170 protein-coding genes and 4 pseudogenes (1 of these 174 running past the window's edge) are annotated in these 230,686 nt (G+C 63.2%); 111 read left to right on the top strand and 63 right to left on the bottom strand.

Going from position 1 to position 230,686, the window contains the following annotated elements; genetic code table 11:
- Window positions 1-449, bottom strand: partial view of a DUF6279 family lipoprotein gene (locus BDD21_RS21045; RefSeq protein WP_120798831.1) — the 5' portion only. The gene continues 433 nt to the left of window position 1, outside the view; 449 of the gene's 882 nt are visible here — the first part of the coding sequence; it begins with the start codon at window positions 447-449; its stop codon lies beyond the left edge, outside the window.
- 198 nt (window positions 450-647) lie between these two features.
- Between BDD21_RS21045 and BDD21_RS21040 the strand changes: the two genes are divergently transcribed.
- The 6 genes from BDD21_RS21040 to BDD21_RS21015 all read left to right on the top strand — a co-directional run bounded on the left by BDD21_RS21040 (window position 648) and on the right by BDD21_RS21015 (window position 6,936).
- A complete protein-coding gene (locus tag BDD21_RS21040; protein WP_120800053.1) occupies window positions 648-1,160 on the top strand; it encodes an MOSC domain-containing protein in 513 nt (170 codons plus the stop codon).
- Window positions 1,157-1,381, top strand: coding sequence for a hypothetical protein (locus BDD21_RS21035; RefSeq protein WP_120798830.1), 225 nt, complete (start codon window positions 1,157-1,159; stop codon window positions 1,379-1,381). The genes BDD21_RS21040 and BDD21_RS21035 overlap by 4 nt, the downstream gene beginning before the upstream one ends.
- A 146-nt stretch (window positions 1,382-1,527) precedes the next feature.
- Window positions 1,528-3,567, top strand: coding sequence for a protein-disulfide reductase DsbD family protein (locus tag BDD21_RS21030; protein ID WP_245969724.1), 2,040 nt, complete (start codon window positions 1,528-1,530; stop codon window positions 3,565-3,567).
- Between the two features lie 78 nt (window positions 3,568-3,645).
- On the top strand, window positions 3,646-4,266 hold the full coding sequence (locus BDD21_RS21025) for a thioredoxin family protein (protein ID WP_120798829.1): 621 nt from the start codon (window positions 3,646-3,648) through the stop codon (window positions 4,264-4,266).
- A gap of 77 nt (window positions 4,267-4,343) precedes the next feature.
- A complete protein-coding gene (alaC, locus tag BDD21_RS21020; protein ID WP_120798828.1) occupies window positions 4,344-5,546 on the top strand; it encodes an alanine transaminase in 1,203 nt (400 codons plus the stop codon).
- A 73-nt stretch (window positions 5,547-5,619) separates the two neighbouring features.
- Window positions 5,620-6,936, top strand: coding sequence for a homoserine dehydrogenase (locus BDD21_RS21015; RefSeq protein ID WP_120798827.1), 1,317 nt, complete (start codon window positions 5,620-5,622; stop codon window positions 6,934-6,936).
- Between the two features lie 93 nt (window positions 6,937-7,029).
- Here BDD21_RS21015 and BDD21_RS21010 read toward each other — a convergent pair whose 3' ends face one another.
- From BDD21_RS21010 to BDD21_RS20960, 10 genes are all read right to left on the bottom strand, one after another.
- A complete protein-coding gene (locus BDD21_RS21010; protein ID WP_120798826.1) occupies window positions 7,030-7,527 on the bottom strand; it encodes a hypothetical protein in 498 nt (165 codons plus the stop codon).
- 183 nt (window positions 7,528-7,710) lie between these two features.
- Complete coding sequence (locus BDD21_RS21005; RefSeq protein WP_147431173.1) at window positions 7,711-9,234, bottom strand: fused MFS/spermidine synthase; 1,524 nt, start codon at window positions 9,232-9,234, stop codon at window positions 7,711-7,713.
- Between the two features lie 195 nt (window positions 9,235-9,429).
- Window positions 9,430-10,485: a DUF4340 domain-containing protein gene (locus tag BDD21_RS21000; RefSeq protein ID WP_120800051.1), complete on the bottom strand. Its 1,056-nt coding sequence runs from the start codon at window positions 10,483-10,485 to the stop codon at window positions 9,430-9,432.
- Window positions 10,486-10,704: 219 nt separating this feature from the next.
- Window positions 10,705-13,641: a Gldg family protein gene (locus tag BDD21_RS20995; RefSeq protein ID WP_120798824.1), complete on the bottom strand. Its 2,937-nt coding sequence runs from the start codon at window positions 13,639-13,641 to the stop codon at window positions 10,705-10,707.
- A complete protein-coding gene (locus BDD21_RS20990) occupies window positions 13,634-14,572 on the bottom strand; it encodes an ABC transporter ATP-binding protein (RefSeq protein WP_120798823.1) in 939 nt (312 codons plus the stop codon). The genes BDD21_RS20995 and BDD21_RS20990 overlap by 8 nt, the downstream gene beginning before the upstream one ends.
- Before the next feature lie 391 nt (window positions 14,573-14,963).
- Complete coding sequence (locus BDD21_RS20980) at window positions 14,964-15,161, bottom strand: CPXCG motif-containing cysteine-rich protein (RefSeq protein WP_120798821.1); 198 nt, start codon at window positions 15,159-15,161, stop codon at window positions 14,964-14,966.
- A complete protein-coding gene (gene zwf / locus BDD21_RS20975) occupies window positions 15,148-16,638 on the bottom strand; it encodes a glucose-6-phosphate dehydrogenase (RefSeq protein WP_120800050.1) in 1,491 nt (496 codons plus the stop codon). The genes BDD21_RS20980 and zwf overlap by 14 nt, the downstream gene beginning before the upstream one ends.
- Window positions 16,639-16,801: 163 nt before the next feature.
- Window positions 16,802-17,818 carry a phosphogluconate dehydrogenase (NAD(+)-dependent, decarboxylating) gene (gnd, locus tag BDD21_RS20970; RefSeq protein ID WP_120798820.1) on the bottom strand — a complete coding sequence of 339 codons (1,017 nt, stop codon included), beginning with the start codon at window positions 17,816-17,818 and terminating at the stop codon, window positions 16,802-16,804.
- Window positions 17,819-17,849: 31 nt separating this feature from the next.
- Window positions 17,850-19,928, bottom strand: coding sequence for a glycogen debranching protein GlgX (gene glgX, locus BDD21_RS20965; RefSeq protein WP_120798819.1), 2,079 nt, complete (start codon window positions 19,926-19,928; stop codon window positions 17,850-17,852).
- A 140-nt stretch (window positions 19,929-20,068) separates the two neighbouring features.
- Window positions 20,069-20,440 carry a hypothetical protein gene (locus tag BDD21_RS20960; protein ID WP_147431172.1) on the bottom strand — a complete coding sequence of 124 codons (372 nt, stop codon included), beginning with the start codon at window positions 20,438-20,440 and terminating at the stop codon, window positions 20,069-20,071.
- 355 nt (window positions 20,441-20,795) lie between these two features.
- Between BDD21_RS20960 and BDD21_RS20955 the strand changes: the two genes are divergently transcribed.
- The 4 genes from BDD21_RS20955 (at window position 20,796) to BDD21_RS20940 (ending at window position 26,603) form a co-directional block, all read left to right on the top strand.
- Window positions 20,796-23,120 (top strand): DUF2868 domain-containing protein, encoded by a 2,325-nt coding sequence (locus BDD21_RS20955; protein ID WP_120798817.1) that lies wholly within the window; start codon window positions 20,796-20,798, stop codon window positions 23,118-23,120.
- Window positions 23,120-24,553: a GTPase/DUF3482 domain-containing protein gene (locus BDD21_RS20950; protein WP_120798816.1), complete on the top strand. Its 1,434-nt coding sequence runs from the start codon at window positions 23,120-23,122 to the stop codon at window positions 24,551-24,553. Before BDD21_RS20955 ends, BDD21_RS20950 begins: the two co-directional genes overlap by 1 nt.
- A 199-nt stretch (window positions 24,554-24,752) precedes the next feature.
- Window positions 24,753-26,051, top strand: a complete 1,299-nt coding sequence (bioA, locus tag BDD21_RS20945) for an adenosylmethionine--8-amino-7-oxononanoate transaminase (RefSeq protein ID WP_120798815.1) — start codon at window positions 24,753-24,755, stop codon at window positions 26,049-26,051.
- A 195-nt stretch (window positions 26,052-26,246) separates the two neighbouring features.
- The gene (locus BDD21_RS20940) at window positions 26,247-26,603 is read left to right on the top strand and encodes a hypothetical protein (protein WP_120800049.1); all 357 of its coding nucleotides are present in this window, start codon (window positions 26,247-26,249) and stop codon (window positions 26,601-26,603) included.
- An 84-nt stretch (window positions 26,604-26,687) separates the two neighbouring features.
- Here BDD21_RS20940 and BDD21_RS20935 read toward each other — a convergent pair whose 3' ends face one another.
- The 4 genes from BDD21_RS20935 to BDD21_RS20920 all read right to left on the bottom strand — a co-directional run bounded on the left by BDD21_RS20935 (window position 26,688) and on the right by BDD21_RS20920 (window position 30,429).
- A complete protein-coding gene (locus BDD21_RS20935) occupies window positions 26,688-28,235 on the bottom strand; it encodes an ATP-binding protein (RefSeq protein ID WP_120798814.1) in 1,548 nt (515 codons plus the stop codon).
- Between the two features lie 263 nt (window positions 28,236-28,498).
- A complete protein-coding gene (locus BDD21_RS20930; RefSeq protein WP_120798813.1) occupies window positions 28,499-28,975 on the bottom strand; it encodes an EVE domain-containing protein in 477 nt (158 codons plus the stop codon).
- A gap of 142 nt (window positions 28,976-29,117) precedes the next feature.
- On the bottom strand, window positions 29,118-30,131 hold the full coding sequence (gene rsgA, locus BDD21_RS20925; protein WP_120798812.1) for a ribosome small subunit-dependent GTPase A: 1,014 nt from the start codon (window positions 30,129-30,131) through the stop codon (window positions 29,118-29,120).
- 4 nt (window positions 30,132-30,135) lie between these two features.
- Window positions 30,136-30,429: a c-type cytochrome gene (locus tag BDD21_RS20920; RefSeq protein WP_120798811.1), complete on the bottom strand. Its 294-nt coding sequence runs from the start codon at window positions 30,427-30,429 to the stop codon at window positions 30,136-30,138.
- A 142-nt stretch (window positions 30,430-30,571) separates the two neighbouring features.
- Here BDD21_RS20920 and orn point away from each other — a divergent pair, with 142 nt between their 5' ends.
- The gene (orn, locus tag BDD21_RS20915) at window positions 30,572-31,120 is read left to right on the top strand and encodes an oligoribonuclease (RefSeq protein WP_120798810.1); all 549 of its coding nucleotides are present in this window, start codon (window positions 30,572-30,574) and stop codon (window positions 31,118-31,120) included.
- A gap of 187 nt (window positions 31,121-31,307) precedes the next feature.
- Here the strand turns inward: orn and queG are convergent, their stop codons facing one another.
- The gene (gene queG, locus BDD21_RS20910; protein ID WP_120798809.1) at window positions 31,308-32,354 is read right to left on the bottom strand and encodes a tRNA epoxyqueuosine(34) reductase QueG; all 1,047 of its coding nucleotides are present in this window, start codon (window positions 32,352-32,354) and stop codon (window positions 31,308-31,310) included.
- A 290-nt stretch (window positions 32,355-32,644) separates the two neighbouring features.
- Between queG and BDD21_RS20905 the strand changes: the two genes are divergently transcribed.
- The 29 genes from BDD21_RS20905 (at window position 32,645) to BDD21_RS20760 (ending at window position 61,960) form a co-directional block, all read left to right on the top strand.
- On the top strand, window positions 32,645-34,156 hold the full coding sequence (locus BDD21_RS20905) for an NAD(P)H-hydrate dehydratase (protein WP_245969722.1): 1,512 nt from the start codon (window positions 32,645-32,647) through the stop codon (window positions 34,154-34,156).
- On the top strand, window positions 34,153-34,665 hold the full coding sequence (gene tsaE, locus BDD21_RS20900; protein ID WP_170164850.1) for a tRNA (adenosine(37)-N6)-threonylcarbamoyltransferase complex ATPase subunit type 1 TsaE: 513 nt from the start codon (window positions 34,153-34,155) through the stop codon (window positions 34,663-34,665). Before BDD21_RS20905 ends, tsaE begins: the two co-directional genes overlap by 4 nt.
- An 82-nt stretch (window positions 34,666-34,747) precedes the next feature.
- Window positions 34,748-36,112, top strand: a complete 1,365-nt coding sequence (locus BDD21_RS20895) for an N-acetylmuramoyl-L-alanine amidase (RefSeq protein ID WP_245969721.1) — start codon at window positions 34,748-34,750, stop codon at window positions 36,110-36,112.
- Window positions 36,113-36,434: 322 nt separating this feature from the next.
- Complete coding sequence (gene mutL, locus BDD21_RS20890) at window positions 36,435-38,276, top strand: DNA mismatch repair endonuclease MutL (protein ID WP_170164849.1); 1,842 nt, start codon at window positions 36,435-36,437, stop codon at window positions 38,274-38,276.
- Between the two features lie 92 nt (window positions 38,277-38,368).
- Window positions 38,369-39,292, top strand: a complete 924-nt coding sequence (miaA, locus tag BDD21_RS20885; RefSeq protein ID WP_245969952.1) for a tRNA (adenosine(37)-N6)-dimethylallyltransferase MiaA — start codon at window positions 38,369-38,371, stop codon at window positions 39,290-39,292.
- Between the two features lie 473 nt (window positions 39,293-39,765).
- Window positions 39,766-40,017 carry an RNA chaperone Hfq gene (gene hfq / locus BDD21_RS20880; protein WP_120798804.1) on the top strand — a complete coding sequence of 84 codons (252 nt, stop codon included), beginning with the start codon at window positions 39,766-39,768 and terminating at the stop codon, window positions 40,015-40,017.
- A 59-nt stretch (window positions 40,018-40,076) separates the two neighbouring features.
- A complete protein-coding gene (gene hflX / locus BDD21_RS20875; RefSeq protein ID WP_120798803.1) occupies window positions 40,077-41,363 on the top strand; it encodes a ribosome rescue GTPase HflX in 1,287 nt (428 codons plus the stop codon).
- A gap of 567 nt (window positions 41,364-41,930) precedes the next feature.
- Window positions 41,931-43,103 carry an FtsH protease activity modulator HflK gene (gene hflK, locus BDD21_RS20870; protein WP_120798802.1) on the top strand — a complete coding sequence of 391 codons (1,173 nt, stop codon included), beginning with the start codon at window positions 41,931-41,933 and terminating at the stop codon, window positions 43,101-43,103.
- A complete protein-coding gene (gene hflC / locus BDD21_RS20865) occupies window positions 43,103-43,972 on the top strand; it encodes a protease modulator HflC (RefSeq protein WP_120798801.1) in 870 nt (289 codons plus the stop codon). The genes hflK and hflC overlap by 1 nt, the downstream gene beginning before the upstream one ends.
- A 228-nt stretch (window positions 43,973-44,200) precedes the next feature.
- A complete protein-coding gene (locus tag BDD21_RS20860) occupies window positions 44,201-44,404 on the top strand; it encodes a DUF2065 domain-containing protein (RefSeq protein ID WP_120798800.1) in 204 nt (67 codons plus the stop codon).
- 139 nt (window positions 44,405-44,543) lie between these two features.
- A complete protein-coding gene (locus BDD21_RS20855) occupies window positions 44,544-45,728 on the top strand; it encodes an ATP phosphoribosyltransferase regulatory subunit (protein WP_120798799.1) in 1,185 nt (394 codons plus the stop codon).
- A gap of 10 nt (window positions 45,729-45,738) precedes the next feature.
- The gene (locus BDD21_RS20850; protein ID WP_120798798.1) at window positions 45,739-47,034 is read left to right on the top strand and encodes an adenylosuccinate synthase; all 1,296 of its coding nucleotides are present in this window, start codon (window positions 45,739-45,741) and stop codon (window positions 47,032-47,034) included.
- 15 nt (window positions 47,035-47,049) lie between these two features.
- Entirely contained in the window at window positions 47,050-47,310 is a 261-nt protein-coding gene (locus BDD21_RS20845; RefSeq protein WP_120798797.1) for an OadG family protein, read from the top strand.
- A 177-nt stretch (window positions 47,311-47,487) separates the two neighbouring features.
- On the top strand, window positions 47,488-49,275 hold the full coding sequence (gene oadA, locus BDD21_RS20840) for a sodium-extruding oxaloacetate decarboxylase subunit alpha (RefSeq protein WP_120798796.1): 1,788 nt from the start codon (window positions 47,488-47,490) through the stop codon (window positions 49,273-49,275).
- 5 nt (window positions 49,276-49,280) lie between these two features.
- Complete coding sequence (locus tag BDD21_RS20835; RefSeq protein WP_120798795.1) at window positions 49,281-50,414, top strand: sodium ion-translocating decarboxylase subunit beta; 1,134 nt, start codon at window positions 49,281-49,283, stop codon at window positions 50,412-50,414.
- 176 nt (window positions 50,415-50,590) lie between these two features.
- The gene (locus BDD21_RS20830; protein ID WP_170164848.1) at window positions 50,591-51,127 is read left to right on the top strand and encodes a YceD family protein; all 537 of its coding nucleotides are present in this window, start codon (window positions 50,591-50,593) and stop codon (window positions 51,125-51,127) included.
- A 143-nt stretch (window positions 51,128-51,270) separates the two neighbouring features.
- On the top strand, window positions 51,271-51,447 hold the full coding sequence (gene rpmF, locus BDD21_RS20825; RefSeq protein WP_007194663.1) for a 50S ribosomal protein L32: 177 nt from the start codon (window positions 51,271-51,273) through the stop codon (window positions 51,445-51,447).
- Window positions 51,448-51,512: 65 nt separating this feature from the next.
- Window positions 51,513-52,541, top strand: coding sequence for a phosphate acyltransferase PlsX (gene plsX, locus BDD21_RS20820; protein WP_120798793.1), 1,029 nt, complete (start codon window positions 51,513-51,515; stop codon window positions 52,539-52,541).
- Complete coding sequence (locus BDD21_RS20815) at window positions 52,541-53,497, top strand: beta-ketoacyl-ACP synthase III (RefSeq protein ID WP_120798792.1); 957 nt, start codon at window positions 52,541-52,543, stop codon at window positions 53,495-53,497. The genes plsX and BDD21_RS20815 overlap by 1 nt, the downstream gene beginning before the upstream one ends.
- A 47-nt stretch (window positions 53,498-53,544) precedes the next feature.
- A complete protein-coding gene (fabD, locus tag BDD21_RS20810) occupies window positions 53,545-54,492 on the top strand; it encodes an ACP S-malonyltransferase (protein ID WP_120798791.1) in 948 nt (315 codons plus the stop codon).
- A complete protein-coding gene (fabG, locus tag BDD21_RS20805) occupies window positions 54,482-55,222 on the top strand; it encodes a 3-oxoacyl-ACP reductase FabG (RefSeq protein ID WP_120798790.1) in 741 nt (246 codons plus the stop codon). The genes fabD and fabG overlap by 11 nt, the downstream gene beginning before the upstream one ends.
- Window positions 55,223-55,375: 153 nt before the next feature.
- On the top strand, window positions 55,376-55,612 hold the full coding sequence (gene acpP, locus BDD21_RS20800) for an acyl carrier protein (RefSeq protein ID WP_007194668.1): 237 nt from the start codon (window positions 55,376-55,378) through the stop codon (window positions 55,610-55,612).
- Window positions 55,613-55,730: 118 nt separating this feature from the next.
- The gene (fabF, locus tag BDD21_RS20795) at window positions 55,731-56,969 is read left to right on the top strand and encodes a beta-ketoacyl-ACP synthase II (protein WP_120798789.1); all 1,239 of its coding nucleotides are present in this window, start codon (window positions 55,731-55,733) and stop codon (window positions 56,967-56,969) included.
- Window positions 56,970-56,987: 18 nt separating this feature from the next.
- A complete protein-coding gene (gene pabC, locus BDD21_RS20790) occupies window positions 56,988-57,920 on the top strand; it encodes an aminodeoxychorismate lyase (protein WP_245969720.1) in 933 nt (310 codons plus the stop codon).
- Window positions 57,917-58,918 carry an endolytic transglycosylase MltG gene (gene mltG, locus BDD21_RS20785; protein WP_120800046.1) on the top strand — a complete coding sequence of 334 codons (1,002 nt, stop codon included), beginning with the start codon at window positions 57,917-57,919 and terminating at the stop codon, window positions 58,916-58,918. The genes pabC and mltG overlap by 4 nt, the downstream gene beginning before the upstream one ends.
- A complete protein-coding gene (gene tmk / locus BDD21_RS20780) occupies window positions 58,915-59,616 on the top strand; it encodes a dTMP kinase (protein WP_120798788.1) in 702 nt (233 codons plus the stop codon). Before mltG ends, tmk begins: the two co-directional genes overlap by 4 nt.
- Window positions 59,613-60,641 (top strand): DNA polymerase III subunit delta', encoded by a 1,029-nt coding sequence (holB, locus tag BDD21_RS20775; RefSeq protein ID WP_120798787.1) that lies wholly within the window; start codon window positions 59,613-59,615, stop codon window positions 60,639-60,641. The genes tmk and holB overlap by 4 nt, the downstream gene beginning before the upstream one ends.
- Before the next feature lie 3 nt (window positions 60,642-60,644).
- Window positions 60,645-61,016 carry a PilZ domain-containing protein gene (locus BDD21_RS20770; RefSeq protein WP_120798786.1) on the top strand — a complete coding sequence of 124 codons (372 nt, stop codon included), beginning with the start codon at window positions 60,645-60,647 and terminating at the stop codon, window positions 61,014-61,016.
- A gap of 170 nt (window positions 61,017-61,186) precedes the next feature.
- Window positions 61,187-61,960, top strand: a complete 774-nt coding sequence (locus BDD21_RS20760; protein ID WP_120798784.1) for a TatD family hydrolase — start codon at window positions 61,187-61,189, stop codon at window positions 61,958-61,960.
- Window positions 61,961-61,994: 34 nt separating this feature from the next.
- Here BDD21_RS20760 and pap read toward each other — a convergent pair whose 3' ends face one another.
- Window positions 61,995-63,572, bottom strand: a complete 1,578-nt coding sequence (pap, locus tag BDD21_RS20755; protein ID WP_120798783.1) for a polyphosphate:AMP phosphotransferase — start codon at window positions 63,570-63,572, stop codon at window positions 61,995-61,997.
- Window positions 63,573-63,861: 289 nt separating this feature from the next.
- Between pap and phoU the strand changes: the two genes are divergently transcribed.
- The 3 genes from phoU to BDD21_RS20740 all read left to right on the top strand — a co-directional run bounded on the left by phoU (window position 63,862) and on the right by BDD21_RS20740 (window position 66,418).
- Complete coding sequence (gene phoU / locus BDD21_RS20750; protein ID WP_120798782.1) at window positions 63,862-64,527, top strand: phosphate signaling complex protein PhoU; 666 nt, start codon at window positions 63,862-63,864, stop codon at window positions 64,525-64,527.
- 317 nt (window positions 64,528-64,844) lie between these two features.
- Entirely contained in the window at window positions 64,845-65,312 is a 468-nt protein-coding gene (locus BDD21_RS20745; RefSeq protein ID WP_120798781.1) for an NfeD family protein, read from the top strand.
- A 152-nt stretch (window positions 65,313-65,464) separates the two neighbouring features.
- Complete coding sequence (locus BDD21_RS20740; protein ID WP_120798780.1) at window positions 65,465-66,418, top strand: SPFH domain-containing protein; 954 nt, start codon at window positions 65,465-65,467, stop codon at window positions 66,416-66,418.
- 218 nt (window positions 66,419-66,636) lie between these two features.
- Here the strand turns inward: BDD21_RS20740 and BDD21_RS20735 are convergent, their stop codons facing one another.
- A complete protein-coding gene (locus tag BDD21_RS20735; RefSeq protein WP_120798779.1) occupies window positions 66,637-68,196 on the bottom strand; it encodes an undecaprenyl-phosphate glucose phosphotransferase in 1,560 nt (519 codons plus the stop codon).
- 323 nt (window positions 68,197-68,519) lie between these two features.
- Entirely contained in the window at window positions 68,520-68,876 is a 357-nt protein-coding gene (locus tag BDD21_RS20730) for an Hpt domain-containing protein (RefSeq protein WP_120798778.1), read from the bottom strand.
- A gap of 173 nt (window positions 68,877-69,049) precedes the next feature.
- Between BDD21_RS20730 and cysM the strand changes: the two genes are divergently transcribed.
- The 4 genes from cysM to BDD21_RS20710 all read left to right on the top strand — a co-directional run bounded on the left by cysM (window position 69,050) and on the right by BDD21_RS20710 (window position 72,649).
- The gene (gene cysM / locus BDD21_RS20725; protein ID WP_120798777.1) at window positions 69,050-69,940 is read left to right on the top strand and encodes a cysteine synthase CysM; all 891 of its coding nucleotides are present in this window, start codon (window positions 69,050-69,052) and stop codon (window positions 69,938-69,940) included.
- A 52-nt stretch (window positions 69,941-69,992) separates the two neighbouring features.
- Window positions 69,993-71,318 carry a 23S rRNA (uracil(1939)-C(5))-methyltransferase RlmD gene (gene rlmD, locus BDD21_RS20720; protein ID WP_120798776.1) on the top strand — a complete coding sequence of 442 codons (1,326 nt, stop codon included), beginning with the start codon at window positions 69,993-69,995 and terminating at the stop codon, window positions 71,316-71,318.
- Window positions 71,319-71,615: 297 nt separating this feature from the next.
- Window positions 71,616-72,083: a CYTH domain-containing protein gene (locus BDD21_RS20715; RefSeq protein ID WP_120798775.1), complete on the top strand. Its 468-nt coding sequence runs from the start codon at window positions 71,616-71,618 to the stop codon at window positions 72,081-72,083.
- Window positions 72,077-72,649: a L,D-transpeptidase gene (locus BDD21_RS20710; protein ID WP_211335116.1), complete on the top strand. Its 573-nt coding sequence runs from the start codon at window positions 72,077-72,079 to the stop codon at window positions 72,647-72,649. Before BDD21_RS20715 ends, BDD21_RS20710 begins: the two co-directional genes overlap by 7 nt.
- Before the next feature lie 255 nt (window positions 72,650-72,904).
- Here the strand turns inward: BDD21_RS20710 and BDD21_RS20705 are convergent, their stop codons facing one another.
- Genes BDD21_RS20705 through grxC form a run of 3 tightly spaced genes read right to left on the bottom strand, consistent with a single transcriptional unit; the run spans window position 72,905 to window position 74,079 of the window.
- Complete coding sequence (locus BDD21_RS20705; protein WP_120798774.1) at window positions 72,905-73,372, bottom strand: hypothetical protein; 468 nt, start codon at window positions 73,370-73,372, stop codon at window positions 72,905-72,907.
- 7 nt (window positions 73,373-73,379) lie between these two features.
- A complete protein-coding gene (locus BDD21_RS20700; RefSeq protein WP_120798773.1) occupies window positions 73,380-73,793 on the bottom strand; it encodes an RNA-binding S4 domain-containing protein in 414 nt (137 codons plus the stop codon).
- Window positions 73,786-74,079, bottom strand: coding sequence for a glutaredoxin 3 (gene grxC, locus BDD21_RS20695; protein ID WP_120798772.1), 294 nt, complete (start codon window positions 74,077-74,079; stop codon window positions 73,786-73,788). The genes BDD21_RS20700 and grxC overlap by 8 nt, the downstream gene beginning before the upstream one ends.
- 116 nt (window positions 74,080-74,195) lie before the next feature.
- Here grxC and pepN point away from each other — a divergent pair, with 116 nt between their 5' ends.
- Complete coding sequence (gene pepN, locus BDD21_RS20690) at window positions 74,196-76,865, top strand: aminopeptidase N (protein ID WP_120798771.1); 2,670 nt, start codon at window positions 74,196-74,198, stop codon at window positions 76,863-76,865.
- A 17-nt stretch (window positions 76,866-76,882) separates the two neighbouring features.
- Here pepN and BDD21_RS20685 read toward each other — a convergent pair whose 3' ends face one another.
- Complete coding sequence (locus tag BDD21_RS20685) at window positions 76,883-77,119, bottom strand: TraR/DksA C4-type zinc finger protein (protein WP_120798770.1); 237 nt, start codon at window positions 77,117-77,119, stop codon at window positions 76,883-76,885.
- A 203-nt stretch (window positions 77,120-77,322) separates the two neighbouring features.
- On the opposite strand from BDD21_RS20685, the gene lptF reads away from it, so the two are divergent.
- Window positions 77,323-78,453, top strand: coding sequence for an LPS export ABC transporter permease LptF (lptF, locus tag BDD21_RS20680; RefSeq protein ID WP_120798769.1), 1,131 nt, complete (start codon window positions 77,323-77,325; stop codon window positions 78,451-78,453).
- Window positions 78,454-78,465: 12 nt separating this feature from the next.
- On the opposite strand, the gene BDD21_RS20675 is transcribed toward lptF, so the two are convergent.
- The 6 genes from BDD21_RS20675 to BDD21_RS20650 all read right to left on the bottom strand — a co-directional run bounded on the left by BDD21_RS20675 (window position 78,466) and on the right by BDD21_RS20650 (window position 84,025).
- Window positions 78,466-79,041 (bottom strand): bacteriohemerythrin, encoded by a 576-nt coding sequence (locus BDD21_RS20675; protein WP_170164847.1) that lies wholly within the window; start codon window positions 79,039-79,041, stop codon window positions 78,466-78,468.
- Between the two features lie 267 nt (window positions 79,042-79,308).
- Entirely contained in the window at window positions 79,309-80,112 is an 804-nt protein-coding gene (locus tag BDD21_RS20670; RefSeq protein ID WP_120798767.1) for an ABC transporter permease subunit, read from the bottom strand.
- Window positions 80,109-81,029: an ABC transporter permease subunit gene (locus tag BDD21_RS20665; protein ID WP_120798766.1), complete on the bottom strand. Its 921-nt coding sequence runs from the start codon at window positions 81,027-81,029 to the stop codon at window positions 80,109-80,111. The genes BDD21_RS20670 and BDD21_RS20665 overlap by 4 nt, the downstream gene beginning before the upstream one ends.
- A 27-nt stretch (window positions 81,030-81,056) precedes the next feature.
- Window positions 81,057-82,193 carry an ABC transporter ATP-binding protein gene (locus BDD21_RS20660; protein WP_120798765.1) on the bottom strand — a complete coding sequence of 379 codons (1,137 nt, stop codon included), beginning with the start codon at window positions 82,191-82,193 and terminating at the stop codon, window positions 81,057-81,059.
- Window positions 82,194-82,215: 22 nt separating this feature from the next.
- The gene (locus BDD21_RS20655; RefSeq protein WP_120798764.1) at window positions 82,216-83,319 is read right to left on the bottom strand and encodes a polyamine ABC transporter substrate-binding protein; all 1,104 of its coding nucleotides are present in this window, start codon (window positions 83,317-83,319) and stop codon (window positions 82,216-82,218) included.
- A gap of 301 nt (window positions 83,320-83,620) precedes the next feature.
- A complete protein-coding gene (locus BDD21_RS20650; RefSeq protein ID WP_147431171.1) occupies window positions 83,621-84,025 on the bottom strand; it encodes a hypothetical protein in 405 nt (134 codons plus the stop codon).
- A 224-nt stretch (window positions 84,026-84,249) separates the two neighbouring features.
- On the opposite strand from BDD21_RS20650, the gene BDD21_RS20645 reads away from it, so the two are divergent.
- From BDD21_RS20645 to BDD21_RS20590, 12 genes are all read left to right on the top strand, one after another.
- The gene (locus BDD21_RS20645) at window positions 84,250-85,239 is read left to right on the top strand and encodes a MerR family transcriptional regulator (RefSeq protein WP_120798762.1); all 990 of its coding nucleotides are present in this window, start codon (window positions 84,250-84,252) and stop codon (window positions 85,237-85,239) included.
- Window positions 85,240-85,338: 99 nt separating this feature from the next.
- Window positions 85,339-86,928 (top strand): imidazole glycerol phosphate synthase subunit HisF, encoded by a 1,590-nt coding sequence (gene hisF / locus BDD21_RS20640; RefSeq protein ID WP_120798761.1) that lies wholly within the window; start codon window positions 85,339-85,341, stop codon window positions 86,926-86,928.
- Window positions 86,929-86,951: 23 nt separating this feature from the next.
- Window positions 86,952-87,869 (top strand): COG3904 family protein, encoded by a 918-nt coding sequence (locus BDD21_RS20635; protein ID WP_245969719.1) that lies wholly within the window; start codon window positions 86,952-86,954, stop codon window positions 87,867-87,869.
- A gap of 399 nt (window positions 87,870-88,268) precedes the next feature.
- A complete protein-coding gene (locus BDD21_RS20630) occupies window positions 88,269-89,135 on the top strand; it encodes an RnfABCDGE type electron transport complex subunit B (RefSeq protein WP_120800044.1) in 867 nt (288 codons plus the stop codon).
- A 158-nt stretch (window positions 89,136-89,293) separates the two neighbouring features.
- Window positions 89,294-94,243, top strand: a complete 4,950-nt coding sequence (locus tag BDD21_RS20625) for a 2-oxoacid:acceptor oxidoreductase family protein (RefSeq protein ID WP_120798759.1) — start codon at window positions 89,294-89,296, stop codon at window positions 94,241-94,243.
- Window positions 94,244-94,377: 134 nt separating this feature from the next.
- Window positions 94,378-95,724: an electron transport complex subunit RsxC gene (rsxC, locus tag BDD21_RS20620; protein WP_120798758.1), complete on the top strand. Its 1,347-nt coding sequence runs from the start codon at window positions 94,378-94,380 to the stop codon at window positions 95,722-95,724.
- Window positions 95,725-95,940: 216 nt separating this feature from the next.
- Window positions 95,941-96,990, top strand: a complete 1,050-nt coding sequence (locus tag BDD21_RS20615; RefSeq protein WP_120798757.1) for an RnfABCDGE type electron transport complex subunit D — start codon at window positions 95,941-95,943, stop codon at window positions 96,988-96,990.
- Window positions 96,991-96,993: 3 nt separating this feature from the next.
- Window positions 96,994-97,698: an RnfABCDGE type electron transport complex subunit G gene (locus BDD21_RS20610; RefSeq protein WP_120798756.1), complete on the top strand. Its 705-nt coding sequence runs from the start codon at window positions 96,994-96,996 to the stop codon at window positions 97,696-97,698.
- A 33-nt stretch (window positions 97,699-97,731) separates the two neighbouring features.
- On the top strand, window positions 97,732-98,394 hold the full coding sequence (rsxE, locus tag BDD21_RS20605) for an electron transport complex subunit RsxE (protein ID WP_211335115.1): 663 nt from the start codon (window positions 97,732-97,734) through the stop codon (window positions 98,392-98,394).
- Window positions 98,384-98,974, top strand: a complete 591-nt coding sequence (locus tag BDD21_RS20600; protein WP_120798755.1) for an electron transport complex protein RnfA — start codon at window positions 98,384-98,386, stop codon at window positions 98,972-98,974. Before rsxE ends, BDD21_RS20600 begins: the two co-directional genes overlap by 11 nt.
- Window positions 98,967-99,134 carry a hypothetical protein gene (locus BDD21_RS28005; protein ID WP_170164846.1) on the top strand — a complete coding sequence of 56 codons (168 nt, stop codon included), beginning with the start codon at window positions 98,967-98,969 and terminating at the stop codon, window positions 99,132-99,134. Before BDD21_RS20600 ends, BDD21_RS28005 begins: the two co-directional genes overlap by 8 nt.
- 227 nt (window positions 99,135-99,361) lie before the next feature.
- Window positions 99,362-100,222, top strand: coding sequence for a ferredoxin reductase domain-containing protein (locus tag BDD21_RS20590; protein WP_120798753.1), 861 nt, complete (start codon window positions 99,362-99,364; stop codon window positions 100,220-100,222).
- A gap of 196 nt (window positions 100,223-100,418) precedes the next feature.
- Here the strand turns inward: BDD21_RS20590 and BDD21_RS20585 are convergent, their stop codons facing one another.
- Both BDD21_RS20585 and BDD21_RS20580 read right to left on the bottom strand, forming a co-directional pair.
- Window positions 100,419-100,919, bottom strand: a complete 501-nt coding sequence (locus BDD21_RS20585; RefSeq protein WP_120798752.1) for a YbaN family protein — start codon at window positions 100,917-100,919, stop codon at window positions 100,419-100,421.
- Between the two features lie 381 nt (window positions 100,920-101,300).
- Window positions 101,301-101,729, bottom strand: coding sequence for a hypothetical protein (locus BDD21_RS20580; protein WP_120798751.1), 429 nt, complete (start codon window positions 101,727-101,729; stop codon window positions 101,301-101,303).
- A 315-nt stretch (window positions 101,730-102,044) separates the two neighbouring features.
- On the opposite strand from BDD21_RS20580, the gene BDD21_RS20575 reads away from it, so the two are divergent.
- The 15 genes and pseudogenes from BDD21_RS20575 to BDD21_RS20510 all read left to right on the top strand — a co-directional run bounded on the left by BDD21_RS20575 (window position 102,045) and on the right by BDD21_RS20510 (window position 126,287).
- Entirely contained in the window at window positions 102,045-103,103 is a 1,059-nt protein-coding gene (locus tag BDD21_RS20575) for an adenylate/guanylate cyclase domain-containing protein (protein WP_245969718.1), read from the top strand.
- Window positions 103,104-103,125: 22 nt separating this feature from the next.
- Window positions 103,126-103,506, top strand: coding sequence for a DUF2784 domain-containing protein (locus BDD21_RS20570; protein ID WP_120798749.1), 381 nt, complete (start codon window positions 103,126-103,128; stop codon window positions 103,504-103,506).
- 390 nt (window positions 103,507-103,896) lie between these two features.
- Entirely contained in the window at window positions 103,897-104,574 is a 678-nt protein-coding gene (locus BDD21_RS20565; protein ID WP_120798748.1) for a DUF2779 domain-containing protein, read from the top strand.
- A 184-nt stretch (window positions 104,575-104,758) separates the two neighbouring features.
- Entirely contained in the window at window positions 104,759-109,015 is a 4,257-nt protein-coding gene (pglW, locus tag BDD21_RS20560; protein ID WP_120798747.1) for a BREX system serine/threonine kinase PglW, read from the top strand.
- Window positions 109,016-109,100: 85 nt separating this feature from the next.
- A pseudogene (locus BDD21_RS20555) lies at window positions 109,101-109,271 on the top strand (type II toxin-antitoxin system HicA family toxin).
- 5 nt (window positions 109,272-109,276) lie between these two features.
- A complete protein-coding gene (locus BDD21_RS20550) occupies window positions 109,277-109,489 on the top strand; it encodes a type II toxin-antitoxin system HicB family antitoxin (RefSeq protein WP_120798746.1) in 213 nt (70 codons plus the stop codon).
- A 60-nt stretch (window positions 109,490-109,549) separates the two neighbouring features.
- Entirely contained in the window at window positions 109,550-109,786 is a 237-nt protein-coding gene (locus BDD21_RS20545) for a hypothetical protein (protein WP_120798745.1), read from the top strand.
- Window positions 109,783-109,929, top strand: coding sequence for a type II toxin-antitoxin system VapC family toxin (locus BDD21_RS27560; protein WP_147431170.1), 147 nt, complete (start codon window positions 109,783-109,785; stop codon window positions 109,927-109,929). Before BDD21_RS20545 ends, BDD21_RS27560 begins: the two co-directional genes overlap by 4 nt.
- A gap of 96 nt (window positions 109,930-110,025) precedes the next feature.
- The gene (pglX, locus tag BDD21_RS20540; protein ID WP_120798744.1) at window positions 110,026-114,636 is read left to right on the top strand and encodes a BREX-2 system adenine-specific DNA-methyltransferase PglX; all 4,611 of its coding nucleotides are present in this window, start codon (window positions 110,026-110,028) and stop codon (window positions 114,634-114,636) included.
- A 152-nt stretch (window positions 114,637-114,788) separates the two neighbouring features.
- Complete coding sequence (locus BDD21_RS20535) at window positions 114,789-115,391, top strand: Uma2 family endonuclease (protein ID WP_120798743.1); 603 nt, start codon at window positions 114,789-114,791, stop codon at window positions 115,389-115,391.
- A 133-nt stretch (window positions 115,392-115,524) separates the two neighbouring features.
- On the top strand, window positions 115,525-119,223 hold the full coding sequence (locus BDD21_RS20530; protein WP_120798742.1) for a BREX-2 system ATPase PglY family protein: 3,699 nt from the start codon (window positions 115,525-115,527) through the stop codon (window positions 119,221-119,223).
- Window positions 119,216-121,987, top strand: a complete 2,772-nt coding sequence (pglZ, locus tag BDD21_RS20525) for a BREX-2 system phosphatase PglZ (protein ID WP_120798741.1) — start codon at window positions 119,216-119,218, stop codon at window positions 121,985-121,987. Before BDD21_RS20530 ends, pglZ begins: the two co-directional genes overlap by 8 nt.
- Window positions 121,984-123,324, top strand: coding sequence for a BREX system ATP-binding protein BrxD (gene brxD / locus BDD21_RS20520; RefSeq protein WP_120798740.1), 1,341 nt, complete (start codon window positions 121,984-121,986; stop codon window positions 123,322-123,324). Before pglZ ends, brxD begins: the two co-directional genes overlap by 4 nt.
- A complete protein-coding gene (locus BDD21_RS20515; RefSeq protein ID WP_120798739.1) occupies window positions 123,321-125,480 on the top strand; it encodes a DEAD/DEAH box helicase in 2,160 nt (719 codons plus the stop codon). The genes brxD and BDD21_RS20515 overlap by 4 nt, the downstream gene beginning before the upstream one ends.
- A 96-nt stretch (window positions 125,481-125,576) precedes the next feature.
- Window positions 125,577-126,287, top strand: a complete 711-nt coding sequence (locus BDD21_RS20510) for a DUF3581 family protein (protein ID WP_120798738.1) — start codon at window positions 125,577-125,579, stop codon at window positions 126,285-126,287.
- Window positions 126,288-127,682: 1,395 nt separating this feature from the next.
- Here the strand turns inward: BDD21_RS20510 and BDD21_RS20500 are convergent.
- Window positions 127,683-127,901 carry a hypothetical protein gene (locus BDD21_RS20500; RefSeq protein WP_120798736.1) on the bottom strand — a complete coding sequence of 73 codons (219 nt, stop codon included), beginning with the start codon at window positions 127,899-127,901 and terminating at the stop codon, window positions 127,683-127,685.
- Window positions 127,902-128,214: 313 nt separating this feature from the next.
- Here BDD21_RS20500 and BDD21_RS20495 point away from each other — a divergent pair, with 313 nt between their 5' ends.
- The 6 genes and pseudogenes from BDD21_RS20495 to BDD21_RS20470 form a co-directional block, all read left to right on the top strand.
- On the top strand, window positions 128,215-128,436 hold the full coding sequence (locus BDD21_RS20495) for a CopG family transcriptional regulator (RefSeq protein WP_120798735.1): 222 nt from the start codon (window positions 128,215-128,217) through the stop codon (window positions 128,434-128,436).
- 413 nt (window positions 128,437-128,849) lie between these two features.
- Window positions 128,850-130,367 carry a sigma-54-dependent transcriptional regulator gene (locus BDD21_RS20490; RefSeq protein WP_120798734.1) on the top strand — a complete coding sequence of 506 codons (1,518 nt, stop codon included), beginning with the start codon at window positions 128,850-128,852 and terminating at the stop codon, window positions 130,365-130,367.
- Window positions 130,368-130,565: 198 nt separating this feature from the next.
- Window positions 130,566-132,251, top strand: a complete 1,686-nt coding sequence (locus BDD21_RS20485; protein ID WP_120798733.1) for an AAA family ATPase — start codon at window positions 130,566-130,568, stop codon at window positions 132,249-132,251.
- Window positions 132,248-133,183, top strand: a complete 936-nt coding sequence (locus BDD21_RS20480; protein ID WP_120798732.1) for a hypothetical protein — start codon at window positions 132,248-132,250, stop codon at window positions 133,181-133,183. Before BDD21_RS20485 ends, BDD21_RS20480 begins: the two co-directional genes overlap by 4 nt.
- 164 nt (window positions 133,184-133,347) lie before the next feature.
- On the top strand, window positions 133,348-134,598 hold the full coding sequence (locus BDD21_RS20475; RefSeq protein WP_120795416.1) for an ISL3 family transposase: 1,251 nt from the start codon (window positions 133,348-133,350) through the stop codon (window positions 134,596-134,598).
- A 469-nt stretch (window positions 134,599-135,067) separates the two neighbouring features.
- Window positions 135,068-135,507, top strand: a pseudogene (locus BDD21_RS20470) (transposase); the annotation flags it as partial.
- 1,720 nt (window positions 135,508-137,227) lie between these two features.
- Here the strand turns inward: BDD21_RS20470 and BDD21_RS27555 are convergent.
- Window positions 137,228-137,734 (bottom strand): hypothetical protein, encoded by a 507-nt coding sequence (locus BDD21_RS27555; RefSeq protein WP_147431169.1) that lies wholly within the window; start codon window positions 137,732-137,734, stop codon window positions 137,228-137,230.
- A gap of 29 nt (window positions 137,735-137,763) precedes the next feature.
- Between BDD21_RS27555 and BDD21_RS20460 the strand changes: the two genes are divergently transcribed.
- The 6 genes and pseudogenes from BDD21_RS20460 to BDD21_RS28780 all read left to right on the top strand — a co-directional run bounded on the left by BDD21_RS20460 (window position 137,764) and on the right by BDD21_RS28780 (window position 142,928).
- Window positions 137,764-139,014 carry an ISL3 family transposase gene (locus BDD21_RS20460; protein ID WP_120795416.1) on the top strand — a complete coding sequence of 417 codons (1,251 nt, stop codon included), beginning with the start codon at window positions 137,764-137,766 and terminating at the stop codon, window positions 139,012-139,014.
- A 247-nt stretch (window positions 139,015-139,261) separates the two neighbouring features.
- Complete coding sequence (locus BDD21_RS20455; RefSeq protein ID WP_120798730.1) at window positions 139,262-140,512, top strand: ISL3 family transposase; 1,251 nt, start codon at window positions 139,262-139,264, stop codon at window positions 140,510-140,512.
- A 130-nt stretch (window positions 140,513-140,642) separates the two neighbouring features.
- Window positions 140,643-141,262: pseudogene (locus BDD21_RS20450) on the top strand (IS630 family transposase); the annotation flags it as partial.
- A 29-nt stretch (window positions 141,263-141,291) separates the two neighbouring features.
- Entirely contained in the window at window positions 141,292-141,780 is a 489-nt protein-coding gene (locus BDD21_RS20445) for a TIR domain-containing protein (protein ID WP_211335114.1), read from the top strand.
- Window positions 141,774-142,439: an Nmad2 family putative nucleotide modification protein gene (locus BDD21_RS20440; RefSeq protein ID WP_120798728.1), complete on the top strand. Its 666-nt coding sequence runs from the start codon at window positions 141,774-141,776 to the stop codon at window positions 142,437-142,439. The genes BDD21_RS20445 and BDD21_RS20440 overlap by 7 nt, the downstream gene beginning before the upstream one ends.
- A gap of 237 nt (window positions 142,440-142,676) precedes the next feature.
- Window positions 142,677-142,928: a nucleoside triphosphate pyrophosphohydrolase family protein gene (locus tag BDD21_RS28780; protein WP_245969717.1), complete on the top strand. Its 252-nt coding sequence runs from the start codon at window positions 142,677-142,679 to the stop codon at window positions 142,926-142,928.
- A 21-nt stretch (window positions 142,929-142,949) separates the two neighbouring features.
- Here BDD21_RS28780 and BDD21_RS20430 read toward each other — a convergent pair whose 3' ends face one another.
- Window positions 142,950-144,602, bottom strand: a complete 1,653-nt coding sequence (locus BDD21_RS20430; protein ID WP_120795595.1) for a DUF6399 domain-containing protein — start codon at window positions 144,600-144,602, stop codon at window positions 142,950-142,952.
- A gap of 346 nt (window positions 144,603-144,948) precedes the next feature.
- Window positions 144,949-146,199: an ISL3 family transposase gene (locus tag BDD21_RS20425; RefSeq protein WP_120795416.1), complete on the bottom strand. Its 1,251-nt coding sequence runs from the start codon at window positions 146,197-146,199 to the stop codon at window positions 144,949-144,951.
- Window positions 146,200-146,341: 142 nt separating this feature from the next.
- Between BDD21_RS20425 and BDD21_RS27550 the strand changes: the two genes are divergently transcribed.
- The 5 genes from BDD21_RS27550 (at window position 146,342) to BDD21_RS20400 (ending at window position 154,472) form a co-directional block, all read left to right on the top strand.
- Entirely contained in the window at window positions 146,342-147,223 is an 882-nt protein-coding gene (locus BDD21_RS27550; protein ID WP_147431168.1) for a hypothetical protein, read from the top strand.
- A 1-nt stretch (window position 147,224) separates the two neighbouring features.
- Complete coding sequence (locus BDD21_RS20415; RefSeq protein ID WP_120798726.1) at window positions 147,225-147,908, top strand: uracil-DNA glycosylase; 684 nt, start codon at window positions 147,225-147,227, stop codon at window positions 147,906-147,908.
- A 533-nt stretch (window positions 147,909-148,441) separates the two neighbouring features.
- Complete coding sequence (locus BDD21_RS20410; RefSeq protein ID WP_120798725.1) at window positions 148,442-150,556, top strand: TIR domain-containing protein; 2,115 nt, start codon at window positions 148,442-148,444, stop codon at window positions 150,554-150,556.
- 140 nt (window positions 150,557-150,696) lie between these two features.
- The gene (locus BDD21_RS20405) at window positions 150,697-153,297 is read left to right on the top strand and encodes a patatin-like phospholipase domain-containing protein (protein WP_120798724.1); all 2,601 of its coding nucleotides are present in this window, start codon (window positions 150,697-150,699) and stop codon (window positions 153,295-153,297) included.
- On the top strand, window positions 153,294-154,472 hold the full coding sequence (locus BDD21_RS20400) for a hypothetical protein (protein ID WP_120798723.1): 1,179 nt from the start codon (window positions 153,294-153,296) through the stop codon (window positions 154,470-154,472). The genes BDD21_RS20405 and BDD21_RS20400 overlap by 4 nt, the downstream gene beginning before the upstream one ends.
- 968 nt (window positions 154,473-155,440) lie before the next feature.
- On the opposite strand, the gene BDD21_RS20395 is transcribed toward BDD21_RS20400, so the two are convergent.
- The 9 genes and pseudogenes from BDD21_RS20395 to BDD21_RS20355 all read right to left on the bottom strand — a co-directional run bounded on the left by BDD21_RS20395 (window position 155,441) and on the right by BDD21_RS20355 (window position 174,947).
- A complete protein-coding gene (locus BDD21_RS20395; RefSeq protein WP_120798722.1) occupies window positions 155,441-158,104 on the bottom strand; it encodes an SUMF1/EgtB/PvdO family nonheme iron enzyme in 2,664 nt (887 codons plus the stop codon).
- Complete coding sequence (locus tag BDD21_RS20390; protein WP_120798721.1) at window positions 158,101-159,189, bottom strand: hypothetical protein; 1,089 nt, start codon at window positions 159,187-159,189, stop codon at window positions 158,101-158,103. Before BDD21_RS20390 ends, BDD21_RS20395 begins: the two co-directional genes overlap by 4 nt.
- A gap of 10 nt (window positions 159,190-159,199) precedes the next feature.
- On the bottom strand, window positions 159,200-160,174 hold the full coding sequence (locus BDD21_RS20385; protein WP_120798720.1) for an AAA family ATPase: 975 nt from the start codon (window positions 160,172-160,174) through the stop codon (window positions 159,200-159,202).
- Window positions 160,174-161,427: a toll/interleukin-1 receptor domain-containing protein gene (locus BDD21_RS20380; RefSeq protein ID WP_120798719.1), complete on the bottom strand. Its 1,254-nt coding sequence runs from the start codon at window positions 161,425-161,427 to the stop codon at window positions 160,174-160,176. The genes BDD21_RS20385 and BDD21_RS20380 overlap by 1 nt, the downstream gene beginning before the upstream one ends.
- Before the next feature lie 211 nt (window positions 161,428-161,638).
- Window positions 161,639-167,080 (bottom strand): DUF7379 domain-containing protein, encoded by a 5,442-nt coding sequence (locus tag BDD21_RS20375; RefSeq protein ID WP_120798718.1) that lies wholly within the window; start codon window positions 167,078-167,080, stop codon window positions 161,639-161,641.
- 374 nt (window positions 167,081-167,454) lie between these two features.
- Complete coding sequence (locus BDD21_RS20370) at window positions 167,455-170,556, bottom strand: toll/interleukin-1 receptor domain-containing protein (RefSeq protein ID WP_120798717.1); 3,102 nt, start codon at window positions 170,554-170,556, stop codon at window positions 167,455-167,457.
- A gap of 560 nt (window positions 170,557-171,116) precedes the next feature.
- Window positions 171,117-171,320: a hypothetical protein gene (locus BDD21_RS20365; RefSeq protein ID WP_120798716.1), complete on the bottom strand. Its 204-nt coding sequence runs from the start codon at window positions 171,318-171,320 to the stop codon at window positions 171,117-171,119.
- Window positions 171,321-171,466: 146 nt separating this feature from the next.
- Window positions 171,467-171,998 (bottom strand): annotated as a pseudogene (locus BDD21_RS20360) (REP-associated tyrosine transposase).
- A 129-nt stretch (window positions 171,999-172,127) separates the two neighbouring features.
- A complete protein-coding gene (locus BDD21_RS20355; RefSeq protein WP_170164843.1) occupies window positions 172,128-174,947 on the bottom strand; it encodes an nSTAND1 domain-containing NTPase in 2,820 nt (939 codons plus the stop codon).
- Window positions 174,948-175,522: 575 nt separating this feature from the next.
- Between BDD21_RS20355 and BDD21_RS20350 the strand changes: the two genes are divergently transcribed.
- From BDD21_RS20350 to BDD21_RS20330, 5 genes are all read left to right on the top strand, one after another.
- Window positions 175,523-176,527, top strand: a complete 1,005-nt coding sequence (locus tag BDD21_RS20350) for a DNA-binding protein (RefSeq protein ID WP_120798714.1) — start codon at window positions 175,523-175,525, stop codon at window positions 176,525-176,527.
- Between the two features lie 541 nt (window positions 176,528-177,068).
- On the top strand, window positions 177,069-177,626 hold the full coding sequence (locus BDD21_RS20345) for a hypothetical protein (RefSeq protein WP_147431167.1): 558 nt from the start codon (window positions 177,069-177,071) through the stop codon (window positions 177,624-177,626).
- Window positions 177,616-178,656 carry a phage/plasmid replication protein, II/X family gene (locus BDD21_RS20340; protein ID WP_170164842.1) on the top strand — a complete coding sequence of 347 codons (1,041 nt, stop codon included), beginning with the start codon at window positions 177,616-177,618 and terminating at the stop codon, window positions 178,654-178,656. The genes BDD21_RS20345 and BDD21_RS20340 overlap by 11 nt, the downstream gene beginning before the upstream one ends.
- A gap of 293 nt (window positions 178,657-178,949) precedes the next feature.
- Window positions 178,950-179,180, top strand: a complete 231-nt coding sequence (locus BDD21_RS20335) for a hypothetical protein (RefSeq protein ID WP_120798711.1) — start codon at window positions 178,950-178,952, stop codon at window positions 179,178-179,180.
- A 47-nt stretch (window positions 179,181-179,227) separates the two neighbouring features.
- Window positions 179,228-179,464, top strand: coding sequence for a hypothetical protein (locus BDD21_RS20330; protein WP_120798710.1), 237 nt, complete (start codon window positions 179,228-179,230; stop codon window positions 179,462-179,464).
- A 457-nt stretch (window positions 179,465-179,921) separates the two neighbouring features.
- Here the strand turns inward: BDD21_RS20330 and BDD21_RS20325 are convergent, their stop codons facing one another.
- Window positions 179,922-180,332 (bottom strand): helix-turn-helix domain-containing protein, encoded by a 411-nt coding sequence (locus tag BDD21_RS20325; protein WP_120798709.1) that lies wholly within the window; start codon window positions 180,330-180,332, stop codon window positions 179,922-179,924.
- Between the two features lie 307 nt (window positions 180,333-180,639).
- A complete protein-coding gene (locus BDD21_RS20320) occupies window positions 180,640-182,220 on the bottom strand; it encodes a peptide chain release factor 3 (RefSeq protein ID WP_120798708.1) in 1,581 nt (526 codons plus the stop codon).
- A 202-nt stretch (window positions 182,221-182,422) separates the two neighbouring features.
- Between BDD21_RS20320 and rimI the strand changes: the two genes are divergently transcribed.
- Window positions 182,423-182,899, top strand: coding sequence for a ribosomal protein S18-alanine N-acetyltransferase (gene rimI, locus BDD21_RS20315; RefSeq protein ID WP_120800041.1), 477 nt, complete (start codon window positions 182,423-182,425; stop codon window positions 182,897-182,899).
- Between the two features lie 66 nt (window positions 182,900-182,965).
- Here the strand turns inward: rimI and BDD21_RS20310 are convergent, their stop codons facing one another.
- Window positions 182,966-184,555 carry an inorganic phosphate transporter gene (locus BDD21_RS20310; protein WP_120798707.1) on the bottom strand — a complete coding sequence of 530 codons (1,590 nt, stop codon included), beginning with the start codon at window positions 184,553-184,555 and terminating at the stop codon, window positions 182,966-182,968.
- A 331-nt stretch (window positions 184,556-184,886) separates the two neighbouring features.
- Here BDD21_RS20310 and nifJ point away from each other — a divergent pair, with 331 nt between their 5' ends.
- The 3 genes from nifJ (at window position 184,887) to BDD21_RS20295 (ending at window position 190,804) form a co-directional block, all read left to right on the top strand.
- Window positions 184,887-188,495, top strand: a complete 3,609-nt coding sequence (nifJ, locus tag BDD21_RS20305; RefSeq protein WP_120798706.1) for a pyruvate:ferredoxin (flavodoxin) oxidoreductase — start codon at window positions 184,887-184,889, stop codon at window positions 188,493-188,495.
- A 240-nt stretch (window positions 188,496-188,735) separates the two neighbouring features.
- Window positions 188,736-189,752, top strand: coding sequence for a dihydroorotate dehydrogenase-like protein (locus tag BDD21_RS20300; protein ID WP_120798705.1), 1,017 nt, complete (start codon window positions 188,736-188,738; stop codon window positions 189,750-189,752).
- A gap of 260 nt (window positions 189,753-190,012) precedes the next feature.
- Window positions 190,013-190,804 (top strand): Uma2 family endonuclease, encoded by a 792-nt coding sequence (locus tag BDD21_RS20295; RefSeq protein WP_120798704.1) that lies wholly within the window; start codon window positions 190,013-190,015, stop codon window positions 190,802-190,804.
- 233 nt (window positions 190,805-191,037) lie between these two features.
- Here the strand turns inward: BDD21_RS20295 and BDD21_RS20290 are convergent, their stop codons facing one another.
- Together BDD21_RS20290 and BDD21_RS20285 are read right to left on the bottom strand one after the other, a co-directional pair.
- Entirely contained in the window at window positions 191,038-193,674 is a 2,637-nt protein-coding gene (locus BDD21_RS20290; RefSeq protein WP_120798703.1) for a DNA phosphorothioation-associated putative methyltransferase, read from the bottom strand.
- A gap of 7 nt (window positions 193,675-193,681) precedes the next feature.
- Complete coding sequence (locus BDD21_RS20285; RefSeq protein WP_120798702.1) at window positions 193,682-194,281, bottom strand: Uma2 family endonuclease; 600 nt, start codon at window positions 194,279-194,281, stop codon at window positions 193,682-193,684.
- Between the two features lie 274 nt (window positions 194,282-194,555).
- Between BDD21_RS20285 and BDD21_RS20280 the strand changes: the two genes are divergently transcribed.
- The 4 genes from BDD21_RS20280 to soxX (BDD21_RS20265) all read left to right on the top strand — a co-directional run bounded on the left by BDD21_RS20280 (window position 194,556) and on the right by soxX (BDD21_RS20265) (window position 199,177).
- Window positions 194,556-196,358 (top strand): sensor domain-containing diguanylate cyclase, encoded by a 1,803-nt coding sequence (locus BDD21_RS20280; protein ID WP_170164841.1) that lies wholly within the window; start codon window positions 194,556-194,558, stop codon window positions 196,356-196,358.
- Window positions 196,359-196,479: 121 nt separating this feature from the next.
- Window positions 196,480-197,094, top strand: coding sequence for a histidine phosphatase family protein (locus tag BDD21_RS20275; RefSeq protein ID WP_245969716.1), 615 nt, complete (start codon window positions 196,480-196,482; stop codon window positions 197,092-197,094).
- A 543-nt stretch (window positions 197,095-197,637) separates the two neighbouring features.
- The gene (soxA, locus tag BDD21_RS20270) at window positions 197,638-198,474 is read left to right on the top strand and encodes a sulfur oxidation c-type cytochrome SoxA (RefSeq protein WP_120800039.1); all 837 of its coding nucleotides are present in this window, start codon (window positions 197,638-197,640) and stop codon (window positions 198,472-198,474) included.
- Between the two features lie 28 nt (window positions 198,475-198,502).
- Window positions 198,503-199,177 (top strand): sulfur oxidation c-type cytochrome SoxX, encoded by a 675-nt coding sequence (soxX, locus tag BDD21_RS20265; RefSeq protein ID WP_120798700.1) that lies wholly within the window; start codon window positions 198,503-198,505, stop codon window positions 199,175-199,177.
- A gap of 188 nt (window positions 199,178-199,365) precedes the next feature.
- Here the strand turns inward: soxX (BDD21_RS20265) and BDD21_RS20260 are convergent, their stop codons facing one another.
- The 10 genes from BDD21_RS20260 to BDD21_RS20215 all read right to left on the bottom strand — a co-directional run bounded on the left by BDD21_RS20260 (window position 199,366) and on the right by BDD21_RS20215 (window position 221,071).
- Window positions 199,366-203,853 carry a hypothetical protein gene (locus tag BDD21_RS20260; protein WP_245969715.1) on the bottom strand — a complete coding sequence of 1,496 codons (4,488 nt, stop codon included), beginning with the start codon at window positions 203,851-203,853 and terminating at the stop codon, window positions 199,366-199,368.
- A 49-nt stretch (window positions 203,854-203,902) separates the two neighbouring features.
- Complete coding sequence (locus BDD21_RS20255) at window positions 203,903-204,607, bottom strand: hypothetical protein (RefSeq protein WP_245969714.1); 705 nt, start codon at window positions 204,605-204,607, stop codon at window positions 203,903-203,905.
- Between the two features lie 205 nt (window positions 204,608-204,812).
- Window positions 204,813-205,061, bottom strand: a complete 249-nt coding sequence (locus tag BDD21_RS29265; protein ID WP_120798698.1) for a DUF2442 domain-containing protein — start codon at window positions 205,059-205,061, stop codon at window positions 204,813-204,815.
- 150 nt (window positions 205,062-205,211) lie between these two features.
- A complete protein-coding gene (locus tag BDD21_RS28775; protein ID WP_245969713.1) occupies window positions 205,212-211,049 on the bottom strand; it encodes a type IV secretion system DNA-binding domain-containing protein in 5,838 nt (1,945 codons plus the stop codon).
- Entirely contained in the window at window positions 211,046-212,644 is a 1,599-nt protein-coding gene (locus BDD21_RS20240; RefSeq protein ID WP_120798697.1) for a hypothetical protein, read from the bottom strand. Before BDD21_RS20240 ends, BDD21_RS28775 begins: the two co-directional genes overlap by 4 nt.
- A complete protein-coding gene (locus tag BDD21_RS20235) occupies window positions 212,641-215,034 on the bottom strand; it encodes a phosphorothioated DNA-binding restriction endonuclease family protein (protein WP_484421906.1) in 2,394 nt (797 codons plus the stop codon). The genes BDD21_RS20240 and BDD21_RS20235 overlap by 4 nt, the downstream gene beginning before the upstream one ends.
- A gap of 11 nt (window positions 215,035-215,045) precedes the next feature.
- Window positions 215,046-215,837: a phosphoadenosine phosphosulfate reductase family protein gene (locus tag BDD21_RS20230; protein WP_120798695.1), complete on the bottom strand. Its 792-nt coding sequence runs from the start codon at window positions 215,835-215,837 to the stop codon at window positions 215,046-215,048.
- Complete coding sequence (locus tag BDD21_RS20225) at window positions 215,830-219,285, bottom strand: hypothetical protein (RefSeq protein ID WP_245969712.1); 3,456 nt, start codon at window positions 219,283-219,285, stop codon at window positions 215,830-215,832. Before BDD21_RS20225 ends, BDD21_RS20230 begins: the two co-directional genes overlap by 8 nt.
- 122 nt (window positions 219,286-219,407) lie before the next feature.
- On the bottom strand, window positions 219,408-220,073 hold the full coding sequence (locus BDD21_RS20220) for an Rpn family recombination-promoting nuclease/putative transposase (RefSeq protein WP_120798693.1): 666 nt from the start codon (window positions 220,071-220,073) through the stop codon (window positions 219,408-219,410).
- 95 nt (window positions 220,074-220,168) lie between these two features.
- Complete coding sequence (locus tag BDD21_RS20215; protein ID WP_120798692.1) at window positions 220,169-221,071, bottom strand: DUF4007 family protein; 903 nt, start codon at window positions 221,069-221,071, stop codon at window positions 220,169-220,171.
- A gap of 272 nt (window positions 221,072-221,343) precedes the next feature.
- Between BDD21_RS20215 and BDD21_RS28770 the strand changes: the two genes are divergently transcribed.
- Entirely contained in the window at window positions 221,344-221,688 is a 345-nt protein-coding gene (locus tag BDD21_RS28770; protein ID WP_245969710.1) for a hypothetical protein, read from the top strand.
- 257 nt (window positions 221,689-221,945) lie between these two features.
- Here BDD21_RS28770 and BDD21_RS20205 read toward each other — a convergent pair whose 3' ends face one another.
- The 4 genes from BDD21_RS20205 to soxB form a co-directional block, all read right to left on the bottom strand.
- Window positions 221,946-223,097: a cysteine desulfurase family protein gene (locus BDD21_RS20205; RefSeq protein ID WP_120798691.1), complete on the bottom strand. Its 1,152-nt coding sequence runs from the start codon at window positions 223,095-223,097 to the stop codon at window positions 221,946-221,948.
- 329 nt (window positions 223,098-223,426) lie between these two features.
- Window positions 223,427-225,160: a cation acetate symporter gene (locus BDD21_RS20200; RefSeq protein WP_120798690.1), complete on the bottom strand. Its 1,734-nt coding sequence runs from the start codon at window positions 225,158-225,160 to the stop codon at window positions 223,427-223,429.
- Window positions 225,157-225,465: a DUF485 domain-containing protein gene (locus tag BDD21_RS20195; protein ID WP_120798689.1), complete on the bottom strand. Its 309-nt coding sequence runs from the start codon at window positions 225,463-225,465 to the stop codon at window positions 225,157-225,159. The genes BDD21_RS20200 and BDD21_RS20195 overlap by 4 nt, the downstream gene beginning before the upstream one ends.
- A 465-nt stretch (window positions 225,466-225,930) precedes the next feature.
- Entirely contained in the window at window positions 225,931-227,709 is a 1,779-nt protein-coding gene (gene soxB, locus BDD21_RS20190) for a thiosulfohydrolase SoxB (protein WP_120798688.1), read from the bottom strand.
- Between the two features lie 340 nt (window positions 227,710-228,049).
- On the opposite strand from soxB, the gene soxX (BDD21_RS20185) reads away from it, so the two are divergent.
- The 4 genes from soxX (BDD21_RS20185) (at window position 228,050) to BDD21_RS20170 (ending at window position 230,673) form a co-directional block, all read left to right on the top strand.
- Window positions 228,050-228,430 carry a sulfur oxidation c-type cytochrome SoxX gene (soxX, locus tag BDD21_RS20185; protein ID WP_120798687.1) on the top strand — a complete coding sequence of 127 codons (381 nt, stop codon included), beginning with the start codon at window positions 228,050-228,052 and terminating at the stop codon, window positions 228,428-228,430.
- A gap of 24 nt (window positions 228,431-228,454) precedes the next feature.
- Complete coding sequence (gene soxA / locus BDD21_RS20180) at window positions 228,455-229,294, top strand: sulfur oxidation c-type cytochrome SoxA (protein WP_120798686.1); 840 nt, start codon at window positions 228,455-228,457, stop codon at window positions 229,292-229,294.
- Between the two features lie 130 nt (window positions 229,295-229,424).
- Entirely contained in the window at window positions 229,425-229,931 is a 507-nt protein-coding gene (locus tag BDD21_RS20175; RefSeq protein WP_245969708.1) for a hypothetical protein, read from the top strand.
- Between the two features lie 67 nt (window positions 229,932-229,998).
- A complete protein-coding gene (locus BDD21_RS20170) occupies window positions 229,999-230,673 on the top strand; it encodes a rhodanese-like domain-containing protein (RefSeq protein ID WP_120798684.1) in 675 nt (224 codons plus the stop codon).
- Window positions 230,674-230,686 lie beyond the last annotated feature (13 nt).

Raw genomic sequence — 230,686 nt, 5'->3', positions numbered from 1 at the left:
CGCTCCGCAATCTCGGCGCGATCCTCGGCCGCTTCTTTGCGGAAGCGCTCGTCCAGGCGCTCGATCTGTGCAGGGGTCAGCTCGGCCAGAAGCGGTGCGGCGAGGTTCACGGCGAAACGCGCCTGGCGCCTGTAGAGATCTCGAAATTCGCCGGTGAGGCAGGCCATGTTGCTCGCGTCGAAACCCGCCTCGCTGGCCGCGAGGATGTGATCGAAATAGGCCGCGAGATAGGGCAACTCCTCGGCGCGATGACGGGTCAGCTCGGCGCCGAGAAGGGGCTCCCAGCGCTTGAGCTGAGCCTGCTCCAGGTCCAGGTAGTCTTTGGCATAGGTCTTCACGAGAAAATCGCCGGTGTTGTAGGCGATGCCGATACGGCTGCATCCCGCGAGCGTGAGGGCGATCGCGACGAGGGCCGCGGCGAGGCGGATCGGGAGAAAGATTCGGGGCATATCGAGTGTCGTCTGATTGAGGTTGATTTGGGTCGAAAGACAGCGCAGACGTGAACCTTAGCAGCCCGCGCAGATGCTGTCCGCGGTTGGACGGCGCCGAGGCCGAATGGATCCCGCCGGCGAGGTGTGCGTCTTGTCCTGATGCGCGTTGCCCCGACCTTGGCGGGACACACACGTTTCGAGACGCAGGCGCATCGCATGGATTCTCTTTCGGATCTGCTCGTCCGATTTCCGCATTCGGGCGAGGTGGCGTGGATCGGCCGACGGCCGGCACGACGGGCGGAGATGATCCACTGCACCGAGGTGACGGTGTTGGCCGGGCGCGGCCTCGAGGGCGATCATTACGCAGGCCGATCGGGTTCGCGCGGTGTGACCCTTCTGCAGGCCGAGCACCTCGCGGTCTTGGGTGCGCTCTTGCGCCGGAATCCGATCGACCCCGCATTGCTGCGGCGTAATTTGGTCATCTTTGGTGTCAACCTCCTGGCACTGAAAGGCCAACGATTTCGCATCGGGACGGCGGTGCTCGAAGGAACGGGTCCGTGCCCGCCCTGCTCGCGCATGGAGGACGCATTGGGTCCCGGAGGCTACAACGCCATGCGTGGTCACGCCGGCCTGAACGCACGGGTGATCACGGGCGGGATCATCCGGCTCGGAGATGCCGTGGTTCCATGCCTTGCCGAGATCGACCGAAAGGAGATTTTTCCGCGATGAGATGCCCATTCGCCGCTCCGTTCAAGATCCAGTCCGGAGGACTGATCGGCCTGCAGCGTCTGCTCGGGGAGTCCGATGCAGATGGACGCCTGTCCGATATTGCCGATCTGACAATACGCGCGTCCGCGCACTTCGGCGGGGCCGATCGCATCCCCTATGCGGCGATGGTCGACGATATGACGGCCTTCAAGCTGGAACGGCGCGCGGGGCGTCGTCGATGATGACGGCCAAGTCCACAAAGCCGTCGTCGTCTATCGCTTGTCGCCTCTCGGTGTGTCGCCGGCTCTGCCAAACGGGCCTCGCCCTCCTGGTTCTGTTACTCGTCTGGCCGGGTTCGATCTCGGCAAACCTCGTTACGACCGAGAATGTGACGGCCCGCTTGGTCGCGGAGCGGAGCGAGATTGCGCCGGGCGAGACGGTCGATCTGGCCCTGGTGTTCGAGATCCGACCGGGCTGGCACACCTATTGGCGCAATCCGGGCGACTCGGGCGATCCGCCGCGTGTTGAATGGACGCTGCCGGAGGGGGTTGAAGCCGGTCCGTTGAGTTGGCCGCGACCCGAGGTGATCCCGGTCGGGCCTTTGGCCAATTACGGGTACTCCGAGCGCGTCGTTCACCTGATCGCCCTCTCCGTGCCGGCTGATTGGCCGATCGGCGAGCCCGTGCGTATCCGCGCGGATGCCGACTGGCTGGTGTGCGAGGAGCACTGTATCCCGGAGTCGGGCCGCTTCGATCTGACGCTTCCGACCGGAGCCGGAGCCGGGGCCAGACCGGGTCCGATCGATCCGGCGCAGGCGGAGTTCTTTGCCGCCGCCCGCGTGGGATTGCCGAACGGGCGAATCGAAGGTGCCGCGCTCGGTGTCGCGGGCGCGGGGCTTGGTCTCGTCATCCCGTTGGATGAGCTTTCCGAGGAGATCGACGGGGCCTGGTTCTTCGCCGGCGAATGGGGCCTGATCGAGCACGCCGCGGAGCAGCCCTGGCGACTGCTCGACGGCCACCTGCGGATCGATCTGTTGCCCGGTGCCTTGTCGGACCAAGCCGCGCCCGATGGGTTGCTGGTGGTTGCGGACGCGCTCGGAGAGGTACGCTCCTACGAGGTCGCGGCGGTGCGTGGACCGCTCCCCGAGGAGGTTGCTCGGGATCGACCGATCGGGTTGCCGCTGGCATTCGCCTTCGCCCTGCTCGGCGGCCTGATCCTGAACCTGATGCCGTGCGTCTTTCCGATCCTGGCGATGAAGGCATTGAGTCTGGTCAATGGCCTGTCCGGGCAAGGTCCGGAGGCGGCACGCGAGCGGGTTCTCCACGGCGTGGCCTATACGACGGGGGTGCTCCTGTTCTTTGCCGGCCTTGCGGTCCTCCTGTTGGCCCTGCGCGCCGGTGGTGCCGCCGTCGGTTGGGGTTTTCAGCTCCAGTACCCGCCCTTCGTCGTCTTCATGGCCTACGTCTTTTTCGTGATCGGGCTGAGCCTCTCGGGCGCGGTCACCCTCGGCGCGCGGCTGATGAGCTTGGGTGGCGCCCGAACGGGATCGGGCACCGCGGGTGCCTTCGGCACCGGCGCCTTGGCGGCCTTGGTCGCCGCACCCTGCACCGCGCCCTTTATGGGCGCCGCCTTGGGCTATGCCGTCACCTTGAGCTGGCCGCTCGCGTTGGCGATCATGCTGACCCTGGGGTTCGGCTTGGCGCTCCCGTTCCTTTTGTTGTCGCTGGTCCCGCAGTTGGCCCGTCTGCTGCCCAAGCCGGGAGCCTGGATGGAGACCCTCAAGCAGGCGCTCGCCTTTCCGATGTTTGCGGCCGCGGCCTGGTTGGTCTGGGTCCTGAGCGTGCAGACGGGATCGGCGGGGGTCGCGCTGGTACTGGGCGGTCTCGTTCTATTGGCCTTCGCGCTCTGGTTACGCGAGCGCACGCGAGGGCTGCCCTCGGTGCGGCGGCGCTGGGGTCTCGCCGGGACCTCGGCGGCGCTGATCTGCGCCTTGTATCTTGGGGTGGCAACCGATCGACTGACGGCACCGACGCTGTCGGAGGGCGAGGTGTCCGCGAGCGGTCTCGCGAGCGAGCCCTATTCGCCGGAGCGTCTCGCTGCGGCGATTGATGCGCGCCGACCGGTCTTCGTCAACATGACGGCTGCATGGTGCATCACCTGTTTGGTGAACGAGCGCGTCGCCTTGAGCGCGTCGGACGTCGCGCGCAGCTTCACGGATGCCGGTGTGCTGTATCTCAAGGGCGATTGGACCAACCGCGACCCTGCGATCACCGCCTATCTTGCCGATCACGGGCGCAACGGCGTCCCGCTCTATGTCTTCTATCCGGCCGACGGGGATCCGCAGGTCCTTCCGCAGATCTTGACCGAGGACATGGTGCTGCGCGCGATTCGCACGTCGGCACCGGGGTCGTCCGGGCGCGATGGATGAGTCGAGCCCGAGGCGTCGCGTCTGCGTGATCCCGTGCAGACGGATGATTGATCACCCACCAGAGAGAAGGAGAGAACCATGAAGCACGCTTTTCGGAACACCCTCGTCGTAGGCGTTGTCGCCTTGGCCGCAACACTGGGCTTCGGCGTCGCTGTCGCGGCCCCGAAGATCGACGCTCCGGCACCGGATTTCAGCGTCGTGGACACTGCAGGCGAGACCTGGACCCTCGGCGGTCTTGTGGGCAAGAAGGTCATCCTGGAGTGGACGAATCACGATTGCCCGTTCGTAGTCAAACACTACGCCTCGGGCAACATGCAGGCCCTGCAGAAGGAGGCGACCGAAGCGGGTTATGTCTGGCTGTCGGTGATCTCCTCGGCCTCGGGCAAGCAGGGGCATGTGAGCCCGGCGGAGGCCGATGACCTGACCGACAGCCGCGGTGCTGCGCCGACTGCTGTCCTGCTCGATACCTCCGGGGCCATGGGTCGCGCTTACGATGCCAAGACCACGCCGCATATGTACGTCATCGATTCCGAAGGGAACCTGGTGTACATGGGCGGCATCGACGATAAGCCGACGAGCAATCAGGCTGATATCGCGGGTGCGAGCAACTACGTGCGTCTCGCCATGGCCGATCTGGCGGCAGGCAACCCGGTGACCACCCCGGTGACTCGGCCCTACGGGTGCTCGGTGAAGTACTGATGCGTCGGCTTTGAATCTGGCGGGCGGGACTGTAGACTTCAGCGTTTTCCCCACCCCCAGCGTCAAGAGGTTGTCCAGTGGTCGCCCCCGAGCCCGAATTTCACCGCATCAAGCGGTTGCCGCCCTATGTCTTCAACATCGTCAACGAGTTGAAGGCCGAAGCGCGAGCCCGGGGCGAGGACATCATCGACTTCGGGATGGGGAATCCCGACCAGCCGACCCCGCAGCACATCGTCGATAAGCTGGTCGAGGCGTCGGTCCGCAAGGACACGCATCGCTATTCGGTCTCGCGCGGGATCCCGCGACTGCGCCGCGCTATCTGTCATTGGTATCGCGATCGCTTCGATGTCCATCTGGATCCGGACAGCGAGGCGATCGTGACCATCGGCTCCAAAGAAGGACTTGCCCATCTGGCGCTCGCCACGATGGGAGCCGGTGATTCGGTCCTGGTGCCGAATCCGGCCTACCCGATCCATCCCTACGGATTCATCATCGCCGGTGCGGACGTGCGTCATGTGCGCCTCACGCCGGACGTGGACTTCTTCGAGGAGCTGCAGCGCGCCATCCAGGACTCTTGGCCGAAACCCAAGATGCTGGTTCTGAATTTTCCGGGAAATCCGACCACGCAGTGCGTCGAGTTGGATTTCTTCCAAAAGGTCATCGACATCGCCTCCGAGCACGGGATCTGGGTGGTCCACGATATCGCCTACGCCGATATCGCCTTCGATGGCTATCGTGCCCCCTCGATCCTGCAAATCCCCGGAGCGAAGGATATCGCTGTCGAGTTCTTCTCGATGTCCAAGAGCTACAACATGCCGGGCTGGCGCGTCGGCTTCATGTGCGGCAACCGCACGCTGGTCGCTGCGCTTGCGCGCATCAAATCCTATCTCGACTACGGGACCTTCACGCCGATCCAGGTCGCGGCCATCGCCGCGCTGGAGGGGCCGCAGGATTGCGTGCGCGAGATCAGCGACACCTACGAGAGCCGGCGCGATGTTCTATGCGGCGGTCTGAACGCCGCGGGCTGGCCGATCGAGCCGCCGAAGGCGACGATGTTTGTCTGGGCGCCGATCCCCGAGCCCTATCGGTCACTCGGCTCGCTCGAGTTTTCCAAGAAGCTCCTGCAGGAGGCGAAGGTCGCGGTCTCGCCCGGGATCGGATTCGGCGAATACGGCGACGGCCACGTGCGTTTCGGGCTGATCGAGAACGAGCACCGTACTCGCCAGGCGATCCGCGGGATCAAAGAGATGTTCCGCCGCGAGTCGCGTGCCGGGAGCTGAGCTTTCGAACAGGTTGAGGTACGCGTCGGCGAACCGATTTGCGAACACCGATTTGCGAACAAGGGGTGCATGAATGGAACCGGTTAAGGTCGGACTTCTGGGTTTGGGTACGGTCGGCGGCGGCACCGTGACGGTCTTGGCGCGCAACGCCGCGGAGATCGCGCGGCGCGCCGGTCGCGGGATCGAGATCTCGCACGCAGCGGCTCGGGACTATGATCCGGAGCGCATTCAAGGTCTGGAGGCGATCGGGCGGATCGGCTCGGACGCCTTCGCCGTGGTCGAGGATCCGGACGTCCGGATCGTCGTCGAGCTGATTGGCGGGTACTCGCCTGCGCTTGAGCTGGTGCTCAAGGCGATCGAGAACGGCAAGCACGTGGTCACGGCCAACAAGGCGTTGATCGCGCGGCATGGCAACGAGATCTTCGCCGCGGCGCGCGAGCGCGGTGTCATGGTGGGCTTCGAGGCGGCCGTCGCCGGCGGCATTCCCATCATCAAGGCCCTGCGCGAAGGCTTGGCGGCAAACCACATCGAGTGGATCGCCGGCATCATCAACGGCACCGGCAACTTCATCCTGACCGAGATGCGCGACAAAGGTCGCGATTTCGCCGATGTCCTCGCCGAGGCCCAGGCGTTGGGCTACGCGGAGGCCGACCCGACCTTCGACGTCGAGGGCATCGACGCTGCGCACAAGCTGACGATTCTCAGCTCGCTCGCCTTCGGGGTTCCGCTTCAGTTCGAGCGGTGTTTCACCGAGGGCATCTCGAAGGTCGGCGCACTGGACGTCGCCTATGCCGCCGAGTTGGGCTATCGCATCAAACACCTCGGCATCACCCGTCGCAGCGAAGACGGGATCGAGCTGCGCGTGCACCCGACGCTGATCCCGGAGCGCCGTCTGATCGCGAACGTCGACGGTGTGATGAACGCCGTGTTGGTCAAGGGCGATGCGGTCGGGCCGACACTCTATTACGGCGCCGGGGCGGGCGCTCTGCCGACCGCCTCGGCAGTGGTCGCGGACCTGGTGGATGTGGTGCGTGCCCTGACGACGGATCCCAACAACCGGGTGCCGCATCTGGCTTTCCAACCCGACGAGTTGGCCGACACCCCGGTGATGCCGATGGAGGCGGTGCAGACCGCCTATTATCTGCGCCTCGCCGCGCTCGATCAGCCCGGCGTCATGGCCCGCATCGCGAGCATCCTGGGCGAGCAGGGCATCAGTATCGAGGCGATCAAGCAGAAGGAGCCGGAGGAGGGCCAGACACATGTGCCGCTGGTGATGCTGACCCATCGCGTGATCGAGCGTCAGATGAACGAGGCAATTGCCCGGATCGAGGCGTTGGACTCGGTACAGGGCGAGGTTACCCGTATTCGGATGGAGACCTTGTCGGGCTAAAACCGTGCGCGGAGCGCCTCTGCTCCGCGACTCTGTGCGTCACGCGACACGGATTAAACCGCGTCCAAAATCGAATACCGCGCTGGGCGCGGTTTAAGGCCAAAGGCGGATCGCGGCAACGACGAGTGCGCCGACGCTAACCGTCAGACCGAATGACCAGAACATAAAACGGTCGAGCCGCCGGGTCAGCTCTTCGAATCGCTTGTCCATGGCTTCGAAGCGTTTTTCGACGGCATCGAAGCGCTGATCCATGTTCCGCTGCATTTGCTCGAAGCGCTTATCGACGGCCTCGAAGCGCTGATCCATGTTCAGCTGCATTTGCTCGAAGCGCTTATCGACGGCCTCGAAGCGCTTGTCCATGTTCAGCTGCATCTGCTCGAAACGCTTCTCCACCGCGTCGAAGCGTTTGTCCATCTGCACCAGGATGGTCTTGATCAGCTCGCGCTGGTGCCTGAGTTCCTCCTCCACGCGGACCATGCGCTCGCGCAGCTCGATCTCGTAGACAGCCGGGGGCTTGGCGAATGACTGCTCGGCCAGCCATTCGCCCAGATGGGCCTTGATGAATTCGATGTCTTCCCGTGCCAGGGCCATGTGTCCCTCCCGTCGCGCTCCGTCCGGAGATGCGTATTAATCTAACCTAAACCGCCTGGCGCGGTATGCGATGTTTTGGATCAGTCTCGGCAGAGGTCAGCCGCAGGCTGCCCAGTTCGGCACGACGCCCGGCAAGGTTCGGCATCCTACGGCCCGATTCGACCGCTACAGAGGTGCTCTTGTTCACCGCCCCAGATCCTTGAAATAGAATTCCGAGACCAACCGCTCGACGGGGACATAGTCATCGGTCAAGAGCGGCAGCGCGTCGAAGGCCGTCCCCGTTCGCATCATGGGATCGGTCGTGCGCAGCCAACGGTGATCGAAACCGCGTCGGGCGACGAGCGTCTCGGGCGGCTCGCGGGCATCGCTCGCGGAGATGACGAAGGTCATGCGCTCCGCCTCGGGCGGGACCATGTCCATCCAGACATGCACATGCTCGAACGACTCGGACAAGGTCTTCATCATGCTCTTGACCAGGCGTGGATCCGGAAAGGCGTCCAGGACGTTGAGCAGATAGATCCCATCCGGGTTCAGGCGGGACTTTGCAAGCTCCGCGTATTCGCGGGTCACGAGGTGGTAGGGGATGGAGATGTCGTGGAAGGCATCGGAGACGATCACGTCGTAGCGCTCCGAGGGCTCACGGGTGAGGACGACCCGTGCGTCCTCGTGGACGATCCGCATCCCCTCGGTGTCGAGGAACATCCGCTCTTCGGCCGTGCGGGTGACCAACGGGTCCAGCTCGGCGACGGTGACGGTTGCGTTCGGGGTCCGCGTCCGGACCGAACGGGGTAGGGTGTAGGCGCCGCCGCCCGCGAAAAACCAGCGCAGCGTCTCGGCCTTGTCGTCGCCGAAGTGCTCGAGTGCGAGCTCGTCCATCAACTGCACGTAAGGCGAGATCAGCATGCCGGGCTCGCTGTCGTGATTGATGCCGTGGATCAGATGGTCCAGCACCAGGCTGCGCGCGACGCCGAATGGCGCACGTTCGGAGTCGTCGACGACCCGGATGCAGAAGTAGTTGCTCTCCCGATCACAAGGATTGGAGAAGCCGTTGCGCGCGTCCGTCACCAGGATCAGGCCGACCGCTGCGGCAAGCGCAGCGACAGGTGCCACGCGTGAGCGCCCCTTGAAAAACGGCAGTGCCAACAGAAAGAGCCCGAGCGCGGTGCCGATGACGATGCCGCGCGTGCCGAGATATTGAATCAGCACATAGCCCGTGATGAAGGTGCCCAGGATGCTGCCCAGCGCCGCCAGTGCGTGCATCCGACCGACGATATGGCCGGTGCGTCGATCCAGCCCCAGTGCCAAGGTCGTCAGGAGCGGCGTCACCACGCCGAGCAAGACGGCCGGCATGAAAAAGAGCGCGAGGACGTAGAAGAAGCTCGCACCCAGCAGGGTCATCTCACGCGCCTCGATGAGCGGCGCGACCAGCGTCAAGAGCAAGAGGATGCCGAGGCTGAAGAGCCCGGCCAGCGCCAGCGTGATGCCGGCCGCCAGCTCGTTGCCTCCGCGATCGGCCCAGATCCCGCCGAGCCAGTTCCCGAGCGACAACCCTGCGAGGATCACGCCGATGATGGCGGTCCAGGTGTAGAGCGAGACGCCGACGTACGGGGCGATCAATCGACCTGCCAGGATCTCCAGGACCAGAAGGAACGCCGAGCTGAGAAAGATGGTGACGCCGTACCAGGTGATACGCAGACGGTCGGACACGATGGACTCCGGCAGTGGACGATCGGTCCGCAAGAATAGCGAAGGGCGGGAGCCTCGACCAGAGGACCGCCCGGACGCGGTTTAGGTGACGTGTCAGAAATAAGTTGAGCACCGAATCCAATCATTGTGGGGGCACAGACGTCGAGCCAGCGGCGTGCGGATTGGCTCCCGAGTCGGACGCGAACGCGCGATGTCTCACTCCACAGACGGCGGCTCCTCGCTGATCTCCTCCGGCATCGGCGGTATCTCCGACGGGCTCGAGGGTTCGACACCCGCGGATGGATCGGCCGCTTCGTCGGCCGAGAGAAGATCCTCGCTCTGGATGTCGAGCAGCTCTCCCAGATCGAATTCGGAGAGCTTGAAGTACCAGGGCCGTTCGGGGTCTTTGAGGACATAGTCCTCGCTGTCCTTGGCTTTTGAGATCCGATAGTGCCGCGTCGAGCCGTCGGCGAGCCCGATCTCGAGCGCGATCAGCGGATCCTGCTGATTGTAGGCAGGATCATCCGCGACGCCGAGCACGCCGCGGTAACCCAGATTGGCGAGGCGCAGTATCAGGGCCGAGACTGTCTCCTGGTCGAGAGGCCGATCGCTGTCGGCGAGCGCCCAGACACCTGTCTCGTCCTTGCTCAGGATCCAATCGCGCATGGCGATGCGGTTGATCTGCTCGCCCTCCAAGCGCAGGAGTCCGACCTCGATCCAGTCGTCGCGACGTGCGGAGACGTCGGACAAGGCAAGCCGGAGCTCGTGGACGCCCGGTTCACCCGGAAGACGCGCGAAGACGCGCCGGAAGCCGGGCGAGTCACCGATCAGGAGCCCGGCGATCGGTCCCGTCGCTCCATCGAGCGTCAGGCGCCGCTCGAAGGCGTCATCGGCGACCTTGAAGCGCTCGCGGGCCTCTTCGCTGGTGGCGATCGGAAGGGGTCGCTTCAGCGCAGCGAGATCGGCGAGGAATTGCTCGACCTTGGCGCTTTGAACCGGGAGGCCGTCCAGATCCGCGTCGACCCAGGTGTCGTCACGGCGCACAAGGGTCACGGACTCGGTTCCGTCGCCGCTCTGGATGCCCAGGCCCTGGACCTGATCGGGCGTAATCCCGAGCAGAGGTGTCTCGGTTGCGCTCGGTGAAAGTGCGCGACCGCTGCCGAGGTTCAGGCCGAGCGCGAGCAGAATCTGCAGGACCAGCAACCCGGCCAGCCCCATGACGATCGGCGCGCGCAGGTCCGGGCGCCAGCCGGTGTCGGATTGAACAGTCATGTCGGTCATTCTCGTTTTAAACCGCGCCCAACGCGATTTGCGTAGTTTGTTGGATTGACTTGGCCGCGCCGGCTCCGACAACTGTTGGAGCAGGCGCGGTTTAAAGTGTTAAAAAATAAATTCTTTTTAAACCGCGTCCCTGCTAAGGGCTGTGGATACGCCAAACGTCGAACCGACTCGAAAGTCAGCATTTCGCTCTGGACGCGGTTTAGCCTTGGATCAAGCACGCGGAAGATCGCCCAGAATTGCGTCGTCGGCCCGCTCGCGTCGTGCCCGGGCGCGTCGGTACAGCCAATACACCAAGGCCAGTCCGGCGAGGGCCAGGACATAGTTCAGGGTCTCCCAGAAGATGCGACCCTCGCGACCCACCGGCTCGAGCAGCCGGTTGAACTGGCCGCGTCCGCGCAGGGTGAGCAGGCCCCGGTCCTCCAGCGACCAGTCGACGGCGTTCTGGACCAGCTCGAGCGGAGCCAGATAGCGGCTCTGCGTCGCCTCGCTTGCGAGGCTGATGGCGGTATCCGAGAGGAAGGTCGAGGAGCCGATCAGGATCAGTCGTGCCGAAGCAGGCGATGTCTCCACCACACCCGAGATGACCGGGGCCTTGTCCTCGATGGGTTCGCCCGTGTCGGGGTCGATCGCTTGCGGGTCGGTGTCGTCCGGCTCGTTGTCTGCCGACGCTGTATCTCCGCGCGAGTCCTCCAGGAGCGGCGAAGGACGCCCCGCGAAGGCCGAGCCGAAGCGTCCCTCGACCGCGACGGCCAGCACTCGGCTGCCGCGATCCTCGCCGCGCGGGAAACCGAGACTGCCGTACGTCTCGAAGTCGGGTTGCATGTTCTCCGATTCGCTGGTCCAGGACCCGGAGGAGCTGCGGATCAGCTCGATCACCCGCCGACCGGCATTCTTCTCGCCATCGACCTGAATCGGCGAAGACCAGTTCATGGTGATCTGGCCAACCGCGGAGGTGATTCCGGAGTCCTGCGCGAGCCCGTCGCTGCGGACATCCGGAAAATAGGGATAGTCGAGCGTTTGGATCTCCTCGACCACGAAGCCGCCCAGATCGCGCTGCACCGGGATCGGGAAGGGCGTGTTCTTGGGGTCGAGCACCAGGCTCGGCTCGAGTGTCAGCCCCTGATGCGCGAGCCAGTCCTCCAACCCGGTCGGGGCGGCTTGCGCCGCAATGGAGCCCCCGGCCAGGTCCAGATCGAAACTGGATGCAGCCAGGATGACGGTCCCGCCCTGCATCAGGAACTGGTCGATGGCGAACTGCTGGCGCTCGTCCATCGCCTCTGGCCCGACCACCAGGAGCAGATCGGTATCCTCGGCGACCTGACCGGAGGTGAGATCCGTCTCGCGCAGATTGAATCCGCTGCGCAGGGTCTCCTGCAAGAGTGCGTAGCCGGGCCCGGGGCTCGGCTCGCCGAACATCCCGGGCATCGACGGTGGCGTGTAGAGCGCGATGGTGCGCAGCACGCCCGGTGCGAACCGCTTGATGCCGGCCTCGATGGCGCGTGCCAAACCCGCCCGATCGAGCGATTCGGGCAGCGGTACCGGAACGGCCTGATCGCCGGATTCGAGCACCATGTAGAAATAGAAGGGCGTGGGATCGAGCAGGCTGACCACCAGCGGCTCGAAGCCGAACTGCTCGGCAATCGTCCGGGCCAGTGTACCGTCGCCAGCTGCCGGATCCTGGATCTCGAAGCTGAAACGCTCGCCGCCGTTCGCGGCAAGCTCGGTCAATATCGACTCCACATCGGCCCGCAGGCCGGGCAAGGGCTCGGGCAGGCGATCGGCCGGCGAGATGAAGCCGCGGAAACGCACCGGTTCGGTCAGATTGGCGAAGAGATCGCCGGCACCTTGGTAGCCGTAGAGGACCTTGCGGATCACGCGGGTGAGGTCGTACTCGGGGTTGCGCAGACGCACGTCCAGATCGGTTTCGCCTTGGACCTTCACGTCGATGAGGTCCTGGAAGCCGAGCGTCTCGAACTGATCGCCGTACTTGATCAGGATGTCGAAATAGGAATTGACCACGGAGGCCTGATACTTGGTCGCGGTCTGGAAGGCGACGGGGCGGATCCCGTATTGCTCGCCGGCCTCGCGCTCGAGCTCGGGCGAGCGCTGAGGGTCGACGAATTCGACCTGGACTCGGCCGGCGCCGGCGATCTGATATTCACGCAGCAGATCGCGGATCTGGGGAACCAACGGGGCCAGCAAGGGGTGTGTGTCCGCGCTGAAATAGCCGCGGATCAGGAGCGGCTCCTGCAACTGACCAAGATAGGTTCGGGTCGCCTCCGAGATCGAGTAGACCCGACCCTCGGTGAGATCCACGCGGGCATTGCCGATGGCGCCGAGCCAGAGGTTCGCGGCCAGGAGGTTGGCGACCGCAAGCCCGGTGACAAGGCTCCAGCGTCGATGGTGCCGCCGGTTGGCGTCCGACTCGGCCCAGCGCAGCCGCTCCAGGCTGTAGAGGGTGAGGGCGAGGAAGGCGCCGACGATGGTCAAGTAGTAGAAGAGATCGCGCAGATCGATTACGCCGCGGGTGATGGACTCGAAACGCGAGCCGCTGCCGATGAGTCGAAGCAGCTCGCCGCCGCCATGCCCGACCAGGCTGGTCAGGGCCGGGGTGCCGATCAGGTAGAGGAGGGCGCCGACCAAGGTGGTCCCGATCAGGGCGACGATGGGGTTGTCGGTGCGCGAGGAGACGAAGAGTCCGATCGCCAGGTAGGCCGAGGCCAGCAGCAGGGTCGCCAGATAGGCACCGATCACCGGGCCCCAGTCCATCGGACCCAGGAAAGAGACGGTCAGCGGGATCGGCAGCGTCAGGGCCAAAGCGATCGCGACCAGGGCAAGGCCGGCAAGGAACTTACCCAAGACCAGATGCAGGGTCGGCACCGGCAGGGTCATGAGTGTTTCGAGCGTCCCGGCGCGTCGCTCCTCGCTCCACAGCCGCATGGTCAGGGCGGCGCAGAGAAAGATCAGCAGTACCGGCATCCAGACGAACAATGGGCGAGCATCGGCGATGTTGCGCGCAAAGAAGGCATCGACCCAGAAGAAGACGAAGAGCGAGACCGCCAGGAAGGCGCCGATGAAGAGATAGGCGACGGGCGAGCCGAAGAAGGCGCCGAGCTCGCGGCGTGCCACGCGCAGGATGTCAGACATGAGCCACCTCCATCTGCTCCAGGGTCACGGCTCCGAAGAGGTCTTCGAGGTCACGCCGCTCGGGCGCGAGCTCATAGAGGCTCCAAGGTTGTCCGCCGAGCGCCTTGGCGACCCGCGGCGCGAGCGCCTGAGGATCCTCCGCGCTCAGGGCGAAATGCTGCAGACCGGCGTCGCCGTCCCACGCCTCCACCCCCGTGACTCCCTCGATCTGCGCGAGCACCGGACGGGCCTCCTCGGGCGAGCAGTCGAGTGTGACGAGCAGCCGCTTGGGTCGCCCGATGGCATCCAGCGCGCTGTCGAGCGCCAGTTGGCCGCCGCGCATGATGAGCACCCGGCTGCACACCGCCTCGACCTCTTGGAGGACATGGGTGGAGATGATCAGGGTCGCGTCCTCGGCCAGCTCGCGCACCAGGCTTCGCATGTGCTGGATCTGGGACGGGTCCAGGCCGTTGGTCGGCTCGTCCAGGATGAGGATGGCCGGCTCGTGCAGGATCGCCTGGGCCACGCCGACGCGCTGCCGATAGCCTCGCGAGAGGGTGGCGATGGTCGCGGTCGCCTTGGGGCCGAGATCCGTGCGCTCGATCGCCCGGCGGATGGCCGCGGGTCGGCGGCTGTCGGCCATCCCGTGCAATGCTGCCTGGTAGTCCAGGTAGTCGATTACACGCATCTCGGGGTAGAGCGGGCAGTTCTCGGGCAGATAGCCGATGCGCCGTTGCGCCTCGCGCCGCTGCTCGGCGATGTCCAGACCGTCGATCCGGATCGAGCCGCTGCTCGGCTCCAGATAACCCGTCATCATCTTCATGATGGTGGTCTTGCCGGCCCCGTTGTGGCCGAGCAGTCCGACGATCTCGCCGCGGCCGATGTCGAACGACACCGCTTGCACCGCCTTGAGATCGCCATAGCTGCGACTCAGCTCGCGAACCTCGATCATGATGTCTCCTGCTGAACCGCGTCGTGTGCACTTTGGGCCGGCATCGCGCGGGATCGGATCTCGGCGATCCCGGGCGCGTCGGAGCGGACGCGGTTCAGGACTTGTTTGTTGGGAATGGAAACCGCGTCGAGGATCGAGCGATTCGGGACCGCCGAGTCCGGTTTCGGGAAAACCTCGGCGTATTGGACCTTGGCGCGGTTGGGCGTCTGTCGGGCCTCAGACGCTGCTCGGGCGCGAATTTCACCCGAGGCGGGCTTGGGATGCAAGACCTGTCGAGACCGTTCGTTGTCGTTGTCGTTGTCGTAATCGATGATCGATCCGACAACGACAACGACAACGACAACGATCTCGAAGGGTCTCGCTACAGTTCCTGTCCTGCGTGAGCAAGGCGTCAATCGCCGTCACGCTCCAAGGTGATGACCAGGTCGTCTTCCAGGTCCGGATCCATGGCGACGCGGACGACGATCGGGGCGCAACAGACCTGGCAGTCTTCGATGTAGGTCTGCGGAACGGCGCTGACGTCGATCGTCAGCTCGATCGGAGCGTCGCACCAGGGACAACGCGCATCGCGGGTCTCAAGTGGGTTCATCGGGAGTCGTAATCCGCCGCCAGAGGCGCCCGTCGTTCTTGAGCAGATCGCCCGCGGCGGCCGGGCCCCAGGTGCCGGCGGCATAGTTGGGAAAGTCGCGGGCGGGCAGGGCGGACCAGACGTCCTGGACCGATTGGACGATCTCCCAGCCTTTTTCGACCGTGTCGGCGTGCTTGAAGAGCGTGGCATCGCCGTTCATGCAGTCGTAGATGAGTGTTTCGTAACCCGTTGCGGGGGCATTGCCGAAGTAGTCGGCATAGCAAAAGTCCATGTTGACCGTGCCCACACGCATCCGCGGCCCGGGGATCTTCGCCCCGAAGCTGATCTGGATGCCTTCGTTCGGCTGGATGCGCAGCACCAACATGTCCGGGTTCATCTGGGCGGTGTCGGCGTCCTTGAACATGATCTTGGGCGCCCGCTTGAACTGGATGACCACCTCCGTGTATTGCGCCGTCAAGCGTTTGCCGGTGCGCAGATAGAAGGGCACCCCGGCCCAGCGCCAGTTGTCCATCGTCAGCTTGAGCGCGGCGAAGGTCTCGGTGCGCGAGTTGGGATCAACTCCCGGGGAGGATCGGTAGGCGGGCACCTTCTCTCCGTTCGGCATCACGCCTTCGCCGTATTGGCCACGCACGGCGTTTGTGAGGACCTGCTCCGGCGTCAGGGGATGGACGGCGTCGAGGACCTTGTTGATCTCGTCGCGCACGGCTTGCGAGTCGAACGAGTTCGGCGGCTCCATCCCGAGAAACCCGAGCAGAACCAAGAGGTGGTTCGGGATCATGTCCCGCAAGGCGCCCGCCGTATCGTAGTAGGGCCCGCGATGCTCCACGCCGACGGATTCGGCCACCGTGATCTGGACATGATCGATGTGTTGACGATTCCAGAGCGGCTCGATGAAGCCGTTGGAAAACCGAAAGACCATAATGTTCTGGACCGTCTCTTTGCCCAGATAGTGGTCGATACGGTAGATCTGGTCCTCGTCCAGCGTCTCGTGGAGCATCCGGTTAAGCGCCTTGGCGCTGTCCAGATCGATGCCGAACGGCTTTTCGATGATGACGCGACGCCAGTCGTTCTCGCACTCTGCGGTCAGTCCGACGGCACCGAGCAAGCGTGTGATGTCGCCGAAGAGCGATGGCGGAACAGCAAGATAGAAGAGATAGTTTCCGTCGGTTCCCCGCTCGGCATCGATCCCGGAAAGGCGCTCGCAGAGTTCGATGTAGGTCGCCTGGTCGGTGATGTTGCCCTGCATGTAGTGCAGCCGATCGCACAGGCGCGCCCAAGTCTCTGCATTCCATGCACTTCCGACGTTACGTTGGACCTCCTCGGCCATCATCGCCTGAAAAGCCGTGTCGTCCATCTCCAATCGGTCCAGCCCGACGACCGCGAAGGTGTCGGGGAGCAGGTTTCCGTGGCACAGATGAAAGAGCGCGGGGATCAGCTTGCGCTTGGTCAGATCGCCCGCGGCACCGAAGATGATCATGGCGTTCGGCGGGGCGGGCGGTGTGGTTTCGGCGCTCAAGCGCTGTGTGGGCAAGGGATCTCTCCTTTTTGTTCGTCAACTTAAACCGCGCCAGCTCCAACGCTCGTCAAGTCTTCCGGGGCTGACCCCATCCGAAAACAGCGCATAACCGGCCGGGCGCGGCTTAACGTTCGGGCTTCTCGTGATGGCCGCCGAACTGATAGCGCATGGCCGAGAGGATCTGATTGGCGAAATCCGCCTCGCCGCGCGAGCTGAAGCGCTCGAAGAGTGCGGTGGTGAGCAAGGGCGCCGGTGTACCGGTCTCGATCGCCGCGAGGCAGGTCCAACGGCCCTCGCCCGAGTCCGAGACGCGGCCGCTGAATCCTTCAAGCTGCGGGTCCGCGCGCAGCGCCGTTGCCGTCAGGTCCAGCAGCCAGGAGGCCACCACGCTGCCGCGACGCCAGACCTCGGCGACCTCGCCGACGTCGATGCGGTATTGATAATGCTCGGGATTGGCCAGAGGCGCGGTCTCGGCATCCACCGCATGCTCATCGAGCCCGACGCCGGCATGCTTGAGGATGTTGAAGCCCTCGGCGTAGGCGGCCATCAGCGCATACTCGATGCCGTTGTGGACCATCTTCACGAAATGGCCCGCACCGTTGGGGCCGCAGTGCAGATAGCCTTGCTCGGAGCGGCTGAAGGCGCCGTCGCGTCCGGCCGTGCGCTCGATCTCGCCCGGGCCGGGCGAGAGGGCGGCGAAGACCGGATCAAGCCGTTCGACCGCCTCGTCCTCCCCGCCGATCATCAGGCAGTAGCCCCGTTCCAGACCCCAGACGCCTCCGCTGGTTCCGCAGTCGACGAAGTGGATCCCCTTCGGTGCGAGGCGCTTTGCATGGGCGATGTCGTCGCGGTAGTTCGAGTTGCCCCCGTCGATGAGGGTGTCGTCGGTCTCCAGATGCGGGATCAGATCGTCGATGACCTGGTCCACGACCGCCGCCGGAACCATGATCCAGATGTTGCGCGGCGCTTCGAGCTTGGCGCAGAGATCGGCCATGTCCTGCGCACCGACGGCGCCTTCGGCGACCAGCGCCGCGACTGCGGCGGGATCGCGATCATAGACGACACACCGATGTCCGGCGCGCATAAGCCGGAGCACCATATTGGCGCCCATTCGACCGAGACCGATCATTGCGAGTTGCATGAGGCGTTTCCCCTATTGGCGGCTAAAGGTTTTAGACGGCGCGGCCTTCGAGCACCATCAGGCTACGCTGGGCGACCCGGACACGCGACCCGGACGTTGGGCACGGATCGGGATGCTCCAAGATCGCCGGTTCGCGGTCGGTGTCGATCGCCACATGCCAGGACCGGCCGGCGAGCGGTGGAACCGCGAACTCCAGTGGAGCCTTTCCCATATTGATCATGATGTGAAGAGGCGGCTCCTCGGCGGTGATCCCGGCGAGGGTGAGGGCCAAGGATTGCGCTGCGGGGTTGTCCCATTCCGGGGAATCGAGTCCCACTCCGTGCCAGGTGATATCCGGCAAGGTCTGGCCGTTCGCGGGCTCGCCGGTCAAAAAACGGCTGCGACGCAGGGTCGGGTGGCGTTGACGAAAGGCGATCATACCCCGGACGAAGTCGTGCATCCCGCAGTTGTCCTCGAGCAGGGTCCAGTCGAACCAAGAGAGGGCGTTGTTCTGGCAGTAGCTGTTGTTGTTGCCCTGTTTGCTTTGCAGCACCTCGTCGCCGGATCGCAGCATGGGCACGCCCTGGCTCAGCATGAGGACGGCGATGAAGTTGCGGGCCTGGCGTCGCCGCAACGCGAGGATCGCCGGATCATCGGTCGGGCCTTCGACACCGCAGTTCCAGCTCAGGTTGTCGTTGTGGCCGTCGCGGTTGTCCTCGCCGTTGGCCTCGTTGTGCTTGCGGTTGTAGCTCACTAGATCCCAGAGGGTGAAGCCGTCGTGGCAGGTGATGAAGTTGATGGAATTGCTCGGAAGCCGTCCGCGGCTCTGATACAAGTCGCTCGAGCCGGCCATCCGAGTCGCCACCTCGGCGACCATGCCGGTGTCGCCTTTGACGAAGCTGCGCATCAGATCGCGATAGCGTCCGTTCCACTCGGCCCATCGAAAGCCGGGGAAGTCGCCGACCTGATAGAGCCCTGCCGCGTCCCAAGCCTCTGCGATGATGTGTGAACGGCCCAGCGCGGGTGACAGCTCGGTCGCCCAAAGGATCGGCGCGTGATACTGGGGGTTGCCGTCCTCGCCGCGCGCCAGGGCGCTGGCGAGATCGAAGCGAAATCCGTCCACATGCATCTGACGCACCCAGTAGAGCAAGGCATCGATGAGGAAGCGTGTGACGATCGGATGGTTGCAGTTCACCGTGTTGCCGCAACCGGTGTAGTCGCGGTAGAGGCGCCGATCGGAGAAATCCAGATGATAGAAGACCTCGTTGCCGATCCCTTTGAAACTGATCGTCGGGCCGCTGTTGCCGCCCTCTGCGGTGTGATTGAAGACGACATCCAGGATCACCCCGATGCCGGCACGGTGCAGGGCCTTGACCAGATCGCGAAACTCGTCGCGGGCACGCGACGGATCCAGCGCGAAGCCGGGATGCGGTGCGAAGAAACTGTGGGTGCTGTATCCCCAGTAGTTCTCGAGGCCCATGGCCGCGGTCTTCGGCGGGACGTCTTGGGGATCGAAGGCCATGATCGGCATCAGCTCGACATGGGTGATCCCGAGGTCCTGCAGATAGGGTATTTTCTCGATCACGGCACCGAAGGTACCGGGGTGTGCAACCCCGGACGAGGGATGGCGCGTAAAGCCGCCGGCGTGCATCTCGTAAATCACTGCGGCGTTCAGCGGGATATATAGGGGCGTGTCGCCTTCCCAATCGTAACGGTCGTGTACGACCTGCGCGCGGATCGCGGTGGCGACATTGTCGCCGGGGCGGCAGGCCACCTCCCGGTTCCACAGCCGATCGTCGACCGTGACGGCCCAGGGGTCGAGGAGCGCCTTCTCGCCGTCCATCCGACACCCGATCTCGCGGGTGTCGCAGGTGCCGCGGATGCGCCAGTTGTAGAAGACTCCCTCGCCCAAGCCCTCGACGAAGATGTGCCAGAAGAAGAAGGTTCGATTCACCTGCGGATCCAGGGCGATGATCTCGTAGGGCTCGGGACTGGCTGACGTTTCGAACAGCAGCAGCTGAATGTCTTCCGCATAGCGCGAGAAGATGCAGAAATTCACCCCGTTGTCCGTTGCTCTGGCCCCGGCGTTGTCCCAGTTGCCGGGTTGAACCGAGTATCTCGCCTTCGCCATCGTCGTTCTCCTGACGTGAGGCCATCCGGACGTCGCCCGAAGGGACGCCGATCTGTGTCTAAACCGCGTCCCCGCGAAGGGCCGTGGCTGCATCAAACGCCGAGCTCACTCGAAAGCGAGCATTTTGCACTGGACGCGGTTTAGCGCCGATCGCTGCCGGGGATCATCTGTTGAATCACGCCCATCGGGTTGACTGCCGGCATCTGGTCGCTGCCGCCGACGATCCCCGAGAGGCGTTCCATTCCAACGCGCATCCTGCCCATGTCCTCGGCGATGGCAGGCAGGGTGGCGACCTGTTGGCCCATGGCGGAGACGTCTCGGGCGAGCGAGGTCATATCCAGGCGCATCCGGCCCATGTCGGCCGACATGGATGCCATCTCGCCCGCCATCAGGGCGACATTCGCGGAGATATCGTGCATCAACTTCACCATGTACAGGAATGCCGCGCCGGCGAGGAGTGCGGCGGCGAGGACCGCGAGGCGCGGCATGGCGGGGCTCGAATCGCGTGTCATGGCATGCTCCGGTGAGTCACCGACGAGCCCCGATGATGCCATGCTCGGGCACCTGTTTGCACGGATTGCACGGGATCGCACGGGATGACGAGAGCGCCGCTCGCCCGCGCCGAGGGTGTATGCTCGGGCGTCGAAGGGGTAAACGTGAATTGAAGGCCGGACTGTGGGATATTTCGAACAATGATCGGCCGCCGTTGCACTCGACCCGAGTCGAGGCGACGGATCAGAATAACCGACGGGCCGCGTCCGAGCATTGGGTTAAGCTCGGTGCGTCGGCTCCAGGCGCCGACAACAGGCCGCCACGACATACACCGAAGGGCGATTGACCAGCATCGAGGAGTCTTGACGCATCCCTATGGATTTTAGACATCATCCGGCCGATTCGACCAAAGTCCACGCCGTACCCGATGAGGCGCGCGATTGGACGGTCGCCGATCTGATCGACTTCGAGTACTACTTGAATGCCGACGAAAGCGAGCTGCGAGAGCATCCGTCGGCGCGCAAGACCTTTGCCGAGCGCGATCGTTCGCTCTACCTCGACGCGATCGCGCCCGAGATCGGCGATCAGCCGCCGCATACCCCGGCACATCGGCGCTTCAGCCTGCGCCGATGGCTGGCGGCTCGCCGCAATGCGGAGCCTCCTGAGATGCGCGGGATCCTGCCGGGAGCTGCGTTCGGGAGCGCCGAGCGGCTGGTCACCCTGCTGCTCGCGGTTGTCGGATTCATCTTCGGGATCGGGGTGGCCTCCACGCTGCTCAGCTACGACGGTACCCGTCCGGTCAGCGTCTCCTGGTATCTCTTTCTTCTGGTCATCGTGCAGTTTCTCCTCGTGGCGTCGCTGGTCACGGCCTGGGGGCTGCGCAAGGCGCGCGGGCGCGGCGCGGACACGGCGCCCGGCATCTTGATGCATGTGGTGCGTCCGCTCGTTGCCAAGGCTGCGAGCTGGCTTCAGAGGCAGCGGATCGGCCACGCCGCGGCCGAGATCCAGGATCAAGCGCACGCTCGGCACGGACTTCTCAAGTCGCAATACGCGGTCTATGGTCCGGTCTCTTACCTGCCCTTGTTGATCCCGGCCCAGATCTTCGGGGTCGCCTTCAACATCGGCGTCATCCTGACGACCCTGACGCTGGAATGGTTCACCGACCTGGCCTTCGGTTGGGGTTCGACCCTCAACGTCCATCCGCAGACGATCTTCGACTTGACCCGTTTGATCGCGCTGCCTTGGAGCTGGCTGCTCGGCGAAGGCATCGGCTACCCGAGCCTGGAGCAGGTGGCCGGCTCGCGCATCTTTCTCGAGCACTGGGCGAGCGTCACGCCGAACGTCAAGCCGGATCCGGCGCACCTGCGATCCTGGGGCTCGTTCCTGGTCATGTCGGTCATCACTTACGGGCTGCTGCCCAGGTTGATGCTGTGGGGCGGGTCGGTGCTGGCCCGACGCCTGATTCTGGCGCGCTTGCCCTTCACCCACAGCCGCACCCAGGCGCTCTATGCTCGCATGCTCTCGCCGCGCATCGAGACGACGCCGAGCGGTGAACGCTCGGGCGGCGAGAGGGGCAACGAGATGCCGATCCCGGCCGCGTCGACCTCGCGCAAGCCGCGTCCATCGGGACCGGACGGTCCGACCGCAGCGGAAGCGCCGACCTCGGCGCGCCCTTGGCGAAATGCATTGGTTCGCCGTGTCGAGCCGGGCGACGAGGCGCCGACCTCGACTCCGCCACCCCCGCTTGCAGCTGCGCCTGCGACACCGCCTGTCGTCGCGCCGCCTGTCGATGTCCCGAAAAGGGTTCCTGCCGCGCAGCCCGCGCAGCAACCGATGTTGCCGCGTGCGGTCGAGGCGCCTTCGACGGTCCCCGAGGACGCAATCCCCGTTGTTGCGGACGCGCCTGCTGCACGGGTCAGCCCCGAGCCGGAGGCCGAGCCAACGTCGAAAGAGTCCGAGCAAAGACCTGCCAAGACGGAAGCCGGGCCGGTCGAGGTGCCCTCCGCCCCCGCCAAAAAGCCAGCCGCGCCGAAGCAGGCGAAAGCACAGTCCGCCGTTGCGAAGGGAGCGGATTCGAAGGGCGCCGAGAAGCCGCCGGCGAAACCGCCTGAGCAACCCTCGCCTCGGCCGCAGATTGCAGAGACACCGACGCCTCACCCCGAGCAGACCCCCGAGCCGGCACCGGCAGCCGCAGTTGCCGTTCCGACACCGCCGACGTCAACACCCGCGAAAGGCACTCGCTTTGCCCCCGACGCCTGTTTGCTTCTGCTGCACGTCGACATCGACGACGTCCTCGAGGACGAGGATCGCCCGCGCCTGGAGCAGATGCTGATGCACCTCACCGGATGGCGGGTTGCGGCGACGGCGACCGTCGGTGCCGGCACCGCGATGACCGACGAGGCACTCGGTGTCCTGGAGCGGGGCGACTGGCAGGCACCGCCGCCTCGGGTCGTGGTGGTGGAGGACGGCTCTCAGCCCCCGATCACGGAGAGCCTGCGCTTCCTGCGCGAGCTGCGCGCAGCGGCCGGGACACGTGCCCAGATCATGCTCGCCCTTGTGGGTGATCCGACCGACGATGACCGTCTGCCGCCGATGCGCCCGTTCGATTACACGGACTGGCGGCGCAAGATCGATCAGATGGCCGACCCCTATCTGCGCTTGGAAATGCTTGCGCCGCCACACGAGGATGGAGACGACTGATGTCCGGGAAGATTCCAAGACTGGCGATCATGGGGCACCCGAATGCCGGCAAGTCCTCCGTGGTCGCGACACTGACCGAAAACGACCTGATCCAGATCGATAAACGCGCGGGCACCACGACCGAGGCGAACGTCTATCCCGTCGTCATCGACGGGCGACCGGTGATCGAGTTCATCGATACCCCTGGCTTTCAGAATCCCAACGCGATCCTGGAATGGTTTCAGGCCCAAAGCGACAAGTGCGAGCTGGCGCGGGCGTTCGTTGCCGCGCATCGGGCAGACCCCCTCTTTTCGCACGACTGCGAGCTTCTCGAGCCGGTTGCCGAGGGCGCCGCCATCATCCTGGTGGTCGACGGCTCCAAACGCATCAAGGAAAAGGACCGGGTCGAGATCGAGCTGCTGCGTCTGACCGCCCGCCCGCGCATGGCGATCCTGAACAACCTGACCAACAACACGCGTTACATGGCCCAGTGGCGCGATGCGCTCTGCAAGACGTTCAACTCGATCCGCGACTTCAATGCCCATCGCGCCACCTACGGGGAGCGCGTGCGGTTGATGCAGGCGCTCAAGAGCATCGATCAGCGCTGGGAGCCGCTCGTCGAAGAAGCGATCCATGCCTTCGAGCATGACTGGAACCGGCGTACCGATCAGGCCGTGACCACCATTCTTGATCTGCTCAAGGATGCGCTCACCTTCAAGGTGTCCAAGACGGTGAAGGAGAGCAAGCTGGTCTTCGAGAGCGGTCGCGAGCGTGTCAAGGAGGATGTGACGGCGGCGTTCGAAGACGGGCTGCGCCAGCTCGAAAGGAAGGCGCAGGAGCAGATCCGCGCGAATTTTCGGCACCATGTCTGGGATATGCCCCCGGATTCGATTCTCGGCAAGGATCTGCTCTCGGAGGACGTGAATCAGGCGCTCGGTCTATCCAAGCGCCAGCTTGCTTTGGTCGGCATGGCTGCGGGTGCGGCCTCGGGTGCGACCATCGACATCTCGACGGCCGGGCATACCTTCGGAGCAGGCGCGTTGATCGGTGCGGCGACGGGCGGGGTCTTGGGGTTCGTCGGAAGCAAGGCACTGGCCAAACTCAACATCGAGCGCGCCTCGGGAACGCAGCGTTTCACGGTCGGACCGGTTCACAATCCGCGTTTTCCCTTCGTCCTCCTGGATCGCATCGTGCTCTACAGTGCGCGGGCCATGAACTGGTCGCACGGTCGCCAAGCCGCGGAGGAGGACGCGCCCGACAAGATGCCCGAGAAGGAGATCCGCCGGGCCGGTTTCACGGAGGAGCTGCCCGCCGCGCAGCAACGTGATCTGGCGCGGTTCTTCAACGCGGCAAAGAAGGGCAAATCCGAGCGCGAGGAGGAGTGTCGCGCGATCATCAGAGGCATCCTGCAAGGGCTCGCAGTGAGCGAGATCGACAGTCGAGCGGATCTGTAATCGCTTAAACCGCGCCCGGTGCGGTATGCGTTGTTTGCTGGAATGGCTTGGCCGCGCCAGCTCCGACGACTGTCGGAGCTGGCACGGTTTAACGTCTTAAAAAAATTAAATTCTAAACCGCGTCACTCCAAAGGTCGGAAAGATCCTTGAGCCCGATACAACATGAACACGACGCATATCGCTCTGGACGCGGTTTAGGATGAAAGAGGACGAGCTGCTCGGGATCGACCGGGCTCACGCCTGGCATCCCTACACCTCTACGATCGATCGCGATCCGGTCTATGCCGTGCGCTCGGCGTCGGGCTGTCGGTTCCGGCTTATGGACGGCCGCGAGCTGATCGACGGCATGTCGTCCTGGTGGTGCGCGATCCACGGCTACAACCATCCGGTCATCAATCAGGCGGCGCGAGATCAGCTCGACGCCATGTCGCACATCATGTTCGGCGGGCTGACCCACGAGCCGGCAGTGCGCCTGATCGAGACCCTGGTGAAGCTGACCCCGGAGCCGCTGCAGCAGGTCTTTCTCTGCGACTCCGGCTCGGTTTCGGTCGAGGTTGCCATCAAGATGGCCATCCAGTACCAGCAGGCCGCCGGACGACCCGAGCGGCACCGCCTCATGACGATCCGCTCGGGCTATCACGGGGACACCCAAGGGGCCATGTCGGTCTGTGATCCGGTGACCGGGATGCACCATCTCTTCAGCCGCGTGCTGCCCGAGCAGGTCTTTGCGCCGGCGCCCGCGTGCCGATTCGGCGAGCCTTGTCGGCCGGAGCACATCGCCGAGTTTACTGCCTTGATCGAGCGGCATCACGCGGAGCTGGCCGCGGTCATCCTCGAGCCGATCGTGCAGGGGGCGGGGGGAATGCGCTTTTACAGCGCCGAGTATTTGGCGGAGGCTCGCCGGCTCTGCGACCGCTTCGAGGTGCTCCTGATCGCCGACGAAATCGCCACCGGCTTCGGGCGCACCGGCGCGCTCTTCGCTTGCGAGCATGCCGGCATTGCGCCCGACATCATGACGCTCGGCAAGGCCCTGACAGGCGGCTATCTGACCCTGGCGGCGACGCTCGCGACCGATCGAGTCGCCCGTACCATCTCCTCGGGCGAGCCCGGCGTCTTCATGCACGGCCCGACCTTCATGGGCAATCCGCTTGCCTGCGCAATCGCCAATGCCAGCATCGATCTTTTGCTGGCCTCCGACTGGCGAGCCAACATCGCTCGGATCGAGCGCGGTCTGGCCGCCGGACTGGCGGGCTGCCGAGACGTTCCGGGCGTGGCCGAGGTGCGCGTGCTCGGCGCGATCGGTGTGGTCGAGATGTGCGCGCCTGTCTCCATGCGCGAGATCCAGCGCCGTTTTGTCGCGCGCGGGGTCTGGGTGCGCCCGTTCGGCCGACTGGTGTATCTCATGCCGCCCTACATCATCGGCGACGAGGAGCTTGCGACACTCTGCGCTTCGGTCGTCTCAGTCCTCGGCGACATGGCGGTGGAGTCATCCGGATAGTGCCGCACCGCAGAGGTGTCGAGACTGTTCGTTGTCGTTGTCGTCATCGACCATGGAAACGACAACGACAACGACAACGACAACGACAACGAACGAGGAGTGTTGCTTCGGCCTGCGTTGCCGCGCGAACGACCCCACATGGAGGACAAAGGGATCAAACCGCCCCCCGATTCGACATGCCTCAGGAGCTGTGCCATGCAAGACCGCCCCATCATCAAGACCGCTATCCCGAAACGCCGCTATCAGGTCGGCAATCACTCGGCATCGCTGCTCGGCGAGATCGAGAGCGGGGATAGCCGTACCTATCGGTACATCCTCGCGTTCGTGCAAACCGGACAGCGCGAGCCCGTCTTCTATGTCTGTGTCGAGCCAAGCCCTCCAGCCGAGCGTGCCGACGGGGCCTACCGGCTCGGTATCGTCGGCGAGGTTATGTCCGAGGTGGTGGATACGGACGATCGCTGGGGCGATCTGGATGCCTTTGCCGAGCAGGCACTGAAGCTGGGCCAGCAGGCGCTCGGGCTGCAGCAGGCCTCCGTTGTCCGACAGATGTGATTCGGGCGCCGTCGTCATTCAGGCACACGGCGTGGGTCACACGCCAGTATACGTCGGCAAACGCGTCCATCCGTAGCCGGAGACTCACAGCGTTTCCACCTCGAAGCCGACCAAGGCGCGACGCTCGCGACTGAATTCGATCCCGATCTGGTGGATCGGCTGACCCAGGGCGCGGTATTTGTCGGCATAACCGCGGTCCTTGATCTGTTGGAGCGCTCGCCCTTCCGGTGCCAGCTCGACGACCTTGAATTCAAACAGCCAGATGCAGGCATTGAACTTCAAAGTCAGGTCGATACGGCCTTGGTTGCTCGTCTCCTCCGGGGTCAGATCCAAGCCCAGCGCGGCCAGATGGCTGTAGAAGACGCTCGCATAGTAACCCTCGAAACGGGCGATCGGATTGCCGGTGTGCCAGGGATAGGGGATGGCCGCGAAGAGGCTTTCGAGATGCGCGCGCAATGCCGTGAAGTCACCGGCGACGAGCACGTCGTAGAGCCGGCTCACGGCCCGATCGGCCTGCATGGGGTCGCCTATCAGCCCTTTCAGGAGCGCATCGTTCAGCGCGATTTCGACCTCCAGATTGGGATAGCCCAGGGCATATTCGAGCCGCGCGCCGAGGCGCCGGGAGCCGGTGAAGGTCAGATAGCCGCTTTGCCAGAGCAATGCCTCCGAGGGCATGTTGTGCACGTCGAAGGTCGAGATCAATGCCTCGGAGGCATGCAGTCCGGCCAGATCTGGCGTAAAGAAACCGCGTGCGGTGAGCAGATCCACCAGAAAGGTCGGCGTCCCCGTCTCGAACCACCAGGTGCGGAACTCGCGTGCATCGAACAACAAGAGGAGATCGAAGGGGTTGTAGACTGCCTCGCCGGTCCAGTTGTAGCCGTTGTACCAGAGCCGGATCTGCTCGCGCTCCAGGCCCGCAAGCTCGGGGGCGAAGACGCTGTCGACATCGGCCTCGGTATAACCGCAGAGCGCCGAGTAACGGACATCGACCGTGATGTCCTTCAGACTGTTGAGTCCCGAAAAGATGCTGACCTTGCTGAACTTGCTCACGCCGACAAGAAACGCAAAACGGATGTGGGCGTCGTTGTCCTTGATGACCGAATAGAGATTCCGCAGTCCGTCGCGGAGCTCCCGCGCGGTCTTCGCGTCGCTCAGGTTGTCGAGGATCGGCTTGTCGTATTCATCCACCAGCACCACTGCCCGTTGGCCGGTGGCGGCATGGGCCAGCGCGAGCAACTCGGCAAAACAACCCACGATGTCCGTCGTGTCCCGACAGACGAGACCGAGCGCGCGTTGATTACGGGACAAGAGATCCAGGATGCGCCGATCGAGCTCGGCGCGATCGCGTACCACACCCCCGCCGAAGCTGATCCGAATGACCGGATAAGGGGTCGTCCAGTCCCAATGCGGATGGATCGCGAGCCCTCGAAACAGGGGCTCGTTGCACGCGAAAAGCTCCGCGAGGGTATCGATCAGCAGCGACTTGCCGAAACGACGCGGGCGCGACAGGAAATACTGGCTGCCCTCGTCGACCAACTGGCGGATAAAGCCGGTTTTGTCGACATAGTAAAAATCATCCTCCCGAATCTTGGCGAAGGTCTGGATCCCGATCGGCAGTTTACGGCGGTGCATGGCGGACCTTGACGGCGCGAACGTGACTGGATTTTTCGCCGAACTCTACTCGTCGCCTAAGGTGATTTCCAAGCATTGGCATCCCGTCTGCGCATGCCCGGAAGGCATCGAGTCCATTAAGCCGCAGGTCTCGAGCAAACCGTCCCGGAAATCTTCGTTGTCGTTGTCGTCCGGAATCCGATTGCGACAACGACAACGAGTAGAGCCTTCGACCACTTTTCTTGGTTCCGGCTCTGCCGGTAGAGCCGTTCCCGGAAATCAACTCAATCGGTTTCGGACTCAAGGGCGAGGATAAAGTCCCATTGCTCGGGCGTGACCGGCATGACGGAGAGCCGATTGCCGTTGCGCACGAGAGGGAAGCCGGCGAGGGCGCCGTCGGCATGCGCCTTGAGCTCGGCGAGCGAGAGGGTCCGTTTCAGGTGGCGCACGTAGCGCACCTCCACCAGATACCACCGGGGTTTCTCCGGGTCGCTCTTGGGATCGAAATACTTCGCCTCGGGATCGAAGGCGGTGCTGTCGGGATAGGCGTCGCTGGCGACCTCGGCGATCCCGACCACGCCCGGCACTGTGCAGTTGGAGTGATAAAAAAGGATCTGGTCGCCCGGGCGCATCGCATCGCGCAGCATGTTGCGGGCCTGGTAGTTGCGTACCCCGTCCCAGGGCTCGGTCCGGTCGGGGCGCGCGGCCAGGTCGTCGAGACCGAAGGCGTCAGGCTCGGATTTCATCAGCCAGTAGTTCATCCTGTCGTGTCCTGATTCGGCATCGCGTGACGGGGCTTAAACCGCGCCCGGCGTGGTATGCGTCGCTTGTCGCTTTGGACGCGGTTCAATACTCTAAAACGCGCCAGCTCCAACACATGACGCATACCGCACCGGGCGCGGTTTAGGTGCGTGCCTGCTCCGCTTCGGCCAGCAGATGTTTGAAATTGGCGAGCCTCTGCGGGGCGATGAGACCCTCTGCGACGGCGCCGCGGATGGCGCACTCGGGCTCTTGATCATGTCGGCAGTCTGCGAACCGGCAGTGTCCGATATAGGGACGCAGCTCGCGAAACCCTTGCTGTAAGGCGTCGCGGTCGAGCGGACCCGTGCGGAAGCTGCGCACGCCCGGGGAGTCGATCAAGGCGCCGTCCTCGGCCAATCGATAGCAGGTCGCCGCCGAGGTGGTATGGCGCCCGAGGCCGGTGGCCTTGGAGAGTCGGCCGATCTGGATCTCGCGATCCGGCAGCAGCACCTTAACCAAGGATGATTTTCCGACGCCGGATTGGCCCACCAGGATGCTCGTTTGCCCGCCGAGATGACGGATCAGGTCGACCAGGGTCTCCGGCTCACGCAGACTGGTCCAGAGGAGTGAATAACCGATGGCCCCGTAATAGGCGAAACGTTCCTGAAACGCTGCACGATCGTCGGGGTCGAGCAGATCCATCTTGTTGGCCACGATGATGGCCTCCACCCCCATGGTCTCGGCCGCCACCAGATACTGATCGATCAAATAATCGCTCGGCTCGGGCCGCGGCGCGATCAGGATCACCAGGCGCGTCAGGTTGGCCGCCAACGGCTTGTCGCGACCGCCGAAGTCGGGGCGGCTCAGCAGCGTTTGCCGCGGCAGGATGGCCGTGACGACACCCTGATTGTCCGCGGTGCGTTGCCAGACCACGCGATCCCCGCAGACCGGATGCCCGATATTCTGACGCGACAGACAATGGGTGATGTCGCCCTCGGCGTCCTCGACCGCCAGATTGGCCCCGTGGCGGACGACGACTCGCCCCTCCACGGGCAACGGCTCGCCTTCGATCTCCGACAAGGCGTTGTCGACGCGCGAGGCGAGGCGCTGGCGGCGGCGGTCCTGGATGGTTTGGATCCGCTCGATCTGGCGTCCGGACAGCCGCCGTTTCGTCACCGGCTCAGCGCTCGAAACTGTAGAAGTGATGGTTTAGATAGCTGGCGACGTCTTTGATGTCTTCATCGAACCACCGCAGCCCGAGCGCGGTCTCGCAGCGTTGGACCTGCCGCTCGAGTCCGTCGAACGAGGTGACCATGCGTCCGTCGCGCGTGTAGATCTCGCTGCCGTGGCAGCTCAGGCAGTTGGTTTCGTAGAGTTCCTCGGCCTTCTCGCTGGGTTGCGCCTGTGCCGTGACCGAACCGAGGCCGAGAAGCACGGCTGTGCCCGCGCCGAGGAGAATGGACTGGATCTTCATGGATGAGCCTCCGAAGGATTGTTGGAATGAGCAAGGTCGCCAGCAGGCGAAAACGCCGCTACCCTAGCCGATCATGGTGTCGACCGCCGGGTTAGACCAGGCTGTCGGCTCACCCGATTGCGTATTGCAGGAGAGCAGGCATTTGACCAAGAACGAGAATCATCTGATCTGGCTCGATCTCGAGATGACGGGGCTCGACCCCGCGAGCGATCGAATCCTCGAGATCGCGACCATGATCACCGACAGCGATCTTCGCATCCTGGCGGAGGGTCCCGTCGTTGCGATCCATCAGCCCGAAGCCGTTCTTGCGGGCATGGACGAGTGGAATCGCGACCATCACGGCCGATCCGGCCTGCTCGATCGGGTACGCGCAAGCACCCAGAGCGTATCCGATGCCGAATCGACGACCCTGCGCTTTCTCGCGGATTTCGTCCCGCCCGGCGCCTCGCCCTTGTGCGGAAACAGCATCTGTCAGGACCGACGCTTCCTTGCGCTCTGGATGCCGAAGCTCGAGGCCTACTGCCACTATCGCAATCTGGACGTGAGCACCTTGAAGATCCTCGCGCAACGCTGGGCGCCCGACGTGGCGAGCGCCTTCAAGAAAGAGTCGCGACACCTGGCCCTCGACGATATCCGCGAGTCCATCGACGAACTCAAACATTATCGCACGCATCTTTTGCGGGGGCTTTAAACCGCGCCCGGTGCGGTATGCGTCATGTGTTGGAGTGGTTTGGCCGCGCCAGCTCCGAGGACTGTTGGAGTCGGCGCGGTTTAAAGTATTCAAAAATATTGAATTCTAAACCGCGTCTCACCGGGATCGAGGATATCTCCGAAGCCAAACGCACAATGACAACGACGCATGTCGCTCTGGACGCGGGTTAACCGATCCGCCGGAGCGCCCACCCGACATGCTCGCGAATCAAGGCGTCGGGATGGTCCGCACGGGTGCTCAGGGCCTGTTTCACCTCGGCCGATGCGGGCGCGTTGCCGAGCGCGACGGCGATGTTTCGCAGCCAGCGGAGGTGGCCAATGCGGCGAATCGCGGAGCCTTGCGTTCGATCGAGAAAGGTCGACTCGTCCCAGCCGAAGACCTCGACGAGCGAGGCCGTATCCAGACCGTGACGTGCCTGAAAATCCGGTTCGGCGGCGAGCTGCGCGAAGCGATTCCAGGGACAGACCAGTTGGCAGTCGTCACAGCCGTAGATGCGGTTGCCCATCAGGGGGCGCAGCGGCTGCGGGATGCTGCCTGCATGCTCGATCGTCAGGTAGGAGATGCACAGGCGGGCATCCAACCTGTAGGGCGCGATGATCGCGCGGGTCGGACAGACCTCGATGCAGGCCCGACAGCGGCCGCAGTGATCGGCAATCGGGGTATCGATCGGCAGTGCGAGATCCGTGTAGATCTCGCCGAGAAAGAACCAGGAGCCGGCCTGGGGGTGGATGAGGTTGGTGTGCTTGCCGATCCAGCCGAGCCCGGCCTTCGCGGCCAGCGGTTTCTCCAGAACGGGTGCTGAGTCGACGAAGACCCGGTAGCCGAAGGGGCCGATTTCGGCGAGGATATGCTCGGCGAGGCGCTGTAGGCGCCGTCTGAGCAGCTTGTGATAGTCGCGGCCCAGTGCGTAGCGCGAGATGAAGGCGCGCGGCGGATCCTCTAGCGCGGCCTGCATCGCCCGGTGCGACTCGGGCAGATAGTCCATCCGCACCGAGATCACGCGAACCGTGCCGGGCACCAGATCGGCCGGGCGCGAGCGCTTCAGCCCGTGACGGGCCATGTAGTCCATGGTGCCGTGACGGCCCTCGGCGAGCCAGGTCAGCAGACGTGACTCGGCCGACGCGAGGTCGGTGTCGGTGATCCCGACCTGCTGGAAGCCGAGTTCCGAACCCCGGCGCTTGATGCGGGCGACAAGCTCTCCTGTCGGTATCACTCGTGTGGCGTCTCGGTTTGCGGCTTCGGATGTCCGAAGAATAGACCGCATGCGAGGTCGACTTGAACCTGATGTCTCGAGACGTCGCCTCCAAGCAAACCGATCGATCAAGCCTCTCGATCAAACCTGTCGATCAAAACCAGCGAGCACATCGGGATTCATGAACGCCGAGCGCCTCACGACATCATGCGTCATCGACGCGATCCGCCTTCGGAGCCATGTGCCTTGCGGCGCCCGCGATCGACCCCGTGCGAGAGCCTCACATGTCATCCCCGCCGCGGAATAATCCGATGCCCGACCGCGATCGCTTGCCGCATGCGCTCTATCGCGCCGCGCAGGTGCGCAATCTCGACCGCTGCGCCATCGATGATCACGGCATCCCTGGCATCGAGCTGATGAACCGGGCCGGGGAGGTCGCCTATCGGATCCTACGTGAGCGTTGGCCGGATGCGCGCGATCTCACGGTGCTGGTCGGGACCGGAAACAACGGCGGGGACGGCTATGTGATCGCGCGCCTGGCACGGGCCGAGGGTCTCGCCGTGCGTGTGCTGCAGCTTGGGGATCCGCAGCGCGTGTCGGGCGATGCGGCCCTCAGTCGCGACGCCTGGTGCGACGCGGGTGGGACGATCGCGCCTTATCGCGGACTGCCGCGGCGCTCGGATGTCCTGGTCGATGCCCTTCTCGGGACCGGGTTGGAACGCCCCGTCGAGGGGCTTTGGGCCGAGGCGATTCAGGCACTTGACCACCAGCGCTCGCCGGTGCTTGCCGTCGACATCCCGTCGGGCCTGCATGCCGACACCGGGCAGGTCATGGGCGTGGCGGTGCGCGCGGATGTCACGGTCAGCTTCATCGGACTCAAACAAGGTCTCTTCATCGGCGCCGGACCCGAGTGCTGCGGCGAGATCCGTTTCAGCGCGCTGTCGATTCCGGCACGGGTCTATTCCAGCGAGGTGGCCTCGGCGCGGCGCATCGACTGGGATCAGCAGTCGGCGCGATTCGGGCGACGTCCGCGCACGGCACACAAGGGCACCTTCGGGCACCTGTTGGTGATCGGCGGCGCACCCGGGCTGTCCGGTGCCGTGCGTCTCGCCGGCGAGGCCGCACTGCGCGCCGGTGCCGGATTGGTCACGATCGCCACGCATCCGGCGCATGCCGCTTGGCTGAATCTCTCGCGTCCCGAGCTGATGGTGTCGGCGGTCGAGACCTCGGCGGATCTGGCTCCCCTGATCGCGCGGGCCGATGTCGTGGCGATCGGCCCCGGGTTGGGTCGCGAGGTGTGGGGCCGGGATCTCTGGCAGTCGCTCCTTGGCCTCGGCATGCCGATGGTCGTCGATGCCGACGCACTGAACCTCCTCGCCGAGGCACCCCGCTCGGGGCCGGATTGGGTACTGACGCCGCACCCCGGCGAGGCGGCACGCCTGCTCGGGACCAATGTTGCGGCGATCGAGCAGGACCGCCCGGCGGGCGCGCATGCGCTGCAGGGGCGCTACGGCGGTGTCGCCGTCCTGAAGGGCGCCGGGACACTGATCCAGGGTGATCCGGTGCGCCCGCTTGCGGTCTGCAGCGACGGGAACCCCGGAATGGCAACCGCCGGTTCCGGGGACGTGCTGACCGGGATCATCGGCGCCTTGCGTGCTCAGGGGCTCGACGCGGAGGAGGCCGCCTGCGCCGGCGTCTGTCTGCACGCTGCGGCGGGCGATCGGGCCGCGCGTACGGGCGAGCGCGGGCTTATCGCGAGCGATATCATCGACGCCCTTCGCCCGCTGGCCAATCGCGTGCATGCACTGCAGGAGGAATCATGATCGAGCAATGGCTGCCCGATCCCGAAGCACAGCTCGCCTTCGGAGGCCGGCTCGCGGCGCTTTTGCCGCCGCGTCTGATCGTCTATCTCGAGGGCGACCTGGGGACCGGTAAAACGACCCTGACCCGAGGTGTTCTCGCGGGGCTCGGCCATCGCGGTGCCGCGCGCAGTCCGACCTATACCTTGCTCGAACCTTACGAGCTGGCGGACAGACGCATCAATCACCTGGATCTCTATCGCCTCGGGGATCCGCAGGAGCTCGAGTTTCTGGGCTTGCGTGACCTGCTCGCCGAGGACGCCGTCTGGATGGTGGAGTGGCCCGAGCGCGGCGTCGGGATGTTGCCGTCTCCGGATCTGGTGATTGCGATCGACTACCTCCCCAATGGCCGGCGACTGCGTCTCTCGGCCCGAACGGCGTCGGGCGCGTCAGTCCTGGAGGCGCTGGCCGGGCTCGGATCCGTGGATTCAGTGCGTTGCTCATCGCCTGAGAAGTTGGATGTAATCCAATGATGCAACATGGAAAGCCGTCGCTCGGCATGCTATCTTTCAACGCACGATCGATCGGGTCGGGAGCCACCAGAAGGCCGTGCTCGTGAATAGGCTGATCTCGCCGCTGCTTCTCCTCGTGCTTGCGGTTTCGGCGCAGTCCGTCTGCGCGGAGCAGGCATCGGTGGATGGCGCGCGGGTCTGGACCGATCCGGAAAAGACCCGTTTGGTCTTCGAGACCTCCTCGGCGGTCACACACCGGATCTTTCCGCTGGACGAGCCCGATCGCCTCGTCATCGACCTCGACGATGCTGCCATGCAGAGCAATCTGCCGAAGGTCGATCTCGGGGATGCCGTCCTGATCGGCCTACGGGGTGGGGTGCGGGGCGGATCGCACCTGCGTATCGTCCTGGATCTCAAGCAACCGGTGCGAGCGAAGAGCTTCGCGCTGAGCCCGAACGAGCGCTACGGACATCGGCTGGTCATCGATCTGACGCCGAAGGACGGTTCGAGCGTCCGGCGTGTCGCGCTTCCCTCGTTCCCGAATTCGGCCGTTCGCAAAGGGGACACGCGGCGCGGTCGCGGTCCTGCGATCATCGTGGCCATCGACGCCGGTCACGGCGGCGAGGATCCCGGTGCCATCGGCGCGGGAGGAACCCTGGAGAAGGACGTCACCCTTGCGGTCGCGCGCGAGCTCGCCAAGCTCATCAACCGCGAGCCGGGTCTCAAGGCACTGATGATCCGCGACGGCGACTACTATGTCGGGCTCCAGGAACGTATCGCGATTGCGCGCGAGGGTCGCGCCGACCTTTTCGTCTCGATCCATGCCGACGCCTTTACCAACACGAAGGCTAGGGGCTCCTCGGTCTACACCCTGTCTCACGGCGGAGCGAGCAGCGAGGCGGCGAAATGGCTGGCGAATCGCGAGAACAGTGCGGATCAAATCGGCGGTGTGGATCTCTCGACCGGCGACGATCTTCTGGCGAACGTGCTCATGGACATGACGCAAAGCGCGACGATGGAGCACAGTACTGAGGCCGCGACCATGGTCCTCGCCAATCTCGGTCGGCTGGGTGCGGTCCATCGCGGCGTTGTCCAGCGTGCGGGGTTCGCCGTCCTCAAGGCACCGGACGTGCCATCGATCCTGGTCGAGACCGCTTTCATCAGTAACCCCGACGACGAGAAGCGTCTGCGCGATCCAGGCCATCAGCGCGATCTCGCCGAGGCAATCTTGGCCGGTGTTCTGGGGTACTTCCGCAAATACCCGCCTCGCGGGATGCTCGTCGATGCCTCGCCGCAGGGCGGCGCCGGAGCCGCAGGCGCGCGCGAATACGTGATTGGTCCGGGTGATACCCTCTCCGGGATTGCCAAGCGGCACAGCGTGAGCATCTCCGCACTGCGCGCCCGCAATGGCCTGAACGACGACATGATCCGGGTCGGGCAGGTGTTGGCGATTCCGGAGGATTCGTGAGGCGCGTTGCGCCGAGCCGCCAGCATCCAGCCGCCAGCATCCAGCCTCCAGCCTCCAGCCTCCAGCCTCCAGCTGTTAGCCGTGAGCTGTCAGCACAACATCGCCGCGAACGCGCACGGGGTCGGGTTCGGATCGTTCTTGGATCGCAGAGCGATCTCCAGGATACCGAACAGGGGCGGCACAATGGTCGCCGGCAGCTCGAGACCAACGGCTAACGGCTAACGGCTAACGGCTAACGGCTGGGGGCTGGGGGCTGGAGGCTGGAGGCTGGAGGCTGGAGGCTCCCCTTGCCCGCGCCCCGCGCTTCTGTTTCCATCCGCGCATGTCCAAGCCGATCCGCATCCTCTCCAGTCATCTCGTCAATCAGATCGCCGCAGGCGAGGTCGTCGAGCGTCCGGCCTCGGTCGCCAAGGAGTTGATCGAGAACAGTCTCGACGCCGAGTGCACGCGTGTGGAGATCGACGTGGAGCGCGGCGGCATCAAGCGGCTGCGCGTGCGCGACGACGGGCGCGGCATCCCGCCCGATCAGCTGGTGTTGGCGCTCTCGCGTCATGCCACCAGCAAGGTCGCCGATTTGAGCGATCTGGAGGCGGTCGCCACCCTCGGGTTCCGCGGCGAGGCCCTGCCCAGCATCGCCTCGGTGAGCCGGCTGCGTCTGATCTCGCGCAGTCGCGACGCGCCGACGGCCCTCGAGGTCACGGTCGGCAGCGACGGTGTCTTGGAAGAGCCGCGTCCGGCGGCGCATCCACCCGGGACCAGCGTCGATGTCCAGGATCTCTTCTACAACACCCCGGCGAGACGTAAGTTCCTGCGCACCGAGAAGACCGAATTCGGCCATCTGGAGCAGGTGGTTCGGCGCATCGCCTTGGCGCGGCCGGAGATCGCCTTCCAGTTGCGTCACGACGGCAGGACGCTCTACGACCTGCCGGCCGCGGCCGACGCTGCGGGGCAGCGCGCCCGCTTGGAGACCTTGCTCGGAACGCCCTTCGCCGAGCAGGCGCTGACCCTGGACGAGGAGGCCGTGGATCTGCGTCTGTGGGGTTGGGTGGTGCGTCCGGCGTTCTCCCGCAGTCAGGCCGATCAGCAGTTCTTCTACGTCAACGGCCGCATGGTGCGCGACAAGTTGGTGAGTCACGCGGTGCGTCAGTCCTTCAGCGACCTGCTCCATCACGGGCGCCACCCCGCCTATGTGTTGTTCCTCGAGCTGCCCGCCCGAACGGTTGACTGCAATGTTCATCCGTCCAAGCACGAGGTGCGCTTCCGGGAAGGTCGGCAGGTCCACGACTTCATCTTTCGGGTGCTTCAGCGGCGTCTCTCGGCCGGGGTGCTCGGCGAGACGCAGCCAAGCGCCGAGACGGCGAGCGCGTTTGTGCCGGGGCGGGTGCCGCTCGCCGAGGACGAGCCGGTGGCCCGTCTCGGGGGCGCTTCGGGATCCACCCTGCATCTGCCGCTGGGCGTCGGCGACGGACGCGGTGGATATTCCGAGCGCTTGCGTGCCGATCTGGCATTTCAGCAACCGCCGCCTTCGGGGGCCGGGATCGAGGGCGCGGCCGAGCGCGCAGGCGACGAGGACGGCGAGGCGCACCCGCTCGGATACGCCGTCGCACAGATCAACGGGGTCTATCTCTTGGCCCAAACCCCCGACGGCCTGATCATCGTCGACATCCATGCGGCCCACGAGCGAATCGGCTACGAGCGACTGAAGACGAGCTGGCGCTCCGGCGCCGTGATTCGCCAACCGCTGCTGGTCCCGGTACCCGTCTCGGTGGCCCCGCGCGAGGCCGAGTTGATCGCATCCCGGGCCGATGACCTGGCCGCACTGGGCCTGGTCATCGACCGCATCGATGCGGGCACCCTGGTGGTGCGGGAGGTCCCGGCACTGCTGCGACAGGCCGATCACGAGGGGTTGGTGCGGGATCTCCTCTCGGATCTCGCCGTCCACGGCAGCAGCGCCCGACTCGACGAGGCCGTCAACGCGGTCCTCTCCACCATGGCCTGTCATGGGGCCGTGCGGGCCAATCGACGCCTGACACTCGAGGAGATGAACGGATTGCTGCGCGACATGGAGCGCGCCGAGCGGATCGATCAATGCAATCACGGCCGACCGACCTGGATCCGCGTGGGTTACGACGAGCTCGATCGCTGGTTCTCGCGCGGGCGCTGAGTCGGGATACCCATGTGACCGATTCACGCGAAGAACCCGTGCAGGCGCAGTCGAGCGACGCGTCCGGGCAACGTCCCCTCGCCATCCTGCTCATGGGGCCGACCGCGTCCGGCAAGACGGATCTGGCCGTCGAGCTGGTGGCGCGTCTGCCATGCGAGATCATCAGCGTCGATTCGGCGATGGTGTACCGCGGCATGGACATCGGCACGGCCAAGCCGACACCCGATGTGTTGGCCCGTGCGCCGCATCGCTTGATCGATATCCTGGACCCCGCCGAGGCCTACTCGACCGCGCGCTTCCGTGAAGACGCACTCGCGGCGATGGCGCAGATCGACGCGCAGGGCCGGATCCCGCTTCTGGTCGGCGGCACCATGCTCTATTTCAAGGCGCTGCAACAGGGCCTGGCCCGACTGCCGAGCGCGGATCCGCTGCTCCGCCAAGCCTTGTCCGACGAGGCCGATGTCATCGGTTGGTCCGCGATGCATGCGCGACTGGAGCGACTGGACCCGCAGGCGGCGGCGCGGATCCACCCGAACGATCCGCAGCGCATTCAGCGTGCGTTGGAGATTCATGCCCTGACGGGTCGGTCGATGAGCGACTTGATCGCCTCGGCCGAAGCGAGCGCCGATCTGCCCTATCGTCTCCTTAAATTTGTGCGCGCCCCGGCGGATCGCCAAACGCTGCGCGAGCGCATCGCCCGGCGCTTCCGCACGATGCTGGACCAGGGCTTGGTGGAGGAGGTCGCGCGCCTACGGGCGCGTGGCGATCTCACCGCGGATCTGCCGTCGATGCGTTCGGTCGGGTATCGTCAGGTCTGGAGCTATCTCGACGGCGCGCTCGATGCCGAGGAGATGTGTCTGAAAGGCATTGTCGCATCCAGGCAACTCGCCAAGCGTCAGCTCACCTGGCTGCGTGCCGAGACGGCGACCCATTGGCTCGCGGACGAGCCGGATCCGCTCGACGCGGCGCTGCGTCTGATCGGGGTGGCCCGGTCGACGTCGATGCACCCGTGCTGAGGCGCAACCCGGCCGAGTCTTTGCGGTGCGAGCGTCATGAACGCGCGGCACGTTGCGGTGTCTTCTTGTCCGGCGATCCGACTCAGGCCCGTGATGCGTGGCATTCTATTTGCTAGGTGTTGCCTCTAACGAAGCCCGTGTGTTGCTGCGACCACACCGATTGCCTTTGTTGTTTCGGCACCGATCGGGCGGGTGCCTTGCGCTATGGCCAAAGCGCCGCGTTTCGACGACACTAAACCGCGCCAACCCCAACAGTCGTCGGAGTCGGCACGGCCAAACCAGTCCAGCACATGACGCATACCGCTCCGGGCGCGGTTTAAACGAGGCTTTTTCGGCGGGTATGCCTGTCCCGGCTGCTGTCCCGTCTGCTCCACCCCCCGGCTTGATTGGCAGCGATCACAGCCAGAGCTTTTTGCCGGGCAACACTTGTCGACCACTACAATCGGGCGACCACAACAATAAGGAGTCACTCCATGTCTAAAGGCCAAAGCCTCCAAGACCCTTTTCTGAACGCCCTGAGAAAGGAACGCGTCCCCGTGTCCATCTTTTTGGTCAACGGGATCAAACTGCAGGGCCAGATCGAGTCCTTCGATCAGTTCGTCGTGTTGTTGAAAAACAACGTCAGCCAGATGATTTACAAGCATGCGATATCGACCGTCGTGCCCGCGAGAAACGTCAAGCTCCCACCGGCCGAAGGGGTGCTGCCTGAGCCGGGCAACACATGACCGGGAGACGGCCGTAATCGGCCCGCGCGCGGACCTTCCTCCCTGCGAAGGAGGTTGCCGTGTTTGAGCGCCCGAGCGCCGGCGAGCGCGCTGTTTTGGTGCACTTGGACATCGGCTCGACCGCCGAGCCCGACGAGCGCGAGGAGTTTCGGCGCCTGGCGGTCGCTGCGGGCGCGGAGGTCGTCGGCACCCTGGGCGGTTCGCGCGCGACACCCGATCCGAAGCTCTTTATCGGAACCGGCAAGTGCGACGAGCTGATCGCGCTGGTCGCGGGCACCGAAGCCGAGCTGGTGATCTTCAATCATCCGCTCTCGCCCGGCCAGGAGCGTAATCTCGAGCGCCTGGTCAAATGCCGCGTCGTGGATCGCTCGGGTCTGATTCTCGACATCTTCGCGCAGCGTGCGCGCTCGTTCGAAGGCAAGCTGCAGGTCGAGCTTGCACAGCTCAAGCACATGTCGACCCGACTGGTGCGCGGATGGACCCACTTGGAGCGTCAAAAGGGCGGTATCGGCTTGCGCGGACCCGGCGAGACCCAGCTCGAGACTGACCGTCGGCTCCTCTCCAAGCGGATGACCGTACTTGATCGGCGTCTGGATCGCATCCAGGTGCAACGCGCTCAAGGGCGCAAGGCACGCGACAAAGCCGAGCTTCCGGTGCTCTCGCTCGTGGGCTATACCAACGCGGGCAAGTCGACACTCTTCAACCGTCTGACCGAGGCCGGCGTCTTTCAGGCCGATCAACTCTTCGCGACCTTGGATCCGACCCTGCGTCGTCTGACCCTCCCGGACGGCGGCCGGGTGCTGGTGGCCGATACGGTCGGCTTCGTCGGTCGGCTTCCGCATGAATTGGTGGCGGCGTTCCGCTCGACGCTCGAGGAGACGCGCAGTGCGGCGCTGTTGCTCCATGTCGTGGAGGCATCGGCACCGCATCGGGCCCGTCTCGCGGCTGACGTGGAGCAGGTGCTCGCCGAGATCGGCAGCGACGAGATCCCGCGTCTGGAGGTCTACAACAAGGTCGATCTGCTGCCCGACGAGTCGCCGCGAATCGAGCGGGATGCAGCCGGCTTGCCGAGCCGCGTCTGGTTGTCCGCACACACGGGCGCCGGGGTCGATCTACTGTTGCAGGCGATCTCCGAGTGGCTGGGGCGCGATCGGATTCGCTGCTCGCTGGATCTCGAGCCGGAGGAAGGGCGCCTGCGCGCTTGGTTGTTCGAGCATGCGCAGATCATCTCGGACGTGGCCAAACCGGCGGGGGGATGGTCGATGGATCTCATCATCGGGCGACCGGATCGAGAGCGTCTTGCGGCGAGGAACGCTCGCTTTTCAGAGGACAAAGAGGGTGTTTGACGGACAGATCGGAGACACCCGCGGTGCCCGTTTCGACCCGCGTGGTCGCTCTGCGTCGTTTGCCCTTGGCCATGTCGTTCACCTAAAATCGGGAGCGTAGCCGATCGACGTCAACCGCGCTCAGAGCGAAATGCGTCATTTTCATTTTGCGTTTGGCTTTGGAGCTGTCCTCGATCTCGGTGCGGCGTGGTTCAACACTAAACCGCGCCCGGCGCGGGATGCGATGTTTTTTGCACGGGATCGGCCCCGGACTCGACGGCCGCTGGAGACGGCGCGGTTTAAGAGATTTGAAACGATCGTATTTTAAACCGCGTCCCCGCCAAGGGCCGTGTATGCACCAAACGCCGGACTCACTCTAAAGACGACATCTCGCCTTGGACGCGGTTTAGGTCGCATCTTTGCTTGATATCCTCGCGCTTCGTCGGCACTCTGAAGAGGTCATCCGAGGGCTTGAGCGTCCGGAACGTGCAGCGACGACCGTGCGCGCCCTTCTCTCAAACCGCACATTCGGTGCGGAAGCGCCTCTCAACCCAACATCAACAGTCGAATTCGACAGACGGAGAAGCTATGGCCTGGAACGAGCCAGGTGGCGGTAACAAAGACCCTTGGAGCGGCAAGGGCGGCGGCGAGCAGGGTCCTCCCGACCTCGACGAGGTCGTGCGAAAGCTTCAGGAGCGACTCGGCGGACTGTTCGGCGGCAACAAACCCTCGGGTGGCGGCGCCTCCGGCGGTGGCGGTGGATTCAATCTGCCGGGCGGCGATTTCAGCTCGCGAGCCGTCGGGATCATCGCAGGTGTCCTGCTGGTCATCTGGCTGGCGACCGGCATCTACATCGTCGAGCCTGCCGAAAGAGGTGTCGTGACGCGCTTCGGTGCCTATGTCGATACCACCGGCCCGGGCCCTCATTGGCATGTCCCCCGGCCGTTCGAGAGGGTCGTCAAGGTCAATGTCGACGAGATTTCCACCTTCAGCCATTCCGCCTCGATGTTGACTCAGGACGAAAACATCGTCGATGTGGAGCTGACCGTGCAATCGCGTATCCAAGATGCGGCGGATTACCTGTTTCAGGTCTCGGATCCGGATCAGACCCTACGCGACGCAACCGTCACCGTGGTGCGCGTCACCGTCGGCGGCAGCAAGCTCGACTTCGTCATGACCGAAGGTCGCGGCGCGGTGGCCGTCACGATTCAAGAACGCGTTCAGGCGCTCATGGATCAATACCAGAGTGGCTTGCTGGTCACGTCGGTGAACATGCAACCGGCAAAACCGCCGGAGCAAGTCAAGGCTGCCTTCGACGACGCCATCAAGGCACGCGAGGACAAAGAGCGGTTGGAGAATCAGGCCGAGGCTTACGCGAACGAAGTCCTTCCGCAGGCACGCGGCGAGGCGGCCCGAATCATCGCCGATGCGCGCGCCTATCGTGACCAGGTCATTGCCAGGTCCGAGGGTGAGACGGCGCGCTTTACGGCGATCCTGACCGAGTACCTCATGGCTCCGGAGGTCACGCGACAGCGCCTTTACTTGGAAACGATGGAGCAGGTCTTGGGTGATAGCAACAAGGTCATCATCGACGTGGAGGATGGCGGAAACAGCCTCCTCTACCTCCCGCTCGACCAACTCATGAAGCAGCGCCCGGCTGGGGCGGCCCTTGAAAAGCCCGACGCGTCGTCCCCCGCCGTTGCATCGGAAGCGGTGGATCGCCCGCAGCGCTCGGTCGATCGTGATCGGAGGGTGCGGTAATGAATAAGTTGAAAACCTTCCTGCCGCTGGGCCTGGCCGGTCTCGTGATCGCGATCTACGCCTTCACCTTCGTCGTGCAGCAGTACGAGGTGGCGATCAAGCTGCGGCTCGGTCAGATCGTCGGCGACGACTACCGGCCCGGTCTGCACTTCAAGGTGCCGGTCCTCAACAACATCAAGGTGTTCGATCGACGCATTCAGACCATGGATGCGCGTCCTGAGCGTTTCCTGACGGTCGAGAAAAAGGACGTGATCGTCGACTCCTACACCAAATGGCGCATCTCCAACGCCGCGCAGTTCTTCCGCTCGACCGGCGGCAACGTGGCACGAACCTCACGACTCCTGTCCGAACGTGTCAATACGAGCCTGCGTAACGAGTTCGGCAAACGCACGATCCAGGAGGTCGTCTCGGACGATCGTCTTGCGCTGATGGCGTTGTTGACCAAAGAGGTGAACGAGAACGCTCAAGATCTCGGGATCGAGGTCGTTGACGTGCGGGTGAAGAAGATCGATTTGCCTCCGGAGGTCAGCGAATCCGTCTACTCGCGGATGCGTGCCGAGCGTGAGCGGGTCGCCAGGGACCTGCGGGCGCAGGGCGGCGAGGCTGCCGAGCGTATCCGCGCCGATGCGGATCGTCAGCGGACCGTTATCGTGGCCGAAGCCTTTCGCGAGTCCGAGGAGACACGAGGCGAGGGTGACGCGCGAGCGTCGCAGATCTTCGCCAACGCCTTCAACCAGGATCGCGAGTTCTACGCGTTCTTCCGCAGTTTGAGCGCCTATCGATCCTCCCTCGGGCAGGAGCGGGACGTCATGGTTTTGGAGCCGGACTCGGATTTTTTCCGATTCTTCCGCGACCCGACCGGAAAATGATCCGGGCCTTTCGGGCCTGACCGAAGGTCTCGGCTACACCAAACGCCTCGGATTTCCGAGGCGTTTTTGTGTGTGCGCTTGTAAGATTTCCTGCAGATCCGCACGACGGCGCGCGACGCCGCGCGGGGCGCCGGCACGCGACTCGCGTTGGACAAATGCGCCGTCGTCTGAAAAGATGCCCGCCTTTGGCCGATGCGCACGGCGACTGCGCACTCGGATCCGAATCGGATGTTGCGGAGTCACGTGTTGCTGCATGATGTCTTGGTGGCGGTTGCGCTCGTGCTGGTTATCGAAGGCATTTGGCCTTTTCTGAATCCGGACGGGTTTCGACGCGTTCTCCTGCTGATCGCCGCCGAGGACAAACGGGCACTGCGGATTGCCGGCTTGGCCAGCATGCTGTCGGGCGTCGGATTGCTGTATTTGGTCAACTGACGCCCTTCGCCATAAATCGCGCCCAGCGAGGTATGCTGATGTTTTTGGATGGGGTCGGCCCCGGCAGACGTGACGACCGTTGGAGCCGGCGCGGTTTAAGTGCGTCGATCGTGACAGAACAACCGGGGCTACTGAACGCATGAACGAGGAACGCTGGCTGCTGCCGGCCGGGATCGACGAGGTACTGCCTGCGCAGGCGCGGGTCATGGAGACGCTGCGGCGCGAGCTGTTGGATCTTTACGCGAGCTGGGGCTACGAGCTCGTCATCCCGCCCTTCATCGACTATCTGGAATCCCTTCTGACGGGAACCGGCCAGGATCTCGACCTCCAGACCTTCAAGCTGACCGACCAGCTCAGCGGGCGCATGCTCGGGGTGCGTGCCGATATGACCCCGCAGGTCGCTCGGATCGATGCACACCATCTCAGACGCGACGCCCCGACACGGCTGTGTTATCTCGGCACCGTCCTGCATACCCGCAGCGACGGATTCGCCGGCACGCGCAGTCCGTTGCAGATCGGCGCCGAGATCTACGGGCACTCGGGGATCGAGAGCGATACCGAGATCCTGCGGCTGATCATGTTGACCTTACGTGCCGCCGGGATTCGGGAGACCTATCTGGATCTGGGGCACGTCGGCATCTACCGCGGGCTTGCCCGGCAGGCCGACTTGTCGCCGGCCGGCGAGCACGCCCTCTTCGATGCACTCCAGCGTAAGGCCGTTCCGGAGATCGAGGCACTGATCGCGGAGCTCGGTATCGGCGGCGCACCGGCACGCATGTTGTCCGCCTTGGCGGAGCTCAACGGGGTCGATGCACTCGCGCGCGCCGAGACGATCCTGCGCGAGGCCGATCGCCCGGTTCGCGAGGCAGTCGACTATCTGCGTCGACTCGCCGACGAGCTCGGTCGCTGGATCCCGGATGTGTCCATCCATTACGATCTGGCGGAGCTGCGCGGTTACCGGTATAAGACGGGGGCGGTTTTTGCCGCCTTCGTTCCCGGCTGGGGTCTGGAGATCGCGCGCGGCGGTCGTTACGACGACATCGGACGCGTGTTCGGTCGAGCACGTCCCGCGGTCGGGTTCAGTACGGATTTGAAGGAGCTGCTGCGCCACGGGCAACACGCCGACATGAGCGACGCGGCGATCTACGCGCCTTGGTCGACCGAGCCGGCATTGCAGGAAGCCGTCGATCGGCTCCGTGCCGCCGGACGGCGCGTGATCCATGCGCTCCCCGGACTCGAGCAGGATCTGCGCGATCCGGGCTGCCGGCAGGTGCTGGTCGAGCGTGACGGGCGTTGGGAACTAGACGATATCCTCGCGGAGTAGATGACTAAAGATGGGCAACAACGTCGTTGTAATCGGCACCCAATGGGGTGATGAAGGCAAAGGTAAAGTGGTGGACCTGCTCACCGACCGCGCTTCGGTCGTGGTGCGGTTTCAAGGGGGCCACAATGCCGGGCACACCCTGGTCATCGACGGTGTGAAGACCGTTCTGCATCTGGTCCCGTCCGGCGTGCTGCGCGAGGGCGTGCGCTGCTTGATCGGCAACGGCGTGGTGCTCTCGCCCTCGGCACTGCAGGAAGAGCTCGCCATGCTCGAGGCATCCGGCGTGCCGGCACGCGAGCGGCTCGGCATCAGTGCAGCCTGTCCGCTGATCCTGCCCTACCACATCGCGCTCGACCAAGCGCGCGAGCTGGCGCGCGGTGTGAAGGCGATCGGCACCACCGGTCGAGGCATCGGTCCGGCCTACGAGGACAAAACGGCGCGCCGCGGCATCCGCCTCGGCGAGCTGCTCGATACCGAGCATTTCAAGGAGCGCCTGCGCGAGGTCATGGAGTATCACAACTTCATGCTCGAGCATTACTTCAAGGCCGCTCCGGTCGACTATACCGCCGTCCTCGACGAGTACCTCGGTCATGCCGAGGTGCTGCGTCCGCTGGTGATGGATGTCCCCGGATATCTGCACAGCTGCCGTGCCGAAGGCAAAGACATCCTGTTTGAGGGTGCCCAAGGGGCCTTGCTCGACATCGACCACGGCACCTATCCCTACGTGACCTCGTCCACGACGACGGCCGGCGGGGCGTCGAGCGGCAGCGGTGTCGGGCCGCGCGACCTCGATTACATCCTCGGGATCGTGAAGGCCTACACCACGCGCGTCGGCGCCGGTCCTTTCCCGACCGAGCTGTTCGACGACGTCGGCGAGATTCTGGGCAAGCGGGGCAACGAGTTCGGTGCGACCACCGGGCGCAAGCGTCGCTGCGGTTGGCTCGACATGGTCGCGCTCAAACGATCGCTCGCCATCAACAGCGTTACCGGCATCTGCATCACCAAGCTCGACGTGCTCGACGGTCTGGAGACCATCAAGATCTGCACGAGCTATGTCGTCGACGGCGAGGAGGTCGAGACGCCTCCGGTCGGATCCGACGCGCTCGAGCGGTGCGAGCCGCGCTATATCGAGGTGCCGGGTTGGTCGGAGTCTACGGTCGGCACGACCTCGTATGATGCGCTGCCCGCGGCGGCACGTTCGTATCTGGAGACCATCGAGCAGCTTGGCGGGGTCCCGATCGACCTCGTCTCCACGGGTCCCGACCGGGTCGAGACCCTGGTCCGTCGTCACCCCTTCGACGTCTGATGCCTTCCTAATGTTATGGATACTGCCGTCGCGGATCTCTTGATCGAGGGCCTCTGGCTGATGGCCATCGGCCTGGGCATCGTCTTTACCTTCCTCGTGACGCTGGTCGGCCTGCTCGTGCTGATGTCGAAGGCGGTTGCTCGCTGGGGCCCAGAGGAGACGCTCCCGGCGACGACGGCCGGGGTCCATGCGGTCGCGCCCCCGAAGGATGACGCGCGACTGATCGCAGTCATCGGCGCGGCGATCCAGGCGCATCGACGACGTCATCGTCCTTGACACCGATGCCTGTCGTGCCGTGCGCGCGTCCTTGCGCTCGCTCCCCGTTTCCTGCCGATCGGCTCGGCTCCTGCGTGAGCGCGACGGGCCTCCCCGTCGCGCAGGCATCGCGCCGGTGCGTCGATCGGCGCACGCTTCGCTGATCGCGTATCACCCAACCCCGAGATCGAGTCCCGCATGAAGCCATCCAACCGACTTGCGATTACCGATGTCGTCTTGCGCGACGCTCACCAGTCACTGCTCGCGACCCGTCTGCGCATCGAGGACATGCTCCCCATCGCACCCAAGCTGGACGAGGTCGGCTATTGGTCGCTCGAGAGCTGGGGCGGGGCGACCTTCGATGCCTGTATCCGCTATCTCGGCGAAGACCCCTGGGAGCGGCTGCGACTGATGAAGGCGGCGATGCCGAAAACGCCTCAGCAGATGCTGCTGCGCGGTCAAAACCTGCTCGGCTACCGTCACTATGCCGACGATCTGGTCGAGACCTTCGTGGAGCGCGCCGCCCTCAACGGGATCGACGTCTTCCGCATCTTCGATGCCATGAACGACGTGCGCAACCTCGAGACCTCGGTGAAGGCCGCCTTGGCGACCGGCAAGCACGCTCAAGGCACCATGTCCTATACTGTCAGCCCGGTGCATGATCTGGAGTACTGGGTCGACATGGGTCGCCGCCTCGAGGACATGGGTTGCCATTCGATCTGCATCAAGGACATGGCGGGTCTGCTCAAGCCCTATGTCGCCGAGGCCCTGGTCACCCGGTTGAAGGCGACCTGCAGCGTCCCGATCGCCATGCAGAGCCACGCCACGACCGGCATGAGCACCTGCACGATCTTGAAGGCGGCCGAGGCGGGCATCGACATGGTCGATACCTCCATCTCCTCGATGAGCATGACCTATGGCCACTCGCCGACCGAATCGGTGGTCGCCATCTTGGAAGACACGGACCGCTCGACCGGATTGAATCTCCTCCTGCTCGAAGAAATCGCGGCCTATTTCCGCGAGGTCCGTAAGAAATACGCCAAGTTCGAAGGTGCGCTCAAGGGCGTGGACTCGCGCATCCTGGTCGCTCAGGTGCCCGGCGGCATGCTCACCAACATGGAGAACCAGCTGCGCGAGCAGGGGGCCACCGACCGTCTCGACGAAGTGCTTGCCGAGATCCCCAGGGTGCGCGAGGAACTGGGGTTCATCCCGCTGGTGACGCCGACCTCCCAGATCGTCGGCAGCCAGGCCGTGCTCAACGTCCTGATGGGCGAGCGTTACAAGAGCATCACCAACGAGACCGCCGGCGTCCTCAAGGGCGAGTACGGTGCGACTCCGGCTCCGGTCAATGTCGAACTCCAACAGCGCGTCTTGGGCGAGGGCGAGGTGCCGATCACCTGCCGTCCTGCCGACAATCTCATGCCTGAGCTCGATGTCCTCACCACGGAACTCCAGCGCCTGGCCGAGGAGCGCACCATCGCGCTTGCCTCGGATGTCGTGGACGATGTGCTGACCTATGCGCTGTTTCCGCAGGTCGGCCTGAAGTTCCTGGAAAATCGCGGAAATCCGAGTGTGTTCGAGCCGCCGCCGTGGATGGAGCCGGCTCGCCCGAGCGTCGCGGAGACCGCACCGGCGCCGCTTGCGGTCGCTGCCGTCGCCGAGCGCTATCGGGTGGATGTCGACGGTCGCAGCTACCAGGTCGTGGTCTCTGCGGAAGGCGCGGTCGAGCAGCTCGCCGCCGTGCCGAGCGCCGCTTTGCCGCCCCCCGCTGCCGGCCGGGACGTGCCTGCCCCGCTCGCCGGGACCGTCGTGGCGGTCAAGGTCAAACCGGGGCAGGTCATCGCCTCCGGGGAGCTGATCATGGTGCTCGAGGCGATGAAGATGGAGACCGAGGTCCGCTCGCCTGAAGCCGGCACCGTGCTTGCGGTCTCGGTGAAGGAGGGCGACAGCCTCCAAGTCGGCCAGACGCTCCTGACGCTGGGCTGAGCGACATGGAGGCGCTTCTTACCCTGTGGCAGTCCACCGGCATCGCCAACGTGACCTGGCGCGAGCTGCTCATGCTCCTGGTCGGGGGCGGCCTGATTTACCTGGCGATCGCCAAGCGCTTCGAGCCGCTCTTGCTGTTGCCGATCGGCTTCGGTGCGCTCCTGTCCAACATCCCGGTCGCCGGCATGGCCGGGCCGGACGGGATGCTCGGGATGATCTATCACTTCGGCGTCGAGACTGGGATCTTTCCCTTGCTCATCTTCCTTGGGGTCGGCGCCTTGACCGACTTCAGCGCCCTGATCGCCAGGCCCTCGACCCTGATCCTCGGGGCCGCGGCGCAGTTCGGGATCTTCGCGACCCTCCTCGGTGCGCTTGCCCTGAACTTCTTGCCGGGGTTCGACTTCAGTCTGGCGGATGCCGCCGCAATCGGCATCATCGGCGGGGCGGACGGGCCGACCGCCATCTTTCTGGCCTCGCGTCTCGCGCCCGATCTCCTCGGCGCGATCGCGGTCGCCGCCTATTCCTACATGGCGCTGGTACCGATTATTCAGCCGCCGATCATGCGTGCCTTGACGACCAAGGCCGAGCGCAACGTCGTGATGGAGCAGCTGCGCCCCGTCTCGCGCCTGGAGCGGATCCTCTTCCCTCTCGTCGTGCTCTGTCTCTGCGCCCTGTTGTTGCCTGCGGCAGCGCCGCTGATCGGGATGCTGACCTTGGGGAATCTTCTGCGTGAGAGCGGCGTCGTGGAGCGTCTCAGTCGGGCGGCGCAGAACGAGATCATCAATGTCGTCACGATCCTGTTGGGTCTGGCGATCGGCTCCAAGCTCTCGGGCGAGCTTTTTCTCACGACGCAGACGCTGGGGATTCTGGTGCTCGGTGCCGTTGCCTTCAGCATCGGGACGGCCGCCGGCGTCATCATGGGCAAGATCATGTGTCGTCTGACCGGAGGAAAGGTGAACCCGTTGATCGGTGCAGCAGGCGTCTCGGCGGTACCCATGGCCGCGCGGGTCGTGAACAAGGTCGGACTGGAGGAAAACCACCATAATTTCCTGCTGATGCACGCGATGGGCCCGAATGTCGCCGGCGTCATCGGCTCGGCGGTCGCCGCCGGCGTCTTGCTCGCCCTCGTGGGTTCCTAAACCGCGTCCAGGGCGACATGCGTCATGGTCATTTCGCTTTTGCCTTCGGAGATGTTCTCGATCTCGGTGAGACGCGGTTTAGGTTGACGCTGCGAGTCTATTTGCGCTACTTTTGCGCGCTTATGTCGGGCGCACCTCTTGATCTGATCGACCCTTGGCGAGCGTGTCGCCGTGAAATGGCCTTCAACGGCGATGTGTTGTTGAGCGCGATGCCGCGGCTTGCTGCCGCCATGGACGCTCTGGAGCGCGCCCCGACGGAGGCCGATTCGGCAAACGCCCAGACCGTGGCCGCCGACGCTGCGCACTACGAGCTGTTGTTCGCACGGGATCGCGAGGGCCGGTGCATCGTGACGGGGCGCGTGCGTGCAACCCTGAAGATGCGTTGTCAGCGTTGCCTCGACGAGGTCGAGGTTCCGGTCGACGCGCCGATCGCGCTGGCCCTGATCCGCCGGGACGAAGACGCCCTTGAGCTGCCCGAGGATCTTGACCCCTGGATGGTCGTCGATGAGCGGGTCGACCCGATGGAGTTCGTCGAGGACGAACTGCTGTTGGCGGTCCCCGCAATCCCGCGCCATCCTCTCGGAGCCTGCAGCGCGGGGCCGATCGAGGGTGACGACGCGGCCGCATCGGCAGGAGTAGGAGCCGCTGGATCGGATGGGAAACGCCGGCCCTTCGAGATGTTGGCGGCACTCAAACGACCGCCGCAGACATGAGCCCGTGATACGGGACCACGGCATGCTCGGACAGACATGCGAGGGTCGAACCGTGTGCGGCGCTCGACGATACGATTGATGGATTGGAAAACAGATCGCGCTCCCGCTCAAGCGGCGGCCGCGCTTCATATCGGAGATCTAAGATGGCCGTTCAACAAAATCGAAAAACCCCGTCCAAGCGCGGCATGCGTCGCTCCCATGACGCCTTGAGTAAGCCGACCTTGTCGGTGGACCCCACCAGCGGCGAGACGCATCTTCGCCACCACGTGACGCCGGACGGTTTCTACCGCGGCCGTAAGGTTCTGGATCGCTCTGAGTGACCGCACGCGGTCGCCTCGAGGCAACTCTCAAGCCAACGCATATCCGCAGCTCGAACGTTCTAGGGATGGGATCTATCTCGACAATCGCGCTCGATGCCATGGGCGGTGATCATGGGCCAGACGTCGTGGTTGCAGCGGCGCTGCGTTTCCTCGCAGCCTCCGAGCGCGTCGATCTGATCCTCGTCGGCGATGAGACCAAGATCGCCGAGCACCTCGGAAACGCCGATCGCACACGGCTGAGGATCCGACCGACGACTCAGGAAGTCGGGATGGACGAGGCACCCTCCAAGGCGCTGAGAGGAAAAAAAGACTCCTCGATGCGCGTGGCCATCGATCTGGTGAAGAGCGGCGACGCCGACGCGTGCGTCAGTGCCGGCAACACCGGGGCGCTCATGGCGACCGCGCGTTTTGTCCTCAAGACCCTGCCGAGTGTCGATCGCCCGGCGATCATCACAGCCGTACCCTCCCTGCACGGGCACACCCACATGCTCGATTTGGGTGCGAACGTGGATTGTACGGCCGAGCATCTGTTCCAGTTTGCGGTGATGGGCAGCGAACTGGTGACCGCGGTCGAAGGTGTCGCAGCACCGCGTGTCGCGCTCCTGAACATCGGTCAGGAAGAGATCAAAGGCAACGAGCAGGTCAAGCAGGCCAACGAGCTGCTGTTGCGCAGCGGCTTGAATTATGTCGGCTACATCGAGGGCGACGGGATCTTTCTCGACGACATCGACGTGGTCGTTGCCGACGGATTCGTCGGGAATGTGGCCCTCAAATGCAGCGAAGGGGTTGCCAAGTTTGTCCGGCATTCCTTGAGCACGCAGTTTAAGCGGACCTGGTTCAGCCGACTGGCCGGCCTTGCCGCGATGCCGATTCTCAAGCAGTTCCGCCGCACGATGGACCCCCGCCGCTATAACGGTGCCAGTCTTTTGGGCCTGCGCGGAATCGTGATCAAGAGCCACGGCGGGGCGGACGAGATCGCGTTCGAGAACGCGATCCACATCGCACTGAAAGAGATCCACGCAAACATCCCCAAGCGGATCGGCGAACAAGTCGGCCGGCATCTCGACAGCGAACAATACAAGGCGATTGCCTGATGATTTACTCGCGTATCCTGGGGACCGGGAGCCATCTCCCGGCCCGGACGGTGACGAATGCCGATCTCGAGGCGATCGTCGACACCACGGCCACCTGGATCTTCGAGCGCACCGGCATCGAGAAGCGTCATCTGGTTGCCGAGGGCGAGACCTGTTGCGATCTTGCCGAGGTTGCCGCACGCCGGGCGCTCGATGCGGCCGGCCTCCAGCCGTCCGACATCGACCTGATCATCGTCGCCACGACCACGCCTGACCAGTTCTTTCCGAGCACCGCCTGTCTTCTGCAGCAGCGCCTCGGCGTGCGCGGCTGTCCGGCCTTCGATCTTCAGGCGGTCTGCACGGGTTTTGTCTATGCGGTCGGGGTTGCCGATAAATTCATCCGAACCGGTGCCGCGAAACGGGCGCTGGTCGTCGGGGCCGAGACCCTTTCGCGCATCCTCAACTGGGAGGATCGCGGGACCTGCGTGCTCTTCGGAGACGGCGCGGGCGCGGTGGTCTTGGAGGCCGCGGACGAGCCGGGCATCATTTCCACGCATCTGCACGCCGACGGTGCCTACAAGGATCTGCTTCAGGTTCCGGGCGGCCTCGGCAACGGTCACCCCGATGCCCGATTCATCGAGATGAAGGGCAACGAGGTGTTCCGGGTTGCCGTGACCACGCTCGGACGGATCGTCGACGAGACCCTCGAGGCCGCCGGTCTAGCCAAGTCGGACATCGACTGGTTGATCCCGCACCAGGCGAATATCCGGATCATCCAGGCGACCGCGCGTAAGCTGGATCTGCCGATGGAGCGTGTCGTGGTCACGGTGGCCGAGCACGGCAACACCTCCGCCGCATCCATTCCGCTGGCCTTCGATCAAGCGGTGCGCGACGGGCGTATTCAACGCGGCGAGCTTCTCCTGATGGAAGCCTTCGGGGGCGGTTTCACCTGGGGTTCCGTCTTGGTTCGTTACTAAACCGCGTCCAGAGCGAGATACTCGCTCCTGGATCGTTGCCGATACGGATGACACACATGATTGCCGCTTTCTTTCCCGGCCAAGGCTCCCAGTCGATCGGGATGCTCGACGTCCTCGCGGAGTCCTGTCCGGATGTGCGCAGGACCTTCGATGAAGCCTCGGACGCCTTGGGTGTCGACCTTTGGCGTTTGGTCCACGAAGGTCCCAAGGAAGATCTCGATCTCACCCGGAATACCCAACCCGTCGTGCTGAGCGCCGGTATTGCAGTCTGGCGCGCCTGGCTGCAGGCCGGCGGGCCGTCCGCGGGCGTGATGGCCGGTCACAGTCTGGGCGAGTATTCGGCCTTGGTGGCCGCCGGAGCGCTGAGCTTCGCCGACGGCGTGCGTTTGGCTGCCGAGCGTGCGCGCTTCATGCAGGAGGCCGTACCGGCCGGAGAGGGTGCTATGGCGGCCGTGCTGGGGCTCTCCGACCCCGAGGTCATCGCACTCTGCGCAGAGCAGGCGCAAGGCGCCGTGCTCGAGGCCGTGAATTTCAACGCGCCCGGTCAGGTGGTGATCGCAGGCGATGCTGCCGCAGTGAACCGCGCGATCGATGCAGCGAAGGGCGCCGGTGCGAAGCGTGCGCTGACCTTGCCCGTCAGTGTCCCTTCGCATTGCGCATTGATGCGCCCTGCCGCGGATCGCCTTGCCGAGCGGTTGGCTGCAATCGAGATCCGGGTCCCTGAGGTTGCGGTCCTGCACAACGCCAGTGTGCAGAGCGCCGACGACAGCGACGTGCTGCGCGATCAACTGGTCCAACAGCTCTTTCGCCCGGTACGCTGGGTGGAGACGGTGCATGCCGTCGCCGCCGAAGGTGTTCGGATCGCGATCGAGTGCGGTCCGGGCAAAGTGCTGACCGGTCTGAACAAACGAATCGACGACAATCTGATGACACTGCCGGTCTTCGACCCGAAGTCACTCGAAGCGGCACTGGAGGCGATAGCGCATGCTGAATGATGAAATCGCGCTCGTAACGGGCGCATCGCGCGGGATCGGTCGGTCCATCGCGATGGCGTTGGCCGAGCAAGGCGCCGCCGTGGCGGGAACCGCAACGACGGCGGCCGGCGCGCGCTCGATCGAGGAGGCATTGAACGAGGCCGGTTACCAGGGCATCGGGGTCGTGCTCGACGTCTCCGATCAGGCTTCGGTCGAGGCTGCCGTCGGGGAGATCACCGAGCGCCTCGGTGCACCGGGGATTCTCGTGAACAACGCCGGAATTACACGCGACAACCTCCTGATGCGGATGAAGGACGAAGAGTGGGACTCGGTGATCGAGACCAACCTCAGCTCGCTGTACCGCGTCACCAAGGCATGTCTGCGCCCGATGACGAAGGCGCGCAAAGGCCGGATCATCAATATTGCCTCCGTCGTGGGCGCCATGGGGAACGCCGGTCAAACCAATTATGCGGCTGCCAAGGCAGGCATGATGGGCTTCACCAAGGCGTTGGCACGCGAGGTCGGATCACGCGCGATCACGGTCAACTGTGTCGCACCCGGATTCATCGACACCGATATGACCCGGACCTTGCCCGAGGCGCAACGCCAGGCATTGATCGGCGGAATTCCCTTGGGACGTCTCGGACAGCCCGAGGAGATTGCGGGCGCCGTGGTCTTTTTGGCCTCTCCCGCAGCGGCTTACATCACCGGCGAGACCCTGCACGTGAACGGTGGCATGCACATGGCATGAAAGGCGTCGTCGCCGATATGATTAAGATCAACTAAATCAGATCCTTGTCTTTTTTGTCGAGGACTGATGCGGCTTTCATCGGCCGTCGATTGTCACTAGAATACCGCCTGGTCCAGCGAGGGCCACCTTTATTCATCCGGAGGAACCAGTCCCATGAGCAGCGTTGAAGATCGAGTCCGCAAAATCGTTGTCGAGCAACTTGGCGTCAAGGAAGAGGAAGTGACCTCGGAGGCGTCTTTCGTCGACGATCTGGGCGCGGACTCACTCGACACGGTTGAGTTGGTCATGGCCCTCGAAGAAGAGTTCGAAACCGAGATCCCGGACGAGGACGCGGAGAAGATCACCACCGTCCAGCAGGCCATCAACTACATCAACCAGCACCAAGCCTAGGCGGGTGTCCGGCACCCGGCTCGTCGGGTGCTCCGAGGCTCGAGGGCCGTCGGCCGCAGATGGATGCCGGTGCGGCGGCGAGCGCCGAATATCGCGTTTCGAACGAAAGGGGTAGGCAATGTCAGGCAGAAGGGTAGTGGTCACCGGTTTGGGCCTCGTGGCGCCGGTCGGTTTGGACGTCAAGTCCTCCTGGGACAACATCCTCGCCGGCAAAAGCGGGATCAAACCCATCACCCACTTCGATATCGAGCCGTTCAGCACTCGCTTCGGCGGCCCGATCTATGGCTTCGAAATCAGTGATTACATCGCTGAAAAAGAAGCCAAGAAAATGGATAAGTTCATCCACTACGGCATGGCTGCGGGCTGTCAGGCGATTGCCGACGCCGGGCTGGAGATCGATGATTCCAACCGTCGCCGCATCGGCGTGGCGATCGGTTCGGGGATCGGCGGGATCACGGGCATCGAGAACAACTACGAGGCCTATCGAACGAAGGGACCGCGTCGGATCTCGCCGTTCTTCGTGCCGGCCAACATCATTAACATGGTTGCCGGAAACCTCTCGATCAAGTTCGGGCTCAAGGGGCCGAACTACTCGATCGTTTCCGCGTGCAGCACGGCGACGCACAACATCGGCGAGGCGGCGATCATGATCCGCCACGGCTATGTGGACGTCATGATCGCGGGCGGCGCCGAGATGGCGACCTCGCCGGTCGGACTCGGCGGCTTTGCCGCAGCCCGCGCGCTCTCCACCCGCAACGACGCCCCGGAGGCCGCCAGCCGGCCGTTCGATCGCGATCGCGACGGCTTCGTCCTCAGCGACGGTGCGGGCGTCGTGGTGCTCGAGGAGTACGAGCGCGCCAAGGCGCGCGGCGCCGTCATCTATGCCGAGCTGGTCGGCGTCGGCATGAACTCCGATGCCTATCACATGACCGCGCCGTCGGAGAACGGCGAAGGTGCCTGCGACTGCATGCTGCTCGCACTCGCGGATGCCGGTCTCGACAAGGAGCAGGTGAACTACATCAACGCGCACGGCACCTCGACGCCGGCCGGCGATGTCGCCGAAACCATGGCGATCAAACGTGCGTTCGGCCAGCGCGCCTACGAGATCCCGGTGAGCTCGACCAAATCCATGACCGGGCACATGTTGGGTGCTGCCGGGGGCGCCGAGGCCATCTTCACGATCCTCGCTCTGCGCGATCAGACCGCACCGCCGACCATCAACTACGAGACGCCGGATCCGGATTGCGATCTCGATTACGTCCCCAATACCGCCCGAGAGATGCGAATCGATCTCGCATTGACCAACTCGTTCGGGTTCGGCGGCACCAACGGCACCCTGGCCTTTCGTCGACTTTAAGGTCGACCTCGAGGTCGCTTGGTCGGCTCGTTGCCTTCGTCTCCGATTGCCGATCCGTCGGATGACGAGGGCGTCGCTGGGGCCGGTTTCCGGCGCGTCTTGGTGGACGGGCGCGAGCACGACCGGATCCCCGTCGGGGATCGCGGACTGCACTACGGCGACGGACTGTTCGAGACCATTCTCATTCGCGACGGCATGCCCTGTCTCTGGGATCGTCATATGGCGCGTCTCGCGCTCGGCGCCGATCGGCTGGGGCTCCCGAGGCCACCTCCATCGGTGTTGCGTGAGGAGGCCGTCCGGATCGGCACCGAACTCGATAACGGCGTTTTGAAACTGATCCTCACCCGCGGCGTCGGCGGTCGCGGTTACCGGCCTCCCGCCTCGCCGCACCCCCGTCGCATCCTGCTGTCCTATGCCTCGTCACCGACTGCCGACGCCTGTGTCAACGACGATGTCAACGACGGTGTCAACGGCGGTGTCGCGATCCGCTATTGCGAAACCCCCGCATCCGTGAATCCCTGTCTGGCCGGGATCAAACATCTCAACCGCTTGGATGCGGTGCTTGCCCGTCGGGAATGGGATGATCCGCAGATCGCCGAGGGTCTCATGTGCGACGAGGTCGGGAACCTGGTGGGCGGGACGATGACGAATCTCTTCGTTTGGGACGGTGTCGCGCTCGTCACCCCGTCGGTGTCGCGCAGCGGGATCGCCGGAACGGTGCGCGCGCTCGTCCTCGAATCCGCCGCTCGGGCCGGGATCGCCTGTGTCGAGCGACCGGTCACGCGCAGGATGCTCGAGGAGGCGGCCGGGCTCTTCCTGACGAATGCGCGGATCGGCGTCTGGCCGGTGTCGCGTCTTGCAGATCGGCGGTTCGACACCGAGCGCCTTCCGCTCGATTTTTTGAGCGCCGTCCGTCGAGCGGCGCAGACACCTGAATGGCCGGATCCATGATTGCACGCGTCTTACTCGTTCTGGTGCTCGCCGCAGGTGCGATCGGCGCCGGTCTTTGGCTCGATTACGGCGCCTTCCTCAGGGAGCCGGTGCCTTTGCCCGAGGAGAGCACCATCCTCGATATCCCGCGCGGGACCTCGCTGCGCGGATTGGCGCGTCGGATGACCGACGAGGGCATTCTGAAACACCCTTATTACTTCATCGCCTTGGCCTACCGGCAAGGTGATCAGGCGCGCGTCAAGGCCGGCGAGTTCGAGTTGAGCGCCGGGATGACGCCGGTCGATGTCCTGGCGCGCATCACCTCTGGCCAGGTCGTGCAGCATCCCGTCACGTTGGTCGAAGGCTGGACCTTTCGGCAGGCCGTCGCGGCGATCGAGGCACAGGATCGTTTTACGGGCGAGCTCTCGACGTTGTCCGACGAGGACCTGATGGCCAAGCTCGGTCGACCCGGCGAGCATCCCGAAGGGCGCCTTTTTCCGGACACCTACCGCTTTCCGCGCGACACGCCGCGTTTGTCGGTCCTGCAGCGCGCCTTCGAGCGCATGGAACAGGTGCTGGGGGAGGAGTGGGCGGAGCGCCGCGAGGGGCTCCCGATCGACAGTCCCTACGAGGCCCTGATCCTCGCCTCGATCGTCGAGAAGGAGACGGGTGCCGCGCATGAACGCCCGGAGATCGCGGGTGTCTTCGTGCGCCGACTGCGCAAAGGGATGCGCCTGCAAACCGATCCGACCGTGATCTACGGGATGGGCGAGCGTTACGAGGGTCGCATTCGACGCGCCGATCTGCGCGAGGCCACCGCCTACAACACCTATGTCATCAACGGCCTGCCGCCGACACCCATCGCCTTGCCCGGGCGGGCCGCCATCCATGCGGTCCTCAACCCCGCCGACGGGGACAGCCTCTATTTCGTCTCGCGCGGCGACGGTACACATGTCTTCTCCGCCACGCTCGACGCGCACAACCGGGCGGTTCGTCGCTATATCCTGGGTGAGCAATGAACCTTTCGACCGCGCTGAATCCGAAACCGGGGCGAGGCTGCTTCATTACGCTTGAAGGCATCGAGGGCGCGGGCAAGTCGACACACATCGCCCCGCTCTCGGCGCTTCTGTCCTCGTTGGGTATCGCGGTCGTGACGACGCGCGAGCCCGGAGGATCGCCGATTGCCGAGCGGATCCGCACCTTGCTGCTCGATTCGGCCAACACCGGGATGGACGAGACCGCCGAGCTGCTCCTCATGTTCGCGGCACGCGCCGAGCATCTCGCCAAGAGGATCCGACCTGCACTGGAATCCGGCGCCTGGGTGCTTTGCGACCGCTTTACCGACGCGACCTACGCCTATCAAGGTGGAGGGCGCGGGTTGAATCCGGAGCGCATCGCGGTGCTCGAGACGCTGGTTCAGGGCGACTTGCGGCCGGATCTGACACTGCTTTTCGATCTTGAGCCTGCGCTCGGGCTCGCGCGTGCACGCGGTCGCGGGGCTGCCGATCGTTTCGAGTCGGAGACCCTGTGCTTCTTCGAGGCGGTACGCGCGGTCTATCTCGAACGGGCGCACGCGAGCCCGGAGCGCTATCGTCTAATCGATGGGGCGGCGCCCTTGAGCGCCGTCGCCGAGCAGGCGTGCCAAGCCTTGCTTGCCCTCGTCGAGAGCCGGAGGTACGAGACCGCCGGTGCGTCAGGTGACGGAGCTGCGGTGTGACCGAGCCGACACCGCTCGCATTCGATGCACCTTTGCCCTGGTTGGCGGAGGATTGGGAGCGTTTGAATCAGGCACGCCGAGACGGGCGACTCGCGCATGGCCTTTTGTTCAGCGGTTCGCGCGGCATCGGCAAGCGCCATCTCGTCGAGCTGCTGGCCCGCTCGATGCTGTGCAGCACGCCCACGGCGGACGGACTTGCCTGCGGACGCTGCGCGGATTGCGCCCTGATCACCGCTGCGAGCCATCCGGATCTGCTGCGTGTCGGACCGGATCCCGAGGCGAAATCCGAAGAGATCCCGGTCGCGGCGATCCGCGCGCTCGTGGAGCGGGGCGCACTGACACCGAGCCGGGCCGCGTGGAAGGTGACCCTCGTGGATCCTGCGGATCATCTCAACGCCGCGGCGGCGAACGCCCTGCTCAAGACCCTCGAGGAGCCACCGGGTGCCGCGCTCATCGTCCTGGTGACGGAGCAGCCCGGGCGCCTGCCGGCGACCATTCGCAGCCGTTGCGCTCCGATCCGCATCCCGACGCCGTCCACGGCGGATGCGCTCGCATGGCTGGCCGGGCGAATCCCCCGAGAGACGTCCGCATTGCGCCTCTGTCTCGCGCATGGCGGACCTCTGCGTGCGTTGGACGAGTTCGAAGACGCCCGGCTCGAGCAGCGGCGCGAGCGGATCGCCGGGTTCCTCGCGATCGCCCGCGGCGAGCGCGACCCGCTTGCGGAGGCATCGGCTTGGAACAGCCTCGGACCACGGCTATGCTTGGATTGGTTGTCCGGCTGGCTGGTCGACTTGGTGCGTTTGGCCGCATGCGAGCACCCGACACGGCTCGACAATCCGGATCAACGCGAGGCATTGTGTACGCTCGCGCGGCGTCTGGAGCCGGCCTCGCTCCATCGACTCCTGCAACGCGTCCTACGTGCCCGTGCTCTGGTGGAAACCAGGGCGAATCCCCAGCTTATGCTGGAATCCTTGTCGATCGAATGGCTCCGTGTCGGTGCGGGGCAAGCCCTCAGGAGATCTTGACCCATGGCGATACCGGGCGCATCCACCGGATCCCTTGCGGGACAGCAGCGTATCCTCAGCTTCGCGATCAAGGATAAGGCTGCGCTCTATGCCGCCTTCATGCCGTTCGTCAAAAACGGGGGACTCTTCATCCCGACGACGAAACGCTATCAGCTCGGCGACGAGATTTTTCTCCTGCTGCAGTTGATGGAGGAGACCGAGCGCATCCCTGTCGCCGGCAAGGTGGTCTGGGTCACGCCGCCGGGTGCCGAGGGCAGCCGTGCGATCGGGGTCGGCGTGCAGTTCAGCGACCAGGACAAGGGCATGGCGCGCCGCAAGATCGAGGACTATCTCGTCGGCGCGCTCAACTCGGATCGTCCCACTCACACCATGTAGGCCACACCATGTGGTGTAGCGGTGCAGAGATTCCGAGACCGTCCGAGATCATCGTCGTTGTCGTTTTCGTAGTCGACCATCGATAGGACAACGACCACGATTACGACAACGACAACGACAACGACAACGAACGGCCTCGACACATCTGCCGCACTGCACCAGGAGAGCGAATGCTCGTCGATTCCCATTGTCACCTCGATCGAGTGGATCTTCGTCGATACGAGGGCGACTTCACCGGGCTCATGCAGGCGACCGCCGATGCGGGCGTCACGCACATGCTCTGCGTCTCGATCGATCTGGAGCACTACCCGGACATGCGACGCCTGGTCGATCCCTTCGAGCAGGTCGCCGTCTCGGTGGGCGTGCATCCGAACCAGGAGCATGGCGAAGAACCGACCGCGGAACGGTTGGTGTCGTTGGCGGCCGATCCGCGAAACGTCGCCATTGGCGAGACCGGACTTGACTATTTCCATCGCGATCTGGATCCGGCTCGGCAGCGCGAGCGTTTCCGCGTCCACATTGCCGCGGCGCGCGCGTGCGGCAAGCCGCTGATTATCCACACGCGCGATGCCCGCGAGGATACGATCGAGATCTTGCGGGAGGAGGGTGCCGATGCCGTCGGCGGGGTACTGCACTGCTTCACCGAGAATTGGGAGATGGCGAAGGCCGGCATGGATCTGGGTTTTTATGTCTCTTTTTCCGGGATCGTCACCTTCAAGAACGCCGAGGAGCTGCGCGAGGTTGCGCGCCGCGTCCCGCTCGATCGCCTGCTCATCGAAACCGATTCGCCCTACCTCGCGCCCATGCCCCATCGCGGCAAACCCAACGAGCCAAAGATGGTCACCCATGTCGCAGACCGGATTGCCGAGCTGCGCGGAATGGATCCGGCGGAGATTGCCGCGGTCACACGCGCGAATTACTTCCGGCTGTTCGCCATCGCGTAGGGCCGCAGTGCCGAGCCCTACGCGTCACAAAGGCTCACGAATCGGACTTGCCGTTCGCCCCCTTCTTCATCTGCTCGGGCCGTTTATCGCCGCAGGGTAGATAACCGGCCGTCGGTTCCGGGTCGTGCTTGAGCGCCTCCCGCACGGTGTCGCACACAGTCTTGAGCACCTTGATCCGCGCATAGGGTTTGTCGTTGCCCTCCACCAGGGTCCAAGCCGCATGCTTGGTGCTGGTGCGCACCACCATCTCGTTGATCGCATCCTTGTATTGCGGCCATTTCTCGCGGTTGCGCCAGTCTTCGTCGGTGATCTTGTACTGTTTGTACGGGACACTCTCGCGATCCTTGAAGCGTCTGAGCTGCTCGTCCTGGCTGATGTGGATCCAGAATTTGAGCAGGATCACGCCGCTGTCCACCAGCTGCTCCTCGAAGCGGTTGATCTCCGAGTAGGCGCGTCGCCATTCGGCATCGCCGGCAAAGCCCTCGACTCGCTCGACCAGAACCCGTCCGTACCAGGATCGATCGTAGAGTGTGATGTAGCCCGCGCGCGGGATGTGGCGCCAGAAACGCCAAAGATAGTGGTGTGACTTCTCCTCGTCGGTGGGCGCGGCGACCGGAATGGCGCGATAGAGGCGCGCATCGATCGCGGTCGTGATCCGGCGGATCGCGCCGCCCTTGCCCCCGGCGTCGACACCCTCGAACACCAGAACGGTCGAGCGCTTCTGGTTGTAAGCGCTCCAGGCCAGCTCGTTGATCTCGGTCTGCAGACGCTTCATCTCCGCCTTGTAGGTGTCCTTGTCCAAGGCGAGCGAGAGATCCAGTTGATCCAGGAGCGTGATCTGTGCGTTCGCACCGCTCGGCAGCTCCGGACTGCCGCCGCTGGTCTTGCGCTCGTCCGGCGGGTTATCGCCCAGGCGCGAACGGATGGCGTGCAGTAGGGTCTTGCCGACGGTCAAATCGCGGTAGCGCCGGTCCTCGGCCTCCACCAGATACCAGGGGCAAACACCCCGGTCGGTGTAGCGGATGACCCGCTCTGCAACCTGCTCGAAGGCGGCATACTGCTCGGAGAATTTGCTCTTGTCGGGGAGCATCTTCCAGCGGCTCTTGTCGTCGCGCGAGAGTTCCTTCAGACGCGCTTTCTGGTCCTCTTCGGACATGTGGAACCAGAACTTCAGGATGAGTGCGCCGTCCTGGATGAGCATGCGCTCGAAGTCCACGATGCGGTTGAGCTCCCCGTCGAGCTCCGCGTCGCTGCAATGTCCCTGGAACCGATGCTCGATCGGGGTCTGATACCAACCGCCGAAGAGGATCGAGATCTCCCCACGGGGCGGCATGGAGCGCCAAAAGCGCCAATAGCGTGGACGTGCGCGCTCCTCGTCGGTCTCGTCCCAGAAGGCGAAGGTTTGAACGCCGCGCGTATCCAGCCATTCGTTCAGTCGATTCACCACCTCGCCCTTGCCTGCGGCCTCGACGCCGGAGATGAGAACGACGACCGGGATATCGGAGTCCTTCAGGTCGCGTTGCGCCGAAAGCAGCTCGGTGCGCAGCTCCTCCTGCTGCTCTTTGAAGTCATCCTTGCTGACCGAGCGCCCCACCTTTGTCGATTCGAACATGCGTCATTTCCTCATGATGCGGGATCCGCTTCCACGAAACGGCCGACTTCGGGGCTATGGTCTTCGCATGGGGCCGATCGAGCAAGCGTTCTAAACCGCCTCCAACAGGGTAAATACGCCATACGAGCTGGCTCCGACGTGTGCTGCTTGACAGACGGTGTGGGGGACGCGCTTCAGATAGAGAAAATACAATGAGTTGCTTGCGGTCACGAAATCGTCAGATTTTCCGGGTAGATTCGGGACGCGCCACCGGCGCACGACCCGATCGAACCCTGACGGAGACTTGACCATGTCGAATTCCAACCTGTTGTTGGACAAGAAGCGCGAGGCATTAAAGGCGGGCATCCTTTCCCTCGGCGAACAGGTCCGAGAGGCACTGGAGCGCTCGCTAGACGTCCTGCGTCGACATGACCTCGACTTGGCACGCACGATCGTTTCCGGGGATGCCGAGATCAATCACGAGCGCCGTGCACTCGAGCAGCAGGCGCTCGTCGTCTTGGCGGCCTACAGACCGGCCGGATCGGATCTTCGCGTGATCGGTGCATCTTTGGAGATGATCTCGGAGATGGAGCGCATCGCGGATTATGCCGCCGACATCGCGCGCATCCTGATGCGCTGCGAGGCGCGATCGCTTCCCGAGGGGGCGGTGGCGCGTTGCGTGGATCTCGGCGATGCGGCGACTGCGATGTTCGTCGCGGCAATGACGGCCTATGCCCGAGACGCCGACGAGGCGATGGCGCGTGCCGCTGCGGGGCGTGACACCGAGGTCGACAACGCGGAGCGGGTCCTGATCGAAGAGATCCTCGACTGGATTCGCTCCAATCCGGACGACGCGCAGGTCGGCGTGTCGCTTCTGTCGATCGCCCACAACTACGAGCGGGTTGCGGATCGAGCCACCAATCTCGCCGAGCGTGTCGTCTACATCGCGACAGGCCAGACACCGGATCTCGATTGATCTGCGAACCATTCGCTGTCGTTGTCGTTGTCGTTGTCGTAATCGTATCGATGGACGATTACGACAACGACAACGACTATGGTCTCGGAGGGTCTCGGAATGTCTGAATGTTTCCACTAGACGGGCCACACAAACCTCAAGAGCCTCGTGACATCCGCTCCGCGGTGTCACGCATGCCCCTTGCGCTCCGTGCCAAGTGCCACGATGGCCGAAATGACGAATGATGCCTGATTGGGCATCGACGTATGCCAAGCACTCGTCCGGATGGTAGAGTTCGCTCGGTACAACGGATGGAGCGATCGGCCCGAGCCTTGCCCATGATCGACTGGACCTTTACCCCTGCCTCCCTTTGGACCCTGATCGGCGTCCTGCTGATCCTGTCCGAGCTTGCGCTGCCCGGCGTGATTGCGGTCTTCTTCGGGATCGCCGCGCTACTGATCGGACTGCTGCTGTTTCTTGAGGTCCCGATCGATCCGCCCGCCCAGATCCTCCTGTTCGGTGTGCTCGGTGCGGCGCTCTTGTTGCTCGCGCGTCATCGCCTCAAACCCTGGTTCCGGGGTCAAGTGGAGACGGGCGGGAGCGGCAGCGAGGTGTTGCCCGAAGGCACGCGCGCACGGGCACAGACCGATTTTGTCCGTGGCGCGGGTCTCGTGACCCTCAACGGTGTGCGCTGGAATGCCGAGTCGGCGGATCCCGTCCACGCGGGCGACACGGTCTGGCTCATCGGCCGGCGAGGGCTTGTCCTGCACGTCAGCGCAACGCCTCCGAGCACGTCCGAGCCCTGAGTCCGGCCGCGCGGTGCGTTGTTCGGAAGAATCGGTTTTGCCTTTTTCGTCTAAACCGCGCCAGCTCGAGCAATCGTCGAGTCTGCCGCGGCCGATCCCATCCAAAAACATCGCATACCGCGCCGGGCGCGGTTTAGAGGAGAAACGGCACGATGGACGACATGTATCTCAGCATCAGCACCCTGATTTCGCTTGTCGCGGTGGCCGTGATCGTGATCGCGCTGGCCAAGACGGCACAGATCGTTCCACAGCGCTCGGCCTATATCATCGAGCGTTTGGGGCGTTATTCGCGCACCCTGGATGCCGGATTCCATATCCTGATTCCCTTCGTGGATCGGGTCGCCTACCGGCATACGCTCAAGGAGGAGGCGCTCGATGTCCCCAAACAGCAGTGCATCACCAAGGACAACATCGCCGTCAGCGTGGACGGCGTCCTCTACCTTCAGGTGATCGACCCCCAGTCGGCAAGCTACGGCATTACGGATTATCGATTCGCATCCATGAGCCTGGCGCAGACGACGCTGCGCTCCATCATCGGACAGATCGAGCTGGACCGGACCTTCGAGGAGCGCAGCAGGCTGAACGAAGAGGTTGTCAGCGCACTGGACGACGCCGCGCAGCCGTGGGGCGTGAAAGTCATGCGCTACGAGATCGCGGACATCGTGATGCCGGGCACCATCACCGACGCACTCGAGCAGCAGATGCGTGCAGAGCGCGAACGCCGGGCGGTGGTGGCGCGCTCGGAGGGCGAGCGCCAGGAGAAGATCAATATCTCCGAGGGCCAGAAGATCCAGGTCATCAATCTCTCGGAAGCCGAGAAGGAAAAGCAGATCAACGAGGCCGAGGGCAAGGCCCGCGAGATTCAGATGCTCGCCGAGGCGACCGCGATCGGGATCGAGCGGATCGCCGCGGCCATCGAGAAGCCCGGCGGGAAGGATGCCGTGAGTCTGCGCATCGCCGAGCAGTACGTGCGCGAGTTCGGCCGCATCGCCCAGTCCGGGACCACCCTGATCTTGCCCGCGGAGCTCAGTAATATCGGTGCGGCCGTGGCGGGACTGGCCAAGACACTCCAGACGGTGGATGCGGCCGAGGCGCGGCGGCCCTGAGGGCCTGAAAGCGGGGCGATGATAGCGCGAGTTAAACCGCGCCCGGCGCGGTATGCGTAGTGTGTTGGATTGACTTGGCCGCGCCGGCTCCGACGACCGTCGGAGCCGGCGCGGTTTAGCTGGGTTGACACGAGCCAACTCGGGCATCGACTCTCGGAAAGGCGTCCATCAGCTTCTTGACCCTGCTTTCCGGTCAAGGCCGGGGCAACGTGGCAAGGTCAATAGGCGTTTTCGGTGTTGAAGAGGGCGAAAGGCGTCCTGAACATGATGTAAAGGTCGAATAGGATCGACCAGTTCTCGATGTAGTAGATGTCGTACTCGACCCGCTTGTGAATCTTTTCGGGCGTGTCGACCTCGCCCCGCCAGCCGTTGACCTGGGCCCATCCGGTGATGCCTGGTTTCACCTTGTGTCGGGCGAAATAACCATCTACGACTTGCTCCCAAAGACGTTCGTTCGTATGCGCGTTCACCGCATGAGGGCGCGGCCCGACCAGCGACAACTCCCCACTCAAGACGTTGAAGAGTTGCGGAAGCTCGTCGATCGATGCCTTCCGGATGAAGCGCCCGACCCGCGTAATTCGTGAATCGCCCTTGGTGACGACGTGCTTGGCGAGTGGATCGGATAGGTGGTGATACATCGATCGAAACTTGAAAACCTCGATCACCTCGTTATTGAAGCCGTAGCGTTTTTGACGAAAGAAAATCGGGCCGGGACTGTCCAGCCGGATCGCGAGCGCCGTGGCAAGCATGACGGGCGAGAAGAGGATCAAGGCGACACTGGCGACGAGCAGATCCAGGGTCCGCTTGACAATCGCATCCCAGTCCGCGACCGGCTTGTCCACGACGTCGACAAAGGGTACGCCCCCGATAAACGAGGAGGCGCGATCACGAAAATCCAAACTCGCGGTATGCGCCGAGAGACGGATATCCACCGGCAAGACCCAGAGCTGTTTAAGAAATTCGAGGAGCCGCCGCTCCGCATTGATCGGAATCGTCACGATCAGCATGTCGACATGGGCGATGCGGGCAAACTCGACCAAGTCGGCGACACTGCCGAGTTTCGGATATCCCGCGACGATGGCCGGCGATCGGTCGTTCTTGCGGTCGTCGAAGATGCCGCAGATGCGTGTCGCCTGGCTCGGTTGCTTCTGGATATCGCGGATGAGATCGGCGGCCGCCTCGCCCCCGCCCACGATGACCGCACGGTGCTCCAGGCGGCCGGCTCTGGTCCAGTGACGCAGTAGAAGGGCGAGTCCGAGCCGCATGCCGAGCAGCGCCAAAAGCGTCAGGCCGAACCAAAACCCGAGCCATTCCGGCGGAATTCTGGGCGTGTAGTCAAACAGGGGCGGGACCGCAAAGAAGGCCCCGAAGATCAGAGAGAGGCCGATCATGATTCGCGTCAGCTGCGGGAGCAGCGTGCGCATGATGAAGACTTGATAGCAGTCCGCCGCCTGAAACACCAGCGTGACTAGAACCACGCCGAAAAGAATCCCGAGAACGGCGGGGGGATGGACCGCGAGCCCATCTGAAGTGAAAAGCAGCGTAAGTGCTCCGAGCGATGCAACAATAACCGCATCGACAAAACGGACGACTCCGGTCAACACGGATGCTGAGATCGTGGACGTCCTAAGACTCTCTGCAACCGCCAGCGCTTGATCGGAGAGTTTTCGGGTCTTCGGACTTGGGTCGTCGCCTGTGAGGTTTCCTTGTTTTACTGCGTTCGGGTCGACCTCAGTCACGCTCTTCAGCAACCTCGCGGACAGTTCTTCCGGAAACATGATCGACCTCGGATCGGGCGACTATCGACTTGTTCTAAACGATACGCCTCTGCACGCAAGGTTTGCGCCAAGATGGAAATCGAGGTGCGATACCCGAGCATTTAGAGTGTAAACGGTTATTTTGACGCTAAGGCGGCCGCTTTACGGCGCAATACCTCATCTGCGGGGCGTCGAACCGCGTGCCTGAAGACCTGCGCCGATTGACCCGGACGATTCTTTCCGGCTTTGGAGATCGCCAAAAAACGTCGGTATGTCCGAAACCGTGTCACTTCGTGATCCGATCGCGACTCCCTCCACCGCAGGCATCCGGCGGGTGAATTCTGTCACGCGCGCAGTGCTTCGAGGAGTCGGCTCGCCTGCGACTCGACAGCGGCGAAGTCTCCCGTCACGAGTACCGGATCGCCCCGTCGTGCCGTACGCTCCAGCGCTTCGATCGCCTCATCCAGCGCCGGCACGCCGCAATATCGGGTTGCCCCGCGAACCTGATGCGCGTGCTCGGCCAGCGCGCTCCAATCGGCCTCCGCAATGCAGGCGCGAAGCTCCTCGATCTCGGCCGGCAACCCCGCCAACAAGACGTCCAGCAACTCACGAGCGAGATCGGCGTCTCCGCCCGCACTCGCGAGCGCAACGGCGTCGTCTCGAGCGGGTAAGCTGTCGAGCTTGGAGCGTTGATCGATCATACGTATCGCCGTCCGAAAAAGGTCTCCGCCAAGCCGATACTCTAAAGGTATTCGGCCCGCAACGTCCAGGCAGAGACGGCCGAATGCTGTTGCAGCTTGGTCGATGTTCGATGCTGGTGCAAAATGACCACAGCCAATCTCATCCCGCGGCGCGATGCCGATGTGAGCAGAAGATGCCCTATCCAACGATCGAAGACTTCGTCGGCCACACGCCGCTCGTGAGACTCCAACGCCTTCCCGGCGCCACCGACAACCTCATTCTCGCCAAGCTCGAGGGCAACAATCCCGCAGGATCGGTCAAGGACCGACCCGCCGTGAACATGATCCGGCGTGCCGAGGAGCGAGGGACCATCAAACCCGGCGACACGCTCATCGAGGCGACCAGCGGCAACACGGGCATTGCGCTCGCCATGGCGGCGGCCATCAAGGGTTATCGGATGGTGCTGATTATGCCGGAGCACATGAGTGCCGAGCGGCGCGGCGTGATGCGCAGCTTCGGGGCCGAGATCGTCCTGACGCCGAAGGCCGGGAGCATGGAGGCGGCCATCGATCTGGCGAACGCGATGGAGGCGCGCGGGGAGGGGATACGGCTCGATCAGTTCTCGAATCCCGATAATCCTGCCGCTCACTACGAATCGACAGGTCCGGAGATCTGGCACGATACCGGCGGAGAGGTCACGCATTTCGTCAGTGCAATGGGGACGACCGGGACCATCATGGGGACAGGCCGATATCTGAAGGAGCGGAATCCCGCGATCCGGATCGTCGGCGTTCAACCCGAGGAGGGTTCCAGCATTCCGGGGATTCGGCGGTGGCCCGAGGCCTATCTGCCGAAGATCTTCGATCCTGCCGGCGTGGATCGCATCATCGACATCTCTCAGGAGCTTTCCGAGCAGACCGCTCGCGAGCTGGCCGCACGGGAAGGGATTTTCGCCGGGGTTTCGTCCGGCGGTTGCATCGCCGCGGCATTGAAGCTCTCCCGGGAGGTGCACGACGCGGTCATCGTGGCGATCGTGTGCGACCGCGGCGATCGGTATCTGTCGACCGGGGTCTTTCCGGCCTAGGGGGAACCCCGGGTTTTCTTGTTCTGTTGCTTGAGTGTCGAGGACGCTGTCCGTGTCGAGAAAACGCAAACCTCTTCCGCAGGAGCCTGTCGAGGCCGAGATCGAGGGCCTCACCCACGAGGGTCGCGGATTGGCGCACTTCGACGGCAAGGCGGTCTTTATCGACGGTGCACTGGCGGGTGAGCGGGTGCGTTTCCGGTATACGCGCATCCAGCGTCGCTTCGACGAAGGCGTGGTCGTCGAGGTGTTGAGGCCGTCGCCGGAGCGCGTGGAGCCCAAGTGCAGCCATTTCGGCGTCTGCGGGGGTTGCAGCCTGCAGCACATGGAGGCAGGTGCCCAGATTCGCGCCAAGCAGGACAGCCTTGCCGACGTGCTCTCGCGTATCGGGAAGGTGACCCCGGAGACTTGGCTTGCGCCCTTGACGGCGGCTGCTTGGGGGTACCGGCGCAAGGCGCGGCTCGGTGTGCGTTATGTGGCCAAGAAAGGCCGAACGCTCGTCGGTTTTCGCGAGCGAGGCAATGCCTTCATCACCGACATCGGCCGTTGCGAGGTGCTTCATCCGAGTGTCGGGGCGCATCTGCAGGCGATCGGCGCCGCAGTGGATGCCCTGAGCATCCGCGAGCAGGTGCCTCAGATCGAGGTGGCGATGGGCGACACACCGCCGGTCTTGGTGTTCCGCGCCCTGAGTCCGCCGAGTGCGGCCGATTTGGGCGTGCTCGAGGCGCTCGGGGAGAGTGAGGGTTTCCACATCTATCTTCAGGAGGCCGGGCCGGAGAGCATCCGGCCGCTGCCCGGTCAGGGGATCACCCTGCACTACGGGCTGCCGCGCTACGATCTTCGGATCGAGTTCGAGCCGACCGACTTCACCCAGGTCAACCTGGAGCTGAACCGATCGATGCTCGACCAAGCGCTCGCACTCCTGGATGTCCAGGCCGACGAACGTGTGTTGGACCTCTTCTGCGGAGTGGGCAACTTCACCTTGCCGCTCGCCCGTCAGGCCGAGACGGTGGTCGGGGTGGAAGGCGATGCCGGATTGGTGGCCCGCGCGCAGGCGAACGCGGACTTGAACAAGATCAGGAACGCACGTTTCTATACGGCTGATCTTTATGGCGCGCTCGATCAGGAGCCCTGGTCGCGCGAGGGCTTCACCAAGGTGCTGCTGGACCCGCCCCGCAGCGGCGCGCTCGCCGTGCTTGATTGGCTACCGCGGCTCGGGGTGGAGCGGGTGCTTTATGTGTCCTGCTATCCGACGACCCTCGCGCGCGACGCCGATCGTCTCGTGAATGCGCTTGGTTATCGGCTTGTTTCGGCGGGCGTGATGGATATGTTCCCGCAGACGGCCCATGTGGAGTCGATGGCCCTGTTCGAGCGTGGCTGAATCGCGTCTTCGGCGCGGCATTTGGGGTTGTTGGACCTTGCGAATGTGCGTCCGGCCATGGTTCGTCGCAGCTGACGCGATTCAGGGATTTTTAGTAGGGTCAATGGGGTCATCCCCCGCCGGTAGGGTGGACGAGCGAGAGCGAAGTCCACCGAGCTCGGCGCCGGGGCTGGTTGACTGCGGTGCGCTCGGCCATACGGCGCTTGTCCGTTTTAGACCGCGCCGAGTAAAAGGCTTTTGGTTGCTCGGGGCATGTGAACCCTGATCAGTTTCATATTTTCACTCCGGGCGCGGTTTATGGGCCTTGAAATCGAGCGTAAGTTTTTGGTGAAAAACGCATCTTGGCGCGACAGCGTCGAGGACCGCGAGCCGATTCTCCAAGGCTATCTAGCGGAGGCGGGCCGTGCCACGGTCCGGGTGAGGGCGAAGGGGGATCGCGGCTTCCTGACCATCAAGGGCAGGACGACGGGTGTGACCCGCTCCGAATTCGAGTATGAGATCCCGATCGAGGAGGCTAGGGTCATGCTCGAAACCTTGAGCAGTCTGCCGGTCATCGACAAGGTGCGCCATCGGGTGCGGTGCGGCGGCCATCTGTGGGAGGTCGATGTCTTCGCCGGCGAGAACGCCGGACTGGTGCTCGCGGAGATCGAGCTGACGTGCGAGGAGGAACCGTTCGAGCTGCCGGGTTGGGCGGGAGTAGAGGTCTCGGACGATCCGCGTTACTTCAACTCGAACCTTGCGCGCCATCCGTTCAGCCGATGGTGAAGAGGCTGCAGCGCGACGCCGAGATGTGGTGGCACTCGAGACACATCCTGATCGATATCGACCGCCAGACCCTCGGTCTCTACGAGGGGGCGCGGCGACTGGGCGAGTATCGGGTATCGACCGGACTGAAGGGTGCGGGGGAGCAGCACGGCAGCGGCTGCACGCCGCGGGGTCTGCACCGGGTGCGGATTCGCATCGGCGAGGGATGCCTGATCGGGACCGTGTTCCGGGGACGTCGACCGACCGGCGAGGTTTACGACAGTGCATTCGCCGCGCAGCATCCGGACCGTGATTGGATTCTAACCCGGATCCTTTGGTTGACCGGGTGCGAGCCCGGCCGCAACCGGGGCGGCTGTGTGGATACGCTGCGCCGGTTTATCTATATCCACGGTTGCCCGGAGACCGAGCCGCTGGGCGTTGCGCGCTCTCACGGCTGCATCCGTATGCATGGCCCCGAGCTGATCGAGCTCTTCGATCGCACGCCTGTCGGAACCCATGTGCTGCTGTTCGGTACGGGTGAGCCTGAACTCGCCGGTTCGGATACAGGCCCCGTCGTCGATGGGTAGGGCGAAGCGAAACCCATCCTCCAACTTGCAACACAGCGCTTCCCCGGCTCTGGCGTCGGAGCGGGAAGGATGGGTTTCGCTTCGCTCTACGGGCGTTCTTGTTTGAGCGTCGGAGCGGGAAGGATGGGTTTCGCTTCGCTCTACCCATCCTACGTTGTTTATTTTTTCGGTTTTAAACCGCGCCGGCTCCAGCGGTCGTCAACTGTGCCGGGGCGGATCCCATCCAAAAACATTGCATGCCGCGTGGGGCGCGGTTTAACGGGGGGTGTCGGATCCTCGGCGTCTTCGGCGCGCTCGATAGGCCGCGATTTGCTGCATGATCTGGGGGAAGGGTAGGTGCTCGATGGCGCCGAAACGCGCGATGGCGGCGAGGATCAGGGCGCGCACGTCGGCGATCTCGGTGGGGGCAGGGGCCTCGGGGTCGAGTGCGACGGCGATGCCGCGCAGTCCGCCGATCTGCAGGCGCATCGCCTTCGCATGGGGTAGCGCGCGCTGTCGGTCGTCGGTCTTGAGTGCGAATCTGGCTTGCCGACGCAAGAGGTCGAGCAGGGCGATACAGGTCTCCTGCGCCTCGTCGGAGCGGCAATGCACGCCCTCGCGCTCGGCGATACAAAACTTCTCGGCCTCCGAGCAGCTGCACTGATTGGTCAGGATGCCTTTCTCGTAAGCGCAGTAACGCTCGTTGATGGCGCGATAGGTTCGACGAAAGGCATCGCTGTCCAAGTGGCTGTCAACTCCCTGAATCGGTAGGAATTTTGAAGCGCTGAATCAGGCGGCGATCGCGCTTGGTGGGTCGCCCGGACGCGTCGCCCGCATCGACACCGGTGTCGCGGCGTTCGCGCACGATCTCTTGTCGTTTGAGTCGACTCGCCTCGTCTTCGCTGTAGAGCAAGGCCGCTTCACTGGCCGATCGTCGTTGCTTGCTCAGGCCGAGGACCTCGATGTCCCAAACAAGACCGCCTTTGTGGATCTCGATACGGTTTCCGATCGCGATTGCCCGCGCCGGCTTGGCGCGTTGAGCGTTGACCTTGATCTTGCCGCCGTTGATCGCCTCGACGGCGAGGTGGCGGGTCTTGAAGAAGCGTGCCGCCCAGAGCCATTTATCAAGACGAACGCTCTCCGGCGAGCCGCTGCCCTCACTCATCGGTACCTCGCGGATCGGCCCCGTGCGCATCCGCCGGAACGAGCAAGGGATCGAGTTCGCCGCGCGCATCGAGCATCGCGAGATCGTCGTAACCGCCGACATGGCGATCGTCGATGAAGATCTGAGGCACCGTATGCCGGCGGCTGCGCCGGCGCATGATCTCCATCTGCTCGCGATCGCGGTCGACCGAGATCTCCTCGAAGTCGACACCCTTGCGCTGGAGCAGGTGTCGTGCGCGGGAGCAGTAGGGGCAAATCATGGTGGTGTAGATGGTGATATGAGGCATCGCGGTCTTCACCTTGCATACGGTGGACGTTTATCGACGGTTTGGAGATGATGGCGAAGCTTCGCCGTCCGGGGTGCCGGCCGTCAACCCGACCTTGAACCTGGAGCAGGAACATCATGTACCGCGACACGCCGCACCCGATCCATCGCAGAGACTATCGTCCGCCCGAATTCCTGATCGACCATGTCGATCTCCGATTCGAGCTAGACCCGGATCGCACCCGTGTGGAGGCCAGCCTGCAGGTGCGCCGTAATCCGGCGGCAACCCGCGGCGACGGCACGCTCAGGCTCGACGGCGAGCAACTGGATCTGGAGGAGGTGGCCATCGACGGGCACAGCCTCTTGCCTGCCGAGTACCGCGTGGAGCCCGATTCGCTCACCCTGCAACGGGTTCCGGACCGTTTCCGGCTCGATACACGGGTTCGCATCCATCCCAACCTCAACACCGCCCTCGAGGGCTTATACCAATCCGGCGACATGCTCTGCACCCAGTGCGAGGCGGAGGGATTCCGGCGCATCACCTATTTTCTGGATCGCCCCGATGTCATGGCCCGCTATCGGACCACCCTCGTCGCCGATCGCGATCGCTTCCCGGTGCTCCTGTCCAACGGCAATCGGGTCGAGGAGCGTCTACTCGAGGATGGCCGACATCTGGTCTCTTGGGAGGACCCCTTTCCCAAGCCCAGCTATCTCTTCGCGTTGATTGCGGGGGATTTGAGTGCGATCGAGGATCGCTTCACCACGGCATCCGGCCGCGATGTCGTGCTGCAGATCTTCGTGGAGCCGCATAACCTGGACCGATGCGACCATGCGATGCAGTCGCTGAAGAAGGCGATGTGGTGGGACGAGGAGCGCTTCGGGCGGGAATACGATCTCGATGTTTACATGATCGTCGCGGTGAGTCACTTCAACATGGGCGCCATGGAGAACAAGGGCCTCAATGTCTTCAACGACAAGTTCGTGCTGGCTCGCCCCGACACCGCCACGGACGATGATTTTCAGGGCATCGAGGGCGTCATCGCGCACGAGTATTTCCACAACTGGAGCGGCAACCGCATCACCTGTCGCGACTGGTTTCAGCTCAGTCTCAAGGAAGGCTTCACCGTCTATCGTGATCAGGAGTTCTCGGCCGATGTCGGCTCGCGAGGCGTGAAGCGTGTCGCTGACGTACGTCTGCTTCAGGCGCATCAGTTCCCCGAGGACAACGGTCCGATGGCCCATCCGGTGCGGCCCGACGCCTATGTCGAGATCAACAATTTCTACACCGCGACCGTTTACAACAAGGGTGCGGAGCTGGTGCGGATGCAGGCGACGCTGCTCGGCCCGGAGCTGTTCCGCAAGGCCACCGATCTCTATTTCACGCGCCATGACGGCCACGCCGTGACAACGGATGATTTCGTCGCCTGCATGGAGGATGCGAGCGGGCGCGACCTCATGCAGTTCCGTCGCTGGTATTCCCAAGCCGGGACCCCCTGTCTGCACATCGAGGCCACCTACGATGCGGAGCGCGGGTCCTACAGCCTCCTGATTCGACAAGAGATCGCGCCGACGCCTGGAGAGCCCGAGAAGGATCCCCTGCATCTTCCGCTGGCGATTGCACTGCTGGATCCGCAGGGACGTGAGCTGGCGCTGCGCCTCGAGGGCGAGCCGAACGCAGGGGATCCGGGGACGCGCATTCTGGAGTTGCGCAATTGGGAGACGCGGCTGTGCTTCGTGGATGTTCCCGTGCGGCCGGTGCCGTCTCTGCTGCGGGGATTCTCCGCTCCGGTGCAGCCGCGGTTCGACTACGACGACGCGGACCTGCTCCTTCTTTTGCGTCACGACAGCGATGGTTACTCCCGCTGGAATGCCGCGCGCATCCTGATGCAACGTGTTCTGTCGGCAATGATTGCGGATCCTGCGGCCGAGGCTCCGGGGCGGTTTGTCGAGGCCTTTCGCGGTGCACTGACGGATCCCGAGACCGACAAGGCACTGCTGGCCGAGGTGCTGACGCTGCCCTCCGAGTCCTTTCTCGGGGACCAGATGGAGACCGTCGATGTGGAGGGGATTCACCGGGCACGCACGGCACTCAAACGCATGCTCGGCGAGCGTCTCGCCGAGGCGCTCTTGCGCGTCTATCTGGACAACGCCGACACCGAGCCCTATGCACCGACACCCGATGCGATCGGCCGGCGTGCGCTCAAGAACCTCGCCCTGAGCTACCTCATGGCGGCCGGCAACGCGCAGGGTCTTGCACTTTGTCGCGCGCAATTTGCCGATGGCGGAAACATGACGGACGCGATCGCCGCGCTGCGTCTGCTCGTGGATCACGGCGGCGAGGAAGGCCCGCCCGCACTCGAGGCGTTCTACCGGCGCTGGTCCAAGGAGCCGCTGGTGCTCGATAAATGGTTCAGCGTCCAGGCGACCAGCAGCCGAGAGGGGACCCTGGAGGTCGTGATCGGTCTGCTGCAGCACCCGGATTTTTCGCTGCGCAATCCGAATCGGGTGCGCAGCCTCGTCGGCGCCTTCTGCACCGCCAATCCCGCACGTTTCCATGCCGGCGACGGCAGCGGATATCGATTCCTTGCCGACCGGGTCCTCGAGCTGGATCCGCTCAATCCGCAGATCGCGGCACGGCTTCTCAAGGCGCTCATCCGTTGGCGTCGCTACGACGCGGGCCGTCAGACGCTGATGCGCGCCGAGATCGAGCGTATCCTCGCGGCCGACGAGCTCTCCAGGGATACCTTCGAGGTTGCCTCCAAGGCGGTGGAGGATGTCGGGCATCCGGTGCGGCCAAGCGAGCCCTGACGCGGTCGGTCGGACGGTCAGGCTCGCCGCGGGATCGGTGCCCGCTTGGACTCCTCCGCGGCTTGGCACGCCGCGCAGCGTTTTGCGTTCGGCACATGTTTGCGGCGATTCAGCGGGATCTGATCGCCGCAATCGATGCACAGCGCGCGGCCGTGCCCAACGCGCGAGTACCGTTGGATCGCCGCGATCCGAAGCTCCGTTTCACGTTCCGTGTGGGCTTGTGCGTGATCGAGCACATCTGCAAATTTTTCCATCGGGGCTTGCCCTCTCGTTCGGAACAAAGCCCGAGTATCTTCCTGCCCGATGACCCCTTGATGATCCCGTGATGGCGAGGCGATGACGGTCGATGTTTCGGCAGCCGAGCCCATCCGGAGCCATCGCATACCGCGCTGGGCGCGTTTTAGGTTGAACCCCCATCCGCATGGCAGAATGACGCATCGCCTCGGTAGAGAAGCTCATGCTCGGAATCGTCGATCGCTATTTGCTCTCGGAAGCGACCAAGGTCTTCGCCGCCATCGTGGCGATCCTGGTCCTGGTCGTCGCGAGCATGCTTTTTCTGCGCACGCTCGAGGAGGTGAATGTCGGGGCGTTGAGCGTTCACTTGGTGATCAAGTTTCTGGCCTTCCAGGTCGTGCGCGATATGCCGAACCTGCTGCCGCCGGCCTTCTTCCTGGCGCTGCTGGTGACCCTGAGCCGATTCTCGCGCGACAGCGAGCTGATCGCGCTGAGCGCTTGCGGCGTCGGTCCGCGACGGGTATTGGGTGCGTTGCTCCTCCTTGCCGTGCCGGTCGCCTTGGTCACCGCTTGGATCTCCTTGAGCCTTCAGCCTTGGGCGGCCACCGGGATCCATCAGATCCGGATGCAGCAGAAGGAGCAAGCCGCGCAGATCGCGGGCCTTCAGCCCGGTCGGTTCTATCTCGAGCAAGGCGGGGAGCTTGTGCTCTATATCGGCGACATCGACCGCCGACAGTCGCTCGGTGATGTCTTTATCCTCGACCGTCGCGAGGATGTCGCTCGTCTGGTGGTGAGTGAGAACGGGCAACATCGGATCGAGGAAGACACGGGCGACCATATCGTCACACTCTCGACCGGGCACCGCTTCGACGGCAATCCGGGTTCACCCGCCTTCATGATCGGAGAGTTCGAGGAGTATCGGATCCGCATCCAGGCGTCCGGCGCCGCGCAAGGCGTGATCTCCAAGCGCTCGACCACGCCGTCGCTCGCGCTCTTGGCGTCGCCCGAGCTTCCCGACCGTGCCGAACTCGAGCATCGGTTGGCGGCGCCGCTGGCGATCCTCGTCCTCACCATCGTCGCGATTCCCCTGGTGGCGCTCTCTCCGCGGCAGCGCAGCTCGGGCCGCCTCTCCCTCGCCTTTCTGGCCTATTTCAGCTTCTTCAACCTGCAGCGCTTGGCAGAGAATTGGCTCGCGACAGGCGTCACCCCGATCTGGTTGACGAGCTTCTGGTATCAGGTCGTCATTCTCGGCGTCGTCTATCTGGTCTTGATCCCCGAGAGTCTTTGGCTCAAGCGCCTGATCGCACGCGTTTCGGGCGGGGCGAACGGGCGGCTCGGCGAGCAGCAGGGTTAAACCGCGAACCGGTCATGGACGCGTCGCATCCGCATATGCCCGGGCGAGACGCCGGTCCTCGGCGATGAAATGGTCGAAGCACCAACGCTTCACCCATTGCAGCGACTCTTGGGTGAAGGCGTCGCCGCGCTCGCGCAACATCTGCCGCCGGAGTTCCGTGAGTTCCGCAAGCTGTAGGCTGTGCTCGCATTTATGGGTCTGAAAGTCGTCGTAATCGATCGACAGCATGAGCGCTTCCTCACGCTCGAAATGATGCCGCAGATGATCCAAGAGGTCCTCGAAACGCGCGAGGGACCCGCTGTCGGCGATGTCCGGCTCCCGGTCATCGCCGGTGATCCCAAGACCATGCTCCGCGCCGGATTGACTGGCGAGCAACGCATTCACCAGCGTGACGAGCCGGCGGTGGTCGGCATCTAATGCGGGAATGCCCATGCACCATTCGTCCCGCCATATCAGCGGGGTCTGCGCCGGACGCTCGAGCAGCCTCGACGGCTTGCTCACTCGCGGCTCGACCGGCGACTCGAGTCGATCCGACCGAGCCTGACCGACGGGCAGCGATCCGGTGCTGTAACGTGTTTGCCGATTCATCATGACCTCCTCGACTGCGGCCGATGGATTCAGGGAGTCGCTGAAGGGCATCGTGCGGAAGGCGCCCGTTCAGACGGATCCGTGTGGCCGTCGTTATGAAACAGTTCGAAACCATAAAGCCGGTCGCTACGATCGATCCTTATCCTGAATCAATTCGCCGATCGGCTTGGGCGCCGGCGCACGGGGTCGCTCGAATGGTTCGAGACGCCGTGATCCGACGGTTCTGCCGGCACCGGATTTCTACTACAGCCCCCTGCGGACATCAACTCAACGCGCCTCGCGGCCTGCGCGCATCGAGATACCTGCGATCACGACCGCCAGCGTGACGATGGCGACGATGATGGTCGCCAGCGCATTGATCTGCGGGGAGACCCCCATGCGCACGCTCGAATAGATCACCATGGGCAGCGTCGTCGAGCCGGGACCAGCGACGAAGCTGGCGATGACCAGGTCATCGAGCGAGAGCGTAAAGGCGAGCAGCCATCCCGAGAGCAGGGCGGGCGCGATCAGCGGGAGCGTGATCGTGAGATACACGCGCAGCGGGCGTGCGCCCAGGTCCATGGCCGCCTCCTCGAGCGAGCGGTCCATCTGGGAGAGACGCGCGCGCACGACCACGGCCACATAGGCCATGCTGAAGGTGACATGGGCGATGGTGATGGTCGTGAAGCCGCGGCCGTCGGGCCAGCCGATCGTCTGTTGCATCGCCACGAAGAGCAGCAGCAGCGAAAGCCCGATGATCACATCCGGCATCACCAGCGGGGCGGTGAGCAGCAGCTCCAATCCGGTGCGTCCCCGAAAGTTGCGATGGCGCACCAAGGCGTTGGCGGCCAGGGTCCCGAGCACGACCGCCAGGGTCGCGTTCACGGCGGCAATACGTACGCTCAGCCAGGCGGCATCGAGCAGCTGCTGGTTGCGAAAGAGCTCGACATACCACTTGGTCGAGAATCCGGTCCACACGGTCACCAAGCGCGACTCGTTGAACGAATAGATGATCAGCAGCAGGATCGGGACATACAAGAAGGCATAGCCGAAGGCGAGCACGGTGAGCAGCGGCCAGCGTCGAGGCTTCATGGACGGCTGCCCTCCATGCGCTGCTGCAGACGCTGCATCATCACGAAGGGCACGACCAGCAGCGCCAGCAGCAGGATCGCCAGCGCCGAGGCGAGCGGCCAATCCTTGTTGGAGAAGAACTCGGTCCAGAGCAGCTTGCCGATCATGAGGGTTTCGGGTCCGCCGAGCAGATCCGGGATCACGAACTCGCCCACGACCGGGATGAAGACCAGCATGCTCCCCGCGACGATCCCGGCCATCGACAGCGGCAACGTGACCCGCAGGAAGGCCCGCAGGGGTCGGCAGCCCAGATCCGCGGCGGCCTCGAGCAGGCTCATGTCGAGCCGCGTGAGGTTCGCGTAGAGCGGCAGGATCATGAAGGGCAGATAGGAGTAGACGACGCCGATATAGATGGCCGTCTGGGTGTGCAGGATCGCCAACGGGGTGTCGATCAGACCAAGCCAGATCAGAAGATCGTTGAGCAGACCGTTGGACTTGAGGATCCCGATCCAGGCATAGACCCGGATCAGGAAGGAGGTCCAGAAGGGCAGCACAATCAGCATCAGCAGGATGATTCGCCAACGCTCGGGTGACGTCGCGATGGCGTAGGCCATCGGATAACCCAGGAGCAGGCAGAGCAGGGTGCAGATGAAGGCGACTTGGAGCGAGTTGAGCAGCGCGCTCAGATAGAGATCGTCCTCCGCAACCATCATGAAGTTGCGCAGATTGATCTCGATGCGCAGCAGGCCCTCGTCGACCCACTGCCAGAGTGCCGTGTAGGGCGGCTGCGCGAGCGCAGGCTCCGCCAGGCTGATCTGCAGCACGATCGCGAAGGGCAGCAAGAAAAACAGCCCCAACCACAGGTAGGGGATGCCGATGTTGACCAGTCGGCTCGTGCGCTGCGCGTGTTTGGCGCGATTCGGGGGCGGTGCGGGCATGGTGCTCGGTGGGTCCGGGTCTGCGGACTATTCGGTCAGGACCACGCCGCTGGTCGGCGACCACTCGATGGCGACCTCCTGCTCCCAGGTCAGGGCCTGCTCGGTGCGCGGTTGGACGTTGGTGAGCGTCATCTCGACCAAGGCCCCGTCGCCGACACGGATGCGATAGATGGACACGTCGCCGAGATAGGCGATGTCCTCGACCCGCCCCTTGAGCTGATTGACCCCGTCGTCCCGGAAGTCCGCACAGAGCCGCATCTTCTCCGGTCGCACCGCGACCGTGACCGGGGTGCCGAGCACCATCGGATGGAAGGCGCGCATCCGCATGGGTCGGCCGACGCGGGTCTCGACCAGCACATCATCGCCCTCGGTGGCGACTACCTTGCCTTCGAACAGGTTGATCGAGCCGATGAACTCGGCCACCAGACGACAGGTCGGGAACTCATAGATGGCGGTCGGGGTGTCGACCTGCATGATCTGACCGGCGTCCATGACGGCGATGCGCGTGGACATGGTCATGGCCTCTTCCTGATCGTGCGTGACGGTCACGAAGGTGATGCCGAGACGCTCCTGCAGGTTGACCAGCTCGAACTGGGTGTTCTCGCGCAGCCGCTTGTCGAGTGCACCGAGCGGCTCGTCGAGCAGCAGGAGCTTCGGGTGTTTGGCCAGACTGCGGGCGAGAGCGACGCGCTGGCGCTGTCCGCCCGAGAGCTGATCGGGTCGACGTTTGCGCAGCTCGGTGATCTTCAGCAGCTCCAGCATCTCGCCGACACGCTCGTGGCGCTCGCGCCGCGAGAGCCGATCCTGCTTGAGCCCGAACTCGACATTCTGCTCCACGCTCATGTGCGGGAAGAGTGCGTAGGACTGGAACATCATGTTCACCGGCCGCGAGTAGGCCGGCACATCCGTGACATCCACGCCGTCGATGTAGATGCGTCCGCTGCTCGGATACTCGAGCCCGGCGAGCATGCGCAGCAGCGTGGACTTGCCGCAGCCCGAGCTCCCGAGGAGCGAGAAGAATTCTCCCTGGAAAATGTCGAGACTCACGTCGTCGACGGCGTAGACGTCGCCAAACTTCTTGGTGACCCGGTCGATACGCAGATAGGGGACGGCCTTGGGATCCTGCCAAGGCTCGAGCGAACGGCGCTCGGCGAGTGTCGCCATCGGCGAGTGGTCCCGATTCCGCTCAGCGATTCGCCTTGAGGCGTGTCCAGAGACGGTTGAGATCGCGGATCTCCCGGTCGCTGCGCTCCGAGGGCACGAAGAGACGCGCCTTGACCTCGTCCGGCGGATAGATCGCCGGATCCTCCCGCACGGCTTCGTCCAAGAAGGGCGTGGCCGCGAGGTTGGGGTTGGCGTAGTAAACCGCGTTGGAGACCGCGGCGATGGCGGCGGGCTGCAACATGTAGGCGATGAAGGCGTGCGCGGCTGCCGGGTTGGGCGCATCCTTCGGGATCGCCATGACATCGGTCCAGACCGCCGCGCCTTCGCGCGGGAGGACATAGTCGATAACCACACCCCTGTCGGCCTCTTCGGCACGCGACTGTGCCTGAAAGACGTCGCCGGAGTAGCCCATCGCGACACAGAGATCGCCGTTGGCCAGGTCGCTCATGTATTGCGAGGAGTGAAAGTAGCGCACATACGGATGGATCGCCTTGATGAGCGCCGAGGCGGCGTCGAGGTCGTCCTTGTCGAGGCTGTTGGGATCCTTGCCCAGATAGGCGAGGGCGGCGGAGTAGACCTCCGTGGGGTCGTCCAGGAGACTGATCCCGCAGGCGCCGAGCTTGGCTGCGGTCTCCGGATCGAAGATCAGTGCCCAGGTGTCGATGTCGGCGGTCTCGCCCAAGGCGGACTGCACCTTGTCGCGATTGATTCCCAAACCGGAGGTTCCCCACATGTAGGGCACCAGGTGGGCGTTGTCGGGATCGATACTCGCCAGTTGGCTCATGATCGCCGGGTCGAGCTGGTCCAGGCCCGGGAGCTTGGACTTGTCCAGCGGCAGATACAGCTCGGCCTTGATGTGGCGTGCGCCAAAGGGTCGGGCGGTCGGAAAGACCAAGTCGTAGCCGCTGCGCCCGGCGAAGAGCTTCGCCTCGAGCACCTCGTTGGAGTCGTAGACATCCAAGCGCGGCTTGATCCCGGTCTCTGCCGCGAATCCGGAGAGCGTGTCCTCGGCGACGTAATCGCTCCAATTGTAGAGATGCAGGGTCTCGTTTGCAGAAGACACGGCTGCGTATGTCGGCAGGCCGACGGTCAATAAAAACGCGAGGGCGGTGGAGGTCCGTTGCATGCAGTCCCCGAAGACGATGATCTGGAGGGTGCGCCGAGAGCCGGCGTCGACAGGGCTGCAATGCTACTTTAGATTCACGCCAAGGGGTGTCGATTTTCGGTAGGGTCGGGCGGGTTTCGGCAACAGCCGATCCCCGCCAGACCTGTCGAAAGGGCGTGACGAGACGCGTTGCCGGGTGTCGTCGTGGCCTGTCGTACGGACCGGGGTGGAACGGGGGGACTAAACCGCGTCGCCGCTAAGGGCCGTGGATGCACCGAACGTCGAACTCACACGAAGGTGAGCATCTCGCTCTGGACGCGGTTTAGGCCCGGGCAGAATCGCCCTCGATCGACAGACCCCGTAATCGGATCTGGAGACCGGAGCCAAAACGCTCCGCCGCCTCGCCCTTCGCCATCTGCACCGCGGTCACGATCGACAGCGCTTGGAGCACATCGCCTTGGGCCAAACCTTGCGCGTCGCGACGGTAGCTGTCGATGCTTCTCAAGAAACCTTCGACCAGCGTCGCGACGTCCTCGCACGAGCGGGTATCCGGATGGAGCGGGATGTCCACGTCAAAGGTGTCGCGGAGGGCTCGGGTGTGCTGTAGATGCATGGCGTTCTCTCCTGGCTGTCGCATGGAAGACGGGTCGAACTGGTCAAGCCGCTGTGCTCTGGCCGTCTGCGCAGGTGGTTCGGCTTCCGTTGTGTTGACATCGAGCATGGACAAGACTTGGACGTCGCCGCGCACGCTCCCATCATCGCTGCTATGGTTAGGCTCGCGACGCGCCGTCTGGCCACCTGTACCGGCCCCACTCGTACCAACAACGTGTCAGATGAACGGCTATTGACCAACTTTGATGGTCAACATTAGCTAGGCATCGGATGGTTGTCAAGGTTCCATAATAAACAAAACATGAACAGCCGCTTCCCGCTCACCATGAGGAGACCGCATTGACCGACCAGGATGCCGCCTTACCGGGTCACACCTATCGCATCGGAGCCGTATCGCGGTTGACCGGGGTTCCCGCCGACACGCTGCGCGTCTGGGAGCGTCGCTACGGCGTCGTCGCGCCGCTTCGCTCGGACTCGGGCACCCGTCTCTACGGACCGGACGACGTGAGTCGCTTGACCCTGATCAAGCGCTTGGTGGATCGCGGCGATGCGATCAGTAGTGTCGCGAACCTGAGCCTCGATCAATTGCGCGAGCGGGTCCGCGGAACGGATCTGCCCGAGCCTGCAGGCGCGCCGGAACGCCCGTGCCGCGTGCTGGTGATCGGGTCTTCGCTCGCCGAGCGCTTCAGGCGCGAGCCCGTGATGAATGGAAATATCGATCTTGTCGGGCTCTACGACTCGCACCGGGCGTTTCTCGCTGCGGGGTCTGTGCAACCCACGCCGGACGTGGCGGTGCTCGAATTCCCCACGATCCAAGGCGACCAGGTGCGCGAGATCGGCGAGTTGGTGACCCAATGCGGCGCGGCCCGCGCGATCGTCGTCTACACCTTTGCCACCCGAGCCACGATCGAGCGGCTCGATGCCCGCAGGCTGATTCCGAAACGCGCGCCGGTCGATCTGCAGGAGCTGCGCCAATGGTGCATGGGGCAATTCGCGAGGGCGCCCGCGCCGGACCTCGAGGAGCCCGCCCTCGACCTGTCTTTGCCGATCCCGCAGCGGCGCTTTGCCGACGCCGATCTGCTTCGGATCGCCACCGCCTCCCCGAGCGTGCGCTGCGAGTGTCCGCATCATCTGGTCGAGCTGGTGCTCTCGCTGAACGCCTTCGAAAACTACAGCGCCGAATGCGAGGATCGCAACGCCGAGGATGCGGCACTGCACGCCTACCTCCACGCCGCGACTGCGCAGGCGCGTGCCATGATGGAGGTCGCGCTGGCGCGCGTGGTGGTGGCCGAGGGGATCCTGCTCGACGCCTCGGACGGAGAAATCTGAACCCGACTGCCCGATAGCGCTAAGATAGCGCTTTCGTCTGCGGGTCCAGCGACCGACCCGCGTACCCGACATCAACACGAAGGCCTCGGATTTCGACCCATGATCTCCCTGCTCGACTACGGCGCCGGTAATGTGCGTAGCCTCCGCAATGCCATCCATTCCCTGGGATTCTCATTGACCGAGATCGAGCACCCGGCGGACATCCTCAAGGCGGAGCGGCTCATCTTCCCCGGCGTCGGGTCCTTCGGGGCAGCGATGCAGCGTCTGCAGGCACTGGGCTATCTGGAACCCTTGCGCGAGTATCTCGCCGCAGGGCGGCCGTACCTCGGGATCTGTATCGGTTTGCAAGCACTCTTCGAAGGCAGCGACGAGTCCCCCGACGTGCCCGGACTCGGGGTCATCCCGGGTCGGATACGGCGCTTCGACGCGGGCACGCTCGCCGTCCCGCACATGGGGTGGAACGATGTGCGCGCGAAGCGCGACTCCCCCTTGTTCGCCGACTACGCCGGAGAGAAGCTCTACTTCGTGCATTCCTATTTTGCCGAACCCACCGCTGAGAACGTGGAGTGGCAGCTCGCCGAGACGGACTACGGCCGGCCGTTTCTGAGCGCCGTGGAGCGAGGACGGATCTCCGCGGTTCAGTTTCATCCCGAGAAGAGCGCAAACGCCGGCTTGCGGCTGCTGCGACGCTTTCTCGCCGGAGACGAGCAGCCGCTCGCCACAACGACCCCCTCGACCGATCGCAGCCCGACGCATCTGGCCAAGCGCGTCATTGCCTGCTTGGACGTGCGTACCAACGACGCCGGCGATCTGGTCGTCACCAAAGGCGATCAATACGACGTGCGCGAGGCCGGCGAGGTCCGCAATCTCGGCAAGCCGGTCGAGCTGGCGCAGCGCTACTACGAGGAAGGCGCCGACGAGATCACCTTCCTCAACATCACCGCCTTCCGTGATTTCCCGCTGGCGGACCAGCCGATGCTCGAGGTTCTCGAGCGGACCTCCGAGCGCGTCTTCGTGCCGCTCACCATCGGCGGTGGCATCCGCGCCTTTCGCGATGCCCGCGGGCACGACTATTCAGCACTGGATGTGGCCGACGCCTATTTTCGCGCAGGTGCCGACAAGATCTCGATCGGGTCGGATGCGGTCGAGGCCGTCGAAGGCTATCTGAAGCGCGGGACGAAGGACGGAAGTACGGCGATCGAGCAGATTGCCGGTGTCTACGGAAACCAGGCGGTCGTGATCTCCATCGATCCGCGCCGCGTCTATGTCCGATCTGCGCAGGAGACGCACCATCACACGGTGCAGACCGCCACGCCGGGACCCAACGGCGAGCGCTTTTGTTGGTTCCAATGTACTGTCAAGGGCGGACGCGAAGGGCGCGACGTCGATGCCGTGGAGCTTGCGCGTGCCTGCGAGGCATTGGGTGCGGGCGAGATCCTGCTCAACTCGATCGATCGCGACGGCACGGGCGCCGGCTTCGATCTCGAGCTGGTTCATGCCGTGAGGTCGGCCGTCGGCATCCCGGTCATCGCCTCGAGCGGCGCCGGCTGTGTCGAGCACTTCGCGGAGGTGTTTGCGACGACGGGTGTCGAGGCCGCGCTGGCTGCGGGAATCTTTCACCGGCGCGAGGTGCCGATTCAGGCCGTCAAGGCCTATCTCCTCTCCCGGGGGATCGAGATCCGGGTCTGATGGGAAGGGGGCACGACAGCCCGATGATCCGAACGCTCGCGCGTATTCTCTTATGTGTCTCGATCGCCGCCCTTGTCGGCTGCGCCGTTCCCGGCCGGATCGCCGAGCCGGGGTCCGGGCAGGACTCCGGTCAAGGCTTCGGCGCAAACCGAGATACGATCTCCGGCTCGACCAGTCCGCCGCAAGGCATGAGCCGGGGCGATTGGTTGAGCCGGGTCGCCGCCTGCCATCTGCTGCGTGTCGGACAGAATCTCGACGTCGCCGTAACCGACTCGGCCGTGATCGCCGCCGCCGACAAGTACGGCTTCCGGGTCGATGCGATCATCGAACGATCCAATCAGCTGGTCGTCGAGTACGGCGCGCGCGGGCCGGCACTCCTCGCCTTCGCGACCGAATCCTGTCGGCAAGTGTCCGAGGCCACCGGCATGACCTCGACCTTGGTGCGGTTCGAGCCGGACGGCACCTTGCGGACGCAATGGCTGCGCATCGACGGCATCGAGATCGCCGATGGTTTCGCCGAGAAGACCATCGGCGAGCTGCGCCGCGCGCGAGCCGTCGGTCTGGTGATCAACAGCCCAGGGGGCTCGGTCTTCGAGGCACGCAGGCTCGGGCGCTATCTGCGTACCATGGGTCTTCGCACCGCGGTCGATCAGTCCTGTACCTCGGCCTGCATCGATGTGCTGGCGGGCGGCGCCGAACGCTACGTGACGCCCGCGGCGAAGCTGGGCATCCATCAGAGCAAGGTCCCGAGGCGCTTCAGCAGCCACGAGGGCGGACAGCTCTATGTTGCCGACGCCTTCCTCTATCTGCGCGAGATGGGCATCGACCCGGATGTCGCCATCGCCGCCGCCTCCGTGCCCAACAATAAGATCCTTTTGATCTCTCTTACCGATGCACTGCAGACCGGCCTGGTCACGGACGTGATCGAGCGCGTGGAGTGACGACCGAGCGCGGGGCCTCGCACGTAAGACCGGCCACCCAACACATCGGTCGCTCGTGACACCCGCTCTGCGGTGTCACGCATGCCCCTGGCGCTCCGCGTCACGTGCCACGATGGCCGGAGTGACGCGCAGGGCCAAAGAGTTCGTAAAATACGTGCGCTGGATCAAAAAAAACATCTGGATCAAAGCCTTCTGTTGATATCCAATAGTAACGATTTACAGAATTATGAAAATTAATAGATCATAATTCCGTAAAATTCGCACAGTCTTTAGGACGGCAGTCCATTTCGTGCTCGCGTTCAGGCCATGCGGCACGACCAAACGATCGACACGCAGATCGGAATCTGCGCCCTGACCGCTTGCGGCTCTCCGTCCGACCTTTGCCTGATAGAGCAGTTTATGGCATCCATCTTCACCGCTGTCGGTTTCATGGCCGCGCTCGGTCTTCTGCTGGCCATGATCTTGATCCTGGCGAATCGGCGACTTTACGTCTACGAAGACCCACGCATCGATCAGGTCGAGGACCTGCTGCCGCGCGCCAACTGCGGCGCCTGCGGCATCGCGGGTTGTCGGCCGTTCGCCGAAATGCTGGTCAAGGGCGAGATCGCGCCCGGCCGCTGCACCGTCAATTCGTCCGCGATGAATACGCTCATCGCCGACTTCCTGGGCGTGGCCCTCGGCGCAGACGAGAAGCGTGTCGCACGTCTGGCCTGTGCCGGCGGGGCCCACGTCGCCTTCCTGCGGGCCTCCTACGGCGGTCTCCAATCCTGCCGCGCCGCCGCCTTGGTCTCCGGCGGCGGCAAGGGTTGCTCCTGGGGCTGTCTGGGGATGGGCGATTGTGCCGAGGTCTGCGACTTCGATGCGATCCGACTCAATCGCCACGGCCTGCCGATCGTGGATGCCGCCAAGTGCACCGCCTGCGGCGATTGCGTCACCGTCTGCCCGAAGGATCTCTTCAGCCTGCATGTCATCAGCCATCGCCTCTGGGTCGCCTGCAAGAACCTGGACCCCGGGGACGAGGGCGAGCACGAATGCGACGTCGTCTGCACGGCCTGCGGACGCTGTGCGCAGGACTCCCCCGAGGGATTGATCGAGATTCGGGACAACCTGGCCGTCGTGGACTACACCAAGAACGCGATCGCCTCGAAGGTCGCCATCGAGCGCTGTCCGACCGGCGCGATTGTTTGGCTTGAACCGGACGGTCGGATCGTCAAAGGAAAGGACGCCAAAAAGGTGGTCCGCAAAGAGGCATTGCCGCTGGCTTGAAGCCTCGGCCGGGATCGACATCCGCCTGAATCGGAACCCCCGAGGACGGCGGATCGAAGAATCGAAGCACACCCCTGACGCGCCCTCGCGCCCCGGCTTATCGCCGGCGGCCGGGTCCCGGGGGTCAACCACAGAGAAGCCCCATGTTCGGAAAGCCCATGTTCGGAAATAAGGACGAGAAGCAGGTCAAGTATCCCGGCACACGGATGGCGATGGACGGTAACACCGCCGTCATCATGTGTGAGCGCGAAGCCTCCGACGCGGCCGGCGCTTACCCCATCACGCCATCCACCCAAATGGGTGAATATTGGTCGGAAGAGGTCGCCAAAGGCCACCTCAACGTGTCCGGAAACCCGCTGATCTTCGTCGAGCCCGAATCCGAGCATGCCGCTGCGGCCGTCACCGCCGGCATGTCCATGACCGGACTGCGTGCGGTGAACTTCTCCTCCGCCCAGGGCGTGGCCTTCATGCACGAGTCGCTCTATGCGGCGGTCGGCAAGCGCCTGCCCTACATCTTGAACATCGGCGCGCGTGCGATCACCAAGTCGAGCCTGAACGTGCACTGCGCCCACGATGACTACCACTGCATCGACGACACCGGGTTCATTCAGGTCTTCGGCAAAAGCGCCCAAGAGGCGGCGGATCTCAACCTCATTGCCCGTAAGATCGCCGAGTTGACCTTGACGCCCGCCGCAGTCGGTCAGGACGGCTTTTTGACCACCCATCTCATCGAGCCGCTGCTGGTGCCCGAACGTGAGTTGATCGCCGAGTTCTGCGGTCGCCCGGACGACATCATCGCCTGTCCGACCCCGGCCCAGAAGCTGGTCTACGGACCGACCCGCCGCCGCGTTCCCTTGGTCTGGGACGTCGACAACCCGGTGTCCTCCGGCTCGGTTCAGAACCAAGACGCCTACATGCAGGCCGTCGCCGCCCAGCGCCCGTATTTCTTCGATCACATCGAGCCGATTGCCGAGCAGGTGATGGACGAGTTCCATGCGCTGACCGGGCGGCGCTATCAGCGCGTCGGCGGCTATCGGTTGGAGGATGCCGACTACCTCATCCTCGGCCAAGGCAGCATGCTGACCCAGGCCGAGGCGGTCGCGGACTATCTGCGCGAGACCCGCAAGCTCAAGGTCGGCGTGGTAAACCTGACCATGTATCGGCCTTTCCCGGGCGATCTCATCGGGCAGATCCTCAAGGGCAGGAAGGGCGTGGCGGTGCTCGAGCGCACCGACCAGCCGCTGGCCGAAGATCTGCCCATGATGCGCGAAATTCGTGCGTCCCTCACCAAGTGTCTGGAGAACGGCAACGTGGAAAAGGGCGATCGCTTGCCCTACCCGGACTACGCCGTCTACCGCCAAGGCGACATGCCGCGACTCTATTCGGGTTGCTACGGGCTGGGCTCGCGCGATCTGCAGCCCGAGGGCCTGATTGCCGCGATCGAGAATATGCTCCCCGGCGCGGCGCACCGTAAATTCTTCTATCTGTCGGTCGACTTCATCCGCAAACCCTTCGACCCCAAAGACGAGATCCGCATCCAGGCCCTCAAGGATGCCTATCCGCACATCGGCGAGCTCGCCCTGCGCGGCAGCGAAAATCCCAACCTCCTGCCCAAGGGCGCCATTACCGTGCGCATGCACTCGGTCGGTGGCTGGGGCGCGGTCACCACAGGCAAGAACCTGGCGATGACCCTCTATGACCTGCTCGGTTTCGACATCCGCGCCAATCCCAAGTACGGCTCGGAGAAGAAGGGTCAGCCGACCACCTACTTCCTCTCCGCAGCACCCGAGCCGATCCGGCTCAACTGCGAGTACACCTATGTCGACGTGGTCCTGAGTCCGGACCCGAACGTCTTCACGCACTCCAATCCGCTCGCCGGGCTGGATCGGGGCGGGCGCTTCATCGTCCAAGCGAGCCTCGATAACCCCGAGCAGGTTTGGGCCAGCTTCCCGCCGGCCGCGCGCAAATACATCGTCGAGCACGAGATCCGCGTCTACTACATCGACGGCTTCAAGATTGCCCGTGAAGAGGCGTCCGATCCGGAGCTTCAGTTCCGCATGCAGGGCAACGCCTTCCAAGGTGCCTTCTTCGCCGCCTCGCCCCTGATGGATCGGGCCGGCCTCGATGAAGTGGGACTCTTCGCCGCGATGGAAGAGCAGATCCGCCAGAAGTTCGGCGCCAAGGGCGAGCGTGTCGTGCAGGACAACCTGCGCATCGTGCGCCGCGGCTTCGACGAGATTGTCGAGATCGTCGACAAACCCATGATCAGCGGTCAACTCCTGCCCCGCCAAGAGGTCGGTCTCCCGGTCATGCTTAAACAGCTTCCCGAGGGCGATGGCGGCATCGCCGACGTGCATCGCTTCTGGGAGCAGACCGGCGCCTTCTACGCCAGCGGTCGCGGCAGCGACAATCTCGCCGATCCGCACATGGCCCTGTCGCTGATGCCGGCCTCGAGCGGCGTCTATCGCGACATGACCCAGATCCGCTTTACCTATCCCAAGTACGTCCCCGAGAACTGCACCGCCTGCGGCAATTGCTTCGCGGTCTGTCCGGACAGCGCCATCCCGGGGCTGGTCAACAAGGTCTCCGACATCTTCGCCGCAGCCATCGCTCGTGTGGAGCGCGGCATGCCCACCCAGCATCTGCGTCGCGAGACCCGCAACGTCGAGAAGCGTCTGCGTACGCTGATCGAAGCTGCCGGGGATGCCCCCGACATGCGTGAGCTGATGGACCGCGCGGTGCTCGAGACCCTGGCCGCCTATCAGGGCGAGCCCGAGCAGAAGGCCATCATGGAGCTGGAATTCGGCCTCATGATGCAGGCCCTCGGCGACTATCAATTCGCCGTCACCAAGCCCTATTGGAACAACCGCGAGAAGAAGCAGAAAGGCAGCGGCGGGCTCTTCAGCATCACCATCAATCCCTACACCTGCAAGGGTTGCGACGAGTGTATCGAGGTGTGCAACGACGGCGCCCTCGTCTCCGAGCCCCAGACGACGCAGACGATCGAGGAGATGCGCGCCAAGTGGGACTTCTGGCTCGATCTGCCGACCACGGATCCGGACTTCATCCGCATCGATGATCTGGACGACAAGATCGGCGCGCTCGAGACCTTGCTGCTCGATAAGTCGAACTATCAGGCGATGGTCTCGGGCGACGGCTCCTGCATGGGCTGCGGCGAGAAGACGGTGATCCATCTGTTCACGGCGACCGTCTCGGCACTCATGCAGGGACGTGTGAAGCGCCACCTCGCCGAACTCGACGACCTGATCAACCGGCTCGAGACCCACATCCGGTTGAAGCTTGCCGCCAAGATCGACCTGACCAACACGGCAGCCATCAGCAAGGCGGTCAACGCGCACAAGGACGCGGACCTGCGTCTGTCGGATCTCTCGGCCGAGCTGGATCAGGATCGCAGTGCCGAGCCGGTCGATCCCGAGTGGCTGACCTGGGCCACGGATCTGCTGGGCAAGCTGCGTCAACTCAAGTCGCAGTACACGGCCGCTCAGCCACGCACGACCATGGGCATCGTCAACGCCACCGGCTGCTCCTCGGTCTGGGGTGCGACCTTCCCCTTCAACCCCTATCCGTTCCCCTGGTCGAACCATCTCTTCCAGGACTCGCCCTCGATCGCGCTCGGTCTGTTCGAAGGCCACATGCGCAAGATGGGCGAGGGCTTCAAGGCGATCCGCATGGCGCGCCTGGAGCTCGAGCGCGGCTATAACCCGGCCGAGCACGGCGAGGCCCTGACCTACTTCGGCTGGAAGGACTTCTCCGACGAGGAATGGCTGCTGTGTCCGCCGGTCGTCGCGGTCGGCGGCGACGGCGCCATGTACGACATCGGCTTCCAGAACCTCTCGCGTGCGCTCATGTCCGGTCACCCCGTGAAGATCATGGTGCTCGACACCCAGGTCTATTCCAACACGGGCGGTCAGTCCTGTACCTCCGGCTTCATCGGTCAGGTCGCCGACATGGCCCCCTACGGCAAGATCGGCAAAGGCAAGTCCGAGATCCGCAAGGAGATGGGTCTCATCGGCATGGCCCATCGCACAAGCTTCGTGCTCAACGGTGCGGCCGCCAACCTCACGCACCTGCTCGAAGGCTTCATCGACGGGCTCAATGCCCGTCATCCGGCGCTGTTCAACATCTACACCAGCTGCCAGCCCGAGCACGGCATCGGCGACGAGATGTCCACGCATCAGAGCCGCATGGCGATCGAGTCGCGCGCCTACCCGTTGTTCCGTTTCGACCCGGATGCCGGGACCAGCTTCGAGGAGTGCTGCTCCATCGAGGGCAATCCGAACATCGACCAGGACTGGATCAACTGGACGCTGAAGTACACCGACGAGAAGGGCGAGCCGGCCGAGATGACGGTCCCCTTCACCTTTGCGGACTTCGCGATGACCGAGGGGCGCTTCCGCAAACACTTCCGCAAGGCCCCGCCCGAGACCTGGAACGAGTCCATGATCCCCATGGCCGAGTTCCTGGACATGGACGAGGACGCGCGCATCGGACATTTCCCCTATGTCTGGGGCGTGGACGCCAAGAACCGCCTGATGCGGGTCCTGGTCTCCCAAGAGCTGGTCAGCTCCTGCGAAGAGCGCCGCGCCTTCTGGACGCAGCTGCGCGGGATCTGCGGACACCTCAATAAGGTCGACGTCGAGGCGGTGCGCAACCAGGCCAAGGCCGAGATGGCGCAGAAGCTCACCAGCAGTCTGCTCGCCATGGCCGGCGGCGATGCGGGAGCGCTCGCGTCCCTCGCGGGCGGCAACGGCCACGGCGGCAACGGTGTGGCGGCGGCCGGCAGCAACGGCGCCGGCGCCAGCTCCGGCAATGGCTCCGGCAACGGTGCGGCGGCGGACTGGGAGGCGGTCTGGGTCGAGACTCCGGAATGCACCGCCTGCGACGAGTGCATCACGATCAACCCCAAGATTTTTAAGTACAACGGCGAGAAAAAGGCCGAGGTGATCGATCCCAAGGGCGGCACCTATCAGGACATCGTCAAGGCCGCCGAGAAGTGCACCGCCGGCTGCATCCACCCGGGGACGCCATGGAACCCGGCAGAGGCCGGCCTGGAGAAGCTGCTCAAGCGGGCTGCGAAGTATCAGTAAGCGCGCCCCCTGATGCGCACCGTCATGCGCGCCGAGAGGCGCCATTGAGTCGAGCGCGCCTCGTCGCCGCGCGCCGGACCCTTCCGGTTCGGTGCGCGGCGCATCCCGATCGAAATCCAACACAGCAGTCACGCATGGGCCTTTTCAGTCTCTTCCAGCGCCATCGCACCTTCGACCACGGCATCTACCCGGTCGAGCACAAGGAACTGACGGCGGACAAGCCGATTCGCCGGCTTCCCTTTGCACCCGAGCTGGTGATCCCGTTCGCCCAGCATAAGGGTGAGCCTGCGGTCCCCTTGGTCAAGGTCGGCCAAGAGGTCGTCCGCGGCGAGCCGATCGCACGTGCCGAAGGATTCGTGTCGGTTCCGATGCATGCCCCGGCGACCGGGGTCATCCGGGCGATCGCGCTGGCGCCGAGCGCGGACGGACCCAAGACCTTGGCCATCTATCTCAAGGTCTACCACGCGGCGAGCCAGCAGGTGCTCTACGACCTGGATCGCGACCTCGACGCCATGACGCCTGCACAGATCGTTGCGGCGGTGCAGGACGCCGGGCTGGTTGGCCTCGGAGGCGGTGCCTTCCCGAGCCATGTGAAGATGCAGCCCCCTGCGGGCAAGGTCATCGAGACGGTCATCGTCAACGGCTGCGAGTGCGAGCCTTATCTGACCTGCGACCATCGGATCATGCTCGAGCAGACCGAGGCCCTGATCCGCGGCATCAAGCTCGCGCTCAAGGCGACCGGCGCCAAACAGGCCATCATCGGTGTCGAGGACAACAAGCTCGATGCCGTCGCTCATCTGCGGGCGGTCATCCCCAAGGAGCTCCCCATCACCGCGGAGGCCGTCGAGACCAAGTATCCGCAGGGTGCGGAGAAGATGCTCATCAAGAGCCTGCTGCGCAAAGAGGTGCCGATCGGCGGCCTGCCGGCGGATGTCGGTGTGGCGGTCTACAACGTGGGCACACTCGCCCAGATGGGCGATCTGTTGCCCAAGGGCAGGGGTCTGATCGAGCGCGTCGTCACCGTGAGCGGTCCAGCGGTCTCCAACCCGGGCAATTTCATGGTGCCGGTCGGCACACCTTTGCGCTTTCTGCTCGGACAGGTCGGGCTCGCAGCCGACCGCGTCGGCGAGGTCATCCTCGGCGGACCCATGATGGGCATGGCGGTGGCCTCGCTTGATGTGCCCGTCACCAAGGCCGTCTCGGGCGTCGTCGCCCTGGAGCGTGAAGATCCGGATCTGGACCGGCGCAAGGTCTACCCATGCATCAAGTGCGCCGAATGTCTCAAGGCGTGCCCGGTCTCGCTGAATCCGTCCATGCTCGGCGAGCTGGCGCTTGCCCGCCAATACGAGCGCATGGCCGAAGAATTCAATCTGGACCAGTGTTTCGAATGCGGCTGCTGCGCCTATGTGTGCCCGTCCAATATCCCGCTGACGCAGTATTTCCGGATCGCCAAATCCATTAACCGAGACCGGCAGAAATGAGCGTCGGAAGGGTCTCCAGCTTTCAGCCGTCAGCCGTCAGCCATCAGCCTCTGGCCACGGACACGGACCGCATAGGTTCGGCGTCGGGACTCTACCGGCATCAAGCCGTTTGCCCTGCCCAGTGCGAGGGCACCGGATCCCTTGCCGCGCGCTCGGGGCAAGCATTGCAGGAGGCAGGAGGCTGGAGGCCGGAGGCTTTTCCCAGGACCACAAAACATGCCTAAACCGATCGAAATTCGAACCTCTCCGCACCTGAAGCGGGCGCTCAGCGTCGACCGCATCATGCGCAATGTGGTCTTTGCGCTCTTGCCGGTCTGTGCCTTCGCGGTCTTTCAATTCGGTCTGAGCGCGCTGCTCTTGATCCTCACCACGACCGGTGCGGCGATCGCGACCGAGTGGTTTTTCGCGCGGGCGAGCGGGCGGGGCAACACCGTCTCGGACTGGTCCGTCGTCATCACCGGCATCCTGCTTGCGCTGACCTTGCCTCCGGGCTTCCCGCTCTGGATGGCGGCGGTCGCCGCCTTCGTCGGCGTGGCCCTGGGCAAGGCATTGTTCGGCGGGCTCGGTTACAACGTCATGAATCCGGCCTTGGTGGGGCGCGCCTTCGTGCAGGCGGCCTTCCCGGTCCCGATCACGACCTGGACACCCGCGTTTGCACCCGGCCGCTTCACCGAGGTCATCCCCTCGACCTTCACGCTGCCCTTCATGCAGCCGATCCCGGTTACGGATTGGATCGCGGGTCTGCAGCTCGATGCCTGGACCGGTGCCACACCGCTTGCACTGCAGAAGTTCCAGCAGATCGAGCCGCCCATCACCGATGTCTTCACCGGGATGATCGCGGGCTCCGCCGGAGAGACCTCCGCACTCCTGATCCTGATCTGCGGACTCTGGCTCGCCTTCAAACGGATGCTGGATTGGCGCATCCCGTTCGCGGTAATGGCCGGCGCGGCACTCACGGCGCTGCCCTTTTGGCTGATCGACAGCAGTCTCTATCCGAGCCCCTGGTTCGTGCTCTTCTCGGGCGGACTCATGCTCGGGGCCTGGTTCATGGCCAGCGACATGGTCGCCTCGCCGGTGACCACCAGCGGCCTGATCATCTACGGACTCTTCATCGGCATCGTGACGGTCGTGATCCGTCTGTTCGGAGGTCTCGTGGAAGGCGTGATGTACGCGATCCTGCTCGCCAACGCAGCCGGACCCTTGATTTCGAGCTGGACGCAGCCGCGGGTCTACGGCGCGGTCAAGAAGACGCGGGAGGCGGAGTAGTCCATGAACACCAAGGTCGAGCTTCAACCCCGGTCTCAAGGGGACTCCGGCGCGCGGGTCACACCGAGCTGGGCGATGCTGCGCACGCTGGCCGGCATCGCGACCCTTTCGGGTCTCCTGGTGGTCCTGGTCTACCAGGCGACCAAGCCCATCATCGCCGAGAACGAGCGGATCCTGACCGAAAAGGCGGTCTTCGAGGTCCTGCCGGGGGCCGTCTCCAAGGTCGACTTCGTGCTGAGCGATCGGGGTTTGATGCGGGCGGGCGAGGGTGCCGTCGGCGTCTCGGTCTTCGCTGGATTCGCTGCCGACGGACAGCTGCGCGGCGTGGCCTTCCCGGGCGCGGCACGCGGCTATCAAGACGTGATCCAATTCCTCTTCGGCTACGATCCCGCGTGTCGATGCATCATCGGCAGCAAGGTCTTGCGATCGACCGAGACGCCCGGGTTGGGCGACAAGATCGACACCGATCCGGTCTTTCTCGAGAATTTCGTGGCGCTCGACGTCAGCCTCAATCCCGAAGGCACCGCGTTGGCCAACCCGATCGTCAACGTCGCCCAGGGCACCAAGACCGAGCCCTGGCAGATCGACGGGATCTCGGGGGCGACCATTTCCGTGAAGGCGATGACACGTGCGCTGCAGGATGCCGCCAGCAATTTCGTCCCGATGATTCAGCGCGATCTCGCCACGCTGACGGCGGAAGCGCCATGACCGGGACCATCTCCTCGCACCGAGGCATGAACCATGGCTGAACTGCCCAATCCACAGGAAAGACTGAGCCCGGATACCTTCTTCCGAGGACTCTGGAAAGAGAATCCGGTCTTCGTGATGCTGCTCGGAATGTGCCCTGTGCTGGCCGTCACCAACACGACCATCAACGCCATCGCGATGGGCCTGGCGACGACCTTCGTACTGGTGTGCTCAAGCCTGCTGATCTCGCTGCTGCGCAACTGGATCCCCAAACAGGTCCGGATCGCCAGCTATATCATCATCATCGCGACCTTCGTCACCATCGTCGACTACGGGATTCAGGCGATCAGCCTGGAGCTCTATGCCGCACTCGGCGCCTTCATTCAGTTGATCGTGGCGAACTGCGTCATCCTCGGGCGTGCCGAGGCCTATGCCTCGAAACAGCGCCTGCACACGACGCTCGTGAACAGTCTCGGGATGGGTGCGGGTTTCACTCTCGCACTGCTCGCACTCGGTACCGTTCGGGAGATCCTCGGCAGCGGAAGCATTCTCGGGATCGCCCTGTTCGGAGAAAGCTTCCAACCCTGGGTGGTGATGATTCTTCCGCCGGGCGGCTTCTTCGTGCTCGGGGTCTGGCTGCTGCTCTTCAACTGGCTACGTCTGCGCAAGGAGCGCAAGGTCATGGAACAATCCGGGGTCGCCGCCAATGCAGGATGAGTCGCTCTATTTCATCTTTCTGAATGCCGCTGTCGTCAATAATTTCGTCTTGGCGCTCTTTCTCGGCATTTGTCCCATCCTCGGCGTCTCGGCGAAGAAAGAGACCGCCTGGAACATGGGCCTGGCGGTCATCTTCGTGATGCTGGTGAGTTCCATGAGCGCCTACGCCATCAATTGGCTCCTGACCGAGCTGGACCTGCTCTTCCTGCGGCTGATCTGCTATATCGCGGTGATCGCCTCGGCGGTGCAATTGGTCGAGATGTTCATCAAGCGCTACAGCCCCGCGCTGTTCCGATCGCTCGGCATCTTTCTGCCCTTGATCACGACCAACTGCGCCATCCTGGGTCTCGCGCTCTTTCAGACCGCAAAGGAATACGACTTCGTGCAGAGTCTGGTCTACGCACTCGGCGCGGGAATTGGCTTCATGCTCGCCTTGATGCTGATGGCCGGGCTGCGCGAGAAGCTTGAGCTCGCACGCGTGCCGAGCGTCAGCCAGGGCGCGGCCATGAGTCTCATGCTGGCGGGTCTTCTCTCACTCGCCTTCATGGGCTTCGCCGGGCTCGGAGGCTCGCATGGTTAAGGTCCTCTTGGCCTGCCTGATCATCTTCCTGGTGCTCGCGGCGTGGGTCCTGGTGGAGCACCTCTATGCCGCCTTTGCGACCCGTCATCCCGAGCTCGGACCCTTCCGACGCAACGACGGCAGCTGCTCGTGCTGCAGCGGAAGCTGCGAGCGACGCTGATCGGGCATCCCCGTAGGGTAGACAAGCGCAGCGCAGTCCACCAACGCCGGCGCAAACCTCGGTGGACTTCGCTCTCGCTCGTCCACCCTACCGTCCGGCTTGATGAGCGAGGCCGGCGCGAAAGCGGGCGATTTTTCAGCTTCGTCGTTGCTCGCGCGACGGCGAATCATCACATCCATCGCGTATCGGCTCCGATGGAGCCGGAAGATCATAGGAGCACCTAAACCATGAGTGAAGCCCCGGCCGATGTGGGTCCGACGACTCAGGCGTTCATCAAGGATTCCAGACGCATCACACCCGAGAGCACCGAAGAGATTCGCCATATCACCCTTCAGGTCGCCGATCCGGCGTTTCAGTTCGTCGAAGGCCAAAGCATCGGCGTGGTGATTCCCGGGCCGCACCCGTTCGGCAATGCCTACCATGTCCGCCGTTATTCGATTGCCAACGCGCGCAGCGTTCCGATCGACACCGGGGTCGAACTCGATCTTTTGGTGCGTCGCTGCTTCTATATCGACGAGGTCAGCGGAGAACGCTATCCGGGTATCGCCTCGAACTATCTGTGCGATGCGAAGCCGGGTGCCTCCTTGACCATCGGCGGCCCCTATCTGAGTCCCTTCAAGATGCCGTTGGACAATCGCGCCAACCTGCTCATGATCGGGACCGGGACCGGCATTGCCCCGTTCCGAGCCTTCGCACAGCTGATCTACGAGCGGCGCGGCGATTGGAAGGGGCAGGTTCGGCTGTATTACGGCGGTCGCAGCGGCCTGGATCTCATGTACACCAACGACGAGACCACCGATCTCGCCAACTATTACGACGAGAAGACCTTCAAGGCGTTCCGTGCACTCGGTACGCGTCCCCTGATGTCGTCCTCGCAGGCATTGGAGCGCGGTCTGACCGAAAACGCCGATGATGCATTGCACCTCATCAACGAGCCCGACACGCATGTCTTCCTATCGGGATTGGGCAAGATTGCAGCGGTCTTCGATAAGGTGATGGCGGAGCGCGTCGGGTCATCCGAAGCCTGGGCGGCGATCAAGCAGAAGATGATCGACGAGGGACGTTGGTCCGAGCTGATTTATGATTGATGCGGGGGATTGACCGAACGGAAGTAGGGTAGGGTGGACGAGCGAGAGCGAAGTCCACCAGGGTCTTCGCGGGCGTGCTGGTGGACTGCGCTTCGCTTGTCCACCCCACGGAGTACGGAGCTTGTTCGGCCGCCAGGCTCGCTTGTGTGTTGGCGTGGGGAGGATGGGTTTCGCTTCGCTCTACCCATCCTACGGATCAGGTTGGCGGGTTCCGGGATTTTGCGGGATTCGGTGCGCGCGAGAAGCTGTTGAGGTCCAAGCTGACGCGAACCTGCGTTTGCGGTTTGGGTCCTTCCGGACGTGTTCCGAGCCAGAGCGCCACCAAACCCAGAATGACCGCGACGGTCAGCGCAAGCGCAGGCCCCGGGGTGGCAAGCCCGTACCAGACCGACCAACTGATCGCCATGCTGCCGATGGCCGCGGTCTTGCCGGTCCGGCACATCTCGCCGCGCTCCAGAAAGCCGCGGATCGATGCGCCGAAGCGCGGGTGCTCGACCAGGAAGCGCACCCGTTTGGGCGAGCTGCGTAGCCACAACCAGGTCGCGCAGATCCAGAAGACCGTCGTCGGCATCAACGGCAACACCATCCCCAGAAAGCCCAATCCGAAGCACAGCCAGCCCAGCAGGTTGTAAACCCGTCGGCGGCCTTGGCTTACGCTTGCGACAAGAGGGTCTTGCTCGGGGATGTTGCCGTGCATCGGGTGCTCCAGGCTGAGGGTCGACTTCCGAAGGGCCACCGAGGTTTGACTGCCTGAATCCGGGATAGATTCACCTGCGGCTCCGCTCCATCCAGAAGGACCCCACACCGGCCCGACGGACTGAGAGGACAAGAGTATAGCGGCTCCCGCACGATACGCCCATCGGGGGAAGGAGAGAGGAGAGAGGAGAGAGGAGAGACGAGCCGTAGGTTGTGCCGAGCCGCGCGAGGCACAACCAACCGTTGGCACAACCGGCGGGTACGGAATATTTCGGAAACCGCCGAAACTTTTTAATCTCTTAAACCGCGCCGACTCCAACGGTCGTCAAGTCCGCCGGGGCCGATCCCATCCAAAAACATCGCATACCGCACCCGGCGCGGTTTAAGGCGTCGGCGAGACATTGATTCCGCGCGCAGCAAGCCACTGAGTATCCAGCTGCCATTCAACGGACTCGACCTGCGGTTGCGCCAGAATCAGACCTTGGGCACGCTTCTGGTGGTCGATCAGCCCCTGCTGGGCGGCGATTACCTGCGGATCATTGTCCGCCTTGTTGGTCAGATTCGGGTGGATAATGGCGAGGAAACGGTACGCCGGCATGTCGAACGAGCGCGGTGTCGAGATCGTCGCGACCCCGTTCTCGAACGAGACCACCCGGAAGCGATAGGGGTAGGACGAGACCTGAGGATCGGCCTCCAGCACTTGGTCGAGCTCCCAAACCTGCGGTTTCCAGGCCGAGCCGATCCAAACGGCCAGGACGCCGATCACGATGACGCCGATTGCGATACTGTAGTTGCGTGTAAAACGATCCATCCGGTGGCTCACTCCTGAGATTTTCGTGCGATAAGCCGGGGGTGCTTGAAGATATCCCCCTGAGAAGCGCACAGCTTGCCCGGATCGGCGCGATTCTCCCATGAAAAACGTCAATCACTCTTTTTTCTATCCCACGTTCACCGAACCTGTGCCATTCTTGGTAGTAGGGATTTAAACCGCGTCCGGAGCGAAATGCGTCATTTTCACGCAGTCGGCGGAGCCGGCGCGGCCAAGCCATTCCAACACATGACGCATACCGCGCCGGGTGCGGTTTAGAGGCAGTCTCGTCCAATGCAGCACGGAGACAGACAGTCGTTGGTTGAGGGCATCTCCGGCCTGGTGCGGCAGGTCTACGACACCGAGAACCCCGACCGGCAACACGAGGCGATGATCGAGCGGCTCAACCCGCTGCTCGATGCCTTTTTGCTTGAATCGCAGCCGATCGAAGCGGTCGAGGCGAGCATCCTGATCGCCGACATCCGCGGGTTCACGGCACTGACCGAAACCCATCCGCCCCAAACCATCATCCGATTGCTCAATCGGTACTTCGAGCGGATGGCGGAGCTGGTCCTGCGTCATGGCGGCGTCGTCGACAAATTCATGGGCGACGCCGTCATGGCGCTCTTCGGCGCGCCGCTGCGACGCGACGATCACCTCAAGTGCGCGCTCTCCTGTGCGGTCGAGATGCAGCAGGCGATGGTCGATCTCAACCGCGAAAGCCAACTGATCGGCGAGCCCAACATCTATGCCGGTATCGCCGTGAACAGCGGCAGCGTCATGGCGGGCAGCTTCGGCTCCCGGGTTTACAACGAGTACACCGTGATCGGCGACACGGTCAATCTCACCGCACGGATGGAGGGCTACAGCCTGCGGGGGCAGGTGCTGCTCAGCGACTCCAGCTATGCCTCCGCGCGCGACTACATCGACATCGGCAGCGCCAACGCGCTCTTCGTGAAGGGTAAGACGCGTGAGATCACGCTCTACGAGCTGCTCGCCGTCAAAGGCCCGCGACGCCTGGTGGTTCCGCAGGTCGAGATCCGCCGCTCGCCGCGGGTGCTGGTGGACTTCCCGATCGCCTTCCGTCGGGTCGAGTCCAAGTGCATCCTGGCGCAACGCTTCATGGGCAAGGCGAACGATCTGAGCTACTACGGGATGAACGCCGATCTGCCCCTGATTCTGCCGCCCTATTCTGAGGTCATCCTCACCTTCGTACCCGAGTTCGGTGCCGATCCGGCCACCGAGGTCTACGCGCGGGTCCTGCGAACCCAACCAAGCGATGGAGTCCACCGCACCAACCTCGAGTTCACGACGATCGACACGCCCGGGCACCGTCTCGTGAAGCGATACGTTGATCAGCTCCTCTGGCGGCGTTGAGCGAAAAGCGGGTCCCGGTCCCATGAATCCGAGCCTCGTCGCCGATGGACTCGTCCTGCTGCACGCGCTCTTCATCGCCTTCGTCGCGCTCGGCGGACTCTTGGCGTTGCGGTGGCCGGCCGTGGCCTACCTGCATCTGCCATGTCTGTTCTGGGGCATCGCCATCGAACTCGGCGGTTTCGTCTGCCCGCTCACCCCGCTCGAGATCCAATGGCGCCTTGCAGCAGGCGAGGGCGGCTACAACGGCGGCTTCATCGACCATTACATCGTGCCTCTGATCTACCCTCCCGGCCTGACCCGCGGGACCCAGATCCTGCTCGGACTCGCCCTCTTAACCGGCAACGGGCTTATCTACGGATACCTCCGGCGCAAACGCAGTCGGCGCAGCAGCCGACGCCGGTAGGAACGGGTTCGAAAATAAGGAGAACAACCCGACGAGAGGATAGCTTTACCGTCGTTGTCGTTGTCGTTGTCGATCACGATTACGACAACGACAACGACAACGACAACGACGGTTCGGTGCTCAACTGACCTCTTACACGGTGGCAGGTGGCCGGCCTCGATCATCGTTTTGGCCACATCCGCAGTGTCCAGCGACCGCCCGGGTACGCCGACTTCAGTCGGCCCCCGGGGAGGCGGACTTCAGTCCGCCGCGCGGGCGCGCTCGGGCGTGCGACAAGACCTGTCGCGTCATGAGTGCACTCTAGGTCCATCGCGCACGCCTGCCGAGCGAAAATGTCTCGGATCGCGGCCAGCGCGACTTCCCCGCACAACGGACCGGAGTCTAAGGATCATGACTACTCGCCAGCCCTCCAACCCCACTTTCCCGCGTGACATTGCCTTCCCGCGCCACTATCTGAGTATCGGCACGCTGGACACCCCGCTGCCGGTGTCGAGCGGCGTCCAGCCCTCGGAGCCACTTCCGTACCAATGGTCTTGCCATGTCGAGACCGAGCAGGGTCTGATCGACCAGTTCGGATTCCTCGATACCCGGGGACTCGACCCGCGCCGCGAGATGGTCGAAACGCTGCTCGCCGTCATCGCGCGCAAGGGAGCGATTCTGGTGCACTCCGCCCGCGAGACGGCACTCCTGCACGGATTGCAGCAACGCCTTGCCGATTCGACAGGAGCGCTCGCCGATGCCCTGACCCGACTGGTCGAGGTCGATCGATTCGCGAATCAGCGAAAGAAACCCGCTGCACCTCGGTCCCTCTCGGGAGACCACCCGGCGGCGTCGGTCATCTGGCCGGACGATGCCGTCGACCCCTCTGCCGATCTGCGCGACGATCTTGCAGCCCAGGCCGCGTACCTCGAGCTTATCGATGCCCGCACGCAGAACATCCGTCGGCGCCAGCTCACCCGTGCGCTGGTTCGGTACGGGGATCGTCAGCTCTCGGAGCTGGTACGCGCCTTCGCCGAGCATACCGGCGGTGATCCGGCATCGAGCGCACCGGGTCCGATGCTCAATTGATCCGACATTGACGAAAACCACCAGGCGGGTCTAAAACCGCCTGTTAAGAATCTTCGGAGTGCTGCTCATGCCGATCCGGCCGCTGATCGAACACTATAGCCTCGACGATTACCGACGCTGGGAGGGCGATTGGGAGCTGATTCAGGGGATGCCGTTGGCGATCAGGACACTCGACGCATCTTGAATGAATAAGCTCTGGAAGCAGATCACCCCCTCGGATTACGCCTGGGAACGCGAGGCGCTGGCCTTTCTGAAGGAACAGTTGCCCGATCACGAGCCCTATCGGGCTTGGGCCAACTTCGAGTTCATCGCCCTGGACGGGTCCATCAACGAGGTCGACACCCTCGTCCTCACGCCGAAGGGGCTCTTCCTCGTCGAGATCAAGTCCCATCCCGGCGAGATCGGCGGCGACGCCGGCGCCTGGATCTGGACCCATGAGGGGCGTCGCCGCGTCTTCGACAACCCGCGTCTGCTCGCCGAGCGCAAGGCCAAAAAGCTCAAATCACTGCTCGAGAGCCAGCGCTCGGCCCATGTCGGCGCCGGCCAATCGAAAGAGCGGATGCCCTTCATCGAGACGCTCGTCTTCCTCTCCGCCGAGAACGTGATCAACACGCTCCAAGGGCCGGCGCGTCTGCAGGTCTGTACCCGCAAGACCGTCATGGACGCGCTGCGCCGCATCGACAGCACCCGGACACATCGCCAGCTCGATCGCCCCCTCTCCAAGGCCGTCGCGCGCGCCCTGGAAGAGGCCGGCATCAAGGAATGCATGCGCGCGCGGCGTGTCGGTCTCTATGCGCTGAACACCCTGCTCGACGAGGCAGATCATGTCCAGGACTGGCTCGCGACCCACTCCGAGACCGGCATCCAGCGGCGCATTCGCATCTATCTCACCCACGGCAAATCCGAGCAGGACGCCGAGACCCTGCGCAAGGCCGCCCGGCTGGAGTTTCGCCTCCTTGAAGGCATCGAGCATCCGGGCATCCTCCAGGCGCGCGACTACCAGCAGCACGACCAAGGGCCGGCGCTGGTCTACGAGCACGACCCCTCGGCGGTGCGTCTGGATCACTTTCTCGTCGGACTCGGCGCCGGACAGCGGCTGGAGATCCTGGATGCGCTGAGCCTGATGCGCCAGATCGCCGAGGCCGTGCGGTTCGCCCACGGCAAGCGGCTCTATCACCGGGCGCTGAGCCCGCAGAGCATCTACGTCCATAAAAACGACTTGGGTCGCCTCGGCATCAAGATCGGCAACTGGGCGACCGCACGGCGCGCACAGGACACCGAAACGCACGCACTCACGGCCTTGAGTCATCTCAGCCGCGTCATCCAGGATGAGGCCGGGCCTTATCTCGCGCTCGAGGCCCATGCCGAGGCCGCGGGGGCTGCCGTGAGCGACAGCGTCTATCTCGATGTCTTCTCGCTCGGCGCCATCGCCTATCTGCTCTTTACCGGCCAGCCGCCCGCCGCGAACGATCTGGAGCTGCAGGACAAGCTCAGCCGCGGCAAGGGTCTGCAGGTCACCGACGCGCTCGAGGGTGCCGGCAGCGACCTGCAGGACCTCATCCAGTACGCCACCCACCCGGACACCGGCAGCCGCATGGGCTCGGTCGGGGAATTCCTCGACTATCTGGATTTGGTCGAGGACGAGATGAGCCGTCCCGACAGCGAGCGCCGCGCCGATCCGGCCGCGGCGCTCCCCGGCGACACCTTCGAAGGCGGCATCCTGGTGACCAAACGTCTCGGGCGCGGTGCCAGCGCGGTCGCCTTCGTTGTCCAGGACCGGGGTCAGGAACGGGTGCTCAAGCTGGCCGCCGACGCCGAGCACAACCCGCGTTTGCGACACGAAGGCGAGACCCTGCAGAAGCTCCGGCATCAGGCCATCATCGCCTACCACGAGACACGGGACTTCCTCGGCCACACCGGATTGCTCCTCGACCATGCCGCCGAAGGCACCCTGGCCGAGCGCCTGCGTAAGCTCGGCCCCATTCAGCTCGAGCTGCTGGAGCGCTTCGGCGACGACCTCCTGAGCGCACTCTGCCATCTGGAGGACAAGGGCATTTCGCACCGCGACATCAAGCCCGAGAACATCGGCCTGATGAAGCAGGGCAGCCAGCTCCACCTGGTGCTGTTTGATTTCTCACTCGCCGGCATCAGCCCCGAGAACTTCACCGCCGGCACCCTGGCCTATATGGACCCCTTCATCCGCGATCCCGGGCGCCGGCGCTGGGACGACTATGCCGAGCGCTTCTCCGCCGCCCTGACGCTCTACGAGATGGCGACCGGCAGGCTGCCGACGTGGGCGGAAGGCGAGGGGCTGCCCTCGCTGATCGAAGGCGCCCTGGAGATCGACCCCGCCGTCTTCGATCCGAGCCTGCGCGAGGGCATGGCGGGCTTCTTCCGCACGGCCCTGGCCCGCGATGTCAAGGCGCGCTTCGGCAACGCCGAAGAGATGCGCCGCGCCTGGCGTCAACGCTTCGATCAAGCCAAGCGCGACGTCACGCTGCACGCCGGCATCGACCCCGGGTCGAACCGGGGCGCGAGCGACACGGCGCAGCGTTGCCCGATCGACGACGCCCAGCTCGACACCCAGATCGGCCTGCTTCCGCTCTCTGCCCAAGCGCTCGATACCCTGACCCGGCTCAACATCAACCGCGTCGAAGACCTCATCCGCCTGCCGCGCAACGAGCTGGTCCGTATGACGGGCGTCGGCACCCAGACCCGCCGCGAGCTCTCCGAGCTGATCGCCCGGCTGCAGGCCAGCCTCGCCCCCTCCGAGAACGCCCGCGAGCCGATCGCCCCGGTCCCGATGGCGGGCAATGGACTTGCGATCAGCGTCGACCAACTGATGCGCGGCATCCTGCCGCCCCAATCCAAATCGACCGACGAGGCCCGACAGCGTTTCCTCAACGAATACCTGGGCCGGCTCGATGCGGACACCGACAGGGCCGCGGACGCCGTCCACTGGCCCACGCTGATCACCCTCGGCGCCGAGATCGGCATCGAGACCGCGCAGGTCCGCGATCTGCAAACACGCGTCTTGGCGCAGTGGGGCAAGAACCGTTACATCACCCAGTTGCGCCACGACATCGCCAAGCTCCTTGAAGATCAGGGCGGCGTCATGACCGCGGTCGAGCTGGCCGAGGCCATCCTGCTGCGTCGCGGCTCGGTCCAGCCCTCGCCAACGCGCGAGCGCTGGGCACGGGCCGTGGTGCGCGCCGCCGTCGAGACCGAGCTGGCGCGTCGGCAGTCGCGCTGGATCCTGCGCCGTTGCGGCAAGCGCATCCTGATCGCCGACGACACGCAGGGACGGGGCGAGGAGCTGGCCGACTACGCCGAGGCGCTGAGCCAACTCGCCGACGAATGCGCCGAGCAGCAGCCCCTGCTCTCGCCGGTGCGCGCCTTGGAACGGATCCGCGCCATCCCGGCGCCGGACTCCTTCGCCGGTCTCAGCAACCACCGTCTGCTGCGCCTGGCCGTGGCCGCCTCGCAGTCGGCCGCGCTGTCGAGCCGGGCCGAGATCTATCCCAAGGGCATGTCCGCCGAGCGCAGCATCGAGCTGGCCCAAAGCGCCCTGCTGGGGAGCGGTGCGCTCTCCGTCGCACAGATCCAGGATCGTATCCAGGGCCGCTACCCCGATGCCCGGCCGCTGCCCGGACGGCCGCAGCTCGACGCCCTGCTGCAGCGCCTCGACCTGGGCTTCGTCTGGGACGCCAAGGCCGAGCACGGCGACCAGCGCGGTGCCTACTGCCTGCCGCGGTCCGGCTTGCTCGGCTACGGCGGCAGCACCATCGCCGCCACGCCAACCAGCGTCCACTATACCCGGCAGGACGCGGGCAACATCGCCGCCGCCCGTGAGCTTGCGCAGTTCGATCGGATCGTCCGCAACGCACTCGACTCCGCCCGCTTCCTGGCCCTGTCGGTCCGGCCCACGCTGTGGCGGCACGCGCAGCAGCGCCTGGCCGAGATCTTCGCGCTGCAGATCGTCAGCTTCGATGCGCTGCTGTTGCGCCATCTCCACGGACTGTGCGACGGCATGGCCAATCCTCCCGACTGGCAGGTCGTGCTCAAGGCCGACGCCGCCGATCCGCGCAGCGTCGATTGGTCACGCCTGCAAGGGCTGGTGCGGCGGGTCCTGCCGGCCATGGCCGATGAACTCAAAGCAGCACGCCGCCCGGTGCTGCTCACCGATCCCGGACTCATGGCCCGCTACGGCCTCATCGACACCTGGCTCGGCGACCTGCGCAGCCATCTGCAGGACGACCCGCAGGCACAGGCCCTGCTGCTGCTCATCGCCAACGACACCGCGACCGCCGGCGACGTGATCGAGCGTGTCAGCGTTCCGAGCGGAGCCGGCAGTCGCGAGTTTGCGCGCATCCCGAGTGCTTGGCTCCTTTCCGCCGAAGCGCAGCCCCATCCAATTGGTCGCCAAGGTGGAGCAGCGTAACGGGCATGGCCATTAAGGCGATTTCCAGGATAAGGATCTACCGGCGTGTAGGGGCGACTTAAGTCGCCCCTACTTCCTCTCCGAAATCTTGAGCCTGCTCAAAGATGACGGCTGGTACCTGGTTGCCACGAAGGGAAGCCATCGTTAATTTAAGCACCCGACCAAGCCAGGTCGCGTGACGGTTTCCGGAAAACCAAGCGATGATGTGGCACCGGGAACCAAGAACAGTGTTTTTAAACAAGCAGGTTGGAAGTGAGCGTCATGCGCTATGCCATCGTCATCGAAAAAGCAGCAGGCAATTTTTCCGCCTACGTTCCTGATCTTCCCGGCTGCATTGCCACGGGGACAACGGTCGAGGAAGCCGCGAAGGAAATCAAGGAGGCGATTGCCTTCCACTTGGAGGGTATGCGAGAAGATGGAATCACACCTCCCGTCCCGAAAAGCCAGGTTGAATACGTGGAAGTCGCCGCCTGACCCTCGAGTCCGGTTGGTACCGCAAATCGGCGACGCCCGCTCGCCGCGTAGGCGCTTGGCTTGCTCGCGCTCAATCCGCCGGTCTCGCGCGCGATCGACGTCACGGTGCGGGAACGGCGGGTCGTGATTGTTCGGGCCTTTGTCAAGAAGACCCAGAGGATGCAGCAGGCCATCGCCGAGGCTGAGCAGCGGCGCCGTCGACAAGCGGCCTTCGAGCAGCTCACGGAGGCTCGTCCCTCACGTCCGGCATTGACCGACGCCGTCGCTCGCGCGGCACGCGAATCCGGTCGTCCATGACGCCCTCCTTCATCCTGGTCATCGACGCCAGCGTCATCATCAAGTGGCTCTTCCTGGATCCGGAGCGCGAAGCCGGTACGGAACAGGCGACCTCATTGATGGCCGCCGTCGCACGTGGCGATCATGCCGTCTGGAATGCTTGATGGAGTGTCCGATGCGACAACGACAACGACAACGACAACGACAACGATTAGAGTCGGTGCTCGATTGATTCTGACGCGTGACTTGGTGAGAGCCAGATGATCCAACCCCAACGGCTCCTCGCCGACCTCCAATCCCTGCTGCCCCGGCTGGAGCAGGACATCCTCGCCTACACCCGCACCCGACCGGAGCTGGAGGCGCACCTCGAGGCCGAGTACGCCAAGGCGCGGGAGGCGAACCGCACCGCGGAGCATTTTGTCGCCTGGCGCGAGGCGCAGATCACCCAGGCCGCCGCGGCGTGGGTGCTGACCGGCGTCTTCATCCGCTTTCTGGAGGACAACCGGTTGCTGGAGGCGCCGCTGATCTCGGGGCCGGCGGACAGCTCGGGGGATGGCTCGGCCGATGGCGCGGGCAGGAGAACGGGGCAGGGCGCCCTGCAACAGGCAAAGGACCGGCAGAGCGTCTATTTCGCGGAACATCCCACCCATGCCGAGCGCGACTATCTGCTCTCCGTCTTCGAGGAGTTGGCGACCCTGCCCGCGATGGCCGAGCTGCTCGACCGCGCCCACAACCCGCTCTGGCAGCTCCCGCTCTCGGCCGACGGTGCGAAGGCCCTGATCGACTTCTTCCAGCGGCTCGACCCCGCAACCGGCGAGATCATCCACGACTTCACCGACGCCCGCCCCGACGGGGGCCTGGACACCCGCTTCCTCGGCGATCTCTACCAAGATCTTTCCGAGAGCGTGCGCAAGCGCTATGCCTTGCTCCAGACCCCCGAGTTCGTCGAGCGCTTCATCCTCGATCACACCCTGGAGCCGGCCAAGGCCGCCTTCGGTCTGCCGGGGCTCAAGCTGATCGACCCCACCTGCGGCTCGGGTCACTTCCTGCTGAGCGCCTTCCAGCGTCTGTTCGACGACTGGCAGCAGCGCGAGCCCGCCACCAACGCCCGCGCCCTGGTCCAGCGCGCGCTCGACGCCATCCACGGCGTCGACATCAACCCCTATGCCATCGCCATCGCCCGCTTCCGCCTGCTGATCGCCGCCATGGCGGCGGCGGGCAGCGACCGGCTCAAAGACGCGCCCGACTTCCATTTCAACCTCGCCGTCGGCGACTCGCTCCTGCACGGGTGGCGACACGAATCGCAAGGGCAGGGCATCCAGGGCGACATGCTCGATGACAGCCTGACCCACGTCTTCGAGGTCGAAGACAAGGCCAAGCTCGAACGCATCCTCGGCCAACGCTACCCGGTCGTGGTCGGCAATCCGCCCTATATCACCGTCAAGGACAAGGCGCTGAATCAGGCGTATCGGGATAAGTACCCGACCTGTCATCGCCAATATTCGCTCGGCGTGCCCTTCACCGAACGCTTCTTCGATCTGGCCCTGCCTGGCCCGGTTCCACAGGGGGACAACCGCCCGGCCGGATTCGTCGGCATGATTACCGCCAACTCCTTCATGAAACGCGAGTTCGGCAAAAAGCTGATCGAGGCGTATTTGCCGCGCAAGGATCTCACCCATGTGATCGATACCTCCGGGGCCTACATCCCCGGTCACGGCACGCCGACCGTGATCCTCTTCGGGCGCAACCAGACGCCCCGAGGTGATCGGCTGCGCGCCGTGCTCGGGATTCGCGGAGAGCCGAGCACGCCCGAGGATGCGGCGCAGGGCAAGGTGTGGCGGTCGATCGTCGATCTGCTGGAGCGGCCGGGAAGCGAGAACGCCTTTATCAGCGTGGTGGATCAGGAGCGCGGGCTGTATGCAAGACATCCCTGGAGTGTCGGAGGAGGCGGTGCGTCCGAGCTGAAAGAGCTGATCGAGTCCGCCGCCCGGACCGCTGGCCCCGCCCCAGCCACCCAAGCCCCCGAGGACGCCACCCACGCATCTGGTAACGCAGCTCCAGCTGCGTCACCCACGCGAAGAAGCTCCGCTTCACGAGGCGACCGGTCTCGCGAAGCTGGAGCTTCGTCTCCTGGGTCACGAAGCGGGAGCTTCGTGACCAGGTCACTCGGTGACTACGCCAGTGAAATCGGTTTCGGAGCAGTGACGCGCGAAGACCAAGCTTACTTGATCGGCGAGAAGGTGTGCCGACGTATCGGGATTCAGGATGCTCAGATCCGACCGCTGGTCGAGGGTGAGTGGGTGCGCGACTGGTCGATCGACAATCCTGTTGGTGGGATTTGGCCGTATGCCGCGGACTGTTCTCGCGCGCAAGCTGATGATGCGGTGAGCCACTTTTTGTGGCCGCTCAAGACTCAGTTGTCGCAGAGGGTTGCTTATGGCTTGAGCCAGTTGGAGCGTGGTCTTCATTGGTTCGAGTATTCGATGTTCTTCGAGAAGCGCTTCAAAGTGCCCCTCTCAATCACCTTCGCCGAAGTCGCCACCCATAATCATTTCGTCCTCGACAGTGGCGGCAAAGTCTTCAAGCAGACCGCACCGGTCATCAAGCTACCCGCCGGGACCACTGTGGATGATCATCTGGCACTACTGGGCCTGCTCAACAGTTCGACCGCATGTTTCTGGATCAAACAGGTGTTTCACTGCAAAGGAAGCACTGTCGATACCAAAGGTGCTCGGCAAACGACAGTCGCGTTTGAGAATTTCTACCAGATCGCAGGAACCGGCCTGAAGCAATTCCCCATCGCCCCGGATCCCGAAGACAAGGCACGCGACCTCGCCCACCACCTCGACCAACTCGCCCGCGATCTCACCGCGCTCGACCCGTCCGAAATCCTCTCACGGAGTCACGGAGATCACGGAGAACCGCCGGCATCCCCTCCGTGTCTCCGTGTCTCCGTGAGAGATCCCGAGCTTGACCAGCTCGCCGCACTCGACCCGTCCGAAATCCTCTCACGGAGTCACGGAGATCACGGAGAACCGCCCGAATCCCCTCCGTGTCTCCGTGTCTCCGTGAGAGATCCCGAGCTTGACCAGCTCGCCGCACTCGACCCGTCCGAAATCCTCTCACGGAGTCACGGAGATCACGGAGAACCGCCTGAATCCCCTCCGCGTCTCCGTGTCTCCGTGAGAGATCCCGAGCTTGACCAGCTCGCCGCACTCGACCCGTCCGAAATCCTCTCACGGAGTCACGGAGATCACGGAGAACCGCCCGAATCCCCTCCGTGTCTCCGTGTCTCCGTGAGAGATCCCGAGCTTGACCAGCTCGCCGCACTCGACCCCTCCGAAATCCTCTCACGGAGTCACGGAGATCACGGAGAACCGCCCGAATCCCCTCCGTGTCTCCGTGTCTCCGTGAGAGATCCCGAGCTTGACCAGCTCGCCGCGCTCGACCCCTCCGAAATCCTCTCACGGAGTCACGGAGATCACGGAGAACCGCCCGAATCCCCTCCGTGTCTCCGTGTCTCCGTGAGAGATCCCGAGCTTGACCAGCTCGCCGCGCTCGACCCCTCCGAAATCCTCTCACGGAGTCACGGAGATCATGGAGAACCGCCCGAATCCCCTCCGTGTCTCCGTGTCTCCGTGAGAGATCCCAAATCCGCACTCGCCGAAGCCGAGCACCAGTCCGAGTCGCTCCGGCGCCAAATGATCGCCCTCCAGGAAGAGCTCGACTGGCTCAACTACCGTCTCTACGGCCTGACCGACGACGACCTCTGCTACGGCACCACCCCGCCCGAGATGCGTCTCGGCGAGCGTCCCTTCGAGATCCTCCTCGCCCGCCGCCTTTTGGCGGGCGAGACCCAGACCACCTGGTTCGCGCGCCACAACAGCACCCCCGCCACCGAGATCCCCGACCACTGGCCGGCAGACTACCGCGAGCTGACCGAACGCCGGCTTCAGGCGATGGCCGACAACCCCTGGATCCGTCTGATCGAGCAGCCCGAGTACAAGCGCCGCTGGAATCGCGAGCCACCGGAGAGCCGCCGGCGCCGCGCACTGCGCGACTGGCTGCTCGATCATCTGGAAGGGCTCTGCCAGTCCCCCGAGCTGCTGACCGTCGCCCAGCTCGCCGAGCGCGCCCGGCACGCCGAGTCCTTCCAGCAGGTCGCCGCGCTTTACACCGGCTCCGACACCTTCGATGCCCGCACCCTGGTCGGCGAGCTGGTCGAGGGCGATCAGGTGCCGCAGATGGCCGCCGCGCGCTACAAGCCGAAAGCCATGCCCAAGCACCGCGCCTGGCGGGAGACCTGGGACAAGCAGCGCGCCGAGGACGCCATCGACGCCCGCACCGCACTCGATCCGGCCGACCCGCACCACCTGACCGCCGAGCAGGCCAAGGCGCTCAAGGCCGAGCAGATCGGCGACATCCAGCTGCCGCCCAAATACGCCTCCACGGATTTTCGCAAGCCGAGCTACTGGGGCCTGCGCGGCAAGCTCGACGTTCCCAAGGAGCGCTTCTTCAGCCTACCCGGCTGCGAGCGCGCCGGCGACGCCACCCCGGTCATCGGCTGGGCCGGGCTGGATCATCTGCAGCGCGCCGGGGCCATCGCCACCTGGTATCTCGAGCGCAAGGAGCAGGACGGCTGGGGCGCCGAACGCCTCCTGCCCATGCTGGTCGCGCTCGACGAGCTCATCCCCTGGCTCAAGCAATGGCACAATGCCCTCGATCCCGAATTCGGCGAGCGTTTGGGCGACTATTACGAGGGCTTCCTGCTCGAGGAGCTGCGCCGGTTGGAGCTGTCACGCGACGAGCTGCAGGCGTGGGAGCCGGCGGCGACTGCACGGGGTCGCAGAAGTCGGGGTGAGTCCGCGTAGGATGGGCAAAGTCCCAGCCGTAGGGTGGACGAGCGAGAGCGAAGTCAACCGAACCCCGCGCCGGCGCTGGTGGACTGCGCTGCGCTTGTCCACCCTACGGCAACGATCAGCAGCGCAGCGTGTACAGCAGGAGCTATCGGAGGAGCGAGACCATGCAGACACAATTCACACCCGAGTATCGTTTCGAGGACTATCTGGCGGTCGAGCGTGAATCGATCGATGTGAAGCACGAATACGTTGCCGGTCAGGTCTTCGCCATGACCGGCGGGAGCTATGAGCACAGTCTGATCGCGGCCAATGTGACCAGACGGCTTGGCAATCACCTGGATGGTGGCCCCTGTACAGTCCTCACCAGCGACATGCGGATCCGCATCGAGACCGCCGATGTCTGTGCCTATCCGGATGTCAGCGTGATCTGTGACGCCCCGGTCTTCCATGATGAGCGGCGCGATGTGCTGACCAATCCGGTGCTGATCGCCGAAGTGCTCTCGCCCTCGACCGAGGCCTATGACCGCGGCGGCAAGTTCGCGCTCTACCGTCGGTTGCCGAGCTTGCGCCACTATCTGCTGATCGCGCAGGACCAGGTCGCGGTGGATGTCTTCACCCGCCAGCCGGACGGCCGCTGGCTGCTCGACGCCTATGCGGACCCGCAAGCAGAGATTGTGCTGGAGGCGCTGGACTGCCGACTGTCGGTGCGCGAACTCTATGATCGGGTGGTGTTTGGATCCAGACAGGAGGGCGGAACGCAGGCATAACCACAAACTCAAGCGGTCGTAATCAAATTCGGCGAGTGCTTCTTGGGCTCACGCGCTATGCGATTTCGGATGCTCGCCGACGCCCGTGCTGGACGCGGACCCCGTTGATCGACCAAGGACGCCGATAAATCATATGTCTGTCTTGATCAAAGACCTCATCCACATCCCCGAGCGCGTCCAGCGCGGGGATTTCGTGCTCAATCTGGCGAGCGGCCTGGAGGCCGACGCCGTGGAGCAGACGCTCCGGGACTATGTTGTCACGCCGCAGCTCGCGCGCTGCTTCGAAGACGCACTGAGTTTCGTCAAGAGCACGGTCAACAGCCAGCAGAACCGCAACAAGGGCGCCTATCTGCACGGCAGCTTCGGCACGGGTAAATCGCATTTCATGGCGGTGCTGCACCTGCTGTTGCAGGGCAACGTGCAGGCGCGCGCCATCCCGGAGCTGGGGGCGGCCGTCGCCAAGCACAGCGACTGGATGCAGAGCCGCAACATCCTGCTGGTGCCCTATCACATGATCGGCGCGGCGAGCATCGAGGCCGGCGTGCTCGGCGGCTATGCGCGCCACATCCGCAAGCTCCATCCGGGCGCTCCGGTGCCCGGCTTCTACATGAGCGAACGGCTCTTCGACGACGCCCGAGCGATGCGCGGGCACCTGGGGGACGAGCGGTTCTTCGGCGCGCTCAACGCCGCGGGAAGGGGCGGGAGCAACGACGGTTGGGGGGATGTCGCAACCGGCTGGGATGCCGTGAGCTTCGATGCCGTGATCTCCGGTCAGCCGGGGGGACAGCCGGGGGGCCAACCGAGCGAGGACGGCCGCGACCGGCTGGTCAGCGACCTGGTCGGGAGCCTCTTTACCTCATTCGCAGACCTCGCCAACACCCAAAGCGGCGGCTATCTGGAGTTCGACGAGGGGCTGCGCGTGATGACCCGGCACGCCAAGGCGCTCGGCTACGACGCCGTCATCCTCTTTCTCGACGAGCTGATCCTCTGGCTCGCGAGCCGTCTGTCCGACCGCAACTTCATCAGCAGCGAGATCCAGAAGGTCGTCAAGCTGGTCGAGACCGGCATCCCGCGCGAGCTGCCGGTGATCAGCTTCATCGCCCGTCAGCGCGACCTGCGCGAGTTCGTCGGCGATCAGTACAGCGGGGTGGAGCAGGAGATCCTGAGCGACTCGCTGAAATACTGGGAGGGGCGCTTCCACACCATCACGCTGGAGGACCGGAACCTGCCGGTGATCGCTCAGCGGCGTCTGCTTGCGCCCGTCGACGAGGCGGCCCGGGGCCAGATCGAGGCGGCCTTCGCCCAGACCGAAAAGATGCGCGAAGACGCCTTCAACCTGCTGCTCACCAGCCAGGGCGATCGCGAGATGTTCCGCGCACTCTATCCCTTCAGCCCGGCCCTGGTTCAGGCGCTGGTGGCGCTGTCCTCGGCGCTGCAGCGCGAGCGCACGGCGCTCAAGGTCATGCTGATGCTGCTGGTGGAGCAGCGCGAGACCCTGGCGCTGGGAAGCGTTATCCCGGTGGGTGACCTCTACGACGTCATCGCCTCCGAGGCCGAGCCCTTCTCCGAGCAAATGCGTCAGCATTTCGACAACGCCAAGCTGTTGTTCGAGCGCAAGCTGATCCCGCTGCTGGAGATGGAGCATCAGAGCGGCGTTCAGGCACTCCTGGAGCTGCCCCCGGGCGATCTGCGGCGGCAAGCCTTCAACAACGACCTGCGTCTGCTCAAGACGCTGGTGCTGGCCGCGCTGGTTCCCGAGGTCGAGAGCTTCAAACAGCTCACGGCGACCAAGCTCGCGGCCCTGAATCACGGCACCATCCGCTCGCCTATCCCCGGCCAAGAGGCCCCCACGGTGATGCAGAAGTGCCGCAAATGGGCGGGGCAGGTGGGCGAGATCAAGATCTCGGAAGACACCAGCCCGATCATCGGCATCCAGCTCTCGGGCGTGGATACCGAAAGCATCCTCGAGCAGGCGCGCATCAACGACAACGACGGCAACCGTCGGCGCCTGGTCAAGGAGATGGTCTTCGATGCCTTCGGCATCCGCGACGACAATCAGCTCTTCGTCGAGCACGAATGGGTGTGGCGCGGCACCCGTCGGCGCGTGGAGGTGCTGTTCCAGAACATCCGCGAGATGACCGACGAGCGCTATTTCGAGGCGCGCGACGACCAGTGGAAGGTCATCATCGACTTCCCCTTCGACACCGGGACCTATTCGCCGACCGACGATCAGGCCAGGGTCAGGGAGTTCGAGGGCGCGGGCGGACAGGCGCGAACCCTCTGCTGGCTGCCCTATTTTCTGAGTCACGGCGCCCGGCAGAATCTCGGCAAGCTGGTCGTGCTCGAAGACATCCTCAAGAGCGAGGACAGCTTCAACCGCTACAGCCGCCATCTCAGCCCGCAGGATCGGGCGAGTGCTCGAACCCTGCTGGACAATCAACGCAGCCAGCTGCGCCAGCAGATCAAAGACATCCTGATGGGCGCCTACGGCGTCGCCGCGTCCTTGCCCGGATCGCTCGACAACACCGATCTGCTCGAGTCTCAGCTCATGTCGCTGCAGCCCGGGTTCACGCCGAGGCCGCCGCAGGGCACCACCATGGCGCGGGCCTTCGAGCAACTGCTCGGGCAGGCGCTGGCGTTTCAGTACCCGGACCACCCGGCCTTTTTCGAGACTCAGGGCGACGGCGAGGTCCGGCCGAGCGATCTGGGCAAGATCTTCCTGGAGCTGCGCCGCGCGATCCACGCACCCCACGGCCGTATCGATGTGGACAGCCCGCTGCGTCCGTTGATGCGCCAGATCGCCCAGCCGCTGAAGCTCGGCGAGATGCACGAGCGTCACTTCATCTTCAAGGAGGACTGGCCCCAGCACCTCGGCCGCGAGCTGGCCAAGACGGGCGGGGAGGTGACCGTGGCGGCACTGCGCACGGCGATGGACCTGCCGCAGCCCAAGGGCTTGCCGACCGCCGTGCAAAATCTGCTCATCCTGATCTTTGCCGAGCACGGCCAGTACGCCTTCACCTTCCACGGCGGTCCTTACGAGGATGTCTCGCTCAAGGACATCCGCGACGACCTGGTGCTGATCAAGCAGGATCTGGCCGAGCCCGCGCAGTGGAAGCAGGCACTGGATCACGCGGGTGCCTTGTTCGGACTGACGATCAATCCTCTGAGGACGGCGAACAACCAGAACGCGCTGCAAAAAGAGGTGCGCGACGCGGTCAAGACCTATCTGGAACCCTGTCGCGAGCTGCTGTCTGCACTGACCGAACAGCTTGACGCCTTGGGTCTTTCGGCGAGTGGAAATCGACTCGCCAATGCCAAGCTTGGCGTTGCGGTGCTGGACGATCTGCAAGCGCGCGAAGGGCCTGCGTTGGTCACCGCCTTGGCGGGCATCGCACCCGTCACCAGCCTACCGGCGCTGGCCCGCAGCATCATCGCCGCGACGCGCGTGAGCAATGCCATCGCGGACAATAACTGGGACCTGTTGAAGGCGGTCTGGGACGGCGGCGAGGGCGTTCGGATCAAGCGCGCCGTGGCCGACGCGCTGGCGGCGGACGAGCTGGTCACCTCCCTGGCCGATGCGCTCAAGCAGGCACAGGCGGATGCGACGCGGCTGATCCAGCGACCGCCGGTCGTTCCGCCGATCGTTCCCCCGGTCGTGCCGCCACCGGAGCCGCCCCGGGGACTCAAGGGCAAGAAGGTGCTGAAGAAAGAGGATCGCCAAGGCTTGGAGGTCGACGAGGCCCGCCGCGTTCTGAAGGAGATCGAGCCGCTGCTGAGGGACGGGGTGATACTGGATATCAGTTATCAGATCTTGGGGGAGACGGATGGCTGAGGATCCCGTCTCCGACCACGCCGTGCTCCCGAGCGCCGTGCTCACCCAAGTGCAGGCGATCCTGAGCAAGGATGCCGGAGCCGATCGGATCGCGCTGGTCTGGCCCGAGCCCATCGAGCCGCGCGAGTTGCGGCGGCAGCTCTCGGACACGACGCTGCGGGTCGTCTATTGCCCCTCGGAGCTGGCGATACGCGAGCTGCTCGTGACGCACGCGCCGGGTGCCGAGCGGCTGGTGATGCTCTCGCCCTTCGATGAGACGCGCCTGTCCAAGGATGTCCTGGCACGGCTCTGGGGCTGCGAGCCGAAGCGCATCAGCCCTTGGCGGACACTGGAGCAACTGTTGCGCGTGCGCCGGATCGATCCGCGCCTGACCGGAAAACCCTATCGCTGGATTGCGGAGGCACTGGTCGATGCCTATGACCGCTATCGCGGGCGGATTCAGTTCGGCGAGGTGCTGGATGTCGATCAAGCCTGGCGCGCCCTGGCCTTGGCGCGGCTCGATTTCGCGGGCGAGGCGCTCGACCTGGACGCGCTCCTGGATTGGTCGCGCGGATCGCAGGTCGACGCGGCGGTCTCGGCGCTCCCCGAGCCCATGGTCGCGCACCTTGGCGACTGGCTCGCGCTCCGACTTGGCGCCTCGACCGAGCTGGTCCTGAGCCTCTGGCGAGAAGGGCACGCGGGCGACATGGTCGCGATCGGTCTGGTCTGCTCGGTGCTGTATCGCGATGGGTTGTCGCCGGACCAGGCGCTCTTCCAGGCGAGGGGCCGCCTGCGCGAGCGTGTCGTCGGCGGCGCGCGGATCGAGGATACGACGCTGCAGGACTACGGGCGGGCAACCGTCGGCTATCTTGAACGGTTTCTGGCCGAGCGCCCCTATCGCGCGCTCGATGCGCCGCTGACGCAGGCCCAGCAGCTCCTTGCGAGTCTCGACATGCGCCCACTCGCGGTCGCGTCGGACCTGCTGCCGGACGGGTTCGGACTGCGGCTCGACCGGTTCGCGCAGACGCTGGACGCGGCGCTTGCGGGCAAACCGATCGAGCCCGTGCTCGTCGCCCTGGCGGATCTGCGACGTCATCAACTGGCGAAGGTCCGCACGGAGCAGCTCGGCACGGCGGAGCTGACGGTCCGCGCCTGCCGTTGGCTGAGAAAGGAGGAGGTGGAGCGGGGGAGCCTGGCGGAGGAGGTCGGGGACTATGTTGGGAGTGGCGGCTATCTCGACTGGGCGCGCAGCCGCCTCTGGTCGGGCGACGCGCACGAGGCCCTGAACCGCGTCTACAGGCAACTGATCGGTCAGGTGTCCGCGCGGCGCGAGCGTCTGAACGAGCGCTTTTCGCACCATCTGCCGGCCATTGCGCGTGGAGATCAGGTCAATGGGTCGGTTCTGCCCGTAGAGCGGGCCTTGGATGTCCTTATCGCTCCGCTGGCGAAGCAGCAGCCGGTGCTGGTCCTGGTGCTCGATGGGATGAGTCACGCGGTCTACCGCGAGCTTGCAGGCGATCTGCTGCATGACGGCTGGGTGGAGCTTCAACCGGCGGACAGCACCGGCCCCTGTTGTCTGCTCGCCGCCTTGCCGACGATCACCCGGATCAGCCGCTATGCCTTGTTGTCCGGCACGCTGGGCGAGGGCACCGGTGCCGACGAGAAAAAGGCCTTTGCCGCGCATCCCGGCTTGAAGACGCTCTCGTCGACGAAGTTTCCCCCCCGGTTGTTTCACAAGGGCGATCTCCTGCAGCCGGGCAGCGGTGCCTTGGCTGAAGGGGTGCGGGAGGTCATCGCGGGCCAGGCGCACAAGGTGGTCGGTGCGGTGATCAACGCGGTCGACGACCAACTCAGCAGCGGTGCCCAGGTCTCGGTGCGCTGGTCGGTGGCGTCGATCGGCGTGCTGCGCCGGATCCTGGAGGCCGCCCGGGAGTCGCGCAGGCTGGTGATCCTCACGAGCGACCATGGTCATGTGCTGGATCACGACATGACGCTGGTGCAGACGGCGGCCGAGGCGGAGCGCTTCAAGCCATTGAGCGAGCCGGTCGGGGTCGGCGAGGTGCGCGTCTCGGGCGAGCGCGTCGTGCTTCCCGGCAACCAGGTCATCCTGCCCTGGTCGGAGCGGATTCGGTACACGGCGAAAAAGATGGGCTATCACGGTGGCGGCTCGCTCCAAGAGGTACTGATTCCGTTCGGCGTTTACCGCAATGCCGGCGAGACCGGCCCCATCGAGGGTTGGCGCGAAGTCGCACGACAGGAGCCCGACTGGTGGGTGATCGAGCCTGTTGCCGAGCCTGTTGCGGAGCCGATGACCACATCCGCGGGTGATGCCGTGCCGACGTCATCGGCCGGGCCGTCGAAGCCGTCGAAGCCATCGAAATCATCGAAGCAGGACGCGCACACGCTTGACCTCTTCGCCGAGCTGCCGACGCCGAGTCCCGAATCAGAACCCGCGCCGGATCCCGTGCGGGCGGGGGAGGGCGATTGGATCGCAGCTCTGATGGTCTCGCCGGTTTACGCGCAGATGAAGGCACGCAGCGCTCGGGTGATGGTGAGCGAGGCGCAGCTACGGCAGCTCTTGGATCTGCTGTCTCGGGCGGGCGGTCAGCAGATGGCGGCCGCCGTGGCGCAGGGCCTGGGTCTCCCCGAGATCCGCCTCTACGGACTCCTGGCGGGCGTGCAGAAGCTGCTGAATGTCGATGGCTATCCGGTCCTGGCGATCGACCGGGTATCCAAGACGATCCGGCTCGATCTGGCGTCTTTGAAGACCCAGTTTGAGCTATGACCATCAGCCATCAACGCCGAGACGACATCATCGACGCGCTGCGGCGCGGCACCGTGCCGCAATACGGGCTCGACGCGCTTGCGGTGGGGCTCGCGCCCTTCGAGGCCGCATTCGACGAGGAGCTGACGAAGGTCGCCCGCGGGCGCGGGCAGTTCAAGGCGATTCGCGGCGAGTACGGCAGCGGCAAGACCTTCATCGCCCGCTGGCTGCGCGAGCGCGCCCATCGCCTGGGCTTCGCCTGCGCCGAGGTGCAGATCTCCGAGACCGAGACGCCGTTGCACCGCCTGGAGACGGTCTACCGACGTCTGATCGAGCGTCTGACCACGGCGGATTCGCCCTCCGGGGCTTTCCGTAATGTCATCGATGCCTGGTTCTTTGCGCTCGAGGAGGACGTGATCGCTCAGGGCGAGGTGGATCCCGACGACGTCGCCGCCTTGATGAATGCCACGGACGCGCTCATGGAAAAACGTCTCGGCGAGGTGGTGCGCTCGGCACCGGCCTTTGCGCTGACCCTGCGGGCCTATCGGCGCGCGCTGCTTGAAGGGCGAGACGACATCGCCGATGGGCTGCTGGCCTGGATGGCCGGTCAGCCGAACATCGCCGCGACGATCAAGCGCTACGCCAACATCAAAGGGGACATCGACCATTTCGGCGCCCTGAGCTTCCTGCAGGGCGTGCTGACCATCCTGAAAGACTCCGGCCATCCGGGGCTGCTCTTGGTGCTGGACGAGGTCGAAACACTGCAGCGCATGCGTGGGGACGTGCGCGACAAGAGCCTGAATGCGCTGCGCCAGCTCATGGACGAGATCGACAGCGGACGTTTTCCGGGGCTCTATCTGGTGATCACCGGGACGACGGCATTCTTCGACGGTCCGATGGGTGTGCAGCGCCTGCCGCCCCTGGCGCAGCGGCTCGCCGTGGATTTCGCGACCGACGCCCGTTTCGACAATCCGCGCGCCGTGCAGATCCGGCTCAAGGGATTCGACGTCGCAGCCTTGTGCGAGGTGGGCCGCAAGGTGCGCGATCTCTATGCAGAGGGTTGTGCAGACGATCGGGTAGAGGGCAGGGCGCATAGACGCCTGACTGCGGTCGTCGACGAAGCCTATGTCGCCGCGCTCGCCGAGGCCGTGACGGGCGCGCTCGGCGGAAAGGTCGGGATCGCCCCGCGGCTGTTTCTGAAGAAGCTGGTCGGCGAGGTCATGGATCGGGTGGATCAGCATGCCGATTTCGACCCGCGGCAGCACTATGCCCTGACCGTCGGCGACCGGGAGCTGAGCGCCGTCGAGCGTGCCGCCCGATCCGCCACAGGGGTGGACGACATCGAGCTGGATCTGTGACGGCTGCAACGGGTAGCGCGACGGGCAGCGCCTTCGATCGTCTGCATCCGGCGCTACAGCACCACATCGTCAACAGCCTTGGCTGGAGGTCACTGCGTCCGCTGCAGGAGGCGACCATCGCGCCGATCCTGCGCGGGGAGCATGCCATCCTGCTTGCGCCGACCGCAGGCGGCAAGACCGAAGCAGCGGCCTTTCCGGTGCTCTCGCGCATGCTGAGCGAACGCTGGGACGGGCTGAGCGTCCTCTACATCTGTCCCATCAAGGCGCCGCTGAACAACCTCGAGCCGCGGCTGGCGTACTACGCCGGCCTGCTGGGGCGCCGTGTTGCGCTGTGGCACGGCGATGTCGGCCCGGGGCGCAAGGCCAGGCTCGGCGCCGATCCGCCGGACATCCTTCTGACGACCCCCGAGTCACTGGAGGTGATGCTGGTCTCCAAGCGCATCGACCATCGGCGGCTGTTCGCGAATCTGCGCTGCGTCATCATCGATGAGGTCCACGCCTTCGCGGGCGACGACCGCGGATGGCATCTGATGTATGTGCTCGAACGGTTGGGCTACATCGCTGGCCGGGAGCTGCAGCGCTTGGGACTCTCGGCAACGGTCGGCAACCCGGAACAGCTCTGCGACTGGCTGGCCGCGGGTTTCGCGCAGCCTCGCAGCGTCATCGATCCGCCGACGGACGCAGGCGCAGCGCCGGAGATCGCGCTCGATTGGGTCGGCAACCTGCGCAACGCGGCGCTGATCATCTCCAGACTGCACCGAGGCGAGAAGCGACTGGTCTTCTGCGATAGCCGGTCCAGGGTCGAAGCGCTTGCGATCGAGCTGCGCGGGCTGGGTGTGAGCACCTACGTCTCGCACAGTTGCCTCAGCCTCGAGGAGCGGCACGCGGCGGAGACTGCGTTCAGCCAGGGGCAGGATTGCGTGATCGTCGCGACCAGTACCCTGGAGCTGGGCATCGACGTGGGTGATCTGGATCGGGTCATTCAGATCGATGCGCCGGGCACGGTGTCGTCCTTTCTGCAGCGCATCGGACGAACCGGTCGACGCGCCGGGACGGCACGGAACTGTCTCTTTCTGATCACCAGGGAGGAGGCGTTCCTGCCGGCCGTCGGTCTGCTGCAGCTCTGGAGCGAAGGCTTTGTCGAGCTGATCGAGCCGCCGCCGCTGCCGTTGCACATCTTCGCTCAGCAGATCATGGCGTTGGCCCTGCAGGAATCCGGGATCACCAGGGCCGACTGGCCGGCCTGGCTGGGGCGGCTTCCCGGTTTGGCGCGGGTCGAGCCCAAAGAGCTGATACAGATCTTCGACTTTATGCGCGAGACCGAGATCCTGCATTCCGATCAGGGTCTGGTCGGGATCGGCCGATCGGGCGAGCGCCAGTTCGGGGCCAAGCACTTCATGGAGCTGTTCTCGGTCTTCGTCAGCCCGCCGTCGATCCAGGTCTTTCACGGCCGACAGCAGATCGGAGAGGTCCATCAGTCGACCTTCATCCTGAAAGAGGAGGGGCCAGCCGTCCTGACCCTCGGCGGGCGCTCTTGGGCAACCAAGTTCATCGACTGGCCAAGACGCAATGCCTACGTCGAGCCGACCGAGCTGCACGGACGCTCCCAATGGCTGAGCGCCGGCCAGCCGCTGCATGTCATACTCTGTCAGGCGGTAGCCCGTGTGCTGGGGCGCGAGGACAACCCGCATGAGGATGGCGTCGCATTCTCCCGACGCGCCCTGGAAAAGATGGCAGCGTTACGCGAGGAATTCGACTGGGTCGAGCCGGGCAAGACGTTCCTCGTTGTCTATGCGCACGACAGGATCCTCTGGTGGACCTTCGCCGGCCGACTCCTCAACGCGGCGATGGCAGACGCGCTGGCCGGAGAGGCCGTCAAGGTCGCCGCCGACAACCTCGCGGTCAGCTTCACCGGCGCGGTCGATCCGGCATCGCTGAAGAAGGCGATCGCCGAGACGATTTTGGCGGAGACGGCCAAGCTTGAGCTGCCGCTCGATGACGGATTCATCGCCGAGCTGAAGTTCGGTGAATGCTTGCCGGAGGCGTTGCGCGAGCGCGAGATGGCCGAGCGATTTGACGTTTCCAAGGGCCTCGCGGTGCTTCGCCGTGCCCCGGTGATCATCATTCGGGGGCACGAAGCGCCAGTGTTCCCCTAGGGCAATCAGCGCCAACCCGACCCCTCGCGCGGTCGATGTCCTTTCCTCGCCCCAGTGTCAGGTCGTCTGGCCTCCCCTATCTCGGAGCTTTGAGCCATGTTTCTCGATCCATTCCACGCGGCCGAAGACGGCACGTTACGCATCTCCGCGCCGCAAGGCAGCGCCTTCGCCAAGCAGGTCGCGGGTGACTTCAATCCGATCCACGATGCGACGAATCCGCGCTTTTGTGCCCCCGGCGATCTCCTCTTTGCGCTTGTCCTCGCCCGATGTGGTCTTGCGAGCCGGATGACCTTTCGCTTCACCGGAATGGTCGGAGCGGGTGCCGCATTGAATGTCATTCAGAGCGACGCAGGCGTCGTGGTCGAGACGGCCGACGGCAAGCCCTGTCTCGAGGTCGAGCGTTCGGGACAGGTCACCAGGGATTTGATCTTGATTGAATCGCTGGTGCGTCGCTACGTGGCCTTTTCGGGTCAGAACTTTCCGCACATCCTGGTGCCGCTCATGGAGCAGCAGGGTGTCATGATCAACCCGGATCGGCCACTGGTGATCTATGACCGGATGTCGTTCGAGCTGGACCGATTGGACTGCCCTGACGTGGACGTTGCTCTGGAATCGAGCGAGCTCGAGGTGAAGGGCAAGCGCGGCGAGGCCCGACTCGGGTTCCGCCTGACTGCCGCCGGGGAGCCGGTCGGGCAGGGCGCGAAGACCCTCATCCTGAGCGGCTTGCGGGCCTATGAGCCCGAGGCGTTAAGGGGGTTGGTCGAGCGCTATGCCGGGTGGAAGGCAGCCTGTCTCGCTGGCATCTGACCGCCTTATGTTGGGGCGAGTGTCACGCGTACGCCGCTTTCAGCACGATCTCCATGCGCACCTCGTCATGGTGCCTCACAGTCGCCCGGATTCCAGCAGCTTGATCAATGTGTTTATATCAGCCCCGTAGTTCTTTGGTGGCCCCGGCGGTTCGTGTGGGTGCTCGGCCTTCGGTGCGTTCTTCCCATCCGGCGAAGCAATTCCAGAACCGGGAGACGCAAACAAAAACAAAAACTTGCGTGTATGTTTCCGCAGAATTACTTCGCGGTGCTGCGAACTAAAAAGGTGAACACCCGACCGTCGCGAAGAAAAAAGGTGAGTAGCCGACATGAGAGAGAGCCGGAGTCGGGCAGCTGAGGAAAGGCTCGAGCACCCGGATCGGGCATAGGCGGGGATGCGCCGGAAGACATATGCCGAGCGCAGTGGTGTTAGCCTATATCGGCTCTATTTGTGCTGGGCGCGGCACCGGGCGTAGGAGAGTGAAGCGGACGCCCGTTCCAGCAATTCTAAATTTGCCGCCGTTGTCCGGGTGATCAACGATTGGGGGCGGGCGCGCGGGCTGCAGGGCCTCCAGCATGAAGTCGAAGAGGTGATCCCAAGAGGTAAAGGGCATGTACAAGGTGAGCGCGAGCAGATGTTCGAAGAATGTGGGCCGCGCGAGGGTAGGCGCCGGCGGATCGCGCGATAGAGTTGGCCGAGCAGAATCACCGTCGCGCAGCGGCAGATCATTGAGCCAGCGATAGTTCTCGGTACGGCGCTGCTTGCCCGTTCAACGTGTTTTCACCAGGGTCGGAACCGCGCCGATACGCTCGAAGTCCGCGACCCATTCATATAGCAGGGCATGCGACGGTGGCAGGCAGACGAACAAAAACGCACAGTCCAGCGCGAGCACCTGCTCGCAGAGCGGCTGATGACAGTCCAGATCGTCGCCCGGGATCGTGGTGCGCTACGGCGCGATGCGTGCACGCCACTTCTGAAGCCAGCGCGGTCGCAGCATTGATTTCACAGTCCTGCTTGGCCTGCCCGTCTTGCGGGCGCACGAATGCCGGTGGCAAGGCAAAGACCTGCGCTTGCCCCGGGGCGACGATCACCGGTGTGACGGCAACATGGTAATACTGGGTTTTGCCGTTACTCAGCGTGCGCGTAGAGCAGTGCTCGCATTGTATCGACTCTGAGCAGTGGTGCTGGGTCCCGTCGAGCGCAATCAGCAGGCGTCGACGCCGCGGTGCGATGCCAAGGCGCCGTGCCGGTGCAGCGCCTCGATGAGTTCGAAGAACACCGGCGCGAGATGATCCGCCGAGATCGGGTCGAGTCGAGCAGATTGCCGATCTGCTGCGTGCTCGGGATCCGATGCACGCCGAACAGCGAGCTGGCGTTGTTCTCCCCGTGCTCTTTCTATATGCGCCGCTGATCATCCAGGAACGACGGACTCTGCAGGAAAAACGCCGAGAAGACACTCAGCGCGGCGTCGCCGATGGCATAAGACTGGTTGTTGCCGCCCATACTGTGATCGGGAAAGTCAAACAACGCCTCGCGTATCCGCTGCACCAAACCGGTGACCGAGAACACGTCCGCCGTAGGATCACTTTGGGCAAGGGCAGGCTTGAGGACCAACGGAATCTCCAGTAGCTTCTCAGAAATCCCTCATAAAATAATGGTCTTAAATTTAGAATTGCTGCGCCCGTTCAGGTTTGTTCGCGTGGTTCTGGATGTCGTGCAATAGTGCCGAGGTCGGTCCGCCCTAGCCAGCGCCTGCACCTGGCCGCGGGGTGATGCTGGTAATGGGAGGGCGGCGTGGATCGATCACCTGTTGGATCGGTGGCGAGTCCTGTGATCGGCGGCACCCGCTTACACGCCCGCGCCGGAACCTTCATCAGCATCAATATGATGAGTCATGAATTAGCCCGAGAGACCGAGGAGATTGCCCATGGCAAGAGCTGCAACCCGCGTCTTGACCGCGAGCGTCCCTGTTTCACTGGCCGCGAATGTCGATCAAATGGCTGACCGTCTGGAGCTCGAGGAAGAGCGCGATCGCCTCACCCGGGTAACCCTGGCCGATGTGGATGCTGGCCGGGTCATCGATCTCCAAACCGTCCAATTGTGGTCCGATCGACTGGATACGGACGAACCTCTGCCAGTCCCGCGCTGATGGAGCTTGAGTGGACCAGCAAGGCGCTCTCTGCTCCAACGCGGCTCCGTGACTTCGTCGCTCTAGTGAACAAACCGGCGGGCACTTTCCGTTCGGGCACTCGTCAAGCCACCGACGACGCTGCTAGCTCACTCGCAGATCAGCGAAAAAATTATTTGCCGCGCGAGGTCCGGCGGCAGGTAGACGCGCATTGCGGTCCCTGGGGCCCGCGCTCTGGATAAGCCGGTTACGACCCATCGCTTCCATTCTGGTCGCGCACCTGAATGGCAGCAATCAGACTGATACCAGTCACACCAGGAGTCGTCCGAAACGCCAATCATCGTCGGGGCGCATCGGTGACTTCGGCTGTACCTTGCCGATTTACACACACCAGATTCGCTTGACCGCCACGCCATCCGCTATGATCTTCCGCCATGGGAACCACCCTCGTCAGTTGGCTCGGCCGCACCGATTTGCGCGCCGTCGCTGAGAGTCATCAAGTCGGCCTCGGCCCCGTGGCCCAGGCCCTGCAAACCGGGCGCTTCGACAGACTGGAGCTTCTCTGCGACTACGGCCAGGATGAAGTCGCGTGCTATCTCGCCTGGATTCATGACCAGTTCGAGGCACCTGTCACTCCACACCATATCACTCTGGATAGCCCCACCGACTTCGGTGCCATTTACCGCCACGCCCGTCAGGTGGTGGCGGATACGGTTGAGAGCCAGCAAGAGGGCGACAACCTCGCCTTCCACTTGAGTCCGGGTACACCCGCCATGGCTGCGGTCTGGATCATTCTCGCCAAGACCCGCTTCCCCGCCGAGTTGATCGAATCGTCCATTCCTGGTGGCGTGCGCACCGCGTCGATTCCCTTCGATATTGCAGCGGATTTCCTACCCGATCTGCTCAACCACCCGGACCGCGAGTTGGAGCGACTCACCGCCGGACTACCGCCTGCCGCACCGGAATTCTCAGCCATCATCCACCAAAGCCCCGCGATGCAACGGGCCATTGCCCGCGCCCGCCGGGCTGCGCCACGCTCAATCCCGGTCCTGATCGAGGGCGAATCCGGCACCGGCAAGGAACTCCTCGCCCGCGCCATCCACCAGGCCAGCCCGAGGCGCAACCGTTCGTTCGTCACCGTCAATTGCGGCGCCATCGCGCCGGATCTAGTCGAATCCGAGCTGTTCGGTCATGAGAAAGGCGCATTCACCGGCGCCGCCGCGCGGCGCGCGGGCTACTTTGAGGCTGCGCACACGGGTACGCTCTTCCTCGACGAGATCGGAGAGTTGCCCAAACCCGCCCAGGTCAAGCTCTTGCGCGCACTTCAGGAAGGCGAGGTCATCCGGGTCGGCGCCACCTCCGCAACCTCGGTGGACGTGCGCATTCTCGCCGCGACGAACCGTACCCTCGTCGAGGAGGTCGCAGGCGGGCGCTTCCGCGAAGACCTGTTCTACCGCCTTGCCGTGGCCGTCATCCGGCTACCGCCCTTACGTGAGCGCGAGGGCGACACCGGCCTACTGCTCGACCGGCTGCTGGACCAGGTCAACTGCGAGAGCGAGACCGAACCGGGTTACACTCCAAAGAAACTTTCGGTCGGCGCAAGAAGACTTCTGATTGAGCACCCGTGGCCCGGCAACGTCCGGGAGATGCAGAACACCCTGCGCCGTGCCGCCGTCTGGACACCTGGGCCCGTCGTCGACACAGAGGACGCCCGCGACGCCTTGCTACCCAGACCAAGATCCAAGGAGGGCATAGAACAAGACCCCATCCTCGGCCAAGACATCGTGCAAGGCGTGGATCTCAAGGCCATCATCGACCGTGTTGAACGGCACTACTTGGAGCGGGCAATCGAGGTCACTGCCGGCAACAAGAGCCGCGCCGCTACGCTACTTGGCTTAGGCAATGCCACGACTTTGACCAACTGGCTCAAGAAGCATGGGGTTCAGACGTAATGGCATGCAATCTGCTGTACCTGGTTAGCCGGGTGCCGCCCTGTTGCGACTTGCTGGCACTCAGAGAACACACGCCCTCGCCGCTCGGTAGTCCAGAGCGAGCTACTAAGGTTACTGGATTAAATGCGGAACGCCCTTGCACGAACCAGATAAGGCGACCGGAACGTCAGACACCCACGGAAAGCAAAGGGCAACCCGATGATCCTAAAGGCACTCACCCTCGAAAACTTCAAAGGGTTCCGTGAGCCCGTGCGGGTTAAGTTTGCGCCACTGACCCTCCTATTTGGCCCCAACAACGCCGGCAAGAGCAGCATCGTGCAGGCTTTAATGTATGCCCGAGAGGTCCTCGAGCGGAACAATTGCGACTCGGGTCAGACGCAGCTCGGCGGAGATATCGTTGATCTCGGCGGTTTTCAGAACCTCGTCTATGGGCATGACCTAAACCGCGTCATCCGTATGCGTTTCGAACTTGATCTGAGTGACATCGAGCTGCCACGCCACATCGACTGGGTAAAGGAATTTGGGTCCGGGGTTGGCATTGAGGAATTCGCCGATAAACGCAAAGAAGAGATCTTCGACTCAATCGATGAATTTCTGTCTAAAACTTCAGATATCTGGGTAGAGATTCACATCGGTTGTTTTAAGCCTACGCAATTTGATGCATCGGCTAAACCGACAGTCCAGAGATATTTGGTGGGCAGAGGCGTGAGCGACGTCTATGCAGAGATTTCTTTACGCGAAGACGGCACTACTGCAATAACTAAGCTCAGCTTTGGCAAGTCGCCATTTGGTTACACCTGCCTTCGAGAAGATGGTACGCCGGTCGGGGACTACGAGTTACTAGAACTATTCGACGGGTTAATCGGCGACGGCTCTGTCCCGGTTGCCCCCGATAAGGCATTGCGGCTGAGGCTACACGGAACGGCCATTCCCGAGATAGGAAAACTTCTTGATTTCTCTCCTAGCGTTTGGATGTCTATTGACAAAGAGGGAAAGAAAGAAGGATTGTTTCACAATCGAGCATTTGAAGAGGAGCGTTTGAAAGACCTGTTAACGAGGTTCATCACAGGCCCAGCAGAGCTGCTGCAGCAAGCTCTGCAGAATTCGGTTTACGTCAGTCCATTTCGAGAAATGCCGCCACGCCACTACCAACCCGCGCGCTCGCCGGACACCAAGCGCTGGGCCAATGGGCTCGCAGCCTGGGATTTGCTGTTGCTCGAAGAGAGGACCTTCGCAAAACAAGTCAACAACTGGCTGACTGACCAGAAAAAATTTAACTCTGGCTACTCCATTGACGTGCGTCATTATCGCGAGTTGGAGATCGACAGTGACATCTACAAGGATCTGACTGACGAGGAGCCAAAGACCGATCTGGATTTAACCTCGGTCCGATCAACGTTGTTGAATTTAGCCGAAGGTCGGAGGCTATCGATACGGGATCATCGAAGCGGTATAAGCCTTTTCCCGCAGGATCTTGGCGTTGGTATTTCGCAGCTGATACCGGTCATAGTTGCAGCCCTGCACACCACATCCGGTATCGTCGCCATCGAGGAGCCGGAGTCGAATATCCACCCGGCGTTCCAGGTGGTTCTTGGCGATCTTTTTATTACCCAGGCAAATTCTAATCCTGATGTGATGTTTCTCGTCGAGACTCATAGCGAGCACTTAATGTTACGTTGCCTGCGACGGATCAGGGAAACCACCGAGGAGGAGATACCCGCTGGTGCGCCGAGCTTGCGACCCGATGATGTTGCGGTTCACTTTGTGTCGCGAAACGAGCAGGGATCACGGATTGACGCTATCCATATTGATGTTGATGGTGACTTCACAGATCCTTGGCCAAGTGGTTTTTTTCGGGAGCGTGCGAAGGAGTTGTTTGGATGATTCTGGAATTCGCCATAGAACCTGAGTTTTTTACAAGCTGGGAACGTTGTCGGTACCTGACCGAAAAATTTGGAGTCTCCAAAGGAAAATTGATTTCTCGGTATCCTAAGAGATGGCTGAAGATGGTTTACGCCAATCTAGAACAGGATAAGGATTTGGGGGAAATGGACCGGAAGCGAATAGAGGAAAAGCTAAGTGGGATTAAAGAACAAATGCTTTATCGCCATCACGATTGGAATCAATCCATCGACTGGATGATGAATGCTGAGCGCGAAACCGACCTCCGACCGTTCGATGGGATTATTGGGGCGGACAACCCAAGAAGTCACCCACATGTTTTTGTGTTCGATGATTTGGACGAGAACTGTCGTTCTGAATGGGGAATGAAAACAGAATACACGGTCGAGCGCACTGCGCGTGATCTTGCATCAATAGCAGCTCCACTTCTACGGATTTCGCAGCATGTGGTTTTCATCGATCCACACATTGACCCATACAAAAAAGGATATGTAGAGTCGCTTCCCAAGTTCTTGGAGGCATGCATTATCGGTAGACATAATAAGTATCCACTAAAAATAATAGAGTTTATCTCACGGTATAAAGTTATGAGTTTCGAAGAAGAATTTCGTCGGCAGCTGGGTCGGGAACTTCAGGAGCTCAACTCTATGGGAGTAGTTGTTACGGTTAAGCGATTTAAAATACGACAGAAGGAAGAATCCCCTCGGGGTGCGGATGGATTACATAATCGATATATCCTGACGGAGCGCGGGGGTCTCAATTATCGATGGGGCTTGGACGCAGGAGGAAAAGGAGAAACGGACGATGTCAGCCTGCTGAACCCAGCTACTTGGGATAAGCGTTGGAAGGAATACATAGGCGACAATCCAGTCTTCGACCTGGGAGAAAAATTCGAGGTTCGGGGCACCGCGTGACCACGAATTGCCTCGCTGTCACTACCGTGGCCCCAGGGTAAACTGCCCGACGCCTATAGGGCTCTCCCGGATCTCAGGGAACGCCAAGTTTAGTAAAATCAGTGTTCTACGCAGCCAATCTTGGTAAACTTCCATTCGAACGCTTTTAACTCAATGGAAAACCGATGATTGACCAGAGCCAACTCCTGCGCCTGCTCGGACTGCCGCAGATCGCCATCGACCGCGTCGAGATCACGGACGCCGCTGTGCTGGAAATTCATGTGCACAGCACCGAGGAGGGCACGCAGTGCCGGAGCTGCGGCCGACGCATCACTGAGCCGCATGGACTCGGTGAAGAACGGCGGTTGCGCCATCTGTCGATCTTCGAGCATCGCACCGAAATTCTCATTCGTCCCAAACGGTATCGCTGCCCCGATTGCCGGGATCATCCCACCACCACCCAACGGGTGGACTGGTACGACCCGCGCAGCGGCTTCACCCGTGCGTTCGAACACAGCCTGATGCGCGCCCTGATCAACAGCACCCTGGAAGACGTCGCGCACAAGGAGGCCGTCACCCCGGAGCACCTCGACGGTATTCTCGATCGGTGCGTCCCGAGCCAGATCGACTGGACGACGCTCACGGCGCTGCCCGTGCTCGGGCTCGACGAGATCGCCTTGACCAAAGGCCACGGCAATTTCGTGGTGATCGTCAGCGCCAGGGTCGAGGACACCCTGAGCATCCTCGCCGTGCTCAAGGACCGTAAGCGCGCGACCATCGAGGCGTTTTTGCGCACGATCCCAAAATCCTTGCGGCGCACCGTTCGCGTCGTGTGCACCGACCTGTACAGCGGCTTCATCGGTGCGGCCAAGGCCGTCTTCGGCACGCACGTCGCCATCTGCGCCGATCGCTTCCATGTCGCGCGTTTGTATCGCGACGCCGTGGAGACGTTGCGCAAGACAGAACTGCGCCGGCTCAAGCGCGACCTGTCGAAAACCGAGTACGGCGGGCTCAAGAACGTCCATTGGATCCTGCGCAAGCGCGAATCCGACTTGAGCGCCGAGGAACGGCGGATCCGCGCCCGGTTGTTCGCCTATTCCCCGCAACTCGCGCAAGCTCATGCCCTCAGCCAAGCCCTCACCGAGGTCTACGACATGCCCCTGTCCAAAGGTCAGGCCAAGCGCAAACTCAGTGGCTGGATGCGACGGGTCAAGAACGCCGAGATGACGTGTTTTCAATCCTTCCTGAAAACGTTGCGCCGTCATTGGGACGAGATCACCAATTATTTTACCGAACGACACACGAGCGGTTTCGTCGAAGGTCTCAACAACAAGATCAAAGTATTAAAACGGCGGTGCTATGGCTTGAGCAACCTGCGCCGGCTCTACCAGAGGGTGTACCTCGATCTGTGCGGTTATCGGGTTTTCGCGCGCTGATCAATGAAAAACAACCGCTTAAAAATGGCTTGGACGGGGTGCGTCCAGCGATATTTTCAACCAACGTGTTCGGTCAAAATGACTACAACGTCATGTTTTTAAATATTTTAGCGCTTTCCCTGAATTCCGGGAGAGCCGCCTATAGTCGGGTTCCGCCTTGTCCCACCTGCGGTGGAAATCCAACGCGTTGACAAATCCACCTCGCGCGGTGATCGCTGCAATCGGATTCCTCCCAACGCTTCCTAAGCGCGATGGCGACATTGCGCTCGTGCGTGAACGGATTACCAGAGTAGAGCAATCGCGAAAGTGATCCTATCTATAACCGAACCTGATTAGAAAGAATGTTCCGCCAGGCTCACGGAATGAGCCACCGGTCGGCGCAGACAGGTCGCAGATCCACCACCCGACGGAGTCTGCCATGGCCATGAATCGGATCCAGTTCCAGCACGGGATGTCGTTGTTCGAGCACTCGCTCAACGACCATGGTCATCCGCTGCGCGCGAAGTTCACCCAACTGCCCGGCTTCACGCGGACCGCCATCGCCGCGTGGGCAGGCGCGAACCTCGCCCCCACCAGCACCGTCATCTCCGACGGCCTGGCCTGCTTCGCCGGCGTCACCGACATCGGCTGCGCCCACCAGCCGACCGTGGTCGGGACGCGCAAACCCAAGGACTTGCCGATGTTTCGCTGGGTCAACACCGTTCTCGGCAATCTCAAGACCAGCTTCAGCGGGGCTTACCACAGCTTCGATTTCGGCAAATACGCCGCCCGTTACCTGGGCGCGATCGCGTATCGCTTCAACCGCCGCTTCGATCTGCACGCCCTGCCGGCCCGCCTGTTGGTGGCAGCGACTGCTTGCGGCCCCGCCCCCAATCGTGGATTCGGCGCGTGGCGGAAGCTCCTTGCTAATCAGGTAACCGAAAGAAAACTTCGAGAACCGCAAGAAATATGTATCTCGCCACCCCTGGCCCGGCAATGTGCGGATATGGGGAGTGGTCATGCGGCCTGGTCATCGGGTTCAATCAGCGATTATGGGAAGGAGCGAGATGCCGCGCCTTCCGGTGCCGAGCAACATATGACGAAGGATTCTGGTCTCCACCAGAGCGTTCAGTAAGCCATGGATCTCAAATTCTCCAATGGCCGTGTTGCGAAGGATGATCGGAGCAGTCTTTGCAGACCACTCATAGCAACAGCCGGCAAACCTCCACACTACTGGAGTTCGGTAACCCAAGAAAAGTCCAAGGCTTGTGCTAAAACGCTGCCTGCAAGACTAGTGGCGCGCGGATTGCTTTAAAAGAGCAGGGATGCGCCGCCTGGTCGGTCTAGGGGCAAACACGGCAAGATTCTAGTGGCATGGAGGTTGCTGAACAAAAGTCCCAGCATGGATCAGGGCCTCGATACCACAGGCGATTCCTGCAAGGTTGGATAGTTTGAAGGCACCTTAAGGGAGAGTTCTATGACCACTCGCAACGTCAACCTTGTCGGCTCGGAAGACTCCGAGTTCCAAAAGCACAGTTTCTTGAGCTTCTTCACCCATGGCTACCACACGCATGTACTTAGCCTCAGCGCGATAGCAGCTATCGCCGATGTCGACTTGGCTACATCCCACGACTTGGTCCGGGATTTGCTGTGTTCGCAGTACGAGATGAATAGCAACATCTTCCTGATAGATGCCCGCAGTTTCATTGGGCACGCGAAGAGTCCGAGGTCTTAGAAGAAGCAGCCAAAGCATAAACCTAGGAGGATCTTGTCTTTCGTAAGGACGATTAACTCATCCCGACACCCAGGACCACCAGTTTCCTCAACGAGTGCCTTAACAGAAACCAAGTACGACTTGAGCGGCGACCCTCCGGCCGACGCAATCCCTGACCGCCCGGAGCACAACGCCTACCGGCTTAGCCGCAGAGGGAAGGCAATGCGCAAAAACCGCGCAGGAAAGTTGACGTCTACCCGACCGGTCGGGTAACCATGACCCGCCTGCCCCGGCTTAATGGTCCGGGGAACGGTTGTCCGGATGTTGATGGAACAGGTTTCCTAATGGTTTGGAATGCGTATGTCGGCACGCTCCAACTGTTCCCACTTACGGCCTTGATCATCGTTTGGTCCAGCTGCTGGCGATACTTGCGTCGTCAGAGATTCCAGCCCTGATCCTGTCAGGCCAGGATGGCCTGACAACGCATTCGGTGGCCGCGGTGGGCGAAGGGATGATCGAGGCCCCACTTACGTTTACCTCAATATAGGATATATACTCCATGATCAAGATAATTGCGGGTATCTTGTTACTCTTCATTCTACCCTTCACAATTAATGCTTTTCTATCTAAAATTACCATGCCAATTAGTATAATCTTAGCGATCATTTTGATGTCTAAGATTAAATAGGGGATCGCTTTCAGAAGTGGGCCGCACCCAACGTTAGAAGTCGAGTTTACACCCCTCTCGGGGTTAGCTCGGAGCGACAGGACCCGCCCTGGAGCAGGTGGCTTGCGACCCGAAGCTACCGCTATGGATTGATCTTCGGACCGTGAAGTTAGTAGCGCCAAGCCCGAGTGACCTCTTTTCGCGCCGAAACCGAGCCTTCCGTTACCAATGAGACAGCTGCATGGCGTGTGGTCAGCCGGAGGTACTCGTCAGCCATTTCTGTGTATTATCAAGCTAGGGAATTTTCCTTTTATTGCATTTGGTTGCCACCATGCATTCCATTTATCAATACGTCTCGGGTGATTGCGATTGCGGATATCCGGATGAATCGCTATGTATTGTGTGGACGAGAGTGGCGCATTCCATTTTTGTTTGCTCGCTTCTCCGCATAAAATTGCTCGTTCAGCCTGCTTGAGTATTTGTCTGTTAAATTCGTATGCTTCCGCAAGAATAGTTCTATGGTCTCTCAATACAATTTTTTCTCCGATATAGTGATAGGATAAGTTTAGAAAAGCAATACCATTGGCTGCCAGTTCCAGAAAATAGTCCTTTGGTTTGGAGTATGATGCCTGGACCTCCTCTAGGTTAGTGCCCAACGATTGCAGAACATGAAGCCCACTGCAATTGTCGGCAAGTTGTAGGCTCTCCCGGATCTCAGGGAACGCCAAGTTTAGTAAAATCAGTGTTCTACGCAGCCAATCTTGGTAAACTTCCATTCGAACGCTTTTAACTCAATGGAAAACCGATGATTGACCAGAGCCAACTCCTGCGCCTGCTCGGACTGCCGCAGATCGCCATCGACCGCGTCGAGATCACGGACGCCGCTGTGCTGGAAATTCATGTGCACAGCACCGAGGAGGGCACGCAGTGCCGGAGCTGCGGCCGACGCATCACTGAGCCGCATGGACTCGGTGAAGAACGGCGGTTGCGCCATCTGTCGATCTTCGAGCATCGCACCGAAATTCTCATTCGTCCCAAACGGTATCGCTGCCCCGATTGCCGGGATCATCCCACCACCACCCAACGGGTGGACTGGTACGACCCGCGCAGCGGCTTCACCCGTGCGTTCGAACACAGCCTGATGCGCGCCCTGATCAACAGCACCCTGGAAGACGTCGCGCACAAGGAGGCCGTCACCCCGGAGCACCTCGACGGTATTCTCGATCGGTGCGTCCCGAGCCAGATCGACTGGACGACGCTCACGGCGCTGCCCGTGCTCGGGCTCGACGAGATCGCCTTGACCAAAGGCCACGGCAATTTCGTGGTGATCGTCAGCGCCAGGGTCGAGGACACCCTGAGCATCCTCGCCGTGCTCAAGGACCGTAAGCGCGCGACCATCGAGGCGTTTTTGCGCACGATCCCAAAATCCTTGCGGCGCACCGTTCGCGTCGTGTGCACCGACCTGTACAGCGGCTTCATCGGTGCGGCCAAGGCCGTCTTCGGCACGCACGTCGCCATCTGCGCCGATCGCTTCCATGTCGCGCGTTTGTATCGCGACGCCGTGGAGACGTTGCGCAAGACAGAACTGCGCCGGCTCAAGCGCGACCTGTCGAAAACCGAGTACGGCGGGCTCAAGAACGTCCATTGGATCCTGCGCAAGCGCGAATCCGACTTGAGCGCCGAGGAACGGCGGATCCGCGCCCGGTTGTTCGCCTATTCCCCGCAACTCGCGCAAGCTCATGCCCTCAGCCAAGCCCTCACCGAGGTCTACGACATGCCCCTGTCCAAAGGTCAGGCCAAGCGCAAACTCAGTGGCTGGATGCGACGGGTCAAGAACGCCGAGATGACGTGTTTTCAATCCTTCCTGAAAACGTTGCGCCGTCATTGGGACGAGATCACCAATTATTTTACCGAACGACACACGAGCGGTTTCGTCGAAGGTCTCAACAACAAGATCAAAGTATTAAAACGGCGGTGCTATGGCTTGAGCAACCTGCGCCGGCTCTACCAGAGGGTGTACCTCGATCTGTGCGGTTATCGGGTTTTCGCGCGCTGATCAATGAAAAACAACCGCTTAAAAATGGCTTGGACGGGGTGCGTCCAGCGATATTTTCAACCAACGTGTTCGGTCAAAATGACTACAACGTCATGTTTTTAAATATTTTAGCGCTTTCCCTGAATTCCGGGAGAGCCCTGAGGGCTCTCCCGGATCTCAGGGAACGCCAAGTTTAGTAAAATCAGTGTTCTACGCAGCCAATCTTGGTAAACTTCCATTCGAACGCTTTTAACTCAATGGAAAACCGATGATTGACCAGAGCCAACTCCTGCGCCTGCTCGGACTGCCGCAGATCGCCATCGACCGCGTCGAGATCACGGACGCCGCTGTGCTGGAAATTCATGTGCACAGCACCGAGGAGGGCACGCAGTGCCGGAGCTGCGGCCGACGCATCACCGAGCCGCATGGACTCGGTGAAGAACGGCGGTTGCGCCATTTGCCGATCTTCGAGCATCGCACTGAAATCCTCATTCGGCCCAAACGGTATCGCTGCCCCGATTGCCGGGATCATCCCACCACCACCCAACGGGTGGACTGGTATGACCCGCGCAGCGGCTTCACCCGTGCGTTCGAACACAGCCTGATGCGCGCCCTGATCAACAGCACCCTGGAAGACGTCGCGCACAAGGAGGCCGTCACCCCGGAGCACCTCGACGGTATTCTCGATCGGTGCGTCCCGAGCCAGATCGACTGGACGACGCTCACGGCGCTGCCCGTGCTCGGGCTCGACGAGATCGCCTTGACCAAAGGCCACGGCAATTTCGTGGTGATCGTCAGCGCCAGGGTCGAGGACACCCTGAGCATCCTCGCCGTGCTCAAGGACCGTAAGCGCGCGACCATCGAGGCGTTTTTGCGCACGATCCCAAAATCCTTGCGGCGCACCGTTCGCGTCGTGTGCACCGACCTGTACAGCGGCTTCATCGGTGCGGCCAAGGCCGTCTTCGGCACGCACGTCGCCATCTGCGCCGATCGCTTCCATGTCGCGCGTTTGTATCGCGACGCCGTGGAGACGTTGCGCAAGACAGAACTGCGCCGGCTCAAGCGCGACCTGTCGAAAACCGAGTACGGCGGGCTCAAGAACGTCCATTGGATCCTGCGCAAGCGCGAATCCGACTTGAGCGCCGAGGAACGGCGGATCCGCGCCCGGTTGTTCGCCTATTCCCCGCAACTCGCGCAAGCTCATGCCCTCAGCCAAGCCCTCACCGAGGTCTACGACATGCCCCTGTCCAAAGGTCAGGCCAAGCGCAAACTCAGTGGCTGGATGCGACGGGTCAAGAACGCCGAGATGACGTGTTTTCAATCCTTCCTGAAAACGTTGCGCCGTCATTGGGACGAGATCACCAATTATTTTACCGAACGACACACGAGCGGTTTCGTCGAAGGTCTCAACAACAAGATCAAAGTATTAAAACGGCGGTGCTATGGCTTGAGCAACCTGCGCCGGCTCTACCAGAGGGTGTACCTCGATCTGTGCGGTTATCGGGTTTTCGCGCGCTGATCAATGAAAAACAACCGCTTAAAAATGGCTTGGACGGGGTGCGTCCAGCGATATTTTCAACCAACGTGTTCGGTCAAAATGACTACAACGTCATGTTTTTAAATATTTTAGCGCTTTCCCTGAATTCCGGGAGAGCCACCCTGAGGAGCAAGAGCATTTTCGTATCAACAAGTTAGAGCCGCGACTCGAAGAAGCGAGACAGGGCAAACGCGCTATTTTTTTGTCGATGCTGCTCACTTTGTATTGGGTGCCTTTCTCGGTATTCTGTGGTCATTCTCCCGTCTCTTTGTAAAGACTTCCGCCGGGAGAAAGCGTTTCAATGTGCTCGGTGCGCTGAACGCGATCACACATGAACTGGTGATGGTGACGAACGATACCTATATCACCGCAGAAAGCGTCTGCGACTTGTTACGACGCATTGCTATGCTGAATCTCGACGTGCCGATCACGTTGGTTATGGACAATGCGCGCTATCAGAAGTGCAATATCGTCACAGCGCTGGCTTCGCAACTGAATATCGAATTGCTTTACCTTCCCGCCTATTCACCGAATTTAAACCTGATCGAGAGGCTGTGGAAGTTCGTCAAGAAAAAAGTCCTCTACTCGAAATACTACCCCAATTTCGCCGAGTTCCGAGATGCAATCACCGACTGCCTAAAACAAACGCACACCACGCACAAGAAGGAGCTGGACTCTTTACTCACGCTGAAATTCCAGGCATTCAAGAAATGCGAGCTTGTGCCTATATGAGGTATAGGAATTTTCAGTGGAGGAAAGGAATGCCTGATAAGATAAAGAATGTTTTCGTAAGCCATCACCACAAGGATGACGCGAGCGTCGACGGTCTGACAGCAATGTTATCTGGCAAGGGGTACCAATTACGAAATAGTTCTATAAGGGTTAAGCCAGAAAATCAGAAACGCCTTGATCAAAACATGATTAGTGACCGTACTATTGCACGGCTTTTGCGAATGAAGATGCGATGGGCTAGCCAGATTATAGTTGTTATTGGCAAGGAGACCCATCAAAGGCGATGGGTAAACTGGGAAATTCGAGCCGCCCATCAACTCGGTAAGCCAATAATTGGGGTCTATGAGAATGGACTGAAGGATCAAGTCGAAATCCCAGAAAACCTAAAGAAATACTCTACCTCGATTGTCGGTTGGAGATCAGGTTCAATTATCGATGCCCTAGAAGGCAGGAGCCAATTTCAGAATCCAGATGGCACGCCATCCCAAAAGACCGATGGCGGAAATGTAGTATGTTGATAGAGCCAAACTCCTATTTATACGTGTACGCTATTACAAGAGATTATGGTTTTGCGCCAAATCCATTCCATGGCTTTTGCACTTTAGCGACTTGTAAGCCAGGCATCCGTAAAGCAGCTAGGGTCGATGACTGGGTCATGGGGGTTGGCGGTAGCACCCTTGGAAGTGTGAAAAAGAAATGTATACTCTTGATGAAAGTAACGGAGAAGATTAGCTTTCAGTCCTACTGGGATGATGCTCGCTTTTCCTTAAAAAAACCTCTGCGCAACGGGAGTAGAGTACTGATGCTCGGAGATAATATATACCATAAGAATGAGATGGGTGAGTGGTTACAAGAGGACTCTCATCACAGCAATCCAGATGGTACACCAAACCTTGGGAACTTACATCGTGATACTAAGCACTCCGATCAAGTTATTATTTCACGTTATTTTTTGTACTTCGGCAGCCAGGCTCAAACTGTAGACCTAGAGTCAATTGCTTACGGGAGAATTCGAAACTACAAAAAGACAAGCCTCTCAGACTCAGCAGCAGCTCGCAGGCTGATCTCGGCAATCATTCGAGATAACCGAAGTAATATAAATTTGATAGTGTCAGACCCGTGCCAGTTTTTGGATTCTCATCAACGTGTTGACCAAGGTACTGGTAAAACTGTGTGAAACGCCGGATCAATTGCGATGATGTCTGATGCCCAATGCTGCATTCTCTGAAACATGCACCTATGACAACGCAGTATTGCCTCTGCCCCCAATCAGCTGCACTTCGTATTATTCTGGCTGCATCGCATTAGTGTCCATTATAAATATTATCAGAATGAGTTCTCCTTAATGACTAAGAATGGACCGTTTTCACGGCGCTCTAATATCTCCGCCAATTACTGACGCAACAAATTTTCAATGACAACTATGGAAATCATAAGACCAGAAAGGCTCGCTGAGTTGAAGGGCGCTATTCCACTTCAAGAGTATGAAAGGGCAATAGTCGAAACTGACAGATTCTCGGTTGAAGAACTTACTCCCATACTGATGGGGCTTTATGGGGAAGTTGGCAGCATTATGGCTGCTGCAAAAAAGTATCGTCGCGAAAAAGCGGCTTATCCTGGCTTTAAGGAGGCTCTCGAAGAAGAGTTTGGGGATGCGCGGCCTTGATCATCGATTGGTCCACTGTTGCTAAGCCGCCACAGGAACGAGGTAAGGCTGCCTTGCCGGGCGCGGTCGTCGTCGGGCCGGTCGGGCGGGCCAGGGCATGCGCTCGAGCACCTGCTCGAACAAGGATGGGTGGGGTTGAGCGAAGAAGCGCTCGGCGGCCGTGGTGCCGTCGGGCCGCTTGATCGCAAAGTTGTGCAGGGCGGTCAAGACCTGCTGCTTGCGCGGGCTGAGTCGGTGATGCCCATGCTGATAGAGCGCGAGGAAGCCGTTGCGTCCCTCGACACAGGAGCTGCTGCGCTGGAACAGATCGGCACACTCCCCGGCGACCTGCTCGAGATGGTGACGGGTCTGCGGATCCAGCGACTGGATCGGGTGCGAGGGCTGCCTCAGCGGGGCGAGACGCTGCGCACTCAGTGCTCGGAGTCGATGACGGGGCTCGGCGCGGGTGCTGCGTGCGGCGACGCGCTCCAGATAAAGCGCCGGGATCAGATCGTCGAGCATCGCCTGCTCGATGGCCGGTGCCAGGTCCAGCGCCTGCACCCGGGTGTTGACCATCATGAAGAAGAAGGTCAGCGTGGCGACGAGGCTTTGAGTCAGGCGCTTCGCCTTGGCCAGATGTGCGCAGAGACGCTCGGAAAGATCCGCTTCCTCGGCGATCGCCTCCAGGCGCGCAAACAGCGTTCCCAGACGCGCCTCCAACTGCTCGGGGGTTTGCGCCTGTCCCTGTTGGATCTCGTAGGGATGATCGACCTCGCTGAACGCACCGATCAGGGCTTTGGCCTCGGCGCGGTGCGCGTGGGCCTGCTCGCGCGCAAGGCTGGCTTGGACGTAAGCGCTCAGCGCCTCGTCGATGCGCGCGGCGAACGCCGGCGGGCGCCCGGGGCCGTGGCGGCGCCGATGATAGGCCTGCTCGGCGGCGCATTCGTCTTGCCAGCGCGCCTTCGCCTCGGTCTCCGCCGTCTCGGCCTGTTGCTCGGCGCGCTTCAGCGACAGACTCATCGCCTGGCTGACCTCATGCTGCAGATGAAACAGGTCCGTGGCATGGTGTGCGCCCAGATCACGCTCGACATGCGCCAACAGCCCCTTGGCCTCATCGCTGGTGCCTTGCACCACCGTGACATTCAGCCCCTCGAGTCCACCCTCGAGCGCCCGTGTCCAGGCCGCCGCCGAGCGCTCATCGCTCCTGTGCTCGAGCAGGATGAAGTTCGAGACCGCATCGATGCCCACCAAACGCATGCCGTCTTTCCACGTCTCATCTTCGGCGATGCTCAGTGTGCGATGGGGCATGGCTTGGGCCAGCGTCCCGCGCAGTTCGGTGGCGGCGGTGACGATCTGCTCCTCCAAGCCGGCATGGAACGCCTGCTGCGCACCGTAGGAGGCGCCGATGAATGCCGACAGCCCACTGCGCTCGAGAAAATCGCAGACCACGCGCACGCCCGCGCCGCCCTGCTCGCCGATGCTCCAGTGCGCGGCAACCAGGATCCGGCGCAGCCACACCACGCCCTCGGGCGTCTCGACGAAGGCCGACAGCGCCGCCGGCGCCGATGGCGCAGGGGACGCGTTCCAGTGACGCAGGGTGCTGCGCGCCACGCCGGCGCCGCTGACCGCCGCGCGTTGACTCTGCCCATCCTGCTGGGCTTGCGCCACCGCATGCAGGTGCTTGGCGCGATCCAAGCGATCGTGGATTGGCGTGGGGCGTCGATCTGCACTAGAGTCGACACAGGCAGGAGCATCGGACAACGGCGTTTCCCTCGGTCAGTTTGCACTTCCAAGGGTACGCCTCCCCGGCGCTCCTGCCACTCCTTCAGGATGCTTGATCGCCTACCGAAACACGCGGTTTTGGACCAACCGATGATCAAGGCCGGATGCGCTGTGGTATTTCTGGCTCTCCCGGAATTCAGGGAAAGCGCTAAAATATTTAAAAACATGACGTTGTAGTCATTTTGACCGAACACGTTGGTTGAAAATATCGCTGGACGCACCCCGTCCAAGCCATTTTTAAGCGGTTGTTTTTCATTGATCAGCGCGCGAAAACCCGATAACCGCACAGATCGAGGTACACCCTCTGGTAGAGCCGGCGCAGGTTGCTCAAGCCATAGCACCGCCGTTTTAATACTTTGATCTTGTTGTTGAGACCTTCGACGAAACCGCTCGTGTGTCGTTCGGTAAAATAATTGGTGATCTCGTCCCAATGACGGCGCAACGTTTTCAGGAAGGATTGAAAACACGTCATCTCGGCGTTCTTGACCCGTCGCATCCAGCCACTGAGTTTGCGCTTGGCCTGACCTTTGGACAGGGGCATGTCGTAGACCTCGGTGAGGGCTTGGCTGAGGGCATGAGCTTGCGCGAGTTGCGGGGAATAGGCGAACAACCGGGCGCGGATCCGCCGTTCCTCGGCGCTCAAGTCGGATTCGCGCTTGCGCAGGATCCAATGGACGTTCTTGAGCCCGCCGTACTCGGTTTTCGACAGGTCGCGCTTGAGCCGGCGCAGTTCTGTCTTGCGCAACGTCTCCACGGCGTCGCGATACAAACGCGCGACATGGAAGCGATCGGCGCAGATGGCGACGTGCGTGCCGAAGACGGCCTTGGCCGCACCGATGAAGCCGCTGTACAGGTCGGTGCACACGACGCGAACGGTGCGCCGCAAGGATTTTGGGATCGTGCGCAAAAACGCCTCGATGGTCGCGCGCTTACGGTCCTTGAGCACGGCGAGGATGCTCAGGGTGTCCTCGACCCTGGCGCTGACGATCACCACGAAATTGCCGTGGCCTTTGGTCAAGGCGATCTCGTCGAGCCCGAGCACGGGCAGCGCCGTGAGCGTCGTCCAGTCGATCTGGCTCGGGACGCACCGATCGAGAATACCGTCGAGGTGCTCCGGGGTGACGGCCTCCTTGTGCGCGACGTCTTCCAGGGTGCTGTTGATCAGGGCGCGCATCAGGCTGTGTTCGAACGCACGGGTGAAGCCGCTGCGCGGGTCGTACCAGTCCACCCGTTGGGTGGTGGTGGGATGATCCCGGCAATCGGGGCAGCGATACCGTTTGGGACGAATGAGAATTTCGGTGCGATGCTCGAAGATCGACAGATGGCGCAACCGCCGTTCTTCACCGAGTCCATGCGGCTCAGTGATGCGTCGGCCGCAGCTCCGGCACTGCGTGCCCTCCTCGGTGCTGTGCACATGAATTTCCAGCACAGCGGCGTCCGTGATCTCGACGCGGTCGATGGCGATCTGCGGCAGTCCGAGCAGGCGCAGGAGTTGGCTCTGGTCAATCATCGGTTTTCCATTGAGTTAAAAGCGTTCGAATGGAAGTTTACCAAGATTGGCTGCGTAGAACACTGATTTTACTAAACTTGGCGTTCCCTGAGATCCGGGAGAGCCGTATTTCTCTGCCTTGTGCCGGCGTTTAGGCGTTAAGTTGGCAGAGGTATTTCATTCTCCAACTAACGAAACAGATATAAGAATTTTGTTGGCGAATGATCAAGAGTATGGTCCCGGCTCGGAGGTTATCGCTACACCGGAAATCGAGAGCTTAGACTCTGCTCTAATTAATTTGGGTTGCATGGCCGCTCAATTGCTCAAGATAGATTGGAGTTCACGCGATCCTCACAACGACCTAGGGGATTTTGCGCGCATGTATCTACAGGCAATACATGCGACTGGCCTTTCTTTTACAAAAGTGGTGAATGGCAATTTAGTGAAGGCACTTGGCCGGTTTTGTACTCCGCGGGCCGATTCATTACCTGACTTCGATGCAGTATTTCCCGAAGAAGAACAGCTTCCCCGGCGCTTTGAGATTCATTTCGCTCAAAGAAGGGACGGGAAATGCTACTTGAAATGGAATGGCGTTTTTATTGGATCACCGTTGACTGATAGTATAAAAGACCCAGACGGATATCGCTTTCACGATGTCTTCCATTTAGCTCATGCTGCTATTCTTCATTGGTCGCCGGCTTTGCGGGCTTTGATTAAGCAGAAAAGAAAGAGTGATCCGCTTGTTGACGAGGCGCAGGATGGGGGGCGGGCGATTGTTGTTGAAGAAGGTCTCACCGCATGGATCTATTCTTACTCAAAGGGGCTTGAGTATTTCGAAGGCCATGGTGGCGTTTCGTTTGACGTGTTGAAAACGATTCAGAAGTTTGTGCATGGCTATGAGGTTGAAAAATGCCCTCTCAAATTATGGGAGGAGGCTATTCTTCAGGGGTATTCCGCGTTTAGGCAAGTGCGTAAAAATGGTGGCGGTATAATAACCGGTGACAGGAACAAGAGAAGGATCGTCTATCGCGCAATAGGGGAATGAAATGGGTGCTGACTCTTTCGTGGAGGAGTTGATTAATTTGGCGTTCAAAAATGCTTTCAATCCGTACTCTGATCGGTGTGAAGTGTTTGATGTTGATGATGCGCCAAAGAGAAGGAGTGCTCTTCTGAAGAAGATGCTTTTGGCAGCACGCGAAGTTGAGGTTGACGCAATATGGATAGGACGGGATTTAGGGTACAGAGGGGGGCGACGGACGGGTTTAGCTCTCACCGATGATGTGCATCTATCTAATCATGCAGCAAGGTGGGGGGTAGAGGTCGGCCGGTTGACGAAGGGGCGGGCCATTCCCGAAAGAACAGCGTCAGTAATTTGGAGCGTCCTTGAGCAAGTATCAGTTCCCGTTTTTCTGTGGAATGTTTTTCCGCTCCATCCTTATGAATCAGGTGACCCCTTTACCAATCGAGCGCATAATTCGAAAGAGAGAATAGCGGGTGAAGAATTACTTGCGATGCTAGTCGGGTTATTAAAGCCTAAGCGGATAGTTGCAATCGGTAACGATGCTGAAAGAGCTGCAGTGCGATTTAAGGCGGTTTGCAACGTTTTCAAAGTTAGGCACCCAAGTTATGGCGGACAAAAAATATTCCTTGAGCAGATTCAGTCAATGTACAATGTTGAAAGACGGAGTTTTACGAACGCTTCGTTGTTTGAGACAAATGGGTTGATTTGAGGATTATTTACGACCCCGGCTATCGTGGGTGCTGCTAGCTGCCGGTTGATGGTGATAAACACTTTCTCCAGATTTCACGTGTCCCCCATTCGACTCGCGTGGCGTTTCGGTGGCTGCGCTTACTTACGTCCCGAGCATACGGCACCAATGCCTCAGGCTCTCGTAGGAGACTAAGAGGCCCCGCTCGGCCATCAGGTCCTAAACACCACTTGGACTCAAGCAGAGTCGGTACTACAGCTACAGCACGTGGCTGATGATGTGGGGGGATTGGCGGCATCCGCGATAGCTGGGACTGTCGCTGGTCATTGACCGTGTCTGACCCTCGGCCTTCCAAGTTGACAATGCCAACGGCATAGCACGCGACCCCGTGACGTATTCGCCACCCGAGCGGCCAGCGTCAGGGCACTCGGCGCCGAGGCGTGCCGTCTATACTGACCGACATCCACCCGCCGCGCGGGCTCGGTGCGTTCGCCTCTTCGGTGGCGCCCATCCGCGGAGTCGATCCGACCCTAACGACAGACGGAGCCGTCCCGATGGCCAACCTCCCCCCGCTGCATCTTTACCTACTGGCGCACCCCAAGTCCGATGAGGCCAACGCGATCGCTGCGGACCTGATGCGGCGTTTCGTCGAGCCGCCGGCGAGCGGGGGGCTGCGCATTCCTGTCTTCTTCACGCCGGATCGGGGCGACGACCTGCCGCCGGCATTGGACGGGGAAGGCGGGATCAATCTCTGCGCCGCACAGCACACCATCGTCGTCGTTCTCGGAGACGAACGGATGGTGCGCACAGTGCCGGAGGGAGCGGGCGACGCCTGGGTCGACTTCGTTCGGGATGCCCTCGCTCAAACCCCGGTGGGCGCGAGCCCTCACCACACGCTGCCCGTCGCCCTGGACCAGGCCGGTTTCCAGCTCAGCGGCGAACACCATGTCCTCCCGGCGCTCCTGAAACCGGACATGGCAGCCCCCGAGGCCGCGGAGCGCCGCCTCGTCGAGATCTCTTTCCACATCGCCGCCCGCGCCATCCAACTGCTGGAGCACGGGAAGGTCCCTGAGCTCGCCCCAGGTCGCATGAAGGCACCCGTGCAGATGTTCGTCAGCCATGCGAAGGCCGATCTCGCGGCGGATCGACAGGACCCTGTGAGACAGACCCGCGATCTGGTCCATCAGGGCGAGCTTCCCATCGACCAATGGTATGACGCGGAGCAAATCGCGCCCGGGCAGAAGTTTGCCGACGCCATCCGTGCGGGCGCTGGAGACTGCTCGATCATGTTGGCCTTCCACACCGATCACTACGGCTCCCGGCCTTGGTGCCGGCGCGAGGTACTGGAGGCGAAGGAGCGTGGCGTACACATCCTCATCGTTGACGCCCTCGAATCCGGCGAGCCGCGAAGTTTTCCCTACGCGGGGAATGTCCCCGTCATCCGCTGGCAGTTCCGCGACCCGCGGGTCGATGCAGGGCGCGTGATCGACCGGGCGGTGCTCGAGGCCCTGCGCTTCAAGTACAACCGCGCGATGCTGGAGGCCATCTCGGAGTCGGACGAAGTCGTCCTCCCTGCACCGCCGGAGGCCGTGACGCTCGCCTATCCGCGCCTGGGCGAGAAGAAGGGCAAGGTCTTCTTGTACCCGGATCCGCCTTTGGGAAGGGAAGAGCTGGAGCTCCTGCAACGACTTCGGCCAAAGCTGAGCTTCGTCACGCCGCTCACGAAGATCGCGCAATGGCCGAGGCCTAAATGGATCGACACCATCACGGTCTCCATCTCCGAGAGCGACGATCTCCGGCGCTATGGCCTGTCGACGGAGCACTTCGATACCCTCTCCGACGAGATCCATCTCTACCTCCTCCTGGCTGGCCTCAAGATCGCCTACGGCGGGGCACTGCAGGCGGATTTCACGAAGGGATCGAATTTCACCCTGCGGCTCTTCGAGTTGGTGCGTGCCTATTCGGGACTCGCCGAGGGAGTGGGGTCGAAGCCGCTGAAGGAGGCAATCCTCAACGTCGCTCCGTGGCCGCTCTACCTCGGCTATGGCGAGGGCGAGTGGAAGCTGTTCTCCGGCAAGGTTGCCAAGTACCAACCGGCACCTCGTCCTGATCTTCCCTGGAACGACGATGAGGTCTTTCCTGTTACGGACGGACGCCGGACCACGAAAGCCGATACGCCCCAGCGCCGTTACGCCTGGGCTCGCGGCCTCACCGCCATGCGGGAGCGGATTACGGAAGACTCTCAGGCGCGCCTTGTGCTCGGCGGCAAGCTGAGGGGTTTTTCCGGGCTTGTACCTGGCGTGGTGGAGGAGGCTTGGCTATCGCTACGGAACAAACATCCGCTCTTCGTCGCGGGCGGGTTCGGTGGTGCTGCGCGCGCGGTCGGCGATCTCCTGCTGGGAAAGGTGCGACCGGAATTCAGCGGCGAGTGGCCTAGGCAGACAATCGCCGACTACGACGCCAGCCGCGCGCTTTACGACCAGCACGGCGGAGACTTCGTGTCGCTGGAGCACATTGGGCGGGACCTTCGGGACCTCCGCGCGACTGGGCTCCAGGACGCTCTCAACAACGGGCTGGACGAGGCGGAGAACGAAGAGCTGATCCTGTCGACAAACCCACAGCAAATTGCGGGGCTCGTTCTGAGGGGCCTGGGACGGCTGTCGCGATAGGCGGCGCGGCGCTGGAGCTCGTATCCTGCGGCGCCGGAATGTTGGGAGGCTCTCCTGGTGCGTTTGGGCTAAGCTCCGGCGGAGTGGCGGGCCGACATCAATGATGTGCCGGTAAACCCTGGGGAGAGGAGAACAAGCCCATGGCGCAACGCGAGTTGACTTGGGGCCAATGGCTGGATCAACAGGAAGGGGCGAAGGATCTCATCGATCCGTCGTCGGAGCTGGCGGGGAGGCCATGGCAGCCGAGCGATGAGGATCGCGAGGGTGCTTGGATTCTCTACACGGAGTTGCGTACCCGCATCACCACTCAGCGGCTCCATTACCGGTCCGGCGGCGAGGAGACCGCGCTCAAGAGCCTCTACGACCTGTTCGACCTGACCCGCAAGACCCTCGGGGACAAAGGGCCGAAATGCGCGCATTTAGCCACCATCGCGATACGGGTCCTCAATACCTGCATCCGGCCTCTGACGGCGAAGTGGCACAAGAAGAAGATCGCCGGCCGCCTCCAGAACGACGACGACCGGCGGGAGTTCAGGCACGAGCTCCAGGCAGTGCAGGTCCGGCTGGTCGTGTTTTGCCGGCTCTTGGCCAGCCTGGCCGAAGGAGACAGCTACCTGGACGTCGATTCCTGCGGGTCGGTGCCGGGACACGGCGGCGCCGGGACGACCGATACCATTGGTCAAGCCATCCCTTTCGACCGCATCCTGCTCATCGACCAAGTGCCAGGCGGCGCTGACCTGCTGCAGGCCGAGGTCATTGCAATCAGGGAGCGGCGAGCGGAGGCGTCTCCCGCGCCCGCCAAAGAGCCCGTCGCCGACCTCGTGGGTCTTGCCTGCTCCGGCGGCGGCATCCGCTCGGCGACCTTCTGCCTCGGGGTTGCTCAAACCCTCGCACGGCACGGCATCCTGGCGAGGGTGGATTATCTGTCCACCGTTTCGGGGGGCGGTTATTTCGGTGCCTTCCTAAGCTCCTACCTCAACGACAAGGACCGCCAGCGGGTCGGGCTGGAGCCCGGCAAGCTGCCGTTTGCCGAGGCCGGCCGGGCGGAACCCGCGCCGATACGGCGGCTCCGCAACAACAGCAAGTATCTGCTCAAGGGGGGCCTGCTCGGCCAGGCCCGTATGGTCGGGCTGATGCTGTTCGGGGTCCTGGTCAACCTGATCACCGTCCTGCCGCTCGTGGTCTCCGCCGTGACCCTGACCAAGGCGGCTTTGCTCCTCGGTGCGACGTCGGATGGCTTTCGTGGCGTCGTCGATACCGGGCTGGCCGTCTTGCTCATGCTTCTCCTGGTGATGCTGCTCGGGCTTCCCATCGTCTACCGGCGCTGGGCATCGGACCGCGAACGGGTCGCCGGCTACGAGCAGGCCGGCATCCATGTCGCTGTCGGCCTCGTCGGCCTCGGGTTCCTGGGCTGGCTCCTACCGTCCGCGTATCAAGCGTTTGAGGATACGCTCGGCTCGCCCGGCGCCGTGCTCGGCCTCTTCGGGGTTCTGCCTTTTCTGTTCGCCGGGGCTGCCTTCGCCATTGGACCAGCGTGCGTCGCCGGGCGCCTCTGCCTCGTCTTGGCCGGGGTCGGCGGTCCTCTGCTGCTCCTGATGGCCTATTTCGTCCTCGAAGCCAGCGTCCCAGACGACTTGGCCTGGGTGCTTGGCCTCCTGGCGCTATCCGCCACATCCATCGCCTGGCTGCGGCTCATCAACGTTAATTTGATCTCGCCCCACCGCTACTATCGCAACAGACTCGCGGAGACCTACCTGCTGCGCAGGGGGGAGGAGACCGCCGTCGATCCCCAGCCGCTCTCCGGCCTGGGGTCGGATCATCCTGGGGCGCCCTACCATCTGATCAATGCCGCCGTGAATCTGCCTGCGAGCAAGGAGCCGGGGCTGCGGGGGCGCAACTCGGACTTCTTCCTGTTGAGCCGGCACTATTGCGGCAGCCCGCTGCTGGGCTACTGCCCGACGGGAGCGCTGGAGCGCAAGGCCCCGAGCCTGGATCTCGGCACGGCGATGGCCGTGTCCGGGGCCGCGGCTTCCTCGCACATGGGCACCGGCACGCTCAAGGGCGCGGCGTTCTGGCTCGCCTTGCTCAACCTGCGGCTTGGCTACTGGCTGCCCAACCCGCGGCGGCTGGCGGAGATACCGGACGGGCTCGGCCCGCGGCCCTTCTCGCTCTGGCACGAGCTGCTCGGACGCATGGATGAGAACGGCAAGTTCGTCAACCTCTCCGATGGCGGCCACATCGAGAACCTCGGCATCTACGAGCTCCTACGACGTCGCTGCAAGTTCATCATCGCTATCGACGGCGAGGCTGATCCCGATATGACCTTCCCTGGCCTGATGACGCTCATTCGATACGCCCAGATCGACTTTGGCATCTGCATCCGTTTGGACCTCGCCGACCTGGCGCGCAACGACGCCGGTTACACCAAGGCGCACTTCGCCCTTGGAACAATCGACTACGGCAGAGACCAGACCGGCTATCTGCTTTACATCAAGTCATCCCTGACCGGGAACGAGCGCGACTACATCCTGGACTATCGGGCGAGGCATCCTGCCTTCCCGCACGAGACGACCGCGGATCAGTTCTTCAACGAGCCCCAGTTCGAGGCATACCGGGCCCTTGGCGAGCACATCGGCGACGACCTGTTCCGCGAAGAGCTGATCGGCAAGGGTGCGCAACCGACCCTGGAGGCCTGGTTTGGCTCGCTCGTCAGCAACCTGCTGGAGGAGCGTATCGCATGACCTTCCTGGCGCACGAGCCCCTGACCCTGATGATCTCCAGCCGCTGTACCGACGAGGTCCTGCTCGACGATCGGCTGCAGCCCATGGCCGCGGTGCGCCGGGCCATGAAGGACGCCATCGAGACGATCCAACTGGCCGACGAACAGATCTTCAAGGTCTGGATTCACGAGGACGAATCCGGGACAGGGGCCGATCAGAACTCCTGGGACAGGTGCGTGAGCAGGGCGCGCAACGCCGACATCTTCCTCGTCCTGTACAACGGAAATGCCGGTTGGCCTGGCACGAGCGAACGGCTCGGGGATCACGTCGGGATCTGTCACGCGGAGCTGGAGGCGGCCTACAACAAGACCCCCAGCAAGGTGCGCACCATCCAGCTCCCCGCGATCGAGGCGGAGTCGGGCTCGCCGAACCAGCGTTTCCAAACCTACTTCAAGAGGCAGAAGCTGTCGGGGCCTCAGGTAAAGATCGGCGAAGAGGCCATCGAATGGGCCGGCAAGCTGGCCGTGTCGGCGCTGCTGGACCTGGCCCGGGCCGGGGTCGGCGCGGGATCAAAAGGGGGCTATTTTGCCGGCGAGGCGCTGCAATGGGCGCGTCTCGATTACGAGCATCGGCGCAAGGTCACGACGGACACCGTCGTCGGCTACCTGAAGGAGCGCTCCCACGGCCGGAAGACCGGAAAGCTGCCCAACGCCGTGGTCATGCCCGTGGCCGGCCGGTCGGTCGCCTTCGTTTGCGACTGCATCCCAGCAGCCCTGAGCACGCCGACTGCGCGGGAGCTGGTCGGTCAGCCCTTCCTGAGGGACCACGAAATCAGCATCGCGCTGCCGAAGACTACCGGCGGTCCGGTCCATTTGATTGCCTGCCAGAAGGGGGTGACCGAGGCCCAGGCGCTGCGCCAGCTTGGGTTCCCCGACGCAGTGGTCGTGTCGGCCCCCTTCGGTGTCTACGTGGCGGACGACGTCCAGAAGATCCAGATGGTCTTCATCGCCAACTGCCGGGACGAGACCACCACCCGCCACCACGTCCAGCGCTTCCTCCAATGGCTGGACGAGCAGGGTGAAGACCGGCTGCTCGCGCAACGTGCCCGTTCGCGCCGGCGGATCGCGGATCTGATCGGCAGGGAGCAGGCAGACAGCAGTCCTGCAGGCTCCGCCACGCGCCCCAAGAGCCGGTAGGGTCCGCGGCGCGACCAAGGTCAGGCAGGACCAGTTCGGTTCGCACAATCGGTATCTACAGGTTTGCTGCCGCCGGGATTGGCCCGCACAGGGGACCGCACGGATTCGTGGGTGAGGGGCGGGGCACCCGGGGAGCAAGTCCGGCCGGCGGCCCCTGTTTGGGTATATGCCCGACAACCAAAGCCGAGCCCTGCGGATGGGACCGACCCGCGACATCTTTCACTCCTCGCCTCGGCCCGCAAACCGTGGTCGGCGGACATTCCTGAGGTAGGCCCGATCCGCGACGGGACCGGGATCGCCTGCTCGGCACCCGAGGGTACCTCGCCCTGGAGGGACCAGAAAGGTCCGGAGAGTCGCGTGTCCCTCGTGATACCTCGCGGGGGCATCCTGCTGCCGCGAGGACTCGGTGCTTGGCGACGGCCTTTTGTGCCCGGGTTCGCCCTGCGGTCGCAGCCGTGCCCGACTCCCCGTTGGTCCGCCGGGCCCGACTGCGCCCTCAAATGGCTTGACGGCGTGTGGGATGCGCTCTGCATATTGCCTCCGCGGCTTCGGGACTTCCGCCCCTTCGCCACTGCGGCAACACGCTCGCGCCCACGCCTACCCGGGACTACGCGCCTTCGCTTCACTCTCCATGGCGCGCAGCGGTGGAGCGAACACAACACTTGGACACCGAAGTTATTGTTGCGGTTGTTCCTATTGCGGCTGGCAAATCGCGTGTTGTCATGGTTGTTGTTCCAGGACCCGCCGCGCAGCACCCAGCATCAATGCAAAGGGTGACCCTACCGGCCAGAAGGCTGGCGGATGCCATTCTGGTTGTGATCGCGGACGTTTGCGAGTCGACCGCGGAGCTGCCCCGAGCCGGGATGGCTTGGGGCCCGCCCGCTGGGCTTTGGCCCCGGCGAAAATCGCGTGTAGACGGCGCTACGCGCCGTCTGTGCCGCTCGCGCGGCACTTGAGTGTTCAGTGTCCTAAGATGGGGAAGCGCACAAGACCCGAAAACCGAGGTTGTTGCCGTGGTCGTCCGGGTCGCTCCAGTCGCGGTCGGCCGAGCGCGCGCTGTTCCGGTTGTTGTACCAGGACCCGCCGCGCACCACGCGTTGCTCCTCACGTTCGGTCTCGGTGTCCTCCTGCCGGTACCACTTGTTCAGGCACCAATCCCAGGCGTTTCCAGCCAGGTCCAGCACCCCATAGGGAGAGGCTCCGTGCGGGTAAACGCCGACCGCCGTCGTTTGCCCGAGATAAGACCGTCCGGCACCCGACGCCCTTTCGTCGGTGTTTGCGATGCCCGACTGATAGCCGTCGCCCCAGGGGTATTCGCGTCCGTCGGTGCCACGAGCCGCCTTTTCCCACTCGATCTCTGTGGGTAGCCGGATCTCCAGACCGACTTGGGAGGACAGCCAGCGGCAGAAGGCGACCGCCTCGTACCACGCGACGTTGGTGCGGGGGCGATTGGGATGTGGCCAGTCGGGATCGGCCGGTGCCTCGATGCGTTGGGCAAGCCCCGCCCACCAGCGATCCTCCCGGTAGCCGCCGGAGTCGATGAATGCCTGGTACTGGGCGTTGGTGATCGGGTAGCGGGCGATCCGGAAGGCGTCTGTGCGCTCACGCCGCTTGTCGTTCCCGAAAAGGAACGCGCCGCCCGGGACACCCACCCAGTCGATGTCCGGCACGCCGTCGGCGTTGAGACCAACGCCGGGGCGCGGGTCCCCCAGCTCCGCCAGGCGGTCACCGATGGCGAGGCGCCGTTCGGGCGGTGTCTCGGGGTCGTCGAGCTCGACGAGGAGAGGTTCGATTTCCAGGTCCGGCTGTTTTCCTGATTGGGGTGGGTTCGGCAGCTCCCCTGCGATACCTTCCAGCACCTCAACGAGCCGATCGATGTCCTCGTCGAAGCGCCTGGAACGGATTTCGATCGCCTGTCGGTGGGTCAGCGGCGTGAGGTCCTCCGGGAGGGAGAATGTCAGGGGCATCTTTGCCTCGTCGATCAGGACCGGCACCACCGGACGTCCGCCGCGCAGGGCAATGGAAAGCTCCATGTGCACGAAGTCCTTGGGCTCATGGAGCCCCTTCCGGCGCGCTGCGTCGCCCTCGGTCAGCCAGCGTGGCCCGACGATTGCCAATACGACATCCGAGCCCCGGATCCGCTGTTCGATGGCCTGTTGCAAGTCCTGCTCCGGTTGAACGGACGATAGGTCCGTGAAGACGGACGCGGGACCAAAGTGCAGTCTCAACCGGTCGCGGATGCGGCTTGCGATCTCGCCGCTGTCCCTCCGCCGATAGCTGATGAAGATCCGAATCCGGGGCTGAGGCTCGGGTTCTTCATGGCGCGCGCCCGAGAGTCCCCTGATCGCGTGAAGAAGCTCCCGGGCGGTCTCGGCTTCGGGATCGCCGCGCCAAGCGGAGAGATCGATCACGTCCTGAGCCTCGGCGTTGGGGATGAGCGGTGTATCGTCCATGCGCAGCACCAGTCCGCGAACCGGAACGGGCGCGGGTGCTTCCCCGACCGCACTGCGACGGTAGGCCGCTTGGGTCCAGAGCCGGAGCAGAACCGCATCCCCCGGACTCGGCGCCCGGGCTGCGGCGGACTCGGGAATCAGGGTGGCCTCGATGCCGGCGGACTTGAGCAGGCGGACGACCCGCTCGGCCGCCGCTGAATCCTCAGGGTGATGGGCGACCAGCACAGGACGGTCGAAGGCGGGGTGCCCGGGCTCGTCGGGCGGCGGCGCCTGTCCTGGCCTTGCCGCCAGCCGATAACGGGCGCCGCTCAGGGTGGTCAGGGTCAGGGTAGTGCAGCCCGGGGGAAGGGGAATGCGTCTGCCCGGCCAGCAGGGCTCCCAGCGTCCTTGGTGACCGGAGGGGTGCTCGCACCGGATGTGTAGCGGCGCAGGGGATGGCGCGCCCAGATCGATCCGATGCTCCACTTCGTCGGCGGGCAGGACCTCCAGCACGCCGGGCCAGAGCCGGAGCCCCAGTTGGCTCGTCTTGCCCGATGGCACGAAGGTGCGCAGCCAGTTCGGCAGGGCCTCGCCCCTGGTCATGCGCTGGCCGAGGGTTCCGCCGGGGTCACCGAGGGCTGCGGCGGCGAACGCGGCCGCCAGATCGAGCTCGATCGGTCCCTGGCCCATACCGCCCAAGGCAGGAAGGGCACCCTTGAGCCAACGCGCCAGATCTCTCCGTTCGTTGTTGCCACTTGCGACGGCAATTCGGCGCAGGGCGGTGCGCAGACCTTCGCACAGCGCGGTCGTGTCGCCGCGTCGGGCGGCCTGCCGCAGCGCCTGCTCCAGGTGCTCCTCGGGCGGCCAGTGCCGTGTCTGGTCCTCGATGAAGGCCCAAACGTCCTCATACTGAAAGGGTGCCTGTGCTGCTGTGAGTCTCTCCGTGAGCAGCCGGGCGACTCCGGGGCGCAGCAGCACCGACCTTGCGCTGCGCGAGCTCACGAGGGGGGAGAACCAGAGCTCGGACTCCAGCCCGGCATCGCTTTGCGGCAGGAAACGCAGGCGGGCATTGCGCAGCAACAGCGGCTCGATGCGAAGCGCCGTGGCGAGGACCAGGCCCAGGCGGTAGAGGGCTGGGTTCAGCGCCTCAATTCGGTCGACCAGGTCGCGGTCGGCCTGGGTTGGGGCGAGCCACGTCATCCGGGGACCTCATGTCCTGCGCCGACGAGGCGGCGTACGGCACCGGCGGTGGTGCGGGGGTCCCAGTGGATCAGGGTGATCCGGCGGGCTAGGCGCACCGGCCAGCGCGCCGGCGGCAGGGGGACGAAGGCGATCAGAGGAGAACCGGCCTTGCGCACCGTGCCGGCGAAACGGAGCCAGGTGGCTGCGGACGCGCGGTCTCGAGCTGCCGGGGGCGCGCCGATGCCGAAGTCGGTGGCGAGCACCACCGGGCGGCCGCGCTCCGGCCTCCAGCCGTGGTCGATTCCCGCCATTTCCCAGCCGGACGCGGTCGCTGGGTCGCCGACGAACTCAAAGAACTGGCAGCGGGTGCGGCCTACGATTCGCTCCATCGCCTGCGTGAGATCGGCAAGGTCGTCGCGAAAGGGGGTCATGGCCTCGCTCATGTCCAGCAGGAGCTGGATACCGCGGTCGAGGCGTGCCACGGGTAGTCGGGGCAGCTCCCGTAGCCGGTCGCCGCGGACGAATGCGGCAATGAGCCGCTGGAGGTCCGGCTCGCTGCCGGGCCGGCGGATGGCCACCGCCGCGGAGAGCAAGGCGGGGGCGGTGCGCAGCGGAAACAACGGGGTGCGACGCGGGGGCGACGGGCGCGGTGGCTCCGCCGGGACGGTGATGTCCAGCCAGTCGGGTCGGTCGGTCATCGGGACCGGATCGAGCCGGGTCAGATCCGCTTCCAGGGCGCGCTCGGGCAGGTCCGGGGGCGGGGCCTGGCCACTGAAAGGTGGCGCTCCCAGCGGCGGGGCCGGAGCCCGGGGTGGAGTCGACCTCCGATGGGGCGAGCGCGTGCGGTCGTAGGCACCGTGCAGGCGCTCGGGCGGGTTGGGGTCGCGTTGGGCGAAGCCGAGGCAGCGGCTGACCCGGGCGGCCGTGGCCGTGTCAGCAGCGTCCAGGGTGCCCAGGGCGCGCAGCAGGTCGCCCAGCCCGATCTCGCCGCGGCTGGCTCCTGGCGAGAGGATGAGGTGGCCGGCATCGGCGTGCCCCCGGCGCCCCGATGGCTCGCGCCGTCCGCGTCGAAACAGGCCCCTCAGAAGATCCCGAAGACGCATGGTGCGGCGGCTAGATGCCGCCCATCTCGGACTCGATGCCGCTGTCCTTGGCCAGCGTGGCCAGTGAGATCCGCTCCCACAGCGGGTGCTCGGGGTCGATCCCGAGCCTGTCGCAGGCGCGCAGGGCGTCCAGGTACTCGCTGGTGCTGGGGGGGCGCTGACCGCTGTCCTTCGCAGACTTTTGCTGCTCGATTACCCTGGCCGCCACGGCGCCGAAGAGGCTGCGGTCCAGCTTGGGGTAGTCCCGCTTGGGGTAGTGATGGGCGGCGATGTTCTTGAGGCGATTCTCATCGGGGTCGCCGAGCACCAGGCTGATGCAGCGGCGCAGGAAGGCCGGCGGCAACTCGCGTTCGCCGTTGGTGGTGATGACGACAAGCAACCGGAGTTCGGTGGCGGCATCCACCCGCGGTCCGTTGGGGACCTGGAAGCTCATCCGGTCCAGGGGCTCAAGGAGGTCGTTGGGCAGATCCGGCTCGGCCTTGTCGATCTCGTCGAGGAGGATGACGGTATTGGCTACTTGGTCGTTGAAGCCCCGGGGCCGGTCCGGCTCGACGAAGGGGGCGGAGAGGCGTTGAATTTCCGCTGACGTGGCTCCGCGGCGGGCCGCCGTCTCCGGGCTGAAGGCCCACCAGAGCAGTCCCGGCTTGCGGTAGTACCAGTCCGGTGGGAACGTCTCGCCGGGCCTGGCGGCCTGGGCGTCGTGCAACCGGCGCAGATGGTCTGCCTCGCCCGTGAGCTCTTCCAGTCGACTGCGCGAGGTCAGTGTGTGGCGCAGGTAGCGCCAGCCGAGCAGTCCCGCCATGGCCGGAGCGAGCATGCTCTTGCCGCTGCCGGGCGGGCCCGCAATCAACAGGGGGCGGTTGGTGGCAAGGGCGACATCGACGGCAATGGCGATGTCATCGTTGAACACATAGGGCGGGTAATCGTGAGCGCCGCTCCAAGTGCCGTCGGGCGGTAGCTCAAAGAGCTTGGGTTTATAGTCCATCAGGGGTTTCCGTAGAGCTGGTTCTCGATGAATCGACTGGCATCGTCAAAAGCGAACAGCTGATCCTCCTCGACCTGGAGGTCGAGTGGCGGCAGAAGCGGTTTGGCCCCGATGCTTGCCTCGATACCCTCCGGAAGATCCGGTCCGGTGGGGACGACGAACACGGCGTTGGGGAAGTGAGTGCGCAGGGCTTCGAGCAGCTCGGCATCGGGGAGCTGCCCGCCGTCGTCGGGCTGGGGCAGGAAGACCACGATCGGTTGGTCGTAACCATTGATGCGGCGATCGACCGCCGCGTCCAGCACCCGGCGCACCGGGCGGAACTCTGCGCGGATGTCCTCCAGGATGCCATCGAGGGTTCGGTTGTTGACCAGGACGAGCCTCCAGAGATTGGTCAGAAGCCAGGCGCGCTGCAGATAGCGTAGTCCTGTGAATTCCGCAAAGTAGTTGCCGTTGAGCGCCACCAGGCGCGAACCACGGCGGGCGGCGGGGATGCCGCCGGCCGCCTCGGCCGACACCCAGAGTCCGGCGAGATAACGCAGGAGCTCGTCGGCCTGGTCGCGGGCCACGCGGGGTCGGATCTTGTCGAGCAGGATCTTGAGCTCGATCAACGCCCGGCCGCTGTCGCGGAGCAGATGCCGGGCCAGCACGGCCGCGAAGCGCTCCCCGCCGTCCGGACGCCACTGTGGCTTGTGTTTGGACGTGATGGCCTGCCAGATATCCTCCAGCGTATCGGGGTCGGCCTGCCGCAGGAGGATGCGGGCCACCGCATCTTCGAGACGTTCGAACGGCGTCCGCGGGCTGGGGCCGGGTGGCGCGCCGAGTCCTTCGACGATGGCATCGGTGATGGCTTGGCCCGTTGCTTCGCAGCGAACGCACTGATCTTTGTTGACCCTGAGCACCCCGAAGAGTCCCTTGGCAAGGTCTTCGGGGGTCAGGTCATCGAGGAGGACGGGGATCAGCGTGAAGCCGTCCTCGACCTCACGACGCCAGCTCAGGATGGCTGCCTCCTTCTTGACCCAATCCGAATCGTGGAGGGCAGCTTTGGAGAACAGGATCACCGCGGCGTGGCATTCGGCCATCCACTCGTTGAGCTTGAGCTCCCAGTCTGCTCCAGCGGGGATCCCTCCACCTTGATCGACCAGAACGTCGAAACCCGCGCCCGAGGGGCCGAGGAGGGCACAGACATCCTCGAGGAGGGCCAGGTTCTCCGGCGTCTTCGAGCTGTGGGATACGAAGAGCTTTCGCGCCATCATGACTCGTAAGGGTTCAAGTGCCTATCTGCCGGTCCATGTTGCCGTCGCCGATGATGTTACAGGAGTTGGGCGTGGTTACGGGTGATTGGGCGTTTGGAATCAGGTCGGGTCCGCCTTGGGGCGCCCGCACCGGGATGTCGTCGACTCGATCCCCTGCGTCTGGCTTAGGTGGGCGACGGGTTACGCAGCCCATCCCCGTCCTACTTCATCGTTACCCCTGGTTCAGCCGCTGGACCAGAGCAGCGGCGATGGCCGCACCCTTGGCACGCTCCGCGGACTTCACGGTGGCCCCGGCGAGCAGGGTTTCCAGCAGCCGCAGGTGGTTGTCGAGCCCCGACCACTGACGGGCGCTCAAGCCCCGCGCGAGGGTCGCCGCCAAGCGTTCGCCGAGGGCTTGTTGTGCCGCTTCCACCGGGTCCTCGACCGACCCTTGCGCCTCGGCCTCGGCATGGAGACGCTCGCGGTGGCGGATCAGATGGAGCAGGTCGACCTCGATCCGGGTGACGTCCGCGCGTAGCCCGCCTCGGTCGTCGGCGCGGGCGCCCTCCTTGATGCGGTCGCACCAGGCATCGAAGTCCGGACAGACCTCCTCTACCTCGCGTTTGCTGTAGGCGCTGAGCAGGTAGCGGGCGCTGAGCCAGAGTAGCCTCGTGAAGCTGCCGAGCGGGTCCGCGGCGTCCTCGGAGCGCGCGGCGACGGCGTCATCGTAGAGCTTCAGGATTGCTTCCAGTGCGGTCTTGCGCTCGGTGCGCTCCAATACTTGAATCCGGCGCCAGTAGATCCCGGAGAGGGTATAGACCCTCGCCAGGGATGGGGTCGGATCCCGGCCGGCCCCGAGTGCGGCCAACAGATCATCGAATTGCCCGAGCGCCGCCGCGCTGTCTCCCGCCTCATGCAGAGCGAAGAGGACGCGCGATTGGCAGCGGGTGCGGTGCTCGATGAGGTCTCGGCTGATGCCGGGAGCGTCGCTGGCCATAGCGGTGTCCAGATCCTGGACGGCCTCCTCGTAGAGTCCCAGCTCGGCACAGGCCAGGCCCCGCGCCGCCAGCACCTCGCCGGTCTGCCCCCAGTCCTCCCCGCAGTCACGCCGGGTCTGCTCCAGACGGCGGTCGATCCAGGCGAGCCGCTCGCGTAGGTCTTGGATCTCTTTGGTGTTCGCCACCAAGGCGTCCGCAGCAAGGTTGGCCAGGTCCGCGACCGCCTCGGCCGCGGCGACATAGCAGGCCGGCGCCTCATCCGTACGCTGGTTGCCGCCGGTGCCTCGGAGCCGGTAGTCCGGATCCCCGTAGCACTGATAGGCGCCCCAGGTGTTGACGCCCGGATGGGCGCGCCAGGTCTCCTCGCGGGCCAGACGGACCGCCGCGCCGAAACGCTCGCCCGCACTCATCTCCCGGTAGAAGGCGGTGGCGAAGGTCAGGGCGGCACTGTCGTCCACCGCCCAGCCGGCGGCAATCACCGCCCGCACCCCCATGCGGATGAAGGCGACCGCCAGGTTGGCCGCCAGTTGGTTGAGGTCGGTCGCCGCAGGTGCGGCGTCCGCCGGGATGTCGGTCCGCGCCAAGTGGCAGCAGTTGATGAACACGAGCTCCGGCACCTGGCGCATCTGCTCGACGTCCGATGCGGTCAGCACCTGTCCGGGGCCGATGACCATGCCGCTGAGCAGGTCGTCCTCCCCTGTCGGTAGGGCCTGATTGCAGGTCCGGCAGAGCCGGGGGTGGGCCGCGGCGCCGAGATTCTGACGGTGGACCCCGTGCCCGGCCAGGTGCAGGACCTGGTAGGCATCGGCGTGCAGGCCGCGCAGGATGGCTCCCGCTTGGGCATCCACCACCAACCGGACCTGGAACCCGCGGGACTCCAACGTCTCGTGCACACGCTCGGCCTCCGCCCGCGCGCCGGGCAGCGCGGCCATCCCGGACTTGGGTTCACCGATCACCAGGGCGCGCCCGCGCAGGGTCAGCTTGGGGTCGGCGCGGAAGCGGCTGGTCTGCAACTGGCGCAGCATGCCGCGCTCCACCGCCGGGGGCTTGGCCTCCGTGGACCAGCGGTCCTGGAGCAGCTCCCAGGGGAAGCGGGCGGATGACTCGTCCACCATCAGCACCAGATTGCTGCGCAGGGCACGGCCGTCCTTGAGGCTATTGGGCAACAGCATCTCGAACAGGGTGCGGGAGGTCTCGGGCCCATCGCGGGTATCGCGAATGGCGTCCGCTACGAAATCGTCCACCAGCGCACGCTGGGTCGCGAGCAGGGTCTGCTCGGCACGTGCCCGCTGGGTCAGGAAGGTGAAGTGCATGCCGCCGTCCCGGTCGCACAGCACTTGGAGCCGGTGCCACCAGGCCGGGTCCGTCCCGTCGTCGCCCGCGCGGTGCCCGCCGTGGCCTCGGAAGAGGGTCGTACGGAAGGCGAACTGTCCGGCCAGCTCCGGGTCGCGGTTTGCCCCCCCGAGTGCGCGGGCGGCCTCCATGGCCATGTCCTCGCGGATCTCGATGATCTCCAGCTCGCCGATCCGCACATGCCGGGACGGGGCCGAGCGCGCCAGCGCAGCGTTGGCTCGGCTGACCCCGCGCAGCAGGGCGCCGACCGAGTCGCGGACCGCGAAGCCCCCCGCGCCGGTGCCGATCAGCAGGGAGGACAGCCGGACCTCGAGCCCGGCTGGCTCGTCGGCACCACCGGCGCGGGGCTGCATCGGGTCACGCTCCAGCACCTCCCGCGCATAGCCGAGGAGGGCGCGGGCGAAGCTGTCGGTGAGGGCCGATGGGGTCAGCTCGCCGACTGCGCCGAGGCCCACCACCAGCGCGCCGCGGGGCATCCCCTCGGGGTGTGGGTTGGCGAAGAAGCGGTAGGTGCCGAGCGCTCCGGGATAGATATCCAGATCGAGACTGGCACCGAGGCGCCCGCCCAGCACACGGTCCAGATAGGCCTCGGCGGCGATGATGGTGCCGCCCGCATAGTGTCCAACCGCGACCGCGTGGCGCGCGAAGGCCAGGTTGCCGTGGACCACCGACACCGCGACCGGCGGACCCGCCGTCTCCGGTGCGCGTGGCGGGCCCATCCCCAGCGCACTGGCCAGGAGCGAGTCCTCGTCGGGGTAATAGGCGGGCTCGCGCTCCGGCAACGGCATCGGCGTGTCGGCGCTGCGGCTGACCGGCGGGCGGCGGGGCAGGGCGGTAGTGGCACCTTCCGCCAGCAGGGAGCGGATGGCCTCGAAGTAGGCCGGGGTGTTGGCCAGATCGCCGTGCTCGACACCGGTCATGTACCAGGTGGCCATGTTGGGCAGGGGGCCGTCCTCCCACAGCACGGAGCCATCGCCCAGTCGGGAGCCGAGAAACTCCAGGGTGCGCTCGGTGCGTTCGAGGAAATGCTGGTCTTGGTCTGCAATGCGCACGCCGCAGGCGGTGGAGCGGGCCTGGCCGGCGACGTACAGCATTCCCTCGGGCCCCGGGGCCGACTCGCGCAACCGTCGGCGCATGCGGCCGGCCTCCTCCAGGCGGGTGCGACCGAGCCCGCTGCGGCCGCGGCCTGGGATGTGCCACCCGCTACCTCGGGCCTGATCATCCGCCTTGAGCGCGTTCCAGACATCGGTTCGAAAGAAGTCCCGATCGTCCTCGGGCAGCAGGTCGAGGACGCCCGGAAACTCGCCGATCACCCGGAGTAGTTCGGACTGGCGGTGACGACGGTCGACCAGGGCCAGCTTCTTCAGGGTTGTCGCCCGGGCGGTGAGCAGCCGCACGATCTCCCAGGACCCGCCGTTGGGGGTGCCGAGCATCACGAGCCGACCCCCGAGTGCGCGGATACGCTCCCACAGACGCGGGTGCTCGGCGATCATGGCGCGCGCCACCAGCCCGCCCATGGAGTGGGCGAGCAGTCGTACCGGCTGGCGATGGCGCTCCGCCTGCTCGAGCTTGTCCTCCACCGCCTCGGCGAGGAGCGCGGCGGTCTGTTGGACGGAGAGACGCCAGTCGTAACCGAAGGGGACGATGTCGTGGGTGTTGCGGAAGAAGCTCAGGATCTGGGCATAGGCCCGTGCAAGGGGTCCCTCGGGGGTCACGCGACGCCCGGAGTCCACGGCCAGGTCCGCGATGCCGCCGCCGGCGATGGCCTTCACGTCGAGCCACACCGGGCGCCCGTCCACCGCAAGCCCGCTTCCCATGATGCCGGGCAGGAGGAACAGCACCGGGCGGCGCTCCGCGCCCTCGCGCTCACGCGCCCCGCGGACCGGCTCGGCGGCAAGCTCCGCCGTGATCGGCGTGAACACGGGCGGCGTCCGGGGCGCCGTCAAGGCCGCGACCACTTGAGGCGCCGAGGTCGGGTTGACGAAGTAGTTGAAGTGCGTGGCACTCGGGCCGCGATCGAACAGGTGCAGCCGGGTCTCATAGCTCGGCCCGCCGTACATGGAGCCGGTGTTCACCACCAGGTCGTGGTCGCCGGCGAAGAACAGGTCCGGGATCAGGAGCTTGGCTCTCGACCAGAGTCCGTCGCCTTGGATATCCCCGGCCACGGCGTAGAGCGCGCCGGGCACCCGCTCGCCCGACCCATTGAGTAGGCGGATCAACGGGGACCCCGGACCCATGGCGGCGAGCCCCGGTAGCTCCTCCGGCCGGGTGGCCTTCTGGGCGACGGCGACGAGGAGGTCCATGAAGCCCTCGGCAAGCTGCAGGCCCGGGACCCCTTTGGCGCCAAACCCCGCGAGGTTGGCGAGGATCGACAGCCAGCGATCGAGCCGACCCGAGGCCAGCGTGGTCCCCCGGGAGGGGCTCGCCACCCGCACGAAGCGTCGGACCCGGAGCTTCTTCTGTTCAATCAGATCGCCGAGCTGTTCCAGCTTGCCCCGGATCGAGGCGTGCGCGGCGTCGTCGGGACCGATCTGTTCCAGTTCCCTGGCGCCGAAGGGCCGCTCCGCGCCGCCGCGGGCCGCGAAAGCCAGCACGTCGCCCACCAGACCACCGCGTGAATGACTCACCAGATCCAGGCTGACCCCGTCGGGCAGGAGGGACACCAAGGCCAGCACATTGTCGACGGGGTCCTCGGTGAGGGTGCGGTGCTCGTAGCTGTAGATGTGCTCGCCGTAACGCTCGGTGAGCTCGAGCACCCGGCGTCGGTCCTCGAACAGGCCACCGAAGCCCCCGGTCGCGGAGGAGAAGGTGCCGTGGATGAACAAGAGCACCGGTGCCTCGCCCTCTGGCGCCGGAATACCCCCGTCCAGTGGGCGCCAACCGGTGGCGGCGGTGGCGTCCCGCTGCTGGATCAGGTTGCCGTTGTTGCGCTCGATACGGCTGGCCAGGGCATCGACGCCGATCCCGATAGGGTCCAGCCCGAACACCTCGAGTGCCTTGATCACCCAAGTGCCGACGCCGCGCTCGGTGTCCTCCATGGCCAGGCCATCGGCGAGTTGCCACTCAATGGCGCCCCGGCTCGGCGGCCGGCCGACCTCCGCGCGCAGCTGCTCGCCGCTCATCCACAGCTTGAAACCGCCTTCCAGCTCCAAGGCGACCACGTCCTGATCATCGATCGGCACCGACTCGAGGTTCCCGGCGGTGCGCGTCGCCGCCAGCTCGATGTGTCGGTAGGACTTGAGGTGAATCTGATCCAGGCCCTCGGTCCCTTGAGCGGTGCGGTCGGCGAGATCCGATGCGATCGGCAGCAAGAAGGCAGGCATGGGGCGGGACTCCTTGGTGGTTTGCCGATGGTGAGTCTAGTCGACGAATCCGGAGTGTGTAGGTCGGACTCCGAGTCGACTGCGACGCGGCTGAATATCGATCGAGGCCGACCCACGGCGTCTTGGACGCCGGAGTAGAAACCGACTCCTCCATTCAGCGAGGTCAAGAGCCATTGAGGAAACAAGGTAGGGTGGCTGGCGGCGGTCTGGGCCGATGTCGATGGCCTACCTGGTCGCGGGCAAGCTCACGCATCTGCCGGCCTGCCTGTTCGAAAACAAAAAGGGTACGAAGGCATCAGCATGATCCAAGGCTCTCCAGACCGGTTACCCACATCAAACGAAAGAGAGCCCCAATTTCTCCTAGGGCTCTAGCACTAAGGCCCACGTGTCGCCCGATAATCGAACACGGCGCTTTCGGGCGCCGATGGGGCTGACAGCCCTGTCAGACGTGTGACGGAATCCACGTCGAACCGCGCAATGGCCCCGTTGCTCACGAATGCGCTCTCATACATAGAGCGCTTGATATCGAGATACACTCGATTACCTCCGGGCGAGTAGAGGACCCGATCGATCCGCGGGAGGAAATTGTCGATCATAAAAAAGTTCCGCTCGATCTCGAGAAGCTCGGCATGGATTGCGGGCCGAAAGACGTAGGTTGCTCCAGTCGCGAGAATCCGCGCGTAGATCGCGCGAGCCCAGTTGTCCGCATCTTTGATCGGTGCGACGAGCGTCGAGCCGTCCGGCGACAGCGCCGCGCCGTCGGCGACCACGTTGCGAGGCAACGCAATGGATCGAGAGTCGCCCGCTGCATCGACCGAGACCAGCCCGTTGGAACACTCTACGATCAGGCGATCGGGTAAGAGACCCAAGATGCGGGTGCACCTACTCGGAAGGTCGAAGGAGGCACCGGTGCCGCCGCGCTCGACAAAAATCGCATCCTGGCTCAACGCGGCGATCGACCCGGCCCCGTCGACAGCAACATCGACGATCAACTTCGAAAGCCGCACGTCGATGCGACTCGGCGCTCCGAGAACGCCGTTCTCGAACGTCAGGTCGTAGAGGGAAGGACTGGTCCAAGAGCCGACCACGATCCGATTTCCCCCGACCCGGACAAAGCCTAGCGGCTCATCCAGCATAAGCTCCCTGCTCTTGATGTCGGACACCGCCGCCCCCCCGCGGTCGAGAGTCCCCCAGCACAGCACACCATTGCCCGTCACGCCGATGACCTGATAGCCCTTGGGGCTCTCGACCAGATCGAAATCCACTGCGCCCTGGCAGTCGAACTCTGCATACTCCTGCTTGTCTTGGACGACGTCGTGGATCTCCAGAATCCGCTCGCCGGTAGGAAGGAAGAGGATCCTGATGAGCACCTCCCCGTCGCGGGAAAAGACCTTCCGCGAGTGTGCAACGTCTTTTATGTAGTCGTTCATTTCGAAGACTTCGAAGCGATCTTTGAAACCAGCGTCGCCGAACAGCGTCACCAGGCCATCCGCACTGACTGCCATGAACAAGGGGGCGGAGCCGTCATCCGAAGTGTCCCTGCCAGGATTGACCGCCAGAACGATCGGTGTTGGTCCGGCGGAAACTTTTCCGCTCCGTCCGCTGGGATGAGTGAGCGGAAAGTAGCTGACGCTATCGCCGTAACCTGAGAGCAACAGATATCCATGGCGAGAGATCGTTCCGGAAGACTCGGGCTGGCCGGCATCGAAGCGTTGCCTGGCTCCCCCGGTCGTCGTGTCGACTGCCTCCCAGCTGCCATGTCTGCGAAACACGAACTGCGATCCGTCGTCGGAGAAGAATCGATTTCGGAACGTTATCTGGTCCTGCGGGTCGGCGAGCAGCGTGTCGATGCGTTGCGGCGCGAATTGCTGCGCCGCGTCGAAGAGACGAAAGAGGTGAATGCTCGCGTCTCCGCCGTCGGACCACAGCGCTGCGAACTTACACGACGCGTCGACGATGCCTTGCAGGTGATGCAGGTTGACCGCCTCCACGCCTTCGAAATGCGGAAGCGCGTTCCACTCGATTGGCTTGCGGCCGTCGATGAATTGGGTCACGAACGTTCCCGAGACGTTGGAGAGCATGAAGCAACTTCCGCCGGGGGCCGCCGTGATCCGATTCACGTACCCCGTCAGCCCGGTGTCGATCTCTTCGACGCGGAGGCCCTTTCCGTCGAGCGTTGCTGCGCTCACGACCGGCCCTCGAGAGAAGTAGAACCGGCCATCCGCGAGCCTGACAAAGCCGTCATAGCCCGTCGCGACCTTGACGGGCGCGTGAGCTGGCTTCCCGTCCGGGTCGTCCAGCCAGCGCGCCGTCAGGCGGGTGACCTCAGAGGGTGGCAGCGCATCTTCCTCCGACTGTCCCAGCAGCAGCGCCGGCCGGGGGTCCGAGACGATGGCGAAGACCGGGGCGAATGCCGGGATGTCCTGCTGGTGGACCAGTCGCGGTTCGGACTCATCGAGATCAAATACCTTGACGCTCGTATCCGCGACGTCGTCGCGTACCGCGACGAAGCGGCCGGTCGGGTCCGTCCATGCTTCGGTGATCAGACCAGTGATACCTGGCAGACGTACGCGCTGGATGGGCGCGAAGCGCGGTTCCGGAGTCATGTGGCCGGTGAGGTGGGACAGCGGTGATCGCTGTCTGGCGAGCGCACGGCTGAGGAAGACCATCGCCGCATCGTCCTGTCCGTCGCCTAAATAGCTTAGAGCCTGACGTGCATCCGCGCTGCTCAGCTCCAGTTCGACCCTCGTCCGCTGTGCGACCGCCTCGCGGCGCTGGGAGTCGGCGAGCAACGCCAAGCCGGTCATTCCCAGGAGCAGGAGGCCCAGCCCTGCTAGAGACGCGCCCACGATCCGAGAGCGCCGGCGCTCGACGCGCATGCCCTCGAAGGAAGCGGCGATGCGTCTTACCGTATCCTCCGAGGGCTCCGAGCCGGCCGACTGTTCGGGGTGGCGTAGGACAGCGGGATTCGCATCGACCCATGCGAGCAATGAAGTCTCGGGCACCGGAGCATCGAGGACAACATTTTCCGAGCACTCGGGGAACTCGATGAGCAGCGGCAACCTTCCATTGCGCGCAAAGATGTCGACCTCCTTGCGCACCCAGTCAGAGGTCGTGAGCGCGGCGCGCTTGGCGATGACGATGAGCTTGCGGGAGTTGCGGACACGCAACAGCGTCAGTCGGTCGAGGTCATCCCCTGGGTTGTAGTCCCGCGTGTCGATGTGTGTCGTGAAGTTGTAGGGCTCCGCCTCAAGCGCCTCCACCAGGGCGCGCGGATAGGCAGTGCCGTCATCATGAGCGTAGGAGACGAAGAAGTCGTAGCCGTAGACAACTGAGACGATCGACCGCAACGACCAGCCCGGTGAAGTTGACCTCAATGAGACGTCCGCTCTTGGCGAGTCCTTCTGCGACTGTTTGCCTACCACCTGATGCGCCTCCACGAGCGACCTTCGATTCTGCTGGGTCTGCTTGAACATACGAGTCGCGGCACCGCGCCCGGTCAGTGGGTCGGCCTTGTCAGCTATCAGTTTACCCGGACGGCTGATGGGTCTGCACAATCGGTGGGCCGATGCTCGGTAGCGTACGCCCGAGTTCGGAGAGTCGCAGAAGCTTTCCCAGGCCGCGCTGGAACCACGACAGGCAGGAGTGGGCGCGCTTGCGGAAGCTCCGGTGTTAGGTGTCGGTCTGCGCGGCGGTTTTTTCTGAGCGGGTAGGGGGATTCCACCGCGTCGTGGCAGCCGGTCTCCACGCACCAATACACGGAATTATGTAGCAAACGCACATGGCTATCTATTCAATGACTTGGGCGCAGCCTTGCGGTTCTTAGCCAGCCTCTGCAGCCGAGTTCTCCCCGCAATCCGTTAGCTCCCGGCGACCACCCGACCCGCATGACATTCAATTTCCATGGGTCTCCGCGTAACCCATTGATCTATAACTATGTGCGTTTGCTGATTATGCAATAATGCCGCCAATACATGGCCAGGGTCGTGATCAGTACCAGCCGCTCGACCCGTTCGGGGCACCGCAGTTGCGTGTCTTACATACCGAAACTGCGCCTCCTGAGGACCGAGAATACCGGCTCGATGCCCCACCGCAGACCATGATCGAGCACCGCCGCGGCGGTCGAGGCGCAGTCCATGGCGACGATTCGCGGCTCGGGATGCCCGGCCTCATCCAGCAAGCCGAGATTGGGCTCGACCCAGGACTCGAACAGGCGCGCGTAGCGCGAGAAAGAGTTCAAGGCCGGGAACCATTACCGCGAACTGATAGGTCTGCCCGCCTTGCCCTCGGCGCAGCCGCCGGATGAGCTCAGTGCCGTAGGTTGGGCCGACGCAGGAGGCCCAACAAGCGACCTCGCTGGTCTGACCATGTTTCCAGACCATGCGATTATCCGCGTTCACCGAATTCACCCTGAAAATCGACAACGCTTCCCCATTGGGGAGACAGCCACGCGCGACGCACGAACCAGTGGAAAGACGAATACGGCCAATCCGCCGTCCGTCTGATCTGACCATGCTTAACAGGGTTGTAGTGCACATAGTTCACGTGACGCTCGAGATCCTCATCGTCTCGGATCAAGTGCTCCCAGAATCGCCGTTGCCAGATGCCGCGCTCTCTTCTGCTCGACCGACTTGCCGAAATGCGTTCCCCTGGCGGAATGCGCCGCGAGAAGCCACCTTTGATCTGATTCCATCGCATCGAATAGTCCGGATCATCTCGCGGCAGGGTCCAAACCGCATGTATATGCTCGGGTAGCACGACCCAGGCGACGATCTCGAACGGATGCGTCCGCTTCACATCGCGCACGGCGGCGCGTAAATCCTCAATGTGCTCGACAAGCAAACGGCTTTCCCCGATTCGCAAGGTTGACGGTAAAGAAATAGGTCGCTCCGCCAATCAAGGCGCGGCGGTATCGCATGGTCGTCTCCCACGATGTCGGCTCTGGATAGCCATGGTGCTTGCTCCTCGAAAATGCTTGTTGGGCCTCCTGCGTCGGCCCAACCTACGACTACGCGCCGTTGGTGCCGCGCACGCGGCACTTCAGTGATCAGTGCCCGGGGATGGGGGACGCGCACAAGACCCGAAAACCGAGGTAGTTGAAGCGGTTGTACGGGCTGCTCCTGAAGCGGGCGGCCGAGCGCGCGTTGATCTGGTTGACGTCCCAGGACCCGCCGCGCACCGCCCGGCGGTCTTCCTGCGCGATTTGCAGTCCTGTCTCGTCGGGCTTGTTGAAGGCGTTCAAACACCACTCGTAGAGGGTCCCGGCCATGTCCAGCGCCCCCGTTGGCGAGCCGCCGAGGGGGTAAAGTCCGACGGCTGTCGAGCGGCCGAGCTCGCTTTCGAACGTGTTGGCCCTCCAAGGCTCCCGTAGCGGGTCCCAATCCGAACCCCAGGGATAGATCCGGCCCGGCTCGCCGCCCGTCGCCGCGCGCTGCCACTCGAATTCGGTCGGGAGGCGGATCGCCGCGCCAAGCCGTGTCCCGAGCCAATGGCAGAACAGCGTGGCGTCCCACCAGTTGACACTGTCGGCCGGATGATTGCCGTACCGCGCCCGATGCTTGGGTGGCGGATAGTCGGCAGGTGGGTCGGCGGGAAAGCCAGGTGGCAAGCGCCATTCGCCCGCGCGGTAGCAATCGGCCAGAAACGCCTGAAATTGCGCGATGGTGACAGGATAGCGCCCGATCCGGAAGGGGGCGACGGGACGGGTCAAGGTCGCGATGATGGCCGACGTGGGGCCGTCCGGATTCTCGCGGATCTCGATCGCGACCTCGCCGCCTGCGACGCGGCACCAGTCGATGTCCGGCAGACCGTCGGCGCCGAGCCCGACGCCCGGCCGGCAATCGCCGAGCAGCGCGAGGCGCGTTCCGAGACTCGCCCGGGCCGCGTGCGAGAGCGGGAGGCGCCAGGCTTCACCGTAGCGTCCACTGCCCTTGGCCTCGTCCAGATCGGCGCCGAGCCCCGGCAGGGTTTCCAAGTCGCCGTGATCGGTCGGACCAAGAAAGGCGCGCACCGTCTCGGGGTCTCCGACGTCGTCCAGCGAGACGCCGCTGCGCCCGATCTCGGCCACCGCATCCAGCACACGGTCCTCCGGCCACTGTCGGCCCTCGGTCCGGCCAGCGGTCGCCCAATCCGCCGCCGCGTCCTCGATTTGCGCACGCAAGGCCAGGGCCTTGCGGTCCGTCGCCAGCCAGCCATGCAGCGTATCCCACACCCGGAACAAGGCCTCGTGGGCGACGGTCAGCGTCGGGCGTCCTCCTGCGTCGGCGCCGGAGACCAGCAAACGCTGCTCGACAAGGTGCTGGAGAACCCGGCTGCAGGACGCCGGAAGCTGAGACCAAAGCACAGTGCGCCGCGTGAACTGACCGGCCTCGCCGACCCGGGCAAGGCTGAAGAAGGCGCGGCGCAGGTCGCGCAGGCGGGGATCGTCGGCGCCAAGGCCCTGATAGCCCAGGTCGCGCAGGGCGGCGTCGGCGGTGTGCTTGATCGCGGCGGCGACCCCGCGGTAGGCGGCGGTTGTGCCATCCGGGCTGCGTCGCTCGATGGCGGGAAAGAGGTCACGATACTGCTGGACGCTGAGCTCGCCACCGGCGCCGTGCTTTTGGTGGAGCTGCTCGAGCGTGTAGGCGAGGAGCGGCAAGGCATCGTCGTAGCGAGTATCCGCGACGAGCTGCTCGGTCAACCCGGGGCCGAGCCTGAGGCCGAATCGACCGGCTGGCCCCTCGATGAGCTCGCCGAAGCGATCCGGCGGCATGGGATCCAGGGTGACGTCCTCGTAGCGCTCCGCCGCACCCGGGAATTGCTGAAAGTCATTGAGGAAGTCCGAGCGCATGGTGGCGAGGATAAGGATCGGGCTGAACTCGGCCGCGCTCGCCTCGAGCAGGAGCCGCAGCAAGGCCCGGGCGTCCGATCTGGGCGCCGTGCCGAAGACCTCTTCGAGCTGGTCGAGCACCAGCAGGACGTGGCCTTCCGCGAGCCCGCGAGCGGTCAGCAGGGTGTGGCCGATCTCGCACAGGGCAGCGGCGGCGGTCCCATCGGTATCCAGCGCGAGCGCCTTGAGACGATCCCGGAGACCGACGCGTCCCGGATGGTCCGCCGGGAAGGCAAGCGTCAAGGCTGCCGCCAGTCCCTCGAGGCCGCGTCCTCCAAGGAAGGGTGGGGCGACGACCCAGGCGGTCCGGGCCGCGTGAGCCGACACGCTTGGAACGAGCCGCGGCAGCACCCCGGCGCGCACGAGCGAAGACTTGCCGCAGCCGGACGCGCCCAGCACGAGCACGAAGCCCGCGGTGTTGCGTTTGCGGCGCCGGTTGAGGACACCCCTGACACGCTCGATCGCCTCGTCGCGCCCGAAGAAGATAGCGGCGTCGGTCTCCTGGAAGGCACCGAGACCGGGATAGGGTCGCTCGGGGAGCGGAAAGTCATCCTTGAGCCCCTCGGCTTCCAGACCACGCCACAGACGCTCGAGCACCTCCTCATCCGACAGACCGGACAGGCTGATGAACTGGGTGTCCTTGAGGAAGTCCGGGAGCACCGTCGCCGGCTCATCGCTTGCGTTGCCCTTGGCGATCCGCCCGTCGATCACGTCCGGCTTGGCGAGGAGAAAGAGCGGCTTGCCGCGTTCGCGCGCCATCATCGCCTCGGCGACACACCACGGCGAGCGGAGCCAATGGCGCGAGCAAAGCACGACCATACCTCGGCTCTGACGCAGCCGTTGCCAGAGCGTCCGCTCCCACTTGGCGCCGGCGTGTATCCCATCATCCGGATGGGAGTCGAGAAAGAGCGTTTGATATCCACGCCCGCGCAGCGCCGCATGGATCGTCTCCGCCCAGGTTTTGTCATGACTGCTGTGGCTGATGAAGAGCGTGGTCACGGCAAGCTCCATTCGGCGTACACGACGGAAATCATTATGCAGATTGCCGACCCCCGGGAGAACGGGTCAGCGCATCGAGCAATCAGGCCTTTGCTGCGGGCTTGTACCCGCGGAGCCGCGAGCCGCGCCGAGAGTTTTCACGGGGCGAGTCGCGGATTCCGGCGATAGGCACCGAGCGAGACCGCTTCTAAGCATGGCGAGGCTGGAAGATTGCGGTCAGACGAGAGGTCGGTTTCCCGACCGCCTGTTCACGCGGGGCGGTCAACATGCTGAGTGAGCGTGCGCGCGGTTGGGTCGTGGCGAGACGGTCGCTACGGCGGCTCCGCCTCAGAATAGCCGCCCGCGAAGACAAGTCCTACGAGCTGCATCTTCACCGCGCAGTGGCTCGCGATGAGGGCCGGTCGATTGAGAGCCTTTAGATCTTGAGAATAACGGTTATCGTAACTAATGCCATTTAATTTAGAGAAAGACACTGAAAATATGAAGTATAGTTTCTAGAGTTTTTCTTCACTGAGAGCCTGACTCGTCCTGGGACTCAGGCCTACGCCGCGAGCCTTGCGGAGGATCACCACACCATGTCCAGCACGCGAGATCGGGCGAAAGCGTCGGCGATGGAAATTTTGTGCGCGGGCCAACGTCCGACCGCCGAGCAAGTTCGGCAGTCGATCGGGCAGGGGGCCCAACAAACCATCCTGAGTGCTCTGGATGAATTCTGGGCGGAGGTGGGCGAACGCCTGCGTGAGCCCAGACTGCCTGAGGCGCTGGTCAAGCCGGTCCGGGAACTGTGGGGGCAAGCGGTCGAGGAGGCACAGCGCCAATGGGCGTCCGAGAAGACTCGGCTCGAGATGGACAGCCGGAACTTGCGCGTTCAACTGGACGCGGTCGTACTTGAGAACAGCGACCTCATCGCAGCGGTTGAAGCAGCACGAACTGCGGCAGCCGAAGCGGACGCGAGGGCGCGCGAGCAGTCCGATCGCATCGTTGCGCTCGAAGGCGAGGTCGCCGATGCCGAGATGCAGATTATGCGAGCCCGAGAAGAGGGCGATCAGCTGCAACTTGCGCTCACCGCAGAACGCGACGGACGCGAACGCGATCAGGCAGCTTGGCTGCTGCAGCTCGATAAGGCGCGACAAGATCTCAAGGCGATGATCGCCGAGAAGAACAAACTGGCAACACAGCTGGCGGATGCACGTGACAGTCTTGCCAAACACCGCATCACGCTCGCTCGGAAGGAGCAACACGAAACGGACTTGGAGTCACGGATACTGGCTCTCGGCCAAGAAAATGCGAGGTTGGAGGAACTCGCAAACGAGCGGAGCGAGCTATTGGGGTTGGAACGCGAGCGTACGCTGCGCGCGGAACTGGCTCGGGACGATGTGACTCGGTCACTGGAATCAGCCGAGGCGGAACGTGCTGGTCTTCGTGATCGCGACGACAGGCTACGGCTGGATCGGGAGCGGCTCACAACCGAGAATGTCAGACTGCACGCAGAACTCGCGGCTGTTCACGCGACTCAAAGACACTTGGAGGAGACACTACGCCTTGCGGTGTTGCGACCACCCGAGATTTCGGCCGGTTAGGAGGTCACGGAGGCCCGCGTTGTCCTGCGCTGGTCGGTCCAGCAGTTCAAGAAGCACCTGATTTCAGGCGCCCCTGCTCGGGGGTGGCACGTAGGCTGAGGCGCGCGGAGAGGGGACGACATGCTTGAGATACTGTTGGTGAAACTGCGTGCGAATCCCAAGGCACTGAGGTGCAGAGATTGAACAGCACACCAATCGGCCGGTTTACCTTTTTGTTTCGTAAACTGGCGGCCCGTTCACCTTTTTACTTCGCAGCTACTTCCGAGCGTTCACCTTATTGCTTCGCAAATGGGCTTTTTCACCTTTTTACTTCGCAAACATTACCGAGATTTACTTCGCCGGATGCTTCCTTGGCGCCACATCGGCATCCGCGCCTTGGCGCATCCTTGAATTGACATAATATACATTATGCGAAATCAAGGACAAGGACCGGGGCCGTCCGGACCCGCTCAGGGACAGGACGGATTGGTCTGAGGCTGAGCTTCTGGCGGAAGGCTTTGCGGCCAATCTGACCACGCTCCGGGCGTTGCAACAGCGCCTGATGCTTTCCAACGCAGAGACGGCCGCCTTGCTCTGCGTTTCCGAGCGCACCTATCGGCGCTGGCTGGTGAGCGGGCAACCGGACCCGACCGCGTTGCGGTTGCTCGCGATCCTCGCGGGCTATGTCCCCTGGGAAGGCTGGGACGGCTGGGAAGTCCACAACGGCTATCTGTTCCCGCCTGGCTACACCCGCGGCGGGATTCGCCCCGGCGAGTTCTTCACCGTCGTTTTCTACCGGCAACAGGTCGCCGAGTATCAGCGCGTCAACCGGCAGCTCGCCGCGCGCGTGAAGGCGTTAGAGCTAACGGCCGCCGGCGGATCGGTGGCGGAGCTCCCGGCGGAGCTCTCCGCGGCGATCGCCGATCTCGGCGCACGCGTCCAGGCGGTGAGCGCCGACCTCCTCGCCCTCGGTGCCCGTACCTGTAACACGGGCACTTTGTCCCATGAGCGGGAATCCGGGGTCTCGGGCGCCGATGTTTCGGCCTCGGCTGACACGGTTGGAGAAGCGTCCGATCGGGGTCCTGGGCGTCCCGTTCTCCGAGTCGCCAATGCTGGTTGACTGGATTACCGCTCGCTTGCCCTTGGATCTTCTCTGCGAGGAGGACCGCGAGACGTTGCTCGGTCTCGGCGATCGGATCCGGCGCTTCAACCCGAAAACCGGCGAACTGTGTTGGGAAACCACCGCATGGGATTCCATACGATCCGACTCTCATCAGATCAACTTCAAGCCCGGCGGTGACGCGCTTTGGATACAGGGCTCGCCCGGTCGTGTCTTCGGTGATGGCGATGCGGTTTTCGGAGCCGGGCCGGCTTCGGCGTTGGATCTTTCAGGATGCGTTCGCGGCATGGCGGCGATGGTCTTCGATGCCCAAGGCTTGCAGAGCTCCCCGTCGGTGGGACAGTGGATCGTGTCTCGGGTCGACGTCACCGGGATGCTTCTGTTGGACAGTCTCCCCGATGTGCGGGCCGCGTTGTCAGTGTTGAAAAACTGTGAGGGCCAACGTTATAGGGTCGAACAACAGGCCGGGGACACGGTGTATTGGAGCAAATCGAGCCGGATCCGCAAGGGAAAGGCTTACGCCAAGGGTCCGCATCTGCGTTATTTGATGAAAAAGAGGGATTACCAGGGTCGGCGCTATACCGATGATGAGATCGAGGCGGCGGGTTGTTTGTTGCGGCTTGAGCTTACCCTCGGTGCTCAATGGTGGCGTGAACGAGCGGGCAAATCGTGGTGGTTGGTGAGTGCAAGTGAATTGAAAAAAGAGTGGACAGAGTATTTTAACAGAATGCTAGGCGATGCAAAGGTAACTGAAATGAACCTTCAAGAGCGAATCAGAGCAGTGGTTGAGACTGACGGACAGGCGAAAGCCGCTCATGCGTGTTGGGCGTTGATCAAAGCGTACGGGTGGGACAAGGCTCGTGACATGCAATCCAAGTCCGCGTGGTATCGCAACCTAAAAGCGTTGCGGGATGCTGGCTTATCTGACGCTGACCTGTCTCACGGAAATGTTGTTCCCTTCCGCCGTCCTTTGATTGAATCGCGCATGGTCGACAGTTGGGCGGATCTTTATAGGTTGCGGGCGGCGTAGCCGGTGCGCACCGCGGTGCGTGAACCGGTGTTGACCCGGGCAACACAGCAAGGCGCAAACAGGCCGCCAAGCCGGGCGCTGCGCACGGCCCACCAGGGCCGTGCGCGAGCGTCCGGCGTCGGTGGACTCCGGCGCTGTCGCGAAGCGCTCGGGTGTGTGTCCGGGGAACGAACGGCGCGCTTCGGCGTGGCGTCGGTGTGGTCCATCAAGCGTTTCAACAGGGGGAAACCATGAGTAGAGTCATTGAACGTGTTGCCTTTCGCATTCTCCGGCCTTTGGCGTCGTCGAGGTGTTTGGATGCGTCGCTTCGGGTTGCTGCCGATCAATTGTGGGGCGCTGCCGAATACGCGTTGTTGGTAGGTCAAGACGATGATCACGAGCAATTGCATTCGATCGCGTGCGCGGTCTTCTCTGTGATCAATACCATCGAACCCGAAACCCAACGAATCGAGCTGTTGGAGCTTCTCAAGCGCTATCGGCTCGTTGCGGAGCAGCCGACCAAGCCGCAAGCCATCGCGGCCTGATTGGCTTGTTACGTTTTTCCTCCCTGCAACCCTGCGAGGCCCTGACCATGTATCTCCATCCCCAAGCCCCCGCGCTTCGATCGCTTCCGCCCTATCGCTCGGTGTTCGGCGTCTACTTCGACAGGCTCGGCGGCATCTTCCGCCCCGCGCTCTGCGTGCACATCGAACGCGACTTCGGTATCGGCCCCTTTGGCAACGAGCCGACTTCGGTCCCGGTCGGCTTCTGTTGTCCGCTTCAAGCGCGTGACTACTGGGCGGACTTCGAGCTCCTGGCGTTTCCCTGATCGGACCGGTTGACCCGGGGCATCTCAGCCCCGGATCGTTTCTCGGGACGAGCGACGCCCCCCGAACCCCTCTCCCTGAAGGCCCCTCTTCACAACCGCACGTGATAGGCCCATCCATGCCCGTTGTGACGTGCCTGTCTGTTGTGCCCTCTGCACTCGATGACGTCAGCATGACCCTAAAAGGCCGTCCCTCCTCGGCTGAGCGTCGATCAGCTCGGTGAGGATCGTCTATAGAAGTGTCGATAGCTCCTGCGTCTCCTGTGAGGGTGACAGCGCGAGTGATCGATGCTCAGACGATGGCACGCCCTTTCAGCACGTGGCGAACCGTGCTCTACCGATGCGATATCCGGAGCATATAGACCTTGCAGACCGACCCAACGCGGCGTAGCCGCTCCACGTATGGACCCCGAAGGGCTGCGCACCCTGAGCCCCGTCCTGTTGCCTCACCTTCCCTACCCTAACCGTCTTCCGTCGCATTCTGGATCGCGATCCGCTCGGGCGGCTCCGTCCAGAAGTTCAGCCACAGGCGGTTTCCGGGCGCGAAGGCTTGTTCCATGCCACACGCCCGACAGTAACCGTCGATGACCTCGATCAACGCCACCTTGCTTCTGGGTTCAAGGTTCATCGTGCGTTCCAACAGCAGCTTCAGGATGGCGTCGGCGTCCATCTTGTCGGTGTCCATCAACAAGGCATCCGGTGAGCAGCTGAAGGCATCCATGAGCTTCTGCAGCGTCGACAGCTTCGGGTCTCCTTCGTCCTGCTCAAGCTTCGACAGATGACCGACCTTGATGCCGGTCCGCTGGGACAGTTGGAGCAGTGTCCAGCCGTTGTCTTGGCGCATGCGCCGAATGTTCTTCCCGAATGACATGCTGGCTCCCCTGGTTGGCCTTGCGCGGTATGCCAAGGTCTTTACGGGGCATCATAACCGGACATTTTGACCGTGTAGGGGTTGCCTACCTTCGCAGGGTCGGTTAGATTTCCCTTCCAGTGGTATTGACAGGGATCCGGGGACGATGGCGACGCGGTATACATTATGCGAAATCATGCTGATCTCGTAGGATGAGTAGAGCTTCAGCGAAACCCATCCTCCAAACCGCCGCGTTGCCGGGTTTCGGTCCGATGCGCTTGGCGCGGGCTGGATGGGTTTCGCTGAGGCTCTACCCATCCTACGCGTATTACAGCTCGCGCGTCGCAAGGAACCGCACGTCGGGCCAGCGCTCTTGGGCGAGATCCAGGTTGACGCGAGTCGGCGCCAGGTAGACCAGCTGGTCGTCGCCGTCCAGTGCGAGGTTCTCGTAGTTTTTCTCCTTGAACTGTTCGAGGCGTTTCGCGTCCTCGCAGACGACCCAGCGCGCGGTCTTCACGTTGGCGGGCTCGAACAGGGCCTCGACGCCGTACTCGTCCTTCAGGCGATAAGCGGCGACATCGAACTGCAGGATGCCGACGGCGCCCAGGATCATGTCGTTGTTCTTGAGTGGCCTGAAGACCTGGGTCGCACCCTCCTCGGAAAGCTGCACCACGCCCTTTTGCAGGGCCTTCATACGCAGCGGATCCTTGAGGACGACGCGACGGAACAGCTCGGGGGCAAAGTACGGGATGCCGCCGTATTTCAGCTCCTCGCCCTCGCTGAAGGTATCGCCGATCTGGATCGTGCCGTGGTTGTGCAGGCCGATGATGTCGCCCGGCCAAGCCTCTTCCACGTGGCGACGCTCGTCGGCCTGGAAGGTAATGGCGTTCGCGACCTGAATGGTCTTGCCGATGCGCACGTGACGCATCTTCATGCCCTTCTTGTAGCTGCCCGAGCAGACGCGCAGAAAGGCCACCCGGTCACGATGTGCCGGGTCCATGTTTGCCTGGATCTTGAAGACGAACCCGGTAAAAGGCTCTTCGGCGGGATCCACCGGGCGTTGCAGTGTTGCGCGTGGACGCGGTGGCGGTGCGTACGCGACGAAGGCGTCGAGCAGCTCGCGCACGCCGAAGTTGTTGATCGCCGATCCGAAGAAGACCGGCGTCTGCCGACCGGCGATGTAGGCATCCAGATCAAGCGGATGGCTCGCACCCTGGACCAGCTCCATCTCGATGCGCAGCTCGTCGGCCTGGTCGCCGAGCACCTCGTCCATGCGCGGGTTGTCGATCCCTTGAATGACCTCGCCTTCGGTGATACGCCCGCCGTGCTGCGCGCTGAAGAGATTCGTCCGATCGAAGCGCAGGTCGTAGACGCCTTTGAAGCGTTTACCCATCCCGATCGGCCAGGTGACGGGCGCGCATTGGATCTTGAGAATATCCTCGACCTCGTCGAGAACCTCGATGGCGTCGCGGCCCTCGCGGTCGAGCTTGTTGATAAAGGTCAGAATCGGCGTGTTCCGCAGGCGACAGACCTCCATCAGCTTGATGGTCCGCTCCTCGACGCCTTTGGCCACGTCGATGACCATCAGGGCGGAATCGACCGCGGTCAGCGTCCGATAGGTGTCCTCCGAGAAATCCTGGTGCCCGGGGGTGTCGAGCAGGTTGACGATGCTGTCTCCGTAGGGAAACTGCATCACCGAAGAGGTCACCGAGATGCCGCGTTCCTTCTCGAGCTCCATCCAGTCCGAGGTGGCATGCCGAGCCGCCTTGCGTCCCTTCACCGTCCCCGCGAGCTGGATGGCACCCCCGAACAGCAACAGCTTCTCGGTCAGGGTGGTCTTGCCGGCGTCCGGATGGGAGATGATGGCGAAGGTACGACGCCGGTTGAGTTGGTCTTGAAGCTCGCTCATGGGGGATCTGTGCAGTCCGGGCTGCGTGCGACTAAACCGCGGAATTATAGACTTGAAGCGCCTGCTCTTCACCTAAAGCGCGCGTTCGCGGTTCAGGCGAACGCTCCGGTCGGTATACTGCGGGGTCCGGGTGCGCGCCACCGCGCCGCACCATCACCCGAAACAGATGATTCGAGCCGATTAGACGATGCAAGAAGCGACGATGCAAAGAGCCTGCGCCGAGCCCGCCCTCCCCCTCGCCTTGCGCCTCAGGGCCATGACCGAGCGGGATGTCGAGACCGTCTGCGCAGCGGATCGCGCCGCTTACGAGCACCCGTGGACGGAAGGCATCTTCCGCGACTGTCTGCGGGTCGGCTACTCCTGCTGGGTGGGCGAGCTCGACGGTGAGATCGTCGCCCATGCCGCGATGGCGGTCGCCGTCGGCGAGTGTCACATTCTCAATCTCTGTATCCATCCCGATTGGCAAGGCCGAGGACTCGGCCGCCGCCTGCTCCGCCATCTGATGACGTTCGCACGCACGCGCCGGGCGGACAGCGCCTTCCTCGAGGTGCGCGCGTCAAACAGCCGTGCCCGTGCGCTTTATGCCTCCGAGGGATTCTGCGAGATCGGCCAGCGGCCCGGCTATTACCCCGCCGCCAAGGGGCGCGAGGACGCGGTCGTGCTGGCGCGCGCGCTGTAGCGGGTGCTGGTGGACTGCGCTGCGCTTGTCCACCCTACGGCGCTTGTCCATACGGCTTCGCCCGCATCAATCGATCAACATCCCCTTGATCATGAAAAACAGCATCGCCGCCATGAGCGCGGATGCGGGCACCGTGATCACCCACGCAGCGACGATCTTGAGCAGCTGGGAGCGTTTCACCAGCTCTTGGCGATAGACCTTGCGCAGGCTTTGGCGCTCGAGCTTGGAGAAATGGGCCGGGTCCATGCTGCGCTTGGCCTTGCGTTTGAGCTCGCGCAGCATGCGTCCCTTCTCGTTGATCGACGCCTTGGCGAATTTCGCAAGGAAGGCATCGATGGCGGCTTGATCGCCCTCGGGATGATGCGATTTGATGGTTTCGAGCATCCGGGCGTATTGACTCTTGAGATACTCGCGCAAAAAACCCACACCGAAGACCGCGCCGACGGCGACATGCGTCGTGCTCACCGGAAGTCCGAGCTGGCTGGCGAGGATGACCGTCACGGTTGCCGCCATCGCGATGCAGTAGGCGCGCATCTGGTCGAGCTCGGTGATCTCCGAGCCGACCGTGCGGATCACCTTCGGCCCGTACAGGCCAAGTCCGATCGCGATCCCGAGCGCGCCCACGATCATGACCCACAAGGGGATCGGTGCCGCCGCCGTGATCTCCCCGGTGCCCGATCCGACGACCTCGACGATCGCGGCAAGCGGCCCGACGGCGTTGGCGACATCGTTCGAGCCGTGCGCAAAGCTCAGCAAGGCTGCGGCGAAGATCAGCGGCACGGTAAAGAGCTGATTGACTCCTTCCTTGGAGTTGCCGATCCGCCGGGCCTGACGTTCGATGATCGGGCGGGCGCCCCAGAAGACCAGCATCGCCAGCACGACGCCGACGCCCAGGGCCTGCTGGATGTTCACGTTCCAGATCCGATTCAGCCCCTTGAGCATCAGGTAGGTGCCGAAGGCGAACGCCATGGCGGCGACCAGATAGGGTACAGCCTGACGCGAGGAGGCAACCAAGTCGGTGCGGTAGGTGATGGTGCGCTTGATCAAGTACAAAAAGCCGGCGCCGATCGCACCTCCCATGACAGGCGAGATGACCCAGCTTGCGACGATCTTCGCCACGGTGTCCCAATCGGCGATCCCGAGCCCGCTCGACGCGATCCCGGCACCCAGCACGGCGCCGACGATCGAATGCGTGGTCGAGACGGGCGCCCCCATGACGGTGGCGATGTTCAGCCACACCGCGGCGGCCAAGAGTGCCGCCATCATGACCCAGACGAAGGTGTCGGCGCTCGCGATGAGGTTCGGGTCGATGATGCCGCTGCGGATGGTCCCGATCACCTCGCCGCCCGCGATGATCGCTCCGGCCGCCTCGAAGATGGCCGCGATGATGAGTGCGCCGCCCAAGGTCAAGGCCCTCGAGCCGACCGCCGGACCCACGTTGTTGGCGACATCGTTCGCGCCGATGTTCATCGCCATGTAGCCGCCGATCATGGCGGCGATCACGATGAAGAGACTGCCGCCGTGCGTGACATCGACCCTGACGACGGTGTAGAGCATGACCCCGATGATGAAGAGCAAGCCGATGCCGAGGCGAAAGAGCTGTATCCGACCCTTCTTGGTCGCCTTTTCAAGCTCGTTGAGGTGTGTCAGCTCCATGTTCCGATCCGCATGCCGATGAGTCGCGCTGCATTGTTCCAGAAATAGAACCGTAACCCAATCGTCATGAACGGGCGCTCGCGCGCATGCGGATCCCGAGATCAGCACCATCAAGGTGCAAAAAGGACCGACCTGATCCGGATCATGCCGAGGTCGATTCGTTTGAAAGCACACGAAAACGACCGTCAATCCAACAGCGTTTCGGGCTATAGTTGAGGCCGTTACTCGGCTCCCGTCTCGCTTCGGGCTGCGCCAGCCGCCGAGTCGGAGTACAGCGCAGCCCCTCCGCGTTGCCGGTCTAACCTACCCTATTCATCCGGGGATCGCTCTGATGTCGCAAAAGCTCATGGTAACCGTCGACGGCAACGAGGCTGTGGCCTACGTCGCTCACTTGACCAACGAAGTCATCGCCATCTATCCCATCACGCCGTCCTCGAACATGGGCGAATGGGCGGACGAGTGGTCGTCGCTCGGGATTCCGAATCTTTGGGGCACGATCCCCGATGTCGTGGAGATGCAAAGCGAGGCCGGCGCGGCGGGCGCGATCCATGGCGCGCTGCAGGGCGGCTCGCTGGCGACGACCTTTACGGCCTCGCAGGGTCTGCTGCTGATGATCCCGAACATGTACAAAATCGCCGGGGAGCTGAGCCCGACAGTCTTTCACGTCTCGGCGCGCTCGCTCGCGGCACAGGGCCTGTCGATCTTCGGTGACCATTCGGACGTCATGGCCTGCCGCGCTACCGGCTATGCGATGTTCTGCTCGGCGTCCGTCCAAGAGGCGATGGACTTCGCGCTCATCGCCCAGGCCGCGACCCTGGAAAGCCGCATCCCCTTCCTGCACTTCTTCGATGGGTTCAGAACCTCGCACGAGGTCGCCAAGATCGAGCAGGTCTCGCACGAGACGATCCGCGCACTGATCGACGAGGAGCTGGTAAGCGCCTGCCGCGCGCGGGCACTGAATCCCGATCATCCCGTGATCCGCGGCACCTCGCAGAACCCGGACGTCTATTTCCAGGGGCGCGAGACCGTTAACCCCTACTACGATGCCGTTTCCGGCATCGTACAGCGCACTATGGACCGCTTCGCCGCGCTGACGGGCCGTCAGTACGGGCTCTTCGAGTATGTCGGCGCACCCGATGCGGAGCGCGTCATTCTGCTGATGGGCTCCGGGATCGGTGCCGCACAGGAGGCGGTGGAGCATCTCGTGGACGACGGCGAGAAGGTCGGCCTGATCAAGATCCGGCTCTACCGCCCCTTCGATCCAGGCGCCCTCCTCTCCTCCATCCCGGTCACCGCCACGCGACTCGCCGTGCTGGATCGCTGCAAAGAGCCGGGTGCCGACGGCGAGCCCATGTATAAAGACGTCGTCACCGCACTCGCCGAAGCCTTCGCCGACGGCCGTGTCGCCACCATGCCGCGCGTGGTCGGCGGACGCTACGGGCTCTCGTCCAAAGAGTTCACCCCGGCCATGGTCAAGGGGATCTTCGACGAGCTGGCGGCTCCCAAGCCCAAGAACCCCTTCACGGTCGGCATCATCGACGACGTCGGGCACACCAGCCTGGCCTGGGATCCGGACTTCAAGCCGGCGGCGATGGCGGGCGTCACGGCCTGCGTCTTCTTCGGCTTGGGCTCGGACGGCACCGTCTCGGCCAACAAGAACTCGATCAAGATCATCAGCGAAGAGACGCCCAACTTCGGTCAGGGCTACTTCGAGTACGACTCCAAAAAGGCCGGTGCGGTCACCATCAGTCACCTGCGCTTCGGCCCGAAGCCGATCAACAGCACCTATCTGATCGGCGAGAACGAGGCGAGCTTCGTCGCCTGTCATCAGCCGACCTTCCTAACGCGCTACGACATGCTCGACCATGCGCGTCCGGGCGCCGTGTTTCTTCTGAACTCGCACACCCCGCCCGATCGGATCTGGGACGAGCTCCCGCGCAAGATGCAGCAGGCGATCATCGACAAGGGTCTCTCCTTCTACGTTATCGACGCCTACGGGATCGCAGGCGCTACCGGCATGGGGCGGCGCATCAACACCATCATGCAGACCTGCTTCTTCGCCATCTCCGGCATCCTGCCCAAGGACGAGGCGATCGCCCACATCAAGCACGCGGTCGAGAAGACCTACGGCAAAAAGGGTCAGAGTCTGTTGGACCGCAACTACAAGGCGATCGATGCCGCACTCGCAGGGCTCCATCAGGTCAGCGTCCCGGCTCAGGTCACCAGTGCATTCGAGCGCCCGCCCGTGGTGCCGATCTCGGCACCCGACTTCGTGCGCAATGTGACCGCCACGCTGATCGCCGGCAAAGGCAACAGTCTCCCGGTTAGCCTGATGCCGGCCGACGGCACCTGGCCGACCGGCACCACGCGCTACGAGAAGCGCAACATCGCCCTCGAGCTGCCGAAATGGGAGGACGACCTTTGCACCCATTGCGGAAAATGCCCGCTGGTCTGCCCTCACGCCGCGATCCGCGCCAAGGTCTATCCGGTCGCGCTCACCGACGCGGCACCGGCGAGCTTCCAGCACGTTCAGATCAAAGGCAAAGACTTCCCGGCCGATCATCACATCACCTACCAGATCGCTCCGGACGACTGCACCGGCTGCGGCCTCTGTGTCGAGGTCTGCCCGATCCGCGACCGCAAGGATCCCAACCGCAAGGCACTGAACATGGTCCCGGCCGAGCAGACGCATGCGGACGAGCAGGCCAATTGGGACTTCTTCCTGACCCTACCGGAATACGATCGCACCAAGCTCGACGGCACCAAGATCAAACACGCCATGATGCTCGAGCCGCTCTTCGAGTTCTCCGGCGCGTGCGTGGGCTGCGGCGAGACGCCCTACGTCAAGCTTGCGACCCAGTTGTTCGGCGACCGCATGCTGATCGGCAACGCCACCGGCTGCTCCTCGATCTACGGCGGCAACCTGCCGACAACGCCCTACACCACCAACCTCGAAGGCCGCGGTCCGGCCTGGAACAACTCGCTGTTCGAAGACAACGCCGAGTTCGGGATGGGCTTGCGGCTCGCCATCGATAAACAGGCGGCCCATGCCGGCGAGATCATCAAGCGGCTGGCACCCAAGATCGGCGAAGATCTCGCCGATAGCTTGCTCACCGCCGACCAATCCGACGAGGCCGGGATCTTCGAGCAGCGCGAGCGCGTGCTCGCGCTCAAGGAGAAGCTCAAGGGCATCCCGGACCTGGATGCACGCACCCTCGAGGCCATCTGCGACCAGATCGTCAAGCGCAGCGTCTGGATCATCGGCGGCGACGGATGGGCCTACGACATCGGCTACGGCGGCGTTGACCATGTGCTCGCCAGCGGGCGCAATGTGAACCTGTTGATCTTGGATACGGAGGTCTATTCCAACACCGGCGGCCAGACCTCCAAGGCGACCCCGATGGGCGCGGTCGCGAAGTTCTCGGCGGCCGGCAAACCGACATTCAAGAAGGATCTCGCCATGATGGCGATGGCCTACGAGAACGTCTATGTCGCCCAGGTCGCCTTCGGTGCCAAGGACGTGCAGACGGTTCGCGCCTTCATCGAGGCCGAGTCCTTCGACGGTCCCTCGGTGATCATCGCCTACTCGCCGTGCATCGCTCACGGCATCGATCTGTCCCATAACCTGCGTCAGCAGGACATGGCGGTCAACTCGGGACACTGGGGCCTGTTCAGGTTCGACCCGCGCCGGCTCGCCGCGGGCGAGAATCCGTTGCACATCGACAGCAAACCGCCGAGCATTCCGTATCGCGACTTCGTGTCCTCGGAGACCCGTTTCAGCGTCCTCACCCACACCCATCCGGAGGCCGCCGAGCGCTATCTACAGCTCGCCCAAAAACACGTCCAGACCCGCTTTACGCTCTACGAGCAGTTGGCGCACCTGGCCGTGCAGAATGCACCCGCGCCGGCCGCAAAAGAGCCGACACCGAAAGCGTCTTAAACCGCGCCCGGTGCGATATGCGTCGTTTTATGGATTGGCTTGGCCGCGCCAGCTCCGACAACTGCTGGAGCCAGCGCGGTTTGAGCTATTCATTTTCGACAATCGCCGGGAGCCGCGGATCGCGGAAGCAGAGGCATCGCGCCTCCGCGGGGGCCGGGTTAAGTCGCCCCGGCCCCCGACCACGACCACTCCAGCCGATCACCGACGGGCGACCCCTTATTCCTTGCCGGAGCAAACCCTATGGATCTCACGACCAACTATCTCGGGCTGACGATCAAGAATCCGCTGGTCCCCTCCGCCTCGCCGCTGTCCAAAAGTGTCGCCATCGCGCGCGAGCTCGAAGACCACGGCGCCGCGGCCATCATCATGTGGTCGCTCTTCGAAGAGGCCGTGACCGCCGAATCCGAGAGCATGGTGCGCTTCCTGCACCATCAAGACATCGGTTTCGGCGAGGCCGAGAGCGGTTTTCTGCCCGTTCATCATGACTTCGAGGGCGCGCTCGAGCGCTATCTGGACAACATCCGCAAGCTCAAGGAGGCACTCGATATCCCGGTCATCGCCAGTCTCAACGGCGTCACGCCCGGAGGCTGGATCAAACACGCCACCGAGCTGCAACAGGCCGGTGCAGATGCCCTGGAGCTCAACGTCTACTATGTCGCCGGGGATGTCACCCAGACCGGGCTTCAGGTCGAGGAGCGTTACCTCGAGCTCCTGCGCGAGCTGCGCGGACACATCCAGATCCCGATCAACATGAAGCTCTCCCCGAGCTTCAGCTCCATCGGAAACTTCGTCGGCCAGGTCGCCGCCGCCGGCGCCAACGGTGTGGCCCTCTTCAACCGCTTCTACCAGCCCGACATCAACATCGACAGTCTGCGTCTGCAATCGAGCCTGCACCCCTCGACCTCCGCCGAGGCCCTACTCGCCATGCGCTGGATCGCCATCCTCTACGGACGTTTCGACGGCCTCTCGCTCGGTGCGACCGGCGGCGTGCACACCTCCGCCGACGCCATCAAGCTCCTGCTCGCAGGCGCCGACGTGGTGCACCTGTGCAGCGCGCTCCTCGGCAAGGGACCGGCCTACACCGCGCAGATCCTGGCGGGCATCCAAGACTGGATGGAGGAGCAGGGATTCGAGTCCGTGGACGACTTCCGCGGCCGCGTCAGCGCCATCTCGGTCCCGAACCCGGCTGAGCTCGAGCGCGCCAACTACGTCAACATCCTGGACAGCTACAGCTTCTCGCCGGGTGTGATGGTGTAGCACCTTAAACCTTGATGAAGGCGTAGGATGGGTAGAGCGACAGCGAAACCCATCCTCCAAACCGCCGCGTTTGCGGGTTTCGGCCTGATGCCCTTGGCGCGGTCTGGATGGGTTTCGCTGTCGCTCTACCCATCCTACTGGTTTCGGTAGACGACGATGGCCGGAGTCAGGGGTAAAGCCAGACAAGGAACAAGGGGCGGCTGCGCTTGGTCTATCATTGAGTTTGAATATCAAGAGATTCATCCTGCCCGGAGACGCCGATGCCGCACCGACCACGCACCGATCGACAGGGTCCGTTTCGCGTCGACCAACTCCGCGAGGGCGACCGCTACGAGCTCTCCAGCGGTCACCCCATCTATTGCGAGCCCTCCGGGCGCGAGCATGCCGGAACGAATCTGATCGGCGCAGCGGCGCTGGAGACCGATCCGGATGTCGACTGGGCCGGTGTCGATGCCGGCTTCACCCCGGATTCGGGTACATTGCGCGCACCCGACGTCGCGATCGGTCCCGCCGGCGCGGAACGGGGCTGGATCCCGGGCGCGCCGCCATTGGCCGTTGAATATGCCGCGCGCGGACAGGACGAGCAGGAGTTGCAGGACAAGATCGCGGAGCTGCTGCAAAGCGGCACCCAGCAGGTCTGGGTGGTGCGTCTGATTGGTCCGCGACGGGTCGAGGTCTATCGGTCCGGCGAAACGATGCGCCTAGTCGGTCCGGGCGAGATCCTGAGTGCACCTGGTCTGCTGCGTAACCCGGTCCCGATCGAGGCGCTCTACGACCGCGATGCCGCACATCGCGCAACGCTTCGCAATCTGCTGCAGCGCGAGGGTTACGAGAGTTTAGACGCCGTGCGCCAAGCGGGAGTCACACAAGGCATCGCCGAGTCGATCCTCGCCTTGCTCTCCGAGCGAGGGCTCGTCGTCGACCCACCGTCCCGCGAACGTATCCTGGGCGAGCAAGATCCAGAGCAGTTGAGGCGTTGGCTCATCGCTGCAACGCAGGTCCAAGAGGCACCGAGTCTGTTCGATCAGGACATCTGGAAACCAGAACAGTAGGTTGAGCAAAGCGGCGACACCCCCGGGATAGACGACTTGCAGTCGTCCTCTTCAGCCGGCCCGACGGCCCGCGAGGTCGCGGTCAACGCGACGCACTCGAGAACTGCGCTGAACGCGCTTTGGCATCGGTGTCCGTTTTACTCATACGTTCGCGATCGTCCTCTCCTTTCAGGTGTTGCCCGACGCGACGGTCGTGCGAGCGAGGCCCGTGGAAGAGGACGACTGCAAGTCGTCTATCCCGGGAGGGTGTCGAGAAACCGCTCGACAGGCACGCACTTGGGCACCAACCGACCGCTCGGGCCGGGCAGCATCAACACCACCTGACGGCTCTGCTCCGGTCCATGACTCACATGGATCGGTTTGTCGTTGCCGTAGAAGTACAGCCGATCGAAGGGCGTTTCGGCGACGACCCAACGCGCCACCTCGAGCATATCCTCGTCCTCGACCAGAAAATCTACGGCGGCCCCCAGACGCGGACAGATGGGATGACCCAGCCGATTGCGCTCGTGCGCCGCGTGCTGATCACGCTTCGGATCGATGCGCCCCGGAATCGCCTTCGCGAGCGGTGCGGAGCAGAACCCAAAGGTCAGGCGGATCATCCCGAAATACTCGATCACCGGATCCAGCACCTGCGCGGCCAGATCACACAGGGCCGTGTAGCTCTCGGGTTGCTCCGGGCGGTTGGCCAGCCCGGTGGCGGCCTGCGTCTCGCCGCATTCGACCAATTGACGGTAGGTGAGAAAACGCCCGCAGGGCGCATCCGGCTCGGGGATCGTCCGCGAGCGCACCAGGGCGCCGTCCGCGATCGTCCAACGTTGTCGCTCCAGCAACGCATCAAAAACACCCGGCGCCGGCCCATAGCCTGACGACGGCAGCACGCCGAGCGTGTCGAGCGCCTCGTCGAACGCCAGCTGTTCCGGGTACCCGTCGCACTCCTCGTTGAGATAACGCGCCTTGCGATACAGATACGGCGGCTCGAAGTCTTCGCCATAGGCGAAATAATCGATGTCCTGCTCGCGCAGCTTGATCTTGACCCGTTCGACCATCCGCGGCAGCGCCCTGCCCTCGAAATCGTCGTACCGCATCAAGCTGAGCTTGCCCGAGCCGATGTGAATCTTCACCAGATCCGCCTCGCGGATGTCGCCGTAAAGCATCGACGCGGCCCCGACATAGACCCGCAAGAGCGCCGGCAACTGCTCGACCAATCGACTGTGCAGTTGCAGCGAGGCGCCCGGATCGAGCCATCCCAGCCCATGTTCGGCGGCGGATCGGCAGGCGGCGGCGATCGCCTCGGTGTCGGCGATCCGAAAGAGTTGAAGGCGGCCGGCCTCCAACGCGGCCGGGTAGTCGCCGAAGAATGCCTTGATGTCGCGCTGCAATCCCGCGTCCAGATGCTTGTAGGCACGCCGTCGACTGAACTGCTGGAGCGCGAAATAGACCTCCAGGTCGGCGATGCGCGCTTGTTCGGCCTGCGCCAGTGCGGCCTCCCCGTCCTCCTGTCCCTTCTGATCGACGAGGAAACGCAACGCCTTGCCGAGACTGCCGAAGCCCTCGATCAAGGGCAGCGCGTCATCGACCTCGCTCTTGTCCGGCGTGCGCCCCAGACGCAGCCAGGTCTCCCAAAGGCGCTCCAACGGCTCACGATAGGCGTCGTAGCGCTCTGCGGCACGATCGCGCTGAGCCGGCCGCTCGCGCGGGGGCGGCGCGGGGCGTGTGCTCGGCACCCTGAGACGATTGCTTCTGCGGCTGTAGCGCTCCACAAGAAACCGCTGCTCCGCGTCCTTGTCGCGGAACACATAGAGCACGCCCGGCGCGACCGGGATGGGTTCCTCGTCCAGCACCTGTTCGAGATACGCCTTGATCTCGGACTGGGAGTAATAGCGCTGGAAGGTGCCGCGCTGCGTCATGACGCCGTCGCGAAACCGCTCCCCGCGCGGATTGTTCTGATTGGCGAGCATGACCGACACGACCAACAGTCGCTCGGCGAGCGACCAGGCTCGCGTCAAGGCCACCAGCCGCTCGTCGAAGTCCTCGATCACGTTGATCACGAAACCGAGATTGACGATATCGGCCGAAGCAATCGGTTCGTCCGGCGCAAAATAGGGATCCCATCCGGAGGCGGTCAGCCCGTTCTCGCGCAACCCGCGCACGTCGTCGCCGCGTCCGCAGCCGTAGTCGAACAGACCATAACGGCCGTCGAGAAAGCCATGCCGCGCCAGCGTCTGCAACGGCGCGGAGAAGCCGTAGCGGACCATCGCCGTGCGGTGTCGCGCCGCCTCCCAATCGAGCGCGCCGCCGAGTCCGACGACGTCGCGAGACAAGGCGCCGCCCTCCCCCGCCTCGGTCAAGTCCCCGTCGGTGGACTCGCCCGCGGCACCGTCGAGGTTGCCGATCGGAACCAGCGTATGCCCCTCGATCCGGTACCCGGCATCCGCGACCAGCGCCTCCCACTGACGCCGATAACCGATGCGCTTGGGGTCGTCGAACAGCCCGATCGACTCCGCCTGCTCGGTCAAGGCCGCATACTCGGCGCGGCCCGGATGATCGTCCTGCAGCAACAGCTCCTTGCGATGCAGGATGGGCGGATTCAGCGAATCCTCGTAGGTGCGATAGCCCGTCTCCCCTGTAGCGCGATCCACACGCCAACTCTCCTTCAGTGCCGGGAAGGGGCTCTCGAAAAAGCCCGGATAGTTGAGAAAGGCCACCTCGGAGCCGTCCACGGCAACGCGCACGACATTGAATGCGGGCTCGACCGACGCCCGAAGCATCTTCAACGCCGCGGCCACGCCAGTCGTCAACTCAGGCTCGGCGCGGTCCAGTAGCGTTTGATGCAGGTAACGCCGTCCCGCGACCGTTTTTCCGGAACCCATCGGTTCGTCAGTCCCCCGAGCTCATCGTCGGATCCGACTCGGGAGCCGGCCAGTGGATCTCCAGACCATCGATCACGCCGACAGGGGTCTGTCCTTCCAGACCCTGCACATCCGGCTTCCCGTAAACACCGTCCGCACCGAGCCGATAGATGGTCAGCACCCGATCGACCGGGTGCAGCAGCCAGTATTCGCGTACGCCATGACGCTCGTAGAGTGCCCGCTTACGGACCTGATCATGGACCGCGCTGGACGCCGAGAGGATCTCGACGATCCAATCCGGCGCTCCGCGGCAGCCCTTCGCATCGAGCTTATGCGGATCGCAGATCACGGCGACGTCGGGCTGCACCACCGTGTCGACCCGAGCGTCGGCCTCGTCGTGCTTCGGCAGACGCACGTCGAAGGGGGCGACATAGACCCGGCAGCCGCTGTCCGCGAGCTTGGGGTGGATCTGCGCAGCCAACTCGACGACAAAGTCCTGATGCATTCGCGTCGGCGCGGGCGCCATCGCAAATGCTTCACCGTCGATCAGCTCCCAACGTTCGTCCTCGGGCCAGAGACAATAATCTCCGTAGGTGAAAGAACCGGTTTTGAGTGCGGCTTGAGGCATGGCAGTTTCTCCGTTGAAACAGCATCGGCACCGGGCGATCTTGATCATAACGCCGACAGGCAGGCTGGACGAGCGAGAGCAACGTAGAACAGAATTACATCGAACGCATCGGCTCAGCACCGATTACGGCACAAACGCGACCCAGCAAGCGTGTTCACCCAGGCGCTCGAACCGTCTCGCGGCGACTGCGCACCACACCGGAGCAGACGACAAAGCCTGATCGAGAGTGTCTGATATAATGACGACTCGCGAGGGCTTTCGGAGAACAACGACGTTGCTGGATCCGAAAGGCGTATCGGCCAAAAACCCGCATGGCTCGGCCGTACAGACGCTCGGCACCCTCATCAAGGTGGTCATCGCCGCCATCCTCGTCAGCCTGACCCTCACCGTGCTGATGATTCTGCACGTGGGGCGTATCCAAGACGAAACCGCTGCGGAAGCATCGCTGCGACAGTTCGACGGGCTGCTCCTCATGACGAGCCGCCACCTCGCCAACCACGTCAGGGATTATGCCTATTGGGACGAAGCCATCGAGCGTGTGCTCGTTGCGCGCGACACGGAGTGGTGGGACGACAACCCCGGTCAGTATGCGCTCTCGACATTCGACCTCTCCCTCACGCTCGCCGTGGACGGCAGTGACCGGATCTATTTCATCTCGACCCCCGACGGAACCCGAAGCGCGCCGTCCGACCTCACCTTCGGTCCGTCCGCGAAGGCGTTGCTGAACACGGAGCGGCGCACCCCCGCCTTCTTGCCTCTCCAATCGGCAACAACGGGGCTTATCGAGCTGAACGGAACCCTGTATTTGGCGGCCGCCAGCCGATTCCTCCACGAAGAGGATCTCGTCTCGCCTGCCGAAGCACCCGGCGCAGTCATGCTCTTTGCGCTCGCGTTCGATGACACGGTTCTTCCGGAGCTCGGCGATATCATGGGCGTCGTCGGACTTGTCCGCGATGCCACACCTGAATCCGGCAAGGTCCGCATGCCCCTGTCGCTCATGGACGGAACCCCCGCGGGAATCCTGACCTGGACGCCGTCGGCGCCCGGCGGATCCATGATCGCAAGCGTGTTGCCCATCGCGCTGCTGGCCTTCTCGAGCGTTGCCGGATTGACCCTGCTGTTCGCCTTTCGCGCGCGCAGCCTCGCCCGGCGCCTGTCCGCCGACGAGAACGAGCGACGCGAACTGGCACAGCGTTACGAATCCATCCTCGAGACCGCCGGGGACGGCATCTTCGGTATCGACCGCGACGGGCGCATCCTGTTCGTCAACGCCGCAGCAGCCACCATGCTCGGCCTGCCACGCACCGAGATCCAAGGACAAGACGCCAACCGCTTGCTCCTGTGCCGACCTGCGGCTGGCCCCGTCGATCAGGCCGACGAGGCACCCCTGCTGCGCGCACTGAGAAGCGGTCGCGCCGAGGTCTCGGACACCGATTGCTTTCGCCGTGCGGACGCCAGCAGGTTCCCCGTCGAATACGCCGTCACGCCCATGCTGCTCGGGGAGACCCCGACCGGCGCGGTGGTCGTCTTTCGCGACATCACCAAACGGCGGCAAACCGAAGAGGAGATACTCTATCGCGCCAATTTCGACTCCGTCACCGGTCTGCCCAACCGCAACCTCCTTTTCGAACGCCTGAATCAAGAGCTGAAACGGGCCCGCCGCGAGGCCACGCGCATCGGGATCCTCTTCATCGACCTCGACGACTTCAAGCAGGTGAACGACTCGCTCGGACACGACGCGGGCGATCTCCTGCTGCGTCAAGTGGCCGAGCGCCTTCAGCGCTCCGTACGCGAAACCGACACCGTTGCCCGATTCGCCGGGGATGAGCTCGTGGTCGTCATCGCTCAGATCGTGGATCGGGCATTCCTGGAGACGATCTCCGAGAAGCTGCTCCAAGTCCTTCGGGAACCCTTCTCGATCGGGGATGAAAACGTGCGCATCGGGGGCAGCATCGGAATCGCCATTTTCCCGGACCATGGCGACGATGCGCAGGCGCTGCTCAACCGGGCCGACCTCGCCATGTACCAAGCCAAGGCTGCCGGGCGGGGGACCTATCGGTTTGCTGTTGTGGCCTAAACCGCGTCCAGAGCGATATGCGTCATTCTCACTTCGCGTATGGCTTTGGAGACATCCTCGATCTCGGTGAGACGCGGTTTAAACGTTCAACCTGATCACAACACCAAAGAGGAGAAGGCGGATGAAAGTACGACAAAGATTCCTGACCCGCTTCTACACCGGCGCCTTGGCACTGGTCTTGATCCAGGCGTTCGTGCAGAGCACTGCAATGGCGGATGCGGCCCAGAACGACGCGGCCTTGTGGTCGGCGCTCGCCGACGGCGGCAAGGTGATGCTGATCAGACATGCGGAGTCTGAGGAGGCGACCCCCGAGGTGGCGTTGAATCTGGATCAAGACGGCGATTGCAGCCGCGAGCAGAATCTCAGCGCGCAGGGGCGCGCGCAGGCCGAGGCGCTCGGCGAGCGGCTGCGGCAGCATGGAGTGGAGGTCGAGGCCGTGCTCAGCAGCGAGCTTTGCCGCGCTCGGCAGACGGCGGAGCTCGCCTTCGGCAATGCCAAGCCCTGGACCCCGCTCAACCATCCGCTCGTGCTTCCCGAAGACGAGGCAACCTGGCTCATCGAGGACGTGCGTGAACGCATCGCCGACTTTTCCGGGCGTGACAATCTGGCACTGGTCACCCATCGGGAAACCATCAACACCCTGAGTTTCGTGCTTACCGAGCCTGCCGAGATTGTCGTTCTCGCGCCGACCGAGGGCGGCGGGTTCGACGTCCTTGGCAAATTGACGATGGATTGATGGCCGAGCTGCCTGTCATCGCAAATAGCGGAAATCAATCAAGAATCATTGCTTTATAACATTCTGATGTGCTGTTGTTTCTTGACATTGATGGTTGGTTTTTTGCAGGATTGATTCTGGTTCGGGGTTCGCCATCCTGACTGACAGTGAGAATAACGATCCTGCTGAAACGAGGTTTCAATGTTGCAAAAGTCACCGCCAAAGCCGCCCCGGTCGCACAACGAAGTGTCGGGTAACACTGCGAATCGACAACAACAGGCTCCGCTGCCAAGCGGCCGTGCGTGGCGCTTCGGGCGCAGTGCGTTGATCCTGCTGCTGGTCGCGCTGATCCCGCTCACCGTCTGGGCGACAACGCGTGAAGAGGCCGAGTCCGCCATCGCCAAGGCCAAGGAGACACGCGAGGAGGCCGTCGCCGCCGGTATCACTGACAGCCCCACCAACGAAATGATCGAACTGGCCGAGTCGGTGTTGCCGTCGCGCCAATACACGCGGGCACTCCAGTATGCGCAGTGGGCGCAACGCCAGGATGCCATGGCGATGGACATGCTTGCCAAGCAGGAGGCACGGGCCGCTGCAGGCGAAGCCGCGAAAGCCGCCATTGGCAGCTTCCAAGAGCCGCTGGACGTGCTCCAAGGGCTGATTGATCTGACCTCATCGGACTATCTAACGCAGAGCGAACAGAACCTGATGATGATGCCCGACAGCCCGGCACAATGGGTCGCGATGGATGGCGAGACGCTGTTCAGCGAGCCCCGTGGGCCAAACAACGTCTCGCTCGAGGAATGCGATTTCGGAAAGGGACCGGGCGTTCTGGAGGGGGCCTACGTCGAACTACCGCGCTATTTCGAGGACACCGGCAAGGTCATGGACCTCGAGACCCGCCTCGTGCATTGCATGGTCACGCTGCAAGGCTTCAGTCCGGATGATCCCGAGGTGGCACAGCGCCACGGCAGTGGTTCCGATCACATGAAGTTGCAGACCTATATCGCCAGCCAATCCAGTGGCTTCGCCTGGAATCTACCGCTGGATCATCCGATGGAGAAGGCCCTGCGCGATGCCGGTGAGGTCATGTTCTATCGCCGTGCCGGCAAGGCGGATTTTGCCTGCAGTACCTGCCATGCCGAGACCGGCAAGCGCATTCGTGCCTCGGTGTTGCCGAACAAGAATATCCCGCAGGAGTGGACCAAGGCGATCTCCTGGCCGGCGTTTCGCGTGGGTCACGACCATGTGCGCAGTAGCCAACACCGCCTGATGGAATGCTATTGGCAAATGCGGCAGGCAGGGCCGATGCCTGGCTCCGACGCGAGCATTGCACTGTTGAGTTACTGGACCGATGCGGCTCGCGGCCAGCCGGCAATCCTGCCCGATATGAAGCGCTGATCGTCGACGCCTGAAGGAGATTCCAAGCATGTTTAAGCAGAGTATTCCGGCGGCTATTCTGATGGGTCTCGCCGCCCTCTCGATCCCTGCCATCACGGCCATCGCCGATGAAGTTGACTACACCAAGATGACGCCTGAGGAACTCGCCGAGTACCTCATTTTAGAGACCGGTAACCCCAATCTGGAACAGGAAGTCCAGGAAGGCGGAACCGCGCGCCAACGCATGGTGCAGGATGAATTACAGAAGATCTGTTCGGTCGTCGGCGGCGGCAGACCGGACATGGAGACGCTGCTTGAGGTCAGTAAGCAGGCGCGCGAGACGATTGTCTATCCCGAGGACGGCATCAAACTCGGTGATTGGAAGCGGGGTCGTGATTTGGCTTGGTCCGGTTTCGGCTTCCGAATCGGCCATAACGTCGATGATCACGACAAAAACGACATCGGCGGTAATTGCTACAACTGCCATCAGCTCGGAACCGATCGCACGGGTGGCACGATCGGTCCGAGCCTCGTCGGTTTCGGTCGAATTCGAGGCACCAGCGACGCGATCAAGGAATACACCTATAACGTGATCTACAACTCGCACTCTGCCTTCCCCTGCACCAATATGCCGCGGTTCGGTCCCAGTGGTTTCCTGAACCAGCAGTCGATTGCCGACATCATGGCCTATCTGCTCGATCCGGAGTCGCCGGTCAACCAGTGACGCCAGGCTGATCCCCCGCGAATGGGGGATCTTGGCCAAGACCCGGCATCATCATCCGTTTGATGCCGGGTCGCTCCTTCCGTCTCGGGCGCCGGCCAGCAGAAGCCGATCGAAGGCCATCTATTACGCCGACCGGGGTTTGTCCTTCCAAACCCCGAGCATCCGGCCTCCCATGGCATGGGTAGACATCAACACGGCGCCAATTGCCCAGCAAGCCACGCGAGCAATTCCTGCCGGCGCTCCATCCCCAACCGCTCAATCCGCGCCATGATCTCGTCCATGCTCATCTGATCGTAATGCGCGTTCAACGCCTCGGCGAGCGGTGCAAGTACGGCATGCTCGTCCGGCGACAGCATCTCGGGCGGGTTTTGCAGATCCTTCAAAAAGGCTTCCGTCCGATGCTTGTCGAGTGTCCCGATCTCCTGGATCTCGGGAAGTCCTCGGCACCAGGTCTCGATGCGCGTCTGCCGCGCCTGCCCGTCGAGGATCGCGATTCGCAGCGCCAGCATCTCAAGGAGTTGCTCGACCACTTCACGGTCTTCGATCGACAGATAGGACGGCGCTACGTTGAGCTCCGACTCGATTCGGGCGCAGCCATCGCGGGCGAGTGTCGGGATCTTGTCCGACAGCGCTCGACGCGGACTCAGCCAGTCGGCGGAGCGTCGCCGCGCGGCATCAATGCGTTCAACGCCGAGCGCCTGATACACCGAGGCCAAATCCCAGGCGGGATCGATCTCGCGTGCTGCAAGCTCCTCCGACAGTGCGGCCGACTGATGCTCGATCTGCTGACCGAAGATCTCGGCCAGCCGCTCGGGGGACATGTCGCCGGTTTCCCATGTCCCGAGATCGGCGGCGATCCGTTGGAGCTGAAACGCCAACTCGCTCACTTCGGATTCATCACGCGTGCCGACGAAGATCTCGCGCAGTCGGCTCACCCGCGCAAGCGCCTCCTGCAGCGCGCTCTCGGTCTTCGGTACGGCCGCAAAGAGCGCACCGAGTAGAGTCCGCTGGCGATCAAGCGCCTCGCGCAGGCGCTGCTGACGATCCTGGATCGCCTTCATGCGAGCGCGAATCTCCTCCTCGGTCAAGGCCGAGCGCGCGCCGTCTAGCGCATCGATCAATGCGTCGCCCTTCGCGATCCCGTCGTGCAACTCGCGCACGGGTGTCGAGTCGGTCGGCGCGGGCTGCCGCGGATAATCGTCGCTCTCGTCCAGCGTCAGCTTGAAGTGCTGACGCTTCTCGACCTGCATGATCGCGCGTTGCGCCTGCTCCTCAAGCGCACCCGCCTCGGAGGGGAAACCGAGCCGTTTGAGGCTATCGATCGCTTTCTCGATCCGGTGACGGAAGGTCGCGACTTCGGCGGCGTTGTGACAGCCTTGGCGCGGAATCCAATCGGCGAGCCTCTCGGACACCAGCTCGCGCACGATCGCCAACTGCTTCTCGCAGTCGACCCCGAAGGACTCGGGCCAACAGGCAGCCCCCTCGACCTCTTCCCTTCGCCGCAGCAGCAACAGCGCATGGCGCAGCAACTCGCCGACATTGTTCTGACGCTCGGCGCGCTCGATGTTCTTCTCCCACTCATTGAGCTCGATGCCGAAGTGACGCAGCTTCGCCTGTGCTTCCGTTGACTTGTCGCGCAGATACCGGTAGGTGCCTTCCAACACCTCCGGCATCGGATCGACACGCTGCATCTGCTCAGCCTCATGCGCAAGCGCGACCAGGGTCCGGTAGCTCGGCTCGGTGTCCCAGCGGGTCAGTAAGGCGCGCCAGCGTCCTTCGCCGTCCTCGGAGAGAAAGCGCAGAGAGGTCTTGCGAAGAACCGCAGGATCGAAGGCGTGCTTACCACGCTGAGTCGGGAAGGCATCGCTGAGCCAGTCGGCCGACGCGATCATCTGTCCACTTTGCTCGAGGCGGCGCGGCGGGTGAGCGCCGCCGATCAGTAAGCCCAGCATGAGACCCGCTGACGCGGTATTCAGACCATAAGGTGGCGAGATCAAAGCCTGATAGGAGGCCCCGAGGGTGCGTTTGTGATCGTCCCGATGCGCCGACTGCAGCTCATCGAAAACGGCCTTCACCGCCGGATTGACCGGCTCTGTCAACTTCCCCGTCGGCGCAAGTGCTCGCCAACTTCGGGCCAGCACCTCCCCGGCGCGATTCTGCATCCGCTTCTGCTGTGCCTGGACCCAAGTCCCGTCGACCTGACCTGCGATCAGGCTGCGCGTGAGCTGAGCGGCATCCGCCGGGCCACCGCCGGCGGAGGTCGCAAACCCATCGAACGGAAATGGAATCGTCCGCGGATAGATCTGCGCGAAGATGCGCTCGCCGACCGCCTTCAATCGCCCGTCCGGGACGGTTTCGAATCCGGCGACCCAGTAGCTTCGCTCCTTGATCGCCTCCTGCACAGACGCCTTCAGGGCGGCGCGACCCCGCAGCATTTCCTCCGGCAAGAAGCGGCGAAAGCGCTCGCGCTCCTCGCCCGAGACCTGCTCGTCGAACAGATAGAGACGCTTGAGCGCATGCGCGATGACCTGCTTCGGATCCGCGATCCCCACAACCCAGATCGGTGCCGCGGACTGTTTGATTCGAATCAGCTCGGCTTGGAAGATGTTCGAAATCGTCTCGTCCACGGCGGCCGGGTCATCATCTGCGTGGATGTAGAGATAGATCACCCGTCCGCGGGCATCCTTTGGCGAGGCAGCTGCCTGCCAGTCTTGGAAGGCAGCCTTGACGACATTCGGCAGGGTTTGCAGGTTGGCGAGCTGGGCCTCGAAGAACCATTCCGAGGTAGCGATGTTCTGATTCAGCCCGAAATCAGTCGCGATATTGCCGATCTCGGCGTCCTTCGCGGCACGCCCGACAAACAGATCGCGCACCGCCTCCGTGCCGATGGCGGCCGTGCGTTGACGCACCCATTGCTGAAACTGGCCCCGCGTCGAGGCATCGGCGATCAGCTCGTATTGACCCAGATCGCCGTTCCACTCCAATGCACCCATCTCGTCACCCAGCCGGCATACAGCCATGTGCAGGGTATCGGCATCTAAGGCCGTGGCCTCGGACAAGAGCGCATCCGCCTGCTCTCGCGTCTGCTTCCCGACACGGGTCTTCTCTAGGATCGCCACACCGGCCAGCGTCAACTCCTCGGCTGCGCCTAAGTGGCCTTGGAACTTCTCCAGCAGGACTTGCAGGGTCTCGGCGACCGTCGAGCCGGTCTCGCGCTCGGCGGCGATCATCTCCGGGAGCATGCTGCGCAGCACCAACTCACCGGCGCTGACCTGACGCAGACGTTGCCCGACGAGCGCGTCCTCGTCGCCGATGCGGTCGATTACATCCTTGATGAAGGTCAGCGCCGAGCGCTGTTGCACGATGTCGCGCTGACGCGTGAGAAACCAGGTCGCCAGCGGATGCAGCGGCCAGCAGCCTTTCGCGATGACCTGCTCGAAGCGCTCCGGATCGCTCCACACCGGATACCGGCCGAATCCGGGCAAGGCACGAGACATCCGCTGCCAGCTCGTGTGCTGTGCCGTATCCGCCCCCGCCCGACGCCAGACATCGGTAAGACCAGCCTCGTCCTTACCGATCATGTGCGCGAAGATGGTTTCGAGATTCGTCGAGAGATATAGCTTCTCGGCTGCATCGAAGCGCGTGATGTAGCGTTGCAGCTGCCGCAGATCCGCACTGCCGAAACGCTTTAGATAGGCCTTCAACTCGTATTGGATCAGGCCGACAAAACGGACCCGATTACTGTTGTCCTGCACGCCCTGGAAGATCTGCTGTAGTGCCGTGTCGCCCGCGAGCTGCGGCTTCTCGGCCGCGTACTCCAGATAGCGTCCGAATTCGTCGAAGAGGATCAGCACGCTCGAAAAGGCCCCGTCAGGTCCGCAATAGACCTCGCAGAGCGTATTGATCAACTCTTGGGCTGATTCCTGCCCGATCACCGGGATGGCCGCGCCGTTCGCGTCCGTATAGAGGGCGTCGACCTGCGTGTAGATGGCCTCGTCGTTGTTGCGCAGCCGCGTTCGGATCTCCTCCCGACTCAGGCCGGGACAATGACGCGCGAAGGCCTCGGCACGGATGTCGAAATTGCGCTCGACGAATTGCTCGGCGGTTTGAAAACGCGGCGACAGATCGCGAATCGCGCCTGGATCTACACCATAGCGATCGAGCTGGGCGAAGACCGCCTGGATCAGGGCGTTGCCTAGGTGGAAGCCGGCCATGCCGTCCAGACAGAGCACCAGAACCGGCTTGCGCAACTGAGCGACCCGCTCGGTCACCCTCCGCCCGATCTCGGCGTCGGCTTGGGTCAGGTTCGCGACGATGCGCCCTGCGGTTGCCCCATCCGGCTCACCGAGCAAACAGGCGATCGCCGTCGAGAGGTGGGACTTACCGGTGCCGTAGCCCGCAACGGCCAGCGCATAGGGGTTGTGTTCTTCGCCGCGCAGCCCGCCGACAATCGAATCCAGCAGATCGGCAACGACGCTCGCCGTGTCTTTCAGCCGATAGCCGCGCTCGATGCCGTCTAGCTCGGCCTCGGCCACACCGTGATAGCGAGGGCCGTGGAAGACAAAGGCACTCGCTGCTTGCTGTGCTTGCGGCCAGCGATCCTGCACCCATCGCAACTGCACCGCGCCTTCGAAGAATCGCTCATCATTGAACCGAACCAGACTTCCGATCTTCACCGTCTTCTCCCTTAAGAAATCCGTATCAGAGCGATAGACTACCACTCAGCTAGACCAATTCACTATAGAGGCGATCGATCACCTGCCCCGTCTTCACCAGTCTGAGCAACACCACGCTCCCAGTGTAGCGGTCGAGCTGCGCGAGGTGTTGGTCGGCCAGCCAGTCGAGCCATGTAGCCGCCTGAGCACCGTCCCAACCCAACAGGGAAAGGATGCGTGTTTCGTGCGCGAGCTCATCGAAGCTCACCTGCTCGACGTCCCCGAAGGCTTCGTCCCAGATCAGCCACAGAAAGACCGCATAGGCCGGAAAAAAGGCGGTCTCAAGCGGCGCCGATTCGCGCCTGAAGAGCAGCTCGCCTGCGGCATTCTCAGAGGTACTTAAGATTGCAGCGTCTGCGAAGCACGTCTGTTCGCTGTACATGCGCGCGACTAGACCCGCCAGCGGCTTCAGATATTGCTTCGCGCCATGTCGCTCGGTGAGGAGATTTAGATAGGCGTTTAGATCGAAGCGCTCGCCCAAACGAAACCGTCCCTCCGCAAACAGCACGAACCAGGGATCAGCGACGCCCGTCGCCGGAGCGACGATCCCCAGACGGCGGGACAGCAGCAGATGCATGAGCCACATGGTCAGCGGCTCGCTCAGAAAGGCGTCCTCCCGCGAAACCATCGCCCCCAGCGACGTACGCGCAATCTGCCAGACCCCCTTTGATTTCGCGGCGGTTACCAACCCCATCCCGCTTGCGTAATGGATCATCGGTTCGACTTTCCCGGTCATCTTCCCGGTCGGAATCCCGGTCTCGGCGCTGATCGTCCCGATGTCGCCTCCGCCGCCACGTCCGGCAAACGCAAGGAGCTGCCCCAACAGACGTCGATCAGGCAGGAATGTACACGGGAAGTTAAAAGGCAGCGCTTTCAGCATCATCTGCAGCTTATATTCATCGGCGTCCAGAGCGGTGTTTTCATCCGGGTTCGGCGGTTTTTCTTGAGTCCAAATACAGTGTATCGGGACAGATGTCTTGGTCGTGAGGCCAAGCCACTGTGCCATCCAGGACCTTTACGGTTCGGAAATAATTCTCGTCTTGCAGTTCCTTGAATACACCGATCTCAAGAAGATCGGAACAATCGTACACTCCCGTTTCCCCGCTGCTGAACTCCAAATGCAGTTTGTAGCCTGAAAGTGGGACGACGCTTGATACTCTAGAATTCATTCGCATCACCTCTAGATGATCAATCCGTAGAACATCGATATTGAGGGCATCGCCTTTCCATTTCACGAGTCTTGCTTTTCAATATTGATTACGAGGAATTCCCACTGAGGATCGCTCGACTCACCGCAGCCCAGTTTCGTTGATATTCGATCACGCAAGGGAGTAAGGCGGCAACTCAAGCGCCCCGCCCAATCCCCGTTCCTCCAGCGTAGTGACATTGACCAGAATTGGTTTCGTCTGAAGCGTGCCGCCGGACGTCAGGACACCACCCAGCGACCAGCATTGACCCTTGTTCAGCTTGGCGAGACGTTGGCTCCATTCGGCCTTGCTCTCGCCGGTTGCTTGGTTGAGCAGTGTGGCGAAACGGTCGATCTCGGTGTCGGCGGGTTTGAAGAACAGCTTATGGCCGGCCTGGAAAAGGCGGTCGCGTTGCTCTTGGTTGAATTGGCTCGTGGTCTGTGTGGCCAGAATCAGGGAGAGGCCGAATTTGCGGCCCTCGCGCAGCATTTTGTCGATGGGTGAGTCGCTGCGGTGATCCAGGTTCTGGATCTCGTCGAGCACGACCGGAATGGGTCGATACTGACTCCCGGTGCTGGTCGCGTAGTCGTAGAGGTCCCAGAGTGTGAACTCGGTGACGAGACGTTGGATATCGCGCGCCAGCCCCTTGAGCTGAAGCACATGGACCCAGGCGTCTGGTGAGGCGAGCATCTCGGCCCAGGCCGAGTCTGCACCCTCGCGGAAAGGCTCGGATTTGATCAAGGGCTCCAGCTTATTGGCAAGACTCTCGCCGTATTGACCATCGCTGCGCAGTCCGTCCAGGAGCTTTGGCAACGAGAAGGTGCTGGAAGCGGTGATGCCGGCGTCGATGACGCGCACCAGCGCGGACTGTTGTTGATCGCCCATGGTCTCGAAGACCGAGGTGAAGATGCTCGAAACCCGCGTGGCGACGTCATAGGGTTTCTCGTCGACGGCCGGTAAAGCAGGGTCGATGACCTGGCGTTGACGTCGAAAGGGGTTCAGCGGCAGCTTCTCGGTGAAGACGTAATGGTTCCGCGGCTTGGCGATCGCCGTAAAGCGCTCTTCGACCTGATTCGGCAGGAATCCGTCGGTGTAATCGACGATGAGTGAGCGCAATCCCTGGGCGGCCATCTCGGCGAGCAGGCATTGAATACCATAGGTCTTGCCCGATCCAGAGGCGCCGAAGGCCAAGAGGTGGCGGTTCTGAAGGCGCTTATCGCCGTAATGCCAATAGACCGGTTCACCGTTGCTCTTGGTGCCGATCAAGATTTTTTCCGGAACCGGGTCGGCCGCAGGCGGTGGGCACTTAACGATTGGATCAACCTTGACAGGCGCCCCCGGTGCGGCCTGATTCGACATCACGGCCGGTCCGGCCCGCGCGGGTGATCCTTCACCTGGCGGGGTAGCCACCATCCGCTCGGGATCCCAGCCCCCGTCGTTCGACGCGCCATGGACGGGCACCGTCGCATCGCGACCGTATCGCACCGTGTCGACCGGCGGCACCTTCACCGCGGGTTTCAACGGCTCCATACGCCGGACCACATGTCCCCTCCCCGACTCCTTCGCGATCCTGGGATCACTCGTCGGCGCGGGTTCCGTCTCCCCTTCACTGGTCTTCCGCCCGAACAGCGGCCAACGCATGATCCGCCGTACGACACCACTCGAGGTATCCGGAACCGTCTCACCGTCGTCCGAACGCTCGGCCGTGGTTGTCGGGGTTTCGCGCTCCGGCGAAGTCCCGGACGCACGAACCGGGCTCTCGCCCGACAGCACAGCTCGCGAGTCCGCGTCGCGCGAGGCCGGCGTAATCGCCGTCCGCCGCACCGCCCGAATCGGCGTATCGGTCGCGGACGTGTCCGCGCCTTCCGCCGCAGGCAGTAATGCCGAGGTCCCTTCGCTCTCCACAGACGGCCGATCCTCAGCATCCCCCCGGGCAACGTCGGTCCGCGCCTCGGCCAGCTCCGCTTCTTCATCGGCGCGCCTAACCGTCGAGCGAATCGCAATACGCTGCTCCCCTAGGGCCACCGAGCCCTGCGGTGCATCCTCCGCGAACAGTGCGGTCAGCCCCTCATGGCCAAGGGCCACATGCCAGACCGCGAAATCGTTCGGTACAGTGAACGGCGCCGCGACCACGCCCGGCGGCAACGCCATCGGGGTCAGCACGGGCTCCGGGCCGGGTTCGTTGGTCCAGAAGGTGAAGATGGCGCCCTGCCAGGACATCTCGTAATAGCCCTCGGCCAGGTTCTCCAGGGCACGATCGAGCTTACGCCACTCGATCTCCGAGAGTTGCACGACCGCCCGCGAGGTCACGGCACGTTGAAGTTGCGCCCACCAGTAGCGCCGATCGAAGCTTACCCGTCGCAGATCGTCACGGTTCGGTGCCAGCAGCGGCATCAGGTGCGACAGGCCCTCCTGGACTTGGTCGCTCGCCTTGATCAGATGCGCGGGGTTCTGTTGCGCGAACTTGCACTCGATCACCACCGCATGCAGCAGCGGCAGATCGTTCTCGCGCGGGATCAGGGACAACTGCAACAGATCCGGACGGTGGGTGACATCGCTCCCCGCAAACCAGTGCAGCAGCGAATCGACCGGCAACAGTTGCGACATGGCCGCCGTCGGTACCGCCAAGGCGCGCCGGATCGCGGCGAAGCCAACCACCTCGCGCACACGCTCGCTGTCGCCGACTACCGCACGCAGCGCGGAGAGACCGATCACCTCCTCGGCCTCGTTCACCACCTTGGCTGCCATGCCGTCCAGCGCGACGTCGTCCTGATAGGGCATCAGGCCCGCCAACTGACCGCGGACCAGACCGGCAAGCTGCGCCAGGGTGTCCTGCTGCGTCGAGATCGATAGATTCAGCTCGCCGTAGTCGCCCAGCCCGGAGGTAAAGCCGACGATCTTGCGGCGCTCGTCCCCCTCCCCCGTGCGCAGCAGGCGTTTGTCCACGAAAGGATCGATGCAGGCGACCCATTGCGCCTTGGCATGCAGCGCCTCCACCACTTCCTGCCAAGGGGAGTAGTCGATCTGGCCGAAGATCAGATGATCCTTGTGTGGATTCAGATCATTGCGCAGACGCGCTGAGAGATCAGCGTGTCGTGTCTGGATCTGCAGACGCCGATTGCTCAGCAGGCTCTGCCGACGCCAGGGGTCGCCGGCCTGGATGGGGCGGGGATATTCGCAAATCGGAAATTGCCCGATATTGCTTGCGTTGAAATCGAACTGGAACGGCAACGCCGGCTCGGCCTTGCCGGTCAGGTCCCCCTCCAGAAAGTGAAACAGGAAGGCGATGTCATAGAGCCGGCGCTCCTGTGCCAGTAGGTCGACCATCCGCCCCCGATCCGGCGCGAACCGATGACCAACCGACAACACCAAGGGCCGCCCGCTTTCGCGATGTGCCTCGGCGAGTTGATGGCGCCAGGCCGAAAGCCGGCTCTCCATCGCCATCGGCGAGGAGGAGGTCGAGTAGACCATCACCTCGCAATGAAAGGCCGGCCAATCGCGCGGAGTGCTCTTCAAATAGGCGCGCAGGAAGCGATCCACCCCGGACAGGACGGTGCCTAGCTCTTCGACATGCAGGGCCAGGATGCGCATCCCGTCCTCGGCGAACGGATAAAGCTGGCGATAATCCTCCAGTACCCGCACCACCACCTCGCTCTCTTCTGTGGGGCGTGTGATCTCGGAGACATTGTCGTCGTCGTCGCTCTCCTCCTCGCGCAGCAGCGTCTGAACCGCGAGGCTCTTCTCGCCGTCGCGTTCCGGCCCGAGATGATGCAGCAGACCGAACGATTTGATCTCGGCCGAGAGACGCCCGGTCTGATCCACCACTAGACCGGCCAGCGGCCGATGGATCTCGGCCAGCTTCAGCAACTGGTTGAAGGCGGACTTGCCGTCGTGACCCAGCGCCAGCTCGGCCGCGGCCTCCGGAAAGCCGTCGCACAGGAAGCGTTGGCGTGCGAAGGTTAGCTCCAACACCGAAGGGCTGATCCCAAAGACGATCGCCGAGCGCAGAAAGCCGTCGTTCTCGGCCATCTCCTCATCGACAAGCAGGAATGCCTTGTAGAGGCGCCGCAGCAGCTCGCTGCTGCCGCACAGCGTTGGATCGAGCACCTGCTCGGCCAGCGCCAGGTAAGCCTGCAGCACTGGCAAGAAATCGTGCGTGATGGCGTGGTAGTAGCCCTGTTCCAAGTAGCGTTTCAGCAAGTTTCGATAGGCCCCGGAAAGGGTCAGCACGGCCCGCCACAATAAGGGATCGAAGAGATCCTGAGACACCCCGTCCAGGAGATCGACCAGGCTCAGCTCGTTGAGCGCCTGACTCACCAGGCGATTCGCCTCGTCCTCGTCGGCGGCGTAATAGAGCGCCGTCATCACCACCGACGGGATGCGAAACGCAGGCAAGATGCGATGCGGATTCCCCGCTTCGTCCCAACGCTCCAGCACGGTCTTCGCGCACAGGCGCCTCACCCGTTCAGGCTGGTTCGGACCGATCGACCAGTGGAAGGGCCGCGTCATGTCGCCCTCCCCCTCCTCGGTCTCCAGGATCACCTTAAAATGCAAATGTGGCCGCCCGCGGCTGACTCCGTACGCCAGTTCGTCCAGATTCATATCCATGCAAATCGGGATCACCCGCTCCCAGTCATCGCGTGCGGCCCCGACCTGATCGCCGTCGATCGGCAATCGCCACTCGATCCGATCAAGAACCTCGACGATACCGCCGAGACAGCCTTGCAGCAGCTCCTTCGCCAAAAACTCCTTCCCGAGACCGGCGTCCTCGTCCGCCTGAAGGTCATGCCTGAAAGCCACCAGCTCGATCCGCACCGACTTGAGCGTCTCGGCCAGTGCGCTGCTGCCCCGACGCTTCTGGAACTCCAACAGGGTCAGCCAGATCGCCTGTAGGAAGGCATCGAGACTTTGGCCGTTGAGATTGAAAGGCTTTTTGGGCGTACCACCCTTCCCCTCATTGGTTTTGGCCTTGAGCAACCGCAGCACGGGTCCAAGATCGGTTTGCAGCAGCCGTTCCCGCGCCTTGGTATCGGCCTCGTGGATGAAGGCATACAAGGTCTCGGAGAACGCCTTCGGGCTGTCGTACAGCGGCAGATTGTCCAGTGTCGCCGGCAGATCGAGCCGATCCTCGTCGAGAGCCTCCTGGATCTTCTTCCAAGCCTTCTTCTGCTCGAATGTTGTTTTGAACCGCTGATGCGAAATAAAAGTTGCGGCATCCTTCAGAAGCCCGGTGCTCTTCCGACTCGGCTGCACGTCGAAGAACGGAGGGATTTCCCAGAAGGGTAATTTGGCATAGAAACGATTGACAACATCCGAGAGCGCATAGAGATCCTGCCCGTCAGCGATCACCTCGTTTTGAAGGAAGCCCGATAGGCGCTCAAGCTGACGTGGCCGTGTCAGAAACAGATCCTGCAAAACCGAATCAAAACGCTCGATTTCCGTTTGACTCGCCGAAAGCCCGAAATCACTATTGATGCGCTCGATCCAGGGCGCGAATCCGGTCTCCATACGTTGCCACAGACGACCCTCGTCAACGACGTGAAAGTTGGCCAATCCGCCTTGATCGGATGCATGGTTGAGACCGAGCAACACAACGACAAGCCCCTCCATCTCAGGGCTGCGGGTCCGATTCCTGTACCAGGTCAGATGATCGTCTAAGTCGATCCAACCTAGTTCGTCGCCTGCGCCCGGCGCACCATGTGCCGCCAGTTCTTGATCCAAATCGGCTTGACTGTACTCCTGACGCCAATCGTTCCAGAGTCCAGCGGCGACCTTGAAATGACACTCGATCCGTGAGTGCTTCGACCAGGCGACGCGATGTTCCTCAAGTGTGGCAAACAGATCGAATGTGTTGACAGGAGAAAGACTTTGAATGATGAATCTGGCTTCCCTTGGTCCGTCGGATTCAGATAGCACGCGGTCCCACTCGCCCGCGAGGTATTCCGCCAGGCTGTCTACGAAGAGATTCATCCTCGGGCCTCACTGTTTCCATCAGGGTTGTGCACGATCGATACGGCGTCGGAAAGTTCGATAAGAAAGCCACCCTGTTGTAGCGTTTCCTCGATCCAGCCGGTACTGACATCGACCCCGTAACTCTTCTGATGACCAGCTGCGCTGGACCACTTGAGGGCCTCCGCCAAGGGCTGACCTCCAAGCACGATGCCGTAGTGTGCGAACACACGGTCATAAAACCTATCGAGCGGAAGGTGTTCTCCAGGACGCACGAGGGCTGCAACCAAAAACCGAACCAAGCGCGGATTCAGTGAGAATCGCTGCCCTGGGCCTTTTATCGGTATCATTAGGCCGATCTCTTTTGATATCTTTCGAAAGATCTGGAATCCATGCTTGTCCGCTTCGGCGGAACTCGCGCCCTTTCCCTGAAATTGCTTGTTCCTTAAAACTCTATAGAGTAAAGCCTCGATTTTCGAGACAGACGCCTGAGACATCTGTCTTATCGGAGACCCTGAAGATCCCTCCGGATCACTCGTAATCCAGGTATAGTTTCCACAGAATCCGAAGGTGTCGCCCTCGCCCTGATCGACCCGTCTCGCTTGAAAGCAAAGACTTCTCAAAACATGGATGCAGCAGAGCGTTTGAAGTAGATCGAGTTTTTCCAAAGAACTCAGGCTGAGCGAACAGATGTTGTCGATTTCAACTGCAAACAGAAGTGCCTCGGTTCGACTCACGGATGGAGTCCAGCCTAGGGACGCAACCTTTCCATCATCCTGAAGCTTAAAGGATGAAAGCCGTGCCTCGACCATAGAAACCAGGTCATTCAGTGGCCGGATTGCGTCCTCGAGAATCGAACGGAGCCCGAGCTGAACACGCTTCTTACGTTCGCTGATACTGAAGTCTCCGATATGCCGATACTCGACCCGCTGCATCAGCTTCAACAACTCCGGCGCGGCAGGTTCGGAGAACAGGTTTGCGAGTTGTAAGAACAACAACTCCCCGCCCCGAGCCATGAAATTATGGCGATCCGTTGCAAAATGTTTTTTGCCATCTGCCCAGTCCTTTAATTCAGAATCCTTCTTCGCTGCAGAGTGAAGCCAATCAAGCTCACGTCCGAGCAAGGCTTTTGAAGCAGGTAAAAAACTGTAAGTAACCCAGGTCCGGTTCTTAGCGATACCGACGAAACCGCCGAGCAAGCTTTGAACCAAGCGAATCGCTTCATCCTTTTGATCGGAGCTGCCTTCAACCGCATCGCGAAGCATCTGAATAGCATTAAAATAGGCTGCACGATGTACCGTGTGCCTTGTTTCGAGTTTGGATGTCGGGAAGAATGCAAATAGCTTTAATGCAATGCGATCCATCGGCCAGTAACCGTACGCCCCGCCTTGATCTGGCAGGATCTCGAAACAATACTCGCCAGCACCATCCTGCAGCTTCGGAGAACCAAATACCAACAAAAACTCGGCAAGATACTCTACCGGCGTTTGGTCTTTGTAGAACCGCCTCCCGTAAAGTCGAATTGCTGAATTTGTCTTGTCGGAACTCGAACCGCTGATATTGGCGTTCTTGGGAAAAGGTCGAAGGCTCTCGTTGATCGCGTCTGTCGTCGTCATTGCTCGACCTCCAACACCTGCCGTTCATTATCCAGAAGATAGCGATGCGCATGAACCTGCCCATCGATCCCTGCGCGAAGTAATTGAATCCGAAATCGATCGGAACTGCCGCCGAGCACCCTGAGCAGCTCGGCGCGGAACCACTCCAACTGTGCAAGGTGAATCCTAGCGAGCTCGCTTCCTAGATCACCGGCTATACGATTTTCGATAAAGTCGAGCAGAGGTAACGTCAACGGTAGCTTGACGACGCCATTTCGAAACTGGAGAACGGGAAGACGGCGGGGTTCGTCGTAAGCGAGGTCAAAATCCTGAAACGACAGCGTCGCCATCACAAACTGAGTCGGCTGCACGACAGCTCGATCAGGCCGGCGCAATGTCAGGTACAGGCGCTCCTGGTCTTGACGGAACTGCCCGGCGCTGAAGCCCGAGAAGATCTCTAGAAGAACCCGTAAGCAAGCGCGACAAAGTCGGCCGCGCTCCCCGCGGCTGATGATCAGCTCCTGCCGAGTCGCCCACAGATCAAAATCGCGGAGGCGAGGCGACTGGAGAAACGTCGCCCAGTACGTTTCCGCGGCCGCTTGCCCGCTCGCGATCGGTTGACCGAAAACATACAACATACGTCTTTGCGCAAAACGCCATTGAACTCCGGGGGATTCCTGACCCCGCAGCCGCCAGCGTTCGCTTAGGGGTTTCAACCACTCGGAAAGGATCGCCCAACCGTTCCCATTCGATGAAGACAACTCCCGCTCGAAATCGACAGCAACCGGACCGCCGAAAATCTGCCGTCGAAGCAACTGAACAGCCGTAAGACCGCCGGCCTCTTGAACGGGTTTGCCATTTCGATAGCCGAAGAATCCTTCGCTAAACAGAACTCCTTCCAAACCGTCCGTGCCCTTTTCGATGCCTTCCGAAGGCGATTCCAGAACCAGGTTCTTTGCTTCCTTGCAGGTCATCCCGCCTGTCATCGCAAACGCGAGTTGTGCGACCATCTGCCGTAATGTCAGTCGCTGCTCGTACGCGTTGAGTCGCTGATAAATCCACCGAACACGCTCTTCGGCACCCCCTTCGGTCGCCTTCAGCGCCCGCCGGTTCAAAACCAATGGACATGCCGACTGAGCCACGCAGGCGTCGCACTTCGCCCAAGCGCTGTGGTTGATCATCCGGGTCAAGACACGGGCCCCTAAGGACACATTGTCCAACCGAGCCATGTTCAGAATCAGCATATCCTTCGGGAACATCTTCAGAACATGCGACTCGATATCGTGCTTCGCGTAGGGGCGATTGAGATACGCGAGGATCCGGCTCTCGATATCCGGCAATGCCTCGCGTCGCTCTGAGAACTCTCGTAATGTATTGAGCAAAGGCCCCGTGTTGCTGACAATCAGCCATGACCCCGGCTCTTCAAAGCTCTGTTCGAGCTTCTGCAGGCGCACGGCAGCACTTAACTCACTCATGTCCTTAAGGATATGGATCACTCGACTACCCGAAGCAGGATGCGAGATGATCTCCACTTCTTTAAGAGCGCTCGTCAGCGGGTCTTTAGGAGAAAGGCCCCTGATTCTCTTGAGGACGTCGAGTGCGACGGTCGACTTGCCGTCGCCTGCATGTCCTGTGAGCACGACGACGTGATCTCGACCAGCAGTTAAGACATCGCAAATTGCATCGACAATCTCGAACGGCTCATAAATCTCGGAGAAATACTCGTTCAGCGCCTGAGATTCTGCAAGCGCATTCGCTCCCGAAGCACCGATATTGTGCAATGAGTTAAAATACGAAATGAGTCCATTTTGATTCATCTTAGTTGCTCCTTGAATCTCATGCTGCGCTCCTGATGGAAAGGGAGCGACAAGCAGATTCCGAGTCGATTCTTCAGTTTTGCGTTCGGAATCGTCTGCACATTCGTTCTCGGAATTGCTCTCCATTTCCCAAGAGGTCGGCATTCCGATGCATGCAAGAAGGCTAGAACGCTCGGAGGCGTCAAAAAATTGCGATATAAGGTCCGTTGTAATCCGATAGGCGATCGATCGATCCAGAGTCAGCGCCTCGAAAACGTCAGCCGTGAATCCACCATGGATGTCGCGCGCTAATAATTCGGATTTCGACAAATGGCCGACACTTGTCCGCTTGAGATTCTCGCTGTCCTCGATCTCCCATAAACCGTCGCCTTCCAAACGACCGAAGGGATAATGGGTATTGGAATGCTCAAGCGCATACGGGTAGAAACGAGCAAATAATGCTCTGAGCTCATGATCGTATACACTGAAGCGCTCCATGCGCCGTTCGCCATTCCAACATCGACCGAGTGCGAGTAAAAGGAGTAACGGTTTGTGTCGATGGGGAGTGCCACCTTGACCGACCTGAACTCGCACTTTAGCAAATAAATTTTCCATCCGATCCATGACTAAAGCGTACAGATAAGACACGCATCATCCGGATCTTCATCGGGATCCGTCAACTGATCAATCAGTTTCTTCGGGCGCGACATAGTCTTTTTCTTTTCAGGTGCGAGCTGAGCACGGCTGACGATTTCGTCCAAAGTGCCCGCTTGGTTCCAGGTGTAGATTTTCCCCGATTCGTCTTCGCTTTTCTCGTATTCTTTCGCTCGCTCATAAAGCTCGGGATGATTTTTTTGAAGCCCGACCCACTCTTCATGGCGTTGAAAAAAACAGAAGTAACATCCGGATCGACTTCGCCAACTGTAGTATTTCGGTAGACCTAGCCCGGATTCTTCCAAGATGTGCGTAATGTCTTCCTTGTTGAGCCCATCTTCCTTAAAAGGAAAGCATGTCTTGATGTTTGGCTTGGTCGAAAGGTATCCGGCACGCGCGGGCTCATCAGCACGAATGGCGATATAGGAGATGACATCGTCGTCTCCGACGTAATTTTCAAACGGGAGCAGTTTCAGGTTGATCGTACACCAACGCTGTCGCGGTGAAGGTAAATAGTTGTTGTGCAGCTTGAGATAGTAGTCAAAATCTCGTCGCGCATTCAGCTTCGCAATCGGCTTCCCCAAATAATCTTCCAACAGATCGATATATTCCAAGGTCTCGGGAAGCTCCGCACCCGTATCCGCGAAGAAATATTCCATATCAGGGATTCGGTCGCGCAGATAGATGGCGAGGGCGGAGCTGTCCTTGCCGCCGGATAAACCGAGGAGATGACGGACGGGCTTGGCGGGGGTCTCGTCATTCATAGGTGGATTCTCCTGTGGGTTCGGTCCGAGCGAATCGCTCCCAGAGCATGGCGAGGACGGCGAGTCGATCGCTTTCGGGGACGTCGGCGAGGGTCGCTGCGATGTGTTCGGCACGGGCGGTCGCAGATTTGCGCTGCGCGTCCGAGAGATGGATGACACGGCTGATTTCGCCATGCCGGCGGTCGACGGTCTTCATGAGCAGGGGATCGCCGTTGTGTCCGTCGGGGACGGGATCGTGGTTGTTGACCTTGCCGAGTCGGAGTCGTTCGAGATCGTGCAGCTGGTTGGCGAGATCGCGCAGACGCAACTCGGCGAGTCGACGGGTTTCCTCGTGCCACTTGGTCGGGGGCATCTTGCCGAGCAGGGTTGCAACGGATTCGAGCCAAGCCTGGTCGGAGTCGTGAACGGTGTCGCAGAGACGTCGGATCAGTGCACCGAGGCCCATGCGGTCGGGGGTGAAGCGATCGAGACCCTGATAACGCTCGGTCACGGCGGCGCGCAGGGCTGCGAGATCCTTGATCGGCGCAGCGATCAGCACCCGGGCCAGCTCGGCCTGCCAGTGGTCGAGCAGAGTCGGATAGGCGTCGTTTAGCTCCCTGAAGACTTCACGCAGTCGCACGATGAATGGCTCGACCCGCGCTGGATCGGCCGTCGCAAAGTCGTCGATGGCGATGCCGCAGGCGCGCGGGAGTGCTTCGAACAGCAAGGCCCCCGGGCTGCGCGCGCCCTGAAAGGCGTCGCGCACCTGCGCCGCCTCGGGGCTGAGTGTCTTGCAGCGCTGGGTGTACTCGGGCAAACCTGAGATGAATCGTACCAGCGGACGCACGATATCGAGCAGGGTTGCGTCCGCGCGAACACGTCCGACGATGTCTTTGATGTAGCGATCGAAGATCTCGCCGCGCAGTCCGCCGAGATCGAAGCGTTCCAGGGCAAAAAGCTCGGGGCGCCGACACAGCAGCTCGGCTTGCTCGACCGTCAGCGCTTCGCAGAAGGCGCCTTCCTGGTAGAAGGCGACCTCGCGGCGGTTCGCCTGAAGATAGGCGATGATCAAGACCGGCAGGGGGCCGAGCTTGGCGCCGAAGGGCGGGTGCTGCAGTCGGGCGTAGATCTCGGGCAACCCGACCTGACGGTCGCCGACCGCCCCGAGGATCTTGTCGATTTCTTCCCAGAGGGGTTTTAGACGACAGGGATCCGGGTCCGATGGGACATGGAGTGCGTAACCCGTCTCGCCGGCGACGCGACGATGCAGATTGCTTTGCTTGAGCAGAGAGAGATAAAGGCTCTTCTCTGCAGGTGTCTTCTCGATGCCGAGATGGGGTCGATCGGGCGCTTCGAGCATGGCGGCGATCAGCCGCTTACGGCCGAGATTGGCGCTCGGCGAGGGACGATCGCGGTTGATGAGCTCGTTGCGCAGACGTGGCGACTTCGGATAGCAGATGTCCTGCACCCAGGCCGAGAGCTGCATCTGGAGGTCGCGCCGATCTTTCACCGGACGCTCTTGGGCCGGACGTTCCCTGCCCTTCCAATACCAGCGCAGCGCCTCGGGCTCGTCGAGCAGTGCGCGGATGAGCTGCAGGGTCTCAAGCTCGGCGTTGTTGAGCCAGGCGCGGTGCTCGCGCTGCGCGACAGGGTCGTGGTGGAGCGCCGCGTGACGCGTCGGCAGATCCTGCAAGGCCATCCATTGCGCGACCGCCTCATGCAGGCGCTCGGTGAAATGACACACCGCAACGACGCTTCTAAAGGGCGCGCCCTCAAGGGTCGGCTCCTCTTGTGCTTCGGCGAGGTAGAGCCACAGATCGAGCGTGTCCCGGGCGGTCGGATCGGTGTCGATGGACTTCGGCGGCCAGCGGTCCGAGGCGGTAAAGCGCGGCGTAAAGGCGCGGACCGTGCCGCTTTCGATGGTCGCCCGCCGCGCCACCAGCGGCCGCAGCGGGGCGAGCGCGTTCAGGGTGTCGACCAGCGAAAGCTGCGCTTGCTCGGCGGTGGCCTCGCGCAGGGCGGCGGCGAGATCGAAATCGCTGCCTTGCCAGACCCGCCACTCTTGACTGTAGCTGCGGAAATGGATGGTGGAGACGGCTTCGAGCCGTCGCAGCAGCTGCGGCGCGGCCTCGTCGAACAGCAGGCGCAAGAGCGGCTCGCTGGGCTTGAGCCCACGCTGCGCTCCGATGAGATTGAGTAGGCCGATGGTCTTGAGGACATTCACAGCGGGATCGTCGGGGGCGCTGTCGAAGCGCTCCAGTGCGGTGATGACCTCGACCCAACGATGGTAGGTCAAGGGGTCCGAGACGCTGCCGGATTGGTTGAGGATGAAATAGTCGTAGAGTTCCCAGGGGCCGATCCAATCGCCCATGCGTAAGCGGCCGAGGCGCTCGCGCAGCCCGAACGGCTCGGCGCTGCCGAGGTACGAGAAGAGCGTGCGCTCGTTCTGCGCGACCTTCTGGCAGAGGGTCGGGAGGATGAGGAGCGTGATGGGGTGCAGGGGGTAGCAGAGCTCGAAGAGGGCACGGGCCTGCGCCCTGTCCAGGCCGACGGGGAGTGCGCCATGCCGTTCGAGCGCATCCGTGATCCGATCGAGCTGCGCACACAGGGTCGGCGGCAGAGGCGCGGTGCGTTCGAAGGCGGCGCCGACAATCCGCAGCGATTGCTCGGCCGGCTCGATGAAGGCGATGGACTCGAAACGGCCTTGGACCTTTTGCCATTCGTCGCGCAATTGCTTGCCGAGCCGCTGGCTGTAGTATTCGAACGCCTGATGCAGCATGACGAGCAAATACAGCGGGGCAACGCTCGCGACTTGTGCGTGCTCGGCCAGGAGTTGCAGCAGATGGATCTCGCGATGCTGCGGGTGGTAAGACTCGTATTCGAGAAACTTGCCGAGCTCGTCGATCTCGATCAGCACGCCCGATCCGCCGGCATGCGCCCAAGCGCGCTGCACGCGTCCGACAAGGTGCAGGATATGATCCATCGGCGTCCCGGGTTGGGCCGCGGAGAGGACGTCGTCGACCAATGCGGCAGGCAAGCCGGCTTGCTCGACGGCGAGCGCGAGGCCGAGCATCAACTGCCGAATCAGCGAGTCCGGGATGCCGTTGATGGCGACCCGCAAGTAGCCGCGGCCGTTCGGGTGGGCGGTGCCAAAACGGGTGGCGAGATCGGGGGCGGCGGTCTCAAGCACCGCCATCGCCGCGGAATGCTGCTCAGCTTTGGGTGCCGACAAGACGGCGGCGGCGAAGAGGCCGAATACCGATTTACCGGTGCCGTAGGGGCCGATCAGCGCCAGTGCTCGCTGATGCGCGCCAGCGGAAAGACCGTCCGCCATGCGCTCCAACGCCTGTGCGGCGCGCGACGTCGGAACATAGGCCCGGATCAGATCGGGCGCGTCGGCATCGCGCGTCAGGTTGATCGAGCGGGTATAGGCGGTGCCGATGTGGATAGCACGATCCAATGTGGTCACGTCGCGGTCCTTCTGGGCTTGTTGTCTCGCTGGTTGGATGATGGTGTCCGGTTCCATGACGTCTCGGACCGCGTCACTGTCGACCTCGATCACTTTCGGAGCCTGTCACGCGCCCTGCGTTCTCAATGTGCGCTCGGCAGATCGCGTAGCGCTTGGATCTCGTCCAAGGGCAGCTTGCTGATGTCCGCGATGGTCGCGTTGTCGAAATCGGTTTTCCGGATCAGCTCCAGGGCGGTTTCACGGCGGCCTTCTTGTCGCCCCCGTTCAAGAATCTCCGCGTTCCATTGTTCGACGCGTTGCTGCAACATGACATGTACCTCGTTGAAGTCATCAATGCTCGGAAGTTGGATTCCGGTGCGCTTCTTGCGGATGAAGCTTCGGTAGATCCAGCGCCCGAAGGCGCGCTTGAGGCTGTCCAGCGCGGAGCTGTCCAACAGCTCGACGAGGCGCGCGTAGACGGCGAGCCAGGTCGCCTCATCGCGCGCCTTCTCCAAGCGGAACAACGCCGCCACCAGATTGCGGACCTCCGGCGGATAGGCGTCGTCACGCGCGATCGCCCCCTCGTCCAACAACAGGTAGGACCATTGTGGTCGATAGCGTTCCAGTCCACCCGGAACGGGCTCGATCAGAGAGAACAACTCGGTCTGCGCCGTCCAGCGCGGCTCGCCGTTGTAGAGCACGATCGGCAGAACCGGCGGCAAGCGTCCGCTCCGGCTCAATGCGCCTTGAGCGATCAGATCCTGGTAGAGCAGGGTCGCATAGTTGGCGATTCGCACTGCCGTCGACATGCGAGAACAGTTGACGGTAACTGTGATCGTGGTGGCGCGGCGAGGTGTGCTTGCGCGTCATGGGAACATTGCACGGTCGACGCTGAAGAGCACGCTCATGCGGGGGCCCTTCCGCGATAGTGCTGCGAGAGGATGTCGATCGGGTCGACGACCTCGCCGCGTCGGTAGAGCTGATGCACGCCGGCGGTGTCGCGCAGCTCGTAGCTACGGGGATCCTGCTCGACGACGCGGGCGAGTCCGGTCATCAGTCCGTCCTCGGTCAGGCGGAACACCGCACCGGGGGCGGCCCAGCCCTCGGCGCTGTAGAGGACGACGCGCATCGGCAGGGCCGGCTGTTGGGGCTCCGCGGCGAAGCGTTGGGCGAGCGCGAAATGCAGGGCCACCGGCGGCAATGCCGGGCGTGTGCCGCGAAGGCTGCGATAACCGGCGTCGGGATCGCTCTCCACAAGCCCGAGCTGCGCGAAGGGCGAGTCGAGATGCTCGTCGGTGCGCCCCGCCTCGGCAGCATACATACGCAACAGGGTGGAGATGTCGGATTTCAAGGTGCTCGCCGATCGCGGCGCCTTCAGCTCCTGCTCGGAGAACTCGCCGATGGCGCGCAGGGCATCGGTATCGCGAAAACGCGGCATGGGGAAGCGGTTGAAGAACCAGAAGAATCCGGTCGCGGACTCGGCGTTGGAGGCGATCAGCCAGTGGAGGATCCAGAGTGTGGCGTCGTCTTCCAGATAGGGGTCGCCGCGCGAGCCGAGCAAGGTCGTGCCGAGCCGTGTCGGCTTGCCGCGCCCGCTGTCGAAGGTGACCAACCCGGTGACCTGCAGCCAGTATTGGATGGCGTTGACCATGTTGCGCCCGACACCGAGGCGGATCATGGCGTCTTCGGGCCGCGCGAAGATCTCGGGATCCTCCGCCAGCGCCTCGAAGCCTTTCGGCAGCCAGCCGTAACGCAGCGGGAAGGTCTCGTGGCGCCCGAAGGTGGCCTTGGCGCGATTGAGCTTCATGGGGCGGAGGGTTTCACGAGGCGGGTCAACATCAGTGTTGAGAGGCGGTTCCTACGCAGGGCCCGTGCGAACGGCCCCTGCGACCTTTTGAACGAAGAGTACAGCAACCCGGAGGCGGCGCCAAGGTACACGGGTGTGACGATGTCGACCCTTTGAGATCGTCGGACGACGCTCCCGGTCATGCGGCGCCGTGTCGGGTGGTTATCGCGTACGCTTGGCAGTTGCCGGGCTTCGGTCTAATGTCGTGCCTGTTCCGGGAATGGAGATCAGTCATGTACGAGAATATGAAGCCGGATGTCTTGGCGCGATTGTTCCAACAACGCAGTCAGGCGCGGCTTATTCGCTTCGACGAACAGACGGTGCCAGGCACAGCGTTGAATGACTTGAACCCTAAACTCTGGAACCGATTCAAGACCGTGATCTCGCCTAAGGACGATCGGGAATTTCTCGAAAAAATGAAATTGATTTCCGACATGGATAAGCGTGGCGAGGGCGTGCCGATCATTCTGATCGAAAGCGAGAAGTTATCCGGAAAAAAACCGGAATTCAGGCTGATCGATGATGCCGAGCTCAAACTGACGATCTTTGCGGCGCCGTCACCCCATGGGGAGGATTGATCGTGGGGATGATGCGTCCTTTCCTTGTGCGCTCCTGTCTCCGTGTCTCCGTGAGAGATTCCTGAGGGTGCCTCGATCCTCGTTTCGGCCACATCGGCAGTGTCCAGGTCGCCGACCGCGACCGCCCGGTACGCCGGATTCATCCGGCTGCCCCAGGGGGGTACGGGCGACTTCAGTTGCCCGAGCGCGCATTCGCGGCGGACTGAAGTCCGCCCCACTGCAGCCGACTGAAGTCGGCGTACCCGGTCGGATGCCGGCTAATCTCCCATGGCTCGAATGCGGGCGATGGCCTGTCGGACGGAGGCGGCGGCTTGGTCGATCTCGGTTTCGGTGTGGTCGCGGCCGAAGCTGATGCGGACGGCTCCGTAAAGCGTCCCCTCCTCGACCTCCATCGCGCGAAGGACGTGGGAGGGCTCGACGGCGCCGGAGGAGCAGGCGGATCCGGAGCCGATCGCGAGCGCGTCGGCGAGCTGATTGATGAGTGCGTCGCTCGGCACGCCCTCGAAGGAGATGTTGAGGATATAGGGCGAGGTTCGGGCCGGGTCGCCGTTGATGTGAACGCGCAGGTCCTTGCCGAGGCGTTGCAGGAAGCGCTGCTTCAGCCCGCCAAGAAGCCGGAGGTCCTGCTCGCGTCGTGCTGCGACGCGGGTGAGCGCGCTGCTCAGGCCGACGATCTGATGGGTCGCGAGTGTTCCCGGGCGCAGTCCGTATTCCTGTCTTCCGCCTTCCATTAGGGGGCGAAGCCGGACATGCCGGCGGTCGCGCACGACGAGACAGCCGACGCCTTTGGGGCCGTAGAACTTGTGCGCGGAGAGCGACAGAAGGTCGATTGGGATCCGTGTCAGGTCGATCGCGAATTTACCCGCGCCTTGCGCCGCATCGACATGGAAGAGGACACCGGCCTCCGCGACCGCTAAGGCGACCTCGTCGATCGGCTGCATGACGCCGGTCTCGTTGTTGGTCTGCATCAGCGAGACCATAAGGGTCTCGGGACGTAGGGCCGCGACGATGGACTCGGGTGTGACCCAGCCGCCGCGGCTCGGCTTCACATACGTGGTTTCAACGCCGTCGGACTCCAGCCCATGGCAGCAGGCGAGTACGGCCTTGTGTTCGATCGCGGAGGTGACCAGATGTCGCCCCTGCGCACGGTATCCCAAGGCGATGCCGCGCAGCGCGAGGTTGTTCGCCTCGGTTGCACCGGCCGTGAAGATGACCTCGTCGGTGTCGCACCCGAGTTCTGCGGCGACCGTCGCGCGCGCGGCCTCGACATGTTGCGCTGCGTCTCGGCCTTGCGGGTGGGTTGTCGAGGAGGGATTGCCGGGGACGTTGCGCAGAACATCGATCATGTCCTCGATGACGTCGGGGTCAACCGCGGTGGTCGCGGCGGTGTCGAAGTAGAGCGGCTGCATGGTGTTTGGCTGATGGCGTGTTGGGTGTCGAGATCGACGGGGCGCCGTTCGTGGCAGCCAAGTAAGCCTTAGGTGTGGTCAGTATGCAAGGCACCGGGTGTCCGTTGATCTGCACTCGGCAAGTCAACGGACACCCGGCGCCTTGAGAATGCCCCCGCAGCGCGGGGGAATGGGTTTCGCTTCGCGTTGTGCTTCGGCTTCGGGCGTCGGAGCGGGGAGGATGGGTTTCGCTTTGCTCTACCCATCCTACGTTGTGCTTCGGTTTCGGGCGTCGGAGCAGGGAGGATGGGTTTCGCTTTGCTCTACCCATCCTACGTTTTCATCGTCGGTTAGTGGCTTGCTGCGCCCTCTGCACCGATGCCGGTTTCGCAACGGATCCGCTGGGCGGGATAGGCCGCCCGATCGATCTTGGCGCGCTCGGAGTTGTCGAGGATCGAGAAGATCCAGATGCAGAAGAAGGCGATCGGGATCGAGATGATCGCCGGGTTGTCAAGCGGGATCAGCCCGACCGGAACTGCAACACCCTCTGCATTGACCGCCGTGAAGCCGAGTACGTCGCCCCAGACCGCCTTAGAGACGACCGTGAGGCCGACCGCGCTGAAGAGCCCGGCGAAACCGCCGATCATTGCACCGCGCGTCGTCATCTTGCTCCAGAAGATCGAGGCCACCAGCACCGGGAAGTTCGCGCTCGCCGCGATCGCGAAGGCCAATCCGACCATGAAGGCGACGTTCTGGGATTCGAACGCGATGCCCAAGCCGATCGCGAGCAAGCCAAGGGCCAGAGTCGCGATGCGCGAGACCTGGATCTCGGTTTTCTCGTTGCTGCGACCGCGGGCGATCACGTTGGCGTAAAGATCATGCGAGATCGCCGATGCTCCGGCGAGGGTCAGACCTGCAACCACGGCAAGGATGGTCGCGAAGGCGACCGCCGAGATGAAGCCGAGGAAGAGGTTTCCACCGACCGCTTCGGCCAGGTTGATGGCAACCATGTTGGTACCGCCCAACAGGCCGGTAATCAACTGATCCTTGATCACGGAGCCGTCTGCCGCAAGTGCCTCGGGTTTGAAGAATTGCGGGTTCTGCGACAACAGCACGATCGCTGCGAAGCCGATGATGAAGGTCAAGATGTAGAAATAGCCGATGAAACCCGTGGCGTAGAAGACCGATTTACGGGCCTCTTTGGCATTCGGAACGGTGAAGAACCGCATGAGGATATGCGGCAGACCGGCGGTACCGAACATCAGGGCCAGACCCAGCGAGATGGCGTTGATCGGATCCTTGACCAAGGAGCCTGGGCCCATGATGGCGTCGCCCTTGGGACTGATTTCCACAGCCTGTCTGAACATCTCCTCGGGGGAGAAGTTGAAGGCGGCGAGCGCGGCCACGGCCATAAATGTCGCGCCGGAGAGCAGCAGGATGGCCTTGATGATCTGCACCCAAGTCGTTGCGGTCATGCCGCCGAAGATGACGTAGGTCATCATCAGGAGCCCGACGGAAACGACGGCGACCCAGTACTCCAACCCGAACAGCAACTGAATCAGCTTGCCCGCACCGACCATCTGAGCGATCAGGTAGAAGGCAACCACGACCAAGGACGAGGTGGCCGCCATGGTGCGGATCTTGGTCTGACCGAAGCGATACGAGGTCACGTCGGCGAAAGTGAACTTGCCGAGGTTGCGGATCTGCTCGGCCATGAGGAACATGATCACCGGCCAGCCGACGAGAAAGCCGATGGAATAGATCAGTCCATCGTACCCGGTCGCGAAGACCAGGCCGGAGATACCCAGAAAGGAGGCCGCGGACATGAAGTCGCCGGCGATGGCCAAGCCGTTCTGCATGCCGGTAATGCCGCCACCGGCGGTGTAGAAATCACTCGCGGAGCGTGTCCGCTTGGATGCCCAATAGGTGATGCCCAGGGTCGCGCCGACAAAGATGCCGAACATGACGATGGCCGTGACGTTCACGCTGCTCTGAACGACGGTGCCCGTCAAGGCGGGCGCGGCGGCGATTCCGAAGGGGACCATCAGGGCGGCAAACACGCCCCAGATTCCGAGACGTGTCATTCGAAATCCTCCTGGATCTCTTTGGTGAGACGATCGAACTGACCGTTCGCACGCGCCACATAGATCCCCGTGAGGATGAAGGCGCTCAAGATGATCAGGATGCCGACCGGCATGCCGACGGTCATGGTCCAGCCTTCGGCCACCGGAATGGCCAGCCATTCCGGCTCAAAGGCGATAACGAGGATGAACCCGTAGTAGATGATCAGGATGGTTGCGGTCAGGCTCCAAGCGAAGCGCTTACGCGCGCCGATCAGCTCCCGATAACGCGGATGTGCCGTAATGGCATCGACCGTGTGTTGCTTCATTAAGGGTACCTTTGGAGGCGGTTGTTTTTGATCGTCCGACGCGCGCCGGAAGAGACACCATCGATCGGCGTCGCAATGACGGCACATGAGATCCGGACCTACGGCACCCGGGAGGTCTCGGCGGACAGGGGCGCGGTGTCCCCGATGAGGTGACCCGATCAGGCGATCGGCGGGACCGGGGACGCGCGATTGTGTTGGTCGGGCGAGGTGGCGTCAACGACCCATGCATTCTTTCTGTCTATCCGAAGGATTGTAAAATCCGAAGGCGCTGCGCGGGGATCGTTTTGTAAGCTGTCGGCAACGACGTCGACACCGCACACGCCTGCCAAGGGTATGCTCGCGTCGCGCTGTTTTAGCGGGGATCGGGTAGACGGCGGGGGTGGCCCGCGACGGACACCTGAACGAGGCGATCCGCCGCGGGCCGGGGGCGGGGTCGGACGGCGTTGAGCCGCAGACCCCGGGGCGTTACATGAACGGATAATCCGCGATACCCGGATTCCCCGCCACGTTTTTGAGCTTCGGCGTGTTGAGCTTCTCGATCTTGACCGTCTTGATGTCGCGCAGATAGGTCGCGACCGTTTCCCAAATCGGCTCGCCCGGCGACTGGCTGCCGACCGTTGCCCAGCCGGCAACCACATAGGACTTGTCGGCCTCGATCTTGGTGCCGTCGTCGAGTGCCATGTCCAGGATGCGATCGCCCATCGAAGCGGCCGGATCGCAGACGTAGTCCAGCCCGCCGAGGCGGACCATGTCACCGCCCTGCTGCACGTAGGGGTCCGGATTGAAGAGGTTGTCGCAGACGTCTTCGAGAATCAGCTTGATCTCGGCGCCGGTCATCTCGCGCCGGTAGGTCTCCGGATAGGTGATACAGGTCTGATCCATGACGTTGTCCATGGTGATCTTCTGACCCGGCAGCACCGTCGTTCCCCATCGGAAGCCCGGCGAGAGGCTGATCTGGGCGTCGTTGACCTTGCGCAGTGCGTCGCAGATGACCTGATCGAAGGTGCCGTTGAAGTTGCCGCGACGAAACAGCGTCTCCTCCGCGGTCGCCAACTCCTCTTCCAGTTGGGCCTTGTAGGGCGCACGCACACCCGTGATGTACTCGACCATCTCGGCGTTCGGGGCGAGCAGGTTGGAGAAGACCGGCAGCAGGCGATAGCGGAAATCCACCAGCTTGCCGTCCTTCACCTCCATGTCCATCACGCCGAGGAACTTGCCGTTGGAGCCTGCGTTGGTGACCAGGGTCTTGCCGGACGCGTTCTCGACGATGGTCGGCGCCGGCATGCCGTCGTGGGTGTGGCCGCCGAAGATGACGTCGATGCCGGTCACGCGCGAGGCCATCTTCAGATCCACGTCCATGCCGTTGTGCGAAAGCACGACCACCAGGTCCGGCTTCTCATTCTCGCGCACCCGATCGACGACCTCCTGCATCGAGCCGTCGTCGATGCCGAAGGTCCAGTCCGGCATGAAGCGCTGCGGGTTGGCGATCGGTGTGTAGGGAAATGCCTGCCCGACCACCGCGACCTTCACGCCGCCGACCTCTTTGATGGTGTAGGGCTTGAAGGCGCGGCCGAGGTCTTCGTCGAAGCCTGCAAAGTCGGCGAAACGGTAGTCGAAGAGCGCTTCTTCTCGAACCTTGACGTTCTGAGCGACAAAGTCGCCTTTGAATTCGCCGACGTTCTTGATGACCTCCTCGTCGAGATAGGTGAACTCCCAGTGGCCGGTCATGACATCGACGCCGAGCAGGTTGGTGGCGCCGACCATGTCCATGCCGCGGGTCCAGTAGGCGGTCCCCGAGCCCTGCCAGGTGTCGCCGCCGTCGAGCAACAGGCTGTTGCCGTCGCCGCGCTCGGTGCGGACGCGATCCACCAGCGTCTTGAGATGTGCAAAGCCGCCGACTGCGCCGTATTGCTCTGCACCGGCGTCGAAGTCGAGGAAGGTGAAGGCATGCGCCTCGATCCCGCCCGGATCGACCCCGAAGTGCTTTAAAAACGCCTCGCCGACCACGTGCGGAGCCTTTCCGAAGGCCGGACCGATGCCGAGGTTGACGTTCGGCTCGCGGAAATAGACCGGATTCAATTGCGCGTGTGTGTCGGTGATGTGCAGGAGGGTGACGTTGCCGAACTTCGGGACCTCGTAGAGATCGGCCGGCATGCGCTTTGCCGCGAAGACCGACGCGGGGAACATCCCGGCAGCACCGGCAATTCCCATGAGTCGCATGAATTCACGTCTTGAAAGTGACATTGTTTTTGAGTCCTCCGTTTGCCTGCAATTGTGCCCCCTGCCGCGTGGGCCGACGGCGTGATGAATCCCGACTAGTATGCCCGGTCATCGGTCCCGAATGCCATCGCCGAGCCCGTCGCGGGTCAAACCGTCGTCTCGTCAAAACCCTCGGTTTCGCGTCGCACCTTGGGAGTCGGACATTTTCATTTCGACGTGCTAGGATTCCTTCGACAGAACATCGCGGCGTTACCAAACGACCGCGGGGCGACCGCGCGACGACGCGGAGATCAGACAAGAAATCAGGGTCCGGAGCAACTCCGAGCCCATGTCGTTACAGCAGAGATCTCAGGAGGCTACACCCATGCTGTCCCTACGCCCGTTCCGAGCGAGCGCGATCGCACTCGGCCTTGGATTATGCTCAATCGCCGTCGTCGCCACGGCGGTCGACATGCCCGAAATGGACCTCAAGGGGGATGCCGCGGCAGGCAAGCTCGTTGCCGAAGACAGCGGCAAAGGCAACTGTCTCGCCTGTCATATGATCGTCGGTGCCGAGAGCCCCGGGGCCATCGGCCCGGCCTTGATCGCCATGCAGACCCGCTACCCGAGCAAGGAAGCCCTCGCCCGCCAGATCTGGGATGCGACCGTGAAGGCGCCCGAGGCCGCCATGCCGCCGTTCGGCAAGTACGAGATCCTGACCGATCAGGAATTTGCCGACGTCGTCGAATATATCTGGACACTTTAATGAGCGACCCTGAGGCAAATACAAATGTCTAAGTTATTGCTGTCGTTCACCGCTCTTGGTCTCGCCTGCGCAATCTCGATACCGGCGCTCGCCTCGACACCCGAGGAAGACAAGGCGACCTTCCAAGCCTATTTTACCGAGCGCTTCCCGACCGTACCCCTCCAGGAGTTCGCCAACGGCGTCTATTCAGTTGACCCGGTGGGGCGCGAAAACTGGGAGGCGATCGAGGAATTCCCGCCCTACGAGAACGCGCTCAGTGCCGGCGAGGAGATGTGGAACACGCCGTTCGCCAACGGCAAGACCTATGCGGACTGCTTCCCGGATGGTCCGGCCATCGTCGGCAAGTACCCCTACTGGGACAAAGACCGTGGGATGGTCATCACCCTCCCCCTCGCCATCAACGAGTGCCTCGAGGCCAACGGCGAGAAGCCGCTCGGGTACGCGAAGGGTCCGATGGCGGACATCACGGCCTACATGGCCTACGAGTCACGCGGCCAGGTTACGAACGTCGAAATTCCTGCCGACGACCCTCGAGCGATTGCTGCCTACGAGGCGGGCAAGGAGTTCTACTTCGCGCGCCGGGGCCAGTTCAACTTCTCGTGCAGCCATTGCCACTTCGGCAATTCGGGCACGTCCCTGCGGACCGAGATCCTGAGCCCCGCCTTCGGCCATACCACCCATTGGCCGGTCTATCGCTCCAAGTGGGGCGAAATGGGCACGCTGCATCGCCGCTATGAAGGCTGCAACGACCAGGTGCGCGCGGCACCCTTCCCGCTTCAGGGCGAGGAGTATCGCAATCTCGAGTTCTTCATGACCTACTTGAATAATGGCCTGGAACTCAATGGGCCGGGTGCACGCAAGTAACGCACGCCAATAACGCCGCTGAAGGCACTGGGCGCGCCCCGACGGCGCGCCCACTTGGAGAGCGCACGAGAGGAGTCCCAACACGATGTCGATTCGCAGAGTATTCAGAACGATCCTCATCGGCGGCCTGTTGGTCGCCCTGCCCGTCACCAGCGCATGGGCAACCCACAGATCCGAAGCCGAGCAGGCGATCGACGAGGCAAAAGCGGCACACGCCCTCGCCGAAACAGCGGGCGTCGCGTCCGCCGAGACCGCAGCGATGATCAAAGAGGCCGAGGCGATCATGCCCGAGCGGCAGTTTACAAAGGCGCGCGAGCTCGCCCTCCGGGCGATGAAGCAAGACACCTTCGCCGTCGAGCAGGCTCAAGGCGCGACTGTCGACACCGACGCGGCGAAACAGGCCGAGGAGGCGATCGCCGCGGCCGAGGCCGCGCGTAAGAAGGCGAGCTCGGTTCGCGGCGAGTGGCGCGATACCGGAAAACTCATCAAGGAGGCGCAGGAGCTTGCCAATTCGGGCGATTTCGCCGGTGCAACGGCCCTCGCGCGCAAGGCTCAGCGCCAGGGTGAGATGGGCTACGAGCAAGCCATAAGGGAGCAAGGGGCGACCTTCCCGACGTACGTGAAGAAACCACAGTAACGGGATGACAGGGGCGCATCAGACCCGTGACGGCCGACCCTCTCAAATCGGATTAAGGAGACCATCAATGCTGAAACACACCACCACTGCAACACTCTGGATCGTCCTTGCGAGCGCCTTGCCGGGCACCCTGCTCGCGGCCGACAACCGGATCTCCGCGAACATCGAGAGCATAGATGTCGTTCACAACGGCCAGACCGTGACCATCCAGCGCGGCCACGACCGTGACGCCACCCTTCCCGCGATGTTCCAGAAGACCGACCGCGGGTGCCCGCCTTTCTGCGTACAACCGATCGTCGCTATCCCCGGCGTCGGTACCATCGGAGAACTCGAAGTCCTGGACTACCTGCGCCGCAAGTCCAATGGCGACGAGAGCATCCTTATCGTCGATTCCCGCACCCCCGACTGGGTCATGCGCGGGACCATCCCCGGTGCGATGAATATCCCCTGGCACATGATCAGCTCGGATGCCGCCGGAACCTTCGAAACACCCGAGCAAGCCGAAGCCTTCCGGCAGATCCTCGGAGACGAGTTCGGCGGCCGCTTCGACGCCGAAAACAACACCTGGGACTTCACCAATGCCAAGACCCTTGTCCTCTTTTGCAACGGCATCTGGTGCGGGCAGTCCACCGACAACATCAAGACCTTGGTCGGTCTCGGCTACCCGGTGCATAAACTCAAGTGGTACCGCGGCGGCATGCAGGATTGGGTCAGCGTCGGTCTGACGACCGTGAAGCCCTAATCGGGATCGCGCC

This window comes from Thiocapsa rosea (assembly GCF_003634315.1).
GTDB lineage: Bacteria > Pseudomonadota > Gammaproteobacteria > Chromatiales > Chromatiaceae > Thiocapsa > Thiocapsa rosea.
This window is presented reverse-complemented; position numbering and strand designations above follow the sequence as displayed.

What these genes read in the sequence shown, in the direction of transcription:
- BDD21_RS20570 (WP_120798749.1), top strand. Translation starts at nt 103,126, where the DNA reads ATGAATCCGAGCCTCGTCGCCGATGGACTCGTCCTGCTGCACGCGCTC.
- oadA (WP_120798796.1), top strand. Translation starts at nt 47,488, where the DNA reads ATGAAGCCATCCAACCGACTTGCGATTACCGATGTCGTCTTGCGCGAC.
- glgX (WP_120798819.1), bottom strand. Translation starts at nt 19,928, where the DNA reads ATGGCGAAGGCGAGATACTCGGTTCAACCCGGCAACTGGGACAACGCC.
- gnd (WP_120798820.1), bottom strand. Translation starts at nt 17,818, where the DNA reads ATGCAACTCGCAATGATCGGTCTCGGTCGAATGGGCGCCAATATGGTG.
- BDD21_RS20480 (WP_120798732.1), top strand. Translation starts at nt 132,248, where the DNA reads ATGATTCTGGAATTCGCCATAGAACCTGAGTTTTTTACAAGCTGGGAA.
- zwf (WP_120800050.1), bottom strand. Translation starts at nt 16,638, where the DNA reads ATGATCATCTTCGGTGCCGCGGGCGATCTGACCAAGCGCAAGCTGATC.
- BDD21_RS20170 (WP_120798684.1), top strand. Translation starts at nt 229,999, where the DNA reads ATGCTGAAACACACCACCACTGCAACACTCTGGATCGTCCTTGCGAGC.
- BDD21_RS20215 (WP_120798692.1), bottom strand. Translation starts at nt 221,071, where the DNA reads ATGAAGCTCAATCGCGCCAAGGCCACCTTCGGGCGCCACGAGACCTTC.
- BDD21_RS20760 (WP_120798784.1), top strand. Translation starts at nt 61,187, where the DNA reads ATGCTCGTCGATTCCCATTGTCACCTCGATCGAGTGGATCTTCGTCGA.
- BDD21_RS20255 (WP_245969714.1), bottom strand. Translation starts at nt 204,607, where the DNA reads ATGATCCATTACGCAAGCGGGATGGGGTTGGTAACCGCCGCGAAATCA.
- BDD21_RS20380 (WP_120798719.1), bottom strand. Translation starts at nt 161,427, where the DNA reads ATGATGGCGCGAAAGCTCTTCGTATCCCACAGCTCGAAGACGCCGGAG.
- BDD21_RS20400 (WP_120798723.1), top strand. Translation starts at nt 153,294, where the DNA reads ATGACCTTCCTGGCGCACGAGCCCCTGACCCTGATGATCTCCAGCCGC.
- BDD21_RS20655 (WP_120798764.1), bottom strand. Translation starts at nt 83,319, where the DNA reads ATGCAACGGACCTCCACCGCCCTCGCGTTTTTATTGACCGTCGGCCTG.
- BDD21_RS20425 (WP_120795416.1), bottom strand. Translation starts at nt 146,199, where the DNA reads ATGATTGACCAGAGCCAACTCCTGCGCCTGCTCGGACTGCCGCAGATC.
- BDD21_RS20370 (WP_120798717.1), bottom strand. Translation starts at nt 170,556, where the DNA reads ATGTTCAAGCAGACCCAGCAGAATCGAAGGTCGCTCGTGGAGGCGCAT.
- BDD21_RS21035 (WP_120798830.1), top strand. Translation starts at nt 1,157, where the DNA reads ATGAGATGCCCATTCGCCGCTCCGTTCAAGATCCAGTCCGGAGGACTG.
- BDD21_RS20580 (WP_120798751.1), bottom strand. Translation starts at nt 101,729, where the DNA reads ATGGATCGTTTTACACGCAACTACAGTATCGCAATCGGCGTCATCGTG.
- BDD21_RS20610 (WP_120798756.1), top strand. Translation starts at nt 96,994, where the DNA reads ATGAACACCAAGGTCGAGCTTCAACCCCGGTCTCAAGGGGACTCCGGC.
- pglZ (WP_120798741.1), top strand. Translation starts at nt 119,216, where the DNA reads ATGGCTGAGGATCCCGTCTCCGACCACGCCGTGCTCCCGAGCGCCGTG.
- tsaE (WP_170164850.1), top strand. Translation starts at nt 34,153, where the DNA reads ATGATCGAGCAATGGCTGCCCGATCCCGAAGCACAGCTCGCCTTCGGA.
- pap (WP_120798783.1), bottom strand. Translation starts at nt 63,572, where the DNA reads ATGTTCGAATCGACAAAGGTGGGGCGCTCGGTCAGCAAGGATGACTTC.
- BDD21_RS20830 (WP_170164848.1), top strand. Translation starts at nt 50,591, where the DNA reads ATGGCCTTCAACGGCGATGTGTTGTTGAGCGCGATGCCGCGGCTTGCT.
- BDD21_RS20510 (WP_120798738.1), top strand. Translation starts at nt 125,577, where the DNA reads ATGTTTCTCGATCCATTCCACGCGGCCGAAGACGGCACGTTACGCATC.
- BDD21_RS20770 (WP_120798786.1), top strand. Translation starts at nt 60,645, where the DNA reads ATGGCGATACCGGGCGCATCCACCGGATCCCTTGCGGGACAGCAGCGT.
- BDD21_RS20200 (WP_120798690.1), bottom strand. Translation starts at nt 225,160, where the DNA reads ATGACACGTCTCGGAATCTGGGGCGTGTTTGCCGCCCTGATGGTCCCC.
- tmk (WP_120798788.1), top strand. Translation starts at nt 58,915, where the DNA reads ATGAACCTTTCGACCGCGCTGAATCCGAAACCGGGGCGAGGCTGCTTC.
- rsxE (WP_211335115.1), top strand. Translation starts at nt 97,732, where the DNA reads ATGGCTGAACTGCCCAATCCACAGGAAAGACTGAGCCCGGATACCTTC.
- BDD21_RS20735 (WP_120798779.1), bottom strand. Translation starts at nt 68,196, where the DNA reads ATGTTTCCGGAAGAACTGTCCGCGAGGTTGCTGAAGAGCGTGACTGAG.
- BDD21_RS20345 (WP_147431167.1), top strand. Translation starts at nt 177,069, where the DNA reads ATGCTTTCCAACGCAGAGACGGCCGCCTTGCTCTGCGTTTCCGAGCGC.
- BDD21_RS20590 (WP_120798753.1), top strand. Translation starts at nt 99,362, where the DNA reads ATGAGTGAAGCCCCGGCCGATGTGGGTCCGACGACTCAGGCGTTCATC.
- BDD21_RS27560 (WP_147431170.1), top strand. Translation starts at nt 109,783, where the DNA reads ATGACGCCCTCCTTCATCCTGGTCATCGACGCCAGCGTCATCATCAAG.
- BDD21_RS28775 (WP_245969713.1), bottom strand. Translation starts at nt 211,049, where the DNA reads ATGAATCTCTTCGTAGACAGCCTGGCGGAATACCTCGCGGGCGAGTGG.
- pglX (WP_120798744.1), top strand. Translation starts at nt 110,026, where the DNA reads ATGATCCAACCCCAACGGCTCCTCGCCGACCTCCAATCCCTGCTGCCC.
- BDD21_RS20385 (WP_120798720.1), bottom strand. Translation starts at nt 160,174, where the DNA reads ATGGACTATAAACCCAAGCTCTTTGAGCTACCGCCCGACGGCACTTGG.
- rsxC (WP_120798758.1), top strand. Translation starts at nt 94,378, where the DNA reads ATGGGCCTTTTCAGTCTCTTCCAGCGCCATCGCACCTTCGACCACGGC.
- BDD21_RS20415 (WP_120798726.1), top strand. Translation starts at nt 147,225, where the DNA reads ATGGGTGCTGACTCTTTCGTGGAGGAGTTGATTAATTTGGCGTTCAAA.
- BDD21_RS21000 (WP_120800051.1), bottom strand. Translation starts at nt 10,485, where the DNA reads ATGACTGTTCAATCCGACACCGGCTGGCGCCCGGACCTGCGCGCGCCG.
- pglW (WP_120798747.1), top strand. Translation starts at nt 104,759, where the DNA reads ATGAATAAGCTCTGGAAGCAGATCACCCCCTCGGATTACGCCTGGGAA.
- BDD21_RS20635 (WP_245969719.1), top strand. Translation starts at nt 86,952, where the DNA reads ATGATCCGAACGCTCGCGCGTATTCTCTTATGTGTCTCGATCGCCGCC.
- bioA (WP_120798815.1), top strand. Translation starts at nt 24,753, where the DNA reads ATGAAAGAGGACGAGCTGCTCGGGATCGACCGGGCTCACGCCTGGCAT.
- fabG (WP_120798790.1), top strand. Translation starts at nt 54,482, where the DNA reads ATGCTGAATGATGAAATCGCGCTCGTAACGGGCGCATCGCGCGGGATC.
- BDD21_RS20230 (WP_120798695.1), bottom strand. Translation starts at nt 215,837, where the DNA reads ATGAATGACGAGACCCCCGCCAAGCCCGTCCGTCATCTCCTCGGTTTA.
- soxB (WP_120798688.1), bottom strand. Translation starts at nt 227,709, where the DNA reads ATGTCACTTTCAAGACGTGAATTCATGCGACTCATGGGAATTGCCGGT.
- BDD21_RS20460 (WP_120795416.1), top strand. Translation starts at nt 137,764, where the DNA reads ATGATTGACCAGAGCCAACTCCTGCGCCTGCTCGGACTGCCGCAGATC.
- hflK (WP_120798802.1), top strand. Translation starts at nt 41,931, where the DNA reads ATGGCCTGGAACGAGCCAGGTGGCGGTAACAAAGACCCTTGGAGCGGC.
- soxX (WP_120798700.1), top strand. Translation starts at nt 198,503, where the DNA reads ATGTTTAAGCAGAGTATTCCGGCGGCTATTCTGATGGGTCTCGCCGCC.
- soxX (WP_120798687.1), top strand. Translation starts at nt 228,050, where the DNA reads ATGCTGTCCCTACGCCCGTTCCGAGCGAGCGCGATCGCACTCGGCCTT.
- BDD21_RS20220 (WP_120798693.1), bottom strand. Translation starts at nt 220,073, where the DNA reads ATGTCGACGGCAGTGCGAATCGCCAACTATGCGACCCTGCTCTACCAG.
- BDD21_RS20710 (WP_211335116.1), top strand. Translation starts at nt 72,077, where the DNA reads ATGGTGAAGAGGCTGCAGCGCGACGCCGAGATGTGGTGGCACTCGAGA.
- nifJ (WP_120798706.1), top strand. Translation starts at nt 184,887, where the DNA reads ATGTCGCAAAAGCTCATGGTAACCGTCGACGGCAACGAGGCTGTGGCC.
- BDD21_RS20375 (WP_120798718.1), bottom strand. Translation starts at nt 167,080, where the DNA reads ATGCCTGCCTTCTTGCTGCCGATCGCATCGGATCTCGCCGACCGCACC.
- plsX (WP_120798793.1), top strand. Translation starts at nt 51,513, where the DNA reads ATGGGATCTATCTCGACAATCGCGCTCGATGCCATGGGCGGTGATCAT.
- BDD21_RS20815 (WP_120798792.1), top strand. Translation starts at nt 52,541, where the DNA reads ATGATTTACTCGCGTATCCTGGGGACCGGGAGCCATCTCCCGGCCCGG.
- fabF (WP_120798789.1), top strand. Translation starts at nt 55,731, where the DNA reads ATGTCAGGCAGAAGGGTAGTGGTCACCGGTTTGGGCCTCGTGGCGCCG.
- BDD21_RS20930 (WP_120798813.1), bottom strand. Translation starts at nt 28,975, where the DNA reads ATGAACTACTGGCTGATGAAATCCGAGCCTGACGCCTTCGGTCTCGAC.
- BDD21_RS20745 (WP_120798781.1), top strand. Translation starts at nt 64,845, where the DNA reads ATGATCGACTGGACCTTTACCCCTGCCTCCCTTTGGACCCTGATCGGC.
- BDD21_RS20195 (WP_120798689.1), bottom strand. Translation starts at nt 225,465, where the DNA reads ATGAAGCAACACACGGTCGATGCCATTACGGCACATCCGCGTTATCGG.
- BDD21_RS27555 (WP_147431169.1), bottom strand. Translation starts at nt 137,734, where the DNA reads ATGGAAGTTTACCAAGATTGGCTGCGTAGAACACTGATTTTACTAAAC.
- BDD21_RS20860 (WP_120798800.1), top strand. Translation starts at nt 44,201, where the DNA reads ATGTTGCGGAGTCACGTGTTGCTGCATGATGTCTTGGTGGCGGTTGCG.
- BDD21_RS20665 (WP_120798766.1), bottom strand. Translation starts at nt 81,029, where the DNA reads ATGCCCGCACCGCCCCCGAATCGCGCCAAACACGCGCAGCGCACGAGC.
- BDD21_RS20340 (WP_170164842.1), top strand. Translation starts at nt 177,616, where the DNA reads ATGCTGGTTGACTGGATTACCGCTCGCTTGCCCTTGGATCTTCTCTGC.
- BDD21_RS20445 (WP_211335114.1), top strand. Translation starts at nt 141,292, where the DNA reads ATGCCTGATAAGATAAAGAATGTTTTCGTAAGCCATCACCACAAGGAT.
- BDD21_RS20845 (WP_120798797.1), top strand. Translation starts at nt 47,050, where the DNA reads ATGGATACTGCCGTCGCGGATCTCTTGATCGAGGGCCTCTGGCTGATG.
- BDD21_RS20995 (WP_120798824.1), bottom strand. Translation starts at nt 13,641, where the DNA reads ATGTCTGACATCCTGCGCGTGGCACGCCGCGAGCTCGGCGCCTTCTTC.
- BDD21_RS20850 (WP_120798798.1), top strand. Translation starts at nt 45,739, where the DNA reads ATGGGCAACAACGTCGTTGTAATCGGCACCCAATGGGGTGATGAAGGC.
- BDD21_RS20350 (WP_120798714.1), top strand. Translation starts at nt 175,523, where the DNA reads ATGTCCAGCACGCGAGATCGGGCGAAAGCGTCGGCGATGGAAATTTTG.
- BDD21_RS20205 (WP_120798691.1), bottom strand. Translation starts at nt 223,097, where the DNA reads ATGCAGCCGCTCTACTTCGACACCGCCGCGACCACCGCGGTTGACCCC.
- hfq (WP_120798804.1), top strand. Translation starts at nt 39,766, where the DNA reads ATGTCTAAAGGCCAAAGCCTCCAAGACCCTTTTCTGAACGCCCTGAGA.
- BDD21_RS20905 (WP_245969722.1), top strand. Translation starts at nt 32,645, where the DNA reads ATGCCCGACCGCGATCGCTTGCCGCATGCGCTCTATCGCGCCGCGCAG.
- BDD21_RS20530 (WP_120798742.1), top strand. Translation starts at nt 115,525, where the DNA reads ATGTCTGTCTTGATCAAAGACCTCATCCACATCCCCGAGCGCGTCCAG.
- BDD21_RS21025 (WP_120798829.1), top strand. Translation starts at nt 3,646, where the DNA reads ATGAAGCACGCTTTTCGGAACACCCTCGTCGTAGGCGTTGTCGCCTTG.
- fabD (WP_120798791.1), top strand. Translation starts at nt 53,545, where the DNA reads ATGACACACATGATTGCCGCTTTCTTTCCCGGCCAAGGCTCCCAGTCG.
- BDD21_RS20310 (WP_120798707.1), bottom strand. Translation starts at nt 184,555, where the DNA reads ATGGAGCTGACACACCTCAACGAGCTTGAAAAGGCGACCAAGAAGGGT.
- mutL (WP_170164849.1), top strand. Translation starts at nt 36,435, where the DNA reads ATGTCCAAGCCGATCCGCATCCTCTCCAGTCATCTCGTCAATCAGATC.
- BDD21_RS20395 (WP_120798722.1), bottom strand. Translation starts at nt 158,104, where the DNA reads ATGACGTGGCTCGCCCCAACCCAGGCCGACCGCGACCTGGTCGACCGA.
- grxC (WP_120798772.1), bottom strand. Translation starts at nt 74,079, where the DNA reads ATGCCTCATATCACCATCTACACCACCATGATTTGCCCCTACTGCTCC.
- BDD21_RS20240 (WP_120798697.1), bottom strand. Translation starts at nt 212,644, where the DNA reads ATGACGACGACAGACGCGATCAACGAGAGCCTTCGACCTTTTCCCAAG.
- BDD21_RS20485 (WP_120798733.1), top strand. Translation starts at nt 130,566, where the DNA reads ATGATCCTAAAGGCACTCACCCTCGAAAACTTCAAAGGGTTCCGTGAG.
- hflC (WP_120798801.1), top strand. Translation starts at nt 43,103, where the DNA reads ATGAATAAGTTGAAAACCTTCCTGCCGCTGGGCCTGGCCGGTCTCGTG.
- BDD21_RS28005 (WP_170164846.1), top strand. Translation starts at nt 98,967, where the DNA reads ATGGTTAAGGTCCTCTTGGCCTGCCTGATCATCTTCCTGGTGCTCGCG.
- soxA (WP_120800039.1), top strand. Translation starts at nt 197,638, where the DNA reads ATGCTTGCCAAGCAGGAGGCACGGGCCGCTGCAGGCGAAGCCGCGAAA.
- BDD21_RS20475 (WP_120795416.1), top strand. Translation starts at nt 133,348, where the DNA reads ATGATTGACCAGAGCCAACTCCTGCGCCTGCTCGGACTGCCGCAGATC.
- BDD21_RS20980 (WP_120798821.1), bottom strand. Translation starts at nt 15,161, where the DNA reads ATGAACCCACTTGAGACCCGCGATGCGCGTTGTCCCTGGTGCGACGCT.
- BDD21_RS20700 (WP_120798773.1), bottom strand. Translation starts at nt 73,793, where the DNA reads ATGAGTGAGGGCAGCGGCTCGCCGGAGAGCGTTCGTCTTGATAAATGG.
- BDD21_RS20325 (WP_120798709.1), bottom strand. Translation starts at nt 180,332, where the DNA reads ATGTCATTCGGGAAGAACATTCGGCGCATGCGCCAAGACAACGGCTGG.
- BDD21_RS20490 (WP_120798734.1), top strand. Translation starts at nt 128,850, where the DNA reads ATGGGAACCACCCTCGTCAGTTGGCTCGGCCGCACCGATTTGCGCGCC.
- BDD21_RS20935 (WP_120798814.1), bottom strand. Translation starts at nt 28,235, where the DNA reads ATGCACCGCCGTAAACTGCCGATCGGGATCCAGACCTTCGCCAAGATT.
- BDD21_RS20835 (WP_120798795.1), top strand. Translation starts at nt 49,281, where the DNA reads ATGGAGGCGCTTCTTACCCTGTGGCAGTCCACCGGCATCGCCAACGTG.
- BDD21_RS20940 (WP_120800049.1), top strand. Translation starts at nt 26,247, where the DNA reads ATGCAAGACCGCCCCATCATCAAGACCGCTATCCCGAAACGCCGCTAT.
- BDD21_RS20625 (WP_120798759.1), top strand. Translation starts at nt 89,294, where the DNA reads ATGTTCGGAAATAAGGACGAGAAGCAGGTCAAGTATCCCGGCACACGG.
- BDD21_RS20955 (WP_120798817.1), top strand. Translation starts at nt 20,796, where the DNA reads ATGGATTTTAGACATCATCCGGCCGATTCGACCAAAGTCCACGCCGTA.
- BDD21_RS20565 (WP_120798748.1), top strand. Translation starts at nt 103,897, where the DNA reads ATGACTACTCGCCAGCCCTCCAACCCCACTTTCCCGCGTGACATTGCC.
- acpP (WP_007194668.1), top strand. Translation starts at nt 55,376, where the DNA reads ATGAGCAGCGTTGAAGATCGAGTCCGCAAAATCGTTGTCGAGCAACTT.
- BDD21_RS20410 (WP_120798725.1), top strand. Translation starts at nt 148,442, where the DNA reads ATGGCCAACCTCCCCCCGCTGCATCTTTACCTACTGGCGCACCCCAAG.
- hisF (WP_120798761.1), top strand. Translation starts at nt 85,339, where the DNA reads ATGATCTCCCTGCTCGACTACGGCGCCGGTAATGTGCGTAGCCTCCGC.
- BDD21_RS20440 (WP_120798728.1), top strand. Translation starts at nt 141,774, where the DNA reads ATGTTGATAGAGCCAAACTCCTATTTATACGTGTACGCTATTACAAGA.
- BDD21_RS20685 (WP_120798770.1), bottom strand. Translation starts at nt 77,119, where the DNA reads ATGGAAAAATTTGCAGATGTGCTCGATCACGCACAAGCCCACACGGAA.
- BDD21_RS20320 (WP_120798708.1), bottom strand. Translation starts at nt 182,220, where the DNA reads ATGAGCGAGCTTCAAGACCAACTCAACCGGCGTCGTACCTTCGCCATC.
- BDD21_RS20390 (WP_120798721.1), bottom strand. Translation starts at nt 159,189, where the DNA reads ATGCGTCTTCGGGATCTTCTGAGGGGCCTGTTTCGACGCGGACGGCGC.
- BDD21_RS20405 (WP_120798724.1), top strand. Translation starts at nt 150,697, where the DNA reads ATGGCGCAACGCGAGTTGACTTGGGGCCAATGGCTGGATCAACAGGAA.
- BDD21_RS20855 (WP_120798799.1), top strand. Translation starts at nt 44,544, where the DNA reads ATGAACGAGGAACGCTGGCTGCTGCCGGCCGGGATCGACGAGGTACTG.
- BDD21_RS20495 (WP_120798735.1), top strand. Translation starts at nt 128,215, where the DNA reads ATGGCAAGAGCTGCAACCCGCGTCTTGACCGCGAGCGTCCCTGTTTCA.
- BDD21_RS20300 (WP_120798705.1), top strand. Translation starts at nt 188,736, where the DNA reads ATGGATCTCACGACCAACTATCTCGGGCTGACGATCAAGAATCCGCTG.
- BDD21_RS20600 (WP_120798755.1), top strand. Translation starts at nt 98,384, where the DNA reads ATGCAGGATGAGTCGCTCTATTTCATCTTTCTGAATGCCGCTGTCGTC.
- miaA (WP_245969952.1), top strand. Translation starts at nt 38,369, where the DNA reads ATGGGGCCGACCGCGTCCGGCAAGACGGATCTGGCCGTCGAGCTGGTG.
- BDD21_RS20740 (WP_120798780.1), top strand. Translation starts at nt 65,465, where the DNA reads ATGGACGACATGTATCTCAGCATCAGCACCCTGATTTCGCTTGTCGCG.
- BDD21_RS20950 (WP_120798816.1), top strand. Translation starts at nt 23,120, where the DNA reads ATGTCCGGGAAGATTCCAAGACTGGCGATCATGGGGCACCCGAATGCC.
- BDD21_RS20670 (WP_120798767.1), bottom strand. Translation starts at nt 80,112, where the DNA reads ATGAAGCCTCGACGCTGGCCGCTGCTCACCGTGCTCGCCTTCGGCTAT.
- BDD21_RS20535 (WP_120798743.1), top strand. Translation starts at nt 114,789, where the DNA reads ATGCAGACACAATTCACACCCGAGTATCGTTTCGAGGACTATCTGGCG.
- rimI (WP_120800041.1), top strand. Translation starts at nt 182,423, where the DNA reads ATGCAAAGAGCCTGCGCCGAGCCCGCCCTCCCCCTCGCCTTGCGCCTC.
- BDD21_RS20920 (WP_120798811.1), bottom strand. Translation starts at nt 30,429, where the DNA reads ATGAAGATCCAGTCCATTCTCCTCGGCGCGGGCACAGCCGTGCTTCTC.
- BDD21_RS20585 (WP_120798752.1), bottom strand. Translation starts at nt 100,919, where the DNA reads ATGCACGGCAACATCCCCGAGCAAGACCCTCTTGTCGCAAGCGTAAGC.
- BDD21_RS20960 (WP_147431172.1), bottom strand. Translation starts at nt 20,440, where the DNA reads ATGACACGCGATTCGAGCCCCGCCATGCCGCGCCTCGCGGTCCTCGCC.
- BDD21_RS20715 (WP_120798775.1), top strand. Translation starts at nt 71,616, where the DNA reads ATGGGCCTTGAAATCGAGCGTAAGTTTTTGGTGAAAAACGCATCTTGG.
- mltG (WP_120800046.1), top strand. Translation starts at nt 57,917, where the DNA reads ATGATTGCACGCGTCTTACTCGTTCTGGTGCTCGCCGCAGGTGCGATC.
- BDD21_RS20660 (WP_120798765.1), bottom strand. Translation starts at nt 82,193, where the DNA reads ATGGCGACACTCGCCGAGCGCCGTTCGCTCGAGCCTTGGCAGGATCCC.
- BDD21_RS20675 (WP_170164847.1), bottom strand. Translation starts at nt 79,041, where the DNA reads ATGAATCGGCAAACACGTTACAGCACCGGATCGCTGCCCGTCGGTCAG.
- BDD21_RS29265 (WP_120798698.1), bottom strand. Translation starts at nt 205,061, where the DNA reads ATGAATTCTAGAGTATCAAGCGTCGTCCCACTTTCAGGCTACAAACTG.
- brxD (WP_120798740.1), top strand. Translation starts at nt 121,984, where the DNA reads ATGACCATCAGCCATCAACGCCGAGACGACATCATCGACGCGCTGCGG.
- rpmF (WP_007194663.1), top strand. Translation starts at nt 51,271, where the DNA reads ATGGCCGTTCAACAAAATCGAAAAACCCCGTCCAAGCGCGGCATGCGT.
- BDD21_RS20295 (WP_120798704.1), top strand. Translation starts at nt 190,013, where the DNA reads ATGCCGCACCGACCACGCACCGATCGACAGGGTCCGTTTCGCGTCGAC.
- BDD21_RS21040 (WP_120800053.1), top strand. Translation starts at nt 648, where the DNA reads ATGGATTCTCTTTCGGATCTGCTCGTCCGATTTCCGCATTCGGGCGAG.
- BDD21_RS20730 (WP_120798778.1), bottom strand. Translation starts at nt 68,876, where the DNA reads ATGATCGATCAACGCTCCAAGCTCGACAGCTTACCCGCTCGAGACGAC.
- BDD21_RS28780 (WP_245969717.1), top strand. Translation starts at nt 142,677, where the DNA reads ATGACAACTATGGAAATCATAAGACCAGAAAGGCTCGCTGAGTTGAAG.
- BDD21_RS21010 (WP_120798826.1), bottom strand. Translation starts at nt 7,527, where the DNA reads ATGGCCCTGGCACGGGAAGACATCGAATTCATCAAGGCCCATCTGGGC.
- cysM (WP_120798777.1), top strand. Translation starts at nt 69,050, where the DNA reads ATGCCCTATCCAACGATCGAAGACTTCGTCGGCCACACGCCGCTCGTG.
- BDD21_RS20235 (WP_484421906.1), bottom strand. Translation starts at nt 215,034, where the DNA reads ATGGAAAATTTATTTGCTAAAGTGCGAGTTCAGGTCGGTCAAGGTGGC.
- lptF (WP_120798769.1), top strand. Translation starts at nt 77,323, where the DNA reads ATGCTCGGAATCGTCGATCGCTATTTGCTCTCGGAAGCGACCAAGGTC.
- BDD21_RS20990 (WP_120798823.1), bottom strand. Translation starts at nt 14,572, where the DNA reads ATGATCGAGGTTCGCGAGCTGAGTCGCAGCTATGGCGATCTCAAGGCG.
- phoU (WP_120798782.1), top strand. Translation starts at nt 63,862, where the DNA reads ATGTCGAATTCCAACCTGTTGTTGGACAAGAAGCGCGAGGCATTAAAG.
- BDD21_RS20630 (WP_120800044.1), top strand. Translation starts at nt 88,269, where the DNA reads ATGGCATCCATCTTCACCGCTGTCGGTTTCATGGCCGCGCTCGGTCTT.
- BDD21_RS20330 (WP_120798710.1), top strand. Translation starts at nt 179,228, where the DNA reads ATGTATCTCCATCCCCAAGCCCCCGCGCTTCGATCGCTTCCGCCCTAT.
- BDD21_RS20275 (WP_245969716.1), top strand. Translation starts at nt 196,480, where the DNA reads ATGAAAGTACGACAAAGATTCCTGACCCGCTTCTACACCGGCGCCTTG.
- BDD21_RS20455 (WP_120798730.1), top strand. Translation starts at nt 139,262, where the DNA reads ATGATTGACCAGAGCCAACTCCTGCGCCTGCTCGGACTGCCGCAGATC.
- BDD21_RS28770 (WP_245969710.1), top strand. Translation starts at nt 221,344, where the DNA reads ATGTACGAGAATATGAAGCCGGATGTCTTGGCGCGATTGTTCCAACAA.
- BDD21_RS20285 (WP_120798702.1), bottom strand. Translation starts at nt 194,281, where the DNA reads ATGCCTCAAGCCGCACTCAAAACCGGTTCTTTCACCTACGGAGATTAT.
- BDD21_RS20290 (WP_120798703.1), bottom strand. Translation starts at nt 193,674, where the DNA reads ATGGGTTCCGGAAAAACGGTCGCGGGACGGCGTTACCTGCATCAAACG.
- pepN (WP_120798771.1), top strand. Translation starts at nt 74,196, where the DNA reads ATGTACCGCGACACGCCGCACCCGATCCATCGCAGAGACTATCGTCCG.
- BDD21_RS20615 (WP_120798757.1), top strand. Translation starts at nt 95,941, where the DNA reads ATGCCTAAACCGATCGAAATTCGAACCTCTCCGCACCTGAAGCGGGCG.
- BDD21_RS21015 (WP_120798827.1), top strand. Translation starts at nt 5,620, where the DNA reads ATGGAACCGGTTAAGGTCGGACTTCTGGGTTTGGGTACGGTCGGCGGC.
- BDD21_RS20550 (WP_120798746.1), top strand. Translation starts at nt 109,277, where the DNA reads ATGCGCTATGCCATCGTCATCGAAAAAGCAGCAGGCAATTTTTCCGCC.
- soxA (WP_120798686.1), top strand. Translation starts at nt 228,455, where the DNA reads ATGTCTAAGTTATTGCTGTCGTTCACCGCTCTTGGTCTCGCCTGCGCA.